The sequence below is a fragment of the Pseudomonas sp. B21-041 genome, from assembly GCF_024748675.1.
Lineage (GTDB): Bacteria > Pseudomonadota > Gammaproteobacteria > Pseudomonadales > Pseudomonadaceae > Aquipseudomonas > Aquipseudomonas neuropathica.
In genome coordinates, this window is the sequence record NZ_CP087175.1 from 4091469 (window position 1) to 4318947 (window position 227479).

A 227479-nucleotide genomic window follows, 5' to 3' on the forward strand; every position below is an offset into this window, starting at 1 on the left:
ATCATGCGGCCGGAACCCAGCACCAGTTGAGTGCCTTTGGCGGAACCGCCAGCGAACACTTCGCCGTCAACCTTGCCAACGAAATCGATGTTCAGCTGGTCTTCGTTCTGGGCAGCGCGATCGGCCACTTCAAAACGGGTGTTCTGCTTGCGCAGGATGTCGAGCATCTTGTCCAGGTCAGCGTCAGCTACGTCAGCGCTCAGGCGCTCAACGGTGATGCCGTCGAAACCGGCAACGGTGAACTCAGGGAACACTTCGAATACAGCAACGTATTCCAGGTCTTTGCCCGCTTCGAGCGACTTAGGCTCGATCGATGGCGAACCTGCCGGGTTCAGCTTCTGCTCAACCACAGCTTCGTAGAAGGAGGACTGGATCACGTCGCCTACGGCTTCCTGACGAGCATCAGCACCGAAACGGCGCTTGATTTCGCTCATTGGCACTTTGCCTGGACGGAAGCCAGCAATCTTGGCCTTTTGGGCAGTCTGCTGCAGACGCTTGTTGACCTGGCTCTCAATGCGCTCAGCCGGCACGGTGACGCTCATGCGGCGCTCAAGAGCAGTAGTATTTTCAACAGAAACTTGCATGGATATTCCTCGTTGCACAGACGTTAGCCGGCCGTTTCCGACCCCAGAATCAAGGGCATGCATTCTAGTGGGTCAAACTCAAGAAGTCACCCTACTGAAAACGGGTAAAAAAACAGCAGGCAATTTATAGGGATCGATGCACGGATGCAGCGCGTCCCACAGGCGAATACAACCAATCACGCCAGGGCTCTGCGCCAACCGCTTCTATATATAGAAGAGGCTGCCAATCAGTCCCTGACGGCCGAACCTGCAAGCAAGTCCGGCGAGCAGCACAGCATCATCGAGCAACATAAATACGACGAAGCGCCCTGCCCCTGCGCCCCGAAACCGGCAATCGCCGCTTTTCAGAACCGCTAAAACAAAAAGGCGCCAGACTGTTAAATCTGGCGCCTTTCGAAATATGGGGTGGACGATGGGGATCGAACCCACGACAACGGGAGTCACAATCCCGTGCTCTACCAACTGAGCTACGCCCACCATATTGCGTAACAAAAAAGCCAAACAACTTCTTTGTTGAAACCTCACCAGCCCGAAGACATGAATGAAGCTTTAATTGGTGCGGATGAAGAGACTCGAACTCTTACGCCTCGCGGCGCTGGAACCTAAATCCAGTGTGTCTACCAATTCCACCACATCCGCGATGAAGCTTTTAAAGCAAAGGCGCCAGACTGTTACATCTGGCGCCTTTCGAAATATGGGGTGGACGATGGGGATCGAACCCACGACAACGGGAGTCACAATCCCGTGCTCTACCAACTGAGCTACGCCCACCATATCGCGCTACTTGTGCCAAAGCTGCCTAATGGCGCACCCGGCAGGACTCGAACCTGCGACCATCCGCTTAGAAGGCGGATGCTCTATCCAGCTGAGCTACGGGCGCCTTATTAATCTGTACTCTTAAAGGACTACAAACTAAGTGCTTTCCAGTGTTGCAGAACCTTGATTCCGCTTCACCTTCTTAACCAGTGCTAGGCTGTGCCCGACAAGTGCGACGAATAGTATAGAGCGCTCCGAAGGTCGTCAAATCCTTTTTGAAAAAAATTCATTTAATTAAAGGAGTTAGAGGAATTTGCTGACCAAGCGCCTTTGCCCTCACCGCTCGACATGCGAGAATGCGTTCTCATTTTTTCCCCTCTCGATGGTTAATCACGCGCAATGACTGCACAACTAATCGACGGCAAATCGATCGCCGCCAGCCTGCGCCAGCAGATCGCCCAACGAGTTGCCGAGCGTCGCCAGCAAGGCCTGCGCACTCCCGGCCTCGCGGTGATCCTGGTCGGCAGCGATCCTGCCTCTCAGGTTTATGTCTCGCACAAGCGTAAAGACTGTGAAGAGGTTGGCTTCCTCTCTCAAGCCTACGACCTGCCCTCCGACACCACGCAAGACGCGCTGACCGATCTGATCGATCGCCTCAACGACGACCCTGCAATCGACGGCATCCTGCTTCAGCTGCCGCTGCCCGAGCACCTGGATGCCTCCAAATTGCTGGAGCGCATTCGCCCGGACAAAGACGTCGACGGCTTCCATCCTTATAACGTCGGCCGCCTGGCCCAGCGCATTCCGTTGCTGCGTCCCTGCACACCTAAAGGCATCATGACGCTGCTGGAAAGCACTGGCGCTGACCTTTATGGCATGGACGCAGTGGTCGTCGGCGCCTCCAACATCGTCGGTCGCCCGATGGCGATGGAGTTGTTGTTGGCCGGCTGCACCGTGACCGTGACTCACCGTTTCACCAAGGATCTGGCCGGCCACGTTGGTCGTGCCGATCTGGTGGTGGTGGCCGCCGGCAAGCCGGGCCTGGTCAAAGGCGAGTGGATCAAGGAAGGCGCGATCGTGATCGACGTCGGCATCAACCGTCAGGACGACGGCAAACTGGTCGGCGACGTCGTCTACGAAACCGCCCTGCCCCGCGCTGGCTGGATCACTCCAGTGCCGGGTGGCGTAGGTCCGATGACCCGCGCCTGCCTGCTGGAAAACACGCTCTACGCGGCAGAAACCCTGCACGCCTGAGTGGTACTTTCAGCACTAAGAAAAACCCGCCTCGTGCGGGTTTTTTCATGCCTGAGAAAAAACTGTAACCGTTCGCCGGAAACCCCTCTTTTTACAGGCCTTTTCACGAGTTTTTCAGGTCATTCAAACAACCATCGACAGATCTTCAGCCATACTCCTAGAATGCGACGCTTTGAAGAAATAACCCGTTACAAACTAACGGAATATCCAACCTTTATGAGTTCGCCCGCGTGAAAATTCGTCTTTCGATTCTGAGCCTGTTTTTTGCTTTTACAGGCACATTCATCACGCCAACGATCAACGCTGCGGAAACCACCGCTGCCCCACGTGACGCTTCGAGCCTGAAGATCGCCTCCGGCAGCGCACTGCTCATGGATATGCAGACCAACAAAGTCATCTACTCCAGCAACCCTGACGTGATCGTGCCGATCGCTTCTGTCAGCAAGCTCATGACTGGATTGGTAGTGGTTGAAGCCCGGCAGAACATGGACGAATGGATCAATGTCGATATCAGCAACACACCGGAAATGAGGGGTGTGTTCTCTCGAGTCAAACTCAAGAGTGAGCTGCCGCGTCGCGAGATGCTGCTGATCGCCTTGATGTCTTCGGAGAACCGCGCGGCCGCCAGCCTCGCTCACCACTATCCGGGAGGTTACGCGGCCTTTATCGCGGCCATGAACGCGAAAGCCAAGGCACTGGGCATGACCAGTACGCACTTTGTCGAACCGACAGGCCTGTCGGAGCGTAACGTTTCCACCGCCCGCGACCTGAGCAAGCTGCTGGTGGCCGCGCACAAGTACCCGCTCCTCAGCGAACTCACCACCACCAAGGAAAAGACCGTGTCTTTCCGCAAACCCAACTACACTCTGGGTTTCCGCAATACCGACCACCTGGTGAACAAGGCCGACTGGGACATCAAGATCACCAAAACCGGTTTCACCAATCCTGCCGGTCACTGCCTGGTGCTGGTGACGAAGATGGGTAACCGTCCGGTCGCGCTGGTCATTCTCGACGCCTTCGGCAAATACACCCACTTCGCCGATGCCAGCCGTATTCGCAGTTGGGTGGAAACCGGTAAGAGCGCCAACGTTCCTGCGGTGGCGCAACAATACAAGGCCGAGAAAAACCTTAAGTCACGCCAGAGCGGTGTGGTTGAAGCGTCCAAGTAACCCGAGCGCGCAAGAAAAAGCCCCGAATCCTCGGGGCTTTTTTTTTCGCCTGTGTTTCAGTCATTGGGCAGCGGCATCTTGTCGTCATCAGGAATGCCATCGCCTGCACTTGGATCCCGCGAATGTTCCGGCGTCATGACATTAGGTCGGGCCATCGGATCGCGCAGCGGGCTGTCCGGATCAATCTCCGGCTCCGGCGTCGTGGGCACGCTGTCCGGTTTTTGGTCATCGAAGCTTGAGTCAGTACTCATACGCACCTCGCATCAAGGTTTCAGATTGGCTAACGGGTCATAAGGTTTGGCCGGTGTCTTGTGGTCTTCACCGGGTTTCACGTCTTTCGGCGCCTTGGCCGGGCCAACCGGATCGACTTGCGGATCGTCGACGTCCGGCGAGTCCGGGTCGAAACCCAGATCATGACCCGACGAGTGCTCGGTCGAATGCGGCCCTTTCGGGGATGGGGAATCTGCCATGTTCGCCTCCTGATTCACCCGCAGAAAACGGGTTCTATTCGTAGGAGGCTTGCCGGGCGCAGTCGTGCCCGGCAAATGACGAACGGGAACTCAGTGGGCTGCCAGCGCCTTGCGCGCCTGCGCCGCTTCGTTTTCCTGACCGGCCTGGGCCAGTTCATCGGCTGCTTTGAGCCAGCGCTGACGGTCAACGGCTGCCGGGATCTGCGACGGTTTCTGGATCAGCACGGCCCAGCCACCGGATTTTTCCAGTGCCGACTCAAAGGAGCTGAAACTCATCAGTTCGCGACGGTTCATGCCGGCACGCAGCAAGACCTTCTGTTTGTTGCGGTCGTAACCGGACAGGATTGCGTAACGCGGCTCGGCCCAGAATGCTGCCCCCTCGCTGAAGCGCACCATCACCGGATAGCCTGCCGCCACTTGGGTCAACAGTGCGGGCAGGTTGCTGTCCAGCGGGTAAACCACCATGCCGTACTCGCGGGCGAGGTTTTGCAGGTTCCGTTGCAATTTGTCTTCGGCACCCGGCAAGTGCAGAGGTTTCTCGAGCAACCCCGGAGTGATCACGATGCCCTGCTGCGACAACAGGCTGGCCAACACTTGCGGGCCGCTCTGATTGGCTTCGCCGCGATAGAACGTGCCACTGAGTTCGACCCGCTCCGGCAGACGCTTGACCTCAGGCGCCACAGTACCTGCACATCCGGCCAACACGGCCGCACAACCCGCCACCACTAGCGCCGCACGAATTCGAGAAAATACCTGCACCATCATCACTCTCTGTTCAGACGCCGGTCATCGTGTTCCGGCAACGCCTGCGATCATAGGGCCGCGCCCGGCTGCGGTATAGCCTTAAGCGGCAGACCCATCGATTGCATAGAGCAAACTGATTGGTCGCAATCGACCTTTGGTCAATAGTCTGAAACACCCCATTGTCTAGACTGTCACTGAAACAGAGCGAATTGAAAAAGTGTGGGCCCGATGCAGGGCGAAGAGGAGGCACTGATGAGCCTGACCATGACCATCGTAATGTTGATTGCCGGCTGGCTGGCCGTGGCCGCTGCCATGTTGTGGGGGGTGCTGCGGGTTTCGCGGCGCCATCATCACCATCCGGTTCAGCCTGCTGCGGTTGAGAAAGCCGAGAAGCACCGAGTGCGTCACGCGGCCGCACATTGAAATTGAACAGCAAAGGCAAAAGCCCCTCACCCTAGCCCTCTCCCCGAGGGAGAGGGGACTGATCGAGTTGTTTTCTCGAGTTACACCGACCTGAAATATCGAGCCGAACTAAAGACTAAAACACTCCACAAATCGGCTCCCTCTCCCTCGGGAGAGGGCTGGGGTGAGGGGCTGGCTCTATTCCACACTGAAAATCTCGAATCGAAAAAAAGCCGCCTGACCTCAAAGAGTTCAGGCGGCTTTTCACTTTCAGCGGTTACGCCTGCTCAGCCAGCTTCTTCTGCCTAGCCCTGCGCGACATCATGTTCAGCACTTCAATCGCTGCCGAGAACGCCATCGCTGCATACACGTAACCTTTCGGTACGTGGGCGCCGAAGCCTTCGGCGATCAGCGTCATGCCGATCATGATCAGGAAGCCCAGAGCCAGCATCACCACCGTCGGGTTGTCGTTGATGAACTTGGCTAGCGGTTCAGCAGCAAACAGCATCACCAGCACCGACACCACCACCGCGATGATCATGATCGGCAAGTGTTCGGTCATACCGACCGCAGTAATGATGCTGTCGATCGAGAACACCATGTCGAGCATCAGGATCTGGCCGATAGCCGCGGCAAAACCCAAAGTGACTGTCGAGGTCGCCGACTTCGGATCTTCCGGCGCCGGGTCCATGCTGTGATGGATCTCGGTCGTAGCCTTCCAGACCAGGAACAGACCACCGGCAATCAGGATCATGTCCTTCCAGGAGAAGGCCTGGCCCAGGATCTCGATCACAGGTGCGGTCAACTGCACGATGAAGGCGATGGTGCTCAACAGTGCCAGACGCAGGATCAACGCCATGCCGATACCGATACGGCGTGCTTTCTGCTGGTACTGCTTGGGCAATTTGTTGGTCAGGATCGAGATAAAGATCAAGTTATCGATGCCGAGCACGATTTCCATCACCACCAATGTGGCCAAAGCAACCCAAGCGGTGGGGCTGGCGGCGAGCTGTAACAGATATTCCATGGGTCAGTCCTGACTCTGTGTAAGACGAATTAGATGGTCTTGGAGGAAGATTCGGAGTTTTCCGCGTCTTTTTCCGGTGTTTCTTTTTTCTCGATCAACCCGCCGGTGGCATCACTGAGTGCCTGCTCAGCGGCTTTATGGGTGTCGTCAATCGCTTGCTTGGCGCTTTCGGCCGCTTTGCCCATCAGTTGCTGGGCGCTTTTCTCGGCCTGATCGCAACCGGCCATAAGCAGTAAAGACGTAAACATCAATGCTGGGATTGTGTATTTCATAAGGTTTCCTTCGAATGAACAGACAGGCTCACAGACCGGCCGTCGATGGGTGGGCATTCTAGGGAGACAAACACTTCAGGAAAATTCGTATTTTTAGCGGCTATACTTCGGTTTTCACGAAGTGATGACACTCATGCTCAACTACCGCCAACTGCATTACTTCTGGGTTGTGGCCAAGACCGGCAGCATCGTGCGCGCCTGCGAGCAACTGAACCTGACGCCACAGACCATCAGCGGGCAGATATCACTGCTCGAACAGACGTATGGCATCGAGTTATTCAGACGCGTCGGCCGGCAACTCGAATTGACCGAAGCCGGGCGACAAGCCCTGCCCTACGCCGAGCAGATGTTCCAGCTCGGCGGCGAACTGGAACTGATGCTGCGTGCCCAGCCCAACGAGCAGCAGATCCTATTCCGCGTCGGCGTGGCTGACGTGGTGCCTAAATCAATTGTCTATCGCCTGATCGCGCCAACCATGGAGCTGAACGAGCCTCTGCGCATTACCTGTCGCGAAGACAAACTCGAACGTTTGCTCGCCGATCTGGCGATCCAGCGCCTGGATCTGGTGATCTCCGACAGCCCGATGCCCTCGCACCTCGACATCAAGGGCTACAGCCAGAAGCTCGGTGAGTGCGGAATCAGTTTCTTCGCCACCCCGGAACTGGCAGCCAGATACGGTCAGGATTTCCCGCGCAGCCTGCACGGTGCGCCTCTGTTGATTCCCGGACCGGAAACCGTGGTGCGCAGCCGCTTGCAGCGCTGGTTTGCCGAGCAGCAGATCCAGCCGCAAATCGTCGGCGAGTTTGATGACAGTGCGTTGATGCAGGCGTTCGGCCAATCCGGCAGCGGGATTTTTATCGGTCCAAGCGTGATTGCCGATGAAGTGAAGCGCCAGTGCGGCGTCGAGCTGATTGGCCAGACCGACGCAGTGACCGAGTCGTTCTATGCCATCTCGGTAGAGCGCAAGGTCAAGCACCCCGGCATCGTTGCGATTACCGAAGGTGCCCGACGCGAGCTGTTTACTGCGTTATGAAGCCTCGGCGCACATTTCGCGCGGCTTGAGCGTCATCAGCACCATGGCGAGGAACACCGACAGCAAAATGAACCCGGCGGCGGCAAACCCGAGGAAGCCCAGACCCGCGCTGTCGATCACCCGGCCACCGACGATGGCGCCCAGGCCGATCCCCAGATTGGCCCCGGCGATATTCAACGAAGCAGCAAACGCTGGCGCTTCCGGCGCGGCTTTCATCAGGCGCACATGGCTGACCAGGAACAACGCAGCCTGAGTCACGCCCCAGATCCCCATCGCCACCGCCAGCCCCAGCGGCGAATGAATGTTCGGTACCAGCGAGACCATGCCGGCAATCATGAACGCACAGAACAACACCGACGCCCCCAGCGGATGGCGATCCACCGCACGACCGCCCAGGGAGTTGCCGATCAGACCGACCGCACCGAAAGCCATCAGGCACCAACCGACCACGGTGCCGTTGAACCCGGCGAGGCGCTCAAGAATGTCGGCCAGATACGTGTAAGCGGTAAACATGCCGCTGAACACCAGGATCGACAGCACGATGTGGCCGATCATCAACGGGCTGCGCAGAATCTTGAACTGCGAGCGGAAGCTGACCTGATGTTGGTGCAGGCTGGTTTTCGGCAGATAAACAAACAGCAACAAGGCTTTGGCAAAAGCGATCACCGCCAGAATGCCAAAGGCACTGCGCCAGCCGAACGCATCGGAAATCAACGTGCCAACCGGGATGCCGAACACCGTGGCGCAGACAATGCCGAAACCGATCTTGGCGATCGCGCGGCCGGCGAAATCCGGGCCGACGATGTCCACTGCGGTCTCACTGGCCAAGGCCCAGAACACCGGCAGACCGAGCGCCGGGATCAACCGGGCAATCGCCATCACCCAGATGTTCGGCGCCAGCGCCGCCACGGTATTGGCCAGGCCAAACATGATCAAGATGCTGATAAACAGCTTGCGCCGCTCGAAACGGGCGAAATACGCGGTCAGGAAAGGCCCGAACATCGCCACGGTAAAAGCGAATAAAGTCACCAGCAACCCGGCCTGCGGGATGGTGACTTCGAGGTCTCGGGCAATCGCCGGCAACAGGCCGACGATGACGAATTCCGTGGTCAGCACCGTGAACCCGGCGGCAGACAACAGAAGAATGGGCAACAGCATGCGCAACTCCAGCAAAACGACGACACCAGCGTTGACCCGAAGGCCCGCTGGCGAAATTTGAAAATAAGGATGTGCAATCTTAACAGAGTGTGTCCGGGCTGACTTGCACAAACCTGCCGACTTTGTTGCCTGATCCGGTGGCAGATCGTCACATGCCTGAAGGATAAGGCCTACGCTGTGATAAAGTCCGCGCCCTGAAAAACGTACAACCTGCTCAACGACCGGTTTATTGGCGTTGATGTCGCGTCAACACTTTCGGTTCGTGGCGGTGGTCTGCCCCTGTTTTGCCATCGCTTTACGCAACCTTGCACCCTATAAAAAATCAGAGATGCCGCTATGACCGCTTCATCCCCTTCTCTACTGCAACGCCTCAAGAACCTCAGCCTGGTCACGCAGATCCTCATCGGCCTGATCGCCGGTATTGCCCTGGCGCTGTTTGCCCCGGAAGCGGCGAAAGGCACGGCGTTCATCGGCAAAGTGTTTGTTTCAGCGTTGAAAGCCGTCGCACCGATTCTGGTGTTCGTGCTGGTGATGGCCTCGATTGCCAACCACAAGCACGGCCAGGAAACCCATATCCGCCCGATCCTGTTCCTCTATCTGCTGGGCACTTTTGCGGCGGCGGTCGTGGCCGTGGTTGCGAGCATGGCGTTCCCATCGCACCTTGTGCTGTCGACCGACAACGTTTCGGTGACGGCGCCGGGCGGTATCGGCGAAGTGCTGCAAAGCCTGTTGTTGAGCGTGGTCGATAATCCGGTCAGCGCACTGATGAACGCCAACTTCATTGGCATCCTGGCGTGGGCGATCGGCATGGGCATCGCGATTCGTCATGCCGGCGACACCACCCGTGAAGTGCTGGGTGATCTGTCCAATGGCGTGACGGTGATCGTGCGCGTGGTGATTCGCTTCGCCCCGCTGGGCATTTTCGGTCTGGTGGCATCGACACTGGCCACCTCCGGTTTCGGTGCGCTGATCGGTTACGCGCACCTGCTGGCCGTGCTGCTCGGCTGCATGCTGTTCGTGGCACTGGTGATGAACCCGCTGATCGTGTTCTGGAAACTGCGTCGCAACCCGTATCCGCTGACTCTCAAATGCCTGCGTGAAAGTGGCATCACCGCATTCTTCACCCGCAGCTCGGCGGCAAACATTCCGGTCAATCTGGAATTGAGCAAGCGTCTGGGTCTGCATGAAGACACCTATTCGGTGTCGATCCCGCTGGGCGCGACCATCAACATGGCCGGTGCAGCGATCACCATCACCGTGCTGACCCTGGCGGCCGTGCATACGCTGGGTATTGCCGTGGATATTCCGACGGCGATTCTGCTCAGCGTTGTCGCCGCCATTTGCGCCTGTGGCGCGTCGGGCGTGGCGGGTGGTTCGTTGCTGTTGATTCCGCTGGCGTGCAGCCTGTTCGGTATTCCAAGCGAAATCGCCATGCAAGTGGTGGCAGTCGGTTTCATAATCGGGGTGCTGCAGGATTCGGCAGAGACGGCGCTGAACTCGTCGACTGATGTGCTGTTTACCGCTGCGGCGTGCCTGGGTGAGGAAGCAAAAGCCCAACGTACGGCGTAACAGACGCTGTAATGAAAAGCCCGCCATGGTGTGAACCTTGGCGGGCTTTTTTGTGGCTGAGATCTTTTCCCCCTCACCCCAACCCTCTCCCCCCAAGGGGGCGAGGGGGAAAGGGGGCAGACCGAGTGCTGCTCAAACCTGAGTTCGACTCGATAGATCAGGTCGACGTATCTAGAACAAACAACTCGGTCAGTCCCCTCTCCCTCTGGGAGAGAGCTAGGCGGGCGGCGTTCCGATGAGGGCTTTGACGTTTTAGAACGCGCCCATGTAATCACGCTTGCCCACTTCAACCCCGTTATGACGCAGCAGCGCATAGGTGGTAGTGACGTGGAAGAAGAACTGCGGCAGACCGTAAGTCAGCAGGTAAGCCTGACCACTGAAGCGCTTCTCTTTCGGCGTACCCGGACGAGTAACGATTTCGATGCCTTCCTTGCCATTGATCTGCTCTGGCTTGATCTCGCCAATGTAGGCCAGCACCTTGGCAATCAGGGCTTGCAGCTCGGCGAAGGTGGTTTCGGTATCGTCGTACTTAGGCACTTCGACTTCAGCCAGACGCGAGGAAACACCTTTGGCGAAGTCCACGGCGATCTGCACCTGGCGGGTCAGCGGGAACATGTCCGGGTACAGACGGGCCTGCAGGAAAGCGTTCGGATCGATGTTTTTCTCGGTGGCGTGGGCTTCAGCCTTTTTCAGGACATCGCTCAGGGCGTTGAGCATTTGTTGAAAAACCGGGACGGATGCGGCGTACAGGGAAATGGTCATGGCAGTCTCGTGTGGTGGCTGGGTGGAACAAGGAGGCGATTATAGCCATGCTTGATGACCACACGGCTTGCCTTTTGTTTGGCAAGGATTAGGCTAGGCGCCTTCGACTGCAGAGGGAACGCGCGATGACCACAGAGACAGAATCCAGCTTCGACGAACCACGGCTCAACGCAACGGAAATCCGTATTCTCGGCTCGCTGATCGAGAAACAGGCAACCAGCCCGGAAACCTATCCGCTGACTCTCAATGCGCTGGTGTTGGCCTGCAATCAGAAAACCAGCCGCGAACCGGTGATGAACCTGAGCCAGGGTCAGGTCGGCCAGAGTTTGCGGGCGCTGGAAGGTCGCGGTTTCGCCAGGCTGGTGATGGGCAGTCGCGCCGACCGCTGGGAACACAAAGTCGACAAGGCGCTGGAACTGGTGCCAGCGCAGGTGATTCTTAGCGGACTGATGTTTCTGCGCGGCCCGCAAACCGTCAATGAACTGCTGACCCGCAGCGGGCGCATGCATGATTTCGAAGACGCAGAACAGGTTGTGCATCAGCTTGAGCGATTGATTGCGCGGGGGCTGGCGGTGTTGATTCCGCGTCAGGCCGGGCAGCGCGAAGACCGTTATACCCATGCGTTGGGTGATCCGGCGGATAGCGAGGCAATTATGGCAGCGCGGCAAAGTCCGCAGGATCGCGGTGCAAGCAGTGGCGTTTCGGTTGAGCGTATCGAAGAGCTAGAAGCGCGAATCGCAGCGCTGGAAGAACGCCTGGCCCGCCTCGAATAATCACACAAAACCAATGTAGGAGTGAGCCTGCTCGCGATAGCGGTGTGTCAGTCACATCATTTTTGGATGACTCACCGCTATCGCGAGCAGGCTGACTCCTACAAGGGATCTGCGTGTTATTCACCATCCCAGTAATCCACGCCATCCGCCTGCCGTGCCACTGCGACAAAGCCTGAGGCATTGCCCTCAGCATCGACCTTGAAGTTATCCATCACCACGTACTTGTTCGAATCCGGATATTCGCAAATATCGGGCTGCTGCTGGGTGCTCACCGCCAGATAGCGCAATTCGCCCGAGCTGGTATTGATGATCTGATGCGCCTTTTCCGGCCCACCCGGCGGGCAAGCGATCACGTCGCCTTCGCGGATCGGGAAACGCTCGGCGCCCAGACGCACCTCGCCCTCCCCGGCCACCACGTAAAACATCTCTTCGTTGACCCGATGGCTGTGAAACGGGCTGCCGCGCATGCCCGGTGGCAAGGCATACAGGCGATAACCGAGTTTCTGCGAACCCAGTTGCTGGCCAATCCGCGCCATGCGCTGTTGATAGCGCCCGGCGGTTTCGCCTTCCGGGGCCAGGGCTTCGGGCAGGGGTTCGAGTTCGACCTGATGCAGGTTGAGGATGGGCGGATGCATGGGAGCCTCGGTCACGGTTTTTATTGGGAGCAAGTCTGTGCTTGCTGGGGAGGCAGTATAGGCAATGTTCAGATCTGAATCCGTAGTGAGGCCATCGCGAGCAGGCTCACTCCTACAGGGTGAACGCTTTCCAACTGTAGGAGCGAGCCTGCTCGCGAAGAGGCCCGCCCTGCCACCACAACACTCAATCAGCTCCGGGCAAACGCCACCGCCGCCGCAAACTGCTCTTCAGTCGGGCGCACGCCGGTGTACAGGACAAACTGCTCCAGCGCCTGAATCGCAATTACCTCAAGCCCGGTAATGACCTTTTTACCCTCGGCCCGGCCGCGCACGATCAGCGGCGTCTCCGACGGAATCGCGACCACATCAAATACCGTCTCAGCCGCAGCAATAACTTGAGGCTCAAACGCCAACTGCCCCGCTTCCGGTCCGCCATCCATGCCCACCGGGGTCACATTGATCAGCATTTGCGGCCGCTCCTCCCCCAGGTCCGCCTGCCAGCGATAACTCAGCGAATCCGCCAACGCACGCCCTGCCCGCTCATTGCGCGCAACGATCAAACCGTTTTTATAACCACCGTCACGCAGGGCGCTGGCCACCGCCTTGGCCATGCCGCCGCTGCCGCGCAGGGCGAAGGTCGATGCCTTGGGCACCGCGTGGGTTTCCAGTAACTGCGCCACAGCGATGTAATCAGTGTTGAAAGCCTTGAGATGGCCGTGGGTGTTGACGATGGTATTGATCGACTGGATCGCCGCTGCCGATGCATCCAGTTCATCGACCAGCGCAATGCACGCTTCCTTGAACGGCATCGACACGCCGCAACCACGGATGCCCAACGCGCGAATACCGCCCACCGCGCCGGTCAGGTCCTGGCTGCTGAAAGCCTTGTAATAGAAGTTCAGGCCCAACTGCTCATACAAATGGTTATGAAAACGCAGACCGAAGTTACCCGGGCGCCCCGACAGGGACATGCACAATTGGGTGTCTTTGTTCGGGTTCATCTGCATGAAACTTCTCCTTCAAACGCACTTTCGGATAAACGGGATTAGCCAGCCCATCGGCTTCTGAATGATCATAGAGGCCTGTATTAAACGTGTTCCGGGACTATCAAGCGTCACGGTAAAGAAGCCGGTACAGACCTTACACAAAATTTACCCAGCGGCTGTGCTGATTTTCAGAATTTCGCTGTCTTAGAAGTATCCCCGCGACAACTGTGGGCCTGGTGCAGGCCCTGCCGCCGGGTCGAAGAACCGAGGATTTATCATGATTCGTAAACTCCCCATTCTGGCCTTGTTGATTGGCGCACTTGCTGTCACAGGTCAGGCAGAAGCCGGTGGTGGCCACGGCTGGCAAGGCCCTGCGGTGTTTGGCGCGATCGTCGGCTCGGCCATCATCGGCTCGGCGCTGATCAACCAGGATCGGCCGGTATATGTGCAGCAACAGCCAGTTTATGTGCAGCCGCAACCGGTCTACGTGCAGCAGCCGCCACCACCGGTCTACTACCAGCCAGCACCGGTGTATGTGCAGCAGCCGGTGTACATTCAACAGGCCCCCGTCTATTACGGCCCGCCTCGCGGTTATTACGGTCGGCCACATGGCTACTATGGCGGTCCACGCTGGTAACCAAAAAACAAAGCCCTGCTTTTACAGCGGGGCTTTTTTATGACCGTTGGTCGGCCAGCGTCTGAAAAAATCTCGCCAAGGTCGCTGTGAGGACAGTTTCACCGGCTAAAGTCGGCATGATTGTTTGACCGTTGTGTACTTTTCCATAAAACGGTCACTTATTTGTCATGACGGAACCGCAATCTGAATCCGTCCGTAAACAACAGGTTGATAACAACAAGGACGACTGTATGCCAACACAAAACCCGCACCGCATCGTCGGCCTGTGCACCTCCAGCAAGGTGTACAGCGCGCTGACCGAGCTCAAGCACCTGGAAGGCCATCGTTGCGCCAAGTTCCTTTCGCTGCTGGCGGAAAACCTCGTGCACAAAGGTTTGCTCAACGAGCGCGAAGTCATGCACATGCTTGATCAAGTGGTCGACTGAAGCCTCAACGGCATCAATGACCACTATCGAAAGCGTTGATTGTCCGTAGAACCGGCGAATCTCTAAGGTAGCTCCATTGATAGATGGAGGTACTCGTCATGGCTCAGGTTCAAATCATGTCCGTTATCGGCAGCGCCGTCCCCGCTTCGCTCAGGGCCACGGGCCTGCTCGCCTGCTGGTATCTGATGCGTGACGGCGAAGCGATCAGCGGCCCGCTGACTTCCTTGCCTGCTGCGCAGGCACTGTCGCAGAAGATCGTCAGCGCGCCGTTTCACGCTTAAGGCAGTTGCACTTTGGGCTTGGTCTCGGCGAACAGCGCCCAGCTCGACATGAACAATGCCGCGATCAGCGGCCCGATCACAAAGCCGTTGAGACCGAAGACTGCCAGGCCGCCAAGGGTCGAGATCAGAATCATGTAGTCGGGCATTTTGGTGTCCTTGCCCACCAGAATCGGCCGCAGCACGTTGTCCACCAAACCGATCACGAAGACCCCGAACAAGCCCAACACCACGCCCTGCCAGATCATCCCGCTGAGCAGGAAATACACCGCCACCGGCGCCCAGACAATCCCCGCGCCGACCGCTGGCAGCAACGACAAAAACCCCATCAACACTGCCCACAGCAGCGCGCTGGGGATGTCGAGAAACCAGAAAATCGCCCCGCCCAATGCGCCCTGCGTCACCGCGACCACCAGATTGCCCTTCACCGTCGCGCGTACCACGCGGTTGAATTTCAACTGCAAGCGCCGCTTGTGGCCTTCCTCCAGTGGCACGGCGGTGCGCACCTTGCGCGCCAGTTCGGCGCCGTCACGCAGAAAGAAAAACAGCAGATACAGCATGATGAAAAAACTCACCACGAATTCGAATGTGCCCTGGCCAAAACTGAACGCCTGACTGGCCAGCACCTGGCTGCCCTGCATCGCCGATTTGACGATTTTCTCGCGCAGGCCATTGAGCTCGCCCATGCCGAAACGGTCGAGCAAATGCTGAAAGTATGGCGGCAGGCTGTGCTTGAATTGCGCCAGATACGCAGCGATGTCCAGTTCGCCGCTTTCGATGTTCTTGTAGACCGCCGCGCCTTCCTGCACCAGCAGCACACTGAGGATGATCACCGGCAGAATCGCGATCACCAGGCAGACCGACAAAGTACACAGGGACGTCAGGTTGCGCTGCCAGCCGAATTTCGCCTGCAGCCGGCGTTGCATCGGCGCAAACACAATGCCGAGAATCACCGCCCAGAACACCGCGCCGTAGAACGGCAAGAGGATCCAGATAAACGCCACCGTGACCAGCAACAGCAGCACGGTGAGGGATTTGAATTGAAGGCTTTTTTCGTTCATGTCCGATCCATGTCAGTCAGGCGTCATGCACGCCCCGATGCTTAGTCAACCGCGGCCTGCACGAGTGCCATCTTTATTCATGGAGCATAGTTGCGGATCAGCGTTAGCCGCTTATCGAGCTCGTTCACCCACAACAAAACGCGCTCAGTGCAAAGCGTAGATCCAGATCAATAAGCCGCGCCCGAATCCGCCTTACCCTGCCGCGCTTTTGCGACCGACACCGCCATGATCCCTACCCTCGCCGCCCCCGAACTGCTCGCCCCCGCTGGCACCCTGAAAAACATGCGTTACGCCTTCGCTTACGGCGCCGATGCGGTCTACGCCGGCCAGCCGCGTTACAGTCTGCGGGTGCGCAACAACGAGTTCGATCACGCCAATCTGGCGCTGGGGATTCGTGAAGCGCAGGCGCAAGGCAAACGCTTTTACGTGGTGGTCAACATCGCCCCGCACAACGCCAAGTTGAAGACCTTCCTCAAGGATCTGGCACCGGTCATCGACATGGCCCCCGACGCACTGATCATGTCCGACCCGGGATTGATCATGCTCGTGCGACGACATTTCCCGCAGATGCCGATTCACCTGTCGGTGCAGGCCAATACGGTGAACTGGGCGAGCGTCGAGTTCTGGCAGCAGATGGGTTTGAGCCGGATCATCCTGTCGCGAGAATTGTCGCTGGAGGAAATCGGCGAAATCCGTGAGCAGGTGCCGGGCATGGAACTGGAAGTGTTCGTCCACGGCGCGCTGTGCATGGCCTATTCCGGGCGCTGTCTGTTGTCGGGTTACATGAATAAGCGCGATGCCAATCAGGGCACCTGCACCAATGCTTGTCGCTGGAAATACTCAGCGCAAGAGGCCACCGAAAACCAGCTCGGCGAGATCGTCCAGACCTTCCAGCCAGAGCCAACGCTGGGGCTGGGCACGCCCACCGATCAGGTGTTCCTGCTGCAGGAAGCCAATCGCCCCGATGAATTGATGCCAGCGTTCGAGGACGAACACGGCACTTACATCATGAACGCCAAGGACCTGCGCGCGGTGCAGCACGTCGAACGCTTGACGCGCATGGGCGTGCATTCCCTGAAAATCGAAGGCCGGACCAAATCGCACTTCTATTGCGCGCGCACCACCCAGGTGTATCGCCGCGCGATTGATGATGCGGTGGCCGGGCGTGAATTTGATCGCAGCCTGATGACGGATCTGGAATCACTCGCACAGCGTGGCTACACCGAAGGATTTCTGCGTCGGCATGTGCATGACGAGTACCAGAATTATCAACACGGCAGTTCGGTGTCGGAGCGTCAGCAGTTCGTTGGCGAGTTGACCGGCGAGCGGCGTGGGCGGTTGGCAGAGGTCAAGGTGAAGAACCGCTTTGCCTTGGGTGATCATCTGGAGTTGATGACGCCGAAGGGCAATTTCCATTTTGATCTGCATGAGTTGCAGAACGCTAAAGAAGAAGCGATCGAGGTGGCACCGGGGGATGGGCACACGGTGTATCTGCCGATTCCGGATGCGGTGGATTTGCGGTTTGGGTTGTTGATGCGGGATCTGCGTGATGCCTGAGAAGACCCTCACCCTAGCCCTAGCCCTCTCCCAGAGGGAGAGGGGACTGATTGGGGGATATTGGAGAAGTTCACCGACCTGAAATTACGTCGGTGAATCCATAACCGACACTTAATCAAGAACATTGGACTTGGCCGAATCCATAATCGACTCGATCGTTCAGCTTGGCTGAATCCATAATCGCTCGCGATGAGGCCAGCAAACTCAACATAAAAACCAAGTCTCAGCGCCGATCATCCGACAACGGCGTCGGCTCATCCGCCGGCGGCACACCCTCATCGTCCGCTCCCGGATCTTTCCAATCATCCGGCCGGTCGGCGTCACTCAATGGATCGCGCCCCGGGGGCATTCCCATCGGTGAGTCGTGATCAGCCAGTGTCGGTTCATCGGTACCGGGCAGCGGCCGGGTCGAATCGGTGGGCAGCACGCCACCCTGAAACAGCAAATCGTTAGCCATGACGCACCTCACTCAGGAGGTCCGGAGTACCCGGGCCGTACAACTTGGAATCAGCCCTTTGCACGGCGTGCTATCGAACAGACCAACGGCCATCAACCCCGCGCGGAAAACCGGTCGCGGCTGTTGGTCAGATGCAGCCACATGGCCGCGCGCGCGGCGTCCGCATCCTGACGCTTGATCGCATTCAGAATCGCCTCGTGCTCCAGATGAGCCAGTTGCCCAAGTTTGCTCAGATCCGCCGCACCGCGCTCGGCGGCGTTGAGCCGGTGACGCGGAATCATCGCGCTGCCCAGGTGCTGCATGATCTCGCTGAAGCAAACATTGCCGGTGGCCTCGGCAATCAGCAGATGAAAGCGCCGATCCGCTTCGACGCAACTGTCGTTGTTGTCCAGCAGACGCTGATAGTCATCCAGCGCCTGGCGCATCTGCAGCACTTGCGCCTCCGTGCGCCGCTGCGCCGCCAGCGCCGCCGCTTGGGTTTCCAGACCCAGACGCAGTTCGAGAATGCTGCGCACACCGAGCGCCGTGTCGACATTGAGGCGTAAGCCCTGCTCCGCAACACGCTCGATGACAAAGGTGCCGATGCCGTGGCGCGTCTCCACCAGCCCGGAGGCCTGCAACTTGGAAATCGCCTCGCGCACCACCGTGCGGCTGACACCGTGTTCCTGAACGATGGAATTCTCTGACGGCAGCTTGTCGCCGGGCGACAGTTGGCCGAGCAGGATGCTTTGCGTGAGCTTCTCCACCAGGTCATGGGCGAGGTTGTGCGCACGTTTACGGGCGGGAGCGTCGAGGTCTTCTTGCATGATCGGTTCCGGTGATCGGGGCTTGTGGATCGTAGCATCCTGCGGGGATGACGAAATTGAGTCTAGCGGCTCAACTTGTATGACAACACTCAAATAAACGGAAATACCTTCAAACACTCCTGACAAACAGAACCGTGTCTCCCTGGGGGTGACGCGATGTTCTACGCCTTAAAAAACCCAGCAAACATTGGTCATTAACGCAAAAAAGCATAAAAAACCGGCATCCCAGAGAAAAATAATCGGCCAACCCTACTTGTAGGACAAAATTTCTCAGTTGTATGATGTCTAGCAACAACGCAGCACCTGCCCTACCCCGCATAAAAATAATCAGTGGGAGAAAACCAAGTGAAAACCTCCGTCTCCGGGATGAACGAGGGCGTCGATTCGACACTCGCGTCCGCCATCTCGAAAGTGAAACGCCACGTCCTGCCGCTTTTCGTGATCATGTTCATCGTCAATTACATTGACCGGGTGAACATCGGTTTCGTCCGCACTCACATGGAACATGACCTCGGTATTGGTGCCGCCGCTTATGGCTTCGGCGCCGGTCTGTTCTTCATCGGTTACGCGCTGTTCGAAGTCCCCTCCAACATGCTGCTGCAGAAAGTCGGCGCACGCATCTGGCTGACCCGCATCATGTTCACTTGGGGTCTGGTCGCCGCCGGTATGGCGTTCATCCAGAACGAAACCCACTTCTATGTACTGCGCTTTTTGCTCGGCGTGGCCGAGGCAGGGTTCTTTCCCGGGGTGATCTACTACTTCACCCGCTGGCTGCCCGGCGCCGAACGCGGCAAGGCGATTGCGATCTTCCTCAGCGGCTCCGCCGTGGCCTCGTTGATCTCCGGCCCGTTGTCCGGTCTGCTCCTGCAAATCAACGGACTGGGCATGCACGGCTGGCAATGGATGTACTTCATTGAAGGGATGTTCTCGGTGGGACTATGCGTGTTCGTCTGGTTCTGGCTCGACGCCAAACCCCACGACGCGAAATGGCTGACCCGCGCCGAACAGGATGCATTGGTCAACGCCATCGATGCTGAACAGAAGGCCCGCGAAGCCGCGACGCCAATCCGGCCATCGATGGGCAAGCTGCTCAAGGACCGCCAGATCATTCTGTTCTGCCTGATCTACTTCTTCATTCAACTGACGATCTACGCGGCAACCTTCTGGCTGCCGAGCATCATCAAGAAAATGGGCGAGATGAGCGACTTCCAGGTCGGCCTGTTCAACTCGATTCCGTGGTTGCTGTCGATCATCGGCATGTACGCTTTCGCCTCGTTCTCGGCCAAGTGGAAACACCAACAGGCGTGGGTCGCCACCGCCCTGTTGATCGCCGCTGCGGGGATGTTCATGTCCACCACCGGCGGGCCAATCTTCGCTTTCGTCGCGATCTGTTTTGCCGCGCTGGGTTTCAAATCCGCTTCGTCGCTGTTCTGGCCGATTCCGCAGGCGTATCTGGATGCACGCATCGCGGCGGCGGTGATCGCGTTGATCAACTCGGTCGGCAACCTCGGCGGCTTCGTCGCGCCGACCACTTTCGGCCTGCTCGAAGAACACACCGGCTCGATTCAGGGCGGCCTCTATGGCCTGGCCGCGACCTCGATCATTGCCGCGATCATCGTCTTCTTCGCGCGCACCACGCCGAAACCTGCGGCTGACATTGCCGTCGCCGATGCCGTGCCAAAGCACGCCTGACGTCCATTTTTAAAGATTGCGAATAAGAAGGATAAAAACCATGACCGCACACGACACCGCCAAAGCCCCGATCATCACCGACATGCAAGTCATCCCGGTGGCCGGCCACGACGGCATGCTGCTCAATCTGAGCGGCGCTCACGGGCCGTTTTTCACCCGCAATATCGTCATCCTCAAGGACAACGCCGGCCACACCGGCGTCGGAGAAGTGCCAGGTGGCGAGCGTATTCGCCAGACCCTGGAAGACGCGCGCAGCCTGGTGGTCGGCAGCCCGATCGGCACGTATCAGAAGATCCTCAATGAAGTGCGCCAGACCTTCGCCGACCGCGATGCTGGCGGTCGTGGTCTGCAGACTTTTGACCTGCGCATCACCATCCACGCAGTGACGGGCCTCGAAGCCGCGCTGCTCGATCTGCTCGGTCAGCATCTCGATATACCGGTGGCGGCGCTGCTCGGCGAAGGTCAGCAACGTGATGAAGTGAAGATGCTCGGTTATCTGTTTTACGTTGGCGATCAGCGCGAAACCGACCTCGCCTATCGCAGCGAACCGGACGCCGACAATGACTGGTTCCGCGTGCGTCACGAGAAGGCCATGAGCGCCGAAGCCGTGGTGCGCCTCGCCGAAGCTGCCCACGTGAAGTACGGTTTCAAGGACTTCAAGCTCAAGGGCGGCGTGCTCAGTGGCGATGCGGAAATTGAAGCGGTGACGGCGCTGGCCGAACGTTTTCCTGATGCGCGGATTACCCTCGATCCGAACGGCGCTTGGTCACTGAAAGAAGCCATTCGCTTGTGCCGCGATCAGCATCAGGTGCTCGCCTATGCCGAAGACCCGTGCGGTGCGGAAAACGGTTATTCCGGTCGAGAGGTTATGGCCGAGTTTCGTCGTGCCACGGGGCTGAAAACCGCCACTAACATGATCGCCACTGACTGGCGTGAAATGGGTCATGCGATCCAGTTGCAGTCGGTAGACATTCCGCTGGCTGACCCGCATTTCTGGACGATGCAAGGTTCGGTGCGCGTGGCGCAGATGTGCCATGAATGGGGTCTGACCTGGGGTTCGCATTCCAACAACCACTTCGATATCTCGCTGGCGATGTTCACCCATGTCGCTGCCGCCGCACCGGGCGAGATCACCGCGATCGACACCCACTGGATCTGGCAGGACGGCCAGCGGTTGACCAAGGCGCCGCTGCAAATCGTCGATGGTCTGGTGCAGGTGCCGAAGAAGCCGGGGCTGGGTGTCGAGCTGGACATGGACCAGGTGGCCAAGGCCCACGAGCTGTATAAAGGCATGGGCCTCGGCGCGCGGGATGACAGCGTGGCGATGCAGTTTTTGATTCCGGGCTGGAAGTTCGATAACAAGCGGCCGTGTCTGGTGCGCTGAACCTGATCTCCAATCCACCACGGTCCCTGTAGGAGTGAGCCTGCTCGCGATAGCGGTGTGTCAGTTGATATCAATGTTGACTGAGACACCGCTATCGCGAGCAGGCTCACTCCTACAAGGGTTTTGCATTAACCAGAGATTTGCAGCAGCCAGGTTTTGAACGCTGTCATCGCCGTCGTTTCAGGGCGCGACTGCAACCGCGTCAACCAATAACTCCCCGTCGTAATCTCGATCGCAAACGGCTGACAAATCGCCTCCGCCGCCAGTTGCCGGGCGAACATCAGCGGCGGCGCCAATGCCACCCCACCGCCCTGCAAAGCCGCCTCCATCATCGCCAGCGACGAGTCGAAAACGATGCTTTGCGGCGGTGCCGCTTGAGTCGCCAACCCGGCAGCCTGAAACCACTCCGGCCATTCATCCGTACGATAGGAGCGCAGCAGCGTCTGTTGCAGCAAATCCCCCGGCGATTGCAATTGCCGAGCGATCTCCGGCACGCACAACACCGACAGCGGTGCCTCGAGCAAACGCGTCGCCTCAATGCCATGCCACGCCCCGGCACCGAAGCGAATGGCGTAATCCAAACCCTCAGCGGCGACATCCACGCGATTGTTGTTGGTCGACAGCCGCAAATCTATGAGCGGATGTTTCGCCCGGAAGTCCGCCAGCCTCGGCAATAGCCACCCTACGGCGAACGTACCCACCGCGCCAACGGTCAACATTTCGCGATACTGTCCGCCAGCGAGGCGTTCCAGAATCTGCGCGATGTGATCGAACGAGGTGCTCAGCACCGGCAGCAAGGTTTCACCCTCACTGGTCAGCATCAGCCCACGGGGCAGGCGTTTGAACAGGGTGACGTTGAGTTGCGCCTCAAGGCTTTTCACCTGATGGCTGACCGCCGCTTGGGTGACGCACAGCTCCACGGCCGCGCGAGTGAAACTCAAATGACGCGCGGACGCTTCAAAGGCACGCAGTGCGTTGAGCGGCAATTGCGGTCGAATCATGCCCAGTCCCAAATTTTTCTAATGGCTCGTGCGAGTTTTCGTCGTTTGTAGATTAGGGTCGCGCTGAATAAATTGGCGGCGCGGATCAGTCGCCAAACACAGAAATCGCCCGCAGTGTAGCGGGATAACGTCATCAACACTCATGGAGAGTGGTTCATTCATGTCATCCATTCAATCGAGCAAAGTCATTTCCTGCGCCGCTTTCGGTCTGCTCTTCGGCACCAGTGCCTGCTTCGCCGCCGTGCCCGACGATGCGCAACTGTCAGCGCTGGTCAACGCAGCGGTGACGCCGGTGATGCAGCAACAGAACGTTCCCGGCCTCACCGTAGCGCTGACCATCAACGGCAAGGCGCATTACTTTAACTACGGCGTCGCCAGCAAAGACACCGGACAAAAAGTCAGCGAAAACACCTTGTTCGAAATCGGCTCGGTGAGCAAAACCTTCACCGCCACCCTCGCCGGTTACGCCCTGGCGACCGGTAAACTCGACCTGTCGACCAAGGCCAGCCAGCTCTGGCCTGATCTGAAAGGCAGCACCTTCGACAACATCAGTGTGCTGCAACTGGGCACCTACAGTGCCGGCGGTTTGCCGCTGCAATTCCCGGACAATGCGGATTCGTCCGACAAGATGCTCGGCTATTTCCAGCAGTGGAAACCGGTGTATCCCGCCGGCAGCCATCGCCAGTATTCAAATCCAAGCCTTGGGTTGTTCGGTTATCTGGCCGCGAAAAGCCTCGGCCAGCCGTTTGACCAAGCAATGACGCAAACCCTGCTGCCGAAACTCGGTTTGCAGCACACCTACCTCAGCGTGCCGGCCGCGCAAATGGACCTGTATGCCCAGGGCTATGACAAAAACGGCAAACCGGTGCGCGTCACGCCCGGTGCGCTGGATTCGCAGGCCTACGGGGTGAAAACCAGCGCGGTGGACATGCTGCGTTACGTGCAGGCCAACCTGAAACCTGAAACGCTGGAAGCGGTACTGCAAAAAACCATCGCCAATACCCACACCGGTTATTACACGGTTGGCGACATGACCCAAGGCCTGGGTTGGGAAATGTACCGCTACCCGATCAGTCTCGAGCGTTTGCTCGCCGGCAACTCGACGGAAATGGCCATGGAGGCGCACAAGGTGCAGTGGCTGAATCCGCCGCAACCGCAACCGGAAGATGTGTTGATAAACAAGACCGGCTCGACGGGTGGCTTCGGGACTTACGTGGCGTTTGTGCCGAGCAAGGATATTGGCATTGTGATCATGGCGAACAAGAACTTCCCGATTCCTGAGCGGGTGAAAATCGCCCATACAATTCTTAGCGCTGTTGCTGACTGAAAATCAAAAGATCGCAGCCTGCGGCAGCTCCTACATCGACCGAGTGAAAAACCCGATCCTGTAGGAGCTGCAGCAGGCTGCGATCTTTTGTCTTTAAAGCTGCGCCTGCAACTTCCAGCCGATGACATCCATCAAGTCGCAACTGTCACGCAACGGAATCGCCATCACCCTGGCGAAATCCTGCAGCAGCAAAGCGTCTTGGCCCTTGCCATCCCCCAGCGCCAGTGTCTCCATAAGTTGCGTGACACAACGCAAACGGTAAGCCGCTGTGCCGTGCAGCACATCCACCGGTGCTTCGCTGTCGATCAGCAGAGCGGGAATCTTGCAGTCGATCCCGGTCAGCGGAATGTATCGCGCCATGTTTTAACCTCCCTGTTCAATGCTGCGTCGCCGCCGGTGGATCGAGATTGTCCAGCGCACGGTTGACCAGCAACTCGCCGAGCACCGCCAACTGCTGAATCGACAGGGCGAGACTGCGCGCTGAACCTTGCAGTTCAGCGGCCAGGTCGGTGGTCAGGACATTGAGTGAAGCGAGAGTTTCGCAAGCGTGGCAGAGCAGCGTGGGCGTATCGATATCGGGGAGGATGGTGAAGAGGTGGCTGATGGGATCGGGGTGATGCGGGTTGCGTAAGCGGGGGTTGTTGGCGTCGAAGGATCCTGAATCCATGGGGGATTCGGGAGGGTTTGGCGTGTGCTTTTTCATAAGTAAATGACCTCGATACATGGAAGAAAAAACTGCCAAACTCACTTCCACGAGAGGGTGGCAGCTTTGCGCAGGTGTGGAAGTCCGGGGAGGTCGAGGGACCCGGTGCACTCGAGAGTGCTCCTGCGCATAGCTGCCATAAGCAAACAATGTTGGCATAAAAACCACCAACATGTGTTCACAGGCGCACATGCGCTCACGACCAACACCGGACTTCCACACCCGACCACTGTGTTTTGCAGCGGCCAAAGAAGACTATCCCTCCTCTCCCAACCCCACCAGTTCACCACCGCCGCCGCGACTTGCAGGAAAAATCCACGGGGGTTGAAGGGGGTTTGTGTCAGACATTTCCGCCGGCACATGCTGCAACGACTTTGGATTAGCGAATGAATTTGTTGTATCTACACTGCATCGAGTCAATCTTTGGACGAGGATGCCATCGGGCAAAGAAACAGTCATTTGAAGGGCGCAGTGATGGAAATAAAAAGTTTGAAACTTACGGATGTCGGACACTTTGGAGACATGGATATTCAGTTTGCCCCTACCCTGACACACCGCTCGAACATCACGGTGCTGGTGGGAAACAACGGCAGCGGAAAAACCACCATTCTGAAATCCCTGAATATTTGTCTGAGCTGGCTGATCGCAAAAATTCGCTCCAATAAAGGCAATGGCAAATACCTTGTCGATGAAGACATTCGCAATGGCGCCTCAGGAGCCGTCCTTTCGATTGGCATCACCGACATTTCGCACCCGCGCGCAGCTGACAGTGATGCGGGTTCCGAAAACGAACTATTCGTATGGGGCGCAGCCCGAAGTCGCCAGGAAGGTGCAGTCTCGGACCGTGGATATTTAAACGAAGTCAGACTGCTTGCAGACCACTACCGCACTCAACTCACCGCCGACGATAGCGCCTCACTCCCGCTGATCGCTTATTACCCAGCCGAACGTTGCGTTCTCGACATCCCGCTGAAGATCACCAGCAAACAAGCCTCTGATCAACTCGACGGCTACGACACCAGCTTCAACGGTGGCGCCGACTTTCGCGGTTTTTTCGAATGGTTTCGTGAACGTGAGGACAGCGAAAACGAAGGCGGGATTTCCGATACCGCACTGGCCGAAATGGCGGAAAAATTCGGTACTGACAGCGACGTATGGAAAACCCTGGCCAATGTGAAAGCCTCCACTCGCGATCGCCAATTGACTGCCGTTCGTTCGGCTCTCACTGCGTTCATGCCGGATTTCACTAACCTGCGCGTACAACGCAAACCACATCTGCATATGGCCGTCGACAAACATGGCGCGACATTCAATGTCACTCAGCTCTCGCTTGGCGAAAAGTCGATGATTGCGTTGGTGGGTGACATGGCCAGGCGTCTGGCGATGATGAACCCGTCGATGGACAACCCGCTGCACGGCGACGGCATTGTTCTGATCGACGAGGTGGAATTGCGCATGGATCCGCAATGGCAGCTCGGTCTGATTGCACAGTTAAGTACGACCTTTCCCAATTGCCAGTTCGTGTTGACCACGCATTCTCCACTGGTCGTAGGTGATACCAAAGGTGTGCTGGTTTACCTGCTTGATGAGGGCGATAGCCGTGGGTAGACAAGTTGTTGCGAGGGCATCGTGCCAGCAACTATGCAGGTAACGGAATAAACATTGTAGGAGTGACCCTGCTCGCGATAGCGGTGTATCAGTCAACGCTGATGGTGACTGATACACCGCTATCGCGAGCAGGCTCACTCCTACAGGGGACGCGTTTTATTCAGTGAGTATGCAATCAGTCATCCGGCATTTCCGGTGGCTTGGCTGGTTTCGCAGGCTTGGCGGGTTTGGCGTTCTTCGCGCCTTTTGCTGGTTCCGGCGTAGCAGCAACCGGCGCCTGAGCCGCAGCGGCCGCTTCCTTCTCAGCCATCGGCATGGCATCGATGGTGTCGAAAATTTTCTTCAGATCCACCGCTTTCGCTTCATCCCCCGACGCCGAGAGTTTGGTCTCGCCGTCCTTGCCCACCAGGAACACTTTCGGATACGCCCCGGCGCCCAGCTTCAGCGAGCGCAGCAGCGCCATGGTGTCTTGCTGGCCCATGTCCTTGCCGTCTAGCTGGCCGGACATGTTGAGGATGGTGTAAACCTTGATGTTGCGGTCGGTGACGCCCTTTTTGTTGGCGGGATCCTCAAGCGACTTTTTCAGGGCTACCCACACGGGGTCGACGGTGCTTTGTGCGATCACGATCAGCGGTCGGGCGCGGCCCATGTCCCCGGCGATGGGCGAATCGTTGTCAGCGGCGAACAAGGGGCCGGCAATCGCCAGCAAGAGTGTCAGGGTCAATGACCTGATGAGCATGCGCATCTCCTTTTGATATCCACGCTCTAATGATTGCGCATCGTGGCGATTGTTCCGGGACAACCCGGCAAATATCTTCCGCCTAGTCAGAAGCTTAGGACAGGCGCGACATTGCGCAACATATCCGAGGTGATCGCAACGCGGATTTGATTACCTTTTATGACCGCATTAGGGTGGTAGTTCTGCCCATGAAATGGAGTTCACCCGCATGCACATCGATTACCTGTGCGATCACCCCGAATTGATCGAAGAACTGGCCACGCTCAACTTCAAGGAGTGGGGCGAGTTTCGCCCCGGGCAAACCGTCGAACACCGCATCGAACACATGCGCGAATCCTGCGGCAAAGGCGCAGTGCCCAGCGTGGTGGTGGCGCTTGAAGGTTCACGTTTGCTGGGCGGCGCGCTGCTGATCGAAAGCGATCTGAAGCTGCGCCCGAACCTGACGCCATGGCTGGCGGGGGTTTATGTGAAGGCTGAGGAGCGCGGTCGCGGGATTGCTTCGCAACTGGTCGATCGAGTGGTTGCAGAAGCGGCGGCGCTAGGCGTGCTCGAGTTGTATCTGTACACCGACACGTCGCAGTCGCTGTATGCGCGACTGGGTTGGGAAGTGGTTGAAGAGCTGGTCTACGACGATTTGCCAGTGACGGTGATGAAATACGCCACCCGCCAGTAAGAACACCCGTAGGAGCTGCCGAAGGCTGCGATCTTTTGATCTTTAAAAACAACATCAAGAGATCGCAGCCTGCGGCAGCTCCTACATGAGACCGTATTTGGCGGGGCCAGATCAGAACGCCAGTTTGTAGCCGATCAGCACCAGCATCGTCGCCAGGCACGGGCGCAGCACTTCATCGGAGATGCGTCCGGTCAGGTGGCTGCCGAGCCAGATGCCTGGCAGAGAACCCACCAGCAAAAAGCCCAGCACGCCCCAATCCATGTTGCCCATGCTCGCGTGGCCGAGGCCTGCGACCAGGGTCAGCGGCACGGCGTGGGCGATTTCGGTGCCGACCAGACGCCGGGTCGGCAGCAGCGGATAGAGGATGAACAGCGCGACAGTGCCGAGGGCGCCGGCACCGATCGAGGTCAGGGCGACCATGGTGCCGAGGATCAGACCGGTGATCACAGTCATCACGTTCAGGCGTGAACCGCTCGGGTTGTAGTTGCCGCCGGCGCGTTTGTGGGCGAAGTCGAGCAAGCGTTTCTTGAAGAAGATCGCCAGCGCCGTGGCGAACAGGACGAAGCCCAATGCCTGTTTGATGATGGCGTTCATCGCGTCCGGCGCGGTGTGCAGGGTGCTGAGGAACCACAAGGTCATAGCCACCGCCGGCACGCTGCCGAGGGTCAGCCAACCGGTGATGGCCCAGTCGATGTTCTTGTTTTTGCGATGGACGAGTACGCCACTGGATTTGGTAATGGCGGCGTACAGCAGGTCAGTGCCCACCGCCGTTGCCGGGTTGATGCCGAACCACAGCAGGATCGGCGTCATCAACGAACCACCGCCGACACCGGTCATGCCGACAATAAAACCCACCACCAGCCCGGCAATCACCAGGCCGAAATTTGCCAATTCCATTAAACCGTCCAGAAAAACGACAGGAAAAATCTGGCCCGCAGCATAGCGATTTTTCTTATAACCACATATATCGATGCGGTCTATCGTTATGCCATATCGACCTCACCATCGCTTTACTGTAGGAGTGAGCCTGCTCGCGATAGCGGTGTTTCAGTCACTGAGTTCGTCACTGATAGACCGCTATCGCGAGCAGGCTCACTCCTACAGGGGATTTTTGGTGAGCCTTAGATCAGTGCACCCTTCGGCCAGGTTTGAAGCTGTGGTTTTTGTTGGCCCACACCGTGGCCAGCGCAATCAGCGACAGAATCAGCAACGCCCACGGAAACGACATCGCCCCCGCCCGATCCAGCAACAACCCGCCAAACAACCCGCCCCCGGCAATCGCCACGTTCCAAGAGGTGGTGAGCATCGCCTGCACCACATCGACGTGATCACCTGCCGAGTCCGCCGCCGAGGTCAGCAGCAACGTGGCCGAACCGCCAAACGACAATCCCCACACCGCCATGCAGGCATAAATGATCAGCGGCGACGACGCTGCCAACGCCAGAACCAGCGCCGTCAGCGCAAACACCGCAAGGCTGATCAACGTCAGCCAGCGCAGCCAGCGATCCACCAGCATGCCGATGATCCAGATCCCCACCAGCGAACACAGGCCAAATACCAGCAGCACCAAATCGACCCGATCGGCGAGCCCGGCCTGCATCAGAAACGGTGCAATGTAGGTGTAGAGAATGTTGTGCCCGAGCATCCACGTCAGCACCACAAACAACACGGGCCGCACGCCCGGCAGGCGCATCGATTCGAGCAGCGGCAGACGCTCGTCACTGGCCTGCCCCGGACGATCCGGCACGGCGATCACGATCCACGCGGCCAGCACCAGAGCCAGCGCCGACATGATCCCGAACGACGCACGCCAGCCGATCAAATTGCCCAGCCACGTCCCCGCCGGCGTGCCCAGTGACAGCGCCACCGGGGTGCCAAGCATGGCAATCGCCAGTGCTCGACCCTGTTGATGCACCGGCACAATGCCGCGCGCATACCCAGCCATGATCCCCCACGACAGCCCCGCCGCCATCCCGGCGAGAAACCGCGAAGCCAAGGTCAGACCGTAATGGCTGGAGAACGTGGTGACGGTGTTGAACAGCAGAAACCCGCCGACCGTCATCAATAAAACCCGGCGTCGCGGCCAGCCGCGTGTGGCGACGGTCAGCGGAATCGCCGCGACAATCGAACCCAGTGCATACAGCGTCACCAGTTGCCCGGCGAGTACTTCACTGACGTTGAGCCCGGCGCCGATTTGCGGCAGCAGCCCGGCGGGCAGGGTCTCGGTGAGAATGGCGATGAACCCGGTCATGGCGAACGCCAGCAACGCGGCATAGGGTAGTTTGTCCGCACGGGCGGTGCGGTCGACGCGGCTGAAATCGGCGCTTGCAGGGTCGGTCATGACGGGAGCGGCTCCATTTTGATCAATAGCGGCGTCGGATTGTATACAAAAAATAGGCGCACCATTTGATCAATGTGGGAGCGAGCCTGCTCGCGAATGAGGTGGACCAGTCAACTCTTCAGCGCCTGAAGGAACGCTTTCGCGAGCAGGCTCGCTCCCACATTGGATCTCTGCCCACCACAAAAACTTGTGGGAGCTGGCTTGCCAGCGATGAGGCCAGGCCAGGCAACATAGTTTTGCCTGACCCACCGCCATCGCTGGCAAGCCAGCTCCCACAGGTTTTGTGCTGCATTGATGATCACCGCCCCAACCGAACTCACTGCACCGGCAAGAAATTCAGGAACAACAAACTCTGCGCGTAGTTAAGGCCGATCCGCCGATAACGCTCATCAAGCATCTGCGTGATCAGGTCCAGCCGCGCGACGATTTTGCCGAACTCGGTGGCGAAGCTCAGGTTGCTGCCCTCCTCCGAGATCTCATTGGAAAACAGCAGCGGCTGCCCTTCCTTGTTCTGCCGCTGGGACAAGATCCACGTGGCTTTTTCGATATTGCGTGCAGCGTTGTGAACGAACGTCGGGTTGATCGCATCGGTCATGTAGAACTCAGTGCGATTGCCATGGGCGGTGACCAGCATGCTGCCGATGGCATAGATGAACGCGCCGACACGGTCGCCGAGAAACTCCGGACTCATCGCATAGCTGAGCGCCGCCAAATCTTTTCGACCGCCAAGCACCGGCAACGGCTGTTGCTGCTCCACGGCCATCCGCACCTGCTTCACAGCGGCATGGATGTTGAGAAACCCTGACTTGCGCAGCTCGTCCGGGTTGCGCAGGTACAGCTTGGCTTGCAAGCGATAGAGGCTGCTGAGGTTGTCGCGCATCGCCAACGTGGCCATGCGGTCGACGCTGGTCTGCAGGAACTCCTGCGGCTTCCCTTCACGCATCTGATTGAAGAAACCATTGCCGTCCTGGTGACTGCAACCGCTGAACAGCAGCGACGACAAACAGGCCAGCAACAGGCACGGGCGGCGGAAAAAAGCGGCGATCAGGGCAAAAGCTCTCGGCATGAAATCTCGAACAGGCACATTCCTGTGCGGCGGGAGTCACCGCATCCTGGCCATGGATAGAGCCGCCGATTGCGAAAAAGTGCAGTGGTGCGCACGACCAGCCGACCTTCGGCAATGTCTGCCCAACCAATTAGTCTGTCTTTATTGTTGAAATAAACGATCAATCAACTATAAATCTTCACTGCACACACAAATAGCATGACTAGTTATCCTGTAGGAGCTGCCGAAGGCTGCGATCTTTTGACGTTGGGGTTTAGAAGCAAGATCAAAAGATCGCAGCCTTCGGCAGCTCCTACACGGCATCGGCGCCATTTTGAAAACAACAACAAAAAGGAAGGTCAACCATGCTTCAATCCCGTCACCTGCTCTCCGGCCTCGGACTGTCCCTGATGATCGCCACCCTCTCCGCCAACGCGGCCGGCCTCAGCGCCGAACACAAAGCTTTCGGCAAAACCAATGACGGCACGCCCGTCGAGCAATACATCCTGCGCAACAGCCACGGCATGCAAGCCACCGTCATCACCTACGGCGCGACCCTGCAATCGCTGAAAGTCGCCGACAAGCACGGCAAGTTCGACGACGTCGTGCTCGGCTTCGATGATGTCCAGGGTTACCAGAAAGGCACCGCCTACTTCGGCGCAACCATCGGCCGCTTCGGCAATCGCCTCGCCGAAGGTGCCTTCGAACTCGACGGCAAGCGCTATCAAGTGCCGCAGAACGATAAGACCAACGCGCTGCACGGCGGCCCGCAGGGCTTCGACAAGAAAGTCTGGAAAGCCCAGGAAACCAAGGACAAGGACTCCGTCGGCGTGACCCTGACCTATCTGTCGGCGGACGGCGAAATGGGTTTCCCCGGCAACCTCACCACCGAGGTGACCTATCGCCTCACCGACAACAACGAGCTGCGCATCGACTACAAGGCCAGCACCGACAAACCGACCGTGCTCAACCTGACCAACCACAGCTATTTCAACCTCGCCGGCGCCGGCAATGGCGACATCCTCAAACAGGTCGCCACCCTGCACGCCAGCCATTACACCCCGGTCACCGCCAAACTGATCCCGACCGGCGAACTGGCACCCGTGGCGGGCACGCCGATGGACTTCAGCAAACCGACGGAGATCGGCACGCACATCAAAGCGGATCATCCGCAGCTAAAATTCGCTGAGCCGAAACAGGGTGGGTTTGATTTCAACTGGGCGCTGGATACCAAGGGCGATATCGGCAAAGTTGCTACTGAGGTGAGTGACCCGCAGTCCGGTCGTGTGCTGCAGTTGTTCACCACGGAGCCGGGTGTGCAGTTCTATACCAGCAACTTCCTCGACGGCACCGTCAAGGGCAAGGGTGGCAAGGTCTATCCGCACTGGGGCGCGTTTACCCTGGAGACTCAGCACTATCCGGATTCACCGAATCAACCGGACTTCCCGAGTACTCGGCTTGATCCGGGGCAGGCTTACAGCCACAGCGTGGTGTTGAAGTTCTCCGCAAAATAACTCGCCCCGCCGTACCTGATCGTTCCCACGCGCAGCAAAGGAATGCCTCAAGGGACGCTCCGCGTTCCAGCTCGCGAAGGGACGCGGAGCGTCCCGGGCTGCATTCCCACGCAGAGCGTGGGAACGATCTGGTCTATCCTGCTGCCCACTAAAAGGTATCGACACATTCAGCAAGGAGGTTTGCATGCGTACCCTCGAACTGGCCGGCGTCCAGGTTCCAATCATTGGCCAAGGCACCTGGCGCATGGGTGAAGACCGCTCGGCGCACAAGCGTGAAGTGGCGGCGCTGCGCACGGGGATCGAGCTGGGCATGACCCTGATCGACACGGCGGAAATGTACGCCGAGGGCGGCGCCGAAAGCGTGGTTGGCGAAGCCATTGCCGGTCTGCGCGATCAGGTGTTTCTGGTGAGCAAGGTCTACCCGCACAACGCCAGCCGCAAAGGCATCCCGCAGGCCTGCGAGCGCAGTCTGCGGCGGCTCGACACCGATTACATCGACCTCTATCTGTTGCATTGGCGCGGCCAGTATCCGCTGGAAGAAACCGTCGAAGCCTTTGAACGCCTGTGCGAGGACGGCAAGATCGGCCGTTGGGGCGTGTCGAATTTCGATGTCGACGATCTCGAAGAACTCTCCAGTTCGGTCTGCGCGACCAATCAGGTGCTCTACAACCTCGAAGAGCGCGGTATTGAATTCGATCTGCTGCCGTGGTGCCAACACCAGCGCATGCCGCTGATGGCTTACTGCCCGATTGGCCAAGGCGGCGCGATGCTGGCTGAACCGCTGCTGAATGAGATTGCCGCTCGTCATGGCGTAACCCCCGCACAGGTTTCGCTGGCGTGGATTCTGCGTCAGGATGGTGTGATTGCGATTCCCAAGGCTGTGCGACCGGAACACGTGCAATTCAATGCACAAGCCGCGCAACTGCAACTGGAGGCCGGGGATCTGGCGGCGCTGGACCAGGTTTTTAAAGCGCCACAACGCAAGCAGCGGCTGGCCATGGTCTGAGCCGCCGACTGGCGAGGGCTTCGCGATGAGAAGCACAGATCAGTATGACCCGTTCAACCTGCAACGTTTTGTCCAGGCCCAGGACCCGGTGTTCGAGCGCGTGCAACGCGAACTTGATGAGGGCCGCAAACGCAGCCACTGGATGTGGTTTGTCTTTCCGCAGTTCGCCGGCCTGGGCGGCAGTGAAATGTCCCGGCGCTTCGCCATCGGTTCAGCCGAGGAAGCCCGGGCCTATCTGGCCCACGAGCTGCTCGGCGCGCGCCTGCGTACCTGCACGCAGTTAGTGCTGAAGGTGAAACAGCGCTCGATCGCGGAGATTTTCGGCCATCCCGATGACCTGAAGTTTCATTCCTCGATGACCCTGTTCGCCCAGTTTGCCGCTGAAGACAGCGTGTTCACTCAAGCGCTGGAGCGCTATTTTCACGGCATTCTCGATGAATGGACGCTGCAATTGCTCGACTCAAAACAGGCCCAGTTGCCCCCCGATCAGGGTTGAGAAATCGTCGTCGACAAACGGCAGAATCGCATCCGCCACCGGTTGCAGTTGCCGTGTGATGTAGTGGTCGTAGTCGATGGCGGCGCGGCGCACTTCCAAAGGCTCCGGGCCGGCCAGGGTGATGACGTAGCTGATCCAGCCGCCGTTCTGGTATTGCCGTGGGCGCCCGTGCTGGGCGTTGTAGTCGTCGGCCAGCCGCGCCGCACGCACATGCGGCGGTACGTTGCGTTCGTAATCGTCGAGGGTGCGGCGCAGGCGTTTGCGGTACACCAGCCGATCATCGAATTCGCCGGCAAGGGTTTTGCGCACATAGTCGCGCACGTAATCCTGATAGGGCTTGCGCTGGAAAATCCGCTCGTAGAGTTCCTGCTGAAATTGCCGGGCCAGCAGCGACCAATCGGTGCGCACGGTTTCCAGACCTTTGTAGACCATTTCATCGCTGCCGTCGGCGCGGGTGACGAGGCCGGCGTAGCGTTTCTTGCTGCCCTCCTCGGCACCGCGAATGGTCGGCATCAGGAAGCGTTTGTAGTGAATTTCGAATTGCAGTTCGAGGGCGCTTTCCAGTCCGTACTCCTCCCGCACATGTTCGCGCCACCAATCGTTGACGTGCTTGACCAGTGCATGACCGATGTTCGCCGCCTCTTCCTGCCCGTGCGGACGACGCAGCCAGACGAAGGTCGAATCGGTGTCGCCGTAAATCACCGCGTGGCCCTGCTCTTCAATCAACTTGCGCGTGCGCAGCATGATCTCGTGACCACGCAAGGTGATCGATGAAGCCAGCCGCGTATCGAAGAAGCGACAACCGCTGGAGCCGAGCACGCCGTAGAAGGCGTTCATGATGATTTTCAGCGCTTGCGACAACGGTGCGTTGTGCTCACGCTTGGCGGTCTCACGCCCCTCGGCGACACGTGAGACGATCGCTGGCAGGCAATGGCGAGTACGCGAGAAACGCGCGCCACGGAAACCCGGCACGGAATCGGCGTCATCCGGGTGTTGCAGGCCTTCGATCAGGCCCACCGGGTCGATCAGAAAGGTGCGTATGATCGACGGATACAGGCTCTTGTAATCGAGCACCAGCACCGATTCATACAGGCCCGGTTGTGAGTCCATGACGAAGCCGCCGGGGCTGGCCTGCGGGGGATTGGTGCCGAGGTTCGGCGCGACAAACCCCTGACGATGCATCAACGGCATGTACAGATGCGTGAACGCCGCCACCGAGCCGCCGCTGCGATCGGCCGGCAGCCCGGTGACGCTGGCGCGTTCGAGCAAAAAGGTCAGCAATTCAGTCTTGGCGAAGATCCGCGTGACCAGTTCGCAGTCCTTGAGGTTGTACTTGGCCAGCGCCGGTTTGTCCTCGGCGAACATGCGGTTGATTTCGTCCATGCGCTGGTACGGGTTGTCGATGGACTTGCCTTCGCCGAGCAGGGTCTGCGCGACGTTTTCCAGACTGAACGACGGGAAGCTCCAGGTCGCTGAACGCAGCGACTCGATGCCATCGATGATCAGCCGCCCCGCCGCCGAGGCGAAGTAGTGATTACGGCTGCCATGTTCGCGCCATTGCATCTCTTCGCCGCCACGGCCGATCTTCAGCGGCACGCCGAGGCGCCGTGCGTGTTCGTGGAGGATGCGCAAATCGAACTGCACAACGTTCCAGCCAATGATCGCGTCGGGATCGTGGCGGGCGAACCAGTCGTTGAGCTTCTTCAGAATGATGGTGCGCGAGTCGCAGTATTCGAGGTCGAAATCGACGATGCTGTCGTCGCCATTCGGCGCGCCAAGCATGTACACCTGACGCTCGCCACAGCCTTCGAGCGCGATGGAGTACAGCTCGCCGGTTTCTGTAGTCTCGATGTCCAGCGAGACCAGGCGCAGCTTCGGTCGGTAATCGGGGTCAGGTTTGAGCTGGGCGTTGAGCAACACGCCGTCGGCATCGGGCGTGCCGCTGAACTGCACCGGCGCAGTGATGAAGCGCTCCATCAGGTAGCGTTCCGGCGGGCGTACATCGGCTTCGTAGACGTCGACCCCATTGCGGTTGAGCGCGGTTTCCAGGCGCATCAATTGGCCGTGTTGCTGGCAATACAGACCGAGCACCGGGCGATGCTCGAAATCCTGCAGGGCCAGCAGGCGCAGTTCGACATTCTTCTCGCCATGCAGCAGGCGTTCGGCCGCTTCGCGCTGCTCAGCGGGGATAAACGCCACCGACGGCTGATGCGGCAAACGCACACGACGGGGCCCGGCGTCAGTCGCCAGCCAGAACTCGACTTCGGTGCCGGCCGGGGTATCGCGCCAATGCCGGGTCAGGACGAAGCCCTGCGGTAAATCCACCACTGCAACCTCAGGAATTGAATCAGAGGGGCATTCTACGCGGCATTGCGTGGGATGACCCTGGCGATAAATCGGCGTCAACCACGGAAAAAACCGGCGAATGACGTTTTTTGCGTGTTATCTGCCGCTTTGCCACCTTGCCCTGCGCGCTTGCGTCTACGATGCTTGGAGAACAACGACAACACCTGAGTAACCACCATGAAGACCGTCGCCCAACTGCTCAAGCTCAAAGATCAGAAAAATCAGGAAGTGCACCAGATCAAGCCTGATCACATGGTGCTCGAAGCGCTGATGAAGATGGCCGAGAAAAACGTCGGCGCCTTGCTGGTGGTCGAAGACGATAAGGTGGTCGGCATCATCAGTGAACGCGATTACGCACGCAAACTGGTGCTGCATGGCCGCTCATCCGTGGGCACGCCGGTGCGCGACATCATGGTGGCGAACGTGATCACCGTCGACACCCACCAAACTGTCGACACCTGCCTGGGCATCATGTCGGACAAACGCCTGCGGCACTTGCCAGTGGTGGAGAACGGCAAGTTGATCGGCTTGCTGTCGATCGGTGACCTGGTCAAGGAAGCGATTGCCGAACAGGCAGAGCTGATCAAGCAACTGGAGCAGTACATCCGCGGGGAATAATCCCCGTCCTCCTCATGATCGTTCCCACGCTCCGCGTGGGAACGATCATCGTCGGTCAGGACGGCCAATGCCGGGCGAAGACCGGTGCCAGCACCGGATGCCGGTCAATCCGCTGCAGCCACGCATAAAACCCCGGTCGCGTCTGGCGCAAATGCTCGCGACTGCCCGCCCAGCGTGTCACCACCGCCGCCAGCACATCTAACGCCCCCGGCGTTTCGTCATCCAGATACAGCTCGGCGGAAAACTGGTCGGCAAACACCTCCCAACTCCAGTGCAAACGCTCGCGCGCGCCGGCGACCAGATTCTGCCGCGAGGCTTCGTCGGGCATCAGCAGCCAGCGCTCCGGATAATCGATGACGCCGATCGCCGCGTAGCAGTTGCTGACGATGTAGACCAGACCGCGAATCGCCTGATCACGATCCTCTGCTTTGGCAGGCAGCAAAGCGGACTTGGGAAACGTCAGCCCCAAGTGAATCAGGATCGCCGCGCTCTCGGTGATGGCGCCGCCATCGGGCAGTTGCAAGGTCGGTATCTGCTTGAGCGGATTGAGCTGCGCCAACGCCTCGGCAGCTTCGGTGCTGGCTTCGACATCAATGAAACGGTAAGCGATCTGGCACAGCTCCAGCGCCGCTTCGATGGCCGCCGCGCCTGAATTTCTGTGCCCATAGAGCTGGTACATATCCAATCCCCCCGAAAAGACCATTGCCACAGGGTAGATGGCTGTAGCGTGGATGTAGAAATAATCTGCCTGTGTATCGGCTTTGGCACGGTTTTCCCATGCACTCGCGACTTGCGAATTCAAACCTCGCAAAACAGCGCTTGCGGTGCCCATCCCGCACCAAGAGCAATCATCGAACGTTATCCGCGTTCTTGTAAGGTGCGATACCGAACCAAAAGTTCGCGTATCCGAGCTGGCAACAGGAGTTCACCGCGTGAATCTTCAAACGCTCTGCCGCATCACAGCCTCTTTGCATTTATCCGTTCGCCGCCGAGTTCATCCGAACAGTCCCGGCTGCCTTCACACTTACTTTATTACCTGACACTTCGACAGCGCACTGCGTTCGGCAATGAGTTATTGGCCGACGGCAGCGTGCTATTTATTTTTTAAATAAGACTCGGACATTTACTACGCAAACGCAGTGCGCATTGAACGATAGCAGGATTGTCGAACAATAACTTTCAACGCTATTGCAAGTGCACCAAAACTGCTCCACGGGTTTGAACTATTCAATACTTCAAACAGTGATTTCATTTAACCAACAACAAGGAACATGCCCCGTGAGCCGCTAAAACATTGACCCGCACCAATTCGGTCCGCCGCGCACCAGCAAGTGCCCTGGCCGCAAGCCAGGCCGCCGCTCTATCCCGCCGATCAGCGTGATATGGCGCACAGCCTGACTCGCCTGTGAAAAAGCTCCCTCGACCGGAGTAACGGCAATCTGCGCGCCATGGAAAAACCCCGACAAGGGTAAAACTTATATAAATGCGACATGGGTAACACTCATGAAATACGCACTCTACATTTCAGCAATATGTGGCACAGCGGTTGCTATGTGTAACAAGCATGAGACACCGACCGTTGTCTTACGTAATAGAAGAACAACCAGGGAATGGCTAATGAACACTCGAAGTCGATGACGCCAAGCCAGTAAGTTTGCACAAGCCTTGTTAACCGGATAGTTCAACTATCGGCTTCTGCTCACCTTGAAGAAAGTTGCACCCACCCACTCGAACATCTCCTGGATGTTCGGACGGCACCTTATTGCCCTTCATCAACCCGAGGGAGCTTTAATGAACGATGCGGTAAAGCACAGAACCCTGCCGGGGTCGTTGCGGGAAGCGCCAATTCCGCCGCCTCCGGGCAGGCCGGCGTTTAAAGCCAACACTTCGCAACCCGGCGGTCTGAATAAACAGCAGATGGTGTTGCTGGTCGCTGTGTCGGCACTGATACATGGCGGCGCCTGGTGGTTTCTCCAGCAATCCAAAACAGAGCCATTGCCAACGCCACCGCAGATTCCGGAAATGACCGTCGAGCTGACCAGCCCGACGCCACCGGCACCGCCCACACCGGAACCGCCACCACCGCCTCCTCCGCCACCGCCGCCGGAACCGGAACAACCGGTGGAAGACGAGGATGCGGTCAAACCACCGCCGAAACCGGTGGAGAAACCCAAGCCGATCGAAAAACCGAAACCGGTCGAGAAGCCGAAACCGGTGAAAAAGGTCGAGCCACCGAAAGCGCCACCGGCGCCGGCACAACCGGCGGCTCCTGCTGCCTCGGCCACCCCGAGCGCGCCACCGGCTCCTGCCGCCGCGCCGGGTCCGGTCAAGGAGTCGGCAGCGATTTCCGGTCTCGCCAGCCTTGGCAATCCGCCGCCGGAATACCCGTCGCTGGCACTGCGGCGCAACTGGGAAGGCAGCGTGGTACTGCGCATTCAGGTACTCGCCAACGGCCGCGCCGGTTCGGTGACGGTGACCAAATCCAGCGGCAAACCGCAACTGGATGACGCTGCTGTTGCCGCCGTGAAGAACTGGAAATTCATTCCGGCCAAACGCGGTGACACGCCGATTGACGGCTTCGCCACCCAGACCATCGATTTCAAATTGCCGCAATAACCGAACGCTCAATCAACGCACAACCGAATAACGCAAGCGAGGTGTCACCATGAACGATTTGTCTTCGATGATTGTCCCCGGCGTGCTCTGGGGTCTGGTGCTGTTTTCCGTGGTCAGCTGGGCGATCCTGCTGGTCAAGTCGGCGCAGTACCTGCGGCAGAAAGCGCAGAACAAACAATTCAGCAAAGCCTTCTGGGGCGCGCCGGATCTGCTCACCGCCGCCGAACACGCAAGCCAGTATCCGGGCGCGCTGGCGCGTATCGCCAGCAGCGGTTTCGAAGCGCTGCTGGTGGAAGATTCGCCGCGTACCACCCAGCAATTGGCGCACACCATCAACCGTTCGGATCGCCTGGAACGCAACCTGCGCCAGCAGATCCAGAAGGAACGTCGCTCCCTGGAAAACGGTCAGGCGATCCTCGCCAGTATTGGCAGCACCGCGCCGTTCATTGGTTTGTTCGGCACCGTGTGGGGAATCATGGAAGCGCTGAAAAGCATCGGCGAAACAGGCTCGGCCAGCCTTGAAGCGGTCGCCGGTCCCATCGGTCACGCGTTGATCGCCACCGGCGTCGGTATCGCTGTCGCCGTACCGGCGGTACTGATTTACAACTTCTTCCTGCGCCGTTTGAAACTCGCCTCGGCAGACATGGATGACTTCGCCCACGACTTCGACGCCCTCGCCTCGCGCAGTGCGTTTTCCATCAGCCGTCAGGCCATCGCCAGCAAAACCACGGCCGCCGTGCGGGAGGCCAGCTGATGTCCTTTTCCACTCAAGACAGCGATGAAGTGCTCAGCGAAATGAACGTCACGCCACTGGTCGATGTGATGCTCGTGCTGCTGGTGGTGTTCATCGTCACCGCGCCGCTGATGACCAACGCGATCAAAGTGAACCTGCCGAAAACCGACGCCGTCGCCCCCGCCGAGAAGAAGGATCCGGTGGTGGTCAGCGTCGATCAGGACGGCAAGTTCTATCTGGCCAAGACCGAGCTGGCCCCGGAATCACTGGAAGCCAGCCTCAAAGAGGTCAAGGCCAAGGACAGCGAAGTGCGCGTGCAGTTGCAGGCCGACTCCGCTGTCAATTACGGCCAGGTGGCCAAGGCCATGGCGTCTATCGAACGCTCGGGCATTACCAAAATATCGGTGATGACCACCCACTGAGTGCGGTGCCGGCCGCGTACTGAAAACACGCGTCCGGCACCGCTGACCGAATCCCGTCGTAAACGGCCGACCGAAAAAACGCCACGCGTCTTCGGAGGGGATCGGCTTGCTTGAAGAAAGTGGTTTTCCGCACGCGGTATCACCGATAGCGGAGCAATGAGGGGCTCACAAGGCCAATTCGATAACGTCTAAAAAGTCGGAAATAACCATGCTGATGAACACTCCACGCTTCACGCTCAAACCATTGGTGGCAACGATTTCTCGCCACCGTTTTGTTCCGTTGTATCTGGTGGCCATGGGGATGGGCGCCGGGACTGTGCAGGCGGCCGAGGACGACAACGCTAACGTCCCGGCAGCTGCGGCGGTGGTTGCGCCGACCACGCAACTGCAACGGGTGGAAGTGACCGGTTCGGCGATTCGCCGGGTCGATGCGGAAACGGCGGTGCCGATCACCATTCTCAAGGCCGATGAGCTGCGCAAACAGGGCGTGACCACCACCGCCGAACTGGTGCAGCGCATCACCGGCAGCCAGTCGATCAACAACAGCGCCGGCTCCGTGGGCGCAGCCACTGGCGGCGCCTCATTCGCCGACATGCGCGGCATCGGCGCAAACAAGACGCTGGTGCTGCTCAACGGTCGACGCCTGGCCAACAACGCCTTGTCGGGGACCAACTCGGCCGGCGGCGCGGTGGATCTGAACATGATCCCGTTTGCCGCCATCGAACGTGTGGAAGTGCTGCGCGACGGCGCCTCGGCCCTGTACGGCACCGACGCCATCGGCGGCGTGATCAACTTCATCACCAAGAAATCCCTGACCGACGGCCAATTGACCCTCGGCGGCGAAACCCCGACCCACAGCGGCGGCGGTGCAACCAAAGACATGAGCGCCAGTTGGGGCTACGGCGATCTGGAAGAAGACCGTTTCAACGTCCTCGGCGTGTTCAACTACAACAAGCAGCAGAACCTCGACGCCAACGACCGCTCCTTCGCCACCGACTACGCCCCCGGTCGCGGCCTCGATCAGACCTCCGGCACCGCGTTCCCCGGCAACTACAGTCAGAATGGCAACGCCACCAACCCGTTGGCCAACAGCAATTGCAACGGCCCCAACCTGATCGCCCGCGACGGTTTGTGCCGCTTCAGCACCCGCGAATACATCGACCTGGTGCCGCAAACCGAGAAGACCTCGTTCTTCGGCAAAACCACCGGCAAACTCGGCGACGACCACAACGTCAACCTCGAATACTTCTGGTCGCGCAACAACAACGCCACGGCGATCGGCCCTGCGCCGTTGACCGGTCTGAGCCTCGATTCCTCGTCGCCCTACTATCCCGGCAACGGCATCACCCCGGCGCCAACCGATTTCGCCCTCGACCCGACCCAACCGGTGGACGTCAACTGGCGTGAAACCGCTGCCGGCCCGCGTGAATCGAAAGACCAGAACACCAGCCAGCGCTTCCTGCTCAGTTTCGATGGTCTGGTCGCCGGCTGGGATTACAACGTCGGCGCCTCGTACAACCAGAACAAAATCGTCTCCAGCGTCACCAATGGCTTTGTCAGCGACCAGGCGATGATCAATGGTCTGGCCAGTGGTTTGCTCAACCCGTTCGGCCCGCAGTCCGCCGCCGGTCAGCAGTACATCGACAACGCGGCCTACCACGGTGCCTACTCCACTGCTGTGGGCCGTGTAGCCGGTTTCGATGGTCGTATCAGTCGTGAAATCGGCGACTGGTTCGGCGCAGGTCCGTCCGGTCTGGCCCTGGGTGGCGAGTACCGCAAAGAGAAATTCCATCAGGATTTCGAGTCGTTCGCCGGCGACATCCAGAGCCTCGGCATCGACCCGGCCGGCAGCGTCGAAGGCGACCGCAGCGTGAAAGCCGCCTACGCGGAAATCAACGTGCCGGTGCTCGACAGCCTCGAACTGTCCGCCGCCGTGCGTCACGACAAATACAGCGACTTCGGCAGCACCACCAACCCGAAATATTCGTTCCGTTATCAACCGTTGAAAGAGCTGGTGGTACGTGGCGCCTACAGCGAAGGCTTCCGTGCGCCGTCGCTGTATGAGTTGTATTCGCCGCGCAGCATCACCTTCACCCAGGGCTACTACAACGACCCGGTGCTGTGTACCGGCGGCGTAGTGCAACCAGGCGGCAACGGCGGCCGCGATTGCGGTCAGCAGTTCCTCAACCAGATCGGCGGCAACGAAGACCTGGCCCCGGAAAAGGCGCGTAACGTGACCCTCGGCTTCGTCTATCAGCCGATCAACAACCTCTCGGTAGGTCTGGATTTCTGGTGGATCCACATCTCCAACCAGATCCAGCCGTTCCCGGAATCCACCGTGTTTGATCAGGCCGGCTCTTACCCGGATCGCTTCGTGCGCAACGCCGATGGCACGCTCAACTACATCGTCACCGGCAACGCCAACCTCGGCATCGTGGAAACCAACGGTGTCGATGTGTCGCTGGACTATCGCTTCCCGAACACGCCGTACGGTCAGTTCGGTCTGGGGCTGCAAGGCACTTATGTTGACGAGTACGACTTCCAGAGCACCATCAAAGGCCCGTTTACCGACAAGGTCGGCGACTTTCAGGGTGACGGCGTGATCGCACGCTGGAAGCACAACCTCACCGGCAGCTGGACCTTCGGCGCGGCGCGGGCAGCACTGACCAACCGTTTCACCACGGGTTACAACGACTACGACCGCGACACCCACGCGCGCGTGGCGTCGTATTCGGTCTGGGATCTGTCGGCCGGTTACACCTTCAACAAGGTGCTGGATGTCGATGCCGGGATGAAGAATGTGTTCGACCGCAACCCGCCGTTTTCCAACCAGGCCTACAACTTCCAGAGCGGCTATGACCCGCGCTACACCGACCCGCTGGGCCGTACTTTGTTTGCGCGCATGACGTACCACTTCTAACCAAGAGCACCGCAACTCCTGTAGGAGTGAGCCTGCTCGCGATAGCGTTTTTTCAGTCAACCTTGCAGGGTCTGACTTGGCCTCATCGCGAGCAGGCTCACTCCTACAGTTTTGATCTGTGTGCATTCAGGAATTGAGGAGTGATTGCATGAGTTTTTTGCGCAACATGGCTGGCCTGCTTTTGGGCAGTGCGCTGCTGTGCACCGGCACTTCGGCGCTGGCCGGCGGCAGCTATGCGCTGACGGTGTACGGCGAAGCGCCGAAGTATCCGGCGAACTTCGAGCATTTCGATTTCGTCGATCCCAAGGCGCCCAAGGGCGGTTCGCTCAGCCGTGCGTCGATGGAGATCGGCCAATACAACTACATCAGCCCGTATGCCGATCAGGGCATTTCCGTGGTGCAGGTCAACGACTGGGTGTATTCGCCATTGGCGTTTCGTTCGCTGGACGAGCCGTACACCGTTTATGCACTGGTCGCGCAGCAGATCGAGCGCGACCCCGATGGACTCTGGGTGCGCTTCACCCTCAATCCACAAGCACGTTTCGCCGACGGCACGCCGATCACCGCTGAAGACGTGCGCTACACCTTCAACCTGTTGATGACCAAGGGCAGCCTGAGTTATCGCCAGCAATACGCCGATGTGCAAGACGTGCTGATCGAAGGCCCACGACAGGTGCGCTTCACCTTCAAGAACAACCTCAACCGCACCCTCGCACTGGATCTGGCGACGATGCGCGTGGTCCCCGAACACTGGTGGAAAACCCGCGACTTCGCCAATGGCGGCGGTTTCGAGCCACCGCTGGGCAGCGGCCCGTACCGGGTGAGCAAGGTCGACGCCGGGCGCAGTATCAGTTTCGAACGTGATCCGGACTGGTGGGGCAAGGACTTGCCGGTCAGTCGCGGCATGTACAACTTCGACACGCTCACGGTGAATTTCTACGGTGACACCGACGTCGCCCGGCAACTGCTGCAGGCCGGCGCGTTCGACTACAACCGCGAGTTCTCCTCGTCCGGTTATGTGGTCGGCTATGACAGCCCGGCATTGCGCGACGGTCGTTTGCAACAGTCGATCCTCGCCCCGGACAAACCCACCGCCGCTCAGGGCTTCGTGTTCAACCTGCAGAACCCGTTCTTCAAGGATCGCCGCGTGCGTCAGGCGATCAGCCTGCTGTGGGATTTCGAGTGGACCAACAAACAGATGATGCGCGGCTTCTACGTGCGCCAGAACAGCTTCTGGCCGAAGAGTGAAATGGCCGCCACCGCGCTACCTGATGCCGAAGAATTGAAGATCCTCGAACCGCTGCGTGGGCAGATTCCCGACGAGGTTTTCACCACGGTGTACCAGGCACCGAAAACCGATGGCAGTGGCTACATCCGCGACAAACAACTGCAAGCGCTGAAGCTGCTCGCCGAGGCCGGCTGGACGCCGCAACACAATCGTCTGGTCAACGCTGCGGGTGAGCCGCTGGAGTTCACTTTCCTCGACGGTCAGGGCGGCTTCGATCGCATGTTGCTGCCGTTCAAACGCACCCTCGCGCAGATCGGCATTACGCTCAATCTGCGCCGGATCGATTCGGCGCAATACATCAACCGCCTCAACGCCCGCGACTACGACATGATCGTCGTCGCTTTCCCGCGCAGCGGCGATCCGATCGTCTCTCCCGGCCGCGAGTTGTACAGCCTGTACGCCTCGCAAAGCGCCACGCAAGTCGGCAGTTCGAACTCGATGGTGCTGGCCAATCCGGCGGTCGATCAACTGATTGACGGACTGGTCCAGGCCAACAGCCGCGAAGCCATGGTGCATTACGCCCGCGCCCTCGATCGGGTGCTGCAATGGGGTTACTACATGATTCCCAACTACTACTCCAAAGGCACACCGACGGTGTATCAGAACCGCTTCGGCATGCCACCCGTGCAACCGGCGTATGACGAAGGCCTCAACACCTGGTGGGAGGTAGCGGCCAAGGCGCTGACCACCCAGCAGATGCACTCTCAACTCGCGGGGGGCCAGTGACATGCTGCGTTATCTGAGCCGACGATTGCTGCTGATCATCCCGACGCTGCTGTGCATTCTGGTGGTGAATTTTCTGATTGTGCAGGCCGCGCCAGGTGGGCCGGTGGAGCAAGCCATCGCCCGCTTGCAAGGCTTCGGCGGGCACAGCGTGGGCGGTGGTGGCGAGGTTACTGCGGTTGGCGGCGCGGGCCGCAGCAGCCGTGGCCTCGATCCGGCGTTGATCGAGGAGATCAAACACCATTACGGCTTCGACAAGCCGATGCACGAACGCCTGTGGTTGATGCTGAAAAACTACGCGCAGCTGGATCTGGGTAGCAGTTTTTTTCGCGGCGCCAAGGTTACTGATCTGATCGTGCAGAAGTTGCCGGTGTCGCTGTCGCTGGGTCTATGGGCGACGTTGATCACTTACCTGATTTCCATTCCGCTGGGCATTCGCAAAGCGATCAAGAACGGCAGCGCGTTTGATGTCTGGAGCAGCACGGCGATCATCATCGGCTACGCGATGCCGGCGTTCCTGTTCGCGATTCTGTTGATCGTGGTGTTTGCCGGTGGCAGCTACGTCAACTGGTTTCCGGTGCAGGGGCTGGTCTCGGATAACTTCGACAGCCTCAGCACGATGGGCAAGGTCGGCGACTACCTTTGGCACCTGGTGTTGCCGGTGACGGCGCTGGTGATTGGCGGCTTCGCCACGTTGACGATCCTGACAAAGAACAGCTTCCTCAACGAAATCAGCCGCCAGTACGTGATCACCGCGCGGGCCAAGGGTCTGACTGAGCGTCGCGTGCTCTATGGCCACGTGTTTCGCAATGCGATGTTGTTGGTGGTGGCCGGAGTGCCGTCAGCACTGATCGAGGTGTTTTTCGCCGGCTCCCTGCTGATCGAAACCATCTTCAACCTCGACGGCCTCGGGCGCATGAGCTACGAAGCGGCGGTGTCGCGCGACTATCCGGTGGTGTTCGGTGCGTTGTTCCTGTTCACCCTGTTCGGCCTGTTGATCAAGCTGATCGGCGACCTCTGCTACACCCTGCTCGACCCGCGCATCGACTTTTCGGCGAGGACTGCCTGATGTTCACTCTTTCTCCCCTTGGTCAACGTCGCGTTGCGCAGTTCAAGGCCAATCGACGTGGGCGCTGGTCGTTGTGGCTGTTTATCGGTCTGTGCCTGATTTGTCTGGGCGGTGAGTTGATCGCCAACGACAAGCCGTTGGTGATCCGTTATCACGACGCTTTTTACTTCCCGATCCTCAGCGATTACCTGGAAACCGATTTCGGCGGCGAGCTGCCGTTTCAGCCGGATTACGCCAGCAGCTACGTGCACAAACTGATCGAGGATCAGGGCGGCTGGATGCTGTTTCCGCCGATCCCGTTCAGTTACGACACGGTCAATTACGACCTCAGCGAACCGGCGCCGAGTCCGCCGTCATCGAGCAACTGGCTGGGCACCGATGATCAGGCGCGGGATGTGTTGGCGCGGGTGATTTTCGGCACGCGAATATCGATTCTGTTTGCGCTGATTCTCACCGGCATCAGTGCATTGATCGGCATCGTCGCCGGGGCGTTGCAGGGTTATTACGGTGGCTGGGTCGACTTGCTCGGGCAACGGGTGCTGGAGATCTGGTCGGGGTTGCCGGTGCTGTACCTGCTGATCATTTTGTCCGGCTTCGTCTCGCCGAGTTTCTGGTGGTTGCTGGGGATCATGGCGCTGTTTTCCTGGCTGGCACTGGTCGACGTGGTGCGCGCCGAGTTTCTGCGTGGACGCAATCTGGAATACGTCAAAGCCGCGCGAGCGCTGGGCCTGACCGACAACGAGCTGATGTGCCGGCACATCCTGCCCAACGCGATGACCTCCACCCTCACCTACCTGCCGTTCATTCTCACCGGCGCCATCGCCACCCTGACTGCGCTGGATTTTCTCGGCTTCGGCATGCCGGCCGGCACCGCGTCGCTGGGCGAATTGATCGGACAGGCCAAGCGCAATCTGCAAGCGCCATGGCTGGGGCTAACGGCGTTTTTTGCTTTGGCGCTGATTTTGTCGTTGTTGGTTTTCATCGGTGAGGCTTGCCGTGATGCATTTGATCCCCGGAGCTGACATGAACGACAACCTGATTGAAATTCGCGATCTGCGCGTCGCATTCGCCGGACAAGAAGTGGTGCACGGTTTGAACCTGGATATCCGCCGCGGCGAGTGCCTGGCACTGGTCGGAGAGTCCGGCTCAGGCAAGTCGGTGACCGCGCATTCGATCCTGCGTTTGTTGCCGGGCAAGAACGTCAGCAGCAGCGGCGCGATCCGCTACAACGGCGTGGACTTATTGCACGCCAGCGAGCAGCAGATGCGCGGCCTGCGCGGCAACCGCATTGCGATGATTTTCCAGGAGCCGATGACCTCGCTGAACCCGCTGCACACGGTGGAAAAGCAAATCAGCGAAGTACTGGAGATTCACAAAGGCCTCAAGGGCCGCGCTGCCCGTGAACGGACGTTGGAGCTGTTGGAACTGGTCGGCATTCGCCAGCCGGTGCAGCGCTTGAAAGCCTATCCGCATCAACTTTCCGGTGGTCAACGGCAACGGGTGATGATTGCGATGGCGCTGGCGAATGAGCCGGAATTGTTGATCGCTGACGAGCCGACCACGGCGCTCGACGTCACGGTGCAGCAGAAGATTCTTGAGTTGTTGATCGAGTTGCAGCAACGCCTCGGCATGTCGCTGTTGCTGATCAGTCACGACCTCAATCTGGTACGGCGCATCGCGCAACGGGTATGCGTGATGCGCCATGGTGAAATCGTCGAGCAGGCGGATTGCGAGGCGCTGTTTCGCGCGCCGCAGCATCCTTACAGTCGGTTGTTGATCGAGGCCGAACCGAGCGGTGCGCCGGTGCCCAGTGAGTACGACCACAACCTGCTCGAAGTCGATGATTTGAAGGTGTGGTTTCCATTGCCCAAGGCGTTGTTCAGTCGCCAGCAGGATTACATCAAAGCCGTGGACGGCGTGAGTTTCACCCTGCAACGCGGCAAGACTTTGGGGATTGTCGGTGAGTCGGGTTCGGGTAAATCGACGCTGGGTCAGGCGATCCTGCGGTTGGTCGAGTCCGAGGGCAATATCCGTTTTGGTAACAAGCAACTGAGCTTGCTCAATCAACGTTTGATGCGGCCGTTGCGGCGGCAGATTCAAGTGGTGTTCCAGGACCCGTTCGGCAGCCTCAGCCCACGGATGTCAGTGCAGCAGATTATTGCCGAAGGCTTGCTGACTCACGGTATCGGCACTGAGGCTGAGCGGGAAGCGGCGGTGATCCGGGTGCTGGAGGAAGTCGGCCTCGATCCGCAGAGCCGCCATCGTTATCCCCACGAGTTTTCCGGTGGCCAGCGCCAGCGCATCTCCATCGCCCGCGCACTGGTGCTGGAGCCGGCGCTTATTCTGCTCGATGAGCCGACCTCGGCGCTGGATCGCACGGTGCAGAAACAGGTGGTGGAGTTGTTGCGGCAATTGCAGATCAGGCATGGGCTGACCTATTTGTTCATCAGCCATGATCTGGCGGTGGTACATGCGCTGGCGCATGACTTGATGGTGATCAAGGATGGCAAGGTGGTTGAGCAGGGTTCTTCACGCGAGATTTTCGCCGCACCCAAACACCCTTATACCCAGGAACTCCTGAAAGCCTCCGGCCTCAAGCCCGACACAAAACCCTGTGGGAGCTGGCTTGCCAGCGATGGCGCCGGGTCAGTCGACATCCCCTTCGCTGACCCACCGCTATCGCTGGCAAGCCAGCTCCCACAGGTATAGAAGTGATCCAAAAAATATTTTTCAGGCACTGCATCCAAACGCCTCCGTCACGGGTAGTCCCTGTAACAGCCCTCTTCGGCTGTCAGCGGTCTACCCCTTTCGGAGATAACACTGATGAACATCACCCAGCTGATTGGCCTCACCGGTTTGCTCGCCCTGTCCTCGACAACCTTCGCCCAAAGCAGTTACCCCGACGCGATCAAAGTGCCGGACGGCCACAAGATTGCGATGGAAACCACCGGCGTCGGCGAGATCACCTACGAGTGCCGCGACAAGCCCAACGCGGCCGGGCAGACCGAGTGGACGTTTGTCGGTCCGAAAGCGGTGCTCAATGATCGCAGCGGCAAGCAGGTCGGCACCTACTTCGGCCCGCCAGCGACCTGGCAGGCCAAGGACGGTTCGAAAGTCACCGGCACGCAACTGGCCGTGGCGCCGTCGACTCCGGGCAACCTGCCCTATCAACTGGTCAAGGCCAACCCCGCCGAGGGTAAAGGCGCGATGAGCGGCGTGAGTTACATCCAGCGTGTCGCGCTCAAGGGCGGCGTGGCACCGGGCAGTGAATGCACGACGGCGAACAAGGGCAAGCAGGAAGTGGTGAAGTACCAGGCTGATTACATTTTCTGGGCGGCGAACTGATCTCCGGAACACCACAAATCCCCTGTAGGAGTGAGCCTGCTCGCGATAGCGGTGTATCAGTGAAGAATATGCTGCTGATACACCGCTATCGCGAGCAGGCTCACTCCTACAAGGGGAATTATGTGTTCTGGATGTTTACGGAATGTGAGCTAGATTGCACGACATGCCTTTAGCCGAATCCGTTTTCGATTACGAAGCCCATCTCGCTGCCTGTGCCCGTGGCGAGCGTGCGGCCCTGCGCGATTTGTATGTGCAGGAAGGCCCGCGTCTGCTCGGCGTGGCCAAGCGCCTGGTGCGCGATACGGCGCTGGCGGAGGACATTGTTCATGAGGCCTTCATCAAGATCTGGAACGGCGCGGTGGGGTTTGACCCGGCGCGCGGTTCGGCGCGTGGCTGGATGTTCAGCGTGACCCGGCATCTGGCGCTGAATCTGCTGCGTGATCACGGCCGGGAAACGCCGTTCAGCGAGGCCCACGAAACCGCTGCGGACGATGCCAGCTTCGACGCCCACGCGCATTCGGCGCGCATCTACCATTGCCTTGAACAGCTGGAGCCACAACGGCGCAGTTGCGTCCTGCATGCTTACGTCGACGGCTACAGCCACGCGCAAATTGCCGCGCGCCTCGACACGCCGCTGGGCACCGTCAAAGCGTGGATCAAGCGCAGCCTCAATGCCTTGCGGGAGTGCATGGGATGACCAGCGAATCAGCGCAAGAACGGGATGAACTGGCCGGCGAATATGTGCTCGGCACGCTGTCGTTCGAACAGCGCAGCGAGGTGCAACGGCGTTTGCCGAATGATCCGCAATTGCGCGCAGCGGTAGACGCCTGGGAGCGGCGTCTGCTGGAGCTGACGGATCTCGCGGAGCCGCAGCAACCCTCGGCGCAGTTGTGGCAACGCATCGAGCGCAGTATCGGGCGACTGGCGCGGCAAGCACCTTCAACTTCATGGTGGAACCTGCTGCCGCTCTGGCGTGGGTTGAGCGCAGCCGGTTTGGCCGCGACGTTGATTCTGGGTTCTATCCTGCTGACCCAGACCACGCCGAAACCCAGCTATCTGGTGGTGCTGGTTGCGCCGCAGGACAAAGCCCCGGGCTGGGTGATTCAGGCGAGCAATTCGCATGAAATTCAACTGATCCCGCTCGGCGTGGTTGAGGTACCAGCCGACAAGGCTCTGGAATTCTGGACCAAGGCTGACGGCTGGCAGGGGCCGGTTTCGCTGGGGCTGGTCAAACCCGGGCAGGCCTTGTCGGTGCCGCTGGACAAGTTACCGCCGCTGCAACCCAATCAGCTATTCGAGCTGACACTTGAGGGCGCCAATGGCTCGCCGATCGGCAAACCGACCGGGCCGATTCAGGCGATCGGGCGTGCGGTGAAGGTGCTGTGAGGCTCTGATCTGCGGGTTCCGGCAACCATCATCGGCATCGATGTTCACCATCACGGCAATGAAGTTCTCATAAAAAATCCCGGGCGTAACATCTGCTCCATACCAACCAACAACACCCCGGAGCACACCATCATGAAACGCCAAACTCTTCTCGGTATCGCTTTCTCGGTCTTCGCTATCAACGCTTTCGCCGCTACCCCGGCCCACACCATGATCGCCGAAGGCGGCTCGGACAAACTGATCGAAAGCCGTGTGGCTGAAGGTGGTTCGGATCGTCTGATCGAACGTCGCGTTGCTGAAGGTGGCGCTGATCGTCTGCTGGAACGTCGCGTCGCTGAAGGTGGTTCGGATCGTCTGATCGAACGTCGCGTCGCCGAAGGTGGTTCGGATCGTCTGATCGAACGTCGCGTCGCTGAAGGTGGTTCGGATCGTCTGATCGAACGTCGCGTTGCTGAAGGTGGCGCTGATCGTCTGCTGGAACGTCGCGTTGCCGAAGGTGGTTCGGATCGTCTGATCGAACGTCGCGTTGCCGAAGGTGGCTCGGATCGTCTGATCGAACGTCGCGTTGCCTGATGATTGGCTGTAAGCGCAACAACCCAGAGAAACCCGGCTCCCTTGGCCGGGTTTTTTATGTCTGCCTGATTTATCCGGCCTTGGCCATGCAGCGCTTGTAGCGCTCGTCCACGCGCTTGGCGAACCAAGCTGTGGTGAGTTTGCGGGTGATCTTCGGGCTCTGCAGCACGATCCCCGGCAACACCGCGCGCGGCAGCTTTTTCCCCTCCGCTTGCTCCGCCAGTTCGAACACTCGCTGATAGAGCTTGGTCTCTTCGAATTCCAGGGTTTTGCCCTCCTCCAATTGGTCGCGAATCGTCGGGTTGCGCATGCCCAGCGACTTGCCGAGGGTGCGCACCGCCAGTTCCGTGCCGCCGGGCATGATCGAGTCGTAGCGGATCAGGTCGCCATCGAGCGCCAGCGGGATGCCCGAAGCGCGGCTCACCGCATTCTGAAACGCGGCATTGCGACTGGCGTACCAACCGGCGTTGAAATCGGCAAACCGATACAGCGGCTCGCGATAACTCACCGGATAACCGAGCAAATGTGCGATGCCGAAATACATGCCACCACGGCGGCTGAACACTTCACGGCGGATCGTGCCGTCAACCGGATACGGATAATCCTTGGCGTGCTGTTCGGCAAATTCGATGCTGACCTGCATCGGCCCGCCGGTGTGCACCGGGTTAAAACCGCCGAACAGCGTACGGCCCATCGGCACCCGGCCGATGAAGTCGTCGAAAATACCACTGAGTTCTTTCTCACTGCGCGCCGTATTCAAGCGTTCGCTGTAGGTCCTGCCGTTGGTTGAGCGCACTTGCAGCGCGCCGCTGACCAACAAGCTGGGGATGTGCACTTTGGCGGCGCGACGGTCGATTTCGTCGCGAGCGATTTTGCCCAGGCCTGGCACCGTGGGGTCGGCCTGGAAGGTCGATTCCTGCTCGGCCACGGCCAGCACCGAGCAAAGATTTTGCGTGGTCGGGCTGATGTTCTGCGCGGCAAACGCGGCGTAGATATCGGTGGCCCAGCCTTGGCGATCGGCAGTCTTGGCCGGCATCAGCCGCACGATCTCGGCCTTCACTTCAGCAGGCGCACGGGGCACCGGCTCGGTACTGCGTTGCCCCGCGCAACCGGCGAGCACCAGCAGTACGGCGAGCGTGATCGGTAATTGAAAGTTGTGCATGAAGCTTTATCCAGTCCGTTAAGCCCAAACCACCATACACAATCCGTGTAGGAGCTGCCGCAGGCTGCGATCTTTTGATTTTAAAAAACAAGATCAAAAGATCGCAGCCTGCGGCAGCTCCTACAGGTGATGTGTGTTTTGAGAGGGTGATGACAAACTGATTGCAAAACGTTACTGAGAAAACCTATCATTTGCGCCTGGAGTCGCATTTGCGCAAGGAGTTCCCGCGCCGCCCTTATTTTTCTCACCGGCCGTGCGCCTCCAGGTATCTACATGCCCGTTCCAGCTCGACTCGCCGTCCCGTTTCGCCCGACGCTTCTCGCCCTGCTGTGTTCCCTGACCATCACCGCCCAAGCCGCAGAAGGCGATACCAAAGCGCTGGTGCTGGACGACGTCAACGTCAACGCCCAAGCCCCGACGCCCAACGCCCTGCCCCCGGTTTACGCGGGTGGTCAGGTCGCCCGTGGTGGTCAACTCGGCGTGCTCGGCAATCAGGACATGATGGACGTGCCGTTCAGCGCCGCGTCCTACACCGAACAATTGATTCAGGATCAGCAGGCCGAAGACGTCGCCGACGTGCTGCTCAACGATTCCTCGGTACGTCAGGCGTCCGGTTACGGCAACCAGGCGCAGGTCTTCATGATCCGTGGCTTGCCACTGAACGGCGACGACATTTCCTATAACGGCCTGTACGGCGTGCTGCCCCGGCAGATCATTTCCACCGATGCCCTGGAGCGCGTGGAAGTGTTCAAAGGCCCGAACGCCTTTATCAACGGCGTGACCCCGACCGGTTCCGGCATCGGCGGCGGCGTCAATCTGCAACCGAAACGCGCCGGTGATGTGCCGCTGCGGCGTTACACCACCGACATCAACAGCGAAGGCCGCATCGGTCATCACTTCGACATCGGTCAGCGTTTCGGTGAAGACAACCGCTTCGGCGCCCGGATCAACCTGTCCCAGCGTGAAGGTGACACCGGTATCGATCACGAGAACCAGCGTTCGAAACTGTTCGCCATCGGCCTCGATTATCGCGGCGACGCCCTGCGCCTCTCCGGCGACTTCGCCTACCAGAAAGAACGCGTCAACGGTGGTCGTAACTCGGTCAACCTCGGCACTGCCACGCACATTCCAGACGCGCCCTCGGCCGACACCAACTACGCGCCGAAGTGGGGCTACACCGACATCGAAGACACCTTCGGCATGCTTCGCGCCGAGTACGACCTGAACGACAACTGGACTGCCTACGCCGCTGGCGGCGCCAAGCACACCCGCGAAGTCGGGCGCTACAACTCGACCACGCTGGTCGGTAACAACGGCGCGTCGTTCACCACCGGCTCGTTCATTCCGCACGACGAAGACAACACCAGCGTGATGGCCGGCCTCAACGGTAAATTCAACACCGGGTCGGTCAGCCACAAGCTCAACTTCGGCCTGACCGGCATCTGGGCCGAGCAGCGCAGCGCCTATGATTTTGACCTGACCCAATACGCCAACAACATCTACCACCCGGTGCAAACGCCGTCGCCGGTGGGCAACTTTGCCGGCGGCGACTTGAATGATCCCGGCATCGTCGGCAAGACCTTCAACCGCAGCATCGCACTCTCTGACACCCTCGGTTTCTTCGATGATCGCCTGCTGGTCACCGCCGGCCTGCGTCGCCAGCAACTGGTGGTGCAAGGCTACAACTACGCCAGTTGGGGCAGCGGCGGTCGCAAGTCGAGCTACGACGAATCGATCACCACACCCGTCTACGGCGTGGTGTTCAAGCCGTGGGACCATGTGTCGTTCTACGCCAACCACATCGAAGGTCTGGCCCAGGGCCCGACTTCGCCGACCAGTTCCGGTGGTTTCCGTGTCACCAACGGCAACGAAGTCTATGCGCCGAAACGCTCCAAGCAGACCGAAGTCGGGGTGAAAGTCGACATGGGCACTTACGGCGCCAGCCTCGGTGTTTATCGCATCGAGCAGCCGAGCGATGGTTACTGCGAAATCGACAGTGCGACTACCTGCACCTACGTGCGTGAAGGCGAGCAGATCAACAAAGGCGTGGAAATGAACGTGTTCGGCGAACCGATCAATGGTCTGCGCCTGATCAGCGGTCTGACCCTGATGGACACCGAACTGAAGAACACTCTCAATGGCGCCAACGACGGCAACCGTGCGATCGGTGTGCCGACCTTCCAGTTCAACGCTGGTGCGGATTGGGACGTGCCGGGTCTGCAAGGCGTGGCGCTGAATGCGCGGATGCTGCGTACCGGCGGTCAATACGCTGACGCGGCGAACAACCTCAGCCTGCCGACCTGGAACCGCTTCGATGCGGGGGCGCGTTATGCGTTCAAGGTGTCGGAGAAGGACGTGACCGTGCGTCTGGGCGTGGAAAATCTGGCGAACAAGAAGTATTGGGAATCGGCTCAAGGGGGGTATCTGACTCAGGGTGAGCCGCGGGTGGCGAAGTTGTCCGGGACTATTGATTTCTAAGGCTGAAAAGCCCCTCATCGGAACGCCGCCCGCCTAACCCTCTCCCAGAGGGAGAGGGGACTGACCGTGGTGTTCTTGCAAGTTACACCGACCTGAAATATCGAGTCGAACTCAAGTCTTAAAAAACACACAAATCGGCTCCCTTTCCCCCTCGCCCCCCTGGGGGAGAGGGCTGGGGTGAGGGGGTAAATTTCACTACCGCCAATACCTTCCCGCCGAACACCCAAAAAAGGCCCCACAGCCTCACCGCTGCGGGGCCGTCTTCCGTCTGGCCGATCAACTGGCCACCCGCTCCTGCTGATCCATACTTGCTGCACAGCAAACGGAGGACAGGCCCATGAACCGCAGCGACGTTCTGATCATCGGCGCCGGCCCCACCGGGCTGGTGCTGGCCCTGTGGCTGAGCAAACTGGGCGTGCGCGTGCGGATCATCGACAAGGCCTCCGCGCCCGGTACCACGTCGCGAGCGCTGGCGGTGCAGGCGCGCACCCTCGAGTTGTACCGGCAACTGGACCTCGCCGACACCGTGGTGCGCAACGGCCATCGGGTGGCGGCGGCGAATTTCTGGGTCAACGGTAAACCGGTCGCGCAGTTGCCACTGAACCGCATCGGCGAAGGCCTGACACCCTACGCATTCGTCGAAATCTTCCCGCAGGATCAACACGAACGGCTGCTGATCGAGCGTCTTGAAGACTATGGGGTCACGGTCGAACGCGATACCACCCTGGAAAGCTTCGAGGAAACCGGCGACGGCCTCACCGCGCACTTGCGCCTGCCCGATGGCGAGCAGGAAATCTGCCAGGCCTGTTATCTGGCGGGATGTGATGGCGCCCGCTCAGTGGTGCGCAAAACCCTCGACACCGGTTTTCCCGGCGGCACCTATCAGCAGATTTTCTACGTCGCCGACGTCAAGGCCAGCGGCCCGGCGATGAACGGCGAGTTGCACCTGGATCTGGATGAGGCGGACTTCCTCGCCGTGTTTCCCCTGGCCGGCGAAGGCCGTGCCCGTCTGATCGGCACGGTGCGTGATGAGCGCGCGGATCGCGCCGAAAGCCTGGAATTCTCCGACGTCAGCAGCCGTGCCATCGAACATCTGAAAGTGCATATCGAAGACGTGCACTGGTTCTCGACCTACCGCGTGCATCACCGCGTGGCCGAGCATTTTCGCAGCGGTCGTGCGTTTCTGCTCGGCGATGCCGCGCATGTGCACAGCCCGGCGGGCGGTCAGGGCATGAACACCGGCATTGGCGACGCGATCAATCTGGCGTGGAAACTCGCCGCTGTGCTCAGCGGTGGCGCCGAACCAAGCCTGCTCGACAGCTACGAAACCGAACGCATTGCCTTCGCCCGCCGACTGGTGTCGACCACCGACAAAGTCTTCAGTTTTGTCACTGCCGAAGGACGCATGGCCGATCTGCTACGCATGCGTGTGGCACCGTTTCTGATCCCGAAAATGGCTTCGTTCGAGGCCAGTCGCGAGTTCCTTTTTCGCACCGTGTCACAAGTCACCCTCAACTATCGCGCCATGCCGCTGAGCCAGGGCGCCGCCGGCCAAGTGCATGGCGGCGATCGCTTGCCGTGGGCGCATGATGGTGAGGGGGATAATTACGAACCGCTAAGGCAACCATGCTGGCAGGTGCACGTGTACGGCGACACCAGCGACGAAATGATCGCCTGGTGCAATGAACACCATTTACCGCTGCATGTGTTCGACTGGCGCCCCGCATTTGAAACGGCGGGGTTGGGACGTAACGGTTTTTATCTACTGCGCCCGGATACCTATGTGGCGATTGCCGAAAGCAGCGCGGATCCGAAAGTGATTGAACGCTACTTCCGCGATCACGGCATCCGCCCGTTCTTTGCCTGCCTCTGACCCAAGGAAACCACAAGAACCTGTGGGAGCTGGCTTGCCAGCGATAGCGGTGGATCAGTCAAGATTGATTTTGACTGTGCTGACGCTATCGCTGGCAAGCCAGCTCCCACAGGGTTGTGCGTTGGTCTTTAGATCCCGGCCAATGCCAGATCCATCGCAAAGTAAGTAAAGATCAAATCAGCACCCGCACGCTTGATCGCGCCCAGACTCTCTCGCACCACGCGATCCTCATCAATTGCCCCGGCCTGCGCGCCGAACTTGATCATCGCGTACTCGCCACTGACCTGATACGCCGCCAGCGGCAGGTTCGAGGCTTCACGAATGTCGCGGATGATGTCGAGGTAAGCGCCGGCCGGTTTGACCATCAGCGCATCGGCGCCTTCCTGCTCGTCGAGCAGCGATTCGCGCAGGGCTTCGCGGCGGTTCATCGGGTTCATCTGATAGCTTTTGCGGTCGCCTTTCAGCGCACTGCCACCGGCCTCGCGGAACGGGCCGTAGAGTGCCGAGGCGAACTTGGTCGAGTAAGCCATGATTGGAATCTGGGTGAAACCGGCGGCATCCAGCGCCTGACGAATCGCCCGCACTTGTCCATCCATCGCTGCTGACGGCGCGATCACGTCGGCACCAGCGCGGGCCGCCGCCACAGCTTGTTTGCCGAGGTTGATCAGGGTCTGGTCGTTGTCGACTTCATGGTTGTGCATCACGCCGCAGTGGCCGTGATCGGTGTATTCGCAGAAGCAGGTGTCGGACATCACGATCATCTCCGGCACAGCGTCCTTGGCGATGCGCGACATGCGCGAGACCAGACCATTCTCGCGCCAGGTATCGCTGCCGTTGCTGTCCAGATGATGCGACACGCCGAAGGTCATCACCGACTTGACGCCAGCACGGGCATAACGCTCGATTTCGCTGGCCAGTTTGCGCTCGGGAATGCGCATCACCCCGGGCATGCTCTTGATCGGCACGAAGTCATCGATTTCTTCTTCAACGAAAATCGGCAGGACCAGATCGTTCAGGCTGAATTCGGTTTCCTGGAACAGGCTGCGCAGGCTCGCATTGCGGCGCAGACGGCGGGGACGTGCTTCGGGGAGCTGACTGGACATGGGGGCCTTTCCTGAAAACGGCAGATGAGACGAAAGTCGTAGGGGGCGAAGCTTATGCCTTGCGGGGCGCGCGGTACAAACCTGGATCAATCAAGAGTGCATTACCGGGCGGGTAACAATCTTTCAGAACACTGTAAATCCCTGTGGGAGCTGGCTTGCCAGCGATGGCGGTGGTTCAGTCAACATAGATGTCGACTGTACCGGCGTCATCGCTGGCAAGCCAGCTCCCACAAGGTTATGTGTATAGCCCGAAAATCATGAGGGGATGGTCAGGCCGCGAATGACCGCTGGGCGGGCGAGGAATCGCCCCAGTACGCGGGTGACATTCGGGAAGTTGCTGATGCCGACCAGATCACCGGCCTCATAAAACCCAATCAGGTTACGCACCCACGGAAACGTGGCGATATCGGCAATGGTGTAACGCTCGCCCATGATCCAGTCACGACCCTCGAGCCGGCCGTCGAGCACCTTGAGCAGACGCTTGCTTTCATCGACGTAACGATCACGCGGGCGCTTGTCCTCGTAATCCTTGCCAGCGAATTTGTTGAAGAAACCGAGCTGGCCGAACATTGGACCGATGCCGCCCATCTGGAACATCAGCCACTGGATGGTTTCGTAGCGCTGCGCACCTTCCTGCGCGAGCAACTGGCCGCTTTTGTCGGCCAGATAAATCAGGATCGCACCGGATTCGAACAGCGCCAGTGGCTGATCTTCGGGGCCATGCGGATCCAGGATCGCCGGGATCTTGTTGTTCGGGTTCAGCGAAAGGAACTCGGCAGACAATTGATCATTGCTGTCGAAAGCGACCTTGTGCGGTTCGTACGGCAGGCCGATCTCTTCGAGCATGATCGAGACTTTGACACCATTGGGCGTCGGCAAGGAATAGAGCTGAATCCAGTCAGGGTACTGCGCCGGCCATTTCTGGGTGATCGGGAACGCGGACAGATCGGTCATGGGAAGCATCCAGTCACAAATTAAAGCCTGATCATAATGTAGGCGCTGCGCAGGCAGCGATCTTTTGATCTTGAGCCTTTGCAGCCTGCAAAAAGATCACAGCCTGCGCCAGCGCCTACATGAACCCGTAACATCCTGTCGCTAACCTGCCACCAGGCCGCTGAACGTAGCCGTTAGAGTGCTGCGCACTCGGACGATCGAACCAATCGGCCCTCAGGGGACTCTGAGCTATGCCTTTGTTGCAGAGGAAGCCGTTCACGACAGGGAAAACACCCGGTGCTGGGAGCCCGCGGTGTAAAGGTTTGTCAGCCTTAACCGAATTTGTTGAAGAACCTTTTATTTCATGACGATCCTTATGCGATTCGCCAAACGTTTCAAACACCGCGCATATGTGGCCCTGCCTTCCCTGCTGGCCGTCAGTGCGCTGTTCCTGTCGCTGGAGTCCAGCGAAAGCCGCGCGCAACCGGTGAACGGTACCCAGACGCTGGTGTTCCTGCGCCATGCGGAGAAACCCGAAGGTGGCCTCGGCCAGCTCAACTGTCAGGGCCTGAACCGCGCCATCGACCTGTCGACGCTGCTGCCGGAGAAATTCGGCAAGGCCGATTACGTGTTTGCCGCCAACCCGACGCGCAATGTCGAGGAAGGTGAGCTGGATAATTCCTACAGCTACATTCGCCCGCTGATGACCATCAGCCCCGCCGCGATCAAGCTCGGCCTGCCGGTGAACATCGAGTTCTCGGCCAACGACACCAGCGATCTGGCCCGCGAACTGCTGGAAGACAAGTATCACAACTCGACGATCTACACCGCCTGGTCCCACGGCTATCTGCCAGAGCTGATCAACAAGGTGGCGGGCAAAGCGGTCGGCGAGAAGCAGAACATCACCGAGGACTGGGCGGGCAACGATTTTGACTCGCTGTATGTACTGACCCTGACCTGGCACAACGGCAAGGCCAGTCTGCAGAGCCACAGCTACAAGCAGGGGCTGGATCATGGCAAGGAAACCTGCCCGACCTGAGTCATCTTCTGTCTGAACCGGCCCCATCGCTGGCAAGCCAGCTCCCACAGGGTTCTAGGGTGTACACAAAATCCATGTACATCCGCAATAACTGTGGGAGCTGGCTTGCCAGCGATGAGGCCAGCAAAAGCACTATCAATCCTTCTGATTCACCCGCTCACGCAGATACTCAAGCACCGCCCCACGCTCCCCGGCAAACTCGATCCGCCCGCCCTTCTTCTCGCGCTGAAACACATACATCGGGTCGTAATACTCACGCAGCAACCCTTCGATCCAGCCGCGATGCAAGTCCACCGCCCCACTCCGCCCCTGCTCGATCAACGCCTCTTCCATCAACAACAGCATTCGCCGATGACGCTCGCCGCCGAGGCGTTTTTGCACATTGTTGAGGCTTTCCAGCAAGCGTTCAGAAAACAACGTGAAGCCCTCTTCACCGTGCACAGCCGTAAATTCCGCAGACAGATCCACCACGTAATCATGCAGAATCCGCTCCACGCGATCGTCAAAACTGTCTTCCAGCCAGACCATCGGGTACTGCTGCATGCCCTGATACAGCGGCAGCGGCAAGGCGCAACTGCCGACCACCCGGCTCTCGTCCTCCAGCACGAACTGCGCAAACCCCGCGTCGCGTTTCTTGAGAATGTCGATGGCCAGGCGGTTTTCAAAATCGATGTTCGACGGCTGTCCGGTGGCGCGTTTGCCGAAGCTTGAGCCACGATGATTGGCGTGCCCTTCCAGGTCCAGGCCATTGCGCAACTGCACCAGCACTTCGGTCTTGCCAGTGCCGGTCATGCCGCCGAGCAGGACGAAATCACATTGCGCGATGGCCTGTTCAAGGGTGTCGATGAGGAAGTTGCGCATCGCTTTGTAACCACCGCCGATGCGCGGATAGTCGATGCCGGCCTCGTCACGCAGCCATTGCTGAGTGATCTGCGAGCGCAGGCCGCCACGAAAACAATACAGATAACCGTCAGGATGGGCGCGGGCAAAATCGGCCCAGGCCTGGATGCGCTCGGCCTTCACCGCGCCCGACACCAGTTGATGGCCCAGCTCGATGGCGGCCTGCTGGCCGTGTTGCTTGTAGCAGGTACCGATCTTCTGCCGTTCAACGTCGTTCATCAGCGGCAGATTGATCACGCCGGGGAACGCGCCCTTGTGAAATTCGACCGGTGCGCGGGCGTCCATCAACGGCCGGTCGTTGAGAAAAATGTCTCGGTAGTCAGTGCAGTCGCGGAGCATCAAATCACCTCGACTGCGTTCGTCTGTCGCTCAACCAGTTCGCCGATTGGCGCAAGGTTCAGACCCAGTTCGGCGGCAACAGCGAGGAATTCTTCATTGCCTTGCGGCGTCACCGCGATCAGCAGACCGCCACTGGTTTGCGGGTCGCAGAGCACGCGTTTGTGCAGTTCCTGCACGCGGCCCACCTTACTCGCATAGCTGTCGAAGTTGCGCAGCGTACCGCCGGGGACACAACCTTGATCGAGGTAATACTCGACGCTGTCCAGACGTGGCACACGGTCATAGGCGATGCGCGCGGTGAGCTGGCTGCCATCGGCCATTTCCACCAGATGCCCGAGCAGGCCGAAACCGGTAACGTCGGTCATCGCTGTAACGCCGGCGAGTTTGCCGAAGCGACTGCCGGGTTTGTTCAGGGTGCACATCCAGTCGCGGGCCACGCCGACGTCGGCCGGGCGCAACTTGCCCTTCTTCTCGGCGGTGGTGAGGATGCCGATGCCTAGCGGTTTGGTCAGGTACAACAGGCAACCGGCGGTAGCGGTGTCGTTGCGCTTCATGTGGCGCTTCTCGACCAGACCGGTGACGGCGAGGCCGAAGATCGGCTCTGGCGCATCGATCGAATGCCCGCCTGCCAGTGGAATGCCCGCCGCGTCGCACACGGCACGGCCGCCGCGAATCACTTCACGCGCCACTTCCGGCGCCAGCACATTGACCGGCCAGCCGAGAATCGCGATGGCCATCAGCGGATCACCGCCCATCGCGTAGATGTCGCTGATCGCATTGGTCGCGGCGATGCGGCCGAAGTCGAACGGGTCATCGACGATCGGCATGAAAAAGTCGGTGGTCGAGACCACACCGCGCTCGGCATCGATCTCGTAGACCGCCGCGTCATCGCGCGAGGCGTTGCCGACCCACAGTTTCGGATCAAGGTTCTGCGCACCGCTGCCGGCCAGAATCACTTCCAGCACCTGCGGGGAAATCTTGCAGCCGCAACCGGCGCCGTGGCTGTATTGGGTCAGACGAATCGGCTCGCTCATGGGGGAGTCTCAGGCTGTTGATGGGGCCGATTCTAGCAGAGCACGCCGGGTCTATCCGATCGTTCCCACGCTCCGCGTGGGAATGCAGCCCGGGACGCTCCGCGTCCCTTCACGGAGCCGGAACGCGGAGCGTCCCTAGAGGCGTTACCACGCAGAGCGTGGGAACGATCATCTGGCGACAAGGCAAAAAAAAACCGCCCTTACGGGCGGCTAAAAGTGCTTCGCCCCTAAATCAGAAGCCCAGGCTGAAGCTGATGGTCATCGCATGGTCGTTGCTGTCGTTCGACAGTTGACCCGAGTAGCCGACGCCGAGTTTGCCGGTCGGGCTGATCTGGAAGTCGACCCCCGCTTCAACAATCGCGCTGTCCTTGGCGATCGGCACGCCCTGGGTGCTGAACGAGGCGCCGCCGTCGATGAAGGTCAGATCAGCGTCAGGCTTGGTGTCACCAAAGGCATGGCGCCAGCCGAGCGCCGCGCGCGGGGTGAATTGCCCGCCGTTGGCCAGGGTGATGACTTTGCCGGCGCGTACACCGAGGGTCGAGAAGGTGATGTCTTGATCGGCATCGGCTTCCAAGCGCCCTACTCCGCCTTTTTCCTTGGCTTTGTCGGTGTCGTAGTTGACGTAGGCCAGCCCGGCGAACGGCTCAAGGGCAATGCCGCCGGCGTCAATCGTGTAACCGACTTCACCGAACACCTGCGCACTGCGCGCGTCGTAGTTGGCTTTCAGACGATCGTTGTAGCTGCCGACGCTGACGTTGCGTTTGGTTTCGATGTCGTGCCAGCTGTACGCGGCGCCGAGGCGCACTGCGAGTGCATCGAACTGCGAATTGAGGTACGCCGCCAGATGGTAGCTTTCAACGGTGGCATCCGAGCGACGATCATGCGCATCGAGATCGCTGCGGGTGTAACCGGCGGCCATGCCCACGCGCCACTGGTCATCGAGTTGCTTGTCGGTGCCGAGCATGAAGCCGCTGAGGTTACGGTCGAGTTTCGCCGCGTTGCTGTCGCCATCCGACTCACCCCACGCACCAAGAGCCCGCGCCCAGCCAACCATTTCGCCGTGGCAACCGTTGCTACTCAATTGGTTGTCACTTGGCGCCAGAGCACGGCGTGGATCATCCGCCGCGCTGCATGACGGTTGGCGCATGCGATCGTTGACCGCGTCACGCACATAGCGCGAATCCTCGAGGATGGCGCTGGCGGTGCTGGCGTGGATCTCACCGGACAGACTGTCGAAGGCATTGCGCGCACCGGCAACACTGAGGTTGACGATCTCGTTCTGCAACGCCGCACCGGCCGGGCCGTTGTTCGACAACGCGGTGGCGGTGCGGAACTGGTTGCCGGTGGCGGCGACATCGGCGAACGAGTTGCCATTGCGGCTGACCACCAGGTTCACCGCGTTGGCGTCATACACCAGTGCTGTGTTGAGGAACGCGTATTGCGGCAGGTCCGCAGCGCTGAAGGTGCCATTCACGCCACCGCCCGCCGTGATCAGCGAATACGTGGTGTTGCCGGTGAACGGTGCCAGCGAGTTGACTTGCAAAGCGCCGCCCAACGTCGCGGTGCCACCGACGGCCAACGGTGTCGCGGTTGGCGAACTGACGGTCAGCGCCAGCACCCCGTCGCTCGCATTGGTCAGGTTACCGGCCACGCTCAGCGTTCCTGCTTCGGAGCCCGAGGCGACAACGCCATGGTTGACCACCGAGCCGACGCTGCCATTACCGCTCAGGCCGGCTCCGTTAGCCACGGTGACTTGCCCACCCAACGAAGCGCGCGCCGCAAGGCTGCCCACTTGCAGCACACCTTGATCGACCGCGACCGTGCCGCTGAACGGATTATCACCGGTCAACAGCAAGGTGCCGGTACCGCGTTTGAGCATCACGCCAAGTCCGCGCAGCGATCCATTGAACTGACCATTGAAGTTCTGCAAGAAGAGCAGCGATGCGTTGTTGAGGATATTGCCCTGCAGGCTGGTGGTGTTACCGACCAGCGTACCGCCGCTGACCGTGGTGCCACCGCTGTAGGTGTTGGCGCCGCTCAGTACCAGCGTGCCGGAATCAAGCTTCTCGATGCCGCCCGTGCCCACCAGCGGCGCGGAGATTTCTGCGCTCCCTCCGGCATTGACCCGCACCGGTGCGAGGCTGCCGTCCGTGCCGTTGACCGGGGTCAGCGTACCGCCAGCCCCTGGAACCAGGCTGTAGCCGCCGGAGAGGAATTGCAGGCCGGTGAAGTTCTGATTGCCCTGCACCGTAACCGTACCTGCCTGACCGCCGAACACCGCGAACTGACCATTTGAAGCCAGCGCCTGAGTACCACTCGGATCGGTCCAGTTGGTGTCCGGCCCCCACACACCGCTGCCGCCACCGATGCTGCCGTCCGGATTGGTGGTGCCACCGTTCCAGAACTGCACCTCACCCGGGGTGCCTTGCACCAGCAGGTTGATCTGATTGGCGATGGCGGTTTGCAGGGTCAGGTTGGCCGCCGACACCGGCAGGCTACCGTAGACCAGACCGTTGTCGATCAGGCTGCCGCCATAGCTGAACAGTTGATAAACCCCAGTGCCGAAACCGCCGGCGTTGCTGATGTTCAACGTACCGTCGAGGGTCAGGTTGCCGGCGACATTGACCACCGTGGTCGAACTGGCCGCCGAGCCGAGGCTGAAGTCCAGATTGGTCCCCGACGACAGTGCCAGCGAACCGACTGACAATGGCGTTGCCGTACCGCCACCCAGCAGCGTCGCGCCGCTGGCCAGTTGCACGGCACCCCCAAACTGGCCACCGCCGCCGATGCCCGCACCGCTGGCAACGTCGACATTGGCGCTGTTGAGCACGCCGTTGACGATCAGGTTGCCAGCCTGCACCGAGGTGTTGCCGGTGAAGGTGTTGTTGCCAGTCAGCAGCAACTCTCCAGCCCCGGTTTTGTTCAGCGTACCGGCGCCGGTGAGATTGCCGGTGTAGCTGCCATCGGCGTTTTGCTCGAAGGTCAGGGTCGCGTTGTTGACGATCGCACCTTGCAGGCTGCTGGTGTCACCGCGCGTCGTGCCGCCGTTCAGCGTGGTGCCACCGCTGTAAGTGTTAGCTCCACTGAGAACGAGATCGCCGCTACCGTTTTTCAGCAGACTGCCGGTGCCGGTCACCGCACCGATCAATGTGGTGTTCTGATTACCGGCCAGGGTCAGTTGAGCGCCAAGGTTGATGGCATTGGCCAGTTGCAGCGCTGAAGTGCTATCGAGGGTGCCATTGCCGATCACATTGAGCGCAGCGCTGCTGATCGCACTGTTGTTGCCAAGAACCAGCGTGCCGCCGGCGAGTTGAGTGCCGCCACTGAAAGTGTTGCTGCCGTTGAGGGTCAGGCTCGATGCGCCGGCCTTGATCAGGCTGCCGCTGCCGCTGACCACGCCGTCGAGGGTCAAGGCGTTGGAGCCGGCAACGGTCAAACCACCATTGACGACCACGTCGTTGCCCAGACTGACGGCCGCGTTGCTGTCCAGCGCCGTGCCGTCAGCAGCGGTCAACACACCAGTGCCGAGCGCCGCGTTGTTGCCAACCACGATTTTGCCGCCGTTCAGCGCCGTGCCGCCGGTGTAGCCGTTGGCCGCGTTGAGCACCAGCGTACCGCTGTCGTATTTGCCCAGCGTGCCGCTGCCGTTGAGCGCGACACCGATGGTTGCCGTGGCGTTCGGGTCAACCCGCACCGTGGCATTGCCCAGTGAACCGTTGACCAGATTCAGCGAGCCCGCCGTGCCATTCACCAAGCTGTAGCCATCGGTGACGAACTGCAGGCCGGTAATGGTTTGCGCGCCGTTGACGGTCACCGTGCCGGCCGCACCCTGGAACACCGCGAAGCTGTTGGTCCAGGCCTGGTTGGTAGTGCCGTTGACGTCGGTCCAGTTGGTGGTGCCGGTGCCCCAGGTGCCGCTGCCGCCTTCGACCGAACCGTTGGCCACCAGTTGATTGCCGTCCCAGAACTGCACGGTGACGCCCGGTGCGGTGACCAGCAGGTTGATCTGATTGGCCAGCGCGGTTTGCAGTTGCAGATCGCCCGGGCTGACGCTACCCGGCAACGTGCCGAAGAGCATGCCGTTGTCGGTCAGGCCGCCGGTGTAGTCGATCAGGCGATACACACCGCTGCCGAAACCGCCGATGTCGCTGACATTGAGGGTGCCGTCGAGGGTCAGGTTGCCGCCAACGCTGACCAGCGCATTGCCGCCACCGGACACCGGTGTGCCAAGTCCGACGTCGAAGTTTGAGTTGCCGTTGAACACCAGCGAACTCACGTTCAGCGTACTGCCGGTGACGCCCGCCAGATGACCGCCATCGGCCACCGTCACGGCACCGGTCAAGGTGCCGCTGCCGCCGAGGGTGCCACCGTTGTTGACCAACACGTTGCCGCTGGCCAGCGAGCCGTTGACCTGCAAGGTGCCGGCGTTGACGCTGGTGTCGCCGGTCAGATCGCTGATGCCGCTGAGTGTCAAGGTGCCGCTGCCGAGTTTGCTCAGGCTGCCGTCACCGCTGAGGATGCCGGCGAAAGTGCTGCTGACGTTGTTGCCGCCAAGGCTCAACGTATTGCCCGTACCGATCAGCGCAGTGCCGCTGCCGGTAAGGCTGGCGAGGCTGCCCGAAGCACCGAGATTCAGCGCCGCGCCACCCGCGAGATTGACCGTAGCGTTGTTGCCCAGCGCTGCGCCACTCAGTGTGGTCAGGCTGCCGGACGCCACATCGAACGTGCCGCTGAAGGTGTTGTTGCCACTCAGCGTGACGTCGGCCAGACCGTTTTTGCTCAACGTGCCGGCGCCGGCAATCACACCGCCAAGGGTCAGGTTGTTGTTGCCGGCCAGGGCCAGATTCGCGTTGACGTTGAGGTTGTTGGCCAGCACCAGTGGCGCGGAGTTGTCGAGGGTCGAAGCGCCGGCCACAGTCAGCGCGCCGCTGCCCAGCGACCCGCCAGTGCCGAGGGTCAACGTACCGGCATTCAGTGTCGTGCCGCCGGAGTAAGTATTGATGCCATTGAGGGTCAGGTTCGACGCGCCGTCCTTGATCAAGCCGCCCGCGCCGCTGACGACACCTGCGAGGGTCAGGTTGTTGCTGCCGGTGTTGCTCAGATTGGCGTTGAGCACGACGTTGTTGCCCAGGCTCAGCGCGCTGTTGCTGTCCAGCGCCGAGGCGCCCGCCACGGTCAGGTTGCCCAGGCCCAGTGCCGAGTTGCTGCCGGCGGTCAGGGTGCCGGCGTTCAGGGTGGTGCCGCCGAGGAAGTTGTTGTTGCCGCTGAGGGTCAGGTTGGCCGCGCCGTTTTTGCTCAGGCTGCCGGCGCCGTTGACCGTACCGGCCAAGGTCAGATCCGCCGTGCCGCCGATGCCGAGATTGCCGGCCAGGTTGACCGCGTTGTTTACCGAAACCGCCGTGCTGGCATCCAGCGTCGTACCGCCCGCCGCGTTCAACGTGCCGGAGCCGAGCGCTGAGTTCGACGCCAGAATCAGTCCGCCGGCATTCAGCGCCACCGGGCCGAGGAAAGCGTTATTGCCGCCGAGGGTCAGATTGGCCGTGCCGGTTTTGATCAAGCCACCGGTGCCGCCAATCACGCCGTTGAGGGTCAACGCATTGCTGCCGACCACGGTGAGGTTACCGTTGAGCGTCGCCGCGTTGGCCAGTGTCACCGCCGCGTTGCTGTCCAATTGCGTACCGGCATTCGCCGTCAGCGTGCCGGTGCCGAGCGCGGTGTTGCTGCCGACGATGATCTTGCCGCCGTCCAGTTGCGTGCCGCCGGTATAAGTGTTGGCACCACCGAGCACCAAGGTGCCTGCATCGAGTTTATTGAGGATGCCGCTGCCATCGATATTGGCATTGATGGTCGCCGTCACGCCCGGATCGACGCGCAACGAAGTGGTGCCGCCGGTGCCGTTGACCGCCGTGAGTTGCCCCGCCGCACCGTTAACCACGTTGTAGCCATCGGTGAGGAATTGCATGCCGGTGAACGCTTGCGTGCCGTTCACCGTCACAGTGCCGGCGCTGCCCTGGAACACCGCGAAGTCGCCGGCCCACGGCTGGTTGACCAGACCGTTGGCATCGGTCCAGTTGGTGCCGACCGCATTCCACGTGCCACTGCCGCCATCGACCACACCGTTGGCAATGGTCTGGCTGCCGTCCCAGTAACGGATGTTGCTGTTCGGCGCCGAGACTTGAATGTTGATCTGATTGGCCACGCCGGTTTGCACCAGCAGATCGCCGAGGCCGTAGCCGACCGGCACGCTGGCGACGTCCAGACCGAGATTGGTCAGGCTGCCGGTGTAGTTGAACAAGCGATACACACCGACGCCGAAGCCGCCGGCATCGGTGACATTGAGATTGCCGTCGAGAGTCAGGTTGCCACCGACATTCATCAGCGATGAGGTCGACGGTGTGCCCAGTGCCACATCAACGTTACTGCCGGCGCCGAGAGTCAGAGCACTCGCCGACAAGGTGTTGCCCGACGACAACGCGAGATGCCCACCGTTGTTGATGTTGACCGCGCCGAGCGCCGAGCCGGTACCGGTCAGGGTGCCGCCGGTATTGACGTTGAGTTGAGCACTGCCCAGCGAGCCGCTGAGATCAACGGTGCCGCCATTGATCGCGGTGTTGCCGGTGATGCCGTTGATCCCGGTGAGGTTCAGCGTGCCAGTGCCGACTTTGACCAAGCCGCCGCTGCCGCTGAGATCACCGTCGAACGTACTGGTGACGTTGCCGCTGCCGACGGTCAGGGTGTTGCTGCCGGTCAGTTGCACACTGCCGCTGCCGGTCAGCGCGCCGAGGCTGGCGTCACTGCCCAGATTCAACCCGGCACCGGCACTGATGTTGACGCCGGAGGTGTTACCCAACGCGTTGGTATTGAGCGTGGTGACGCTGCCCGAGACGATATTCAGCGCGCCGGTGAAGGTGTTGTTGCCGGCCAGAGTCAGGTCAGACAAACCATTTTTGGTCAGGCTGCCGGCGCCGTCGATGATGCCGTTCAAGCTCAAATCGTTATTGCCGGCCACGGTCAGCCCAGCGTTCAAAGTAACCGCGTTACCAATGCCAAACGAAGCGCTGTTATCCAGCGTTGCCGCGCCACCGACGATTAATACGCCGCTGCCCAGACCGTTGGCATTGCCCAGGGTCAGCGTACCGGCATTGAGCGTGGTGCCGCCGCTGAACGTGTTGTTGCCATTGAGGGTCAGGTTGGCCGCGCCGTCCTTGATCAACTGGCCGGCGCCGCTGGTCACGCCGCCGAGGGTCAGGTTCTGCGTACCGCCCACGGTCAGCGCCGCATTCAGCGCGACCGCGTTGTTGAGGCTGACCAGCGGCGAATTGCTGTCCAGCGTCGCGGCGCCCGCGACGGTCAGCGCACCGGAACCCAGTGCCGAGCTGTTGCCGACGGTCAAGGTGCCGGCGTTCAGCGTGGTGCCGCCGGCGTAGTTGTTGGCGGCGTTGAGAATCAGATTGGCCGCGCCGTCTTTCACCAGACTGCCAACGCCGCTGACCAGACCGGTCAGGGTCATATTCGCCGTGCCGCCGATGTTCAAGGCACCAGCGAGTGCCACGGCATTGTTCAGGCTGACGGCCGTGTTGGCGTCCAGCGTGGTGTTGGCCGCCGCGTTCAACGTACCGGAACCCAGCGCGGTGTTGCTGCCGACGGTCAGTTTGCCGGTGTTCAACGCGGTGTTGCCAAAATAAGTGTTGGCGCCGTTGAGGGTCAGGTCGGCAGCGCCGTTCTTGGTCAGTCCTCCGATACCGGCGACCACGCCGCCGAGGGTCAGCGCATTGGAGCCACCCAGGGTCAGAGTGCCGGCGAGGTTGACGTTGTTGGTTAGGGTCGCGGCGGTGCTGGCATCCAGCGAGGTGCCGTTTGAGGCGTTCAGTGTGCCGGTCCCGAGGGCGGTGCTGGAACCGACAATCAGTGAACCGGCATTCAGCGCCGTGGTGCCGGTGTAGGTGTTGTTGCCGTTGAGGGTCAGGCTGGATGCGCCGGTCTTGATCAAACCATTGCCGCCACTGATCACCCCGCCGAGGGTCAGCGCGTTGGCGCCGCCGGCGGTGAGGTTGGCGTTGAGAATCACGTTGTTGTTCAGGGTCACGGCCGAACTGCTGTTGAGCGTGCCCGCACCTTCCACCGACAAGGCGCCGGTGCCCAGTGCGGCGCCGTTACCGACCGTCAGGCTGCCGGCATTCAGCGTGGTGCCGCCGCTGTAGGTGTTGACGCCGCTGAGCGTGAGATTGGCCGCGCCGTTTTTCACCAGTTGGCTGGCGCCGCTGATCACCCCGCCGAGGGTCAGCGCGTTGCTGCCGCCAATGCCCAGGCTGTTGTTGAGAATGACCGCGTTGTTGAGTGTCACAGCGGAATTGCTGTCAAGGGTGGCCACGCCGCCGACGGTGATGTTGCCGCTGCCGAGCGCCGCGTTGGCGCCCGCGGTGATCGTGCCCGCGTTCAACGCGACCGCCCCGAGGAAGGTGTTGGCGCCATTGAGAATCAGGTTGGCCGCGCCGTTTTTGGTCAGCCCGCCGCTGCCGCTGACGATGCCGCCGAGGGTCAGGTTGGCGCTGCCGCCGACGTTCAGGTTGCCGCCGAGCGAAACGGCGTTAGTCAACGCAACGGCGGTGCTGGCGTCCAGCGTGGTACCGGCTGCCGTGGTCAAAGCCCCGGTGCCCAGCGCGGTGTTGGAGCCGACAATCAGCGTGCCGGCGTTGAGCGCGGTGCCGCCGGAGAACGTGTTGTTGCCGCTGAGGCTCAGGTTGGCGGTGCCGTTCTTGATCAGGTTACCCGCACCGCTGACGACGCCACTCAGGCCCAATGCCTGCGTGCCGCCAAGGGTCAGCGCCCCGGTCACTGCGACGGCGTTGGCCAACGTCACCGCCGCCGTCGCATCCAGCGTGGTCCCGGCGGCGGTATTCAGTGCGCCCGTGCCCAGCGCGGTGTTGCTGCCCACCAACAGGCTACCGGCATTGAGCAGCGTGTTGCCGCTGTTGCTGTTGTTGCCGGTCAACGTCAGGCTGGCACTGCCGGATTTGGTGATGCCGCCGGTGCCGGACAATACGCCGCCAAGGGTCAGGGCATTGCTGCCGAGCACGTTGAGCGCACCGGTCATGCCGATGTTATTGGCCAGCGTAACGTTGGTGGTGCTGTCCAGACTGGTGCCGGCGGCAGTGTTCAGCGCACCGCTGCCCAGCGAGTTGTTGTTGGTCACCAGCAGGCTGCCGGCGCTGAGGGTGGTGGTACCGGTGAACCCGGTGTTGACGCCGCTGACAGTCAGGCTGCCGCTGCCGGTTTTGGTCAAGCCGCTGCTGCCGCTGATCAAGCCGCTGAGGGTCAGCGCGCCAGTGCCACCGGCGGTCAAGGTGCCGCCGAGGCTGATGGCGTTGGCCAGGCTGATGGTGCCCGGTGCGCTCAGCGTTGTCGCGCCGGTCACATTGAGCGTGCCAGTGCTGAACGCCTGATTGTTGCCCACCTGCACCGTGCCGCCGTTGAGCGTGGTGTTGCCCAGATAGGTGTTGGCGGCGCTGAGATTAAGCTGGCCGGTACCGGCCTTGGTGAAACCGCCGCTGCCGGAAATCACCCCACTCAGGGTGGTCGCGTTGCTGCCTTGTAGCGTGACGCCGGCGGCGCCGAGGGAGATCAGATTGCTGATGTTCAACCCGGCGTTGCTGGCCTGCAGAACCCCGCCGTTGGAGGTGAGCACACCGCTGCCGAAGGTGGCGTTGTTGTTGAAATTCGCGATACCGCCGTTGAGCGTGGTCGCGCCACTGACCAATGGCCCCTGCAAGGTCCAGGTACCGCTGTTGAGGGTCAGGTTGTTGAAGTTGATGTAGGTGGCGCTCGATGCCGTTCCAGTCCCGGTGATACCGCCGCCGACGCCAGCCGGGTTTTGCAGGATCAGGCTGTTGGTGCCGCCCGCACCGCCATCCACCGTACCGGTCGGGGCGAAGGTCAGGTTGATGCCGATCAAACCGCCGAGGCCGACGCTGATCTGTACACCGTCACCGACGTTGACGCTGGAGCCGGTCACCGCAGTGAAGGTGTTGGTGCTCGCCGCGCCCATCGACACACCGCCGGTAATCGCACCGGCGTTGGTGAAGGTATTGCCCGCCGCCGACGTTTCGAACGCGATCCGGCCGTTGATCACACCGGTGCTGCTGTTGGTCATGTTGACCTGCGAACCGCCGTAGACGCCGACCACCGGGGTGTCGGCGAGGGTGATGCCGCCGACCGACAAACCGGTCGACGTGATGGTGCCGTTGTTGGTGATGCTAGTGGTGCCGGCAGCGGCGTTGTTCACCGCAATCCCGAGGCCGTCGATGCTGGTCAGGTTGAGCCCGAGCAACATGCCCGTGCCGCGAATGATCCCGCTGGCATTGTTGAGCACACTGACCGTACTGGTCGCACCGGTGCCAATGAATGCGCCGCCACTCAACACCGAGACCAGGCCCAGTAGCGCCGGGTCGAGGGTGCCGGAGTTGTTCAGGGAGATGTTTACCCCGGTCAGGTCCATCACATGGCCGCCGAGGGTCGCGTTCATCTGCGCGCCGCTGTTGACGTTGACCGTCAAACCGCTGGTGGCACTGGAGAAGTTGTTGAGGAACAGCGGCAGACTCGGCACGCCGGTGCAGGTCACAGTGGAACCTGCCGTGGAACACGTGGCCAGCGCAGGTGCGCTGACGCCGCCGAACAGCAGCCCGGCGACGCTCAAGTGCACAGCAAGGGAAAGAGGGGAAAAACGCGAAACGAGGGCGACACCAAACCTTGCTTCCACGGGCTACTCCTTGTCGTGGCCAATTTCTTCCTTGAGGGCGCGCAGAACCGTGCTTATTCCACACGCGAATCAAGACTGCGACGGTCATCACAAAACCGCGTTATTGGGGACAACGCTAGTAGACGCCCGGCAATGGGGCACGGATTAAATGGTGTTAATACTTTAATACTAGAGGGGTCTGGAATCAGCGTTTCAGCCCGTATCCATGGGCCTTCAGCCTGTCGCAGAACCTGTAGGAGTGAGCCTGCTCGCGATGGCGGTGTGTCAGTCAGCCCACGTTTTATTGATAAACCGCTATCGCGAGCAGGCTCACTCCTACAGGGGTTTTGCGGTGAGCAGGCATACCTGATCAGTCCGTCAGTTAAATTTGCGAATTCATCGATATTTCAGAGCATTGAGAAAACTGGTACGCCTTGTGCAAACGTTTGCGTAACGTCAATACCAACGTTTTCGTAACAAAACCGTACAAGCCCACGGAACACGGGCCTCGATCCGCAAAAAAAGGACTTTGAATGCCCATCGCATGCCCTTTTCGCGCACCGTTTGCGCGCACGCTCGCTGTTTCCCTGCTACTGACCGGCGTTACCGGAGTTCTCAGCCACAGCGTTCTGGCGCAACCGGCGCCAGCCGAAGAATCCGCCCAGGGCGAAGCCCTCAGCCCCGAAGCCAGCCCGCCGAAACAAGGCGCGTACCTGTCGGACTGGTACAACCAGGACCTGATGCTGATCGGCAGCAAAGACATCAGTTTTGGCCCGCAACCGGCAGACGACATCTATCTGGAATACGAGTACTTCGGCCGCAAAGGCCCGTTCGAGTTGTACGGCTACATCGACATTCCGAAGATCTTCAACATCGGCAACAGCCACGACAAAGGCGTGTGGGATCACGGCTCGCCGGTGTTCATGGAGCACGAACCGCGCATCTCCATTGATTACCTCGCCGGCCGCAGCCTGGCCATCGGCCCGTTCAAGGAATGGTATGTGGCGTTCGACTGGATCTATGACCACGGCAGCCGCAAAGAGAACCGCGCCAACACCCTCTACAGCGGTTTCGGCACCGACATCGACACCCATTCGCGGGTCAATCTGTCGGCCAACCTCTACGGTCGCTATCAGTGGGAAAACTACGGCGCGAGCAATGAATATTCCTGGGACGGCTACCGTGCACAGCTCAAGTACATCGTGCCGATCGATAAATTCAGCAACGGCGCGTCGCTGACCTACATCGGTTTCACCAACTTCGATTTCGGCTCGGACATCCATAAGGACAACCCCGCGCGCACGGCCAACGCGACGGTGGCGACCAACGTCCTGCTCTACTCGTTCACGCACTTGCGCTTCACCCTGGTCGGCCGTTATTTCCACAACGGCGGCAACTGGGAAGACGGTAGCGAGCTGAATTTTGGCGACGGTAATTTCCGCGCGCGTTCCAACGGCTGGGGTTACTACGCCGGCGTCGGTTATCAGTTCTGAATCAAGGAGTTTTCCATGCAAGCAATGATGCGTTTGACCCTGGCCGGTGCGGCCGTGCTCTCCTCCACCGCGTGGGCCGCCGAAGCACCGATGCAACCGAAAGTCGTGCTGATCACCATGTTCGCCCCCGAGGCGCAGCATTGGATCGATCGCCTGGAGCTGAAGCAGGAAATCCGCGTGCCGGGCCTGTCCGCCGAGTACCCGAGCATCCGCTGCAACACCCAGCAGGTGTGCCTGCTGACCACCGGCATGGGCCAGACCAACGCCGCCGCCTCGACATTGGCGTTGGCGCTGTCGCCGAAATTCGACCTGCGCAAAAGTTACTTCCTGATCGCCGGTATCGCCGGCATCAGCCCGAAACACGGGACTATCGGCACCGCCGCGTGGGCGCATTATCTGGTGGAGTTCGGCACGCAATGGGAGATCGATTCGCGCGATGCGCCGTCGAGTTGGCCGACCGGTTACCTGGGCATCAACACCAAAGGCCCGAACGAAAAACCACCGTTGGACTACAAGACCGAAGTCTTTGAACTCAACCCGAAACTGCAGGCCAAGGCGTTCGCCCTGAGCCACAAGGTTGAGCTGAGCGAAAGCAAGGAATCCGCCGCGTGGCGCCTGAAATACCCGTCGGCCCCGGCCAATCAACCACCGGTGGTGACCCGTTGCGACACACTGGCCGGCAACACCTGGTTCTCCGGCACGCACCTGAGCGAACGGGCCGAGGTCTGGACCAAGTTGTTGACCGATAACAAGGGCGAATACTGCACGACGCAGCAGGAAGACAACTCCACCTATGAAGCCTTGCTGCGTGCCAGTCGCGAAGGTCTGGTCGACGTGCAACGTCTGGCTGTGGTGCGTGCCGGCTCCGATTTTGATCGTCCAGAGCCGGGCGGCAGTGAAGTGGACAACCTGCTCAAATACGCCGATCAGGGCGGCTTCGTGCCGGCGCTGGAAAACCTCTATCGCGCGGGGAATCCGCTGGTGCAGGACATACTGAAAAACTGGTCGGCGTGGGAAAACGGCGTCCCGCAATCCTGAGCCCGACACCGATCTACTGTAGGAGTGAGCCTGCTCGCGATCGCGGTGTGTCAGTTGATACATGGGTGACTGATACACCGCAATCGCGAGCAGGCTCACTCCTACAGGGGTTTTGCGGTGTATCAGGGAATTAGGATGACCTTGTCACCGCTGCCCTGATTCACATCGGCGTAGCGCGCCAGGCCTTCGGCCAACGGCGCCTCGACCAACCCTTGCGGCAACGGCAACAACCCTTCATCAAAGAACCGCCCGAACTGCTCGAGCATCGCCGCACACGCTTCAACGCCATACAACAACGAATTGATCCCGACCACCGAACCGCCCTTGCGATACAAGGCCAGCGCCGGTAATTGCACATGCCCATCCACCGGAGCCGCGATGATCGCGATCCGTCCGAAAGTTGCCAACGCTGCCACCGACGCCGGCAACCAGAAACCGGTGGTGTCGAAGATCACATCGGCGCCGCCGCGATACACCGCATTGACTTGCGCACCGAGGTCTTCGGGTTTATCCAGCTGAATCGTCTGATAACCCTGCGCCTGCAACTCCGCCACCTGCTCCGGGCGCCGCGCCGCCGCGAGCAACTGCGCGCCGCGCACTTTCGCCAGCGCCAAAGCAGCGGTGGCCACCGCACCGCCACCGATCACCAGCAAACGTGTTTCAGCCGTTACCAGACTGCGTTCCAAAGCATCCCACGCCGTCGTGTACGGCACGCCGAGGCTGGCGGCTTGGGTGAAACTCAGATGCGAAGGTTTGTGCGCCACACCATTGGCCGGCAGTTTGACGAACTGCGCATGGGAGCCGTCGGCAAAAAAGCCCAGCTCACGACCAGTGCCCCAGACTTCCTGACCGATCAAGGCCTGCGGGCCTTCGACAACGACACCGGCAAAATCCCGACCGGGAATCCGTGGCAGCGTGGTGTAGGGGAAACGACCCAGGACGTTTTTCACATCGCTGGGATTCAGCCCGGCAGCCTTGATCTGCACCAGCACTTCGTCAGCGCCGGGTACCGGGGTCGGCACCTCGACGTAACGCAGGGCAGACAGATCGCCGGTTTTATCGAATTGCAGTGCTTTCATGGGGACATCCACCGAAGGAAAAGAGGGATTTCAGGACAGCCAGCCCGCGACCAGTTGCCGGCCCATCGGCCACAACTGCTCACCGGCCAACATGCCGAGTAAACCGACCAGCGCGATAGCCGGTGGCGCCGGAGAACGGAAATCCAGCGCGCCGTACAACAGACCGACGCCCAGACCGATGGCTAGCGAAATCAGGTAATTCATGGGGAGGAACTCCGCCCGTGGAAAGGAATGGGCAAAGTTTAGGGAGTCGGCGAGGTTGGCATCGGCCAAGGACTTCTGAATTTCGGACAAACCAACCACAGTCACCACAAAACCCTGTGGGAGCTGGCTTGCCAGCGATGAGGCCTGTACATCCGACATCCTCATCGGCTGACACACCGCTATCGCTGGCAAGCCAGCTCCCACAAGGTTCTGTGTAGGTTCAGGATATAGCGTCGTTACAGAGTGAATTGCGAAGGGGCGACGCCCAGTTCGCGACGAAACATGTCGCTGAAGCTACTGGGTGAATAGCCGAGCTCCCGGGCAATCACACTCACCGCCACGCCCTGAATCAACTCCGCCACCGCCGTCGCCAGTTGTACCTGCCGCCGCCACTCGGCGAAGCCCATGCCGAGGCTGTCCTTGAACAACCGCGCCAGCGTGCGCACGCTGGCCCCGGCATTTGCCGCGTGCTGCTCGAACGGAATCTCCAGCGACGGCGCTGCCATTACCGCTTGGCACAGGTTCATCAAACGCCGATCGGAATCATCCGGCATCGGGATCTTCAACTGTGAACGCCTAGCGCGTTTCAGTTCCAGCAAGGCCAGCCCGACCAACGCCTCGTAGTAGGCCGGTTCACCGCTGTCGCCCTGCTCCACCAGCCCGACAATCAACTCGCGCAACAAACCACCGACCTCGATCACCTGCACCGTCGTGTCCAGCGTCGCCGCCAGCGCCGGACGCAGGTAGATATTGCGCATCTGCAAATCCGACACCACCCGAATCCCGTGCGGCACCCCCGGCGGCAACCACACCGCGCGCTGCGGCGGCACCACCAGCGCTTCGTGCGGGGTCTCGACCCACATCACCCCGCTCATCGCATACAGCAACTGACCCCAGACATGCTCATGCGGCTCGATAAACAAGCCGCGCGGATACGTGCGTGCCAGCGGTTGCACAGGCACATCGGTATCGCTGAGATCGGGCGGTGCGGCAAGGGCCATGGCGAGCATTCATTGGGGTTGGCGGGGAAACCATGGTAACCAGTGCGCCACGGCGTCGCCAACGATAGAGACCGTCGGACAATCCGAATGAATTTTCCCGGTGCGCCGCGATCCCTCTAATACTACAGGGAGGAATACGGGCTTTATGAACAACGCAAAACTCTATGTCATCGAATACACCCTCCACGGCACGCCCAAGTCCTTCATTATCCGCTCGGACAAGATGGACAATGTCGAGGCGTGGCACTGGGCGAGCTGCGACGCCGGCGTCGGTCGCATCCCGCGCTTTGGCCGTGAGAAGGTGCAGAAGACCAGCAAGCCGATGGCAGAAAAATTCGGCGTGGAAAACGTCGTGTGGCGACCGACCAGCTAAGCTCAGCCTGGTGATCGGCATCATTCGGGGGAATGCACCATGACCAACATCAACAGCCCGGCACATCTGGACTATGGCCTTGATACGTTGTTCGGGCGTATCACCAAAAGTGTGGACTGCCGCGTTGGGCTGGAGGCGGTCGTAGATGATCCGTTTCGCTTCGCGTTGCGAGTGCCGGCACCGCTGCCGGAAGACCTTGATCAAGCGAAAACCGTCGTGGTCAGGGTTGAGGGGCGAAGGCTGCAGGGCACGGTGCGGCATACCGAACGGATGGACGATGAAAGTCTGAAACTGGAAGTGGAGCCTGATTAGGCTCCACTTTTTTATGCGTCGTTCGTCATCCGTGGGCGCATTTACAGCCCTTGGTTGAACACTCTTCGCCACTCTTGTGGTGGTGAGCGCAGGCTTCACAGCAATAGTGTTTGCCGTGGACGGCGTAGGCATGATCGCCTTCCTTGATCGTGCATTTGCAGTTGGGGCAGTCGCATTTTCTATCGGGCATGGGACAGACTCCTTGGGTGGGGGTTGTCTGGGGCTTGAAGGGCAAGCCCTAACACCCAGTGTAGGAGCTGCGGCAGGCTGCGATCTTTTGATTTTGTTTGGGATTGGGATTGGGGGCATATCCGTTGCTGCGGGTGTTGCCGCTGGCGGTTTCGCTCTTACAGCGACTCACTTTTCCAGACGCCGAAAAGTAAGCAAAAGGCTTTGCCCCTGGCGTACGGCACTTCGCTGAGGCTCAGTGTTCCCTCGCTACGGTGTCCATCAGGGGGCATCGCCTACGGTTTGCTTCGCTGCACCTCCTCTCGATGAATGCGGCTGCGCCGCACGGCGCTGCGCGCCTACCCCCTGATGAACACCTACGCTCGGCCTGCCGATGGGGCAAAAGATCAAAAGCCGAAACAAGATCAAAAGCTAGATCAAGAGCCCCTCACCCTAGCCCTCTCCCAGAGGGAGAGGGGACTGATTGAGGTGTTTGGGAGAGCTACGCCGACGTGCGATACCGCGTTGGACTCAGGCTCTGAAAAGCAAACAAATCGGCCCATCACCCTCAAAGAAAAAGAGGGACTAACTGAGGTATTTGAGAGAGCTACGCCGACTTGCGATACCGCGTTGAACTCAGATTCTGAAAGGCTCACAAATCAGCCCCCTATCCCTGAAGGAGAGAGGACTGATCGAGATGATTGAGCGAGCTACGCCGACTTGCGATACCGCGTTGAACTCAGATTTTGAAAAGCCCACAAATCGGCTCCCTCTCCCTGAAGGAGAGAGGACTGATCGAGATGATTGAGCGAGCTACGCCGACTTGCGATACCGCGTTGAACTCAGATTCTGAAAAGCCCACAAATCGGCTCCCTCTCCCTCGGGAGAGGGCTGGGGTGAGGGGTGAGGGGTGAATCCAACACCAATCCAAAGCCGAGCACGCTGTTGCTCCTCACCACTCAACAGGATGAGCGTTAGCTCGGCTGCAGCTTTTGATCTGTAAAGCGACGTCGGAAGGCTGAGTGGAGGGATTGATCCGGGCGTGGGAGCGCAGCGACCGTTTGGCGCAGCCAAACACAGCGGGAGTAGGTGCAGCGGAGCAAACCGGAGACGCTGCGCCCGGATCGATCCCGCAGCGAAGGAACCCCGAGCCCCAGCGAGTGGGCCGCACGTAGGAGCAAGCGTTTTTTTGCTTACTTTTTTAGGCGTTTGTAAAAAAAGTGAGTCGCCGTAAGGGCGAAACCCTAAGCAGCCGTTACCGCAGCAACGGATATGTACCCAACCCAGGTCACCCAGCCTGACGCGAACTCCGATACATAAACACCAAAGCCAACCCCAAACACCCCATCGCCAAAATCCGACTGGAAGAAAGCTCAATCGCCGGATTCCCCAGCCAGCCAAAATTATCAATCAACATCCCCATGCCCAACTGCCCGACAATCACAGCCACCGTCGCCACAGCCGTCCCCACCACCGGCACCGCCCCGACCATCACCATCATGTAGACCACACCAAACAGCGCCCCGGTCAACTGCCACTTCGGCACATCCAAAAGACTCACCGCATGCGCCGGCTCAAAAAACAAAATCAACAACCCGGTCGACACCGCACCCACAACGAACGTCAGCAAACTACTGCGCAACACCCCGACGCTCTCACCCAAACGCCCATTGATCGCCGCCTGCACACTCAACACCGCACCGGCCAACACCACCACCGCCAACAAAATAACCAGACTCATCACTCACCCCCGCGCAATCAAAACAAGTGCCGCCACAATCAACCCCAACGCCAGCCAGCGCTCAGGATTGACCTTCTTGCGCGTCGCGCCGAACCAGCCAAAATGGTCGATCAACACACTCTTGCCGACCTGCCCGGACAGAATCGCGATCATGGTCATGGCAATGCCGATATGCGGCGTCGCCAACGTCAGCACCACCACATACATCGGCCCCAGAAAACCACCAATCAACTGCCAACGCGGCAGATCCGTTAGTGCCGGGCCTTTTTGCGGACCGGCGAACAACAGCAGTAAAAACAGAATCGCCGAGCCGACACCAAAGATGCTCAAGGTCGCCCACAGATGCCCGACCTGCACGCCCAAAGGACCGAGCAACCCCGCCTCCACCGACAACCCCATGCCCGCGAGAATCACCAGCGGCAGCAGCAACAAGCGCAACCCTGATTTCGTCGCCGGAGCGCTGACACTCACCTCATCCAACGTCTGCATAAACAACATTCCACTCAAGTAAACGATGGCGCGGATTATCGGCTGGCGAAGCTGTGCGATAAATGGGAGCATCCGGACAACACTTTTGCGTAACTCGCATAGCAGGACAAATGATGCACGGGCTAAACGAACTCGGATTCAAAGCGCTAAGGCTGTTTGTGGCGGTGCTCGATCACGGCAGCTTTTCCGAAGTCGGCCGTCGGGAAGGCGTGGCACCCTCCTCGATCTCCCGGCAGATCCAGTTGATGGAGCAGGCGCTCAATCAGCAATTGCTCTATCGCCACACCCGAGCGGTGACGCCAACCGAAGCCGGGCGCATGCTCGGTCACCATGCGCGGCTGGTGCTGGTGCAACTGGAGGAAGCCGAACAGGCGCTGCAGGAACAGCAAAGCGAACCCACCGGCCTGGTGCGCATCAACGCCCCGGTAGTATTCGGTCAGCGCCATCTGACGCCGTGGCTGGGGAAGTTGTGCGCGCGATATCCGAAGCTGCAACTGGATATCCAGCAGACCGACCATTACGTCGACCCGTTGCAGGAAGGCGCTGACCTGCTGTTTCGCATCGGCCCGCTGCACGACTCAAGCATGCAGGCACGGATTCTCGCGCCGCATCGCTTTCAGGTCGCGGCCAGCCCGGCGTATCTCAAGCGCCACGGCACGCCGCAGAAACCTGAAGATCTGGCGCAACACCATTGCCTCGCCTACAAAGGCGCGGCCGGCCAGCAGCGCTGGTTTTTCCGCCGCGATGGCGAAGACTGGACGCCGTACTCGGTGAAAGGCCCGATCACCGGCAACCACGCCGACACCCTCACCCAAGCCGCCGAACAAGGCCTGGGGCTGGTGATGTTTCCGTCATGGCTGATTGGCGAAGCAGTGCGCGACGGCACGCTGGTGCCGGTGCTGGGGGAGTATCAGGTGTCGAACAGCCTGGAGCCGCAGCAGATTGCGGTGTTGTGGCCGGGGAGCCGCAGGTTGTCGGTGAAGGTGCGGACGGTGATTGATTTCTTTGTCGAATGTTTTGGTGAAGTGCCCTATTGGGATCGACCTTGAGTCTTTGAAGATCAAAAGCCCCTCTGATCTGGCTTAATGATTCTGGACACCCCTAAAGGGCGTTAATCTACGCCCAACGATGAGGTGTGATTTGACCAGACGATATTTTTCAACAGATTTCAAACGGGATGCGGCTTGCCTGGTTTTGGATAAAGACTATTCGGTGAGTGAAGCCTGTGAAGCAATGGGCGTGGGCCCTACAGCTCTGCGCCGCTGGGTTGAACAACTGCGTGCGGAGCGCAGCGGCAAGACGCCTGAGAAGTCCAAGGCCATGACCGTTGACCAACAACGCATCCAAGAACTGGAAGCAACAATTCGACGGATTGAGCGCGAGAAGGAAATTTTAAAAAAGGCTACAGCTCTCTTGATGTCGGATTCCCTCGATCGGTAAGGCTGGTCGAGGAGTTAAGCGAGCAATATCCAAGATCCGAGTTGTGTGGCGTGTTTGGCATCAACCGCAGCAGTTATTACGAGCGTCTGAAACAGCGGGCGAAAGTGCATGTCGGGCGCGATCGCCTAAAGATCAAGGCTGCCGAATTACATGAGCAAAGTCGCGGCTCAATGGGCGCGCGCAGCCTGTCAAAAGCGCTGTGTAACGAAAAAGAGTCGGTAGGTCGTTACATGGCTCGTAGCCTGATGCGCGAGCTCGGTTTGAAGAGCCAGCAACGGCGCAGGCATCGGTACAAACCCAGCGGTGCGGAGGCGCAATACGCCCCCAATCATTTGGAGCGTAAATTCAATGTCGAGGCCCCCAATCGAGTGTGGTGTGGCGACGTGACTTACATTTGGGCCGGTACTTACTGGGTTTATCTGGCTGCTGTACTTGATCTGCATGCCCGCCGCATCGTCGGCTGGGCGATGTCCAGAAGTCCGGATTCAGCTCTGACCTGTCGAGCGTTAAAGATGGCTTTCGAGTCGCGAGGACGCCCTGAAAACCTAATGTTCCATTCGGATCAGGGCTGTCATTACAGCAGTAAAGTGTTTCGTGAAACGCTGGCGGACATGCGCATAAAACAAAGCATGAGTCGACGGGGAAACTGCTGGGATAACGCTCCGATGGAACGTTTCTTTGGCAGTTTGAAATCTGAATGGATACCCAAGGCTGGTTACCGAAACGAAGACGAAGCCAGCACCGATGTGTTGCGCTACCTGACCCACTATTACAATCGGATCAGGCTGCACAGTTACAACGGATATCGGACTCCGGTAGCAATGGAAGCCTTGGCAGCATGAGAAATGACCTAAACCCTATAACCGTGTCCAGTATCGTTTGACCAGATCACTCACCCTAGCCCTCTCCCGGAGGGAGAGGGGACTGACCGAGGTGTCTCGCGTCATCCATCGACCGGAAAGATTCAGTCGATTATGGATTCAGTAAAGCTGTTTCAGGTCGGCGTAGTTCCATAGCATCCCCCAATCAGTCCCCTCTCCCTCCGGGAGAGGGTTAGGGTGAGGGGCTTTTCAGGCTGTCAGATCCGGAACTGCCCGACCAGTTTGCCCAGGCGCTGCCCCAGCTCCGCCAAACTACGCGAAGTCTGCGCACCCAACTGCGTCTCATCGGCCACGCTGTCCACCGCCACCGCAATCTGATGCACGCTGCGGTTGATCTCCTCCGCCACCGCCGTCTGCTCTTCCGCCGCACTGGCAATCTGCGCGTTCATCGAGTTGATCGTCGCAATCAACGATGCCATCGCGTCGAGCGAAGCACCGGCCTGATTGGCCTGCTGTGAGGTGCCGTCACCCGCCTCACTGGAACGACGCATGGCTTCAACCGCTTGCTGCGTACCCGCCTGCAAACGATCGATCATCCCCTGAATTTCCTGCGTGCTGATCTGCGTGCGACTGGCCAATGCCCGCACCTCATCCGCCACCACGGCAAAACCACGCCCGGCCTCACCGGCCCGCGCCGCTTCAATCGCGGCGTTGAGCGCCAGCAGGTTGGTCTGCTCGGCGATCGAACGAATCACCCCGAGCACGCCGACAATCGACGTCACGTCCTGCTGCAGGCTGTCGAGCGACACGCCGCTGCTGCGGATGTCATCGACCAGCGCATGGATCTGCTTGATGCTGCCAGCCACCACGCGTTTGGCGCTCTGGCCTTCTTCGTCGGTCTGCTGAGCAGCGACAGCGGCGTTCTGCGCGCTCTTTGCCACTTCCTGTGCGGCGGCGGACATTTCATTGATCGCCGTGGCAACCTGATCGGTCTCATGGCGCTGACGCTCCATCGCCTGATCCGAGCGCTGTGCCTGATCCGACACCTGCGTCACCAGACCGGTCAGCTGCGTGGTCATCTCGGTGATCTGCCGCACCAGACCATGAATCTTGTCGACGAAACGGTTGAACGAGCCCGCCAGTTCGCCAAGTTCATCCTGGCTGGTGATGTTCAAGCGACGCGTAAGGTCGCCCTCACCCGCTGCAATGTCGTCGAGGTTGGCTTTCATCAGGGTCAACGGACGCAAAATGGTATTGGCCAGCAGCATCCCTGCCGCCGCGATCACCAACAGCACCACCACCGCGACGCCGACGATGCTCAGCACCACGCCTTGCATACGTTCCTGCACCTGCGCTTCGACCAGTGCCACTTGCGCTTCGATGCCGTCGAGGTTGACCGACGTACCGACGGCCATGTCCCACTTCGCCAGGTATTCGGTGTAACCGAGCTTTGGCACCAGCACGTTGGCGTTGCCCGGCAGTGGCGAGCTGTATTGCAGATAGTGGGTGCCGTCCTTCGCTACTTTCACCAACCCGAGATTGACGTAAACGCCATTCGGGTCGCGGTTGTCCTTGAAGCTTTTGCCCACGCCTTCGGGGTCGTTGGCTTTGAACAGGCGCACGGTCTCGGAGTCGTAGCCGAAGAAGTAGCCGTCCTTGCCGTAGCGAATGCCCGAGAGCAGTTTGATCGCCTGCGCCCGCGCCTCAACGTCACCCGGCGCGGCCGCGTCGTACAGCGGTTTGATCGTGGTCATGGCCACGGCGACGTAGCTTTGCAGAGTGGCTTTGGCATCGCCGAGCAGGCGCTCGCGGGTCTGTTCGACCTCTTTGTGCGCCTGTTCCTGGAGGATGAACAGCGTGGTCAGGCTGATGACCAGGGCAAAGAGCAACACCGGGAGAACGGCGAGGGAGAGGACTTTAGCCTTGAGGCTCAGGCGCATTGTGGGGGCTCACTCTTTTGGTTTTATTGGCGTGGTTAAAGGCTTTAACGGCACGCGCAAGCAAAAGTTGAGCTTCGGTATGAGGATCGTTCCCACGCTCTGCGTGGGAATGCAGCCCCGGACGCTCCGCGTCCAACAACGTGACGCAGAGCGTCACAAGAGGCATTCCCACGCAGAGCGTGGGAACGATCACCGGAGAGGGTTCAGAGGACCATCGCGGCCACCCAGCCGAACGCCAGCAACGGCAGGTTGTAGTGCAGGAACGTTGGCACGACGGTGTCCCAGATGTGGTGATGCTGGCCGTCGATGTTCAGGCCGGAGGTCGGGCCGAGGGTCGAATCCGACGCTGGCGAACCGGCGTCGCCCAAAGCACCGGCGGTGCCGACGATGCAGACAATGGCGATCGGGCTGAAGCCCAGTTGCACGCACAGCGGTACGAAAATCGTCGCCAGAATCGGCACTGTGGAAAACGACGAACCGATGCCCATGGTCACCAGCAACCCGACCAGCAGCATCAATAGTGCACCGATGCCCTTGCTGTGATTGATCCACGATGCCGAGGATTCAACCAGCGTCTGCACTTCGCCAGTGGCCTTCATCACCTCGGCAAACCCGGAGGCGGCGATCATGATGAAGCCGATCATCGCCATCATCTTCATGCCCTCGGTGAAGAGGTCATCGGTCTCGCGCCATTTCACAATGCCCGACACCGAGAAGATCAGGAAACCGACCAGCGCCCCGATAATCATCGAGTCCAGCAGCAGTTGCACGATGAACGCAGCAGCAATCGCCACACCGGCAATCATCAGGCTCAGCGGGTTGTACTGCACCGCCACTTGCTCGACCTGCTCGATCTTCGCCAGGTCGTATACGCGCCGCTTGCGATAGGTGATGAACGCCATCGCCAGGCCGAAGACCATGCCCAGCGCCGGAATGCCCATGGCGTGGGTGACATTGATACCGCTGATGTCGACACCGCTACGGGCAACGTTGGCCAGCAGGATTTCATTGAGGAAGATGTTGCCGAAGCCCACTGGCAGGAACATGTACGGCGTGATCAAACCGAATGTCATGACACAGGCGATCAAGCGGCGGTCGAGTTGCAGCTTGGTCAGCACATAGAGCAGCGGCGGCACCAAGAGCGGAATGAACGCAATGTGGATCGGCAGAATGTTCTGCGAGGCAATCGCCACTACCCACAACAGGCCAATCAGCAGCCATTTGACGCTGCCACCGCCGGTCGAGTGCTGGCGATCGACCATTGCCAGCGCCTTATCGGCCAGCGCATGAGCCAGGCCGGACTTGGCAATCGCCACGGCGAAAGCGCCGAGCAAGGCGTAGGACAACGCCACGGTCGCGCCGCCGCCCAGGCCGCTGTTGAACGCCTTGAGCGTGGCGTCGATGCCCAGACCACCGGTCAGGCCGCCGACCAGCGCGCCGACGATCAAGGCGATCACTACGTGCACGCGGGACAGGCTGAGGATCAGCATGATGCCGACTGCCGCTATGACTGCGTTCATTTCACTTCCTCGAAAAACACTGCGATGGAAAACACATCGCCAGACAGGATGAGTCCGCCAACGGAATACCGGCGGATTTGCAAAGAGGGTCTTATTAGAAGGGCGCGCACTGTGCCGCAGCGAACTTCCCTTGTCAAAGCCAACACCGCCTCCAGTGATCGTTCCCATGCTCTGCGTGGGAACGCCTCACTGGACGCTCTGCGTCCGCATTGGGACGCGGCGCGTCCCGGGCTGCATTCCTTTGCTGCGCGTGGGAACGATCAAGAACAGGGTTTCCAGCCTCCGCATGCGGCAATTGGTCATATTGTGTTTCAAGGATAAAGAAAGCCGAAACGCGGCCGTTACAGTGCAAAGTCTCAGATATTTATCGAATAAGGACGTCTCCATGTCGCTCAGACAACTTTCCATCCAATGGAAAATCACCCTGCTCGCCGGCCTCTGCCTGGCCGGTATCGTGACCCTGTTGGTAGGTCTTTCGCTGTATCGCATGGAGCACAGTTCTGAACTGGTGAAAGCTTCGAGCATGGAAATGCTCACCGAGTCGGCGCAAGCGCGCATCGAATCGCAAGGGGAAGTGCAGGCGGCCGGCATTCGCCAGCAGTTCATGGACGCCTATCAGTACGGTCACGGCTTCTCGCGGCAGGTACTGTTTTTGCGCGAGCAGGCCGAGAAGCGTTTCCTCGATGCCTTCGACCTGCGTGAAGACATGACCCGTCAGGTCAAATCCGCGCTGCAAGCCAACCCGGACCTGCTCGGCCTGTCGCTGGTATTCGAAGCCAACGCGCTGGACGGCAAGGACGAACTGTTTGCCGGTCAGGCTGAACTCGGCAGCAACGACAAGGGCCGTTTCGCCCTGTACTGGTCGCAACCGACCCCGGGCAAAGTCACCTCGATGGCCCTGCCGGAAAGCGACATGGCCGACACCAGCACCGGCCCCAGCGGTCAAGCGGCCAACGCCTGGTTCACCTGCCCGCGCGCCACACTCAAGCCGTGTGTAATTGAACCGTACTTCTACGTGATCGACGGGCAAAACGTGCTGATGACCAGCATCGTCTTCCCGCTGATGGTCAACGGCAAAGTCATCGCCTCGCTGTCGGTCGACATTAACCTCAACAGCCTGCAAGCGATCAGTCAGGCCGCGAGCAAAAAGCTCTATGACGGCCAGACCGCCGTGAGCATTATCAGCCCCGCCGGCCTCCTCGCCGGTTACAGCCGGGATGCCGGCAAACTCAGCCAGCGTCTGGATGCCGTCGACAAGATCAGCGGCGCCGAACTGCTGAGCAAACTGGCTTCCAGCACCAGCGTCAGCAGCCTGCACAGCAACGGCCAGCTGAAAGTGCTGTCGCCGTTCCAGCCGATTCCCGGCGGCCCGTCGTGGGGCGTGCTGCTGGATGTACCGGAAAAAGTTCTGGTCAGCCGCGCCGAAGCGCTCAAGCAACAACTGGATGCCAGCAATAACTCGGGCACGTTGATCGAACTGAGCCTTGGCGTGCTGGCGGCGTTGATCGGCTTGCTGCTGGTGTGGCTGATGGCGCGCAGCGTGACCAAACCGATCCTCGGCGTGGCACATATGCTCGAAGACATCGCCAGCGGCGAAGGCGACCTGACCCGCCGTCTGGCCTACGACAAAAAGGACGAACTCGGTCAGTTGGCCGGTTGGTTCAACAAGTTCCTCGACAAGTTGCAGCCGATCATTGCCGAGGTGAAACGCTCGGTGCAGGACGCGCGCAACACCGCCGACCAGTCCTCGGCCATCGCCACTCAGACTAGTGCTGGCATGGAACAGCAATACCGTCAGGTCGATCAGGTCGCCACCGCGTCCCACGAGATGAGCGCCACTGCACAAGACGTCGCCCGTAGCGCGGCACAAGCTGCCGAGGCGGCCAAGGATGCTGATCGCGCTACCCGTCAGGGCCTGACCGTGATCGATCGCACCACGGCGAGCATCGACACCCTCGCTGCCGACATGAGTGCGGCGATGGTGCAAGTCGAAGGGCTGGCGGCCAATAGCGAGAAGATCGGCGCGGTGCTGGAAACCATTCGCGCCATCGCCGAGCAGACCAACCTGCTCGCGCTCAACGCCGCGATCGAAGCGGCGCGTGCTGGTGAAGCCGGACGTGGTTTTGCCGTGGTCGCCGATGAAGTCCGCAACCTCGCCCGCCGCACGCAAGAGTCGGTGGAAGAAACCCGTCAGGTGATCGAGCAACTGCAAACCGGCACGCAGGATGTAGTCGGTTCGATGGGCAACAGCCACCGTCAGGCTCAGGGCAGTGTCGAACAAGTCGGCCAGGCGGTGACTGCGCTGCGTCAGATCGGCGATGCGGTGACGGTGATCAGCGACATGAACCTGCAGATCGCCAGCGCCGCTGAAGAGCAAAGTGCGGTGGCGGAAGAGATCAATAACAACGTGGCGACGATCCGCGATGTGACAGAGTCGTTGTCCGGGCAGGCGAATGAGTCGGCGCGGGTGAGCCAGTCGCTCAATAGCCTGGCGAATCAGCAGCAGAGTTTGATGGATCAGTTTCGCGTTTGATTCGCAGGTTGTGGGGTGTCAGTGGGATTCCCCCCTCACCTGATCTGGCTTAATGATTCTGGACACCCCTAAAGGGCGTTAATCTACGCCCAACGATGAGGTGTGATTTGACCAGACGATATTTTTCAACAGATTTCAAACGGGATGCGGCTTGCCTGGTTTTGGATAAAGACTATTCGGTGAGTGAAGCCTGTGAAGCAATGGGCGTGGGCCCTACAGCTCTGCGCCGCTGGGTTGAACAACTGCGTGCGGAGCGCAGCGGCAAGACGCCTGAGAAGTCCAAGGCCATGACCGTTGACCAACAACGCATCCAAGAACTGGAAGCAACAATTCGACGGATTGAGCGCGAGAAGGAAATTTTAAAAAAGGCTACAGCTCTCTTGATGTCGGATTCCCTCGATCGGTAAGGCTGGTCGAGGAGTTAAGCGAGCAATATCCAAGATCCGAGTTGTGTGGCGTGTTTGGCATCAACCGCAGCAGTTATTACGAGCGTCTGAAACAGCGGGCGAAAGTGCATGTCGGGCGCGATCGCCTAAAGATCAAGGCTGCCGAATTACATGAGCAAAGTCGCGGCTCAATGGGCGCGCGCAGCCTGTCAAAAGCGCTGTGTAACGAAAAAGAGTCGGTAGGTCGTTACATGGCTCGTAGCCTGATGCGCGAGCTCGGTTTGAAGAGCCAGCAACGGCGCAGGCATCGGTACAAACCCAGCGGTGCGGAGGCGCAATACGCCCCCAATCATTTGGAGCGTAAATTCAATGTCGAGGCCCCCAATCGAGTGTGGTGTGGCGACGTGACTTACATTTGGGCCGGTACTTACTGGGTTTATCTGGCTGCTGTACTTGATCTGCATGCCCGCCGCATCGTCGGCTGGGCGATGTCCAGAAGTCCGGATTCAGCTCTGACCTGTCGAGCGTTAAAGATGGCTTTCGAGTCGCGAGGACGCCCTGAAAACCTAATGTTCCATTCGGATCAGGGCTGTCATTACAGCAGTAAAGTGTTTCGTGAAACGCTGGCGGACATGCGCATAAAACAAAGCATGAGTCGACGGGGAAACTGCTGGGATAACGCTCCGATGGAACGTTTCTTTGGCAGTTTGAAATCTGAATGGATACCCAAGGCTGGTTACCGAAACGAAGACGAAGCCAGCACCGATGTGTTGCGCTACCTGACCCACTATTACAATCGGATCAGGCTGCACAGTTACAACGGATATCGGACTCCGGTAGCAATGGAAGCCTTGGCAGCATGAGAAATGACCTAAACCCTATAACCGTGTCCAGTATCGTTTGACCAGATCACTCACCCTAGCCCTCTCCCCCCAAGGGGGGCGAGGGGGAAAGGGAGCCGATCTTCATGTCATTCAAAACCTGAGTTCGGCTCGGTATTTCAGATCACGGAAGGCTTTCAAAACCTGAGTTCGACTCGATATCTCCGGTCCAGGGAAGGCTTTCAAAACCTGAGTTCGACTCGATATCTCCGGTCCAGTGAAGGCTTTCAAAACCTGAGTTCGACCCGATATCTCCGGTCCCGGGAAGGCTTTCAAAACCTGAGTTCGGCTCGATATCTCCGGTCCCGGGAAGGCTTTCGGAACCTGAGTTCGGCTCGGTATCTCACGTCGGTGTACCTCGAACAAACACCTCGGTCAGTCCCCTCTCCCTCTGGGAGAGGGTTAGGGTGAGGGGCTTTTAGAGGCTCACCGCCGAGGCAACTCGATCACCACTTTCAACCCGCCCCACTCACTCTCGCCCAACACCAGCAACCCGCCCCACGTATCGACGATGTCGCGCACAATCCCCAGCCCCAACCCATGCCCGTGGGTCTGCTCATCCAGCCGCGTACCGCGACTGAATACCTGAGCGCGCTGTTCCTCGGGAATCCCCGGGCCGTCATCTTCCACGCTCAGGGCGAATCCATCCGTACGTTCAATCACACTCAGACGCACCTCGGCGTCCGCCCACTTGCAGGCGTTATCCAGAAGATTCCCCAACAGTTCAAGCAAATCCTCGCGATCCCACGGCAGTTGCAACCCCGCTGGCGCGACATAACTCAGCGCCAAATGCTCGCCATGAATCATATTCAACGTCGCCAACAACCCCGGCAGCTCCGCATCGCAATCAAACAGCGCCCCCGGCAATGCATCACCGGACAGCCGCGCACGGTTCAACTCGCGATTGAGCCGTTGCTGCACCTGCTCCAGCTGTTCCTTGAGCACCTTGCGCAACTCGGGATGCGCATCGAGTTTTTCACTGGCGGCCAGGCTCAACAACACCGCCAAAGGCGTTTTCAATGCATGCCCGAGATTGCCCAAGGCATTGCGTGAACGCTTGAGGCTGTCTTCAGTGTGCGCGAGCAAATGGTTGATCTGCGCCACCAGCGGTTCCAGTTCCACCGGCACCTGATCATCGAGTTGCGAACGCTGGCCCTGCTGCAATTGCGCGATCTGCTCACGAGCCCTTTCCAGCGGTTTCAGCGCGCGGCGCACGGTCAATCGCTGCAAGAACAGAATCAGTAACAATGCCGCCAGACCGAGGCCGAGGCCGATCTGGCGCATGCGCTGAAAGCTCTCGCGCACGGGGGTGTAATCCTGCGCGACGCTGATCGAAATCGATTGGCCCAGGCGCCGATAATCCGAGCGCAGCACCAGCAACTGCTGACCGTCCGGCCCCAATTGCAGATTGCTGTGCAACCCGGGATGGTCGAGCAGCGGCAGGTCCTGATCCCACAACGAGCGTGAACGCCAGTGGCTGTCGGCAAAATCGATACGGAAGTAGTGCCCGGAAAACGGCCGCTGGTAGGCCGGGGACAGATGTCTTTCATCCAGTTGCAGCCCTTGTGGGCCACGGACCAGCGCCACCAATAGGCTCTCGCTGTCGTTGCGCAGGCCGGCTTCGAGGTAGCGCTGCAAACCCACTTCGAACAACCACAGACTGGTTTGCGCCACCACCACACCGACGACCACCATCACGCTGATCAAACCCAGGCTCAAGCGGCGCTGGATCGACCTCACGAAGCCTGCCCGCCGAACAGGTAACCCTGGCCGCGACGGGTTTCTATCACGCTTTTGCCGAGCTTGCGCCGCAGGTGATTGACGTGCACTTCGAGGACGTTGGAATCGCGCTCGGTTTCACCGTCGTAGAGGTGTTCGGCGAGATGGCTTTTGGAGAGAATCTGCTCCGGGTGCAGCATGAAATAACGCAGCAGACGGAACTCGGCGGCAGTCAGTTGAATATCGGCGCCGTCGCGCACCACGCATTGCCGACCCTCGTCCAGATGCAGACCGGCCGCCTGCAATGTCGGCTGATTGGCCTGGCCTTTGGAGCGGCGCAGCAGCGATTGAATGCGCAACTGCAGCTCTTCGGGGTGGAACGGTTTGGTCAGGTAATCATCGGCGCCGGCCTTCAGACCTTCGATGCGCTCGGCCCAGGAATCACGCGCGGTGAGAATCAATACCGGAATCGCCAGACCGCCGGCGCGCCACTGCGCCAACACCTCAAGCCCCGGCACACCCGGCAGGCCGAGGTCGAGAATGATCAGGTCATAGGGCTCGCTACTGCCCTGATACAACGCATCACGACCGTCCGCCAGCCAATCGACCGCGTAACCTTGTCGTTGCAGGCTGGCGAGCAATTCGTCGGCCAGCGGTACGTGGTCTTCCACCAAAAGCAAACGCATCGATCAATCTTCCTTGTCTTTCACAAGTTCGCCGGTATCGGCCTTCAAGTGCAGCTCACGGGCGACACCTTCGACGGTCAGCAACTCGACTTCATAAATATAGACGTCGTGTTTTTCTTCCAGCTCGACTTCCAGCAGTTTTGCGCCGGGATAGCGATCCAGCGCCTGCTGCAGCACTTGCTCCAGCGGCAGGATCACGCCCTTCTCACGCAGACTCAGGGCTTCGTCCTGATCGAGGTCACGTGCCATCGCGGCCGAGCAGAAAATCACCAGCGCCAATGCCGTACGGCTGGTGGCGCGAACATTAACCTTCATTACTTATCCTGATGATCCTTGAGAACCTGCCCAGTCACCGCGTCTAATTCCAGATCCCAATCGACGCCCTGCGGATCGCGCATTTCGATCTGGTAGCTGTACTTGCCGTACTCTTCTTCCAGCTCGGTTTCAGTGATCGTCGAACCCGGGTGTTTGGCCAACGCGGTGGCGTTGAGCTTCTCGAAGGAGACGATAGTACCAGCGTCGCGCAGACGCAGGGCTTCGTCAGGGCCGAGATCGCGGGCATGGGCAAGGCTGGCAGTGAAACCGATAATCGAGGCAATGGACAGGGCAGTCAGGGTTTTCATGGTGTCTCCATATTTTTATGTGTTGCATACGGTGGGCACCTTAGCGGGATGAACTTAACTGAAACTGAATTGCCATCATTGCTCCCGCTCAATACATATCCCCGTGTAGGAGCTGCCGAAGGCTGCTCCTACAGGATTTTGTAACATGTGCTTATAATTGTTCGCTTGCTAACGATCGAGACCGGTATGACCGCCATCCACATCAAATTCCCCGCCCTCACCCTCAAAGCCGGCCCACGCGCCATGGCGCGCATTCGTGCCCAAGGCTTGAATGCCGCCGACGTCGGCACCCTGCCCGGCGCTGCCGGTGGGCCGAAGGCGTTGGGGATTCAGGGGCTGGATCTGGCGCTGTTCGGTGAATGGCTGCCCAGCGCGCCGCGCGAGCGTTCGCTGATCGGCGCCTCGGTCGGTTCCTGGCGCTTCGCCAGTGCCTGCCTGCCGGACGCCGCCGAAGGCCTCCGGCGTCTCGGCCATCTGTACGCCGAGCAGAACTTCAACAAAGGCGTGACCATGGCCGAGATCAGTCAGAGCTCGCAGCGCATGCTCCATGACCTGCTCGACGGCCGCGACGCGAGCATCCTCGACAACGCGCATTACCGCCTGAACATCATGGTGGTGAAAAGTCAGGGGCGCCTGGCTGATGACCATCGCGGTCGCCTGGGTCTGGCGCTGGGTTCGGTGATCGCCGACAACTTGCGCGGCCGCGCGCGCCTGTCGCGACACTTCGAACGCTTGATCATCCACGACCCACGCCTGGCCCCGCCGGTGAATGCGCTGAACGACTTCCCGTCGCGCTTCGTCGCCCTGAATGCCAGCAACCTGCGTCAGGCCTTGCTCGCCTCGGGTTCGATCCCGATGGTCATGGAAGGTGTACGGGATTTGCCGGGCGCCGGTGCTGGCACTTTCCGCGATGGTGGTCTGCTCGATTATCACCTCGACCTGCCCTACAGCGGTGACGGCATCGTGCTCTATCCGCACTTCACCGACCGGGTCATTCCGGGCTGGTTCGACAAGACCCTGCCGTGGCGCAAGGCCTCGGTGGAGCGCTTGCAGGACGTGCTGCTGCTCGCGCCGTCGAAGGAATATCTGGCGCGCCTGCCCTACGGCAAATTGCCTGACCGCAACGACTTCAAGCGCTTTATGGGCGATGCAGCGAGCCGGCAGAAATACTGGCACGCAGCGATGGACGAGAGCCGCCGCTTGGGCGATGAATTTCTTGAACTGACTGCCAATGGTCGCCTCGCCGAGCGCTTGCTGACCCTTTAGTCAGCACGGTCAAACACAAGCTGATAAACTCGCCGCCTGCCCGAATCGCTGCGGCGAACGCCATCTGAACAGAGCCGAAAATACTGTGGAAATCTTCAAGGAATTTACTTTCGAATCCGCCCACCGCCTGCCGCACGTCCCGGACGGCCACAAGTGCGGGCGTCTGCACGGTCACTCGTTCAAAGTGGCGCTTCACCTCAGCGGCGACCTCGATCCGCACACCGGCTGGATCCGCGACTTCTCTGAAATCAAGGCGATCTTCAAGCCGCTGTACGAGCGTCTCGATCACAACTACCTGAACGACATTCCCGGTCTGGAAAACCCGACCAGCGAAGTACTGGCCAAATTCATCTGGAATGAAATGAAGCCGTTGCTGCCGGAACTGAGCGCGATCCGTATTCACGAGACCTGCACCAGCGGTTGCATCTATCGCGGTGAGTAACTTCTGAACCCAGATACTCCTGTGGGAGCGAGCCTGCTTGCGAAAGCGGTGTGTCAGCCGACATTGATATCGACTGACACACCGCTTTCGCGAGCAGGCTCGCTCCCACAAGGAAACAGTGATTTGCCATAGAACAGCCTTCACGGCTGTTTTTTTACGCCTATGCTTTTTGGCTCCCACCCGCCAAGAGGACAGGCCCATGACAGACTGGCTGCTGGATCAGGTCTTTGACTTCAACGGCCGACAGGTCCGCTATGCCGTGCGCGGCGATGGCCCGCCGCTGGTGTTCGTGCATGGCACGCCGTTTTCGTCATACGTGTGGCATCGGATCGCACCGCACTTTTTCGCCACGCATCGGGTGCATTACTTCGATCTGCTGGGCTACGGGCGCTCCGAGCAACCGGACGCCGATGTCTCCCTCGGTGTGCAAAATCACCTGCTGACGCAACTGCTCGATCACTGGAATCTGCAACGCCCTGACGTCGTCGCCCACGACTTCGGCGGCGCCACCGTGCTGCGCGCACATCTGCTCAACGGCAGGGATTACCGCAGCCTGACCCTGATTGATCCGGTCGCGCTGACACCATGGGGTTCGCCATTCGTGCAGCATGTGCGTCAGCATGAAGCGGCGTTTAGTGGCATCCCCGACTACATTCAGCGCGCCATCGTGCCGACCTATATTCGCGGGGCGATTCACCGGGATATCCCCGACGACGAACTCGCACCCTATGTGCAGCCGTGGCTTGGCGATCCGGGGCAAGCGGCGTTCTATCGGCAGATTGCGCAGATGGATGAGCGCTATACCCGAGAAGCAGAAAGCCTGTATCCAACGATCCGCTGCCCGGTACAGATTCTCTGGGGCGAGCAGGATCAGTGGATTCCCATCGAGCGTGGCCGCGCGTTACATCAAATGATCCCGGGGTCACGATTCCACCCGATTGCCAACGCCGGACACCTCGTCCAGGAAGACGCCCCCGAAGCCATCGTCGCCGCCCTGCTGCGCTTCCTCTGACCTTGATCGTTCCCACGCTCTGCGTGGGAATGCCTCAACGGACGCTCCGCGTTCGGCTTTGAAGTGGGGCGCGGAGCGTCCCGGGCAGCATTCCCACGCAGAGCTTGGGAACGATCAAAAACAAGATCAAAAGATCGCAGCCTTCGGCAGCTCCTACATTGGGGCTCCGGTGTATTCAGGTGCACTGTTTTCGCGCTTGCCGACGCGACTCGTCTATACATAACCCGCGCCATCCGGCATTTGGCACGACCACTGCAACCCTCCCCCGCGTCTCCTCCACTCCAGCAAGGACCGCCCCATGACGCAGAACGATCCCGGCAACGATTACCCCCTCAGCGAAGTCCCCATGCATGCACGCAAAGGCCTGGCCTCGACGGCGATGGTGCTGCTCGGTTTCACATTTTTCACCGCGACCATGTTTGCCGGCGGTAAGCTCGGCGTGGCGTTCAGTTTCGCCGAGATGATGGCGGTGATCGTCGTCGGCAATTTGTTACTCGGTTTGTATGCGGCGGGCCTGGGTTACATCGCCTTCAAAAGCGGCCTCAATTCAGTGCTGATGGGGCGCTTCTGCTTCGGCGAAGTTGGCAGCAAGCTCAGCGACCTGATCCTCGGTTTCACCCAGATCGGCTGGTACGCCTGGGGCACGGCGACGGCTGCCGTGGTGATCGGTAAATATTTCAATCTCGACGAAAGTACGGTGCTCGGCCTGATGGTCCTGTTCGGTCTGCTGTTCTGCGCCACGGCCTACGTCGGTTATCGCGGACTGGAGATTCTGTCTTACATCGCGGTGCCGGCGATGATGTTGCTACTGATGCTGTCGATGTGGGTGGCGACGGTGAAAGTCGGCGGTTTCGAAGGTTTGCTCAGCGTCGTCCCGACAGGTTCGCTGGACTGGTCGACGGCGATTACTCTGGTGTTCGGCACCTTCGTCAGCGGCGCCACGCAGGCGACCAACTGGACACGCTTCTCGCGCTCGGCGCGGGTGGCGGTGCTGGCCAGCCTGATCGGTTTCTTCATCGGCAATGGCCTAATGGTGCTGATCGGTGCGTATGGCGCCATCGTCTACCAACAACCCGACGTGGTTGAAGTGCTGCTGTTACAAGGTTTCGCCATGGCCGCGATGGCCATGTTGTTGCTGAACATCTGGAGCACCCAGGACAATACCATCTACAACTTCGCCGTCGCTGGTTGCAATCTGCTGCGCACCGGCCGACGTAAAACCGTGACCCTCGCCGGTGCGGTGATCGGCACTCTGCTCGCACTGCTGGGCATGTACGACATGCTGGTGCCTTACCTGATTCTGCTCGGCACGGTGATTCCGCCGATTGGCGGGGTGATCATGGCGGACTTCTTCTTCCGTTGGCGCGGGCGTTATCCGCGCCTGGCCGACGCACGGTTACCGGCGTTCAACTGGCCGGGACTCGGGGCCTATGCGGTCGGCACCGTCGCCGCGTTCAGCTCGCCGTGGGTCGCGCCGCTGGTAGGGATCGCTGCTGCCGCGCTAACGTATGTCATCGTCACCGGCGTACTCGGCGCTCGCAGCGCGACCGCGCCACTACAAGACTTATAAAAAGGACTCGCCTGATGCACATCATCAACGCCCGTTTGCGCAACCAGGAAGGTTTGCACGAATTGCACCTTGAAGACGGTCTGATCCGCAGCATCGCCCGGCAGACCGAAGCGCCGACCCTTGGCCCGGATGACCTCGATGCCGGCGGCAATCTGGTGGTGCCGCCCTTCGTCGAACCGCACATTCACCTCGACGCCACGCTGACCGCTGGCGAGCCGCGCTGGAACATGAGCGGCACATTGTTCGAAGGCATCGAGTGCTGGGGCGAGCGCAAGGTCACCATCACCGAAGAAGACACCAAGACCCGCGCGAAGAAAACCATTCAGGCCCTGGCCGCCCACGGCATCCAGCACGTGCGCACCCACGTCGACGTCACCGACCCGCAACTCACCGCGCTCAAAGCCATGCTCGAAGTGCGCGAGGAGAGCCGTCACCTTATCGACCTGCAAATCGTCGCGTTCCCGCAGGAAGGCATCGAGTCGTTCCGCAATGGCCGCGAGCTGATGGAAGAGGCGATTCGCATGGGCGCCGACGTGGTCGGCGGGATTCCGCATTTCGAATACACCCGCGATCAGGGCGTGAGTTCGGTGAAGTTCCTGATGGACCTGGCCGAGCGCACCGGTTGCCTGGTCGACGTGCATTGCGACGAGACCGACGACCCGCATTCGCGCTTCCTCGAAGTGCTCGCCGAAGAAGCGCGCAGCCGCGACATGGGCGCGCTGGTCACCGCTAGCCACACCACGGCGATGGGTTCCTACGACAACGCCTACTGCGCCAAACTGTTCCGTTTACTCGGCCACTCCGGGATCAGTTTTGTCTCCTGCCCGACCGAGAGCATTCACCTGCAAGGGCGCTTCGACAACTTTCCCAAACGCCGTGGCGTGACCCGCGTGAATGAGCTGCTCGAAGCCGGCATGAACGTGTGTTTCGGTCAGGATTCCATCGTCGACCCGTGGTATCCGCTGGGCAACGGCAACATTCTGCGAGTGCTTGAGGCGGGGCTGCATATTTGCCACATGCTCGGTTACCGCAACCTGCAAAGTGCGCTGGATCTGGTCACCGACAACAGCGCCAAAGCCATGCACTTGGGTGAGCGTTACGGCCTGGAACAGGGGCGTCCGGCGAATCTGCTGATTCTGTCGGCGGACAGCGATTACGAGGTAATTCGTAGTCAGGGGCTGCCGTTGTATTCGATTCGTGGCGGCAAGGTGTTGATGAAGCGGCAGATGCCGGTGGTGGAATTCAGTACCGCGCTGAGCTGAGACTTGTGTTGAGGCCGATGGCCCCATCGCTGGCAAGCCAGACTCCCACAGGGTTTGATGCTGAACACAAAACTGAGTACAGCCACTATCCACTGTAGGAGTGAGCCTGCTCGCGATAGCGGTGTATCAAGCGATATTATGTTGAATGTATTTCCGCTATCGCGAGCAGGCTCACTCCTACAGGGTTATGTGCTTGAACATACTATTTGTGTTCACCACAAAACCCTGTGGGAGTCTGGCTTGCCAGCGATGGCGGTTTTGAATTCAGCCCATCAACCGCGCCGTACCAAACAATCTGACCCGCACTAATTCTCCGTCCGCCTCTTCCAGCAAAATCGGCGCCGTGCCACCGGGCATGACCACTTGCACTTCTCCCGCCGCGACCCAACCCACTCGCCACGCCGCGCAAGCCACCGCACTGGCGCTGGTCCCGGATGAAGCCGTCGGCCCTTCGCCACGCTCGAACACCCGGGCGAGGATTCGCTGCGGCGACTCCAGCACCGCCCATTGCAGATTGACGCCCGCCGGGCACGGATCACCGCCACCGGTGGGCATGGCGTAGGCGATTGCAGTCAACCCTTCGCTCAGGGGGGATTCACGCATCGGCTCGTTGCTCGGCAACGCCGCTTCGTCGGCGAGCAGGGTTACGCAATGCGGGTTGCCGATGCGCACGAACTGGCTGTGCGCCCACTCGCAATCAAGTTGTGCCAAGGGCGCGACGTGGCTCACGTCCCGACCGTTGAACTGAAGGCTCTCAACCACCTGCGCGCCCACGGCATCCGGCCCGAATCGCGGTTGGCCGAGATCAAGCCAGAAACCTTCAACGCCTTCGACTTCGGCCGGTTTCACCGAGGTCTCCACCGCGTCACCCTTGTCGTGATGCACGCGCACCAACGCACCCTCCTCCGGCATCAAGCCTTGCTCGGTCAGCGCCTGCGAGAAAATCGTCAGGCCGTTGCCACTGCGCTCGGCGAGGGTGCCGTCGGTGTTGACGATCAGCACGTCGAATGGCGGCGACGTCTGGAACGGTCCGATCAGCAGGCCGTCGCTGCGGTGGGATTTGCTGTTCGCCGGGCGCTGGCCTTCGGGCCAGTCACAGCAGAGTTTGATTGCAGCCGCGCTCCAGGACTGACGCGACGAGGCGCATTCGGTGGCGCCGGATGGCAAATCGATGCCCGCCTCGCGTAATTCGGTGGGCGAGATCACGCCATAGATATTGCCGCGTGCATCGTAGAATTGCGTCATCAGTGTTTGCCCCTGTCGCCGAAGAAGGCCACTGTAAAACGCAATCCCTTGTGGGAGCGAGCTTGCTCGCGAATGCAGTGTGTCAGTCGATATATTTTTCAGCTGACACTGCGCCTGCGCGAGCAGGCTCGCTCCCACAGGGGGATGTCCATGACCGCTTATTGGTGAGTCTCTGTTCCCACAGGGTAGGATGTTGTCTGTACTTCCCCGAATGGCCGGCGATCGAACCTCGTCGCTGAATCAATGTCCTTCGGGGACGCGAAGTTTTTTGCCAAGGATCGATATGACCAGCCTCAACCCCCAAGACACTTTCGTCCCCGGACGCCTGCAACAGATGTCCACGCGCATCGCCTTTTTCATCGCTGGGCTCGGCATCGCCGCGTGGGCGCCCTTGGTGCCGTACGCCAAGGCCCGCGCCGGACTGGATGAAGGCACGTTGGGCTTGCTGCTGTTGTGCTTGGGGGTCGGTTCGATTCTGGCGATGCCGCTAGCGGGGATTCTGGCCACACGGTTTGGCTGTCGGCGCGTCGCTACCGGCGGCACCTTGTTGATCTGCGCGGCGCTGCCGTTGCTGGCTACGGTGTCGTCGATACCGGCGTTGATCGCCACGCTGTTCATGTTCGGCGCCGGCCTCGGCACGGTGGATTCGACGGTAAACCTGCAAGCGGTGATCGTCGAGCGCGCCAGCGGCAAGAACATGATGTCGGGTTTCCACGGCTTGTTCAGTCTCGGCGGGATTGTCGGCGCGGCGGGTGTCAGTGCCTTGCTCGGCCTGGGTTTGACGCCACTGGCCGCCATGCTGGTGGTGGTCGTCGTGCTGATCGCGGCGCTGTTCAAGTGCGTGCCGCACATGTTGCCCTACGGCAGTGAAAGCTCTGGACCGGCATTCGCCATCCCTCATGGCATCGTGCTGTTTATCGGCGGGATGTGCTTCATCGTGTTCCTGACTGAAGGCGCGGCGCTGGACTGGAGTGCGGTGTTTCTGGCGCAGGAACGCGGGATCGACACGGCGTACGCAGGGCTGGGTTATGCGGCGTTTGCATTGACCATGACGGCCGGACGTTTAATGGGTGACCGGATTGTGCGGATGGTCGGTGCAACGCGGATCATTTTGTTTGGTGGTCTGTTAGCAGCGGCCGGCCTGTTTCTGGCGACATTCGCGCCAAGCTGGGAAGCGGCGCTGGTCGGTTACGCGTTGGTCGGCGCTGGTTGCTCGAACATCGTGCCAGTGCTGTACACGGCAGTGGGCAAGCAGACGGTGATGCCGGAAAGCATCGCGGTGCCGGCCATTACCACGCTGGGTTATGCAGGGATTCTGGCGGGGCCGGCGGTGATCGGCTTTGTAGCGCATGCCAGCAGTTTGAGTTTTGCCTTTGGCTTGATGGCGGTGCTGTTGGTGGCAGTGGCCATCGGCGGCAAAGTCCTGAAAGTCTGAAGCAAAAGATCGCAGCCTGCGGCAGCTCCTACAGGAACGCATTCCAATGTAGGAGCTGCCGCAGGCTGCGATCTTTTGATCTTATGCTTTAGAAGCCGACACTGGCCTGCACAAAGAACGTACGCGGCGCGCCGACATACATCCCCGAGTTGTTGTCGCTGGAGCGGGTGAAGTACTGCTTGTCGAAGACGTTCTTCACCCCGGCGCCCAGTTTCAAATTCGACACCTGCGGCCCGAAGTCATAACCCCCACGCACGTTCCAGGTCACGTAACCCGGGATGTCGCCATATTGCCCATCTGCCGTGCCATCGGTGATGTAGTTGCCGTTGAAACTGCCGTCGGCATTCACACCGGTGCCCGGCGAGCGCTGTTTCGACTGAGCGAAACCGTCGATGTTGTAGGTCCAGCGGTTGATGTCGTAACGCAACCCGACGGTCGCCACCTGCCGCGAATAGAACGGCAGATCACGGCCCTTGAAGCCCGGAATCTCACCTTCGTAGGTCGCACGGGTGTAGGTGAAACCAGCGTTGGCGGTCAAACCGTCTAGACGTGGATCGAGCGCCGCCATGTCGTAATGCACCGACGCTTCAAGGCCCTGGTGCTTGGTCGCGCCGAGATTCGTCCAGCCGACATCGTTGCTGATGTATTGCAGCTCGTCATCGAAGTCGATGTAGAACAGCGTCACTTCCCCGCCCCACACATCGTCGTTGTAGCGCGTGCCGATCTCGTAGGTCTTGGCCTTTTCCGGCTCCAGACCGTTGGCGGTCTGATCCCCCGAACCACCCTGGCCGAGCTGGAAATACTGCAGGCTGCCGAACGAAGTTTCGTAGTTGGCGAACAGTTTCCAGGCGTCCGACAGGTGATACATCACGCTCAGCGCCGGCAACGGTTCGTTGCTCTCGATGCTGCGGTTTTTCGCCTGCACCGGTTTACCGGCCGTGTCGAGCACGGCGCGGTCATGCCAGTCGGTGCTGATGTGTTCGAAGCGAATGCCCGGGGTGATGGTCCAGTTGCCGACGTCGATCTTGTTGTCGAGGTAGACCGAATTGGCCTCGGTGCCGCCCGTGCGGTCCTGGAACACATGGCCGTCGGAGGTCGGCGTGAGCACCGGCTGGTTGTTGACCAGCGCCACACGGCTCGACGATTCGTGCATCGCCTCTTTCAGGTAGCGATAACCGACGCTGACTTCCTGCGTGGTCGGGCCGACATCGAAGACCCGCGACACCCGTGGCTCGATACCCAGGGTGTAGTAGGAGCGCGGATAGGAGCTGAGGGTTTTCTGGTCGCGGGCGGCGATGGTGCTGCCACGGAAACTGTCGGTGTAATAGGTGAGGATTTCCGCTTGGGTGCGTTCGTCGATCTGGCGGATCCACTTGAACGACACGTCTTTGCGCCGACCGGTGAACTGGTCGTAATCACGCACCGAGTCGTACGGTTTGGCGTCGTACTGCTTCTGCGTCAGACCGCCGGGCATGTCGGCCGTGGCGTCGTAGTAGTGAAAGTTGAGGCTGAAGTCGTCCTGATCGGTCGGCGCCCAATGAGTCTTGAGCAGCACGTCGTCGATGTCGTTGCCGTTGTTGCGCTCGCGGTAACCGTTACCGTTGACGCCGGAATACAGCAACGCCACGCCCATGCCATTGTCGGCAGTGCCGCCGAGGAACGCGGTGTCGATGTGTTTCCAGCCACCGTACTGGGTGGTTTCCAGGGTGGTGCCGATTTCACCGGTGGCTTTTTCCGGGATCGCCCGGGTGACGAAGTTGATCACCCCGCCGACGTTTTGCGGCCCATAACGCACCGAACCGGCGCCGCGTACCACGTCGATGCTGTCAAGATTGCCCGAGGAAATCGGCGCCATAGACAGTTGCGGCTGGCCGTATGGGGCAAACGCCGCCGGCACGCCATCGATCAGCACGGTGGAGCGCGGCGACAGACGCGAAGTCAGACCGCGCACGCCGACATTGAGGGAAATGTCACTGCCGCCGGTGCCGTTGGAGTCCTGCACCTGCACGCCCGGCACACGCTTGAGCACGTCACTGACGTTCATTGCGCCCTGTTCAACCATCGCTTCGCGGCGGATCACCGTGCGCGCGCCGGGGTGGTTCTGCACCACGGCGGCGTTGGCATCGCCTAGCCAGTCACCGACCACTTTGATGTCGGTCACGCCCAGTTCCAACGGGCCGTTGCTGGCGGCGGAGGTTGCGGCAGGCGACAGCGTCACCGAACCTTCGTTGATCTGATAATCCAGACCACTGCCCTGCAGCAATTGGCGCAGCGCCTGCTCCGGGGAGATATCACCATCGACCGCCGGGGCCTGTTTGCCGGCGACCAGATCCGGGCTGAAAAACACTTGCAGCGATGTCTGCTGGCCCAGTTCGCTCAGGGCCTGGCCCAGTGGCTGCGCACGGATATGAATGGCTTCACCGGCGAACGCCAGCGGCATGCCAGCGTTGACCGCCAGCGCAAGAGCCAGCGGCAGCCAAGGGGATTTTTTGTTGTTGGCAGGGGTGTTCTTCACGTCGTACGTAGTCCTGTGAATCGCAAGAGTGTGCGGCTGTTAATGCAAACCAGTTGCAGTTGTACAGGAAGACGCTGAACTCGAAAAAAACCTGAATTTTATTTTGAGATTATTTCCTGACTGCCATCGGCAAGGGTGCGAACGGCCACCGGCAGGATGCTCGGCAAGGCTTTGAGCAAGGCATCGGTGTTGTCGGATTTGAACACGCTGGTCAGGCGCAGACTGGCCACGGCCGGGTTGGCAACAGTCAGCGGCTTCTCACGATAACGCGACACTTCGACCGCGACTTCGCTGAGGCTGGCGTTGTTGAACACCAGTTTGCCGCTGCGCCATGCCGTCAGTTCTGCTGGATTGACCGAGTAGGCGGCGGCGACTTTACCGTGTGCATCGACAGAGGTGCCGAGGCCGGCGGTCAGGTTGATGAATTGATTGTCCGGCGCATCACGCCCCTGCACTTTCACTGTGCCCTGCTCAACCGCCACGCGGGTTTGCGTGACGTCGCGGCGCACATCAAAACGCGTGCCGGTGACCGTGACCTTGCCGCTGCCGGCCTCGACCACGAACGGTCGCGAAGTGTCGTGCGCGACGCTGAACATCGCCTCACCTTCACTTAACTCGATCAGCCGCCGATCCTGTTCAAAGCGCACCTGCAAGCGGCTGCGGCTGTTCAAATCGATCACCGAACCGTCCGGCAGTGCCACATGTTTGCGCTCGCCCAACGCCGTGGCGAACTCGGCGCTGTAGCCGCCCGGATGATTCAAGCCACTGAACAAGCCCAGCCCGAGCGCCACCGCCAGCACACTCGCAGCCACGGCATAACGCAACAACGGACGGCGTTGGCGACGGTTCGGCGGGGTTTCAGCGAGGGCTTTGAGGCGTGGCGCCGGGAGCAGATCGGCCGCCGACCACAAGCCCTGCAGCAACTGAAATTCGTTACGGTGCTGCGGATGTTCATTCAGCCAGGCGTCAAAGCGCTGCTGCTCGTCGGCACTGACGGCCGGCTCCTGCAAACGCACAAACCAGCGAGCCGCGTCATCGCGCACCGTTGTTTGCCCGCACGCGCAATCACGAATATCCATCATGGAATGTCCTGTTGGGCTGGGGATGAAAAACTGCGGCGGTTCATGACTGCAATCCGTCGAGGCGATCACGCAGATGCCGAAGGGTGCGGATCATATACTTTTCGACCATGTTCTTGGACAGCCCCAGGCGTTCGGCGATTTCGGCCTGGGTCAGGCCTTCGATCTTCTGCCAGACAAAAATCTTCCGGCAATTGACCGGCAACTCGCTGAGCGCCCGTTCGATGGAATCGGCCAGCTGGATCGCATGCATGTAATGCTCAGGGTCGCCGATTGACGACTCACTGTGATCGATGTCCTGCGACTCCATAGCGCCGCGCCGATCCTCACGCCGATAACCGTCGACCGCGATATTGCGCGCGGTCTGGTGCAAATACGCCCGTGGCTGCTGCACCGCCGCCGAATCCGACTCAAGCACCCGCACAAAGGTGTCGTGCGCCAGATCCTCGGCCTGCGCGCGATTGCGCAGGCGACGAGTCCAGGTGCCGATCAACTCTTCGTAGTGCTCGAAAAAGCCGGGTCTGCGGGGACGCATGGGGGTTTTGGCGGCGTGCTGAGGAAAGGGGCATGAATAGTAATGCTTCCTATTAAGGCGAAGCAATGGATTCCTCGACCGACCGTCCGGGTCACCTGTGCAGCTCAGCGTTTTATCGAAATCACCCCACTCATGTATTCATGGAGATCACGCAGATCCTTAACACTCCAGGCGTGCGGCGGTATTTTTACCCCGTTTTCCTTTAGCGTTTTCGGTATCAGGTTGCCGTTTGGGCGAAGGATGATCGACGACACAATCACGCCCGGGTATTCATTCAGGCGTTTTTTGAACGCGGAGGTTGTCAGGTCAGGTGTGGGCGGATTGCTTTTGTGCGCCAGCGGCCCGGTGCCCTTTATATCGGCGCCGTGGCACACAGCGCAGCGCTGCGAATAGAGATTTTTGCCGTTGCTGTTATCCGCGAAGGACACGGATGTTTGAGTGATCAGCAAAGTCCCGAGTAAAACGGCGGATGCTATTTTCATTGTTTGCCTCCATGGCATTTAAGAGGCGCAAGATAGTCGAGTTTTAACGCCCGGCGCAAAACCAAAGTGGGAGCGAGTCTGCTCGCGAAGGCGGTACATAAGTCACTCATTGCATTGACTGGATGGACGCTTTCGCGAGCAGGCTCGCTCCCACAGGGTTTGGTGGTGGATGCGGGTTCAAGTGCATCCATCACTGGCCAGTGAGTCAGCCTTTTTCGTCGATCCCGGCTTGCAGGGTCTGGGTGTCCAGATGCCCGCTAAGGGTAACCGGCCCGACTTTCAGGTTGCCGTTTTCCAGGGAAACCTTCGGTGCGTTTTCCTCAGCTTTATGCGGCAGATCCAGGCCTGCCTTCACGTCATAATCGCGGTTGCTCAGATCAGCACTGCTGACCTTCGAACCACCCAGATCGACCTTCCCTTGCGTCGCCGAAATCCGCGCGCCGGTCAGTTGTGTCGCGCCGCCAACTGCGAGGTTCACGCCTTGGCTGGCACTGATCCCGGACGCCTGCGCCACGCTGTTCTTGTGCGCATATTCCCCCTGCGCGTTCAGCGTCGGCTTGTAGTCGGTGCCGGCGAGCTTCTCTTTTTCGCTCGGTGGATTTTTCTTCGCGGTCAGGCCCAGATCGACATCGACCTTGGCGTGGTTGCTCGAGTCTTGACGGCTCTCGACGGTCAAATCACCCGCGACCTTGCCGCTGACATTTTTCGCGTCGATCCGCGCACCCGCCAGCTGTGCATCAGCGGCGCTGTTCAACACCACGCTGTCAGCCTTGATCTGGCTGTTCTGCTGGGTGCTGCCTTGCAAGTAATCCACACCGACTTTCGCCCCAGCATTGAAACCGTGATCGCTGCTGGCCTTCTCATCTGCGGCGGTCGGGGTTTTGCTGCTCAGGTTGCCGCCGGCGTTGAGCGCGACATTCCAGTTATTGCGGTGGTCGGTGGACTGCGCCGATTCCTGCACATAGCCGCCCTTCTGCGCGTCGATGCTGACGGTCGGTGCGCTGACTTGCGTGCCTTGCAGGTGAATCGAATCACCGCTCAAGACGATGCCGTTCTGGCTGTTGAGTTGGCCACCGGTGAGGGTCTGCGACTGCTCGTTGACCCGACCGATATTGAAATTGCCGCTCAGATTGCCGCCCTGATCACGACTCTTCTCGCTGCTGGTTTTGCTGCCGCCGCCCTTCAAACCACCGCCGAGATTACTGCCGCTGGCGGTGTGGGTGTCGGTGGCTGCTTGCAGATCAAGTTTGCCGTCGGCGTGCAGATCGATGGCGCCAGCGCTGTCGATTTTCGTGCCTTGCTGCAGCTGATTGCCGCCGCTGCTCAACTGCACCGGGCCGTTGCCGCTGATGCTCGCAACGTGAGCCTGGGTGTCAGTGCTTTGCTTGCCGGTGTGATCGAGCTGGAAACCGGCGCCGAGATCGACGTTGGTGCCATCGGTCCCCGGCAAAGTGCCGACCGTCAGCGAGCCAGTGCCGCGCAAGCTGCTGTCATTGTTGCTCTGGCGGTCGTTGGCCTGATTCAGCGCCAAGTCACCACCAGTCTTGATGCTTACACCGCCCTGCCCGCCGTCGAAACGGCTGCCTTCGAACTGCGCATCACCGCCGATCTTGATGTTCACACCCTGGCTGCCGGCATAAGCGCCGACGACGGCGGTGGAACTGTCCTTGCTCGACGCACTGCTGCCACCCGCGCCGCTGCCAGCGACGTTCACGTCTTCACCGGTCTTGGTGTAGACGCGCACGTCGACCTTGGCATCCACCGCGTTAGCGCTGCTGTTGTGCGTGTTGCTCGCAGCGTCGGCAAGCAGTTTGTCAGCGCTGATGTTCACTTGGCCGGCGCTGGCGTTGTATTGCGTGCCCTGGTCATGCAGCCTGCCAGTGGTTTTCACATCGACAGTGCCGCCGTCAAAACGGCTGACCACAGCGTTGCTGCTCTGCTCGGTTTTGCTGGCGCTGCCATGACCTACTGCAACGTCGATACCGACATTCGGCTGACCGAGATTGGCCAGTGCGTCCTTGTCCGGCACCTTGCCGTTGAGCACATCCTTGACCGCGCCGGCGATCGGCCGAGCAATGTCTTTGTATTCGACGTTGGCGCCGATGTCCGCCGACCAGTTGCTCTCGCTATGCGTGCTGCTGTCAGTGTTGCTGGCCGCACGGTTGTCGATCTCGTTGGCGGCGACGTTCAGACCGTTGCCGGCCTTGAGTTGTGCACCTTCGGTAGCGAGTTTGTCGGCATTGATCGTCAGGCCGCCGCTGCTCTGCACACTGGTGGATCGCGCGGTGGTTTTGCTGGTGGAATCCTGAGCCGTGCTGTGGGCGAAATCGACGCCGCTGCCAGCACGGTCGAGACCGCCGGTGTAGTAGAAACCACCGCCGGTGCTGGAGGTGTCGGTGGAGGTTTTATGACTGTCAGTTTCGGCCAGCAACGACACGTTTTTGCCGCTCAACGTCGTGTCGCCAGCGGTGGATTTCACCTCTGCGCCTTTGAGCGTAACGTCACCGCCCGCCTTCACCTGCACACTGCCACCGCTGAGGCTGGAGCCCTGCTGGGTGACGTCGTTGCGAGTAACCGTTTGCTGTTTGTCCTCGTAATGAATCCCGGCGCGATACTGCTCTGGCGTTTGCTCTTTGGCGTACGCATCGAAGCCACGGGTTTGCGTGGTGTCGCTGCTGTCGTGAGTGTTCTGCGCGGAATGCACATTGACGTCGCCTGCCGCGTCGGCTGTCAGCGCACCGTCAGCCTTGACCGTCGAGCCAGCCACCTCGATGTCCTTGGCGCTCTTGAGCTCGAGGTTGCTGTCGGACACCAGTTCGCTGCGCACGGTGCTGCTGTCTTTACTGTTCTGCCGCGACTCGTCCTTGGTAATGCCGAAGAATTTGCTGTCCTTGTCGTGGTTGTTGCTGTGCGAGGTGTCCTGCACACCATCGATCACCAGCGAACCCTTGTCGCTAATCACGCTGGCGTCGGTGCCGCCACGCACCTGGCTGCCGCTGATGCGCACGTCGTCAGCCTTGACGATCAGTTTGCCGGTGGCGTTGATTTTGCTGCCCTGATGCTGGGTCTTGCCCTTGTCGGCATCGCCGGTCTTGCCGAAGAAACCACCGCCGACCAAATCACCCGAATAGCGATTGTCGCTGCTGCGATTAGTCCGTGTGGCGGTGGCGATTTCCACTTGTTTGCCGGCCAGTTGCAGGTCGCCGGCGCTGCTCAACTCAGCGCCTTCGGAGCGCAACAGCGCGGCGGTTTGCAGGGCGATATTGCCAGCCTTCAACTGGCTGGTGACGCTGCGCTGTTCTTCGCTGCTGCTGTTCCAGTCGGCTTTCCACAGGTGTTTGCGGTGGTTGCCTTGATCGGTCTGCGTATGGCTTTCGGTAGCGGCAGTCAGGCGCAGATCACCAGCGCTTTGCACGCTCAGATTATTCGCGGCTTCGACTTTCGCGGCTTTCAGTTCGGTGTCTTTGCCGGACGACAACTTGGCGTCGCGGCTGGCAATAATCTGGCTGCCGTGCTGACGCGATTCGCTGTCGGTCTGGGTGCGATCGTAAGTTTCCCAGGTAATGCCGATGGTGCTGTTGTTCCAATTTTCGCGCTTTTCCTGAAGCTTGCGGCTTTCGACGGTGGACAAAGTCAGGTTGCGTTTGGCGTCGAGCGTGACGTCACGACCAGCGACGTCGGTGGCGGCCAACGTCAGATCCTTGCCGCTGTGCAAGCCGACGTCGCCCTGACTACTGCGGATACCGGCGCGGGTCACGTCGAGGCTGTTGGCCACGGCCTCACCGCTGACACTGAGGTCACCGGCCGAACGAATCTGCACGCCGTCACGCCCGGCGACTTGTACCGCGCCCACCCGCACGCCCGCGCCTTCGGCGGTGCTGACAATATTGATGCGACCGGCCTGCATCGCGCCGAACAGGCTGGCGTCGATGCGTTGATCGCCGGTGTTGCCCGCCGGATCAACAGTTTTCACCTGGCCGCTGGCGTAGTCGACCTGATTGCGCCCGACCGTGAGGTTCAACTGATCGCGTGCAGTGATCGCGCCCTGGCTGTCGATACGCGGCGCGATCAGGTTGATCGAGCCCTCGCCGTTGCGCAGGCCACCGCCCTGAATCTGCAACTGACCGCTGGCATCGCGGCTGTTCAGACTTTGCAGTTTGCCGTCATTCAATTCCGGGCGACCGACCACCAGATTGGCATTCGGCGTATTGATGAAACTACCGCCATTGACCGAGATGCCGTTAGGGTTGGCCAGCACATAATCGGCGGGCCGGCCGAAGATTTCCTGCGCGCCATTGATGGCGGAAGGATTGCGGCTGATCACTTCGTTGAGGATCACGCTCGCCGCCTGCCCTTGCAGTTGCGGGTTGGCCGCCAGTTGCCCGGCCAGTTGCGATTGCCCGGCCTGCAAGGCGTTGTTCAGCACCAGGCCTTGGCGGTCGACGTTGTAGTCGAGGAACTGGTTATGCGACAGGCCCGAACCGTTGGGCGCGACGATGTTGACGATGGGCACACCGCCCTGGGTCTGCAATTGCGCGGTGCCGCCGGGTCCCGGTGCGACCAAGACACCGCCGGCGAGCGCGCTGGGCAGGTGCACGGCGAAGAACAGGCTGGCAATCGCCCAGCGCAATTTACCCCGAGGGGAAAGATGAAATGCAAAGGTGTGTGCTGGCATAAAAACGTCTCCATGTGAGTACGGCATCACGTCGCGCGTTTAGTCTTTGGCCGTGGCTGACGCGCTCAGATCCGACGGCTGTTTATTCACTGCGTTGTTCAGATTTGCAGGCCCACCCGCATCAGCCAGGTTTCAGGCTCGTGCTGCAGACCGTTCGGGGTGTTGAGGGCGCGCTGGTAATCGACGTCCACTTGCAGGTTCTTCCAGCCCAGATTCAGGCCGACACTGGCACCACTCAGGCGTTGGCCCTGCGCGCCGTGATCGGCCTTGATCCAGCCGTGGTCGAGGCCCACACGCGGGGTGATCTGCAGCGACCATTCACTGCGCAGTGGCAGGCGCAAGGTGTTGCGCCAGATCGCGCCGCTGGCGCCGGAGGCACTGCTGACCCGATAGCCGCGCACCGCCGAGTCGTCGGTGCCGAGCAATTGTTCGATGGCTGGCAACGGGTCCGGGCTGTATTGCACGTTGAACTGGCTCTGCCACTGCCAGGCCTGCGCGCCAAGCTGACCATTGCGCCACTGACTGAGGCCGGCGCGGTATTTGCGAAACTGCGCCCTGGGCAGGTTGTTGATCTGATGTTGTGAGTCATCGTCGGCGCCAAACCAGTGCAGGCCTTGGGCGTAATTGACGTCAAGGTTCCACACCGCGCGGTCGAGCCAGAACAGATTGAGTCCGGCCTCGGCCACGGTCAGGGTCGGGCTCTGTATACCGAGGCGAACATCTTGCAGATAGCTGTCGACATCCTTGTGCGCCAGTTGCAGGTTGGCGCTGAGCTGACGACTCTGGTCGCGCCACAACACACGGTCGGCGCGCAGGCTGACCTGATCGGTGATGCCAGTGCTGTGAAAGGTCACGCTCGGCAGTTTGAACGGCGCGCGATATTCGGCGTGGCTGGCGAACACGCTGTAGGTCCAGTAGCCGTAGGGGATCGCGTAATACAGGCTGGCATTGCGGCTGTAGCGGTCACCCTGATTGAGGGTGTCGCTGGCGCTGAGACTTAACAAGTCGTTGAGTTGCAGTGGGCTGTCGAGGCTCAGGCTGACGGTGTCGCGATCACGTCCAGTGCTGGCGCTGCCGAGGTTGTCGAACCCCGGGTTCAAGGCCCAGCGCGAATGCGCGGCGGTGCGCGACCGCAGGATGATCCGCGAGGCGCCGGGCTGGCTGCCGGGGGCGATGTCGGCGGTGAGATCGATCGAGCGCAGGCGATTGAGTTGATCGAGGCCCTGCTCCAGATCGCGCAGATTCAGCGGCTCGCCGAGCATGTTTGGAAACGCGCCCCCGAGCGACACCGGCTGGCTCTGATCGGCCAGTTCGATGGACTCGATGTAACCTTCGTCAATGCGGATATCCAGCGACTGCCCCGCTGCCGGTGCACTGACCAAATACGGGCGGCTGGCGATATAGCCCTTGTCGACGTAGATCGCGGTGATGGTCGCCAGCAGATGATTGATCTGGCCGACGCCCATGCACGGCGCCAGCAGCGGTTTGATCTGCGCGTTGAGTTTGTCGCTGTCGATCAGCGTGACGCCGCCGATGCGCGCACCGCTCAACGGCCAGCAACGTTCATCGGCGGTGACGGTTGGCGGGATGGCCGGGGTGACCGGCGCCGGGCCGAACGCGCCGCGTTCCAGTTGCCGCTTTCTTTGCTCAAGTTGCAGTTGTTGCAGATCGCGCTGCTGCTGTTGCTGCTGGCGCAGCACTTCCTGGCCCGGCGCGACAGGTTCGGCAGCTTCAATCGAGGAGGCACAGACACTCAACACAAAGGCCGACAGCAGCGGGCAAAGCGGGGAACCACGGCGAAAAACAGCGCGAAACGGAAACGGCACGCAACATCCTTGCGATCATCAAATGGCGTAATGCCATGTCATCAATGATCGTGATAGTCGGAGCCATCCCACACAAAAGCAAGACGCTTCCTACAGCGCTTACATTTCTTAAACAATTGCTTTGCCTGGCTTTATTGTCAGCAGCAAGGCCACGGCGCTGCACGTTATCAGGGTTTCCCCGAGGGCCTGAAACCAGCCGGCGAGCATCAGCCCCGCGCCGATCAGCAGGTAATACATCAAGCCCAACAACGCCCCGGCAGTGCCCAATCGATCAGCGTAATCGGCCAGGGCCGAACCGAGAATGTTCGGGATCGCCAGGCCAAACGCCAACACCACCAGCAGCATCGGCAGCACGAACGCGACACTGCCCTGCAGCGACCACACGCCCACACCACCAAGCAAGGCGATGCCAGCCGCGAGGCGAATCAACTGCAATGCCTTGAACCCGACCGTCAATAAGCGCCGGTTCAGCCATGCGCCAAAACCTGAGCCCAGCGCGAGGATCACGCCGCTGTAACCGAAAGCGCTGGCACTGACGCCCAACCGCTGAAACATGAACGGAGCGAGGCTGTAATAACTGAACAACGCCACGTTGAACGAGGCGATCCACAGCGCCGAGCGCCAGATTCCTGGGTCATGCAACATGCGCCCGAGGGTTTCGAACAAACCGACATGGCCGGTTGGCGCTGTCCGGGTTTCCGCCAGGGTGTACCAGCTCCACAGCCACAACAGCGTTGCCAGCAACAGCAACGCGCCAAGCACACCGCGATAACCGAAAACCTGAACCAGACTGGCGCCGCTGAACAAGCCGAGCGCCGGGCTGGCCGCCAGCGCGATGCCCACCAAGGAAAACACCTGCGCCAGTTCGGCGCCTTTAAAGCGGTCGCGCAACACGGTCTGCGTGACCACCGAACCCACCGCCGCACCGAAGGCCGCCAACATCTGCGCCAGTAACAAGCCGTTGAAACTGCCGACCCGCAGGCCTAAAAGCGTGGCAATCGCATAGATTGCCAGGCCTGCGAGCATCGCCGGGCGCCGACCGATGCGATCACATAAACGCCCCCACACCACCACCCCGACGGCAAACGCGAGGAAATACACCGACAACGTCTGCGCGGCGGCTTGCGGGCCAACGTTAAACACCCGCCCGATATCACCGAGCGCCGGGCTGTACAGGGTTTGCGCGATCTGCGGAAACATCAGCAACGCAATCGCCAGCCGCAAGAAATTTCTGTTGTGCATCCTTCGTCACTCCTTTCATAAACCGCCGAGGAGTTTAAGAATCGCTGACTGGCGTATTATCCAGATCCTGCCAATTTATCGCTTAAATCGGACAACCCATGGCTTGGCTCGACGCCCACGCAACGTTTGATGCAGATCGCTATGACGCACCAGTGATCGGTATCGCCTCGACCTTGGGCGATCACGATTCCGGTCTGCACCGCCATCAACGCGGACAACTGCTGTACACGCGCCAAGGCTGCACGCGAATTACCCTGGCGCAGCAACTGTGCCTGCTGCCGCCGTCGCGGGCGGCGTGGATTCCACCGGGTGTTAGCCATCGCGCGGTGATGCAACAGAGCGTCGACTACCGCTCGATCTACTTGATCCCCGAGCTGTGCAGCGCATTGCCGCAGCAGGTCTGCGTGATTGAAGTCAGCCCGTTGTTGCGTGCGGTGCTGGAACCGATGGCGCTGGCGGATTTCGCCAGCGATTGGCAGCAGGGCAAACTCTCCCACCTGCTCGGCCTGTGTCTGAGCGAAATCGCTGAAGCGGCGCAGCAACCGATGCTGCTGCCGTTACCTCAGGACAAGCGCCTGGCACCACTGTTGAAAACGCCTGAACGTCTGCCTCCAGAGTTGCAAGTACTGGAGCAGCAGGTCGGCGCCAGCAGCCGCACCATCGGGCGAATCTTCCAGCGCGAAACCGGCATGAGTTATCAGCAATGGCGCCAGCAGTGGCGCTTGATGCGCGCGATGGAATTGCTCGCCACCGGGCGCAGCCTGAGTTACTGCGCGTTCGAATCGGGTTTTGCCAGCGACAGCGCTTTCATCGCCTTCTTCAAAACCATGACCGGCAGCACACCGGGCCACTGGCTCAAGTGAACAACTGACGATTGGCACCAGAAATAATTTGCCACTAAATATTACCTACGTCATATTACAGCCATAATAACGATCCGCTTACGCAGGTAATCCGCCATGACCAGCATGCCCACCCTCGAACCTGTTGTGGTAAAGACCAAGCCGCCCCTGCTTAAACGCGTTTTGCTTCCGGGCGCAGGATTGCTCGCGCTGATCTTCGCCGGGGTCTACGCCGTGCACTGGTGGGGCACAGGGCGTTTTCTTGAAGAAACCGACGATGCCTACATTGGTGGCGATGTCACGGTGATCGGGCCGAAAGTCGCCGGTTACATCGACGAAGTGCTGGTCAGCGACAACCAGCACGTCAAGGCTGGCGACGTGCTGATTCGTCTCGACGCCCGCGACTATCGCGCCAACCTCGCCAAAGCCGAAGGTGCCGTCGCCGCCGAAGAAGCGCTGCTGGCCAACCTCGACGCCACCGAACAACTGCAACAAGCGGTGATCAGTCAGGCCCGCGCCGGCATCGACGCCGCTGGCGCAGAAACCGCACGCTCGCGGGATGACAACGCGCGCTACAAACGCCTGGTGACGACCAATGCGGTGTCGGTGGAAAGCGCACAACGCGTCGACGCGACCTTCAAAACAGCGCAAGCCCTCAGTGCCCGCGCCCAGGCCGAACTGCTCGCCGCGCAACGCCAACTGGCGGTGATCGACACCCAGAAACTACAGGCCCGCGCCGCCCTTCAACAAGCCCGGGCCGAACGTGATCTGGCGCAACTGAACCTCGGCTACACCGAACTGCGCGCACCGTTCGATGGGGTGATCGGCAATCGCCGCGCACGGGTTGGCGCCTATGCGCAGGCCGGTTCACAGCAGTTGTCAGTGGTGCCGGCCAGCGGCTTGTGGGTCGATGCCAACTTCAAGGAAGACCAATTGGCGCGGATGAAACCCGGGCAGCGCGTAAGCATCCGTGCCGACGTGCTCTCCGGCCAGGAATTCCACGGTCGCCTCGACAGCCTCGCCCCCGCGACCGGCTCGCAGTTCAGCGTGCTGCCGCCGGAAAACGCCACCGGCAACTTCACCAAAATCGTCCAGCGGGTGCCGGTACGGATCCTCCTCGACCCGGCTGACGGCGTGCTCGGTCACTTGCGTCCGGGCCTCTCGGTAACGGCAGAAGTCGACACCCGTGCGCAACCGGAAACCAGCGCCGTGGCCGTCGCGCCATGAGCACCACCCTCACCGCCCCGGCGCAGCCATTCAACGCGGCGGACATGGCGACCGCGACCAAGGTATTCGCCTTCGCGACCATGTGCATCGGCATGTTCATTGCGCTGCTGGATATCCAGATCGTCTCGGCGTCGCTGCGCGATATCGGCGGTGGGCTGTCCGCCGGTACCGATGAAACCGCGTGGGTGCAGACCAGTTACCTGATCGCCGAAATCATCGTGATTCCGCTGTCGGGCTGGCTGTCGCGCGTGTTCTCCACGCGCTGGTTGTTCTGCGCTTCGGCGGTCGGCTTCACCCTCGCCAGCCTGCTCTGCGGCATCGCCTGGAACATCCAGAGCATGATTGCTTTTCGGGCGCTGCAAGGTTTTCTCGGCGGCTCGATGATTCCGCTGGTGTTCACCACGGCGTTCTTTTTCTTCACCGGCAAACAGCGGGTGATCGCTGCGGCAACCATCGGCGCCGTTGCGTCATTGGCACCGACCTTGGGACCGGTAATCGGTGGCTGGATCACTGATATTTCTTCGTGGCACTGGTTGTTCTACATCAACCTGGTGCCGGGGATTTTCGTCGCTGTAGCGGTACCGATGCTGGTGAAAATCGACCAGCCGGAATTGTCCCTGCTCAAAGGCGCGGACTACCTGAGTATGGTGTTCCTCGCGCTGTTTCTCGGCTGCCTGGAATACACCCTTGAAGAAGGCCCGCGCTGGAACTGGTTCAGCGACCAGACCATTCTGACCACGGCGTGGATCAGCGGCCTCGCGGGATTGGCCTTCATCGGCCGGACCTTGCACGTGGCCAATCCGATCGTTGATCTGCGCGCCTTGAAGGATCGCAATTTCGCCCTCGGCTGCTTCTTTTCGTTTGTCACCGGCATCGGCCTGTTCGCGACGATTTACCTGACGCCGCTGTTCCTCGGCCGGGTACGCGGCTACAGCGCGCTGGACATTGGTCTAGCGGTTTTCTCCACTGGCGTGTTCCAGATCATGGCGATTCCGCTGTATGCCTTTCTGGCCAATCGCATGGACCTGCGCTGGATCATGATGATCGGTCTGGGTTTGTTCGCGGTGTCGATGTGGGAGTTCAGCCCGATCACCCACGACTGGGGTGCGGGGCAATTGATGCTGCCGCAAGCGTTGCGCGGGATTGCCCAGCAACTGGCGGTGCCGCCGGCGGTGACGTTGACTTTGGGTGGGTTGGCGCCCGCCCGTTTGAAGCATGCTTCGGGTTTGTTCAACCTGATGCGCAATCTGGGCGGGGCGATTGGTATTGCGGCGTGCTCGACCATTCTCAATGACCGCACCAACCTGCACTTCACGCGGTTGGCCGAACACTTGAACAGCAGCAATGAAGCGATGAATCAGTGGCTGGCGCAGGTCGGCGGCAACCTCGCGAGTCTGGGCCAGAGCGGCGACGTCGGTGTCACCGCCAGCCTGCGCCAGTTGTGGCTGCTGACCTACCGCGAGGCGCAGACGCAAACCTACGGCGACACCTTTCTGATGATCGGGGTGTGCTTCGTTATCGCCACCGCGATGGTGCCCTTGATGCGCAAGGTGAAGCCACCGGCGGCGCCGAGTGCGGATGGGCATTGATCCAGCTTTCTGAAGTTTCCCCGGCCCCTGTAGGAGCTGCCGAAGGCTGCGATCTTTTGATCTTGTCTTTTAAAAGCAAAGTCGAAAGATCGCAGCCTTCGGCAGCTCCTACAGAGGATTGTGGGCAGCTTAAGCCTGTGGGATTTTGCGGAAGCCCACCGCCAGACGATTCCAACTGTTGATGGTGCTGATCGCCACGGTCAGGTCGACCATTTCTTTCGGCGTGAATTGCGCTGCAACCACGTCGTAATCTTCGTCCGGTGCGTGGGTCAGGCTCAGTTGGGTCAGCGATTCGGTCCACAGCAGCGCGGCACGTTCGCGGTCGCTGAAGAACGGCGCTTCACGCCAAGCGGTGACCGCGAACAAACGGCGCGGGGTTTCGCCGCCCTTGATCGCATCGGTGGTATGCATATCGATGCAGAACGCGCAGCCGTTGATTTGCGAAGCGCGCAGCTTGACCAACTCGATCAGGGTCTTTTCCAGCGGCAGTTTGGACACCGCCGTTTCCAAAGCCATCATCGCTTTCAAGGCGTCTGGGGAAGCGGTGTAGAAATCGGCACGAGGTTGCATGGTAGCTCCGGGTAGCAAGTGAATGTGTGGCTACGTTAGCCCTCACACCCGGTTCGACAAATAGCCAATATTGCCGAAGATCAGGAGGCCACTCGGTTTCGCTGTTGACCACTCGTCAGCCACCCGGCACCAAGGGTTCTGCGCGTCAGACCAATATCAGGTACAGACCCTTTATGGAGACGGATCATGATCACGCGCAAACTCACTTCGTTATTACTCGCCGGGTTGCTGGCCACGGCATCGACCGCGAGCTTCGCCGTCAACGACGGCGCTGACGCTACCGGCACCAAATCCGGCGGACCGACCAGCACCACCACGCCGCCAGACAACACGCCGGGCGCGCCTTCCGGTGGTAGCGGTTCTTCGGGTATGGGATCCGGGACTGGCACCAATGGTGGCGCGAGCGGTTCGGGCTCGGGGGCTGGCGGCGGCACAGGTTCGGCCGGCGGCGGCACTGGCGGTGCGGGCGGTGGCACTGGCGGCTGAACGAACAAGAGCCATCCCAAATAAGTACGCTATCCAATGTAGGAGTGAGCCTGCTCGCGATGGCGATTTGTCAGTTATGCAACTGTTTGCTGACACACCGGCATCGCGAGCAGGCTCACTCCTACAGGGTAAAACGTGTAGTTCAGCGATCGGAGCGCATCAATTCGGCCAGGCCGCTATCCAGCGATAACACCGCTGCGCGATTGCGCCCGGCATTTTTCGCCTGATACAGCGCCGCATCGGCGCGTTGGATAAACACTTCCAGGCTGTCATTGCCGCTCGGGATAAATGAATAGCAGCCCAGACTCACCGTCAGATAACCGGTCGGCGAGCCGCTATGGGTGATGTGCTTGTCGATCACGCTGCGCCGAATCTGCCCGGCAATTGCCAGCGCGCCGTTGATGTCGGTGTCCGGCAACAGCACCGCAAACTCCTCGCCACCGTAACGTACTGCCAGATCGGATTTGCGCTGACAGCACGCCCGCAGCACCTGAGCAACCTGGGTCAGACAATGATCCCCGGCGACGTGGCCATAGGCGTCGTTGTAGCGTTTGAAGAAATCGATATCGAGCATGATCAGGCTGACCGGACTGACCTGCCGCGCGCCCCGGGCAAATTCGATCTCCAGCGAACGCTCGAACAAACGTCGATTGGCCAATCCGGTCAGGCTGTCGTGGGTCGCAATCTGCTCCAGTGCGCGCTGGGCCTTGCGCAGGTTTTTTTCGATCCGTTCGCCGTCGCGCACTTGGTGAATGAACACCCAGCCAAACAGGCCGACGCCGAGAATCACCAGCGCGACAATCACACTCGACTGGAACGCACGCTCGTACCAGCCCTTGAGAATCGTGTCGCGCGAGGTCGCAGACGACACCACCAACGGATACGCCGACAAGCGTCGATAACCGTACAAACGCACAACACCATCGACCACCGAATTGATCATCGCCGTGCCGGCCGCCGCCTCGGGCAGCAACGTGCGATAAATCCGTCCTTGCGCCAGCGACGTGCCGATCAGGCTCTCATCAAACGGACGGCGGGCAAGCAAAGTGCCGTCGCTCAAGCCAAGAAACATGATGCCTTGGTCATCGAGGCTGAAGCTTTCGAAGAAGCGGTCGAAGTACGACATCTTGATCCCGGCCAGCAACACACCCTGAAAATTGCCGGCGTGATCATTGACGCGTTTGGAAATCGGGATGATCCACTCGCCGTTCTCGCGGCTGCGAATCGCCGGGCCGATGTGCGCCAGCGTCGAAGCGTTCTGTTGGTGGAATTTGAAATACTCGCGGTCCGCCACGCCATTGCCACGGGGCAGATCAGTAAACGAGGTAATCACCCACTGCCCATCACGATCGAACAGGAACATGCCGTGCAGCTGATCGAGTTGCTGCACGCGCCGGGCGAAGGTTCTCTGCAGACGCGGCTTCTGCGCGGCGCCGTAACCGTCCTCCTGAATCCAGTCGACCAGGCTGGTCATCACCAGATCGGCAGCCAGGAAGGTGTCCTCGGCCTGCTGGGCCATCGCCCGGGTCAGGTTGCTCGACGCGACTTTTGCCACCGCCAGATCCTGGCGTCGCGACTGCTCCAGTTGCAGGTACAGCAAACCGGACAGGCACAACCCCACCGCAACGATAAACAGCACCGCCGCTTTGCGTAGCGGCAGGCGTTTAAGGGTGCCTCCGGGGGCCTGATGTGGGTAGTGAATGGGGATAGGCAAAAGCAAGTCCTGGGCAGGTACGACAAGGGCGCCAGCAGGGAAACCCTTATGTTTGTGAGCGTAGCCCACCGGAATCTACGGGGCAAACGCCCCGCTCCCGCCCAGGTATATCGGCGCGCAGCGAATTTGGATGATCGCTGTTCGCAGATTTATTTTCGATGCCTCTTTAGGGTTAGTCAGTTATGAAGGGCCAGGCGCCGCATCGCACTGTGCAGATGCGTCCGCGCACTTTGCGCATCGCCCTCACGCATCTGCTCATAAGCCCGCTGTGCAATGGCTTGGGGCACCGGTTTCAGCTCCCGTTGCGTGGCCATCGCCAGCAGCTGCACCTGCGCGGCGCGCTCCAGGTAATAGAGGTCGTCCCAGGCTTCGGCGATGGTCGGCGCGGCAACGATCACACCGTGGTTTTTCAGGAACAGAATGTCAGCATCGCCCATGACACTGGCGATGCGGTCGCCTTCTGACGCGTCCAGCGCCAGACCGTTGTAATCCTCGTCTACCGCCGTGCGCCCATAGAACTTCAGCGCGGTCTGCCCCAGCCACAAAAGCGGCGGCCCTTGCAGCAGGCACAACGCCGTGGCGTGAGGCATGTGGGTGTGGAACGCGACTTTCACTCGCGGCAGTTGTTTGTGCAGGCGCGCGTGGATATAGAACGCCGTGGCTTCCGGATGGCCTTCGCCTTCAACCACATTGCCGTCGAAGTCGCAAACCAGCAGATTCTGCGCGGTGACTTCGGCGAAGGCATAGCCATAGGGATTGACCAGAAACAGATCGTCATGCCCCGGCACCATCGCCGAAAAGTGATTGCAGATGCCCTCCTCCAGGCCATGCAACGCGGCCAATTGAAAGCATGCCGCCAGCTCGGTGCGTGCGGTGATGATCGCTTCTGTGTCGAGGTTCAGCGCTGTCAAACGTGCAGCCTGCGCACTGGCGGCCAGGGTGTGAGCCATGACGTTTCTCCGTTACCAACCGAGGGATTTGAACAGCGGCAACACTTGATCGAGGCGGTTGAGGATGGCGTCGGGGCGATAGTCCGGCAGCAACTGGCGACCGGTACCGCGATCGATCCATACACAACGAAAACCCATGTCCCGCGCCGCCGTGTGGTCGAGCATGGGGCTCGCGCAGATGTGCACCACCGCTGCGCGGCTGACGCCCAATTGCTCATGAGCGTAGTCGAACAGCCGTGGCGCCGGCTTGTAGGCACCGGCCTGTTGCGCGGTGATCACCCGGTCGATGTAGCCGCCGAGTTGCGCGACGTTGCCGGCAATGATGTCGTCGTCGGTGTTGGAGACGATGCACAGTTTGAAACCCATGGTTTTCAATTCACGCAGGGTCTCGATCACCTCGGCAAACGGCGGCATTTTCGGGATCGCGGCGGCCAGACGCTGGCTGTCTTCGGGCAGGCTCGGCAGGCCCAATTCTTCCAGGGCCAATTGCAGGCCGAGGGTGCTTAGCTCGTGGAACGAACGGTGCGGCGGGGTCTGTTCGAGGCGATGTTCGTGGCGGTCATAGACGTCGATCAGCTGCCCGACATCGATCTGATGCTCGCCCTTCTCGCTGAGAATTTCCCCGACGACGGCTTTGAGGCCTTCGTCCCATTGAATCAACGTGCCGTAGCAATCGAAGGTCAGCCATTGCGGGCGCGGTGTGTGAGTCAGTGTCATTGGTCGAGTCCTCCGGGGTAAGGACTTCAGCTTAAGAGCGCTCGGTGATAGTGTGAAATTAAATAAATAGCCAATCGTCAGTTGAATAACCACTATCGAGAGCACTGCCATGCTGGATCTGGAACTGCTGAAAACCTTTGTCTGCGTGGTCGACGAAGGCAGCTTCACCCGCGCCGCCGATCGCGTGCACCGCACCCAGTCGACGGTCAGCCAGCAGGTGCGCAAACTCGAAGAGCTGGTCGGCCACGCTTTGCTGCTGCGCGACCGTACCGGGCTGAATGTCGCCGTCACCGAACACGGCGAACTGCTGATCCACTATGCGCGGCGTTTGCTGGCGCTTTCGGCAGAAGCCACTGAAGCGCTGGCCAGTGACCTCGACCTGGAAATCCTGCGTATCGGCATGCCGGAAGATTTCGACGCGCGGCGCATGGCGCTGATCCTTGCCGGCTTCACCCGCAGCCATCCGCAAGCACGGCTGGAAACCCTCAGCGGCATGAGCCTCGATCTGCGCCAGCGCCTCGATGCCGGCGACATCGACATCGCCCTGATCAAACGCGAACCCGACAGCGGCCCGGCGTGGGCGACCTGGCCGGAGCGGCTGGTGTGGGTCAAAGGTGCGGAGTTTGATTCGTCCACTGGCGTGTTGCCGTTGGCGTTGTTTCCGCAGGGCTGCCTGTATCGGCAGCGCGCCATTCGTTTGCTCGATGTTGCCCAGCGACCGTGGCGTGTGGCGTTCGGCAGCCACAGCCTGACCGGGATTCAAGCGGCAGTGGCCTCAGGGTTGGGGGTGTCAGTGCTGCCGGTGTCGGCGGTGTTGCCTGAGCATCAGGTGTGTACGGATCTGCCGGAACTGGCGTCGACGGAGTTGGCGTTGGTTAGTCGGGACGGTGTGTTGAGCGGGTTGCAGCGCGGTCTGGTGGAGTTTTTGCGTGGGGAGTTGGGGGTGGATGCGGGGGGATTTGCCTGAAATCCACCCGTTTTTATCATTGGGGTTTGTTGATTTCCCGTAGGAGGTCCGCGACGGGAATGTTCATGGTGTTTGAGTAGTAGGGTTTGTAGCCGTAGGCGGTGACGACGACTTTGCAGGGGATTTGTTGTTTGTTGGAGAGGAGTTGGTTCAGTTCTGCCGCTGACAGATCCCTCTCCGTACTTCGGTTGCTGGAGGTTTCAGTGATAAATGTACTGGTCGAAAAGGAGAATTTGGAGTTGCCGTTTTCGCGCACATCAGAATCTACCAGCCCCACTGCAGAAAACTGAATAGCTTTGCCAACCGAAAAATCGTGGTCATCCGCTAACGCGCATCTCAATGTCCCCGAAGCCATCCCTTGCCTTTCGCCTCGGCCAAACAGGTTCAAAACATCCACATCGGATTGATATTTGATGACATATAAAAGGGGACTCGACCTATCTACGGACACATAACTCAAATTTGCCGGAGGCTGTAAATGGTCCTTTGCACATCCCGAACAGACAGCGAGAACCACGCAAAGGAAAAACCTGAACATCACGAAAACTCCTTCATGATTGAGTCAAACAGCAAGTCACTTGCAGACTTACCATCAGCGATTGGGGCGTTTAGCAATCCCAGAGCGTTAGCATGATTCGTGTCGACATTTACGTTAAGTGACGGTCCGCAGGAGATAATCCATTTTTCCCCGAAGTCCGCGACTCCGTCTGATGGGTCTCTCTTGGAAGGTGTTGCCTTGATATTGATCCAATCAACCGAAACTGGCGCGGGACGTTCGCGATAAATGTCTGAGCCCAGCCAAACCAGAGCCCCTTCACCCACAGGATCCAGGGTGATCAGCATCTGAACCCTGTAACCCCAATCCGACATTATTCTGGACAGGTGCGCACCATTCCAGCCGCCGAGGCTATGGCCCACGATATAGACGGGACAGCTTTTATACGGAATAAGGCTTAGCACGTGCCGTTGAATGTCCTGCTTTCCTCTGACTTCGTTGTAACCCAACCATTCCGATTTATATTTTCCTTCTCCCTTTAATGTCTCAGTGCGCCTATCAAATGCACGTCGTGCATCCTGGATGTTTTCATAAGGCCCAGAAAAATAATAACTCTCCTTATCTCCCGCACCTCCGATAAAAACCACAATCGCCTTGGTACTCTCCACCGGCACAGGCTTGTCACTGACATCCTTCTTGTCCGTCAGCGCATGTTCCTTGTGAAGCTTGTAATTGTTGCCCTTCGCGCACGTTATCGTTTCAGCAGCCATGCCTCACTCCTCCAAAAACAACTTGATGGTTTCAGGCAGGTGCGAGCTGACTTGGTGAGTAAATCCGTTGGCGTCAGACACCCCATGTTCCAGACGTCCGTCAGCGCGCTGAATCACGTAGGGATGATCAGGCATGGGCTCACCGGTCACGTCATTGACCAGTTTCAACCTGTCAGTGAAATGCACCGGCATCGGCAGCAAACCACTGAAGGGAGCCGACGTCACCGTGTCACCGATGATGATCGTGCCAGAACCGCCGATGACGACGTTGCCGTGCCCACCGGTGCTGTCCAGTGTCGCGGCGTTCAAACCGTTGATGAACACCGTCGACGCAACAGCACCGGTAATCGGGCTACCGCAGGCGGATTTGTCAGTCATCCGCGCAGCCGCCAAGCCGTCGAAATTCACATTCGGGGAGCCACTGACAATGGAATTGGTGCCATGTCCCGGCAATTGGCAGGCGGTTGGATCGGTGACGCGGGCGGCGGGTTTTCCGCTCATGAACAGCTCCTTGCAATGTAACGAGGTCATCCTTTCGGGGGCGCAAGCATGCGGGACTTCGCCGGGGGCTTCAAACCTTCAGACCAAAAAAGGCGCCCGATCGGGCGCCTTTTTGATACGTGGAAACCGCTCAGCTTAGCGCGCCGGCGGCACCCGAATATCCCCCGCGCGGCACTGGGTTTTCACACCCTTGCCACACGCACCGAACTGCAGATCCTTGCCCATGCACACGCGCACTTCCGACAGTTCCGGGCCGCTGCAAATGACCGCGATGCCATCCGCCGGAATCCCCGGGTTGGCCTTACGGAACAGGTCAGCAATTTCCTGCGCCTCGAAGTAATACGAGGAGCTGAACGGTTGCAGTTCCTGCGGGATTTTCACCGCGCCAACGGCTTTGTCCGCTTCATCCAGATACCCCATCGCGCCGAGGCCGCTGCAGGTACCGTGCTTGGACCATTCGTGGTCGAGCAGTTTTTTGGTCGGGAACAGCGTCAGGCCCTGGCTGGTTTCCGCCGCCGAGAGCATGGTCAACGGCGGACAAGATTGCGGCCAGCCACCCTTGGCGTATTGCGGCCACAAACCGTGAAGCACGAAGCCATAGCCCTTGCCAGTGCACTGCGAGTCATCTTTGTGCGTCAAACAAAAGGTCGGCGACCAGGACAGCGCCAGCAGGTAGTAATCAAACACCCCCGCCACCGATTCTGCCTGGGCCTTGCTGGACTGTGATTGGCGCGCCGAACTCAAACCGATGCTACCGGCCGTCAGCGCAATCACCGCCAAAATTGTAAACAGCTTTTTCATATACCCACTCCTTTGGGACGCCTGCGTCCATGGTTTTCGATCCTGACCGACTTGGCCAGCGCTGATTTCGACACGCTTGTGTTGCAAGCGCATGACGCAAGGCAAAGCCGTACGCCGTTGAAAGGTCTACGATTAACAGGCAGCCACCAAACCAAGGGAACCAAAATGAGTAAAGCAGACGAACTCGCCGCCAAACTCAAACAAACCCGGCATACCCACGCGGATGCGGCACTGGAAATCGATTGCTGGCCTGCTCAGGTGTATGACTTGTACCACCGCATTGAGGCGTGGTTGCAGCCCGTCACCGAAGTAGGACTGAAGATTCGGCGAAATCCTACGCATGTTTGCGAAACTTCACCGGATGGTGAGGCGCATGACTACGCAATTGATCAACTGGTGATCGAGGCCAATGATCGAAGCCTGACATTCGATCCCATTGCGCGGTTTACCGAAGATGGCGCCGGGCGGGTGCAGATTACCCTGCCGGAAAGAAACACTTATCTGTTGCGAACCGTCGATGAACACCACGAAAGCCACTGGTGGTTGCAAACCGTCGAAACCGGGCAGGAATTGGATGCCATCGCCCTGACCGAAAACAACTTGCTGCAGGTCGTGCAGGAAGGGCTTGGCCTCTAGGATCGACAGCCCCGGCAGATCTTCTATTAACCTCTTAGAGTTGTACTGATGACACGTCTGATTCAAAACCAGCAACAACTCGCTCAATGGGCGCGCGAAGTCAAAGGTTCATTGGACATTGCCGTCGCCTTTTGGGGCGAACGCGCCATAACGGAACTGGGTCTGGATCAACGCCGTGGAGACGTCCGTATTCTCCTTGACCTGTCTGCAGGGGCGACCAACCCCGCAGTGGTCAGGCAACTGCTCCAACTGCATCCAGCGAACATTCGCAGCCTCCCTCGACTCCATGCCAAGGCTTACATTGGCGAAAACGAAATGATCGCAGGAAGCGCCAACGCGTCAGCCAATGGCTTGGGCATTGAAGGTCAGGCAGCCAATCACTGGATTGAACTCGGCATCCTGACAGACGATACCGTAGCGATACAGGACGCAAAACGCTGGTTCGCTGAACGCTGGTCTGAGTCGGATGCCATCGATGTCGACAGTGCCTACTTCAAAAAAATCGAAGCGGCCTGGGCAGCCCGGCAAAAATTCCGGCAGGTGCAAGACACACAGCCAGACTCACTGATCGCGGCGGCCATGAAAAACCCTGATGCTTTCGGCTCGGAACGCTGGTTTGTCACTGTCGACATTCACGATATGTCCACCAAAGGCAAAAAGGCTCTGGCGCAGAAGTCGAAGGAACAAGGGCAACCGGCATTTGGCTGGGAGAGCTGGAGCGATATCCCGCAGCATGCACACTTCATCAGTTTCTATCACGATGGTGAGCAGTTCTGCTTTGCAGAAGAGGACGGCGCCAATGAGCCAGTCTTCTACTCGGCTACCGGGCAAGCCGAGTTCATGCAGTATGTGAGCGCCAGTCATATCCCAGGCTACAAAAACAACCTGGGAGCGCTGCACGAATGGCTACCGCTGTTACACAAAGCCAAAGCGAGCACTGCCAACTGGAAGTCCGAGGGTGGAATGTGCATGGATCTCGGGACGTTTGCCGCGTTAAACCTGTCAAAACTGTAATCCCCGCCTCAGCCAACTGAAAGCTGGCGCTGGTTAGCCTCCCCGTCATGAGTTAAACGGGGATTTCCAGCGCATGCCTTCCAACCCATCACGACGCACCTTCGTCAAAGGCCTCGCCGCCAGCAGCCTGCTCGGTGGCCTGGGCCTGTGGCGCACGCCGGTCTGGGCGCTCAATGCGCCCGGTCAACTGCATGAACTGAGCGGCAGCAACTTCGAGCTGTTCATCGGCGAAACCCCGGTCAACTTCACTGGCAGCCCACGCACGGCGATGACCATCAACGGCAGCCTGCCCGGCCCTTTGCTGCGCTGGCGCGAAGGCGACACCGTGACGCTGCGGGTGCGCAACCGGCTCAGCGCCAGCACCTCGATTCACTGGCACGGCATTCTGCTGCCGGCGAACATGGACGGCGTGCCGGGCCTGAGCTTTCACGGCATCGAACCGGGTGGCGTGTACGTCTATCAATTCAAGGTGCGGCAGAACGGCACCTACTGGTATCACAGCCATTCCGGCTTGCAGGAACAGGCCGGCGTCTACGGCCCGCTGGTGATCGACGCCAAGGAACCGGAGCCGTTCCACTACGACCGCGAGTTCGTGGTGATGCTTAGCGACTGGACCGACGAAGATCCGGCCAGTCTGCTGAAAACCCTGAAAAAACAATCCGACTACTACAACTTCCACAAGCGCACCGTCGGCGATTTCATCGAGGACGTCAGCGAAAAAGGCTGGGGCGCCACCGTGGCCGATCGCAAGATGTGGGCAGAAATGAACATGAATCCCACCGACATTGCCGACGTCAGTGGCGCCACCTACACCTTCCTCATGAATGGCCACGCGCCCGATTCGAACTGGACCGGCCTGTTCCGCCCCGGGGAAAAACTGCGTCTGCGCCTGATCAACGGCTCGGCCATGACCTACTTCGACGTGCGCGTTCCCGGACTGAAAATGACCGTGGTCGCGGCGGACGGCTTGCACGTCAGACCGATCAGCGTCGATGAACTGCGCATCGCCGTGGCCGAGACTTACGACGTCATCGTCGAGCCGGACGCCGAGGCATACACCCTGTTTGCCCAGGCCATGGATCGCAGCGGTTATGCCCGTGGCACGCTCGCCACTCGCGCCGGGTTATCTGCGCCCGTACCGGGTCTGGACCCGCGCCCACTGGTGACCATGGACGACATGGGCATGGGCGGCATGGATCACGGCTCGATGGACATGAGCACCATGGATCACTCGGCGATGGGCCCGATGCAATCCCATCCTGACAGCGAAAAAAACAATCCTCTGGTCGACATGCAAGCCATGACCACCGCGCCCAAACTCAACGACCCCGGCCTCGGCCTGCGCAACAACGGCCGTCGCGTGCTGACCTACGCCGACCTGCGCAGCACCTTCGAAGACCCGGATGGCCGCGACCCGAGCCGCACAATCGAACTGCACCTGACCGGGCACATGGAGAAATTCGCCTGGTCGTTCAACGGCATCAAGTTCTCCGACGCCAAGCCCTTGCGGCTGAAGTACGGCCAACGCATCCGCCTGGTGCTGGTCAACGACACGATGATGACCCACCCGATTCACCTGCACGGCATGTGGAGCGATCTGGAAGACGAAAACGGCGACTTCCAGGTGCGCAAACACACCATCGACATGCCGCCCGGCACGCGCCGCACCTACCGCGTCACCGCCGACGCACTCGGTCGCTGGGCCTATCACTGCCATCTCCTGTACCACATGGAAACGGGCATGTTCCGCGAAGTGCGGGTGGAAGCATGAAGGGGCCGCTGATGACTCGACTCACCGCGTTTTCTTTGCTGCTGGTCGGCAGCTCGGCGATGGCCGCCGGCGACATGCCGGGCATGGATCACAGCCAGATGTCCGGCATGGATCATTCCGCGATGCAAAGCATGGACGACGGCAGGATGCAGCCCGCCGCCCCGACGGAAAGTCGCACGCCGATCCCGCAGTTGACCGACGCCGACCGCGCCGCCGTATTTACCAGCCCCGGCGGCCATAAAGTCCACGACAGCGCGATCAACACGTACTTCCTCGCCGACAAACTCGAATGGCAGGACGCCGATGACGGCAGCGCGTTGGCCTGGGATCTGTCCGGCTGGATCGGTGGCGACATCGATCGTCTGTGGCTGCGCTCCGAAGGCGAGCGCAGCAACGGCAAGACCGAAGACGCAGAGATTCAAGCACTCTGGGGCCACGCGATTTCGCCGTGGTGGGACGTGGTCAGCGGCGTGCGTCAGGACTTCAAACCCGGCGCGCCGCAGACTTGGGCTGCATTCGGTGTGCAGGGCATGGCGCTGTACAACTTCGAAGCCGAGGCCACTGCGTTTATCGGTGAAGGTGGCCAGAGCGCGCTGCGGTTCGAGGGTGACTACGACATTCTGCTGACCAACCGCCTGATCCTGCAGCCCACCGCTGAACTCAACATCTACGGCAAAAACGATGCGCAATGGGTATCGGTTCCGGGCTTGCCAACACTGAAGCCGGCCTGCGTTTGCGTTATGAAATCCGCCGCGAATTTGCGCCGTACATCGGCGTGACGTGGAACCGCACCTACGGCAACACCGCCGATTACGCCCGCGAAGAAGGCGAGAAGCGCAGCGAAGCGCGCCTCGTGCTTGGCGTGCGGATGTGGTTCTGAATTCCCATTAAAAAACACTCCAGAGGTCTTGCATGCGCACCTTGAAAATCACCCTTGTACTCGCCAGCGGCTTGCTCCTCAGCAGCCTCGCTCAAGCCCACCCGAAACTGCTCTCGTCGACTCCCGCCGAAGGTGCCGACGGCGCCGCGCCCGGCAAGATCGAACTGCATTTTTCCGAGAACCTGCTGACAAAATTCTCCGGCGCCAAACTGGTCATGACCGAAATGCCCGGCATGGCCCATTCGCCGATGCCAATGAAAGCCAAAGTCAGCGCCGGCAGCGATCCGAAAAGCATGCTGATCACCCCGCTCGCGCCGCTGCCCGCCGGCACCTACCAAGTCCAATGGCGCGCAGTGTCTTCCGATACGCACCCGATCACCGGCAACGTCACGTTCAAAGTGAAGTGAGCAATGGCTGAACTGATCAACATCGTGCTGCGGTTTGCGTTGTATGTGGATTTGCTGCTGTTGTTCGGGCTGGCGTTGTTTGCGCTGTACAGTGCTGGGACGCTGCTGCGGTTTCGGCCGATGCTGCGCGGGATGGCATTGATCGGGGCGTTGTTGTCAGTGGCAGGATTGATGCTGATGACCCGCGCCATGAGTGGCGAAACAGCGCTCGCGGCGCTGTGGCCACATCTGCAAATGATGCTGCTGGAAACCGATGTCGGGCTGGCGTGGGCAGTGCGGATTATCGCGCTGATCGTGGTGTTGATCAGGCCGGGCGCGTGGCTCGCATCGATGGCTGGCGCCATCGCCCTCGCCTCTTTGGCCTGGAGCGGACACGGGGCGATGGACGAAGGAATACTGCGGTTCTGGCATTTTCTCAGCGACATTCTGCACCTGCTCGCGGCGGGCGCGTGGCTGGGTGCGATGCTGGCGCTGGTGTTGATGGCGCGGGGGTCGGTCGATGAAGCTCGCATTCGTTCGCTGGCGTTTGCGGTTCGGCGTTTTGAGTGGATCGGTGCAGTGATTGTGCTGACGCTGTCGATTACCGGCGTGGTGAATTACCTGTTCATCGTCGGTGCGAGACTGGACGAAATCTTGCTCGGCACTTACGGGATGCTGCTCGCGATCAAGGTTTTACTGTTTGCCGGGATGTTGGTGTTGGCGGCGTTGAACCGCTTTCATCTTGGTCCGGCGTTGGCGCAAGCGTTGCGCAATGGACAATATGTCATCGCGGCAAATGCGCTAAAACGCAGCGTTGTCGTTGAACTGGCAATCGCATTGCTGATCGTGGCGCTGGTGGCGTGGCTAGGCACGTTAAGCCCGGAAGCAGGGTGACACCCGGGAAAGCCTTTCACTACACTGGGCCACCGTCCTTCTCAGAAGCCCCGATCGCAATGACAACCCTAAAAAGCACTATGATCCTCTGCGGCCTGCTGACCGTGGCCGCCGGCGCCCACGCCGAACCAAGCGCTTCGCACCTCGACAGCATCCAGCAACAAGGCCAGTTGCGCGTCTGCACCACCGGCGACTACAAGCCCTACACTTTCAAACGCACCGACGGCGACTTCGAAGGCATCGACATCGCCATGGCCCGCTCGCTGGCCGACAGCCTCGGCGTCAAAGTTCAATGGGTGCAAACCACCTGGAAAACCCTGATGCCGGACATGCAGGCCGGTAAATGCGACATCGGCATGGGCGGCATCTCGGTGACGCTCGAACGGCAGAAAAAAGCCTACTTCAGCAACACCCTCGACACCGACGGCAAGATCCCGCTGGTGCGCTGCGCCGATGTCAGCAAGTATCAGACGATCGAGCAGATCAACCAGCCCAATGTGCGTCTGGTCGAACCTGCCGGCGGCACCAACGAAGCCTTCGTCCATGCCTTCCTGCCCAAAGCGCAACTGGCCCTGCACGACAACGTGACGATCTTCCAGCAACTGCTCGACAACCAGGCCGACGTAATGATCACCGACGCCTCGGAAGCGCTGTATCAGCAGAAACTCAAACCGGGGTTGTGCGCGGTGAATCCGCATCAGTACATGCAATATGGCGAGAAGGCCTATCTGCTGCCGCGCGATGACATCAGCTGGAAACTGTATGTCGATCAGTGGCTGCACTTGAGCAAAGTCACCGGCAAATATCAGCAAACGCTAAGCGAATGGATTGCCGTACCGGCCGCGCAGTAATTCTTAATCGTCATGCAGCATGCCGGAGCTGTACTGATTGAGACTGCTGCCGATACTGTTGCCACCGAACTTCAACGTATTGGCGTTGCGCGCCTCCGGCGACTGACAGTCGCTGGAGAAACAACGGGTGGTGGTCAAACCACCCGCGCCGGAACAGGCACTCAACACCGATACTGCAGCAGCAATCAACAGCACTTTGACGACATTCAGGCGCATGGCACGATTCCCCTCGGGATGAACAGCGACGATCTTGTCTGAACATCCTAGGCCTGCGCCGAACCCGGCAAGATGAAACTTTGCTCATCGCCAGGGAGATTACCAACGCTGAATGGCTCAACAAACGTCCGGCGCTGAGCCAAGTTATCGAGCGGATCAGTGCGAGCTGAAAGCGATCAGCTCTTCAGCCACGCACTCGTCGGGATCTGCGCCAATGATTTGAAGGCAGGCCTGGCGAACCAGTAACCCTGCATCAAGTAAATACCGCAATCGGCGAGAAAATCTCGTTCCTCGGCATCTTCTATGCCTTCGGCGATCACCTCCACGCCCAACTCTCTGCACATGTTCACCACGTTACGCACGATGATCTGGCGCACTCGGTCACGGTGAATATTGCGGATCAGCGCCATATCCAGCTTGATCAAGTCCGGTTGAAAATCCGCCAACAAGTTAAGGCCGGAATAGCCTGCGCCAAAGTCGTCGATCGCCGTCTTGAAACCAAACTCGCGATACTCACGCAAGATAGTCATCAAATGCTTGTTGCTTTCAACGTGCTCGCCTTCTACTGCTTCGAAGATAAGCCGCTCCAGCGGAAAGCCGTAAGTACGCGCCGCTTCCAGCGTGCTGCGAATACACATCTCTGGACGGTAAACGGCATTCGGCAAAAAATTGATCGACAGGTACTGCGTCATCCCTAACTCAGCCGCCGTGGAGATCGCCCGCACACGACACAGTTGATCGAATCGATAACGGTTTTGATCGTCCACCTGCTCTAGGACAGACAAGGCACCTTCACCCTTCACGCCTCGAACCAACGCTTCGTGGGCAAACGTCGTTTGATCGCGCAGATCCACAATGGGCTGAAAGGCGAAGGCAAAATCCATGTCCGGCATGCCGTTGCTCTTACAGCCCTGGCAGCCTCCGGCAGACGCGAATGATTTTGGAAAGTCGGTCATGACACCCTCTGATAACGGGTTGTAACCTTCCATGGCGGTTAATAAACAGCCGCAGGACTGACTCATCTGCAAACCAGGCGACAACTGCAGCCCGACGGCGCCTGAATATTTGAAGGCGCCGCGTGCTCTACATACAAATGATCAGGTGCGGAAATGCGCGGTCATTCGCTGCAGGTCCTGCCCCAGTGACGCCAACTCGACCGTCGCAGCCGCACTCTCCTCACTGGCAACCGCCGACTGGTCAGCCACATCCCGTACGCTGACGATGCTGCGATTGATTTCGTCGGCCACGGCACTTTGCTGCTCGGCAGCGGCCGAGATTTGCAGGCTCATCTCCTGGATCGTACCGATGGACTGGTTGATCTCGGTGATTGCCAGCTCGGCCTTCTGCGCCAACACCACCGTATCGAGGGTGCGCTCGCGGCTGGAGGCCATCAGTGTCGAGGCCGCTTGCGCGCCTTGTTGCAGGGTGACGATCAGCGCTTCGATTTCCTTGGTCGAGTCCTGCGTGCGTTGAGCCAGCGAGCGCACTTCGTCTGCCACCACGGCGAACCCACGCCCCTGTTCTCCCGCCCGCGCGGCTTCGATTGCGGCGTTCAACGCGAGCAGATTGGTCTGCTCGGCGACGGCTTTGATGACATCGATCACTTTGCCGATCTGCTCACTGTCCTGAGACAGCACGTTCATCGCGCCGCCCAACTCTTCAATGGCCACCGCGAGTTCACTGATCTGCAACGTCGCCTGCTTCACCACCGTACTGCCGTGGCGCGCCTGTTGATCGGCCAGGGTCGCGGCAGCGGAGGCATCGGTGGTGTTACGCGCAACTTCCTGCACGGTCGAGGCCATTTCGTGCATCGCCGTGGCGACTTGATCCACTTCGCTTTTTTGCTGACGCACGCCAGCGCTGGTCTGCTCGCTCATGGCCGAGAGCTTTTCCGCAGAAGTGGAAATATGCGTCACGCCATTGCCGATACCTTGCACCAGTGTGTTCAGGTTTTGCGCCATGTCCTGCATCGCATTTTGCAGATCGCCCAACTCGTCTTTGCGGTTTGATTTGGCCTGTACCGTCAGATCGCCCTTGGCAATCCGTCGAGCCAGTTCAACCGTCAGCGCCAGCGGTGCAGTGATCTGGCGCGAGATGACCACCGAAGCAAACAGCCCGATCACCAGCGCCAACACGGTCAATACGGCGATCTGAACAAAGGCTGAGTGCTGATCTTCACGCGCCAGGCGCTGCTGGGTGTCCATCAGGCCATTCATGATCTTGTCCATCGCCTTGCTTTCCTGGTCGACCTGGTCGCGCATGTTCTGTTTCTGCTCGAACAGCCCGGCCACTTCCACCAATACTTCGCGATAACGACGCATCCCGGCATGCGCATCTTCCAGTTGACTCGACAGGGTCGCCGGCAAGTTGCTACGCGCCTTGGTGATATCACTCAAGAAGGTATCGATGGTTTCCATCATCAGTTTTTTGTTCGCGTCGTTAGGCACCGCAATGTAACGACGCAACATCAGGCGAAACGTGGTCATGCCATTGCGCAAGTCGGCCAGCGTGCGCAGATCCCGAACGCGTTCGCCATCGGCAGACGCCAGCGCATTGGTCGTGGTGGTTTCAAGCATGCCGGCAAAAGTTTGCGCGTACTTGTCCGACAGCGCAGTCAGCGGTTTCAGAGCATCAGTGGTCGACTGATCAGCAGCGATCAGCCGTTTGACCTTCTGGTCGTAGGCAACAATCGTGGCTTGCAAAGCCTTCAGGGCTTGCTGGTTCTCAGCGCGGGTCAAGGTGTCCAGCGCCTTGCTCACCAGGCCCTGCAAGACATTCAACTGCGCGTTATAGGACTCGGCGAACACTGCGTCAGCCGCGGCTTCGTACTGTTTCTCAGACAGACGCATATCTTGCGTCGCGTCATTCAACGTGCCGATCAGACGCGTCGTACTCAAGCGATCAACCAGCACGCTGTTGCTGTTATAGCCAATGAAGGCAACCGCCAAAACGGCCAGCAGAAGAATGCCGAAGCCGGTTCCCAACTTGCGGGAAACTTTGATGTCACCCAGGAAATTCGATGCTACTGCCATATTCAGCCTCAACGCCCTGACGCGAAACGCCAGGCACAAAAAATTGATCTCCGGTAACCACTGTCACCGTCCAGACATTCGGGGGTCGTCATCCAAGGCGTAATACGGGACGCTCCAGCTGTCCCGGAAATGCAAAATGCGGATGCTGTTGAGGCGTCGAGAAGAAACCCGACGCGAGCATCGGCAGACAAACCCGTCACGTCGCAAACAGAGGGTCTGCACGCTGGATTTATCGTTTCAGCAAAGGTGTCTGGAGGGATGCTAGTAATTTTGCGAAAACTTGTACAACTTTATATTTTTGTACAATCGTTGAACTTTTTGAGCCGCGTGATGACGCATTGCCATCATGATTTATGGCACATCGCTACTGGCGCAAAACCAGGCTGAAAATGCTGATTCAGGCGCCTGCCGACTCAGTCCCTTGCTGGCTTGGGAATCGCAATCCGGCTCCCAGTCTTGACCTCGCGCAACGCCAGACTCGACTGAATCGAGGCAATCCCCACCTGACGCCTGAGCACCTGCTCGATGAAATCGCTGTAGCTATCAAGATCCTCCGCCAACACCTGCAACACATAATCGGCATCGCCGGTGATCTTGTGGCAGGCCACCACCTGCGGCAATTGCGCAATCACCGCCTCGAAGGCGTCCGGCGCGTGGTCGGCGTGGGTGGAAAAACGAATGTGCACGAACGCCATGATATCCAGCCCGAGCATTCGCCGATCAAGGTTGGCCTGATAGCCCTTGATGACCCCGGCCTCCTCCATGCGCTTGCGCCGTCGCCAGCACGGCGTAAGGCTCAGCGACAGCCGCTCGCTAAGTTCAGCGTTGGAAATACTGGCGTCCTCCTGCAATAACTCAAGAATCGCCAGGTCGGTCTCGTCGAGGCTGATGCGTTTGGATATTTTTTTCTGCATGACGCCATTCCTGAGTAAAAACGCCCGAATAATCGACTTAACCACGAACACAAAGCAAAGAAAGCGCAGCCAAGCCGGAACAGAATATTTGCACTGGCCAACAATAACGGATGCGCAGAATGTTTACAGTTTTCAGTGATTCCCACCGGTTGCACCACGGCACCGAATTGAAAGACGGCGTGCTCAAACCGTCGTTCGAGCAACCGAGTCGCGCCGACACCGTGCATAACCGAGTCAAACAGGTCGGCCTCGGGCAGATCGTCGAGCCGCGCGCGTTTGATCGCTCCTGCTACGTCAACGCGCACAGCGAGCGCTACGTCAGTTTTCTGGAAAATGCCTGGAGCGAATGGTGCGCAACCGGTCGTACTCACGACGCCTTGCCGCTGGTATGGCCGGTGCGCGATCTAGCCGGCGAGCAAGTGCCAACGTTCATCGACGGCAAACTCGGTTTCTATGCGATGGATGCCGGTTCGCCGATCACCGCGACGACCTGGCAAGCGGTGAAAACCAGCGCCGACATCGCCCTCACCGGCCTGGCCCTGATCGATGAAGGCCACGACAGCGCCTTCGCCTTGTGCCGCCCGCCCGGGCATCACGCCGCGCGCGAATACATGGGTGGTTATTGCTACCTCAACAACGCCGCGATTGCCGCGCAACAAGCCATCACCCAAGGCGCCAAACGTGTCGCGGTGCTCGACGTCGACTTCCATCACGGCAACGGCACCCAGAACATTTTTTACCAGCGCAGCGACGTCATGTTCGTCTCGTTGCACGGCGAACCGGCGGTGTCCTATCCGTACTTCTCGGGCTACAGCCACGAAGTCGGCGCGGGTGTCGGCGAGGGTTACAACCTCAACTATCCCCTGCCGAAAAACACCACCTGGGAGAGCTATCGCAAAGCCCTGCTCCACGCCTGCAAAAAGCTCCAGCAGTTCGCCCCTGAAGTGCTGGTGATTTCCCTCGGGGTCGACACGTTCAAGGACGACCCCATCAGCCACTTCTTGTTGGAAAGCGAGGACTTCATCGGCATCGGCGAACTGATCGCCAGCGTCGGCTGCCCGACCCTGTTCGTCATGGAGGGCGGCTACATGGTCGATGAGATCGGCATCAATGCAGTGAACGTGCTGCACGGTTTCGAGAGCAAACGCAGCTGAGCCGCCCGCCGCTCTACAACCTTTCAATGACTGGATCGGAGAATAAGACCATGACGCTTTTTATTGATGTCGATGATGCTGCACGCCTGTTCACCCAAGTCGGTATCCGCCGCGCCATTCGCGAAATGGCTGGCTATATCGAAGCGGATTACGCACGCTGGGCGCAGTTTGATAAATCGCCGCGCACGGCCAACCACTCGGCGGACGGCGTGATCGAGTTGATGCCCACCGACGACGGCGAGCAGTACTCGTTCAAATACGTGAATGGCCACCCGAACAACGGCCAGCAGAATTTGCTCACGGTCATGGCCTTCGGTCTGCTGGCCGATGTGCAGAGTGGCTACCCCACCCTACTCAGCGAACTGACACTGACCACCGCCGTGCGCACCGCCGCAACCTCGGCGCTGGTGGCGAAATCGCTGGCTCGTCCGGATTCGATCTCGATGGCCCTCATCGGTAACGGTGCGCAGAGTGAATTCCAGGCGCTGGCCTTTCATGAAATGTTGGGCATCAACGAAATCCGCATCTTTGATATCGATCGCGACGCTTCACTCAAGTTGAAGCACAACCTCGCGGCGTTCCCGGACATCGACGTGATTCTGGCCAGCTCGGTGAAGGACGCGGTAGAGGGCGCGGATATCGTCACCACGGTCACCGCCGACAAAGCCTACGCAACCATTCTGACCCCCGAGATGATCGAGCCCGGCATGCACATCAATGCGGTCGGCGGTGACTGCCCGGGTAAAACCGAACTGCACGCCGACATCCTGCGCAACGCCCGGGTCATCGTCGAGTTCGAGCCGCAAACGCGCATTGAAGGCGACATTCAGCAACTGGCAGCCGACTCCCCGGTGATCGAGTTTTTCCGCATTGTGCAGGGCGAAGTCGCCGGACGCGAAAACGATGCGCAGGTGACGGTGTTCGATTCGGTGGGTTTTGCCCTGGAAGATTTTTCCTCACTGCGCTACCTGAAAGACTTGGCGCAGGCACAGCAAATCGGCCAGCGCATCCACCTGGTGCCGACGCCGGCGAACATCAAAAACCTCTTCCAATTGCTCGATCCGCAACCGGCCAAAGCCTCGCGTCTGCGCACCGTCAGTTGATCGGTAATGACTGCCCCCAAGCCACAGGGGGTGATTCACCTTGTGATTAGCCGTCGCACCTCTAACAAGAACGCTCGACACCTACTTTCTGCCAAAACTCAAAAACATAAAATCAAGAGGTTTTGCAATGAAATCGACCCCTTCCGGGCTGCCTGAACAGCCCGCGCTGCAGCGTACGCTCAGCAATCGTCACATCCAGTTAATGGCCATGGGCGGCGCCATCGGAACCGGCCTGTTCATGGGCTCCGGGAAGATCATCGCGCTCTCCGGAACGTCGATCATCCTCATCTACATGATCATCGGCCTGTTCGTGTTTTTCGTCATGCGCGCCATGGGCGAAATGCTCCTGTCCAACCTCAACTTCAAAACCTTCGCCGACTTCGCCGGTGCCTACCTCGGCCCGCGTGCGGCGTTCTTCCTCGGCTGGTCGTACTGGCTGAGCTGGAGCGTGGCGGTGATCGGCGATGCCGTCGTGGTCGGCGGCTTCTTCCAGTACTGGTTCCCCGACGTCCCGGCGTGGATACCCGCCGTCGGCATGCTGGCGACCCTGTTCGCCCTCAACGTGCTGACCGTCAGGCTATTCGGTGAAGTGGAATTCTGGTTCGCGATCATCAAGATCATTGCCGTCGTGACCCTGATCGGCGTCAGCACCGTGCTGATTGCCAGCTCCTTCGTCTCGCCCAGTGGCGTCACCGCGTCCCTGAGTCACCTGGTGGACAAACAGGCGGCGTTCCCCAACGGTTTGTTCGGCTTCTTCGCCGGATTTCAAATGGCGATCTTCTCCTTCGCCGGCACCGAACTGATCGGCACCGCCGCCGCCGAAACCCGCTCGCCAGAGAAGACCCTGCCCAAAGCGATCAACTCGATTCCGCTGCGGATCATCCTGTTCTACGTCCTGGCACTGACCTGCATTATTGCCGTGACCTCGTGGCAACAGGTTTCTCCAATCAAAAGCCCCTTTGTCGAACTGTTCCTCGTCGCCGGGTTCCCCGCAGCGGCCGGCATCGTCAACTTCGTGGTCCTGACCTCAGCGGCATCGTCGGCCAACAGCGGCGTGTTCTCATCGAGCCGCATGCTGTTCGGACTGGCTAACCAGGACAACGCGCCCGGCCTATTCCGCCGACTGTCGAGCAACAGCGTGCCGCTGCTGAGCCTGGCGTTCACCACGCTGTTGATGCTGGTCGGCGTGCTGGTGCTGTTCATCGTGCCGGAAGTCATGACCGCGTTCACCATCGTCTCCACCGTGTCGGCGATTCTGGTGATCTTCACCTGGTCGACCATCCTCGCGTCTTACATCGCCTACCGGAAAAAACGCCCGGATCTGCATGCGAAGTCGGCTTACAAGATGCCCGGCGGTGTGCCGATGGCTTGGTTCTCGTTGGCGTTTTTGGGGTTTGTGCTGGGGTTACTGGCGTTGCGGCCTGATACGCGGATTGCGTTGATGGTGATGCCGGGGTGGTTTGTCTGGTTGGGGATTGCTTACCAGTTGACGCGGTTGAGGAAGCCGAAATCTGCGGTTGAGTCGGCGGGGCAGTTTGGCTAGATCTGCAAGCGAAAGCCGTCACCTTAAGGTGACGGCTTTTGTTTTCACTGAAAGGCTGTGCCAATCCTCGATCGATCGGATGAATACCAGATTCCGGTGACTTTACCGGTAATGTCTTCGAGTGCGACCTGGCCCATAAAGCGGCTGTCGTTACTGCTGTCGCGGTTATCACCGAGCAGATAAACATGATCTTTCTCGACCACCGTCTGCGGCGTTTGCAGATAACGAGGATCCTTCACGCGATCTGGCGGTGCAAAGAACAGCCCCATGTTTTCGCCGTTGCGAATGACCTTACCGTCAACAATCGACAAGGTATCGCCACCCACCGCCGCCACACGTTTGACCGCCTCCGTGCCGTTGTAGCGATAAGTCACAATGTCGCCCACTTGCAGCGCGTCGATGCGCATTTTGGTGACGATATAGTCACCGATCGAAAGGGTCGGAACCATCGAGCCAGAGGGGATGAAGTAAGTCTTGAACCCCAGCGTCGGGCCTCGCAATGGCCCCAAAAGAATCAGCGTGAGGATGACCAGCGCCACCACGTAAAACACGTGGAAGCGGGTGCTGGGGCTGTTCACCGGACGGTCGTTTTTGCGCACCGATATCGCTGCTGCCGTGGCTGAGCCGAGTTTCACCAGGACGATAAAGGTAGCGAAGACATAAAGGCCCACCGGCGTGGCAGGCACCCCGCAGACACCGAGTAAAATCACACCCAGATAAAGTAAAGCGGCAACACGCACCGCCCACTTCACCTGACCGGCATACACCAGACCCCAGCCGGCCACCAGGCACGACATCACGAATGCTTGCAACGGCAGCTTTGGCTTATCAGGAGCAGACATAAATTCTCTTCACGTAAATGGCTGAAAATCAAGCGCCCGGCCTATTCAGCCAACAGGGCGCTACGGGCAATGCAGAGGGGTTATTTAGCGGAAAAATAACCCGTCGTACGCAACTGCAGGCTGTACACCCAGATACCAAACACCAGTGCATATTCTTTGAACATCGGCAGAGTCAGCAGATGCACAACCGAACCGCTGTTCATCTGCGACAGAGAAAAGGCAATTCCCAGAATCAACGCGAGCATAAAGCACAGCGAACTGATCTTCTTTCTCGCCAGCAACAGCAAGCCGCCGACGAACATCAACAACGCCACCACGCAGACGTTCAGCAGCATCAGAAACGAAATATCCCCTTCCCGCGCTTGCTGAAACCCGTCATTAGCCACCCACAGGCCGGCCTGAATCAACACGACAAAGCAATAAAAAACGGCCATGAAGACAACGGCGGGACGTGTGTTGTACCAAGCTTGGGACGATGTAGCTTCCATGGTGCGGCGACTCCTGAGTAAAGGCGCGAAATGCTACTAAATGGCCATCACCCTGTCCATTTCCCCGCCCTCCTCCCGGCTGCTTTGCCCAGCGTCAACAGCCCCTCCGTGGCAACGGCTGAGCCGCTCGCCACAAAGGGGGGTGATTTACGCTTTCACCTCAACGTTATCCAGCGCCTGATTCACCGCCAACTCCCCCAACATCACCACCTGCGCGATGCCGAGCGCGGTTTTGCGGTGCGAGGGGTCAAGTGCTGCGGCGAAGTTGTTGAGCATTTCCGAGGCGGAACTCAGCGTTTCACTGGCATTGGCCAGCAGGGATTCCGAGTCGTACTTGGGGTTGGCGAGGTACATGCGCTCGGGTTCGTTGACGCTGGCCATGATGTGGCCGGCGGGAAGGAGGTAGTGATCGAGCGCGCGCTCGGCGGCTTCGTGGAGTTTTTTGGGGTTGAGGGAATCGTAGGGGGATGCGGGGTCGGTTTCTGGTGGATTCGGTGTTGGTTTGAACATGGTGTAACTCCTGACGGATAAACGAAAAGGAGCCATCACTCTCGCTACCAAACGAAGGGTGGAGGCCATACGCAGGTTGGTAGACCGGTCGTCAGGAACCCCGGCGCATCCGAAGACGCCCCGCGCATGACCACCATAAAACGAAGACGAAAAACGTCGTCGCAAGACAGTAGTCTTGTGCTTCTGACGGAGACGGGCTACCAAACCCGATCACTGGTTTTCAGTGACGTATGGACGATAGAACCTGCGGGCTAGAGGCACAAGCCGGGGGATTCTGTCTTAGGTGTAGGGGGAGGCGCAAGGGAGTGTAGGCTCAGGACTACAGCAACAGACTTAATTTAAACGTACGTGCTTTTTTCTGTTTGGAATGGCTCTTTAGGCACGCCTATCGGTCCAAATACTGTCACTTTATGGACATAATACTGGCATTTCGATACTGTCTGTTTTTCATGAGTTCAAAGGACAGGAAATGAAGAGAAAATTACAGGTTTTTATTTCTAGCACATACACGGATTTAATTGATGAGCGACAAGCGGCTGTAAGTGCGATTCTGAAGTCGGGCCATATTCCTGCAGGCATGGAACTTTTTACTGCTGGAGACCGTTCTCAAATGGAGACTATTAACGACTGGATAGATCAATCAGATGTATACATGTTGATCTTAGGGGGCAGATATGGCTCTATTGAAAGTTCAACCAATCTGAGTTACACCGAACTTGAATTCGATTATGCAGCAGCTCAAAACAAACCAATGTTTTCGGTCATAATAAAAGATGATGCTTTAGAGAAAAAGGCGCGAGACAACGGAACGCATCATCTTGAAAAAGACAACCCAAAAGAACTGAAAGCATTTCGCGACAAAGCACTCGGCAGAATATCTTCTTTCTTTGACGACCTCAAAGACATCAAGCTTTGCGTGTATGAGAGTTTGTCTGACTATGCAGGAAGGCCGGAACTAACGGGCTGGGTTTCAGGAAGCGAGATTGTTGATACTAAACCTTTATTCGAGGAAATAAAAAACTTTCCGATGAAAACAATCAACTAAAAGAAACCATTAAAACCTTAGAAAGCCGCCCCTTACCACTACCATCTAAACCGACCAACGGCAATGAAGACCTCTCAGAGATAGTGGAAGTATTAAAACACATAACTGTAGCCATCCCCCTTTCTATCAATTCGACTGACAACGAGGAGGAACATAGCCTTCTAGATATTTTCTATACTTACAGAAGCAGGATAATACAGGGCGTAACGAACTCAGCAGCTACGGGAAACGTTAGTAGCCGATTCTTGTACTTCAATATATGCCCAAAACTGCAAATACACGGTTTAACCGAAAATGAAAAAGTCCCTGGCGTTCGATATCGAAGATATTCCGTAACAAAACTCGGACTACAAATACTGGCACACATAGACAAGGAACAAATAGCTTTAAAGAAGAAAGAAACAGCAGATTAACATCCGTCAAGCCCTCACAAAAAAAAAAAACGCCAACGCGGAAAAATTTACGGATTTACTTACTGGCAAGCCACCATGTATCTCTAAATATATTCGTCACCTTTTTCCGGTTGTATTGAGAATTTGCCCCAAGGGCACCAGAAGCATTATCGAACTGAGGGTAATCGCTAATTTGAATATCACCGCTCTCCTTACCCTACGTGAAGGCATAGGCTTGATAGCCCTATCATTTAAGGAACAATGATGAAAATCACACTAATTGAAAACGGACTTGACTCGCTAAGAAAAGGCTACGATCATCTATCGACTTACATGCAACTCAAAGTTGACAACTCCGAAGAGTCCGTACGATTTTCAGCACTTAAGGACTCCGTTCTCTCAGTACAGCATGGTATAGAAATCCTATTCAAATATTGCTTAGCGAAAGAGCACGAGCTTTTACTCTACTCGGACATTTCCCCAAAAGTTAAATTAGCGTTTAAACGACGAAGAAATGGTGAAATAGAGGAACTTTATGAAGCCGACGGAGTGCATACCGTTACTTTCAAGGAGTCAATCGAGAGACTTCGGGACGTGTGCGGTCTTCCTATCGACAAAACATTTCAAGACAGATTACTGCAGGTTGAAAGTTGGCGAAACAGAATCACTCACAGCGGAGTGCTTCTGCAAGAGGCTACTGTTTCCAAAGGCTTGATAGACTTGAGAGAAAATTTAGATTCGTTTTTAGGTGCAGCCATTGGTCCTCCGTACTTAGAGGGACAGGGAAAAACAGAGTTGGACGTGGCCTACCGCACGACGATTGCCGTGTATGGCAAACTCGAAAACAAAACTAAAGAGTTAACTGTTGAGCGACTGATACAAGTCCTAAAAACCAATCACATCAAAGGTGTCAAGGCGTCGGATGCTTTTGTTATCCGGGACCCGAGCACCGCACTTGCGGTCTTACAACAGATGCATGGTGATGGAATAAATTATGGCTGCGACTTGGTCAACCTTCATTGCTCCGGCAGCGCTTTAGTCACTGAAATTTCGCCCGAAGGAATAATGGCTATATTTACCGAGGACAATGAGACGATATATGAGTTGTGCTTTGACGCCATTGTTATTTACGTTCCAAAAATCAACAACAATCAGTCTCCACTCGTGTTCATTTTTTCTAAAGAAATTGCACCCGAAGGTAATGATCCATCGCTAGAAAGGGGCGACAACTACATTTTTCAAAACGGTATTTCAATCATTGAAGATGGCAGGGACCTATGGGAAAAAGAAGACTGCATACAATCAAACAAGGACTTGGACTCTGAAAACCCTGTTCTGCCCCAGCATGTACCGATCGTACGTTTCCTTTCTGCAGGCGCTGCTTGCTTTATGAATGTCCAAGGGTTGGAGTACGCCTCAGCCGAGCGAATACTAAAGGCGACGGATATTGGGGGGCCGGACGCTCTGTGCCAAGCCTTTAAAGATATGCTGAGTCAACCTAACCCTAAAGGATGAAGGCTCCAGCCTCGCAGAAAGTAGTGCCGTTTTCGCTACGTTGAACGGTGGCTATCCCACTTGAGAATGACGTGTGCAGAAATCTACGAGTTCAACTCGTGGGGCTGATCAAAGGTGTCGCACAGCAACTGCAACATGTTCAACTCCTCAAATCCACCCATATTTACGGAAAAAAGGAAAAAGGAAAAAGGAAAAAGGAAAAAGGAAAAAGGGGGGACGGATTTATTTACATTCCATTCCCTCTTTACATGTAAATGAACTCCACCATCGGATTCACTTCCCGAAGCCCGGCCCAACCTCAATCCTGATAAACTCCCTACCTCCCGGCCCCACCAATCCAGAACAGCCAATGTCCCCGATCACCGCCACACCCGCCCCACTCTCCCGCCGCTTCTCCGTCGCCCCAATGATGGATTGGATGCAGTAGCCCGCCTTCCCCCCCCAACTGTTGGCTAAAGTCTCAAATCATCTGCGCGGTGTAGCAATTTTTAAGCGTGCGGTATCTAAGTCTCTCTGCTGCGGCCGCATGAGCTAGGCTTTGCGAACCCCTCATTGCCAAGATGGATCGCATGCCAAATAACTCACCTTCTAATATCGCCACTGCTGACGCCCTGACATTGCTCCTGCACAACCAGCATGCACTGGCGGCGGCAATCGAGGAGGTCACTGTTTGGCTTGCAGCCAATGGAGTGGCAGTGGTTGCAGATAACGCTGTGATGGCTATGGAGACCTTAGACACAAATGCGAAAGCGATCACAGATGCGATTATGCGGATACGGCAATCCTAATATCGCCTTTGCAGGCAGCCATCGGCCAGAAGCGCCATTCCGTGAGCGTCAGCTTTCGGGCCAAGAGCGGACGTTCGCAATCGATCGCTTAGGGCTTAAAGCAGACGTAAATGGTGACAGCTGCTATCAGCCCGAGCGGAACCTCTAAATCTGTAGTATCCGCAATATAGAGCCATTTGGACGGCGAGAGAACACACTGGTTGTTCCCGCAGTTAGCACTTCGTAAGGGGTAAAATTGAAGCGATACGTCTTGCTTGGTGATCATCACTAAAAATGATAAAGCTGCGAGTCCTTCACTCTCCTCTCGCTGAATGGCGCTCGCGCTTACTCGCCTATCGAAATCCCGCGTTCCTGAACTGGACATAGATTCAAAGCCCGCTCATAGTGGCACGGTGGCATTGTGAGATTGCGCGAATCGTACCCTCAACATGGGTAATGTAAAAATAGTTCGGCATGTAAAGTATTTATTGTTAATGAATATTTTCCGCTTAACTTCGATGGGTCATTAGTGTCAAAAACGAACAGTTAACAATAATTTAAAACGCAGCAATAAAGTTGAGTATTCATGGAAGAGACAGAGCTAGTTTTGCAAGACTCAGGGCTTCGCCAAGGCGACATAATCAAGCTGTATGGTGAACTGAACTCAAAGTACGGAGTGATAGTCAACGCCGACTGCGACCTTGCTAATGATAAAATCGATGGCCATATAGCCTACGTACCGATTTATTCGTTTCCAGATTTTATTGAGCGCTTCTGGGCTGGTGATCAAATACAGTCAATAAAGAAGCAGTGCCAGAACGAACTAAGGCGCTTCTTGAAGACTCAACCTGAAGTTAACGATCTTATGTCTTGGTTGGGCCAGGAAAGCGTCGACAGCGTCATTTTACAAATTTCTGGACACCTTGCCTTGAAGCCCAAAGAGAGTGGAGAGCTAGAAAAAATAATTAGAAAGCTAAACGCGTGCTTGCAAGGAACGACACTAAAGTGTCTGACCGATATATATTCGCTCGAAAAAAACCCTGAAAAATACACAAGCACTCAATTGTCTAGTCTAAAATCAAATTTAGGTGAGGGGCACCTAATGATCAGCTGTATTGTTGGTATCGAAGGTTTAGGGTTTGTGATGCGTATGAAACGCGTTTTTTCACTTTGCAAAGAACTTTGCTTCAGATCTTCAGCTGAACATCTGATAAAGTCTAGCGAGGATACCGTCTCAGCGGTTCGAGTAGCAAGACTCACTTCAACGTATAAATATAAAGCAGCGCAAATTTTCGCGCAAAACTTCACGCGCATTGGTCTATCCGATGAGGTGTCTCGTTTAAATGATTTGGCAATCATGGACATAGTCGAAAATTTAAGGAAAGCCGAAAATGTATAATCTAGCAATCACGCCACATGCTCTATTCAGGTTGTCCAACTACGAAATAAGCGAACTCTGGTTCGAAAAGTTTGAATTGCCGCCTGAAGAGGCGACTATACGGCGCGTGCTCATAGATGATACTGTTTATATTTTTGAGCGGCAGGTTGAAGATGAGAGCAACTCTTTAATAATCATAAACAATTCCGACTCTGACCCTATTTTTACCGGCGCAGAGAAAGACTCTCGTAACCTAGAGCGCATTATCACCGTCGCAAGAGCACAATTCACTGATAGCGTCAGCATTCCCCCATCATGGCGGCCGCATTATGAAGGCGACGTATTCTCGATATCGGTGAAAACCTTTAGTAATTGGCGAGGCAGACTACACTTTCTTATAGCTCATCCATTAAACAGTAAAGATGTGAAAGATCTTTTTGTGTTTTCTCTTATGGATGATACTGTTGATTTTCATAAGCTCACTATCGACGAACAGCAATATTTAAGAATACGAGCAAAATTTGTAGATGCTATTCTATGCGATGAAGGCGTTCCGTCCGCCCCTGCAACGGATGCGGGAATAATATTGACGGAACGCCTACCTCAAGGTTTTGTTCAAGGTGGAACTTTAGAGGTCTGGTACCAAACACGCCTTACAAAAGATCAAAGAGCATTTGTTGATAAGCCACATGATAACCCAGTGAGACTTCGTGGGTCAGCAGGAACTGGGAAGACTTTGTCGTTAGCTATAAAATTTTTAAAAGATGGCACTGAAGCCGAAAGAGCGCAGAAGCCAATCAGATATGGATTCTTAACTCATAGCAAAGCCTCTGTAGATTTCGTTAATGCAATATGTGAGAGCTTGGACTCGGCTGGACTAACCCTTGGCAGAGCCAGTTACGCCAAACTGGAAATTCGAACTCTATATGATCTAGCTTCAAATCAACTTGCATTGCATAGCTCCGAGTTGACGCCTCTAGAGTTAGACGGTCGGAAGGGGAGAAAAGACCAAAGAGAGATCGTCGAAAACATTATGGTGGAGATGTGGAATTCCATGATAATGCAAGCACGTTATAAAGGTATTAGTTCTGATTTGTATAGTCGCTGGAACCCTCATGATATTGGTCACCCAATTCTTATAAATGAAGTTGCTGGAGAATTGGCAAGCGTAATCGATGCGGAAGGAATAAAGCCAAGTTCAGCGCAGGCAGAAAAATACGCCAAGAACGATGTCCGTCGAGGGGCTTGGTTGATGCCGCTTGCAACTGAGCTTGACAGAAGATTCATACTAGAAATTCATGCAAGATACTGTAAAGAGCTTGCAGAAATGAAAACTCTCAGTATGGATCAGATGATCGCCGATTTTGATTCTTACCTAGATACTAATCGCTGGTCAATAATCAAGGACAAGCTTGGTTACGATGCATTATTCGTCGATGAGTTACATCTTTTTACATCTGTGGAACGTCAATGCTTGCATAAGCTCGTAAGGCAGGCGGAAAACTGCCCTCTTCAAGCACGTCCAGCAATTTTCATGGCGTATGATATTAAGCAAAGCCCAACTAGTAGTTTTGCCAGCTACTTCTCACCAGAGACCTCAATATTTACACCAAGCAGTAATCTACAAAATTCTGACTTGGTTCAGCTTCAGAAAGTATTCCGATATACTCCTGAGATCACGGAGCTGCTTCGGGATATCGATGCATCTTTTCCAGCGATTGATGTGCCTGGCGAGTGGAATGCTTATGTGGGCGAGTCTGAACTGCCAAGGGGAGAAGTCCCAACAATAACAGTACATGACTCGCCGAAAAACCTTATGCGACATGTATTCGAAAAAGCCCACGACAAGGCTCGGTTAATAAAGGGTGGCGGCCGAAGAGTAGCCGTCCTTTGCCTAAGCGAGGAAATGTTTGATACTTATTCGGTTGTTGCAGCGGGGCAGTACAACGGTAAATTCATTACTATATCAAGCCGAGAGCCAACTTCCGAGTTTCGTCACGCAGGCAAGCGCTTTATATTTAGCATGCCTGAGTATGTAGCAGGACTTCAATTTGATACGGTTTTTATAATTCATGCAGATCGTAGTGAAGCGCCGATAGACTCAGGCGTGGGGATTAGACGAAGTTTTATATCCAATCTTTATCTCGGGGCTAGTAGAGCAGAAAGAGTAATAACTATGCACTCTTGCTTAGAGCGAGGTGGCATTACAGATTTTCTTCAAATGGCCTTGGATAGAGGGGCATTGAAAGAGATATAGTCTGGCTTGAGCTGACCGTTAATCCGGTCAGCTCAATGCCTAAAAGCAGAGATTCCTGCGGAGCCTACTCGGGACGAACTCTATGCGCGACTTTCGATTCAGCAGAACATTTACTTTGCTGCAGCAGGAGGGGCACCTAGCCAGATCATCGATATTATCCGGAATTGATTTTCTTTTGAAAGCAAATCTTGATGAAACCAGAATTGGAAATTTTTACTCTGCATTCTTTCAACTCACGATAGGAATTGAGCGAATTTTGAAGCTTGTGGTTATAACTAATCATATGATTGAGAATAACTATACTCCTCCGACTGATAAAGAATTAAGAGAAAAGTACGGTCATCACATCAAGGCTACATACCTACATGCTCTTTCCATAAGAAATAAGTGGGGGTATGAAAAAATTGCCCCTCCCGTCTCTGATACCATTGAAGATAAAATTCTCGATTTTTTAGAAAGCTTTGCGAATAAGTCTCGCTATTACAATTTGCGTGAACTCAATAACGCTTCATCTGATCAGGGACCGCTTGGAGACTGGTACTCAATCTGCAGGCAAGTTGCAAGCGTCGAAATAGGCTATGCGAAACTGAATAAACACGCCGAACGAGTCATGTACAAAATGGATCAAGCGGGGTTGGTTGGCTATTCCGCTCGATTCGATTTCGACGGTCATCCAATGACACTGTTTGACGAATTCTGGCAAATGCATTTAATCGAGAAAACTGCGCCGCACTTGGTTTGGAAAATCGTACAGTTCATTAGTCCTTTATATGACGCGCTCAGATACATAGCTTACGAGGCAATAGATTACGAGAATACAAAAAAACTCAAACTTCCGGTCATTCCGCATCTGTATGAGTTCTTCGTATTCGCGCTTGCAACGAAATCTGACTCCTTGCGTAGGAAATCATGGTCTCGGATTTTTCTTAGCTAACTAAGCTAAGTAATTAAGAAAAATTATTCCTACTTTCCAAATGAAGATTTCGTTAACCAGCTTTTGGCCGATAGCGGACGATTTACTACCTACAGTTGATCGTCCACAATTGGTCCAAGCGAGTCGTGTAGCTCTGACTCATCATTTCACGCCGCATGGCCCACGCTGGGCTACTAGGGACACTCGCCGCTCGCAGCGTCCCCCTTCCCCACCGTTCGTTGATCTGATCCAGTACGGCCATCACCTTGGTAGATTCGGCCGGTTGAGAAGCCGCAAACAGATCATCCGTGAATTCGCCTGGCTGACACAGGCTCATCAGCAATACCTCCGCCTTGCTGTACTTGAAACTAGGCCGATATACACGATCTAGCGCATCAACTGCTGCCTTGGTCAGTAGCCGGACGTCATCCGTGGGATAAGGCATATCGATCACCACCCCATTGGCGTACTTCGCCTCCTCCGGATTGAACATCCCGGTGCGAATGCTCACGCGCACTTTTTTGCACAGCGAGTTTTGCGCCCTGAGTTTTTCCGAGGCGCGCATCATGTACGTGGCCACCGCTTCCTTGATCGGTGCCAGTTCCGTCAACCGGGTACCGAACATGCGGCTGCAGCAGATCTCCTGCTTCGGCGGATCGGGGTCATCTAGTTCCAGACAGGGGGTGCCGGCCAGTTCGCGCGCCGTCTTTTCGATCACCACACTGAAGTTTTTGCGTAGCATCCAAGGATCAGCTTTTGCCAAATCCATCGCACTTTTGATTCCCATGGTATCCAGGTGCGCTTTCATTCGACGCCCTACCCCCCACACCTCTGACACGTCGGTGTTGCGCAGCACCCAGTCACGCTTAGTTGGGTCGCAAATATCGACGACACCGCCCGTCTGCGCCTGAAGGCGTTTGGCCGTATGGTTGGCCAGCTTGGCCAAGGTCTTGGTGTGAGCGATCCCCACGCCCACCGGAATGCCGGCACACCTCAGTACCTGGCTACGGATCTGCCGTCCGAGGCTATCTAGAGCGTTGATGCCGGTGAGGTCGACGAAGGCTTCGTCGATGCTGTAGACCTCGACTGCGGGAACCATGGACTCGATCAGCGTCATTACACGCTCACTCATGTCACCGTATAGCGCGTAGTTCGAGGAGAACGGGACGATGCCGTGCTGCTTTAGCTTGTGCTTGATCTGGAAGTACGGCTCGCCCATTTTCACGTAAGGCTTGGCATCGTAGCTGCGGGCGATGACGCAGCCGTCGTTATTCGATAAGACAACGATGGGGATCTTTGCCAGGTCAGGACGAAACACTCGCTCACAGCTGGCGTAAAAGCTGTTGCAATCGATCAGGCCGAACACCTGCATCTGCTTAGACATGACTGCGCACGCTACCAATGATCACGCCCCAGATCGCCAGCTCATCGCCTTCCAATACGTAACGCGGCGGGTACTTGGGGTTTTCAGAAAGCAGGATGACCTCTTTCCCACGGATGCACAGCCGCTTGCAAAGCGGTTCGTTGTTAAGCAGCGCAACGACAATATGCCCATGCGCCGGCTCCAGTGAACGATCCACTACTGCTAAATCGCCGTCAAAGATACCCGCCCCCTGCATGCTCTCTCCGGCAATTTTCACCAAGTAAACATGCGGGGCACGAATGTTGAGCACTTCGTCGAGCGAGATGTGGGTTTCGATGTGATCCGCTGCCGGCGAAGGAAAACCCGCTGGCACTCGAAAAAGGCAAAGAGGTAATTTCCGACCGGCCACAGCAATAGGGCCTAGGATTGAAAAGCTCATGACGCACGACTTCCGATACTGTACGAATATACAGTTAACGTTCAGAACGGTGTTCGGTCAATTTCTGTAGGAAATATCTGATAGACGGGAGGGGTGTGTTCTCATGATTGGAAACAGAAAAATGATGACCAGCATCTGTCAAAACAACCCGCCCAACGCTTCCGGCTCCCAGTTCATGATCACCAGTTCGCCACTAAGTTCGGCCTTACCCTGGCGCTGATTGGCTGTGGTATAGCGGATGTCCAGAGTCTCAAAGTGGAAGCCTTCGAACACACGGCGAATGTCGGGATGATCGTTGATGCTGACCATCACTTTGCCTTTGCAGCGGCGCATGAAATCGGCCATCCGTTCGTAGTTCTCGAACGGGAAGTCCACTCCATAGCCGGCGGTCTGCCAATAAGGTGGATCCATGTAATGGAAGGTGTGAGCACGGTCGTAGCGTTCAGAGCATTCAAGCCAGGGGAGATTTTCGACGTAGGTGCCGGACAGGCGCTGCCACGCGGCCGAGAGGTTTTCCTCGATGCGCAGCAGGTTGATGGCCGGTGCGGTAGTTGCCGTGCCGAATGTCTGACCGGAGACCTTGCCGGCGAAGGCATGGTGCTGCAGGTAGAAGAAACGGGCGGCGCGCTGGATGTCGGTAAGGGTTTCGGGGCGGGTCATTTTCTGCCATTCGAACACCTGCCGCGAGCTGAGCGCCCATTTGAATTGGCGCACAAACTCCTCGAGGTGGTTCTGCACGACGCGGTAAAGCGTGACCAGGTCGCCGTTGATGTCGTTGAGGACTTCGACCGGCGATGGCTGGGGCTTCATGAAGTAGAGCGCAGCACCGCCGGCAAAGACTTCAACGTAGCATTCGTGTGGCGGAAAAAGCGGAATGAGGCGATCGGCCAGGCGGCGTTTGCCGCCCATCCAAGGGATGATGGGTGTAGACATTGAAAGCAAGACCTTTACTGTATGGATAAACAGGTGCTAGGCTCGCCGCGCTTTGTGCACGGAGCAAGAGCCTTGGCTGGACTTGCAGGGACCATCTGCAGGGACAGCGGTCGATCCGAATGTTGACGCATTCGGACCGGCCGCTCTTTTTCACTTCGGTGTTGAGACTTCTTTGGCGTATGCCTGACAGGCCGCGAGGGCAATTAGCCCCCGGTCGCCGTCATCGGTGACGCCGATAATTCGTTGAGCATGCGCTGGGTCAAGTTCGGCTCTTGTGGGGCCATGAACCACGCCGCCGGTGGCGGTGGTGGCTGACACCGATCCGTTGCCGGCGCCGGTGGTGGCGTCGAGTAGGACTGACAGGCGCAGATCAGCAGTGGCAAGGCGGTCGCGCAGGCGACCTTGATCACGTTGGGCATCGCTCAAAGCTCGGTAATGGGTTTGCTCGCTGGTAGCCAGGCGCTGCTCGAGCGCAAGGCGCTTGTCCTGTTCGGCACGCTGCTGCGCAATCGTGGCCAGGGCCAACTGGTTAAAGGTTTCGGTGTGGAGCCGTGCCTGCTCTGCGAGCTGTTTGCCGTAGCGCCAATCCTGTACTTGCCAAGTCATGGCCGCGGAACTACCGACTAAGACGACCAGCAGCACACCTTTGGCCACCAGTCGATACGGCGTCGGGATCAGTTCGCCGAGACGCATAGCACCGCCCTCGCCCGCCCCCACAACACCAGCCGGTCCTGCAGGCCATTGAGGCCGCCGTTGATCCTGCGGGTGATCGTGTTGAATTCGTCTTGATCGGCCAGCGCGTTCAGCCCATTCACTGACCAGAACCATGCGGCCGACTCGGCGGCCCACTGCGGCAGCTCCAGGAGTTCAGGCGTGCGTAGCAATCGCTCATCACTGAACAGCGCCAAGCTGCAGCGAAGGTAGTTGTCGTGGCCAGTGACCTGGATCAAGCCGCGACCGCGATAGCGCTGGCCATCACCATCCGCTGCCGGCGTATTGCCCAGTTTCGCAGCCAGGCTGCCGGTGTCGTATTTGCTCAGGTACCGGTCGCCGCCCAGTTCCCGGACGTACTGCAGCTGACCCGACTCGTGACCGACTTGCGCCAGGAACGCGGCTTGGCGTTTCGGCGTGTTGATCTGTCGATGGGCCATGGCTGCGTTGAGGGCGGATACAAAAACGCCCGCGAGGCGGCGGGCGTTGGGCATGATGCTTTGCAGCTGTTGTGCAGTGATGGACATACAAACTCCAGACGTAAAAAAACCGCACTCAGGCGGCGATGGGATGCGGCTATTGCTTCTCGATGTTCACAACCTTGAGTGGTGGTTTCGGCCCTTTCTTTTTCTTGCCCTTGGATTTACCGGCTTTGCCGGCGTTGCACTCGACCGTGGTGGACCAGCCGGACTGGGTGAACACCTGCTCGACCGAATCCGCCAGATACTCGCCATCAAGCCCGACCTTGAACCCCTGTGCGAGAATCGGCCGCTCGGCGAAGATGTCGGTTCGTCCTTCCAACTCAAACCGCACGTCGGCGGTCGAGCGGTTGAACGCTGACAGTCGCGCCTTGGCGGCCGCTTCGGCGGCGGTCTTGTTTGGGTAGATATGGCGATCGGTATGCACCGCCGGCAGACCGTCCGGGGAGTCATCGTTGTCGATGGTGACCACCTCCAGCTTGCCGTCCTTTTTGTTCTGGTGCTTGGTCGAAACCGCCTTGTGTGAGTTGCGATCGCCTAGGCTGAATTGCCAGCGGCTAAGGTCACGGCGGGTCAGCGTGATAGCGCCAAATGCTTTGCCGCTGGCCGTCTGGCCACCTTGGCGCGGCATCACCAACAGCTTTCCGTCGGCCACCTTGGCCGTGCAGTCGTATTGCTTGGCCAGACGGGTGATGAAATTAAAATCGGACTCGTTGAGCTGGTCGACCCGGGCAACCTTGGTCGACACCGGACACACCGGCGTCCAGCCATTGCGCGCGGCGACGTCAGCCACGATCTTCGACAGCGGCACGTCTTCCCAGCTTCCGCTACGAATGGTCTTGCCACTGCCACGCATGTCGCTGGCCTTGCCCTTGATCACGATGGTATCGGGTGGGCCTGATACCTCGACCGTGTCCACGGTGTAACTGCCCATGCGTGCCAACGTCGTTTCGGCATAGCCCAGGTAGATCTCGATTGAGCTGCCACGCCGTGGCAATTGCACTTGTCCGTCACGGTCGTCGATGCGCAACTCAAACTCGTCGGACTCCATGCCCGGCTTGTCAGAAGTGCGCAGCAATAACAGCCGATCATTGATCTTGGCCGTGACGTCGGCCCCATCGGCGACAATTCGAAACATCGGAGTCATGGTTTTTTCCAATAAAAAACCCGCACAAGGCGGGCCAGAAAAACAAGGTGTCGTTACGCGTAACGCGACGCGGTGCCGGCGAAGGCATCGCCCCAGGTCAATCCCACAAGCTGACGCCCTCATTGGTCGGGCTGGGCAGATCCGGCAGGACGATAATCACGCCCGACCGAAACGGCTGAGGTTCATCAGCCAGCCCCTGATTGGCATCGAGCACGGCCTCGACGCTGCCATTCAGATGGCCGTAAACGTTGTTGCAAATGACATCGAGCATGTCGCCGTCAGACGTCCTGCATGTCGTCGCCATAACGCTCAAACTCCAAAGTGAACCCCTGTTTGCGAGCAATCCCGCCGTGCAGCAGTGCGGACTGTTCCTCGTTGATGTTTTTCAGGCACCACGTCCCGATCACCTCGCCATAGCCCGTGGTCAGAGTCAGCGGTTGCAGCCTGGCCCCGATGGAACGCAGCGTGTCGAGCTGCTTTAGACCGCCTTTGAAGCCCGGATAGATCGTGCCCTTGAGCGTCAACTTTTCATCGCCCATCCCGATGGCCTGCTTCGCCGGCCGACGCGTCAGCCGCTCCTGCGAAGCCCAGCGGAATTCGGTCGAACGGCTCAGCTCGTCGAAAGCGGCCGTGTCCAGGTTGAAGTAATACGGCTCAATCTTCGGATCGCGCGGCTGAATGATCATCAGATGCGGGAATGGCTTCACCGCCTCCGGCGCCGGCGTGGCCTCCACGGCAAAGGAACTGGTGGGCACGATGTTGGCTAGCGACGGGCTGACCTTGCCGGCGATGTTGTTGATCGCCGTGGCCGCTTTGCTCGCCTGTTCCTTCAACGTGCCCAGCCGATCCTGCACTTCAGCCGCTGCCCGGGTGGCGCGGCCGTACACCGCCGCCACCTGACCGACCTTGGCCTGAGCCGCGTCGACGCCGCGCATCACCCGCTGAAGCTTGGCACCGATGGCAGGCCCTACGAACGGGATGTTTTCCAGCTCGGATGCGGCGCCGGTCAGTTCGCGGATCGCGCCATTGACCGGGGACAGCATGCCATCCGCGCTACGCCGCCCGGTTTCCGCTGCATCCACCAGATACTTCAGACTTGATTGCATCTGCTCCATGTAAGCCATGAAACCTCCTTAGACATGGGGTTCGTCGTACAGCTTGGCGGCGTTACTCCTCGCCGCGTCCGCCATCATTCGCTGCATGTGCGGCATCAGATCCTGCGCCAAGTTTTGCGGGTCTTTGACATCACCTTGCACCGTGACCGGCATGCTCAGCGAATACTGAAACTGCTGATCCACCTTGGCCGGCTCCGGCTTCGCCGCCTCCTTGGGCTGGATGGCCATCGCCGCCGACTTGAGCGGCGCCGTCACTGCCATCGAGCGCGCGACATCCCCCAGCACCGGGCCTTGCTGCGCCGCTGACGCCATCATGAGCGGCGTGGTCGGCACCGGCGCCTTTGCCGTTTGCTCGGGCTTTTCATCCTCACCACCGAACAACGACTTACCCAACGACCCGCCCAGCATCGCACCGCCCTGACTGCCCAGGTAAGCACCGATCATGCCGCCGATCGCGGTGCCGATGATCGGCACAACCGAACCAATGGCGGCGCCTGCTGCTGCACCGGCCATGGTGCCGGCCAAGTTGCCAGCGGCCGAACCGTAACCTTCGGCTTTTTCGTCCTTGGTCTTGGCGTTTTGAAAGGTTTCAAGCGCCATCGCGCCGGACTCCAGCAGCGTGCCGCCAGGAATAACCTTGGCCACCTTGCCGACCTTACCGACGGTTCCTGCGACGGCGCCGAGCTTGGACAATGCCCCACTTGGAACGGAGGGGACTGATGGCGATGGGATCGAAACAGGTGGACGAGGCACAGTCGGACGAGGACCTCTCGAACTCGGCAACGACCGGCGCCGCGCGCTGCGCCTTGACCCACGTCCACGTCGGCGCGATTCGCCCGACGCATCCACACCGCCACCCATAGCGCCGGCATTGACGACGAAAACCTTCTTGACGCCGTCGTTACCTGCACCACTTTCAGCACCAAGGCCACCGCCTACTGCCGCTTCCTTCACCCGCGAAACAACATCCAGGCCAGTCGCTACCAGATCAAGTTCTCCGGGTTTTTTATTTGGGGCTTCGCTCCCACTCCTGCCACCGCGCGACCCACGCGCAAGGTTTAGCAGCCCCTTGCTGATCTTGATCGTGCTGAAGATACCTTTTAAGGCGATCAGCCCCGCCCCGACCGTGGCGATACCGGCAACTACCCCGGGCGCGCTGTCCGTCAGCGACGTAATGCCTTTAGTAACCTTGGTCAACGACTCGGCCACGGTGTCCGTCACCGGGCGCAGCGCATCGCCGATGCTGCGCATGGCGTCATCCATCGACTGGGCCATTTCCGCCCATTTCTGAGATGACGACTCACGCCGCTCGGTGAGGTTCTTGTCGAGGATCCCGGTGGCGTCACGCGAATCGTTTTTGAGCTGGCTGTACAGCGCCTTGTTCTGCATGTAGGCCGACAGTGCGGCCTTGACCTGCATGTCGGCGAACAGGTCGCCGGTGCGCAGGGATTCTTCCAGCGAGGCCATCATGGCCTTGGCCTTCTCCGGGTCGGCTTCCTTGCTGATTTTTGACGTGGCTTCGGCCATGGCCGCCGCACGCTTCGGATCGGTCGCCTGAATGTATTTCTGAGCCAGCGCCATGCTGGTCTCAAGCGTCGACATACCGTTTTGCAAACCGGTCTGCATCGATCCCTTGTAATCAATCCCGGCTTTTTCGTAAGCCTTGACCGTATCGGTCGAACCGATTTTGCCCATCCAGTTTTTCAGGTTGTTGGCCGCTTCGTCCGAACTGCCTGCCTGCTTCATCTGGACCTGCAGCATGGCGCCCAATTGCGTCACCGCATCCAAGCCAGTGATGCCGTTGCTGGCCATGTTGGCCAACAGCTCGGGAAACCACTTGGCCATGTCGGCCGCTTCAAAGCTGCCCGCCTGCCCTTGGTAGGCGATCGCCTCCAGCGCCTGCTGCATCTGCTTGGGGTCGGTGATCTTGGCGTTCTGCCCCAGGGCGTTGATCATCTTCGCCGTGTCGACACCGCTGGATCCCTGCCCCACGACAAACTTGGCCGCGACAGGCGCGTATTCCAGCGCCTTGCTCAGATCCATACCGGCGCCAACCAACTGATTGACCACGTCGGCCACATCGTTGCGCGCCATGCCAGTGTCGCGTGAAGTGTCGATGATCTTGCGCGACATCTCCTGTTCTTGCGGCTTGTTGGCAATGCCGGCCTTGATCGCGATGTCACGCACAATCGCGCCAAAATCAGCGCTGACCTTGGTCGGTACCGCCATGGCACCGACACCGACCACCGCCGCACCGACAGCGCCCTTCATGCCCTTTACGCCAGAATCGATCTGCTGATGCCCCTTGGCTTTCAGCTCGGCTTTGTTGGCCGTCTGCCCCATCGAGCGATAGGCTTTTTCCAGCTTGCCGACCTCGACCCCCTGCTTTTTCAAACTGTCCAGGTTCGAGTTCAAGCGGTTGAGTAATTTGGACGCACCGGACGCACCGGTGTCGTGAGCCTTCTTCCATTCTTCGCGCAGGCGGATGGTGTCGCCAATCGTGCGCTGCAGCACGCGCGCTTTGTTGCCTTCAGCCTCAAGGCGCTTGATGCGCCCGGTCACGTCCTTGAACGCGGCGCCGACCGTGGAACTGACGGCGCCGCCGATCACCAGCCCGAGGGCGAGTTTGTTTGCCATGTCATGGCCCTCATGTGCCCAGCACTACCGGTGGCGGCTCAATCCGTGAGCCACCACACCATATCCGCGAACGGCATCGACTGGATCTCGGCGGCGGAAAATCCGGTTTCCGCCGCCAGACGTTTCGCCGCCGACTTGATCACGCTGGGGTTAAAGCCCGTCGTAGTTGTCCATGCGAAAATAGCCGGCCTGCAAGCGGTTAAAATCCACCAGCTTCAGCCCCTCCAGATCCGCCACCGAAGCGCCGGACAACGCAGCAAACAACACCAGCTCGCGCTGCTCATCGTCGCCACCCACCTCACGGTTGGCCGCTCGCACGTCGCCCACAGTCGGCGAACGCAAGGCCAGCTTGTCGACGGTCACGCCATTGATTTCACTCGGACACGACAGCGTCACCAGCACCTGATCGGTGTTTAGCGACAACCACGCCGGCATCGAGTCCGAATAATCGGTTTTCGGTACCAAGTGCGAATACGCCGTTTGCACGCGGCGATAATCCGTCAACTTGAGGCCTTCCAGATCCTTCAGTCCGACTTCGGCGAGACCGGCGAACAGCATCAGTTCGCGCTGTTCATCATCGCCGTTGGCAGCACGATCAGCCGCGCGCACTTCACGCATGGTCGGGTTACGCAGGTTCAACGTCTCGACGTCGACGCTATTGGCTTGGCTTGGACGGGTCAGCGTTACAACAGCGCCGAGCGCACTTAGCGACAGCCAGGCCGGCAGGTTTTTAGCGATTACTTGAGTCATCTGGATCTATTCCTTACAGGCCGAGCGCATTGCGCACTTCGAGCAGTTGGTCTTTGCCGTCGATCACCTGAATGCCGGCGACCATGTCGATTTCGTACATCAGGCGCCCGTCGATTTCGAGCTTGTAGTAGGTGACCGCAATCGCGTGTTTGATCTCGGCCGGGTCGCCGGCTTTCCAGTCACCCAGATCGACCTCTTTGAGGCGACCGCGCAGGGTGGCAACGACTGCTGTCACCGCGCCTTTTTGACCCTTGAAAGCACCTCGGAACGTGGCGTTAAAGGCCGTGCCGTCAGCCAGGCCGAAGTACTTCAACGACTCGCGGCGCACGCCCTTGGTGACAAACGAGGCTTCCATTTTCTCAAGCCCCTGATCCATCTCGATGGGGCCGGCCATGCCGCCCCCACGATATTCGTCGGTCTTGGTGGTCAGTTTGGGCAGCGTCAGGCTGGGTACGTCTCCGGAGAAGTTCACGCCGTCGACGAACAGGTTGGTGTTGAACAAGGTTTGAGGAATCATTTGCTACGCCCCCTTAGGCTGCTTCAAGCACTTCGGTCATCCATTGATCGGTGACTTCGAAAAGGAAATTCGGGTTTTCTGCCGGCGGAACATCGGTAAAACGGATGCGCCAATACACCTTGCCCTGGGCGATTTGGCTGGCCGTGTTCAGTTCGGTGTCGGCGAACACTTCAAAGTTGATGATCGCGCCTTGGGCTTTCAGGTCGCGCAGGAATGCATCCAGACCGTTGGTGACATCGGCCACATAGGTCTTGGTGATCGAGCGGTCGACCGCCCATTTGTGTCCGGCCTGCACCGCGTCCATGAGGATGAACAACGTGCGAACGCGGGTAACGAATGCCCACTTCGGATCGCTCGACAGCGTGCGGTTACCCCACAGGCGATAGCCGTCGTCGCGAATAATCGTGGTGATATTGGCGTTGTTGAGCAGGTTGGCTCGGCACGTCTCGTCGCCGTCCAGGTACTCGACCGCGCGGCCGGTACCGGTGATACCGGTCAATTCCTTGTTCGATGGCGAGGCCCAGAAACCGTATTCAGCATCCGTCCACGCAAACAGGCCTGCTGCCCAAGCCGAGCCGGGCGCGTCGACCGTCGAGCTGGTGACGGTGTCCCAGTACTTCACACCCGGGTCGACCATGAACAGGTTGCGACTGCCGAAGTTATCGGCGTAGGCCATGGCGGCCTCATCGGTGGTGCCAGGGCCGTCGATGATGCCGATGGCGCGCAGCTTCTGCGCCACACTGTCGATGGCCGTGGCCACCGCCTGAGTCGCGGTGTGGCCCGGGGCGATCAGCAATCTTGGTTGGGCGTTGAACAGGCTTTTGCCATCGAGCAGCGCCTGCAGGCCAGTACGCTGACCCGAGGCCAGGACGCCGCCGATGATCGCCGAGGTTTGCAGCGCGGCGTCTTCCAGCTTGGGCACGCCGATAGCCACGATCACCGCCTTGGCTTTGACGTAGATCGCCTGACAGGCCTTGGTGATGGCCGAATCAGCGCCGAAGGCGGCAATGGCTTCGCGCTCGGTGGTGATCAACTTCAGTTCGCCGGCCTTGGCCGTACCGCCGCCGAGTTGGCCCGGGGTAAAGGTGTCGCACAGGCCGATAATCGACGACGACGGCAGCGAGATGGTGCGCGCGCCGGTCTCCACCACCGTGGTCGTGATGCCGTGAAATAAACCACTCATAAGGGTCAGTCTCCAGAAACGAAAAAGCCCCGCATAAGCGAGGCTGTGAGGGTGTTCGTGTTACGCGTAACGGAAAAGAAAACGCCCCGTCAGTGCGGGGCGTTTATTGCAGTTGGTCAGTCAGCCAAAGAGGAGTCGGCGGTCGGTGGTCAATCAATGGAAACTCACCGGACTCCGGCCAGTTGCGCAGCGCTCGGCGGTACCCCTGAAGCTCGGAATATTGCTCAGCAGTCAATGTCGTATCGGCGCCTTCCTCCAGCTCGTCTCGGTGACGACTTACTACGCCGTCAGTCACTAAAAGCTGTTCGTCTCGCCATTTGCGCTCAATTGCTGCGCTCGCCTCGGACGAGCGCGGCGGCAGATCAATCAACATTGGAAAGCCTTTTGAATCGGCTGTGATGAGTTTTCCAGAGGCTTGCCCTTCCAACAAGGATTGGTGTTCCTCCGACGATATCGTCACTACATCGGCCGGAAAGTCGGAGGACTCGTCGTAAAACCCGCCAGTTAATGCCGAGTAAAGCATCTTCATTTCTCAATACCCTATCGCTATGAATCTGACGTATTGCGCCTGAACATCAGGCGTTTCAGCAGAAAAACGCGTGGTAGTCAGATTGCGAATAATGGCTGGCAAATTTGCTTTAGCACCATGGTGCGTTACGACTACAGAGGCACAAACACTCGGGAAGGCCCGGGGAAACGTAATGTACGTGTCTGCCCCTGTACCTGCAGCATCATTGCCGTCATTCGCCATCGCAACCCCTTGCCCCCACTGGATAACAAGACCACCAAGCCAGCTCGGGAAAATAATCCAACCGTTTACGGCCTTGAGAATGGAAAACCCCCATCGCATCTTTTTCGGCGTCACTATCGTGGCGTCATCGGCGCCGGCATCCGTCAGTTCCTGTGTTGCGATCTTGGCGGTGCCCAGCTTGATTTCCGTGGCCTGCGTGGCCAAGGCGGCAAGGGCGGCAATGTCGATATTTCCCTGATTGATTGGCGCGTTCCACGCCTTAATGCACCACATGACCGCCAAGTTGCGCGGGCGAGTTTCCAACCCACCCATAGCATCACCGTTTAGAGCTTCCACCCCCGAGGTTTTACTATTCGTCTCAGGCTGACCAGAAAAACCTAACTGCACCGTAGCCGCCACAGATGTACCACTACCGCCAGCGTACCTTGCCGACATGTAATGCATGTGCTCTCTGATTTCTTCGGCCTGATAACTGCCGACGGCCCGGCCAGCATCCACCCCCCGCCCATGATCCCAGCCACGCAGAAACTCAGCGCGAGACTCAGGCAAGCGAAAATTGCCCGCGCCCTCGTCGCCCTTGTTGAAGGCCGTACCGAGGAATTGCGCCAGATCGGGATAAATCGCGATGCTCTTAACGCTGCCGTCCAGCTCTAGAAACCCTGGCGCCACCTTGTCCAGCGGAAAGGCGATAGTGGCGCCTACCGGCAACGCCGAGGCCTGGGCAATCATCGCTTCGACTTCGGTTTTGGTATAGCTGTCCTTGATGCCCATCTTGGCCAGCGTGTCCGGGTTATCGCCGGACACCACCACACCGCGATCATTGACCTTGACCCGCGTATATTCGCCGGGGATTTTGTTCTTCGGCAGCACTTCCAGAATGGCCGCGTCGACGTAGGCCCGCGAGGCCAGCACGATCGCCGGGTCAATCTTGAGCTGAATGTTGCCCGTGCTGGTGACAATGAAGTTCATCCGCACAATCTGCGTGCGCCCCGAGCCTTGCGACAGCAACGGCTTGAAGCTCGGCGCGCAGTTGGCCACCGCCACCAGATCGCCGTCCGCATCGTAGAGGCCGATTTCGCGGATCCACTTACCACCCTCATCGGCGGGAATGATTTGCTCGGCGATGATCACCGCCGGGTTGACCGGGTCGATCTTCAGTTGGTTGAGCGGCTTGCGTCGCCACTCGTTGATCAGCTTGGTTTGACTGGCCGACGGCACCGGATTTGGCGGATCAGCCAGCCCGTTCGGGTTGGCATCACCCACGCCCATGTGCGTGATCAGCCAAGGAATGCCGAGCGCGTCGGCGTTCGCCTGCTTGGCCATCCCCACGTTCGTGAGGATCGCGAAAAACTGCGAATTCGCATCAATCATAATAAACGTCCAGGGTATCAATGGTGTGTTCGCGACCAACCACGCCAAAGCTGCCAGTGACCTCAATGTCACGCATGACGGGCGGGTAAACGTCGATTTCGTCGCCTTCGTAGAGGGACACGGTGATATTCAAATCGCCTTGAGTTTCCAGGCTGATCGCCAGTCCGGTCAGTTGCCGGGTCACGGGCTTGGCATCGTCAATCAGGCGCTCAAGCTCCTGATACATTTCTTCGGTGATGCCGGTATCCAGCACTCCGACCTTCAGCGCGAAAGTGCCCGGCACGCCCTCGGGCACCGTCTGGAACCACTCGACAATCTCGATCAGGTAGCCCAGCGGCTCGACCACGCGGCGCAGAGCGCCGATGGTGCCCTTGTGTTTGTGAATGTAGAAAGACGCCTTGATGGCCGCGCGCTTGGTCGCCTCAGACCATCGGTAGTCCCAGCGATCGACCGACCACGCCCACGCCAGATGCGGCAGCAGATGCACCGGACAGGTGTCGGGGTTGTAGAGATCGCGCAGCGGGACAATCGTCTTTTCGAAAAACGCGGCCTCCATGGCCCGTTCCAGTTGCGTGCTGTTGAGTGGCAGTAGACTTTTCATATCAGCCCGCCAGCCTCACGCTGTAGCGCGTACAGAACGCCGCCTGAGCCTTGGTCGGGGCCAAGTCCTGCCAACCGACCAACTCAACCCGGGCAACGCCAGCAACGTGCAACTGAGCGTCAACAGCGGAGCGTGCGACCTCGACGCCCAGTCGCTTGCGGGGATTGATCCAACCGGCCAATCGGCTTTTCGCTTCGGCCAAACTGGCATCCGCTTCGGGGCCGGCGCCGGCCATGTGCAGGATGGCGTCAATCTCGTAGCGGATCACCTGCGCGCTCTGCACGGTCACACGATCACCGACCGGGCGTACGTCATCGTCATTCAGCGCAGCGGCCACCGTCGCCAGCAGCTCCGGCGGCGCTTCACCCTCCCCATCAAACCCCAGCACCGTTACCGTAACGTGGCAAGGTTCCGGGCTTTCGGCCGTGGCGTCTGCCACCAGCCCAGAAGCGTTACGCGCATGCAGGATGTAGCTGTTACGTGGGCCAGCTGTGGTCAAACCCTCATAGGCCAACTGGATGCGTTCGCGAAACGGGTCGTCGTCTTCCATGACCTTGGGTACCGGCGGCACTGCCAGCAGATCCTCGGCCTGAATGACCAGGCGCTGCAGATTGACGTTGGCCCCCAAGTGATCGAGGTCACCGCGAATGGCGTGCGCCAGCAATAGCGCCTTGCCGGCGTCATTGACCCGGGCGCGGTTGCCGACCTTGTTGTAAGCCCCAACCTCAAGCACTTTGACCACGGGATCGCTTTCCAGCGCGGCCGTCCAGTTGCCACCCATGTACCCACGAAAGACGCCTAAACCGTCCTGATAGACCTCTTCGAAGTCCAGAGGCTCCAGCACGGTCGGCGCCGGCAGCGACGACAGATCAACGGTACTCATGCAGCCACCTCCAACGTGACGCCGTCGCCCAGGTACTTCCCGACGATTTGCAGATTGATTTGCCCACTAATGACGGAGAGGACACGCACCTGGTCGAGCTTCAAACGTGGCTCCCAGCGCTCCAGAGCGCGGGCAACCTCAGCCTGTACGGCGCTTTTCCAGCCCTCGTTAACGGGCAAATCGACAAACCGCCGCAGCTTGCTGCCGTACTCCATGCGGTGCCGGCGACTGCCCAAGGGCGTGCTCAAGATGTCGGCAATGGATTGCCGCAGGTGCTCGATGCCGGATATGGGTAGGCCGGTCTGGCGATCCATTCCGATCATCGATGTCACTCCTTGAACGGCTCGTATTCTTCGCTGGCTTTCAGGAACTTGACCGCCTCGATGTCTGAGGCCGGCACCACGACCGTCGCCTTCTCCACCGAATAGGAACGGTCGGTACCGGGCACGATCACCAGTCGCGACGTGTAGAGCTTGTCGCGGAATTTCAAGGACTCAGGCGATGAGTAAGTTGAGGATGACAATGCCGGTTCCGAGGACGTTTGCGCATCGGTTGAGGTCGTATCGATCTTGGCCATGTGGTTCTCCAGGCATGAAAAAGCCCGCACTGGGCGGGCTGTGGTGAGTTGAAATTAATGCGTGTGGTGATTGCTGTTGCCGGTGGCATCAATGATTGCGCCGGCGCTGGTGATGCCCTTGGTAACGTGTAGCGCGCCGTCGATCATCACCGCCGCTTTCAGATTGATGTTGCCGGTGGTCACGTTCACCGCGCTATCGGTCACGACCGCTTCCGTGCTGGCCACTTTTATGGTGACCGTGCCGCTCGGGAGCGTGATGCTGTAGCTCTTGGCCTGCCAGTCGTAGACCAGCGAGCCGCCATCATCGAAACGCCAGACCTCGACATGGTCGCGATTATCTGGCGGCGGCCCGGCATTGCCATACAAGCCCGGGACAAACGTGCCTTGTGACACGTCACCGCTGGGACTGATCAAACTGCCCTGCTCGCCCAAAGACGGCGCCCGCCAGTGCCTGGCCTTGCCGGCGGCGATGCCGTGCCACCGCACCCAGGCGCTGACCCATTCACTGCCATCCGACACGCGACATACCGGCGGCGAAGCGGACAGATCCACCGCGACCACATAGCAAGCCTTTACCGCACCCGCGATCATGCGGTCATGCTGCGCGCTTGCGTAACTCACGGCAGATCCTCCGGCCTGAATTGCCCGTCACCCGGATCGACTTCCAACACCAACGACCCCGGCGGCTCGTCCGGCCACGGCCATTCCTCAAGGCCGAGATAAACTTGCTGAGTCCACTCCACCAGCCACACCGTGTATCCATCTAGGTGCGGCTGGGTCCAGTCCTGCAGCGATTGCACAAACTCGGCGGGTTCAACTGCCAACCCCCACGTCTGCGAACGCAGCAACACCGCCAACTGCGTCGCCAGTTGCACGACCTGTTGATGATGGTGCGCCTTGATCGGGTCAACAATGATCCGAGCCTCGAACTTGCACACCAGCGAGGTTTCGCCGGTGCCGATATCTTTACCCGGCTCGATCTCGGCCACCTCCAGAAACACCGCTGGCAGCAACACGCGATCCTTAATGTCTGGCCAGGCTGTGACGGTTTGCACGCCAGGCAAGTGGGTACGAAGATGCAGTTCTACCGCCCGATAAAACTGGAACAGGCTGAACGGTTCTTCAGACATTGCCGATCCTCTTAAGGTATTTCTGCAGCTCAAAGTTGAGTTCCTGCTTGAGAATCTCCAGCAGACGCTCATCTGCCTTTTTGACCCAACTGTCGAAATGCGGCCGGGCTTGCTCCAGCGACACCTTGGCCTTGGCCAGCGGGAAACGACTACCGTTTTCGGCGACCCAACCCGAACTCGGCCCGCGACCGGGGGACACAGTGCTGTCGGGGTAGTCATCCGCGTTGAAATGCTTGCTGGCTGTGCGGATCCAGATGTCGGGCTTGTTGCCGTAGACCTTCTTGAGGAAAGCCCCTTGGTAACGCCGCCCCGCTACTGACACGCCGCTGCCGCTTTGCCGCGCCCGGCCGATCCGACTGGACTCGATGGCGTTCAAACCGAACCACAGTTTGCCGCTCGCAGCCCCGCCGGAAACCGGATAGCTGCGCAACCGCTGACGCACTGCCGCAACAGCAATGCGCTCCGACCGGCTGACCGCTCGGGCAATGTGCGTGCGCAACCAACCCAACGTCTTGTTGATCGCGCGCCGATGCGCCGCAGCGGCCGCTTTCGGTACCACCTTGGCAAAGTCCTGGAACGCCTGAAAGTCTGCGGCCGAGGACTGGATGGAGATCATCCCGCCCCCCGCCGAGGGTTTGAAATAGCTGCCGACGCTCATGGCCGCAACCTCAGAATCAGGGCGACCAGCCCGTCACCGCTCGGTTCGAGCTGGATCAGGTCGTAGTCACCGCCGCCATCCAAGGCAGGCAGGTCAACGCTAACCAGCATGCCCTGTTCCAGACCTTGCGAATCGCTTACGCGGATCTCGAAGCGAGGCTCACGCAACCCGGTGTTGAGCTTGCCGAACTTGGGTTGCAGCCAGGGCGCGGCAAACATCCCGAGCACTGGCTCTTCGCGACCCTCGATCCGTGCGGTGTCGCCCAGCGTTTCGAACACCACCGCGTCGACTTCGGCGATCAGATCGCGAAAGCCCATGGTCAGAGTTCCAGCAGGATCTGGGCGCGCGGTCGAGTGCACAGGTGCAGCGGGTTGGACTGTGCTTCACCGGCCATACCTTTGTTGAAGGGCAGCGGCTCGATCATGCTGTAGTACGGGATGCCCTGGGTGTTGACCGTTTCCATGTAGTCGGCCGGTGCAAACACCGAGATGTACAGATCTGGCACGCCTTCCGGAACCAGCAGCGCCTTGTCGTCATGGACAAAAGACACGCCGGCGACCTTGCCACGGTAACGCTCCCAGATGATGCCGCCGAACTCGAAACTTTCCCGGGCGTCACCACGCAGCGCTGCCGCTTGCTGACTGTTGAGGTAGGTCTCTTTGACCGACTTGTGAACAATCAGCTTGTTCCAGAAGTTCTTGCCGCAGAAAGCGCGCGAGCCGGTACTGGTCACGCTGCCCAGCGCATCCTCCTGCATATCCAGCGCTTCACCGCATTTGACCCGCAGCTCGGTACCGGCTTCAGTCAGCCCCATGGACAACTTCTGACGCTGCACACCGAAGCGCTCATACAAATCCAGCAGAACCGTCGAGCCATCAGCGTCGAGGATCTGGCCGTTGAGTGCGCCCATGCGCTGGAACTCATGCGTGGCGTCCAACTGTCGACGCGCCTTAGCCAGACGCGCATTGACCACGTCCTGCACCGCCTGCAGCTCAGTGCGAGTGCCGAAGGCGCGGATGCCCTGAATCTCATCCGCCTTAATTGTGAAGCGCTCCGGCAGGTGCACGGTGTTGAACGGGATCAGGTTGCGCTTGCTCGCTGCAACCACCAGGCCAGAACCACCGCGCTCACCGGCCGGCACCAGTGCCAGGGTGTCACCGTCCTTTTCAATCTGCACGGTCAGGGTGGTAATGCCCTCCTCGCGGAACAGGCCCAAGGCGCTGATGCGGCCCGGCAGGTAGGGTTGATCATTGAGTGCAGCAGTCAGCGAGGTAACGGTAAACGCTTCGTCTTCAAAAATGGCGATATCGGCCATGGGTACTCTCCAGAAACGAAAAATCCCGCACGCGGCGGGATGCATACAAAAAAAGGATCGACTTAGCGGACGATCACGAAATGGGTGGCGAGTGCTTTCTCGGCGGCCAGATCCAGACCGGTCAGGTGCGCTTCGCTGACCTCGGCCAACCGCACCACGGCGCGACCGCGACGCACCACATCGGATTCACCGAGCGGGCCGTACAGAATGGCGACCGCGTTTTCGGTGCCGTCCTCTGCCGTCGGTTCGTACGGTGCGAATTCGCCGGAGGCGGTCACCAGTCCGAGGACTTGTCCGGGCCACAACTCTGGACCGGCCGCGACGTTGATCGCTTCACGCGAAATATTGCCGGCGCCTTCGGACAGCAGGAATTCACCCGCGTGCATCGGTTCCTGTTTGATGGTCATGCTCTTGCTCCTTTCGCGCTTTGCGCGGTTCCAGTTTGGGCCGCTTGGCGAGCAGCCCAAATCGAGTTGGGGTCAGGTTGTTTGGCCAGCACCTTGGGCGCCAGGTCGTCCGCCAGCGGCAGACTGTTGTCGATTTCAAAGCCCTTACCGCTGGTGACAATCTTGTCGAACAGACGCGCCCGCACCGCCGCCTCGTCCAGACCTGTAGCGACATACTCGGCGCTGAATTCCGGCAGCCGCGCAGCCACGCAGAGGTCGTTTACCGCCTTGGCGCGCGCCAGACCGGCTAAAACGATCTCTTCGCTTTCAAGCTGGGTTGACTTGAGCAGCGGCTCGACCAGGTTGCTGATGCCCGCCGCCGTGCAGCGCTGAGTGACCATCAATGCCAACTTGGCCGAGTCGACTACTGGCGGCACCAGCGGCGGATCGACAGGATCAAGATCAGGATCCGCTTCAGGTGGCTCGTCGAGCTGGGCCAGCAAATCAGCCGGTGCGTTCTGGAATCGTTGCAGCACCGCGCCTTGACCGAGACAGGCTTTGACCTTGACGCCGTCACCGACTTCGTCTGCAAGACCAAGCTCCACTGCTTCGTTGGCAGTCAGCCAGGTTTCAGCATCAACCATTCGCCGCAGTTCGGCGTCATCAATGTCGGGCGCCTTGGCCTTATAGGCCGCGATGATCGCCTCCAAGGTCTGATCCAATACATCAGCAACCCGGCGGAAGTCCTCAGCGCTACCGCCTGTATAGGTGTATGGGTTGTGAATCATCAACATGGCGTTGGCCGCGATGACTACGCGGTGTGCGCCGCACACGGCCACACTGGCCGCACTCGCGGCCAGTGCATCGATCCGGCCGGTGCAGCGCTCGCCCAGCCGCGACAGCGCGTTGTGCATGGCCAGCCCGTCGAACAGGTCACCGCCGATACTGTTAAACGCGGCGACCACCGGCGACACACCGTCGTCCATGGCGCGCAGATCCTGCACGAACTGATTGGCAGTGATGCCCCACGCGCCGATCTCGCCATAGACAAAGACTTCGATCACTCGCTCGGTGGACTCGCCGCTGGCATGAACGGCGTACCAAGTCTTGTCCTTGACCTCGACGCGTTTGCCGGCGCGGTTGTAAATACGCGGTTTCGCGCGCTTGCTCATGGTTGCTCCTTGTCGTCGGTGTCTTCGACGGCATCCAGGGTGTTGTAGTTGAGGCCAAGCTCTGTGGCCCGCTTCAGATCGGCGGCGTTTTCCAGATCGACCGTTTCGGCGTCGTAGCCAGTGCGCAAAACCATCTCGCTGCGCGACGAAAAACCGGCTCTCACCTCCATCGCTCGCGCCTGCACGTCCTGCACCGGCTGGATGTAAGCCCAGCCTTGTGGCACCCAGCGGGTGCGCAGGTATTGGCGGCGTTTCTGTGCGTAATCGTCCAGCTCCAAGACACCCGACAGCACCGCCATGTCCATCCACGCGGCCCGCACCGGGCGGCAAAGTTGATGGACGTACACGCTGAATTGCAGTTGTTCCAGGCGACGCCGAAACTCGTTGAGTACCACCCGCAGCGCTCGATCGTTGATGCCGCGCATGTCGCCGGTGAGGATCTCGTAAGGCGTGCCCGATCCCGCTGCTGCAGCCATCAATTGCTGCCGCATGAAGTCCGGGTAGTTGTTGCCCGCGTCTGGCGGTTTGGAGAACTCCACCTCCTCACCCGCGCCCAGTTCCTGCATGGTGCCGGGTTCGAGCGCGACCATCGGGGTGAAGCCATCGCGATCCAGATCGAGCGGCTGACCGGTCACCGGATCTCTGGGAAGAGGCCCCGAGTCCGGCGCTGGACGCTTGATGAACCCGGCAAAGAGGTTGGCCACTTCCTGACGGAACAGCACCGCGTCGTCGTAGTTGTCCAGACTGCGCAGGCGTTTGAGCACCGGCGACAATCGCGGCACACCGCGCAACTGGCCAGGCTCCACCGGTTCGAAGATGTGCAGCACCTGAGTAGCCGGCACGCGGATCAGTTGGTTGTAGCCAGCGTTCAGCGAGGCTGCATCGCGCGGATGCGACAGGTACATCCAGTACGCCATCCGCTTGCCGCCGGGTGTGAACTCGATGCCAGCGCGGATGACGTTGCCGTTTTTGGTGGTCTCGAATTTGTCGTGCGGCACAAATTCCGGTGCGAGGATCTGCAACTGCAGCGGAACTGCCAAGCCTTCATCCAGACCGCGTGGACGCAACCGAACGAAGCATTCGCCCGAGGTTTCAACCGTGCGCGCCACCAGCGCCTGCTGGCCGTAGAAGTCGTTGCGATCATCCGCATCTGACTCATCGACCCAATCCCCCCACAGCTCCTGCAAAAGTTTGCGCAAAGCATCGTCGTCGGTTGTGGGTCGAGGGGTGATGCCCGTGCCGATCAGGTTACTGACGCGCTTGTCGATGACATTGAAGGCATACGGATCATTGCGAACCGCCGCCCGGGAGCGCGACCGCAGGCTGCGCAGTGCGGGGGTGTTGATGCTGTTGATCCCGTTGTCGGGAGCGTCCCAACCGGTGGAGCGGCGCCCTTCCCCAGCGCCCTCGTAGCTGGCCTTGATGTTGGACGGCAGGACAAATCCGTTACGGGTCAACGTTGGAAAATGTCGGGCCATCAGACCCCCTTCCCAGCATGGTACAGCCGGACCACGCGCGAACGTGGCCCGGCAGCGCTTGCCAACGACGAGCGTATTTCTTCCCGCGCCTTGAGCAGCTCATCGACCGTGCGGTATTCCACGGTGCGGTCGGTGTAGCGCACAGTTTTCTCACCGCGAGCAATGGCCGCCTCAACCGCGTCGAGGTGCTTTTTTGTAAAGGACATATCAGCGTCTCTTCAGATAGCCGCTGGCAGAGCTGCGGCGTTGAGGGGGTGCTGCCGGTCGCGCTTGCGTAACCGGTGCAGCGGGTGGTGGTGCGGGCTGGGCTTGGCGTACAGCAGCAGGCACCGGTGTTTGCTCAACATCAAGTCGCTCGCCCTGAACAGGCTTGGTGCTCAAGGCGTCATCGAACAAGCCGGACTGGGCTAGGGCTTGTCGCACCCTGTCCCAATCGTGTTCCTGGTAGCGGTTGATGCCGAGGTAATGTGCCATGGCCAGGCAGTACACCATCAGGTCGAGCGCTTCGTTGCGCTCGGCCTTGCCCTTCACCCATTCGATGCGCTTGTGCCCGCGCACGTAACGCACGACTTTGCGCTCGGCGACGCACTGGGCGAAGAACTCGTCCGGCAGGTCGTTGGCAAAGTGCAGCGAACCCGGGCCGTCCGGGAACGGGTACCGGTTGTAGATCCAGTCTTTGGCGGTGTCGGTACCGACAAACCACAGCTCGGCGCCGTTGCGTTCGGTCTGGCCCTTCCAAGTCACGTCTACCATGGACGGGCGCTGTGCAATCACCGGGCGGCCCGGCTTGCTCGCGCCCTTGATGGCGAAGATGTTGCGCCAGCGACGAACGCGGCAGAACTGGTAGACCTCATCGGTGTGATGACCGCCGGAGTCGACACCCACGGCGAGAATCGCCAGACCGACACCACAGGGATGTCGGTAACGGGCCTTGAGCTTATCGTCCAGCACCGCCCAGGTGCGATCGTCTGCCGGATCGCCCCAGATGATCTGGTGATCGACCACCCAGCGCTCCATACCGACACCAAAGCCCATCACCATCATTTCCAGGCGGTTGGCCTGGACGTCGACGGCGCCGGTCAGCATCAGCACACCGGCCGGCATCGTACCGAGGGTGTAATTCTCCAGCCGCGCCCGAGCGATCAGCACTTCCGCCTTGGTCTGTTCGAGCGCGCTGTCCCAGACCTTAGCCAGACGGGTGTTGTAGAACACCTGCATCAGGCTTGTGTCGCCTTGGGCCTGGGCTTTTTTGGCATCTTCGAACTCGACGGCGAGCGAGGCCCAATCCATCCAGCCGGTCGGCGAATACAGGGCGCTGAGATGAAACCCCACGGTCTTGCCATCGCCACGACCATGCGCGCGCCACTCACCTCGGGCGAGCATATCGCTTTTGTGGTGCTCCTCGATCAGCACGTCGCATTCAGGAGCAGCGCACTCGTAATGCACGGTGGCGAAGTCCGCGCTGTAGTGCAGCCGCTCCCACTCCAACACCTGCATATGGCCGCAGGTGGGGCACGGCACATAATAGTGACGCTGGTCGCTGGACTCGAACAGATCGGCGATCCGCGAGGCACCCTTGATCGTCGGCGAGCTGGAAAAATAGATCTTGGCGTTGCGCCCGAAGTTGGTCGCCCGCGTTTCGGCCAGCCTGATGGGATCCCCCTCCTGACCGACATCGTTTTCCCAGCGGTCGACTTCGTCGCCATAGATGTAACGTGCCGACAGCTCCGAGAGGTTGGCCGCAGAACCGGCGGTGGTCACGTACAGCGAACCACCTTCAAATTCCTTGGTGTCCATCGTATTGCGGGCATCCCGTGAGCGGCTGGTGGCCACGCGCTCACGCAGCACCGGGGTGGCCTTGATGGTTTTGCTGATCCGCCCCGAGACCCGCTTGGACAATCCAAGGCTGGGCAGCAAGGCTAGGATGTTTGACGGCGCCATGTGGATCAGGCCCCCCATCCAGTTGAGGGCGATCTGGGTTTTCATCAACTGCGAGGCCACCATGGTGACCACGCGCCTGCAAGGGTGAGCCGGCGACAGGCAACGCATCGGTTCGCGAGCATAAGGTGTCCGCGAGGTGCGGTACTGGCCTGGCTCTGGGGCGCCGGTGTCTCGCGGGATTCGCATGTACTCGTCGGCCCACTCATCGATCCAGAGATCGGGATCAGGACGCAGTCCACGGAAGTAGTTCTCACGGTACACCTTTGCACCGTCAGAAAATTCCGTGTGCATGGGTTTAATCCGCTATCAGGGCGTGTTCAAGATCCGCTGAAGAGAGGCGCTCAGCTTCTTCCAGCGTCCGACGAATTGTTGCCGTCAGGTGTTTTTCGATTTGCCAGGGATCCGTCATCGCCGCCAAGTCATAGGACAGTTGCGGCAGCGGTCCAAACAGTTGGTCGCGCAATAAACGACCCGCGTCATAGGCCCCGGTCTCTACTGCCTCTCGGGACACCAATGAGCCTTGCGCTTTGCCCAGTTCGATCTCGGCCAGCTTGGCCATGTTGTGTTCGCGCAGCGCGCGGGACTTCTGGTAGTCGGGGTGTTTGCCATCGACAGGTATTAGTTGCGGCGGCGCAGCCGTGGAAGTCGGCTCAGTCAGTGGGGACAGTTGACTGTAAACGTCACGCTGAATCCGCTCTTGCTGGTGACGTTCGGCGACTGCGGCCTTGCTCGGGTCGCTGGTCTTATCGAGCAGCGCCTCAGTAGCCTCAAGATCAATCTTGCCGTTTTCGGTAAGCACCAGACGATCCTGGCTGGCCAATTTGGAAACATAGGATTTGGCCCACCCGCGCCGGGCCGCAAACTCCGTTTTGCTGATGATTGTCATGGTTAATTTCTCCAGTTCACCCCGCGAGTTCACCTGTTCACCCCAAGTTCACCTCAGTTCACTAAGCTGGTGAACCGCCCGCTAACACGATCCCGCGGGTTTCCGACCCCGTACCCTCCGAATAACCCCAGGGTCCCCGGCGGTTTCAGGCTGGTCCGCCGCCATTCGGCGGGACATCGCACACGCCAAGCCGCTTAGCAGCCCAGCGTTCGTACAAGCCGATGGCAACATCTGCACCGGCCATTGCCGTGAGACAACCCAAGGCGCCCGCCGTCCAGAGCGACATGCCCGCCGCGATCATCAGCATCATTGCCGAGACTCCGCAGACAATGCAGGCACCGGATCGAAGTGCAAGCCGGCGCATCAAAGCCCAGCCTCGCGCGCCATCTTTGTCTGCTCGCCACATCTCACCCGATACGCCGCCGACCAGAGCCAGGACGATCACCAACCAGATCGGCATTTCTGCCAGCGCTTGCTGCTCATTTGTCATGTTGTGCCTCAAGTGAAGGAGCATGCCGAACACAAAAAAGAAAACCCCGCCGCGGGGCAGGGTTTTCAGTGTCGCGGCGTACGCCAGGACGAAGTGCACAGCACGTGCTCGGGGAAGCGCCAAGGCGCAGAATCCATATCGTGGAGGCTTTTTACCCCCTGAGTACGGAACCGAAAAGGGGGCATTTTCGGTTATCCAACTTGACGCAACTTTGACGCAACTTTGAGGAGACTTTGAGGTAAAGCGCCCCGACCAACGGTTAGCCACTTTCGTGCGTCCTTGCGCTCGGCCAGCACCTCAAAGAGTCGCACATGAAGGCGGTGTACAAGATCGTAGTAGGTTTGCTTCGCCTTTGAGACGTAGCCCAGTTCGTGCATCTGCGCTGCCCATGTTGGTGCAGGGTCAGAGCCATAACGCATAACCGCCAACTGTTGCAGCCTTTCACCCCGACCATCTTGCCGGGCTATCTCGGAAAGGGCGGCACCAACTTCCTGCGCAATAGCATCTGGTCCCGCACCACCGCCGAGAAGGATCCGAGAACCGGGTGTGCCTCGCGGCGCGCAACCGCCCCACTCCATGATCGTCGCCATCGGGCTACCCATGCCTCCGGCTTCACCGCCGTGTCGGCATTGCTCGCCCCAATGTTTCAGCAATAACTCCATCGCCTCAATCATTGCCCTGCTCCCGTAAAACCCAACCCGACACAGAAATACCCCAACCCGACACAAACCCAACACACATAAATCCCTTTAAATTCAATGCTTCAATCAAACTTGAGTTGAGTGTGTTGGGTTTGTTGGGTTTATCAGTCTTCGCATAAGAAAAAATTCCTTCCGTTGAATTCGTTGCAAAGAACGTCATGCATGCGCGTGCGCGACACAAAACCCAACACACCCCACACAACACCCGCGAAGGCATGTAATTCGGGCACTCAAATTGTGTGGGGTATTCAAAATCAACCCGACACACACTCAACACACCCAACACACTTTTGAAAATAGTCATGCTGCAAGCGCCTTAATGTGATCCCAGCTGTCCACGTGCCAGCCCGCCAGCTTGGCCTTCGCCCGCCAGTTCTCCACCTGCTTGCCCAGCTCTGCCGCCTTGAGTGATGGGGGCGGGGAAGCATCCAGATCCACAGGAAAGAAAAACGCGCCGAAGCGACGGTTGTTGCCGTCAGTCCAGGGTATCGCCCGCGTTTTATCCACCTCAGAACTGATGAACAGCGAGAACTTCGTCTGACTCATCACGTGCTCTTTGTTGCGCTGACACCATTCGAGAAATAACGAATAGAGATCGGTCGATAGACACGGTCCCCAAAGCCCATGCCCCAGCTCGCTGTACTTCCACAGATGCAAGAATGTTTGCCAGCCGGCCCGACTCAAGGCCACCAAACGCTCACGCGCCTCTGTCGATGGCGGCCGCGTGCGCTGGTTGAAATCCCCTAGATCGACCGACAGTAACCAACCGTAGAGCGCCGCCACCCCACCCTGCTCCAGTTCACGACCAATTGCCTTTTGCCGTGCGACTGGCAGAGTCTCCATTGGCCACATGACTAGCATCCGACGATCACTGTCGCTAATTGGCCAGGGAAGAATCTCGTTGCTGAGAAACACCGCATTCATATGGTTGGCTTCTTCCCAGCCATTAATGAATTTCGACTCCATCCGCACCGTTTTACCAGTGATCAAGTGCTTGATCTTGCCCACCTGGTTGTAACGTTGATCGCGACTGACGACCTCTTCAAAGACCGACCACAATTTGCGGCTTTGCCACGCATTGAAACTGCTTTCCAATTGCGTCTGACCAACAGTCGCCGCGTATTGGCCGTAAAGCATGCCGAGTGCGTCAGCGAACAAAAGGCTCTTGCCCGAACCTTCCATGATCGAATGCATCAACACAGCGGTATCCATCTTGGCGCCCAGGTGCTGCAGCGGATACGCCAGCCAGCGAGTTAGCCAATCGGTTGCAACTTCATCGTGGTTACAAAGAAATGAAATCAGCCAACGCAGGTTGGCACACGCTGCATCATCCCTGACTGGCTCAAGCGGCAACCCGTCAAAGGTATTGATGTACACCGCAGGATCCTTCGTCATGGTCGGATCAAACACGATGTGTTCAACATCGACGGTGCGGCGCTCACTGCTGTTCAACCACAGCGGGTAAGTGTCACCCAGCGCCATCTTCACCGCGCCCTCTGCTATACGCCGCTTCTTTTCCCGATCCCAAACGTCTTTGGTGCCATCGATGTAAACGTAACGATCGGTTGGAGACATCCCGAATGCACCGCCTTTCTTCCCAGCCATGCGGCGCGCCTGCTCGATCTCGCGAACATGGTCGTCAGAAATCAGCCTCTTTCCGGTGTCGTCCAACCAGGCTTTGGCCAGTGGCTTGCCCACACGAGCTTCGAAGGCGGACTTCTTCATTACCTTCGATTGGTCGCAATCCCACACGTGCGTGGTGCCCTCGACCAACGCGAAACGACGCAGAATGACTTCCAACGTTATGACCTCCCCCGCCCCCCCGTCAGGAGCAGGAGCGGCCTCGCCGGAGGGGCATATTTCGTCGGAGATCGGCCCGTTTAACTCACCGGATGGGTGGGGGGGAAGATCATTCGGATCTGGACGGGCAGAGTGTTGCATGCCCAACATTCGCGCAGCATCCTTCACAGCCGTCGACTGGTCGCCGCCGTGCTCGAGTAAGCAGAACACTTCAAAGGCGTCGTTCTGATGTCCATTCGCGAGAGGGTCAGCACCGTGGTGCGAGTAAACCTTCCCCTCACTGATCGTTACCCCTGGCAGACCGGTGCTGCTTTGAGGGTATAGCCACTTATTGCCTCGCTTGATGTATCCATTGGCGCGAAGAAGCTCCGCAACATCGTGACAACGGTTGAATTCATCAATTACCGAGGGCCGTTTGCCGCCACCGAGTGCAGGACTCTTTTGGGCTTTGACCGGTGGCTTCGGTGGCGCAACCGCCCATGGACACGCAGCTTCAGCATCTCGCTTAAAAAACTCCCAATTCTGCCAAATGGTAAGCAGCTCGTTGGTCAGCGTGGGCAGCCCGTCAGTAGCACTTGGAGCGGTTTTCCAGATGTAAGGTTTGCCGGTACCGGGATGAATTGACGGTGGAAATACGTCTTGCACCAGTCCCGCACGTAGTTCAAAGACCGTGAAACGTTTGAACGGCTCGGCTTCGGTTCGTGCAGCAGCTTCTGCGACAAGGTCACCCTGCTCTTTCGCAGCCTTGGCCTTGTCCATCAACCCCTTGAAAATCGAACCGTCCGGGTCTTTTTCATTCGGCCATGAAAGTGAATGACGCGTGAGTTCGATGCCTTCCGGCACCTTGAACACCACTCGGAATCGCAGCGGATTCCCGACGATAGTCGGGAACACCACTGCCATCGCATCAAGGTCAAGGCCCAACAGTTCATACAAAACATGTCGCGTCCATTGAACGTCATCAACATCCAATGAACAAACGCGGCTCGGCCCCAGCACGACGCCAAGGTTGTGATTTGGGTTTCGTTGCCAGAACGCCTCGGCCGTGTCGGCGTCGGTGATGTAGCCTCCGGGTTTATTCCACCCTAGGCCTTTCGGAGCCTTTTCACCTGGATCAATCGATACGAGTGCCAAGTCAAAAGTACTGATGTAACGCTTTGCCCATATAGCGATGGCTGTTCCTTTGCCCGATTCACTCATCGCCGGGTCTCCCGCAACTCCTGACAAGAGATGCAGGTCTCGCAACCTTCAACCTTCTGCTGTCGAAGCAACGGGATTGGTTCGTCGCAGTCGTCACAGAACTGCGCGCTAACGCGGCTCGATGGCACGCGGCGACTGCGATGAATAGCAACATCAAGCAGGTATTGCGCCTGCTCGTTTGCGCGGTCGATATCATCAGCCATTGATGCGATCCTCCATCGCCTGACGAGCGCCCGCCATGATTCCAAGGACTTCGCGGATCACATCCATTCCGTGCTTTTCGAGATCCACGACTTCATGAAGCTCCCAGACGTTGTCCGCCGCGCCGTCGTGCATCTTGGCCACGAATTCACCGGTTTCCCCGAGTAGCTTACCAACCGCTTTCAAGGCATCACGGGTTGCCGGTACGGCCACGGGCCGGTACCAAACCGCACCTGCTGGACGCATTAATGCGTCCAGCAAGCGTGGATCAGCGGTTAGCCTGATCACTTCCTCAAGCTCATCGGGATTCAGCCAGCGGCGTTCTTCATCGAGCTTGAGTTTCTTCTGGAGGGTGTCGTTCTCCAACACCATTTCAAAAGCAAGGGCGGTAATTCCGCCCTTGTAGTCACGACCGGCGCGATAGATCGCTTGGCGTAGTGGCAGGACCGGACCAGCGTCCGGCAAAAGATCTGTTCGACTCATAACCGTAAATCCCCTATTTACGGTGTAGCCATAGCCCAGGGTAAACCCTATCCTACGACTACGACCGATGTGCATGTGCTGTGTATCGTCGTAGCTGGGCTGGGGGATTCTTTGGTGAGAGGCCCCAGCTCAGCACCTTTTAAGCTGCCGACTTAAGATCGGCAGCTTCTTTCTCTTGGGTGTATAGGCATTCGATTGCCTTACCCGTTACGTACCGAACATCTGCACCTTTCGCGGCGCGATTGATTGTCGGCTGTGTTGTTCCTACGCGATCTGCAATAACTCTCTGGGACAAACCAGACCGCAGCAGCTCCGCAAGCATTTCTTGGATAGTCATATCGTTCACCGATGCGCTTTCGCATTGGTCGACACAATACACAAACGTATTGATTGATTCAATACACTCGCCGATACGTTTTTGAATCAAGGCAGAGATAAAGTGATCGGAGACCGCATCGCCCAACGCATGCAGGAATTGGGGCTGTCAGAAGGCGAACTCGGCCGACGCTCCGGTGTTCCGCAACCGACGATTCATAGAATTGTGACGAACGCGGTAGCCAGTCCACGCCACGAAAATATCGAAAAGATCAGCAGAGCCTTGAAGGTCAGTAGCAACTGGCTTTGGAAGGGAGGCGAACACAAAGATCCGATGATAGATCAGGGAGCTCCATCTTCGAATGAAACCAACGTCGAACCTGGGCCAGCAATTAAAGGCTATGTCCCGCTAATTTCATGGGTTCAAGCCGGCGCATGGTGTGAGATTGAGGACGTTAGGACCCTTGATGATGCAGAGTTATGGCTGCCATGCGCCGCTTCCCACAGCAGCCAAAGCTATGCCCTTCGAGTACGCGGACTTTCCATGTTTAATCAACATGAACGGAGATCCTTCCGAGACGGAGACATCATTTTTGTTGATCCCGCGAAAGACGCGGAAAATGGTTCTCTCGTGATCGCAAAACTCTTGGATAGCCAAGAAGCAACATTCAAGCAGTTAGTAATGGAGGGCAGCCGCCGGTTTCTAAAACCTTTGAATCCAGCATGGCCGGAGCCAATCATTGAGTTAGGGTCCGACGCCATAATTTGCGGCGTAGTATTCTCGAAGCTCGAAATTTTCTAATACATTTCCAAAAAAGCCCCGCAGCGATGCGGGCTTTTTTTTGGCACAAGCAAAAATCAATTCAAATACGTATTGACTCAAACAATACGTATTTGTATCGTTTGCATCGTAAATCTCTCACCAAAGAGTACGAGCATGCAAACCACACAGCACAGCAACACTCGCTGCCCGGTGTTCCTACACCCAGCAGCTTGCACTAGCCCAGCAGCCGTTGAAGCGATTCAAAAGCACACCGGCCTACTGGTAATTGTCACGCCGCCTGGCACTCGCTTGGCACCTTCGAAAGCAAATGTCGTCGCTCACAAACCCGAACCATTCGGGGGTGATGCAGCATGAAGCCTCTATTAATCGGCCTCGCTGGCGTTGCTCGTTCTGGCAAAGACACAGCCGCGCAGCATCTGGTCAACCATCATGGATTCCAGTCCTACGCATTCGCCGACCCGCTCCGTGACGGCCTGATGAATATCCTCAACTTGAGTCCGTGCGATTTCGAAGGAGAGCAAAAGGAACGAGTTATACCGTGGCTGGGTCGCTCTCCACGCTACCTGATGCAGACCCTCGGCACCGAGTGGGGCCGTGACAAAGTGCACCCCGAGTTATGGCTGCTACTGGCGTCGCAAAATCTTGACCTAATTGCCCGTACCTACGACACCGCTCGCGGCTTCGTAGTCAGCGACCTGCGATTCGAGAATGAAGCGTCATTCATCCGCAAGCGCGGCGGAACTGTGATCCATATCCAGCGCACCGCAGCAGATGCCGTGGCGCCGCATCGTAGCGAAGGCGGCATCTGGGGTACCGAGGGCGACTGGTTTCTACCGAATGACGGGACCATTGAAGCCCTTCAAATCAATCTCAACGAGATTGTGGACACGCTGCACACACGTGCAGCAGTCGTCTGAGGATCGCGCAATGACGAACCGCACCCTGGACGAAACAGCCGCATTGCTCGGACTCAAGCCCCGCGCCTTCCGCACCAGGTTGCGCGAGCTGGGCGTTCTCAACAGTAGTGGCGATCTAGCCAGCCAGCACCGTGATCGCGGCTATCTGTATTCGGATCCGCGCAGCACCCTGATTCCATCCCTCAACAAGTGCCGTCATTACTCCGTGGTGATGGTGAAGGAAGAAGGGATTGAATGGCTGGCCAAGAAGCTGGGAATCGCCATCACTAAAAAGGACGCCGCTGCATGAAAACCAACAACCTCAATGCCTACACGCAAGCCCTCGACGCCCTGAAGTTGATCCCGATCTACTTGAACTGCCCGGGCGTCATCAGCCGCGCAACGCTCGTTGGCGCCTCGACGGAAGCCATCCAACTACTGGAAAGCATGCCCGTACTAAGCACCGAGCTGGCCGAGGTATTTCGCTGCGTCAACAACGTGATCCTTGACGGGCAAGTCGCCTACGTTACGCCGACCAACTCGCCTGAGTTCCCATTCGGCGCGGTAGTGGCTGACGCCAAGGGCAACATTTGTGCGGCTGCAATGGGCAAAAGTAAGGAAGGCCTCGCTGAGCTGATTCGCCTCAAGTTGCTGCCCCCATCGGAGGGGTTCGGGGAGGACGCAGCGTGAGCAACACACTTGAACAATTGCGACGTCAGTTCGCTACTCCATGCCCGACCCTGGCCGCTGTTCGGGAACAGTACTTCGCACATATTCGCACCGACCGCTACCTAATGGCCGAGATCAAGGCAGGTCGGATCGCGCTGGTCGTGAAGCGCCTGCACGGGTCGGCTCGCGCTCAACGAGTGGTGTACCTGCACGACCTGGCCGAGTTCCTCGACGCCCAAGCGCAGTCGGCTGCTGCCTAACTTAACGGAAGACCCTGCCACCCAGGGGCAAACAACCCGCACCAAATATCGTACCTATGGAGGTCGCATGAACACTCTTTTCCTGCTGATGGCACAGTACAACGGCCAAGCGGTCATTCCTCTTGATCGCGTCTGCGCGGATTACATGAATTTAACTGTCGAAAAATTCAAACAAAAACGTCTTGCAGGCGAGATCGACATTCCGGTGGTTCGCATGGGTCCCAATAGCCAGAAGGCAGGATTGGGTATCTACCTAAAAGACCTTTCCGACTACATTGATCGACAGCACGAGAGAGCCATGAACGAGCAGAGTCGGTTGATGGGTAGGAGGTCATGACCTTCCTCAAATCTCCTCCCTCATCAACCAATGGTGCTAAGATGCGCGGTCAAAAAAATCAGGCCTCCACATGTGAGTTTGAACGCTCAGCGTTTGAAACCGTATTGAAAAAGTCTAACCAGTGCACCTGTGAATTAAATTGGAATCAGTCATGAATAACCCTGTAGTCATCGATCTTTTCTCTGGTGTCGGTGGCCTAAGCCTTGGGGCTTCAAGAGCTGGCTTCCACGTTGCGGGTGCTTTTGAAATTGATAAGTACGCTGTAGAAACACACAACATCAATTTCCCTCATGCGAATCACATTCAAGCTGACATCGGCTCTATGACTGGCAAAGATATTCTGGAACGGTCAGGTCTCATGCTTGGGGCACTCGACGGGCTTATTGGTGGCCCCCCGTGTCAAGGTTTTAGCACTATGGGAAAACGAGACGATGCCGACCCAAGGAATCAGCTTTTCTATCATTTTTTTAGATTAGTAAAAGAAACCCAACCAAAATTTTTCATTGCCGAAAATGTTCCTGGAATATTGACGGAAAAATACAAACCTCATGTTGAAGAGGCATTAAGCCTTGTCCGCGAAGAATACAATTTACTTGAACCAATAAAAGTCAAAGCAGACAGGTACGGCGCACCCACAACGAGAACACGAATTTTCTTCATCGGATTCAGAGCAAATTCTCTAAAGCATGATTTAAGCTCTGATTTGCTGCTACCAGCTGGCGACACCCAACTTGTAAACGTGAAGATGGCGTTAGATGGCCTACCTGCGTTGATTCGATCTGACTGGCAGACGGAAGAGCAGTCTTGGCGCTCAGTTAAGCTGCTAAGTAAAAATGCTTTCCATACATCGGTTAACGGCAACATCCCGGCCGGAGTTGGCGACGCGAAAGCGATCGAGCTGCTGTTTGAAAAACAGATAGTATCTGGCTGCTTCGGTACACGACATATTCCAGAAGTCGTAAAGCGCTTCGCTCGGTTGAAGGCAGGTGAGGTCGACATTATTTCTAAGGCTAAAAGACTCGACCCCAACGGCTTTTGCCCAACGCTGAGAGCTGGCACCGGTAGCGATAAAGGTAGCTTTCAGGCTGTCAGACCTATACATATGACTTCTCCGCGCGTGATCACGCCGCGAGAGGCCGCACGACTGCAAGGTTTCCCCGATTGGTTTCAGTTCCATCCAACTAAGTGGCACAGCTTCCGACAGATCGGTAATAGCGTGAGCCCCATAGTTGGAGAACAAATTCTCAAGTCCGTTTATAAGTGCCTATAAAACGACTCTAGAATACCAAGGAAACATTCGATAAAAATTCACAAAATTACCCATCTCCTCTTTAGATATTTTCTCCGTGGAAGCGGTGTAATAATCCAAAGCCCTTTGGATATCATCTGCGCCCGCTTCCGGGAGAAGCGACTCGATATGCACTCGCTCTCGAGTTGATAGTACCGGAACGCTTATACTGGTCGGAACCACGCACGTTGGATTAAAAAAACTCCAAAACGGTAATCTAGATTGCTCAAGGAAATTTTGAATTTCATTTTCGTGAAGAAGAATGCCCGTAACAGTGAGCATCTGTTGACCATCACTATAAACAAAGGCGGCCAGTGGTTGCACCACGAGACTAGGATCACCTGCCAAGCCATGTTTTGCAGCAGACATAATCGCAGCCAGCAAAGTCTTAGGATAGTTTTTGGTAGCTACGGAGTCCTCAGTAATTTCTGCAGGGCCATATGAGGACAGTCGGCCTGCAAGGACTTTAGCTCGAAACGCTAGCGTCTCCGATCGGACGTTAGGCTCCCCAAGCGCCGTGGGGCTGGCATTCACGGTGATTTTGAAAATATCCCCGTGCCCAAGCTTCTCAATCAGTCGCTGAGTTTCCGTGAGCTGACTTGTAATATCAGTGTTCGCATAATCAAACCAAACTATGCTCCCATCGTCCGAATCAAACTCAAACTTATTGAGAAAATCACCGCTAGACTCATTACGCAGTGAGATGCAAGAAAGCGGCTTATTAAATAGCTGTCGCTTAAATACATTTGAATCCATTTCCAAAGAAATCATTTTGGAAATTCTCAATGCAGAATGCAAATGTTTAAAGTCTTCTAAGAAGGGTCCGCCAAACCCGATATAGCTGTAACTGGATATATTTACATACCGGCCAACCCTACCCAGTAAGTCAACAAATAAATTACGCTCAATCGCCTTATTTTGACGTAAATGATATGCAATGCTTCCGCCCTGACTCATTGATCAAATCCTCTTCAGAACTTCATCAAAGCATTTCGCACCGACCTCACCAGGCGGCGTATTTTCGTCACCGAAAAAATGGTCAGCCAGCGTTCTTATATCAGTCAGAGGCCTAGAGAAGCGCATGAAACGGTACTCTTTCTCTACAGTCGGCATGGGCAGATCCGGCTTGAATTTCAGGCCTTTGATGATGCTCTTTCGGTCTGCCGACCAACTAGCTACCGGTATTTGCTTCATTATTTCAGCAGGAGTAGTCGTAACAGCTGCAACACTCAAATCAGACCGCTCTTTAGATGGCCTCTTCCACTTATTCGTATAATCAGTAAATATTTTAACGCCTTCACGCATAAACTCTTTTACAGCCAAATAAAGATCAGAATTCCCGTCAATACCACGCTTAGTCGTTGTGACAGGAAGTAGCGCTGCATCATTACATTTGAAATTTACTACACCTGCAATTGAAACAAATTGCGTGTGATAGGCAGGTACACCAGCATCGCCCCAGCCCGTCACTCTGGTTTTATCGGCGTGCAACACAACACGATCATTACAAATAATAGTCCAGCCGGCTTTTTCAGTAGATGGCTTTCCAGCCAGAGAGTCTTCTTCCTCTTGATCAGATGGAAGATCCCGATAGAAACCAACGGCCAACTCTATCTCGACCCCTTTATAGTTACCTTTATAAACGTAAGGGGCTATGCCTTCGCCTGTAAAAGCGTTCTCACCCAATATGAAACTAGATGTCGTCGGCGAGATCTTTTCGTTGTTAACATATACATTAAAACCCTTGGTGATAATGTGCCCATAATAGGCCGATATCGATTTTTTTAAGTCCTCTTCAAAACCTGTCTTATTGGAAAACAACCTAGGAATACCGTCATTCAACTCCGTAACCGAAATGCTTGTACCTCTAGATTTGCCGGACACAACTTCCTCGATCGGAAGAGTCCAATCATAATCATTGGCCAACCAAGTCGGATCAATTGTCACTTTGTAAGCCGCGTCCTTGGCTGTAGTCTCCACTATAGAGTTCTTACCCAACTTGAATATCGCGCGCTTCATCCCGATACCATAAACACCAACCGTCGGAACATCTTTATCCGTGTCGCGATCAGGCCGGCCTAAGCGAAACGCTCTCTCCAATGCTACTTCCCGCGGAATACCACCGCAGTTATCAATGATTGAAAAGTGTTGATCGTCAAATGAAATTCGAGCTTCGAAATCTGTATACGGAAGAGGCTGATCAAGTTCGGCGCGCTTTTCACGCATAGCGCCATCAACACAATTGTCAAGGAGGTCAAGGATCGAATCCTTCAATTCGATATCGCGCGTCAGCATTTCGACGAAAAAGCGCTTTGCAGGATGAGCATTCACTTTATCCGCATCATCTGCAGCTGCAGCTGCTGGCGTATCTTTATCAGTCATCAAAAATCCCTTTTATAATTTCTAGCTATAAACAAGAGGCCCAGTGATATCAAAATGCCAAAAACTCCGCCAATTTGCTAGCGCGATCTGCTTCTCTGGAGCCTATTTGTGTAACAAGACGCCCCACTTCCACCCTTGGTATTGATCGCCTCGTCCTCTCAAATGGGTGTAGCGGCGAAGAGAGTTCCAGTCCCTGTGCCCTGAAACGCTCGACACCCTTGGAATGTCCCAGTCCATCTCAAACAGCCGACTTACACCTTCGTGCCGTAGATCATGAAAATGCAGATCCTCGATGCCAAGCATCGGACATGCCCTAGTGAATGAGGCCGACACCGACTTCGCGTTGTAAGGGAATATCTCCCGCTCAACCTTTGGCATGCTCTGGAGAATTGCCCAAGCCTCATCTGGCAGATGACACCAAACGTCGTTGCCGATCTTCTGCCCGGGGTTTTTCATATCGCGCACCAGGACAGACTGCCGAGACTCGTCGAGATCATCCCACCTGATCCGGGTTATCTCTTCCTGCCGGCGCGTCGAGAAAAGCGCAAAGGCGATCACCTTCGGCATGTCGATCTGAGCCTTGCGACGCTTCTGCATTTCAAAGAAGTGCGCCATAAGCTTGTCCAACTCCTCGAGCGTCGGCCGACGGTTACGCTCCTTGCTCTTGCTCACCATGCCGAGTTTGCGTAACACCTTGCGCGCGTCGGGCATTGCCAACGGATCCACCTCATAACCCCAAGCAGGCCGCGCAACGGACAGCACCGCACCGAGGTGCGATAGATCGTTGCCAACCGTCTGCGCCTGAACGCCGCCGCCCTCTTTGCTCATCCGCCATTGCGCAAACTCCACCAGCTTCTGACTGGTCAGCGCCGAGTCGTCGAGATCACCTAACCAGGTATCCTTGATCGCATTGAGTGTTGCGTTCTTTGTTTTACCCAATGGCCGGATCTTTTCGTACTCGTCCAAGTACTGCTCGATCATCTTTCTGATCGTCACACCCTTGCGGTTCGCTCGTTGGATTGCACCAGGCTCGGCCAACTCCGTCTCACGCCGCTTGATCCATGCCTGCGCGACCTGCTTACGGTCGAAGGTTTGGCTTTCCTGATAAACTGTGCGCCCATCCCGATTGATCCGTATCTGCGCCGTGTAGGCCGTCGAGTTGTCCTTGCGCTTACGTGATGTGATCGTGCCCATTTCCAGTTGCTACATTGCCGAATTCACTTGCTACATTGTAGCAACCGCTTTCGAAAAACAAGGAAAAATGGGTAAAAACCGCTGTATAAAAGACCAGTATCAATGAATCTCGAAAAACCTGAAGCGCCCGTAAACACTAGACCCACCCGTTCCGAGCCGTCTCGCCGCTTCAGCGTGGCCCCGATGATGGATTGGACTGATAGGCATTGCAGATACTTCCTACGCCTCCTGTCGAAGAACGCCCTGCTCTACACCGAAATGGTCACCACCGGCGCTCTCCTCAACGGCGATAACGAACGCTTCCTCCGTCACAACGAAGCCGAGCACCCGCTCGCGTTGCAGTTGGGCGGTAGCGTTCCGTTGGATCTGGCCGCCTGCGCCCGCATGGCTCAGGAGCACGGCTACGACGAGGTGAACCTGAACGTCGGCTGCCCAAGTGATCGTGTGCAAAACAACATGATCGGCGCGTGCCTGATGGGGCATCCGCAACTGGTGGCGGATTGTGTGAAGGCAATGCAAGACGCAGTGACGATTCCGGTAACGGTAAAGCATCGCATCGGCATCAACGGTCGGGACAGTTACGCGGAGCTGTGCGATTTCGTCGGCACTGTTCGCGATGCCGGGTGCACCAGTTTTACCGTGCATGCGCGGATTGCGATTCTGGAGGGGTTGTCGCCGAAGGAGAATCGCGACATTCCGCCATTGCGCTATGACGTGGCGGCGCAGCTGAAGGCGGATTTTCCGGGGTTGGAGATTGTGCTGAATGGCGGGATCAAGACGATGGAGGCTTGCCATGAGCATTTGCAGACGTTCGACGGTGTGATGTTGGGGCGTGAGGCTTATCACAATCCGTATTTGCTGGCGGAGGTGGATCAGCAGTTGTTCGGCAGTTCGGCGCCGGTGATCAGTCGGGCTGAGGCGCTGGCGCAGTTGCGTCCTTATATAGCCGAGCATTTGTTGGCCGGTGGGGCGATGCATCACATCACCCGGCATGTGCTGGGCTTGGGCACGGGGTTCCCGGGGGCGCGGAAATTCCGTCAATTGTTGTCGGTGGATATTCATAAGGCCAAGGATCCGCTGGCGTTGCTGGATCAGGCGGCTGAGTTGCTTGAAGGTCGTTGATTGATGGTTTGAGTGTGCGGGCGACGCATGAGCGTTGCCCGGTGCTTTGTTGTACTGACAGGATGTCTTTTGTTTATGCCCGCGTTTAGTTTTTCTGCTTTCAAGCGTTTCACCCTCCTCGCCTTGTTCTGCTTCACTTCCGACGTTTATGCGCACTGCGATGGCTTTTGTATGGGCCGTACCGATACGCCGTGGGAGGTGACGCAGTTTTCCGGCTTCACCCTGGTGTCTTTATTCCTCGCGCCTATTTCGTCTAGCCAGGAAACGACCGACAGCCATAAACGTGTTTACTCTGCTGAAGAACAGGAAGACGCGCGACTCTATCTGGCCAGCGACGGCATGCTGCAGGCCGCGTATTTCACCTCGGCCTTGCAGCGCTATCGACAGGAGTCGCCGGATTCGGCGTTAAACGATCTCGCCGTTGCGGCGTTGATCAGCGCTCAGTGATCAGGCTGCCGCTGCGGCGGTCCAGTTGACCCAGCCAAACAGCCACGTCGCCAGAATCAACAAACCAAATGCGATCCGGTACCAGGCGAACGCGGCGTAGCTGTGGTTGGCAATAAACTTGAGCAAGCCGCGCACGGCGATCATGGCGAAGATGAATGCGGTGACGAAGCCGAGGGCGAAGACTGGCAGGTCGTTGGGCTGGAATAGATCGCGGTATTTGTAGCCGGAGTACACGGCGGCGCCGACCATGGTGGGCATGGCGAGGAAGAACGAGAACTCGGTGGCGGCTTTTCGCGACAGGCCGAAGAGCAGGCCACCGATGATGGTCGAGCCGGAGCGCGAGGTGCCGGGAATCATCGCCAGGCATTGTACGAATCCGACTTTCAGTGCGTGGGACCAGTGCATATCGTCGACGTGTTCGACGCTGATCACATGGCTGCGCTGTTCGGCCCACAACATGATGATGCCGCCGACCACCAGTGCCACGGCGACGGTGATCGGGTTAAACAGGTATTCGTGGATCGCGTCGGCGAACAATACGCCCAAGACCACGGCGGGCAGAAAAGCGATCAGCAAGTTGAGGGTGAAGCGTTGTGCATTACGTTCGGTGGGCAGGCCTTTGATGATGTCGAAGATCTTCGGTCGAAACTCCCAGACGACGGCAAGAATGGCACCCAGTTGAATAATGATGTTGAAGGCCATGGCGCGTTCGCCGCCGAATTCCAGCAAGTCGGCGACGATGATCTGGTGGCCGGTACTCGAGATCGGCAAGAACTCGGTCAGGCCTTCTACCGCACCTAATATCAACACCTGGAAAAGGGTCCAGAAATCCATTAATCCTCCGTCAGAGCGCTCTTGGTGAGCGACCGGGTAATAACACTCAGGGGTTGAGTATCTGAAGTTACACAATTGGCGTATATGAAGATCAAAAGATCGCAGCCTTCGGCAGCTCCTACATTCTGAAATGCATTCCCCTGTAGGAGCTGCCGAAGGTTCGGGCCGCGATCGGACGATCTTTTGATCTCAAAGAATAGGTCTTATGAATTGCCACACTCAAGCCATGTTAATAATCGTCGGCCGACGAACTACGCAGAAAATATTTAGGTCTTTTGCAAAAAAAAGTTGCTCTGACAATAAAGCGTGATCAAAATCACATTATTCAGAGATGGCCAGACAGTGGCAGATAGACATAGAGATAGCCATCGCAATAAGCTCAAAATAGTGGCACCATTGCATATCGCCACCATCTAAGCAGTAGTTCACCCCTCCGAGAAAATCAACTAAAAGCTTGAAAAGCTTAATTATTGTTAGAAAACTCGGGAGCCACGTCTAAAAATCGCGTGAATGTTACCAATTGTCAGTCACAGATGAGAACCGGTGCTTTAACATCCCGATGTCAGCACTTAATTCGAGTCAATGCATGATGCTCTCAGCGAACTTAGCGACTAGAAGCCCGCGCCCGACAAACGACGAACCTGGTGTTCTTACTCTGGGTCGTACCCGTGGCGTGGCTGAACATTTCAAAGCGCTAGTCGCCCAGCATATACGTACCGATATGGCGCTCGAAGCCAGCGCGTACACTAGTTCATATCAGTTGAATGAACAGTCTGGTTCGTATCGAGCGATCTTCCTGGTTATCGACAGCCCTCAGGCCCTCGAAGACAATCTTGCCCTGGTCGAGAACCTGCGCAGCGACAACTTGAAACCGATCATTTGCGCGGTCATCACCGGTCGCGGCGCCTTCAACAAGATCAAATATTATCTGGCTGGCGCGGATGTTTGTATCAAGCTCAATACCCTTTCCGACGATGGCGCCGAGTTGCTGGGCGAGTTCTTCAACAGCGAAGAATGGCAACGCGATATCGATCTGACGCTTGATCCGACGCGTATCTGCCTGATGGGCACCAGCAAGAAACTCGATATCTCGTTTGCCGAAATGAAGATCCTCGAAGCCTTCGCGCAAACCAGTAATCACATTCTGAGCCATGATGAAATCGCCAGCATCATGGGCCTCAACACCAATTTCTACGACCCTCGAGCGCTGGAGAAGTCAATCAGTCGCTTGCGTGGAAAAATCAAGGACATGTATGGTACAAACGCGATTCAGAGCATTCGCGGCTATGGCTATCGCCTGCTGCGGGGTCTGATATCGACTGCCTGACTCTCGGGCAGCCATCCCATTTGCATACGTACGAAGGATCGTCTAATGCAACCATATAGCTCCCGTTCTGCTTCACGCCTGTTTGAAATCAAGCAATTGAATGAGCGCGACAACACGCCCCATAACAATAAAACTCCATAACATAGCAGCAGATCGAGTGGAATTTATCGAGGGCCAATCTTGGGCCCAGACCCTGCCTATCGATTACTTCCGAGGAAGTCATTGCTCGCCTGCCGATTTATCTTTTAGCCAATTTTGGTATGTATTCAGGAGAGAGACATGGAAACTAGTACAACCCTCCCAAGGAAATATTTTGTTGTCGTGACTCACAGTACAACGTCGCAACGAGAACTGGAGAGCATGCTGTCCAGTGAACGTTTCAATTCGTTTGAAGGGGTTGATTCACCCTCTTCCGCTCCAATGGTGATGGAGTTCACATATCCAGGCATCAGTCGAAAAAATATCCCGCGCAGTATCGAACACGATACTCAGCGAATAGTGGCCACGCTCGAGTCCGAATGGCGCGCCGCGCAATCGGCTAATCCTTTCCAGAATGTCCCGGTCATTACCGGGGAATCCCGCAACATGCCACCTGCCGTTGAAGGTGATATGCCTGGCAATGAAACCTGGCATCTCGACCCCGCTCAGGGTGCACTGGTCAAAGAAGATGTCGAAATCAGCCTGACTGGCCTGGAAACAGCACTGGTCAGAAAAATGCTCAGCCATGAAGAGCGTGTTGTCAGTCGTGACGAGCTGATTCTCAGCATCGGTCGAGAACCGGAACAATATCGCGGCCTGGAAATGTGCTTGAGTCGCCTGCAAGACAAATTCAAAAGCGCCAGTAATGGTGAGCGACTGTTTCGTGCTGTCAGAAACCGCGGTTATTGCCTGATTCAGGAAGTCGTCGCGTAACCCCGCAAGACCTCCACGAACAGAACAAACAGAAAAAAGTGCGATTACAAAAACAACAAGAGCACTCTGTTTGGCTTGATCTTCCTCCCTGAAGTAAATATTCCCTGCCTCCACCCCTCCAACAGTAACAAATACAACATACTTTATTCACCCCTCGCTCTACGACCTTTTCTAACACCCTTCTATTTAATTATTAAAAAGTTGGCACTGTGCCATCTTGTTAGAACTCGTCAGACACCATTCCAGCCAATAACTTAGTCTATTGACTGACGACAGTTCGGCATATCGATGTTGTTACCTCAGGACACTCGTTAAAACAAAAACAATAAGTCTGCATAACAACTCGGATTTCAACTGTTGAAACCTGAATGGACGTCTTTTGGGGATACCGTATGGATCTTTCTTTAAGTATCAATCGAAGCACAGGCCTCAAGGGACTGACCTTTTGGGGCCAATGGGCGCTGGCACAAGGCTTTGTGGTGACGCTGTTGTTCATACTCGCCGAGCAACACACCGGGACGGTCGCGTTCTACTACCGGATGTGTGCAACCCTGGCGGTACTGGCGTCAGTGCCGGCGTATACGTTTAGCGGTGTTTATCGCAAGCGTGACAACTACCTGACCGGTCTCGGTCGGTTGTTCATGGGTTGGTCGATGACCATGGCGGCGCTGGCGTGCATCGCCTTTGTCTGCCAGGCCGATGAGCTGTTTTCGCGGCAGGTGATTCTGAGCTGGGCGGTGTATGGCTTCCTCGGTCAGGCGTTTCTCTACGCCCCGCTGCATGCGTTTTCCAAGTACTACCAACGGTCGCGTAAAAGCGAACACAAGACGCTGATCGTCGGCACCGGCGAACTGGCGCTGGGTTTGGCGAAGAAGCTCAGCCAACTGGAAAATCTGCCTTTGGTAGGTTTGGTCAGCAATGGTGATGTGTCTGCACTGGGTTCGGATGCACCGCGTGTTGTCGGTGATCAGGAACAGTTGCTGGAGCTGATCGAGGCGCATGACATTCGTCGCTTGTACATCACCCTGCCGCTGTGTGAAGCCGCGAAAATCGAGGCGATTTATGGTGACTTGCTGGGTGCCAACGTCGACGTGGTGTGGGTGCCGGACTTGAACAGTCTGACGCTGCTCAATCACTCGGTGAAGGTCGTGGACGGTCTGCCGGCGATCTACTTGAACGAAAGCCCGCTGACCAGTCGCCCTACCGCTGCTTTGAGCAAGAGTCTGGTGGAAAAAACCGTGGCGTTTCTGGCGATCATCGCGCTGAGCCCGATCCTGCTGATCATTGCGCTGGCGGTGAAGATCAACTCGCCAGGCCCGGTGTTTTTCAAACAGGACCGCCATGGCTGGAACGGCAAGGTGATCAAGGTCTGGAAGTTCCGCTCGATGCGTGTTCACGATGACCGTGACGTGAAGCAGGCCAGCCGTAATGACTCGCGCATCACCGCAGTCGGTCGCTTTATTCGCCGCACTTCGCTGGATGAACTGCCGCAACTGTTCAACGTATTGCAGGGACATATGGCCCTGGTCGGCCCACGCCCGCACGCCGTCGCGCACAACAACTACTACTCGGGGAAAATCCTCGCGTACATGGCGCGTCACCGGATTAAACCAGGGATCACCGGGCTGGCCCAGATCAGCGGCTGCCGGGGTGAGACGGACACCATCGACAAGATGCAGAAGCGTGTCGAGATTGACCTGCAGTACATCAACAGCTGGTCGTTGTGGCTGGATCTGAAGATCCTGGTGAAGACACCGTTTACGTTGCTGTCGAAGGATATTTACTGAGGTTCGAAGCTGGATACCGCAAGGGGACGAAAGTCCCCTTTTTTGTGCCTGGGATTTGAGGATGGAATCGGATCTTGGATGGATGCAAAAACTGTGGGAGCGAGCCTGCTCGCGAAAGCGGCGGGTCAGGCAATGATGATACTGACTGTGCTGACGCCTTCGCGAGCAAGCTTGCTCCCACAGGGATTTGTGTTTGGCTCACGCCTTGTGGCTAGACACATAACCTGTGGGAGCTGGCTTGCCAGCGATGGCGGTGGGTCAGCCAATATCAATATTGAATGTGCCGACCTCATCGCTGGCAAGCCAGCTCCCACAGGGATTCGGGATTGGCTCGGGATTTGTGGCGTGACAAATAACCAATGTAGGAGTGAGCCTGCTCGCGATGGCGGTGGGTCAGCCAATATCAATATTGAATGTGCCGACCTCATCGCTGGCAAGCCAGCTCCCACAGGGATTCGGGATTGGCTCGGGATTTGTGGCGTGACAAATAACCAATGTAGGAGTGAGCCTGCTCGCGATGACGGTGTGTCAGCCAATATCAATATTGAATATGCCGACCTCATCGCTGGCAAGCCAGCTCCCACAGGGATTCGGGATTGGCTCGGGATTTGTGGCGTGACAAATAACCAATGTAGGAGTGAGCCTGCTCGCGATGGCGGTGGGTCAGCCAATATCAATATTGAATGTGCCGACCTCATCGCTGGCAAGCCAGCTCCCACAGGGATTCGGGATTGGCTCGGGATTTGTGGCGTGACAAATAACCAATGTAGGAGTGAGCCTGCTCGCGATGACGGTGTGTCAGCCAATATCAATATTGAATGTGCCGACCTCATCGCTGGCAAGCCAGCTCCCACAGGGATTCGGGATTGGCTCGGGATTTGTGGCGTGACAAATAACCAATGTAGGAGTGAGCCTGCTCGCGATGACGGTGGGTCAGGCAACAGGGATTGTCGACTGGTTTGACGCTATCGCGAGCAGGCGAAGGCCTACAGGGGATTTGTGGTTGGCTCAAGCCTTGTGACTAGACACATAACCTGTGGGAGCTGGCTTGCCAGCGATGGCGGCGGGTCAGCCAATATCAATATTGAATGTGTCGACCTCATCGCTGGCAAGCCAGCTCCCACAGGTTTCAGAGGTGCTTCGGATATCCGCGCTTACTCCGTGATCTTCTCGAAATTCCGATAAAACATGTCCCCTTCCCGGCTATCGGTCATCGAGTGCAATTGGTAGCTGCGGCTCAGTCGCGCGCCACCGTCACGGGTCAGCGGGGCCCAGACCAGGTTGGCGCGACGCATGGTCGACATGCTCATCATTTCGTCGAACGGGATCGACAGGTAGATGCCTTTGTCGAAACTACCTTCGCCATACTCCGCACTGCCCGCCGTAGTGATCGTCGCCCACGCACCAAAACGCACGCCATTGAAGAATTCGCGCGAGATGTCCAGCGTACCGCCCCAGTCCCCGGCCAGATAACGGCCGACGCTAACCGCCGCCAACGTATCGAACGGCAAATCGGTATACGCCGTGACATGCCCGGTCACCACCGAGTAATCACGCAAAGCAAAACCCTGATCGAAATCGCGCTGACGCACCCAGTTCAGATCCGCCCCCACCGACCAGCGCTCACCGGTCGGGCGGAACAACACTTCACCGCCGACACCGGCAAACATCGACTCCAGATAACCGCCATACACCATCCCATACCAGTCTTTATCCAGTTGCTCGGCATGGCTGACCTGGAATAACGGCATGGTCGTGTTAGACGTGGTCAGGTACTGACGCAAATCCGTGCGCACACGCGGCAAGCCGCTCGGCGCGTCGTAGGTGAATTTATCGAAGTTGTTGGCCAGGTTGGCACTGAGCAAACCGCTCCACCAAGTGTTGCGGTTGAAACGGTATTCAGCGTCGGCATCGGCGCTCAATTGATAGAGCAAGCCATCCGGACCGCCAACGTTCTGCTTGAAGCCCAAACCCACGCCATAGCTGAAATGCTGCGGTGCTTCGGTGTACAGGGTCTTCTCGTTGTGTGGCATCGCCGGGTTGATCTCGGTGGTGCGGTGCAGCGACTGCAGCGGCTCTTCGTTGTTGATCACCTCGCGGAAGGTCTGGCGCGGCAAACTGGTTTCTTCCAGCGGCAAGTCGTAGCGCTTGTTGACCACAGTGAACCAGTCGATGTCGTCGTTGACGCTGTTGTCGAGAATCCGGCTCGCCCGCCCGACAGCCTTGGACGAATGGAAGTAACGCTGCTGCTCGCCATAGACGATCAGCTCGGAATCACGCTGCGTAATGCGCTCGACCTTGTAGCCGGCATTCTGCTGCAAACGCTGCGAGACGTTGGCCCAGTTGACCTGATCCATCGCCGTGGTCGGTGCCTTCGCCGGCAGCGGTTCCGGGGTCGGGTCGTAGGTCTTGGCCGGCGCTTTGCGGCTGACGAAATTGGTGTGGAAGGTCACGCCGAACATCGCCGTATTACCTCGCTCCCACGCCGCGCTGACATCGACCGAATCGGTCACCTTGAATACCGCGCCAAGGTTGATCGGCGAGTCCTGTTTGATCTCGTTGTCCTTCGGCTCATGCTTGTAGTCGTTGCCTTCGAATTCGAGTTTCAGGCTGAGACGATCCCACGGCGTCTGATAGCTCACGCCACCGAAGAACGACGGCCGGCCACGGAAGTACGAACCCGAGTTGACGTCACCGGTGCCCTCGAGGGCCGGACGGGTATCGAAGCGATCGCTGACATAGCCCAACGGGTTGTCGATGTCGCCGCGATTACCGAGGTAACCCCAGGCAATCCCGGCGCTGAAATCAAAGTTGTCGTAGCGTTTGTTGGCGACGAAAAATTCACTGGAGAACAAACCGGTACCACCGATATCTCGGAAGCCCAGGGCCACGTCGGGTAGCCAGTGACTTTCCTGCCACAGCCGGACTTTGACGTCGACCGCCTTGTCCTTATAGCTTTGACTACCGCTGAGGGCCTCCGAGCCGTACGGCCGGTTGGTGATCGCGGTGTAGCGGAACGAGCCTTCGAGCCAGTCCAGCGGCTGCAGCGAAACGCTGTAGCGGCTGTACGGTTCGGTGCGGTTGGCGTTGACGCTCAACTCGCCGGCCGGGGCCATGCGCGCGGTCGGCGTCTGCAGCAGACCGGTGCCACCGAAGTCATTCTGGGTAATGCGCGGCTCGGCATGAGCCAGACCGCAGGGTAATAACAACACAGCTGCAAAACGTAACTTCAACGAACCACCTCGGCCAGCTGCGTGGCAATGAATTCGGCCAACTGCTGATTCAGCTCAGGAAGAGGCGGATCAAGATCATCATTTTTCAACGGCACCAGAATCTTGCTGCCGGCCACGGGAAAGTGTCCGGACTCGCGATTCCAGTGGGCGATACCGACACGTTGCGACGCGCCGTTGGGCTGGATCAGCCACAGGTAATCGGCTCCGGCATCGGCCAGAATCGAACAGCCTTGCAGATACTCACGGGCCTCCTGCAACGGCTGATACGGCAAGCGGCACGGCTCGGCGACGGCACCGAGCACTTGCACTTCGTCGACGCGCTTCGGATAGATCAGACGATCGCCGTCATCGAGGCGAATGTTGCGCGCGAAGCCGACTTCCAACGCCACCGGATCGAGATCGGCGATCTGCCGCCCCGTTACCGGCATCTGCCGCACTTGTTCGGCAATGCGCTGCGCCAGTGCCGCCCGACTCGGCCGGTCGAACAGCATCGACATGCGTTGCAGCACATCCAGATCAAACAGCACACCGACCTTGAGCCGTGTCTGCTCCTCAATCAGCGACTGCCGCAGCAAGCCGCCCGCCAGCCAATAGCCTTCGGCATTCGGCACCGCTTCGCTGATCACATCGAGCAAGCGCCCACCCGGTGGCAACGCGACCGGCCCGGGATTGGCGACATCACCCGACACCGTGACGGCCGCCTGACTCACACTCGCGACCAGCATCAAGCTCGCCGACAACATTTTCAGGCGCATCACGGCAGGTGCCTGCGATCAGGGGTCAGTTGCACGACCTTGACGCGCAACTGCGACGTCAGCTGCTGCTCGCTCTGCAAGATGAAACCGTCACGCGGGTCGACCCAGTAACGATTGGTCGCGCTCAGGCCGATGGCCGGGGCGTCAATCTGCTCATCGACACGCAGCACGGTGTATTCCTTGTCGAGAATCTGCAGGGTCTGTTCGGAACGGCGGGAGAAGCGGCTGTTGACGATCACCCCGACTTCCTGACCTTTGTAGAGGTCGATCCAGCGCCGCGTGGTGAAACCGTCAGCGACGTGATGCAGGCCCTGTTTGAACGGCGAGTCATCGGCCAGCCGCGTGCCATCGAGATCGCCTTCCAGACCCAAGCCAATGCTGCGTACGGCGAGGCCATTGCGTAGCAGTAACACTTGTTTACCGGAGGCGACCCAGAACTGCAGGTCTTCGCGCTCGCGCACCAGCGCCAGCACGCCGGAGCCGGACGGCGTGGTCAGTTTCAGTTGCGGGTAATTGACCCCGGCCACTTCGGCCGCCGACACGTCGACTTCATCCGGGCCGACGACTGCCGCTTTAAGGTTGTTCAACGAAGCGCTCATCAACGGGTTACAGCCGCACAGCAACGAGGCCGCCATCAGGCACAGGCCAACTTTCAAAATGTTCAAAGTCGGCGACCTTATTTGCTGTTGTTACTGTATTCGCTCCAGTTCTTCGCAGCGGAAGCGCCAGTGCCGACAATCGATGCCGACGGCACCAATTGGCTGATCAGACGGTTCCAGCGAGTCACGTTCGCAGGCCCGACATACACCACGTCTTGCGGGCGCACTTCGAAGTGCGAAGCGAGGGCCATGGCGGTCGGCGATTCGGCTTCCAGCTGGTAGATCTTCGCCGGTTCGACATCAAGGTTTTCCACGCCACGAATGACATACACAGCGTTGCCATTGGAGGTGGTCTGAGCCAGGCCGCCAACCGAACCCAGCACGTCGGTGAGGTTCATCGTCGCGGTCTTGAAACTCAGTGCACGCGGTTGGTTGACCTCACCCATCACGTAGATGCGCTTGTTGTCGTTGTACGGCAGATACAGCTGATCGCCACCCTTGAGGTAGACGTTCTGCAACTCGGAATCCTGCTGATTGAGCGAGTCGAGATTGAGCGGATAAGTGCGGCCCTTACGCGTCAGCAACAGCCCGGACAAATCGGCGTTGTTGGTGTCGATGCCGGCCGAACCGAGGGCTTCGACCACACTCAGCGGATTGGTGGAAATCGCTTGCGGGCCGGCCTTGGCCACCGCGCCGGTGACCACGACTTTCTGGCTGGCAAAACGCAACACCGCGACATCCACCTGCGGCTCGGCAATGAATGCCGACAGCCGCTGTTCAATGTCCGAGCGCAGTTGCTGGATAGTCCGGCCAGTGGCCTGGACTTCCTTGATGAACGGGTAATAGAGCGTGCCATCGGAGCGCACCAGACGGCCGTTGGCATCGATCTGTTGTTGCGCGCCGGACGGGGCCGTCAGCTCAGGGTGATCCCACACGGTGATATACAGAACATCATTGTTGCCGATGCGGTATTCGGCCGGCGTCGCCAACAGCTCCGGCGGCAGCGACTCACGCTTCTGCGTGGCGCGGTTCATGGCAATCAGCTTCGGCGTGATCGGAATCAGCTCGACCCGGCTGCTTTCGCTGGCACCCTGGCGGGTGATGTCACTGGTGCTGAGGTATTGACCGGGGGAAAACATGCAACCTTGCAGAGCGAGACTTGCCAACATTAAAAGATAAACACTACGAGTCATAATGGCACTACGCTATTCAAGGGCGAATCCAAAAACAAAGTCACCCGACTTGCGTCGGGCGACCTTGTACTGCACTAACAGAACTTCCTGTTAGTTATGCGTGCCGGTTGTACCGGTGGTACCCGTCGTACCGGTGGTACCGCCATTGGCACTGCCACCGCTGTTAGACGCCGCTACAGCACTGGCAACCATTGCAGTACTGGCTGCGGGCGCTTGAGAAGCCGCCACGTTGCCACCTACATTGGTTACCGCTGTCAACGGTGCTTCAGCGGCGGCAGCCCAGTTGCTCAACATCGTCAACAGGGCAACTGCCATCACTTTTTTCATATCAACTCCTTTCTAACATTCGACCTGTTAAAAAACCGGCCTGAGTTAGCGGTGGTGAGTTCAAGTCCGCAAAAAGCGCGAACATGATCCGTCGTTCTTTCACAGTCTTACCCAACTGATAAAAGTCGAACGGCAGGTTTATATCTACGGATTTACAAAAGGCATTACCAGTGTAATTTCCCGACGTTATCTAACAACCTGACTGAAAATAACATTGAGCTAAATAGCCATCATCGCAAGTAGCCCTTGGGATGATTCGATTGCCAGCGCCAAGTATCAGTGACCATGTCCTGCAAGTTGCGCGTAGCTTTCCAGCCCAGCTCTTTTGCCGCCTTGGAGGCGTCGGCCCAACTCTCGGCGATATCCCCGGAGCGGCGCGGCATCATCCGGAACGGCACCGGTTGCCCGCAGGCCTGCTCGAACGCGTGGAGCACCTGCAGCACGCTGTAGCCATCGCCGGTGCCGAGGTTCCAGGTATGAATGCCGCTGCGTTCGGAGATCGACTGCAACGCCTTCAAGTGGCCGTCCGCCAGATCGACGACGTGGATGTAATCGCGCACGCCAGTGCCATCGATTGTCGGGTAATCGTTGCCGAAGATCGACAACTCTTGCAGGCTGCCGACCGCCACCTGACTGATGTACGGCACCAGATTATTCGGGATGCCGTTGGGGTCTTCGCCCATATGACCGCTATGGTGCGCGCCGATCGGGTTGAAGTAGCGCAGCAAGGCGATGCTCCAGCGTGGCTCGGCCAGGCTCAAGTCACGCAGGACATTCTCGACGATCAGCTTGGACTGGCCGTAGGGATTGGTCGGATTGCCGGTGGGAAAATCCTCGCGGATCGGCATCTGCTCGGGCTCGCCATACACCGTGGCCGACGAGCTGAACACCAGGCGGAACACCCCCGCCGCCGCCATTGCCTGACACAGATTGATGCTGCCGCTGACATTGGTTTCGTAGTACTCGAGCGGCTTGCGCACGCTCTCGCCGACCGCTTTCAGGCCGGCAAAATGCAGCACCGCTTCGATGTTGTGCTCGCGGAATATCCGGTCGAGCAGTGCCCGGTCACATACATCGCCACGGATCATCCAGGCACTCTTGCCACAAATGCCTTCAACCGCGTGCAACGCGGCTTCGCTGCTGTTGCAAAGGTTATCCAGTACGACAACTTCATAACCGGCTTCAAGCAATGCAAGTGTGGTATGCGAGCCGATATAGCCGGCGCCACCCGTTACCAGAATCTTCATAGTGCTATCCGTCTTTGGATGAGTGACAAGTAGCGTGTCAAGCCTGTTTTATTGAAGATGTGTCACACTCCACACAAACAGGCGACAACAACCGAAAACAAAACTAGTTCAATGACTGGCAATAAATATTTTTGCAGGTCACACTGTATTGCCCGCTACTTATTAGCACTCCCTGTGCGCTCATCACTATCAACAGATACCGACTAAAAATAACTAATAAAGCATTCGCCGACATCTCATAACATTGTCATGTTTTACCGGCCCAACTAATTGCCATTAACAACCTTACTCAGGTATTAAAGTAGGCCTTCAATCAACATTGAAACTTGCAGCCATTGTTTATGGCTCGCATCCGTCGCCTGTGTTCCATGACTGTCCAGGATACTTTTATGATTCGTAAATGTTTGTTCCCCGCTGCCGGCTATGGCACGCGTTTCTTGCCGGCCACCAAAGCCATGCCGAAAGAGATGCTGCCGATCGTCAACAAGCCGTTGATCGAGTACGCCGTTGAAGAAGCGCGGGACGCCGGCCTGCAACACATGGCCATCGTCACCGGTCGCGGCAAGCGTGCGCTGGAAGACCATTTCGACATCAGCTACGAACTTGAACACCAGATTCGCGGCACCGAGAAAGAGAAATTCCTCGCCGGCACCCGCGAGCTGATCGACACCTGCACCTTCTCCTACACCCGTCAGGTGGAAATGAAAGGTCTGGGCCACGCGATTCTCAGCGGTCGTCCGCTGATCGGCGATGAGCCGTTTGCCGTGGTGCTGGCCGATGACCTGTGCCTGAACCTCGAAGGTGACGGCGTGCTTACGCAGATGATTGAGCTGTACAAGAAATTCCGCTGCTCGATCGTCGCCATCCAGGAAGTCCCGGCCGACCAGACCCACAAGTACGGGGTGATCGCCGGCGAGCTGATGTCCGACGGCATCTACCGCGTCAACAACATGGTGGAAAAACCGGCCCCGCAAGACGCGCCGTCGAACCTGGCGATCATCGGCCGCTACATCCTCACGCCGGACATTTTCGATCTGATCGCCGACACCCAACCGGGCAAGGGCGGTGAAATCCAGATCACCGACGCACTGATGAAACAGGCGCAGAACGGTTGCGTGCTGGCCTACCAATTCAAAGGCCTGCGCTTTGACTGCGGTGACGCCGAGGGTTACTTGCAGGCGACCAATTTCTGCTACGAAAACGTCTATCTCAAGGGCCGCTGAGACGGCTCCCTTCACCCAACGAGGCCACCATGAACATTGCACAACATTCCGTAGAGATTGAACGCGAGGTGGGTAACCTCGGGGTGATGAGCTGGCTGTCCCGCCATCAGCCGTTGCCCAGCGCCAACGAGTCCTGGCTAGGCACGATTCTGCTGGTGGAGCGGATTGGCGTGTTTCCGGCGTCCGGTGATATCCGCCGGCCGCTGCGTGATCCCTATCCCCTGCTTGCTCATCTGAAAAAGCTGTATGGCGAGCAGGCGCTGGAAATGGATGACCGTGATGGGCTGAAGGTGATCTTCGGTGACTGGCGTTTTCGCGTGCGAATTTGCTGCAACGACCCGGCGATCATCATCAACGTTGAGACTCGGTGCGATACGCGGTTGATGCCGCAGAAGATTGCGGAGTTGCTCGAGCAAGTAGACGCCTTCGAATAACTCCCCTCACCTGATCGTTCCCACGCTCTGCGTGGGAATGCATCCAGTGACGCTCTGCGTCACCCAGCGAAGGGACGCGGAGCGTCCCGGGCGGCATTCCCACGCGGAGCGTGGGAACGATCAGTGTGGCGAAGCTTCGCAACCGCTTTGGGTGCCAGTGATCCAGCCATAAAAATAATCGGCAATCACCTTCCCGCCCGTGGCCGGCACCGGATGAATCTTGTCCGGGCCGATCATCGCCGCCGAGTAGCGTTTGACGTCAGGGCCGAACGCGCATTGCAGATTGGCGTAGCCCAGACGTTGCTCTCGCGCCCACGGCTCAAGCACCTGCGCATACGCCGACATCGGGTAAGCGCTGGAGCGCGTGGTGTCCTGACGCATGATCAGGTTGATGCTCGCCTGCGGTTGAATCTCGCGCAGCATGCCCACCAGCCCCTGAACGTTCTGCAGATACTGCGCAGGCTTCACGCCGAAGCCCTGATCGTTGCCACCGAGCATGATCAGGTAAACATCCGCGGGGATCTTCGACACGGCAGCTTTCCACTGCACCTGCCATTGCGGATCCTGGTGATAGAAGTCCGCCGAGGCCGCACCGGAGGCTGCCAGTTTCGAAACCCGCACGCCATTCTGATCGTTACTCATCCACAGACCGAACAACGTCGGCGCGCCTTTCACCACTTCAAGTTTGAAGGACCAGTCTTTCGCTGCAGACAGGCCTGCCAATGGCACTTCCTGAACCCCGGCGCCTGTCAGCGTCATCGGCTGCCAATCTTCTGAAGGTGACCAGCGGTAACGGATCTCAGCGGATTCGCCAGTGCCGAGGTAAAGCAGTTTCGCCTGCGTGACAGCGGTATCGATGCGCGGCGTCGGACTCGCATCCACTTGCAACCATGCACCGGGACGGCCTGTCACCGTGCGACTGTCCGGACTCGCCTGGCCCAGGTCTGAAACCTTCCAGTCGCCGCCAAAGTATTTGTCACTGCTGCGGGTGTATTTGAAATGCGTGCCGCCCAGCGCCGCGCCGTGGTTGAAACCGACGTAACCCGGCCCGGCAAAACCCACTTCCCCGGCCACGCGCTGCACCAGTTTGTTCAGGTAAAAATCCTGTCCGGCGCTGTAGCTGTCGCCGATCACCGAGACCGACAAAACCTTGCCGGCCTTACCTTCACGCCACTGCGCGAAACGCTCGCGGGCATCGCCTACCTGAACCACCGACGCTGCCACGGGTTGCGCGTCATCTACTGCCAACATGCAAAATTTCCTTCAGTCCGAAATGGCCCACTGAATGCCGGGATGTACACAGATCAACTGTAGGAGTGAGCCTGCTCGCGATAGCGGTGGGTCAGGTAATGAAATGCTGACTGACAGACCGCAATCGCGAGCAGGCTCACTCCTACAGGGATTGTGTTCGACAAAGATCCGCTGCTCGCGAAGCTCTTAGCTGCTGTGGGTTTGCACCACTGGAGTGATGGGCGTCAAAGGTTTCTTCTTCGCCGCCCGCTCCCCAAGGAACAGCACCGAAGTGAAATTGAACCGACTGAAAACCATCGACAACACCACCGGCCCGAGCAAGCCACAGCTCAAGCCACCGAGTACCAGCAGGCTTTCATCCTTCACTCCCAACCGTCCCAGCACAAACCGCGACGTCGCCGCAAACAACACATGAAACAGGAAAATCGCATACGAATAACCACCGAGCCACGTCAGCGCCTTCGACCGCACATCACTCGACAGCAAGGCGATGCAAGACACGCAACCCACGGTCAAACCAATCAGACTGCGACGATCGACAATCAACTCACGATCAATCGCCGCGACATACAACAGCGTCAGCGAGATCAGCACAAACACCAGCGGCCCGATCACCTTGAAGCGCTGCTTCAACACGTCGACATTTTCCTGGCCAATCATCCCCGCCACAAAAAACGGCAGCAGATAAATCGCACCGTTGATCCCGAACGCATCGAACTTGAACGGCGGCAGCAGAAACAACACTGCCGCAAACGCAAACAGCCCATACAAGCGCGTCGCCGAACGCAACATCCCGCGCCACTCCAGCAGCCCGACGAACATGAAAATGATGAACACCGCCTGCAGGAACCAGAAGTGGTTGATCGGCACCCAGAACGACAACAACGCGTCGATCACACCGACATCCTTGTTCACCCCCGGCCCCACCGCTTGCAACACCGAGAACGGCACACCGACGCAAAACAGCGGCACGATCAAGCGGCGCACCTTGCCGCTGAAGAACGCGGAAAAGTCATTGCCGCGGATTTTGTAGATCGAATAGATGTACCCGGAGATGAAGGTGAACAACGGCATGCGCACGTACACCATCGAATCGGCGAGCACCCGGAACGGCGAGCCGATATCGATCTTCAACCCGCCACCCAGCGGGCCGATGACGTGATAGAGCACCAGCAACAGGCACGCCAGGCCGCGCAGGGTTTCGATCTCCAGGGACTTTTTCTTGCTCGACATAAAGCACCTGCCTCAATTCAGAATTCTTGATTCAACCTGCACCGGTTTGTTCGCCCGCAGCATCAAGCCCAGCCCCACGAACAACACCGGCACCACCATCGAGAAGTGCCGGGCGAAGGAGCCGAAGTCCGGCTCGAACAAGCCTTGCACCAGCAGAAACGCCAGCGGAATGGCGATCAGTTCCTTGGGTTTGGTCTGGATCGGCGCGCCCTTGTAGTCGGTCGAGGTGATGACTTTGAACAACAGCAACGCGGTCATGATCATCAACGCGACGAAGATCACCTGACCCGGGCCGGACAGCAGAATCAGCTCCACCGGGAATGACAAGCGGAAGAAAATGATCATCGAGTCCAGCGCCTGCGAAACGAAGTCGCTGCCGCTGAGCCACGACACGATCAACGATTTCGAGCCCTCCTCGCCCGCCGTGCGCAACTCGTTGTTACTGGCGCGGATCGACGACACCGGAAAGCCCAGGGCGAGCTGGATCGACATCGCCACCGCCAGATAAAACAAGAACAGCATCAGGAAGAACGTCGTGCGCGACACGTACTTTTTCATCACACAGACGCCGACCCACGACAGCGAAAACAGAATCCAGTAAGGCCGGATCAGCACGCCGTAGATCACCGCCGAGAGGAAAAATCCGCCGCGATATTTTCGCGTCAGCGAGCTGAGCAAAATGCTCAACACCGCCACCGACACAATGATTTCCTTGGTCAGGTTCTCCAGGAAAAACGAACGCACAATGCCCCACAGACACAGGGTGCCAAAGATCGCCAACGGCATGCGCCGAAACACCACCACCGGAATCGCCGTGAGGAAAAAATTGCAGAACATGCCGTAGGCCCAGGCATTGGTCAGGTTGATCCCGGTGGGCCGCAGCAGGAATGCCGAACACTCGTAGGACGAGCGATCGGGCGAGAACGGGTTCCAGAAATTGCAGTTGTCGGCACGCGCGTAGGACGACCACAAGGTCATCGCATCCGGCCCAGGATCACGTGGGATCAACAGCGGCATCGCCACCGAGAGAAACAGCCCGGTGAAGAGGATCAGGAATGAGATCGACGAATCGAGTCGCTTGCCACGAAACTCGATGCACGGCAGCTTCAGGCCCATGACAACGCAGCCTTTTTCCCGGCCGTTGCGCGGGTCAGCACGGCAATCACCAGCAGTTGTACGATGATCGCGAAGACGTTGCCCCACGCCGCGCCGTAGATCGAATAGTGCTTGATCAACACATAGCTGACCGGCACCGAAATCAACAAACAAATGGCAGCGCTGGCCAGTGACACCCGGCTGTTTTTCGAAGCAATCAGACCGCCCCAGACGATGTCGCCAATCGCGCGCAAAGCGAAGGAAAAAATCAGCACGCCGAGGATCGCATTGTCCGGACGCGGCACGCTGGTGGCGACGTAATCGAGCACCACGTTGAAAAACACATAGATCGCCACTGCCACCGCCGCCGACACGACAAGCGAGCGCATGACCCACTTGTTGATGAACAGTTGCTTGACCGTGAATGCCTGCTGATCAGCCTGAAAACGCTTGGCCAACACCGGAATGCCGACCACCGCCACCACCGCATACGACAGCGCCTGCAAGGTGTTGGCCGCTGACCACGCGTACACGTATTGACCCAGTTTGGCGTACGGTTCGAGGTCGGCGATCAGAAACCGCTCGGCGTACTGACTCAACGCGATCAACCCGGTGCCGAGGTAAAACGGTAATCCCGCTTTCCACACAGTAGCAGTGGCCAGCGTCCCGGCTTCTCGGCCGTGATGAACGTTCACCACGATCAGGTAACCGGCGATGATCACCAGCACGTTGGCGGCGACCCACAGCCACAACACACTGGCGATTCCCGAGACCCAACCGAGCATCATCCCGCCAACGGCCAACACCGCCCATAGGCCGGTCTTGATGAAAAACAACAGCGCACCGGCCGTGGCTTTCTGCGCGGAAAACACGAACGAGTTGATCTCGAACGACAGGTGCTCAGTGAGCAACACCAGCGTCACGCAGAGAATCAGCGCGGCGCTCGCTTCAACTGTCTGGAACAGTGAATAAATCAGCACCGTCACCACCGACAGCACCAGCCCCACCGCTAGATACAGCAGCAGAACCTTGTCGACCACGCGGCGCGAACTGCCGCCGACGCTGATCAACCGATTGATCTCGGAACTGAAACCGACGCTGTAGAACTTCGACGCAATCAGCGACGCCGCGACCACCACACCGTAAAAACCCAGCGCTTCATACCCGAGGTAATGGGTGATCGCCAACACCAGCAAAAACTTCGCGCCCAATGCACCGCCACGAAGCAGTAGCCGAAATATCATCGAACGACACCTTTGATGATCTCGTCCATGGCCACGGTTTTTGCCTCGATCTCACGGCAGGTATCTGTCAGGCGTTTGCCGAAGTTAGACAGCGCATTCGGCGCGTAAACCGTGTCGATGATGGTGTCGACGTTGATGTCGCCGCCGTTGATCACCCAGTCTTCCACGCCCATGTCCTGATAGGCGCCGAAGCCTTTGCGTTCGTAGCTGATGTGGTACGCCGGCACGCCGGAGAGCAGCGACTCGATGGCGCCGTGCAGGCGCACGGAAATCACCAGGTCCGGCTGGTATTTGGCAATCGTTGCTTTCAACGACAACAGGTCTTCGCTGATGCCCAACTCGCGATAGAACGCGCCGTCATCGTTGCCGCGTACCGCGCTCTGTACGGCGCAGACCACTTTGCTTTTGTTCTTCAGGCGCTGCAGCAGCAACTTCAGATTGGCGACGTAAGCGACTTTCTTTTCCTTGCTCCACTCCGGCGGCTTGCGCAGCACCACGCAGACTGTGGCTGGCGACGACGCGCAGCGGGTGAATTTTGCTTGCTGAAGGATTTTGCTCGCCAGCGATTGCACGGCCAGATCCGGCGCGCGGTAGACGTTTGCGCAGGCATCGAAAATGGCCGAAGAGCGGTTGTCACGGACGAATACCGCGTCGGCGCTGGCGTAATGCTCGACGATCTTGCTGCTTTCGCCATGGAACGGGCCGATGCTTTGCGGCAGGTACACCGACGGCACTTTGCTGAGGATCGCGGTTTCCAGTTGCTTGGCGTGGCCGAGTTTCAGCTTGATATGTTCGAAAGCACTTTTCGAGCGCATGTAGCCGCCGCCGACACCGACGATCAGGTCGGTTTTCTTCAACAGATCCGCCAGCCCGGCGTAGGACTGGTTGAGGAACACCGCTTGCTTGACCCGGCCCAAACCCTTGGCCGCCATCACCGGCGCGTCGAAACGCGGGTGCGGCAAATAGCTGAAAGAATCCGGATCGGAAGCCACGACACTGATCGCGGTGTCTTCGCCAAAGTTGCGCTGCACCAGGGCAATGGCCAGATCGACGAGCAAGCCGTCACCGGAGTTGGACGCACTGTAGCCATGCAAAATCGTTACGTTCATATGCTTGAGTTCTACTTAAAAAGTGGGAGCGCGATACAGGTCGTAGGTCTGGCGAATCATCAACGCGGCGCTGAAACGCTCGCGGACAATGCTCCGTCCTTCGTTGCCGAGGTCGAGCAAGCGTGGCTTCTGGATAATCGTCAGCACGTCGGCCAATGCCTGGTGATCACCGGACGGGAAGACATAACCGGAGACTTCATTGGTGACCAGTTCCGGTAGCGAGGTGCAGTTGCTGGCGATTACCGGCAAACCCATGGCCATGCCCTCCAGCGGCACCATGGCGAAACCTTCCCAGCGACTCGGCACAATCAGCGCATCGGCTTTCTGATACAGCGCCTGCACTTCGCTCGGCGTGACCCATGGCAGGTATTCAACAGAGTCCATCGGCGGGCACTCCACCGCGTCCTCGTTCACCGCACTGCCGACCACGGTCAGCTTCAAGTCTTTGCGCTGCACGTTGGCGAAGGCCTTGAGCAACACGTCGAAGCCTTTCTGATAATCGAGGCGACCGACGAAGAGCAGATGAATCGGCTCGGGACTCGCCGCTTTCGGCGCGTCATCCTTGTGGTGAATGCCGTTGTAGATCAGCTTCATGCGCTTGCGCTCGATGCCGAAACGCGCGGCTTTGTCGAGTTCGTACTGGCTGACGCAAATGATCACATCGGTGACTTTCTGCAGCACCCGCTCGATCCACGCATAGACTTTCTGCTTGGTCGGCGAGCTTTCCATCAAGAACGAAAACGCGTGCGGGCAGTAGACGATTTTCGGCTTGCGCCACGGTCGCAGCAGCACACACACGCACCGGCCGATCACCCCGGAAAAGGTGCTGTGCAAATGCACCACGTCGGGTTTTTCCTTGAGCATCACCTGGGTCAAACGCCAGGCAAAACGCAGCAACGACGGCACGTTGCGCCCGGTGCGGGGAAAGGTGCGGATCTGCTGCGCGCCGATACCGTGCAACTCTTTGGCCTGATCATCCGGGACCAGATACACCAGCTCGTAGTTCGCCGCATCGCCTTCAGGCGAAGCCGAAATCGTCCGGATCACCGTCGCGACGCCACCTTTGATCGTCTCTGCCACGTGCAGTATTTTCTTCACAAATCACCCACTTCAAACAGGAAAAAACAGTCGCTGACAGTCAGGATTTGTCGGACGCGTATTCGTAGTTGTAATAGCCGTAACCGCCATTGCCGTAGTAGCTGGCCGCACGCTTCTCGACGCCGTTGAACACCGCGCCTTTCAACTCGATGCCGTTCTGCGCGAAGCGGCGAATGGTCAGTTCGATCTCTTTGGCCGGGTTCACCCCGAAGCGCGTGACGATCAGGCTGATCCCGGCTTCACGGCCGACGATGGCCGCATCGGTCACCGCCAGCAGCGGCGGCGTATCGATGATCACCAGGTCGTAGCGCTCGCTCAGTTCCGCCAACAGCTCGCGGAAGTTGGCGTGCATCAACAGCTCAGAAGGATTCGGCGGCACCTGGCCACGGCTGATGAAGTGCAGGTTGTCGATTTCGACCTTGTTGATTGCCTGATCGATGCTGCAGCGCTTGACCAGCAGATCGGACAAGCCGTTGGTGATCGGCGTGTTGAGGGTTTTGTGCAGGTGACCTTTGCGCATGTCGGCATCGATCAGCACCACGCGCTGACCGCTCAACGCCATGACCGCTGCGAGGTTGGACGAGACGAAGGTCTTGCCGACCTGTGGGCTCGGCCCGGAAATCATGATGCGGTTGTTGGTCGAATCGAGCCCGGCGAAATGCAGGCAGGTGCGCAGGCTGCGGATCGATTCAATCGACAGATCCGTGGGATTACGCAGGGCCAGCAGGTACGCCGGTTTGTCGACACCGTCGCGGGCGCGGCCTTTTTTGTTGTCTTCTTCATCCTGCAAGGCGCTGTACGGAATCGACGCGTACACCGGCAAACCGAGTTGCTCGATGGCTTCCGGGCCTTCCAGACCACGGCTCAGGGATTTGCGCAGCAGCACCAGCGCCACGCCGACAAAAGCGCCGAGGAAGGTGGCGATCAGCACGATCAGGGCTTTTTTCGGTTTGACCGGACTGGTCAGGTCGACATCCGCTGCGTCGACCAGACGCACGTTACCCACGGCACCGGCGCGGACGATGTCCAGCTCCTGGGATTTGTTCAGCAACTGCGTGTAGATCTGCGACGCCACTTCGACATCGCGGGTCAGGTTGAGCAGCTCTTGTTGCGTGGCAGGCAGATCACCAACCTTGCCTTCCAGCGACTTCTGTTGCTGGGTCAGTTCGCCGATCTGGCTCATCAACGCGCGATAGGCCGGGTGCTGTTTGGTGAACTTGCGATCCATCTCCGCCTGCTGCATTTTCAGCTCGGAGATCCGCGTTTCCAGCGCTACCGACTGACCGAGCACCGACTGGGTTTCCAGCGAGATGTTCACGGTCTTGCCGTGGGTCTGATAGGCGTTCAGCGCATCGCTGGCCTTGGCCAGATCACGCTTGACCTGCGGCAACTGGCTTTGCAGGAAAGCCAGACTCTGCGCTGCTTCCGCCGAGGTGCGGCGCACGTTCTGATCGACGTACAGCGCGGCGATCTTGTTGAGGATCTTCACCGCTTCGGCGGCGTCGCTGCTGGCCAGCGCCAGTTTGATAATCCCCGATTCCTTGCCCTGTTCGGAGATATCCAGTGCGTCCTGATAGCCCTGAATGGTCACGATTCGCGGATTGCGCACCACTTCGAAACGCGTACCGGGATTCGCCAACAACTGGGTGATTTGCCCTTCTACGCCATCCTGCGCGAAGGCTTCACCGGCGACGCCTTCCACCAGCAGGTTGTCGTTGTCATCGAGTAACTGGAAGTGCTTCTGTTCCCCGGCGATCAGGGTGAGTTTCTTGCCCAACAGTTCTTTCGGCAGATTGAGCCGGGCGAACTCCAGACGCTCACCACCCCAGGCGTAACTGTTCAGACCGAAACGCGGCGCCGCGACACTGGTTTCAGTCTCGCCGCGATAACGCCGGGCGAGAAAGCCGCCAATCATCGGGAAGGTGTTGGGGGTGACATCGATGTCCAGCCGCAGGTCGTCGACGGTTTTGCCGATCACCGCGCGGGATTTGATGATGCCGATTTCGGTCACCGACGGCGATTGCCCACCGAGCATGCTGTTGAGGTCGGAAAACCCGAGCATGTCGTTCTTCTTCGGCTCGACCTGCACCAGCGCATTGGCCAGGTACACGGGCGTGGCCAAAACCGCGTACGCGACACCGGTGACCATGAAGGCGCCGGTGAGCGCGCCGATCAACCATTTCTGGTCGATCAAACTGCCGAATATGCCGAGAAGATCAATACTGTCTTGATCATTGTCGCGGGTGCCGATGACGGACGGTAACTGCATAAGTCTGTTCTTACCATTCATTGATCTGAAGAATATTCATCAACGCGCGAGACGTTGTGCCCATGAGCTAACAGCATCTTCAATCAATGCATGGGCATGAATAAAAGCGGCCTTGCCTTGACGATACGGATCTTGTATTTCACGCTCGCTCTGCCACTTGCCGAGCAGAAATACTTTACCCCTCGCATGAGAGGCAATCTTCAGTACTTGATTAACATGCTGTTTTTCCATGACCAGAATCAGGTCTGATTCATTGACGATGTCTGCGGTCAGTTGCCGTGCCATGAAGCCTTCGGCGTTATGGCCATGGTCTTCGAGCACTTGCCGCGCGGACGCTTCTACACCCTCGCCCACCCGCGCCGACAGGCCTGCGGAGGAAACGGTGATCGCTGAGGGGGCCAGCGCGTTACGCAACATCAGCTCTGCCGTCGGACTACGGCATATATTGCCCACGCAAACGACAAGGATCTTTCTGAACAAGGTTTTACTTTCCTGTGTAATGTCAAACGGCCAACATCCGAGAGCAATTGAATGAACCCTCAAGATCTTCCTGCACTCAGAAATAGATTCGCCCTGTTAGTACCGAAGCATTAAGTACCACAGCGTTTAAAAGCTCCCCAACCACTATTAACGGACTAAAAATAACTGTGATTTTCAGATGATTGTTTCCCGACAAAAACTAACATTCGCGCACTAAGTGCCATCACCTCACTCGAAAATTGAGAAACGAGATCATTTATTCGCAGTTGTCACTTCTCTTCGGGAGAGCAGACATGAAACCAACACATCTCAAAAGACTCGGCGCGTTGGCGTTGATGGTGGCAGGGGCTACGACTCAGGTTCACGCCAGCGCCCTATTTCCCAACCTTCCAGCCAAGAACATCGGCGTGCAGGTGAAGATCCAGAACTTCACGGCCACCGACGCCGCGCAGATCAAATCGGCAGGCTTCGGTTTTGTCCGCTTCGGTGTGTGGAGCGACAGCCTGACAGCCAAGGCTTATCAGAAACAGGTCAGCGATGCCTTTGCCGCAGCCCAGTCTGCGGGCTTGCCGGTGTTGCTGACGGTCCGCGCGATCAAGGCGTTGCCCGCCACCTCGAGCGCCGAGGTGACCACTGCCGGTGAAGGCTTCGCCAAAGCCGTGACGGGGCTGCAACAGTCGTACAGCGCGCAACTGGTGGCGATCGAGTTATGGAATGAGCCGGACCTGGAAACCTACTGGCCGACGCGCAATTTCGACACCACGTTTGTGCCGTTCATGAGCGGCGTGTGCAAGGCTCTGCAGGAGCAACCGCTATCGACACCCGTGATCGGTTACGGCTTCGCCCGCCCGCCTAGCGCAGGCTCGGCTGCAACCGTGGCGCTGAACCGCATCGTCAGCGAATACCCCAAATGCCTGAGCGCCGTGTCCTACCACCCCTACGGCATGACCGCCACGCAGATCAGCAACGCGCAAAACTTCATTCAGCAAAACTTCCATCTGCCGGGAGTCATCAGTGAATGGGGGATCTCGGCACTCGCCTCCAATGGTGGGCCTGAAGGACAAGCAAGCAAGATCAACACGTTTATTGGCGATGTTAAAAAACTCAATATTCCGCTGACGTCCATTTATGAATGGAAGAACAGCGATTCGGGCAGCAACGATCGCGAGAAGAACTTTGGCCTGCTGACCTCTGACGGTCAGCCGAAACCGGCACGTATGTCCGTCGAAGCCCTGTTGAACGCCCAGTAGCGCATGCACAACCGGCCTGTACGCAGGTCGGTTGCTTTGAACCTGTTGGCTGTTTTGGCATCGTATTCATCGATACCGCGCCCCGCCTTTCAAACAATCGTTTTCAGGTTGTTGCTGCAGGGGCCATCGATACACGCACCTACCCTTGAGTGGCCGTCAGCGCTCGGGTAATGTCATCAGACCCATAGGACAGAGCACGCCCATGACTTCCAAGCTGGAACAACTCAAACAATTCACCACCGTTGTTGCCGACACCGGCGACTTCGAAGCGATCGCCCGAGTCAAACCGGTCGACGCCACCACCAACCCTTCCCTGCTGCTCAAAGCGGCGGCCATTCCGGCCTACGCCGAGCTGCTGAACGCCTGCGTCAGCGACTGCAAGGGCGATGTCGGCCTGGCCAGCGACCGTTTCGGCGTCGCGGTGGGTCAGGAAATTCTCAAAGTGATCCCGGGCCGTATTTCCACCGAAGTGGATGCGCGCCTGTCGTTTGATAAAGATGCGGTACTGAAGCGCGCACATCGCCTGATCGAACTGTACGACAAGGCCGGCATTGGCCGTGATCGCGTATTGATCAAGATCGCCTCGACCTGGGAAGGCATCCGCGCCGCCGAAGTGCTGGAGAAGGAAGGCATCCAGACCAACCTGACCCTGCTGTTCTCCTTCGCCCAGGCCGCCGCTTGCGCCGACGCGGGTGTGTTCCTGATTTCGCCATTCGTGGGCCGCATCTACGACTGGTACAAGAAGGCCAACGGCAACGACTACACCGGTGCTGATGATCCGGGCGTACAGTCGGTGACCCGCATCTACAACTACTACAAGGCCAATGACTACAAGACCGTGGTCATGGGCGCGAGCTTCCGCAACCTCAATCAGATCGAGCAACTGGCCGGCTGCGACCGCCTGACCATCAGCCCGGACCTGATCGACAAGCTGGCGGCCGATACCGGCAAGCTGGAGCGCAAACTGGCCCCGGGCAACGCCGGTGAAGCCCGTCTGAGCCTCAACGAAGCGCAATTCCGCTGGTTGTCCAACGAGGACGCAATGGCCACCGAGAAACTGGCTGAGGGCATCCGTCAGTTTGCTCGCGACCAGGAGAAGCTTGAGGCGCTGTTGCAGGCCAAGCTGTGATTTGAGTTAGCGAAATGCAAAAAGGGCGAACCTGTGAGGGTTCGCCCTTTTTTGTTGCTGCCGGAAATTGTAGGTGTTCTTACGGGCGCTTTCGCGAGCAGGCTCGCTCCCACAGGGGGATTTGTGATCGACGCTACGTCAGTGTGGGAGCGAGCCTGCTCGCGAAGAGACCCCTCCGGTCGGCATCACTTAATGCCGCTCGAGGGCATTCACCAGGTCATGAAACGCTTCCCGGTTGGAATCGTTCAGGCCCATGAGGATCTTGTGCGCTTCGAGCACCTTGATCCGCACCACTTCTTCCGACTGGTCCTGATCAGGCAGGTCGTCCAGACACTCGGGACATGGCACCGGGTGGTTGACGATGTTGAACACCTGCTCGAAACCCATCGATTGCAGCAGACGGGTGATGTCTTCGTGGGTGGTGACGACGGTCGGCAGCAGGCCGACCTTCTGCCGCGACAGGATCGACAGTTTGGCCAGCAGGCCCAACGTTGTGCTGTCGATGCTGCGGGTTTCGGTCAAATCGATCACGATCGCGTTGAAATTCAGCGCGGTGAAGATTTTCTCAATAGTCGCATCCAACGCCGAACACAGGGTCAGGCGAACTTCACCGACGAACTTCAGGACAAAGGTGCCGTCCTGCTCGGCGAACTGGATTCTACCGGTACTCATTAAAGATTCCTGCTCAACACCAACAGGGCGATATCATCCGGCATCTCCCCTAGCGTGGCCAATCCAAACACTTGCCGCAGACCATCCAGGCTGCCGCCCGCCGACTTCACCCGTTGAGGCAAAGCGGCTTCTTTTTCTTTGAGCGTAGGTTCTGGCAAAAGATCCAGAATGCCATCGGACATCAGCGTCAGGCTGAACGTCGGCGGCAGCTCAAGCACGTGATCTTCGTAAGTGGCTTCATTGAAAAGCCCCACTGGCAGACCACGTCCTTCGAGATAACGAACACTGTCAGGCGTGTACAACACAGGCAACGGCAGATGGCCGCCGATGCTATAGGTCAACAAACCGGTCTCCTCGTCGATGACTCCACCGACCATTGTGACGTGTTTACCCAGCTTACAACTGATCAGCCCCCGGTTGATATGACCAAGGACTTCCGAAGGCTTGAATTCCGGCAAGGTGCCGTTGCGCTTGGATTCGAACAGCAAGCGCGTGGTCATGAACTTCAGCAGCACGGTGACGAAGGCTGAAGAAGCGCCATGCCCGGATACATCGGCCAGGTAAAAGGCGACCCGGCGCTCGTCGACCCGGAAGTAGTCGACAAAATCACCCGACAGGTACAACGACGGGATGATCTGGTGCGCGAACTTGAACTCGTCGATGCTCCACGGGCTTTCCGGCAGCATGTTCATCTGCACCTGGCGACCGGCGTTCTGATCTTCCTGGAGCAGGTTCAGGCTGGCTTCAAGCTCGCGGTTGGCCTTTTCCAGCTTCTCGCGGTAGCGCTGGTTTTCCACCAGCAGGCGCGCACGATCGAGGGCCCGGCGCACAGAGTGCTCGAGCACAGCCAGATCTTCGAGAGGCTTGATCAGGTAATCCGCCGCGCCCAAGCGCAGGGCCTCGACCGCGTCGTTCATCACGCCGGCACCCGACACCACGATCACCGGCGTTTGCGGCGATCGCTCGGTGACCTGACGGATCAGTTCGAGACCGCCCATCTGCGGCATGCGCAGATCGCAGATGACCAGGTCGGGCGTGTCTTGCTCGAATACCTGAAGACCCTGTTGGCCGTTGCTGGCCTGCAGGACGCTGAAACCACTGTCTTCCAAATAGGCCGCGAGGCTCGCGCGCACTACTTCGTCATCATCGATTATCAGCAGCGTGGCACTGGTTTTTGGCATGTGGGCAAACGGCGCCAGAATTAGGTTGGCGTAGTTCGCGGGGCATCTGGCCCTGCGCAGACTACTGGATTCGCTTTCTAGCCTCTCTGCTGCACCGCTTTCGAGCATTGACTGCAAACGCGGTTGCACCAGAGGTGCCCTTCTAAGGCGCAGACGGTACTCCCATCCGCAGAGCGTTTCAAGCATGCGCCGATGGTCGCTTGACGACTTTACTTGTCAAATCACCGAGAGTTATAAGAACAGCTCAAACCGTAACCCAATGGAAGGACCAACCTATGAGTCAAACCAGTCGGGACTACAGCGAAAAGCGCGATTTCATCCGCATGCGGGTCGATGCCGATGTCGTGTTGATTCATGAAGGGGATGAGGTTTCAGGGGTGTGCATCGACCTCTCCAGCAGTGGCATGCAGATCGAAGCACCGCGCCAGTTCACGGTCGGTGACCGTTTGAGCGTGCGGATCGACTCTGAACACGCAGCGTTAAGTGGGCTTGAAGCCGAGACCGAAGTGGTGTGGATCAGGCCACAGGACGGCGGCGGCCAGAAGCTCGGCCTGACCATTCTGAAAATGAAATAGCTACACACAAAAAAGGCGACCCTGAGGTCGCCTTTCTTTTTACCGGTCGAGATTAAAAATCGTCTTCGACCTGGCCATCCTTCACTTTGAACTCGCGGTTCTGCAAGTAAGCGTTGCGGATGAAGGTGTACTTGTCGCCGCTGATCAGCTTCTCGCTCGACAGCAGGCTGGCGCGGGTGTCGACGATGTTCAGGCCGAAGATCGAGTTACGCGTAGGCACGTGGTCGATGTAGCGGTACATACCGGTGTAGCTGTCGACGTACTTGGAAGGCGCATCACGCAACGTGCTCGGCCCCATCAGCGGCAGCATCACGTATGGACCGCTACCTACGCCCCAGTAACCGAGGGTCTGGCCGAAGTCTTCGTCGCTGCGGTTCAGGCCCATTTTGGTGCCGACATCGAAGAAGCCGAGCAGACCGAACGTGGTGTTGAAGATCAAGCGCGCCGTGTCGACGCCAGCGGCAGCCGGTTTGGCCTGCAGGATGTTGTTGGCAAGGTTGGTGACGTCACCGACGTTGCGGAACATGTTGTGGATGCCGTCTTCAAGGAACTGCGGCGTGACAAACTCATAGCCCTGGGCCAATGGCTTCAGCGCGTAAGTGTCAACGAAGTCGTTGAACTGGAAAATCGGGCGGTTGACGCTTTCCCAAGGGTCTTCTTCCGTTGCCGCCTGAGTGGCGAACGGCGCCAGCAACAGGCCGGCACATACACTTAGCTGAGCGAGCGGATAGCTCCAGCGCATAGAAAAACTCCTTGGATTTGTACTGTCGCGGACATCGGAGTCCGGGCATTAAGGTCGCTAGTATAAGCGTAAACGCCGGTTTGGACAGTCGGCCAATTGTGCAAAGTTGTAGGACGCTTCCCACGTCGCGCTTCACATAGCCGTCACGCAACTGTCACCTGGAATGACTAGCCTTATCGCTATTTCAGGGACGTTGCCATGTCACATGCCGAAACCTTGCCCCTCGCCGCGCCGGGCCTGACAGCCGTACTGTTCGGACTCAGCGGCTGTCTGGTGGATTTCGGTGCTCGTGCCCGGCAACAGACGATCGCCCTGCCCGAGCATGCCGAGGCAACACCGGGCGCGCTCGACAGCCTGCACAATTTGCAGCGCCAGCAGATTCCCTGCGCCTGGCTGGATGAACTGCCCCCTGCGCTCGCCCAATCGTTGTCGGCCTTACTCCCGGCGTCAATCAAACCTGCGCAACATTCGGCAACAATCAATCCGTGGCCTGCGCCGAACGCCTGCTGGCAAGCCTTGATGGACTTGAACGTCGCCAGTCTGGACGGCTGCGTATTGGTCAGCGGTGAGCCGCGCCTGTTGCAGGCCGGCCTGAACGCCGGGCTATGGACCATCGGCCTCGCCTCCTGCGGCTCGCTGTGTGGCCTGGCACCCCACGAATGGCAAGCCTTGAGCCAGAAAGAACGCGAACACTTGCGCGGCAAGGCGACCGTGCAGTTATTCGGGCTGGGCGTGCATTCGGTGATCGATCATTTGGGCGAACTCGACACTTGTTTGGCAGACATCAGCCTGCGCCGCCTCAAAGGCGAAAAGCCCTGATCGGGATCATGCAGGTTTGCCGGGAGTGGATTAATCTAAAGGTCAGCCATAGACCTTTGGCGCGCGGCTGCGGTCAATGCCAGTGCCTATTGATAAAAGGAAAACACCATGCCCGCCCAAGAACTGCAAAAACAGCTCGAGACCCTGCGCGAGCAGCTGGAGCAGAATCCGCCGCTGACGGAAGTTGAGCGTGAAGACTTACATGAGTTGATGGCGCAGATTGAATCGGAAATCCAACTGGAAGCGGCTACTCAAGACGCCAGCATCGTCGATGGTGTGAATCTGGCAGTGGAGCGTTTCGAAGTCGAACACCCGACCATTGCCGGCACCCTGCGCAATATAGTCAATGCGCTGGGTAGCATGGGGATCTGATTCCCCCGTAACGCAAAAAGCCCTGCCATCACTGGCAGGGCTTTTTCATTTCCGGACTTGAAATACAGTCCCTAGTAGGAGCGAGCCTGCTCGCGAATACGGTGGATCATTCAACGATGATGTCGACTGACACTACGCATTCGCGAGCAGGCTCGCTCCCACATTGGATATCGCACATTCCGGATCTTTATTGACGCACGAGCCGGTGGTTCGGCAGCTGTACGCTTTCGGTACTGCGATACGGGTTGATATCCAGACCACCGCGACGCACGTAACGTGCAAATACCGTTAATTTCTCGGGTTTCAACAAGCGCTGCAGATCGAGGAAAATCCGCTCCACACACTGCTCATGGAAGTCCGAATGCTGACGGAAGCTGACGATGTATTCCAGCAAACTCGCATGATCCAGCGCCGAGCCGCGATATTCCACCACCACACTGCCCCAGTCCGGCTGACTGGTCACTGGGCAATTGGATTTGAGCAGATGGCTGTGCACGCTCTCTTCCACAATCCGCGAATCATCGCAACGTAGCAGTTCCGGGCGCGGATGCTCATAGTTGCTGACACTGATATCCAGATCGTCGATGCACACGCCCGGCAACGCCACGACGCCTTCCGCTTCAACGTCTTTCAGGCTGCGAACCCGCACCCCTACCGGTTTGCCGGCGGCGGCGGACAAATCCTTGATCAGTGTCGCCTCCAGGCTCGCAACGTCGGCAAACGCGGTCTGGTTCAGCGAGTTCAAATACAACTTGAACGACTTCGATTCGATGATATTCGGCGAATCCGCCGGAATTCTGAACTCGCCGATCGCCACCACCGGCTTGCCCGACGGCAGCAGCCACGACAGCTCGAAGCAGTTCCAGAAATCCACACCTTTATACGGCAGGGTTTCGGCGGTCAGGCCCAGTTCGGCCCATTTCGCGGTGCGCGGAATCGGGAACAGCAGGGACGGCGTGTATGTGGCGATGTATTCGCTGGATTTGCCCAGCGGCGAATGTTCGGCTGCGGGATGCATGGCGGAAACCTGACTGAAGAATCAGCGGATTCTACCAGTCTTTGCCCGCGCCTTTGAGTGCTTACTGACTGACCGTCAGTTTGCCGACCATGCCCGCCTGATAATGCCCGGGAATATTGCAGGCAAATTCCAGGATCGTCGCTTTGCTGAAGGTCCAGGTCAGCTCGGCAGTTTTGCCCGGCTCGACCAGCACGCTGTTCGGATCGTCGTGCTTCATGCCGTGGCCCATCGCCGCGTGATCCATGCCAGCCATGTCGTGGGACATTTCCTTCATACCGGTAGGCGTAAGCATGCCGCTTTGCTGCATCTGCAACATTTCCTGCTGGTGTTTGGCGTGCATCGCTGCGTCACCGAGGTTGAATTCGTGCAACAACTGGCCTTTATTCACCAGCACAAAACGAACGGTCTCACCGGCCTTGATCTGAATCGCCTTGGGATCGAAGGACATATCACCCATCACCACCTCGATACTGCGCGTGGCGTTGGCGGCAGGTGCTGGCTGGCCAAAATCGTAGGTGTGAGCTGGCGCGGCCCACACTGGCGAACTCAGCGCCACCAGACAGGCAGCCAACGTCAGGGATTGGCGTAAAAACATGGTCGTTCTCCAACAAGTTAAGGTTCAGCCTGTGGGAGACTTTAGCCGGCCTGCGCTGGCACCTACCTGACAGGCAGATTACAACTTTGTCAGGTTGGCGCTTACCGCACGCGCTCACGGTATAAAGCCTTAGTTACTACAACCCGAGTCGCCCATGAAACTGTTGATCGTCGAAGACCAAGCGAAAACCGGCCAATACCTGCGCCAGGGCCTGACCGAGGCCGGGTTCAACACGGAACTGGTGGCCGACGGCAACAGCGGTCAGCAACTGGCACTGAGCGGCGATTACGCGCTGCTGATCCTTGACGTGATGCTACCGGGGCGCAGTGGCTGGCAGATTCTGCAAGCGGTGCGCAGCGCCGGACTGGATACGCCGGTACTTTTTCTCACGGCCAAAGACGCCGTGGAAGACAGGGTTCATGGCCTCGAACTCGGTGCCGACGACTATCTGGTCAAGCCCTTCGCTTTCTCCGAACTGCTGGCGCGGGTGCGCAGCCTGTTGCGTCGCGGCAGTGCTACACAGCAAGAAACCAGCCTGCAATTGGCCGATCTGCGTCTGGACCTGATTCGCCGTCGGGTCGAACGCAGTGGCCAACGCATTGATCTCACCGCCAAGGAATTCGCGCTATTGGAAATGCTTCTGCGCCGTCAGGGTGAGGTGCTGCCGAAATCGCTGATCGCCTCACAGGTCTGGGACATGAATTTCGACAGTGACACCAATGTCATCGAAGTGGCGATCCGCCGTTTGCGCCTGAAAATCGACGACGAGTTTCCCAACAAATTGATCCACACCGTACGCGGCATGGGTTACGTGCTCGAAGAGCGTGGCGCCTGATGCGCCGGCTGTCTCTGAGTTCGCGTCTGGCCTTGTTGTTTGCCGCTTGCACCGCCGTGGTTTCACTGTTTGCCGGGGTGCTGTTCAACCGCGCCAGCGAGGCGCACTTCATCGAACTCGACCAACAGCAACTGGACGGTAAGCTGATTGGCCTGCGCCGCGCCTTGCAGGATGTTCAACCCACTCAACGTGAGGCGCGGCTGGCGGATGAGCTGAGCCGTCAGGCCGATCTGTCGTTGCGCATTACCGGCACTGACGGCCAGCGCTGGTATGACAGTTCGACGCAAATCCCCAAGGATTTGCCGCAACAATCCGGCCTGTTGACAGTTAGCAACGACGGCACCGATTACCGCGTGCTCAACGCCCCGCTCTACCCGGAAAACGCCGATTCCCCGCAACTGACAATGCTGCTGGACATCACCCATCACCAGCACTTCCTGCAACGCATGCAGCATCTGATCTGGCTGACGGTCGGGCTGTCAGCGCTGGCCACCGCTTTGCTCGGTGCCTGGGCTGCACGCAGCGGGTTGCGTCCGTTGCGGCGCATGAGTGCGGTTGCCCGTGGGATTTCCGCACAATCGCTGAATGCGCGACTGCCGGAAGCGCAAATGCCACCCGAGCTTGCGGAAATGGCCCACAGCTTCAACGCCATGCTCGCACGCCTCGACGACTCGTTTCAGCGGCTCTCGGCGTTTTCCGCCGACATCGCTCATGAGTTGCGCACGCCATTGTCGAACCTGCTGACCCACACTCAAGTCACCCTCACCCGCCCTCGGCCGATCGAGGATTACCGCGAAGCGCTGCACAGCAACCTCGAAGAGCTGCAATGGATGGCACAACTGGTCAACGACATGTTGTATCTGGCCAAGGCTGACCACGGTTTGCTGATGCCCAAGCGCGAAGCGCTGGAACTGGCGGACGAGACCGATGTGTTGCTGGAGTTTTTTGCGCCGCTGGCGGAGGACGCCGGGGTCAAGCTGACGCGCGAGGGCAATGCGCGGATCGAAGGTGATCGCAGCATGTTGCGCCGTGCCTTGTCGAATTTGCTCGATAACGCGCTGCGGTTTACCCCGGTCGAGGGCTACGTGAGCTTGCGGATCGTTGATCAACCGAACGCGGTACGCATTTCAGTCGAAAACAGTGGCGAAGGGATTTCTGCGGAGTTGTTGCCACGCCTGTTTGATCGATTTTATCGGGCCGATCCGGCGCGACAGGAAGGTAGCAGTGAGCATGCGGGATTGGGGCTGGCGATTACTCAGTCGATCGTCCGCGCCCATGTTGGGCAGATTCATTGCGAATCTGAAGCGGGATGGACGCGGTTTGTGATTGAGCTACCTCGAACCTGATCGTTCCCACGCTCTGCGTGGGAATGCAGCCCGGGACGCTCCGCGTCCCTTCCAGAGCCGAACGCGGAGCGTCCGTTGAGGCGTTCCCACGCAGAGCGTGGGAACGAGCATGGAGTCGCTTACGAATATCTCAACGCGTGAGCCGGCTCGATCTTCGCCGCTCGCCACGCAGGATACACCGTCGCCAGGAAGCTCAGGATAAAGCCCGCCGAGCAGATCAACAGCACATCCCCACCCTGCAATTCCGACGGCAAATTGCTGACGAAATACACATCAGAACTGAAGATGTGCTGCCCGCTGACTCGCTCGATCCAGCCCACGATCTGACTGACATTCAGCGCGGCGATCACGCCCAAAACGCCGCCAATGATCGTGCCGACAATCCCGATCACGGTGCCCTGAACCATGAAGATCGCCATGATCTGTCGTGGCGTGGCGCCGATGGTGCGCAGGATCGCGATGTCCGCGCCCTTGTCGTTCACCACCATAATCAGGGTCGCAATGATGTTGAACGCCGCCACCGCGACGATCATCAGCAACAGCAGGCCGATCATGGTTTTTTCCATCTTCATCGCACTGAACAGGCTGCCCTGGGTGTGGGTCCAGTCGTCAGCCTTGAACTCGGCGCCCAGGCCGGCAGCGATGTCCGAAGAGACTTTCGGCGCGGCGTACAGATCCTTGACCGCCAGACGCACGCTCTGTACCTGATTCGGCTGCCAATGCTGCATGGTCGCAGCGTCCGCCACATGGATCAGGCCCATCGAGCCGTCCAGTTCAGCGCCAACCTTGAACACGCCCACCACGTTCAGACGCTGCATGCGCGGGGTAATGCCGCCGGGGGCGGTGCTGACTTCCGGCACGATCAGGGTGATTTTGTCGCCAACGTTGAGGCGGAAACGTCGCGCGGTGATTTCACCAATCACTACGCCGAACTCTCCTGGTTTCAAGGCATCGAGACGGCCCTGCACAATGTGCTGGGCAACGATGGAGACCTTGCCTTCCTGCGCCGGATCGACGCCGCTGATCTGGATCGGCTGCATCAAGCCCTTATAGGAGAGCATGCCTTCCATCTCAGTGAACGGCACGGCGGCGGTCACTTCAGGATTTTTCATCGCGGCGGCGGCCACCGGCTGCCAGTCATCGATCGGCTTGACGCCCACGATGGTGGCGTGCGGCACCATGCCGAGGATGCGCGAGCTCATTTCGCGCTGGAAGCCATTCATCACCGACAACACCACGATCATCGCCAGCACGCCGAGGGCGAGGCCGATCATCGAGGTCATCGAAATGAACGAAACAAAGCGATTGCGGCGCTTGGCGCGGGTATAGCGCGTGCCGATAAAGATCGATAACGGTCTGAACATTCGCTGGGGCACCGTATAAAAATAAAAGACCCGACGCCTTTACAGGCGCCGGGTTTCAGCCAATCAGATAGGCGTGAGGCAACCTTCTTGCAGGTGCAGTACGCGATCCATCTGGCGGGCCAGGTTCATGTCGTGGGTCACCACCAGGAACGCCGTGCGCATGGAGGTGCTGAGTTCCAGCATCAAATCCTGAATGCCTTGGGCGGTGTGCGAGTCGAGGTTGCCGGTTGGCTCGTCGAGCATCACCAGGCCCGGCTTGTTCACCAGGGCGCGGGCGATGGCCACACGCTGACGTTCACCACCGGACAGTTCCGCCGGTTTGTGCTCCAGGCGATGACCGAGGCCGACGCGCTCCAGCAGTGCCGTGGCACGCTGACGGGCTTCCGGGATCGGCGTCTTGCCGATCAGCAGCGGCATGCAGACGTTTTCCAGTGCGGTGAATTCCGGCAGCAAGTGGTGGAACTGGTAAACGAAACCGAGCGCACGATTACGCAGCAGGCCACGCTTCTTCTCGCTCAGCGCCGACAGTTCTTCACCATCGAGCCAGACGCTGCCCTTGGTCGGCGTATCGAGGCCGCCGAGCAGGTTGAGCAAGGTACTTTTGCCCGAACCCGAGGTGCCGACGATCGCGACGCGCTCGCCCGGGTGTAACTCCAGTTGCAGGCCGGCCAGTACTTCTACCGATTCCGGGCCTTCCTCGTAAGATTTGCCCAGATTGCGGCAGCTCAGGATTGCTTGTTCACTCATGCCCGACTCACTCATAACGTAGCGCCTCCGCCGGCTGGGTGCGCGCGGCACGCCAGGCTGGATACAGGGTGGCGAGGAAACTCAGGACCAACGCAGCGGCGCAGACCATGACCACATCCTGGCTCTGCACCTGCGACGGAAGATAATCAATGAAATACACGTCAGCATTAAGGAATTTGTGGCCGATCAGGCCTTCCAGTGCCGAGATCGCCGCGCTGACATTAAGCGCGGCGAAAATACCCACCACCGCGCCAATCGCCGTGCCGACCACACCGATCACCGTGCCTTGCACCATGAACGTGCGCATGATCGTGCCCGGCGTCGCGCCCAACGTACGCAGAATGGCGATGTCGCCCTTCTTGTCGTTGACCACCATCACCAGCGTGGAAATGATGTTGAACGCAGCGACGGCGACGATCAGCAACAACAGCAGGCCGATCATGGCTTTTTCCATACGGATCGCCTGATACAGATTGCCGTGGGTGCGGGTCCAGTCGCGGGCGTAGTAGTGGTCTTCGCCAAGCTGCTGGGCGATGTTCCATGCCACACGCGGTGCCTGGAACAGGTCGTCGAACTTCAGGCGAATGCCCTGCACCTGATCAGGCTTCCAGCGGTGCATCTTCGCCAGATCCTGCAGGTTGGTCACGCCCAGATAGCCATCGAGTTCGCCAGCGCCGACATGGAAAATGCCGACAACGGTGAAGCGCTTCATGCGCGGGAACATCCCGGCCGGGGTCACGCTGACCTCCGGCGCGACGAAGGTGACCTTGTCTCCGATGCCGACGCCGAGCTTGGTCGCAGCCTTGTCGCCGATGACGATGCCGAAGCTGCCCGGCGTCAGATCGTCGAGCTTGCCCTGTTTCATGAAGTTGTCGATGATCGACACATTGCGCTCGAGCGCAGGGTCGATGGCATTGAGCAATACCTTGGACACCTGACCGTTATTGGTCAGCAGGCCCTGCATCTGGGTGAACGGCGCAACCGCCGTCACCTGCGGGTTCTGCTTGACCTGGGTGGCCAGGCTTTGCCAATCGTTGATCGGCTCAGTG

The 227479-nt window shown here is 58.5% G+C and carries 213 protein-coding genes, 4 tRNA genes and 5 pseudogenes (2 of these 222 only partly in view); 92 read left to right on the forward strand and 130 right to left on the reverse strand.

Annotation, left to right across the window (positions count from 1 at the left end; genetic code table 11):
• The 5 genes from tig to LOY43_RS18000 all read right to left on the reverse strand — a co-directional run.
• Positions 1-584, reverse strand: the 5' end (the start) of a protein-coding gene (gene tig / locus LOY43_RS17980) for a trigger factor (protein ID WP_095050817.1). It extends 727 nt beyond the left edge of the window; only the first 584 of its 1311 coding nucleotides appear in the window; it begins with the start codon at positions 582-584; its stop codon lies off the left edge, out of view.
• A 401-nt stretch (positions 585-985) separates the two neighbouring features.
• A tRNA-His gene (locus tag LOY43_RS17985) sits at positions 986-1061 on the reverse strand.
• A gap of 77 nt (positions 1062-1138) precedes the next feature.
• Positions 1139-1223: transfer RNA gene (locus tag LOY43_RS17990), tRNA-Leu, on the reverse strand.
• Positions 1224-1279: 56 nt separating this feature from the next.
• A tRNA-His gene (locus tag LOY43_RS17995) sits at positions 1280-1355 on the reverse strand.
• Positions 1356-1387: 32 nt separating this feature from the next.
• Positions 1388-1464, reverse strand: a tRNA-Arg gene (locus LOY43_RS18000).
• 275 nt (positions 1465-1739) lie between these two features.
• Here LOY43_RS18000 and folD point away from each other — a divergent pair.
• Positions 1740-2594 carry a bifunctional methylenetetrahydrofolate dehydrogenase/methenyltetrahydrofolate cyclohydrolase FolD gene (folD, locus tag LOY43_RS18005; RefSeq protein ID WP_038362797.1) on the forward strand — a complete coding sequence of 285 codons (855 nt, stop codon included), beginning with the start codon at positions 1740-1742 and terminating at the stop codon, positions 2592-2594.
• A gap of 230 nt (positions 2595-2824) precedes the next feature.
• Positions 2825-3763 carry a D-alanyl-D-alanine endopeptidase gene (gene pbpG, locus LOY43_RS18010; RefSeq protein ID WP_095050820.1) on the forward strand — a complete coding sequence of 313 codons (939 nt, stop codon included), beginning with the start codon at positions 2825-2827 and terminating at the stop codon, positions 3761-3763.
• Positions 3764-3819: 56 nt separating this feature from the next.
• Here pbpG and LOY43_RS18015 read toward each other — a convergent pair whose 3' ends face one another.
• The 3 genes from LOY43_RS18015 to LOY43_RS18025 form a co-directional block, all read right to left on the reverse strand.
• The gene (locus LOY43_RS18015; RefSeq protein ID WP_258708491.1) at positions 3820-4014 is read right to left on the reverse strand and encodes a hypothetical protein; all 195 of its coding nucleotides are present in this window, start codon (positions 4012-4014) and stop codon (positions 3820-3822) included.
• A 12-nt stretch (positions 4015-4026) separates the two neighbouring features.
• Positions 4027-4233: a DUF6021 family protein gene (locus tag LOY43_RS18020; protein ID WP_095050822.1), complete on the reverse strand. Its 207-nt coding sequence runs from the start codon at positions 4231-4233 to the stop codon at positions 4027-4029.
• A gap of 90 nt (positions 4234-4323) precedes the next feature.
• Complete coding sequence (locus LOY43_RS18025; protein ID WP_095050823.1) at positions 4324-4995, reverse strand: peptidase C39 family protein; 672 nt, start codon at positions 4993-4995, stop codon at positions 4324-4326.
• 234 nt (positions 4996-5229) lie between these two features.
• Between LOY43_RS18025 and LOY43_RS18030 the strand changes: the two genes are divergently transcribed.
• A complete protein-coding gene (locus LOY43_RS18030) occupies positions 5230-5400 on the forward strand; it encodes a hypothetical protein (RefSeq protein ID WP_176471236.1) in 171 nt (56 codons plus the stop codon).
• 256 nt (positions 5401-5656) lie between these two features.
• Here LOY43_RS18030 and LOY43_RS18035 read toward each other — a convergent pair whose 3' ends face one another.
• Positions 5657-6406 (reverse strand): TerC family protein, encoded by a 750-nt coding sequence (locus LOY43_RS18035; protein ID WP_007917342.1) that lies wholly within the window; start codon positions 6404-6406, stop codon positions 5657-5659.
• A 29-nt stretch (positions 6407-6435) separates the two neighbouring features.
• Positions 6436-6678: a hypothetical protein gene (locus LOY43_RS18040; RefSeq protein ID WP_095050825.1), complete on the reverse strand. Its 243-nt coding sequence runs from the start codon at positions 6676-6678 to the stop codon at positions 6436-6438.
• 133 nt (positions 6679-6811) lie between these two features.
• On the opposite strand from LOY43_RS18040, the gene nhaR reads away from it, so the two are divergent.
• Positions 6812-7711 (forward strand): transcriptional activator NhaR, encoded by a 900-nt coding sequence (nhaR, locus tag LOY43_RS18045; protein ID WP_095050826.1) that lies wholly within the window; start codon positions 6812-6814, stop codon positions 7709-7711.
• Here the strand turns inward: nhaR and LOY43_RS18050 are convergent.
• Entirely contained in the window at positions 7706-8869 is a 1164-nt protein-coding gene (locus LOY43_RS18050) for an MFS transporter (protein WP_102901657.1), read from the reverse strand. The two genes, nhaR and LOY43_RS18050, sit on opposite strands and share 6 nt — an antisense overlap.
• Before the next feature lie 336 nt (positions 8870-9205).
• Here LOY43_RS18050 and sstT point away from each other — a divergent pair, with 336 nt between their 5' ends.
• Positions 9206-10438, forward strand: a complete 1233-nt coding sequence (gene sstT / locus LOY43_RS18055; protein ID WP_095050828.1) for a serine/threonine transporter SstT — start codon at positions 9206-9208, stop codon at positions 10436-10438.
• A gap of 252 nt (positions 10439-10690) precedes the next feature.
• Here the strand turns inward: sstT and LOY43_RS18060 are convergent, their stop codons facing one another.
• Positions 10691-11200, reverse strand: a complete 510-nt coding sequence (locus tag LOY43_RS18060; RefSeq protein WP_093434020.1) for a DUF1993 family protein — start codon at positions 11198-11200, stop codon at positions 10691-10693.
• Between the two features lie 125 nt (positions 11201-11325).
• On the opposite strand from LOY43_RS18060, the gene LOY43_RS18065 reads away from it, so the two are divergent.
• A complete protein-coding gene (locus LOY43_RS18065) occupies positions 11326-11973 on the forward strand; it encodes a YceH family protein (protein WP_095124446.1) in 648 nt (215 codons plus the stop codon).
• A gap of 116 nt (positions 11974-12089) precedes the next feature.
• Here the strand turns inward: LOY43_RS18065 and LOY43_RS18070 are convergent, their stop codons facing one another.
• Positions 12090-12608, reverse strand: a complete 519-nt coding sequence (locus tag LOY43_RS18070) for a cupin domain-containing protein (RefSeq protein ID WP_095124445.1) — start codon at positions 12606-12608, stop codon at positions 12090-12092.
• Between the two features lie 188 nt (positions 12609-12796).
• On the reverse strand, positions 12797-13615 hold the full coding sequence (locus LOY43_RS18075) for a shikimate 5-dehydrogenase (RefSeq protein ID WP_095050831.1): 819 nt from the start codon (positions 13613-13615) through the stop codon (positions 12797-12799).
• 256 nt (positions 13616-13871) lie between these two features.
• Here LOY43_RS18075 and LOY43_RS18080 point away from each other — a divergent pair, with 256 nt between their 5' ends.
• The 3 genes from LOY43_RS18080 (at position 13872) to LOY43_RS18090 (ending at position 14937) form a co-directional block, all read left to right on the forward strand.
• Positions 13872-14231, forward strand: coding sequence for a hypothetical protein (locus LOY43_RS18080; protein WP_007917357.1), 360 nt, complete (start codon positions 13872-13874; stop codon positions 14229-14231).
• 230 nt (positions 14232-14461) lie between these two features.
• Positions 14462-14656, forward strand: coding sequence for a hypothetical protein (locus tag LOY43_RS18085; RefSeq protein WP_016984641.1), 195 nt, complete (start codon positions 14462-14464; stop codon positions 14654-14656).
• Between the two features lie 98 nt (positions 14657-14754).
• On the forward strand, positions 14755-14937 hold the full coding sequence (locus tag LOY43_RS18090; protein ID WP_095050832.1) for a hypothetical protein: 183 nt from the start codon (positions 14755-14757) through the stop codon (positions 14935-14937).
• On the opposite strand, the gene LOY43_RS18095 is transcribed toward LOY43_RS18090, so the two are convergent.
• Complete coding sequence (locus tag LOY43_RS18095) at positions 14934-15995, reverse strand: AI-2E family transporter (RefSeq protein WP_093434002.1); 1062 nt, start codon at positions 15993-15995, stop codon at positions 14934-14936. The two genes, LOY43_RS18090 and LOY43_RS18095, sit on opposite strands and share 4 nt — an antisense overlap.
• A gap of 225 nt (positions 15996-16220) precedes the next feature.
• Here LOY43_RS18095 and yegQ point away from each other — a divergent pair, with 225 nt between their 5' ends.
• On the forward strand, positions 16221-17552 hold the full coding sequence (gene yegQ / locus LOY43_RS18100; RefSeq protein WP_099756700.1) for a tRNA 5-hydroxyuridine modification protein YegQ: 1332 nt from the start codon (positions 16221-16223) through the stop codon (positions 17550-17552).
• 223 nt (positions 17553-17775) lie between these two features.
• Here yegQ and LOY43_RS18105 read toward each other — a convergent pair whose 3' ends face one another.
• Together LOY43_RS18105 and LOY43_RS18110 are read right to left on the reverse strand one after the other, a co-directional pair.
• Entirely contained in the window at positions 17776-18009 is a 234-nt protein-coding gene (locus tag LOY43_RS18105; protein ID WP_095124442.1) for a hypothetical protein, read from the reverse strand.
• A 92-nt stretch (positions 18010-18101) separates the two neighbouring features.
• Positions 18102-18815 carry a FadR/GntR family transcriptional regulator gene (locus LOY43_RS18110; protein WP_093433993.1) on the reverse strand — a complete coding sequence of 238 codons (714 nt, stop codon included), beginning with the start codon at positions 18813-18815 and terminating at the stop codon, positions 18102-18104.
• Between the two features lie 345 nt (positions 18816-19160).
• Between LOY43_RS18110 and LOY43_RS18115 the strand changes: the two genes are divergently transcribed.
• Both LOY43_RS18115 and gudD read left to right on the forward strand, forming a co-directional pair.
• A complete protein-coding gene (locus LOY43_RS18115; RefSeq protein WP_095124441.1) occupies positions 19161-20507 on the forward strand; it encodes an MFS transporter in 1347 nt (448 codons plus the stop codon).
• Positions 20508-20547: 40 nt separating this feature from the next.
• On the forward strand, positions 20548-21891 hold the full coding sequence (gene gudD, locus LOY43_RS18120) for a glucarate dehydratase (protein ID WP_258708492.1): 1344 nt from the start codon (positions 20548-20550) through the stop codon (positions 21889-21891).
• Positions 21892-22019: 128 nt separating this feature from the next.
• Here the strand turns inward: gudD and LOY43_RS18125 are convergent, their stop codons facing one another.
• Positions 22020-22892, reverse strand: a complete 873-nt coding sequence (locus LOY43_RS18125; RefSeq protein WP_258708493.1) for a LysR family transcriptional regulator — start codon at positions 22890-22892, stop codon at positions 22020-22022.
• Between the two features lie 160 nt (positions 22893-23052).
• Between LOY43_RS18125 and ampC the strand changes: the two genes are divergently transcribed.
• Positions 23053-24219: a class C beta-lactamase gene (gene ampC, locus LOY43_RS18130; protein ID WP_258708494.1), complete on the forward strand. Its 1167-nt coding sequence runs from the start codon at positions 23053-23055 to the stop codon at positions 24217-24219.
• 93 nt (positions 24220-24312) lie between these two features.
• Here ampC and LOY43_RS18135 read toward each other — a convergent pair whose 3' ends face one another.
• On the reverse strand, positions 24313-24579 hold the full coding sequence (locus LOY43_RS18135; protein WP_258708495.1) for a hypothetical protein: 267 nt from the start codon (positions 24577-24579) through the stop codon (positions 24313-24315).
• Positions 24580-24595: 16 nt separating this feature from the next.
• Positions 24596-24886: a DUF6124 family protein gene (locus tag LOY43_RS18140; RefSeq protein ID WP_408980808.1), complete on the reverse strand. Its 291-nt coding sequence runs from the start codon at positions 24884-24886 to the stop codon at positions 24596-24598.
• A 459-nt stretch (positions 24887-25345) separates the two neighbouring features.
• Here LOY43_RS18140 and LOY43_RS18145 point away from each other — a divergent pair, with 459 nt between their 5' ends.
• Positions 25346-26530 carry an AAA family ATPase gene (locus tag LOY43_RS18145; protein WP_258708497.1) on the forward strand — a complete coding sequence of 395 codons (1185 nt, stop codon included), beginning with the start codon at positions 25346-25348 and terminating at the stop codon, positions 26528-26530.
• A 175-nt stretch (positions 26531-26705) separates the two neighbouring features.
• Here LOY43_RS18145 and LOY43_RS18150 read toward each other — a convergent pair whose 3' ends face one another.
• Positions 26706-27269, reverse strand: coding sequence for a DUF4174 domain-containing protein (locus LOY43_RS18150; protein WP_141130124.1), 564 nt, complete (start codon positions 27267-27269; stop codon positions 26706-26708).
• 208 nt (positions 27270-27477) lie between these two features.
• Between LOY43_RS18150 and LOY43_RS18155 the strand changes: the two genes are divergently transcribed.
• A complete protein-coding gene (locus LOY43_RS18155) occupies positions 27478-27942 on the forward strand; it encodes a GNAT family N-acetyltransferase (RefSeq protein ID WP_258708498.1) in 465 nt (154 codons plus the stop codon).
• 111 nt (positions 27943-28053) lie between these two features.
• Here LOY43_RS18155 and LOY43_RS18160 read toward each other — a convergent pair whose 3' ends face one another.
• The 3 genes from LOY43_RS18160 to LOY43_RS18170 all read right to left on the reverse strand — a co-directional run bounded on the left by LOY43_RS18160 (position 28054) and on the right by LOY43_RS18170 (position 31349).
• A complete protein-coding gene (locus LOY43_RS18160) occupies positions 28054-28839 on the reverse strand; it encodes a sulfite exporter TauE/SafE family protein (RefSeq protein ID WP_034154648.1) in 786 nt (261 codons plus the stop codon).
• Between the two features lie 229 nt (positions 28840-29068).
• The gene (locus LOY43_RS18165; protein WP_258708499.1) at positions 29069-30283 is read right to left on the reverse strand and encodes an MFS transporter; all 1215 of its coding nucleotides are present in this window, start codon (positions 30281-30283) and stop codon (positions 29069-29071) included.
• Between the two features lie 316 nt (positions 30284-30599).
• Positions 30600-31349: a hypothetical protein gene (locus tag LOY43_RS18170; protein ID WP_095051023.1), complete on the reverse strand. Its 750-nt coding sequence runs from the start codon at positions 31347-31349 to the stop codon at positions 30600-30602.
• A 344-nt stretch (positions 31350-31693) separates the two neighbouring features.
• Here LOY43_RS18170 and LOY43_RS18175 point away from each other — a divergent pair, with 344 nt between their 5' ends.
• The 3 genes from LOY43_RS18175 (at position 31694) to LOY43_RS18185 (ending at position 34344) form a co-directional block, all read left to right on the forward strand.
• Positions 31694-32842 carry an aldose epimerase family protein gene (locus LOY43_RS18175; protein WP_095051022.1) on the forward strand — a complete coding sequence of 383 codons (1149 nt, stop codon included), beginning with the start codon at positions 31694-31696 and terminating at the stop codon, positions 32840-32842.
• Positions 32843-33026: 184 nt separating this feature from the next.
• Positions 33027-33848, forward strand: a complete 822-nt coding sequence (locus LOY43_RS18180) for an aldo/keto reductase (RefSeq protein WP_258708500.1) — start codon at positions 33027-33029, stop codon at positions 33846-33848.
• Between the two features lie 25 nt (positions 33849-33873).
• Entirely contained in the window at positions 33874-34344 is a 471-nt protein-coding gene (locus LOY43_RS18185) for a DUF1810 domain-containing protein (protein WP_095051020.1), read from the forward strand.
• On the opposite strand, the gene LOY43_RS18190 is transcribed toward LOY43_RS18185, so the two are convergent.
• Positions 34309-36669: a DNA polymerase II gene (locus LOY43_RS18190; RefSeq protein WP_177409298.1), complete on the reverse strand. Its 2361-nt coding sequence runs from the start codon at positions 36667-36669 to the stop codon at positions 34309-34311. The two genes, LOY43_RS18185 and LOY43_RS18190, sit on opposite strands and share 36 nt — an antisense overlap.
• 198 nt (positions 36670-36867) lie before the next feature.
• Between LOY43_RS18190 and LOY43_RS18195 the strand changes: the two genes are divergently transcribed.
• A complete protein-coding gene (locus tag LOY43_RS18195) occupies positions 36868-37308 on the forward strand; it encodes a CBS domain-containing protein (RefSeq protein ID WP_008084932.1) in 441 nt (146 codons plus the stop codon).
• A gap of 55 nt (positions 37309-37363) precedes the next feature.
• Here the strand turns inward: LOY43_RS18195 and LOY43_RS18200 are convergent, their stop codons facing one another.
• Positions 37364-37987 (reverse strand): glutathione S-transferase, encoded by a 624-nt coding sequence (locus LOY43_RS18200; protein WP_095051018.1) that lies wholly within the window; start codon positions 37985-37987, stop codon positions 37364-37366.
• A gap of 1112 nt (positions 37988-39099) precedes the next feature.
• Here LOY43_RS18200 and LOY43_RS18205 point away from each other — a divergent pair.
• The 12 genes from LOY43_RS18205 (at position 39100) to LOY43_RS18260 (ending at position 52383) form a co-directional block, all read left to right on the forward strand.
• A complete protein-coding gene (locus tag LOY43_RS18205) occupies positions 39100-39924 on the forward strand; it encodes an energy transducer TonB (RefSeq protein WP_258708501.1) in 825 nt (274 codons plus the stop codon).
• A 67-nt stretch (positions 39925-39991) separates the two neighbouring features.
• Entirely contained in the window at positions 39992-40678 is a 687-nt protein-coding gene (locus LOY43_RS18210; RefSeq protein ID WP_371857721.1) for a MotA/TolQ/ExbB proton channel family protein, read from the forward strand.
• A complete protein-coding gene (locus LOY43_RS18215) occupies positions 40678-41079 on the forward strand; it encodes a biopolymer transporter ExbD (protein ID WP_093433931.1) in 402 nt (133 codons plus the stop codon). Before LOY43_RS18210 ends, LOY43_RS18215 begins: the two co-directional genes overlap by 1 nt.
• A gap of 208 nt (positions 41080-41287) precedes the next feature.
• Positions 41288-43999: a TonB-dependent receptor gene (locus tag LOY43_RS18220; RefSeq protein ID WP_176471234.1), complete on the forward strand. Its 2712-nt coding sequence runs from the start codon at positions 41288-41290 to the stop codon at positions 43997-43999.
• A 148-nt stretch (positions 44000-44147) separates the two neighbouring features.
• Positions 44148-46013, forward strand: a complete 1866-nt coding sequence (locus tag LOY43_RS18225) for an extracellular solute-binding protein (protein WP_095051015.1) — start codon at positions 44148-44150, stop codon at positions 46011-46013.
• Position 46014: 1 nt separating this feature from the next.
• The gene (locus LOY43_RS18230) at positions 46015-47079 is read left to right on the forward strand and encodes a microcin C ABC transporter permease YejB (RefSeq protein WP_258708502.1); all 1065 of its coding nucleotides are present in this window, start codon (positions 46015-46017) and stop codon (positions 47077-47079) included.
• Complete coding sequence (locus LOY43_RS18235; RefSeq protein WP_077573741.1) at positions 47079-48101, forward strand: ABC transporter permease; 1023 nt, start codon at positions 47079-47081, stop codon at positions 48099-48101. The genes LOY43_RS18230 and LOY43_RS18235 overlap by 1 nt, the downstream gene beginning before the upstream one ends.
• A gap of 1 nt (position 48102) precedes the next feature.
• On the forward strand, positions 48103-49788 hold the full coding sequence (locus LOY43_RS18240) for an ABC transporter ATP-binding protein (protein ID WP_258708503.1): 1686 nt from the start codon (positions 48103-48105) through the stop codon (positions 49786-49788).
• A gap of 114 nt (positions 49789-49902) precedes the next feature.
• Positions 49903-50424, forward strand: a complete 522-nt coding sequence (locus tag LOY43_RS18245; protein WP_093433916.1) for a DUF3455 domain-containing protein — start codon at positions 49903-49905, stop codon at positions 50422-50424.
• Between the two features lie 163 nt (positions 50425-50587).
• Positions 50588-51121, forward strand: a complete 534-nt coding sequence (locus LOY43_RS18250; protein ID WP_258708504.1) for a sigma-70 family RNA polymerase sigma factor — start codon at positions 50588-50590, stop codon at positions 51119-51121.
• Positions 51118-51810: an anti-sigma factor domain-containing protein gene (locus tag LOY43_RS18255; RefSeq protein WP_220556536.1), complete on the forward strand. Its 693-nt coding sequence runs from the start codon at positions 51118-51120 to the stop codon at positions 51808-51810. Before LOY43_RS18250 ends, LOY43_RS18255 begins: the two co-directional genes overlap by 4 nt.
• Positions 51811-51942: 132 nt before the next feature.
• Positions 51943-52383 carry a phage infection protein gene (locus tag LOY43_RS18260; protein WP_258708505.1) on the forward strand — a complete coding sequence of 147 codons (441 nt, stop codon included), beginning with the start codon at positions 51943-51945 and terminating at the stop codon, positions 52381-52383.
• Between the two features lie 70 nt (positions 52384-52453).
• Here the strand turns inward: LOY43_RS18260 and LOY43_RS18265 are convergent, their stop codons facing one another.
• Complete coding sequence (locus tag LOY43_RS18265) at positions 52454-53545, reverse strand: DUF1615 domain-containing protein (RefSeq protein WP_095051009.1); 1092 nt, start codon at positions 53543-53545, stop codon at positions 52454-52456.
• Positions 53546-53818: 273 nt separating this feature from the next.
• Here LOY43_RS18265 and LOY43_RS18270 point away from each other — a divergent pair, with 273 nt between their 5' ends.
• The gene (locus tag LOY43_RS18270) at positions 53819-56023 is read left to right on the forward strand and encodes a TonB-dependent siderophore receptor (protein ID WP_220556539.1); all 2205 of its coding nucleotides are present in this window, start codon (positions 53819-53821) and stop codon (positions 56021-56023) included.
• A gap of 337 nt (positions 56024-56360) precedes the next feature.
• Positions 56361-57896 (forward strand): FAD-dependent oxidoreductase, encoded by a 1536-nt coding sequence (locus LOY43_RS18275; RefSeq protein WP_258708506.1) that lies wholly within the window; start codon positions 56361-56363, stop codon positions 57894-57896.
• Between the two features lie 128 nt (positions 57897-58024).
• On the opposite strand, the gene hemB is transcribed toward LOY43_RS18275, so the two are convergent.
• Together hemB and LOY43_RS18285 are read right to left on the reverse strand one after the other, a co-directional pair.
• Positions 58025-58999, reverse strand: coding sequence for a porphobilinogen synthase (gene hemB, locus LOY43_RS18280; protein ID WP_258708507.1), 975 nt, complete (start codon positions 58997-58999; stop codon positions 58025-58027).
• Positions 59000-59254: 255 nt separating this feature from the next.
• Positions 59255-59953 carry a glutathione binding-like protein gene (locus LOY43_RS18285; protein ID WP_095051005.1) on the reverse strand — a complete coding sequence of 233 codons (699 nt, stop codon included), beginning with the start codon at positions 59951-59953 and terminating at the stop codon, positions 59255-59257.
• A gap of 343 nt (positions 59954-60296) precedes the next feature.
• On the opposite strand from LOY43_RS18285, the gene LOY43_RS18290 reads away from it, so the two are divergent.
• Complete coding sequence (locus LOY43_RS18290) at positions 60297-60971, forward strand: histidine phosphatase family protein (protein ID WP_258708508.1); 675 nt, start codon at positions 60297-60299, stop codon at positions 60969-60971.
• A 135-nt stretch (positions 60972-61106) separates the two neighbouring features.
• On the opposite strand, the gene mnmH is transcribed toward LOY43_RS18290, so the two are convergent.
• The 3 genes from mnmH to LOY43_RS18305 form a co-directional block, all read right to left on the reverse strand.
• Positions 61107-62210 (reverse strand): tRNA 2-selenouridine(34) synthase MnmH, encoded by a 1104-nt coding sequence (mnmH, locus tag LOY43_RS18295; RefSeq protein WP_258708509.1) that lies wholly within the window; start codon positions 62208-62210, stop codon positions 61107-61109.
• Positions 62210-63244 (reverse strand): selenide, water dikinase SelD, encoded by a 1035-nt coding sequence (selD, locus tag LOY43_RS18300; protein ID WP_095124423.1) that lies wholly within the window; start codon positions 63242-63244, stop codon positions 62210-62212. Before selD ends, mnmH begins: the two co-directional genes overlap by 1 nt.
• 232 nt (positions 63245-63476) lie before the next feature.
• Positions 63477-74000 carry an autotransporter-associated beta strand repeat-containing protein gene (locus LOY43_RS18305; RefSeq protein ID WP_258708510.1) on the reverse strand — a complete coding sequence of 3508 codons (10524 nt, stop codon included), beginning with the start codon at positions 73998-74000 and terminating at the stop codon, positions 63477-63479.
• A 512-nt stretch (positions 74001-74512) separates the two neighbouring features.
• On the opposite strand from LOY43_RS18305, the gene LOY43_RS18310 reads away from it, so the two are divergent.
• Positions 74513-75472, forward strand: a complete 960-nt coding sequence (locus LOY43_RS18310) for a nucleoside-specific channel-forming protein Tsx (protein ID WP_258708511.1) — start codon at positions 74513-74515, stop codon at positions 75470-75472.
• 15 nt (positions 75473-75487) lie between these two features.
• Positions 75488-76510, forward strand: coding sequence for a purine nucleoside permease (locus tag LOY43_RS18315; protein WP_258708512.1), 1023 nt, complete (start codon positions 75488-75490; stop codon positions 76508-76510).
• A 122-nt stretch (positions 76511-76632) separates the two neighbouring features.
• On the opposite strand, the gene LOY43_RS18320 is transcribed toward LOY43_RS18315, so the two are convergent.
• From LOY43_RS18320 to LOY43_RS18330, 3 genes are all read right to left on the reverse strand, one after another.
• On the reverse strand, positions 76633-77589 hold the full coding sequence (locus tag LOY43_RS18320; protein ID WP_258708513.1) for a zinc-binding alcohol dehydrogenase family protein: 957 nt from the start codon (positions 77587-77589) through the stop codon (positions 76633-76635).
• 30 nt (positions 77590-77619) lie between these two features.
• Positions 77620-77793 (reverse strand): DUF1427 family protein, encoded by a 174-nt coding sequence (locus tag LOY43_RS18325; protein WP_007969534.1) that lies wholly within the window; start codon positions 77791-77793, stop codon positions 77620-77622.
• Positions 77794-78029: 236 nt separating this feature from the next.
• Complete coding sequence (locus LOY43_RS18330) at positions 78030-78803, reverse strand: helix-turn-helix domain-containing protein (protein WP_095124418.1); 774 nt, start codon at positions 78801-78803, stop codon at positions 78030-78032.
• 136 nt (positions 78804-78939) lie between these two features.
• Here LOY43_RS18330 and LOY43_RS18335 point away from each other — a divergent pair, with 136 nt between their 5' ends.
• Positions 78940-79167 (forward strand): DUF6555 family protein, encoded by a 228-nt coding sequence (locus LOY43_RS18335; protein WP_093433873.1) that lies wholly within the window; start codon positions 78940-78942, stop codon positions 79165-79167.
• A gap of 39 nt (positions 79168-79206) precedes the next feature.
• Entirely contained in the window at positions 79207-79479 is a 273-nt protein-coding gene (locus LOY43_RS18340) for a hypothetical protein (protein WP_095050997.1), read from the forward strand.
• Positions 79480-79504: 25 nt separating this feature from the next.
• Here the strand turns inward: LOY43_RS18340 and LOY43_RS18345 are convergent, their stop codons facing one another.
• The 3 genes from LOY43_RS18345 to LOY43_RS18355 all read right to left on the reverse strand — a co-directional run bounded on the left by LOY43_RS18345 (position 79505) and on the right by LOY43_RS18355 (position 81877).
• Positions 79505-79669 (reverse strand): metallothionein, encoded by a 165-nt coding sequence (locus LOY43_RS18345; RefSeq protein ID WP_077573617.1) that lies wholly within the window; start codon positions 79667-79669, stop codon positions 79505-79507.
• A 1266-nt stretch (positions 79670-80935) separates the two neighbouring features.
• Complete coding sequence (locus LOY43_RS18350; RefSeq protein ID WP_093433867.1) at positions 80936-81388, reverse strand: DMT family transporter; 453 nt, start codon at positions 81386-81388, stop codon at positions 80936-80938.
• A gap of 3 nt (positions 81389-81391) precedes the next feature.
• Positions 81392-81877 (reverse strand): DMT family transporter, encoded by a 486-nt coding sequence (locus LOY43_RS18355; protein ID WP_258708514.1) that lies wholly within the window; start codon positions 81875-81877, stop codon positions 81392-81394.
• Between the two features lie 113 nt (positions 81878-81990).
• Here LOY43_RS18355 and LOY43_RS18360 point away from each other — a divergent pair, with 113 nt between their 5' ends.
• Together LOY43_RS18360 and LOY43_RS18365 are read left to right on the forward strand one after the other, a co-directional pair.
• Entirely contained in the window at positions 81991-82926 is a 936-nt protein-coding gene (locus LOY43_RS18360; RefSeq protein ID WP_258708515.1) for a LysR family transcriptional regulator, read from the forward strand.
• A gap of 79 nt (positions 82927-83005) precedes the next feature.
• A protein-coding gene (locus LOY43_RS18365) for an IS3 family transposase (RefSeq protein WP_320413737.1) occupies positions 83006-84159 on the forward strand; the annotation gives its coding sequence in 2 pieces (ribosomal slippage) (positions 83006-83279 and positions 83279-84159; 1155 coding nt in all).
• Positions 84160-84395: 236 nt separating this feature from the next.
• Here LOY43_RS18365 and LOY43_RS28860 read toward each other — a convergent pair.
• The 3 genes and pseudogenes from LOY43_RS28860 to LOY43_RS18375 all read right to left on the reverse strand — a co-directional run bounded on the left by LOY43_RS28860 (position 84396) and on the right by LOY43_RS18375 (position 87598).
• On the reverse strand, positions 84396-85217 hold the full coding sequence (locus LOY43_RS28860) for a methyl-accepting chemotaxis protein (RefSeq protein WP_407082813.1): 822 nt from the start codon (positions 85215-85217) through the stop codon (positions 84396-84398).
• A gap of 84 nt (positions 85218-85301) precedes the next feature.
• Positions 85302-86078 (reverse strand): annotated as a pseudogene (locus LOY43_RS28865) (cache domain-containing protein); the annotation flags it as partial.
• Between the two features lie 203 nt (positions 86079-86281).
• A complete protein-coding gene (locus LOY43_RS18375; protein WP_258708516.1) occupies positions 86282-87598 on the reverse strand; it encodes a Na+/H+ antiporter family protein in 1317 nt (438 codons plus the stop codon).
• Between the two features lie 1528 nt (positions 87599-89126).
• Here LOY43_RS18375 and LOY43_RS28870 point away from each other — a divergent pair.
• The 3 genes and pseudogenes from LOY43_RS28870 to LOY43_RS18385 form a co-directional block, all read left to right on the forward strand.
• Positions 89127-89273, forward strand: a pseudogene (locus LOY43_RS28870) (HAMP domain-containing protein); the annotation flags it as partial.
• Positions 89274-89375: 102 nt separating this feature from the next.
• A complete protein-coding gene (locus LOY43_RS28875; protein WP_371857720.1) occupies positions 89376-90131 on the forward strand; it encodes a methyl-accepting chemotaxis protein in 756 nt (251 codons plus the stop codon).
• A 95-nt stretch (positions 90132-90226) separates the two neighbouring features.
• Positions 90227-91380, forward strand: a protein-coding gene (locus tag LOY43_RS18385; RefSeq protein WP_320413737.1) for an IS3 family transposase whose coding sequence is annotated in 2 segments (ribosomal slippage) — positions 90227-90500 and positions 90500-91380 — 1155 coding nt in all. Because the reading frame shifts where the segments join, the coding sequence is not laid out codon by codon here.
• A gap of 444 nt (positions 91381-91824) precedes the next feature.
• Here the strand turns inward: LOY43_RS18385 and LOY43_RS18390 are convergent.
• The 4 genes from LOY43_RS18390 to LOY43_RS18405 are packed head-to-tail and all read right to left on the reverse strand — an operon-like array spanning position 91825 to position 94426.
• On the reverse strand, positions 91825-93138 hold the full coding sequence (locus LOY43_RS18390) for a sensor histidine kinase (RefSeq protein WP_220556547.1): 1314 nt from the start codon (positions 93136-93138) through the stop codon (positions 91825-91827).
• Complete coding sequence (locus tag LOY43_RS18395) at positions 93135-93803, reverse strand: response regulator transcription factor (RefSeq protein WP_038362523.1); 669 nt, start codon at positions 93801-93803, stop codon at positions 93135-93137. The genes LOY43_RS18390 and LOY43_RS18395 overlap by 4 nt, the downstream gene beginning before the upstream one ends.
• A 3-nt stretch (positions 93804-93806) precedes the next feature.
• A complete protein-coding gene (locus LOY43_RS18400) occupies positions 93807-94118 on the reverse strand; it encodes a PepSY domain-containing protein (RefSeq protein ID WP_095050577.1) in 312 nt (103 codons plus the stop codon).
• Positions 94118-94426: a PepSY domain-containing protein gene (locus tag LOY43_RS18405; RefSeq protein ID WP_095050576.1), complete on the reverse strand. Its 309-nt coding sequence runs from the start codon at positions 94424-94426 to the stop codon at positions 94118-94120. The genes LOY43_RS18400 and LOY43_RS18405 overlap by 1 nt, the downstream gene beginning before the upstream one ends.
• 186 nt (positions 94427-94612) lie before the next feature.
• Between LOY43_RS18405 and LOY43_RS18410 the strand changes: the two genes are divergently transcribed.
• From LOY43_RS18410 to codA, 5 genes are all read left to right on the forward strand, one after another.
• Positions 94613-95692, forward strand: coding sequence for a hypothetical protein (locus LOY43_RS18410; RefSeq protein ID WP_095124414.1), 1080 nt, complete (start codon positions 94613-94615; stop codon positions 95690-95692).
• 85 nt (positions 95693-95777) lie between these two features.
• Positions 95778-96134, forward strand: coding sequence for a 6-carboxytetrahydropterin synthase QueD (gene queD, locus LOY43_RS18415; protein ID WP_007915588.1), 357 nt, complete (start codon positions 95778-95780; stop codon positions 96132-96134).
• A 199-nt stretch (positions 96135-96333) separates the two neighbouring features.
• On the forward strand, positions 96334-97146 hold the full coding sequence (locus LOY43_RS18420; protein ID WP_095050574.1) for an alpha/beta fold hydrolase: 813 nt from the start codon (positions 96334-96336) through the stop codon (positions 97144-97146).
• 298 nt (positions 97147-97444) lie between these two features.
• Positions 97445-98716: a cytosine permease gene (gene codB, locus LOY43_RS18425; RefSeq protein ID WP_095124413.1), complete on the forward strand. Its 1272-nt coding sequence runs from the start codon at positions 97445-97447 to the stop codon at positions 98714-98716.
• Positions 98717-98730: 14 nt separating this feature from the next.
• Positions 98731-99978, forward strand: coding sequence for a cytosine deaminase (gene codA, locus LOY43_RS18430; RefSeq protein WP_095050572.1), 1248 nt, complete (start codon positions 98731-98733; stop codon positions 99976-99978).
• Between the two features lie 264 nt (positions 99979-100242).
• On the opposite strand, the gene LOY43_RS18435 is transcribed toward codA, so the two are convergent.
• Complete coding sequence (locus LOY43_RS18435) at positions 100243-101223, reverse strand: diaminopimelate epimerase (RefSeq protein WP_258708517.1); 981 nt, start codon at positions 101221-101223, stop codon at positions 100243-100245.
• A 283-nt stretch (positions 101224-101506) separates the two neighbouring features.
• Between LOY43_RS18435 and LOY43_RS18440 the strand changes: the two genes are divergently transcribed.
• The gene (locus tag LOY43_RS18440) at positions 101507-102658 is read left to right on the forward strand and encodes an MFS transporter (RefSeq protein ID WP_093433835.1); all 1152 of its coding nucleotides are present in this window, start codon (positions 101507-101509) and stop codon (positions 102656-102658) included.
• An 88-nt stretch (positions 102659-102746) separates the two neighbouring features.
• Here the strand turns inward: LOY43_RS18440 and LOY43_RS18445 are convergent, their stop codons facing one another.
• The 7 genes from LOY43_RS18445 to LOY43_RS18475 all read right to left on the reverse strand — a co-directional run bounded on the left by LOY43_RS18445 (position 102747) and on the right by LOY43_RS18475 (position 115012).
• Entirely contained in the window at positions 102747-105173 is a 2427-nt protein-coding gene (locus LOY43_RS18445; RefSeq protein WP_258708518.1) for a TonB-dependent receptor, read from the reverse strand.
• A 98-nt stretch (positions 105174-105271) separates the two neighbouring features.
• Positions 105272-106255, reverse strand: coding sequence for a FecR family protein (locus tag LOY43_RS18450; protein ID WP_258708519.1), 984 nt, complete (start codon positions 106253-106255; stop codon positions 105272-105274).
• A 40-nt stretch (positions 106256-106295) separates the two neighbouring features.
• Complete coding sequence (locus LOY43_RS18455; RefSeq protein WP_095124408.1) at positions 106296-106787, reverse strand: sigma-70 family RNA polymerase sigma factor; 492 nt, start codon at positions 106785-106787, stop codon at positions 106296-106298.
• A gap of 104 nt (positions 106788-106891) precedes the next feature.
• Positions 106892-107269: a cytochrome c gene (locus tag LOY43_RS18460; RefSeq protein WP_095050566.1), complete on the reverse strand. Its 378-nt coding sequence runs from the start codon at positions 107267-107269 to the stop codon at positions 106892-106894.
• 205 nt (positions 107270-107474) lie between these two features.
• The gene (locus LOY43_RS18465) at positions 107475-111944 is read right to left on the reverse strand and encodes a hemagglutinin repeat-containing protein (RefSeq protein ID WP_258708520.1); all 4470 of its coding nucleotides are present in this window, start codon (positions 111942-111944) and stop codon (positions 107475-107477) included.
• 98 nt (positions 111945-112042) lie between these two features.
• Positions 112043-113770, reverse strand: coding sequence for a ShlB/FhaC/HecB family hemolysin secretion/activation protein (locus tag LOY43_RS18470; RefSeq protein WP_258708521.1), 1728 nt, complete (start codon positions 113768-113770; stop codon positions 112043-112045).
• 108 nt (positions 113771-113878) lie between these two features.
• A complete protein-coding gene (locus tag LOY43_RS18475; protein WP_258708522.1) occupies positions 113879-115012 on the reverse strand; it encodes an MFS transporter in 1134 nt (377 codons plus the stop codon).
• A gap of 98 nt (positions 115013-115110) precedes the next feature.
• Here LOY43_RS18475 and LOY43_RS18480 point away from each other — a divergent pair, with 98 nt between their 5' ends.
• The 3 genes from LOY43_RS18480 to LOY43_RS18490 all read left to right on the forward strand — a co-directional run bounded on the left by LOY43_RS18480 (position 115111) and on the right by LOY43_RS18490 (position 118670).
• Positions 115111-115875: a helix-turn-helix transcriptional regulator gene (locus LOY43_RS18480; RefSeq protein ID WP_093433819.1), complete on the forward strand. Its 765-nt coding sequence runs from the start codon at positions 115111-115113 to the stop codon at positions 115873-115875.
• A 96-nt stretch (positions 115876-115971) separates the two neighbouring features.
• On the forward strand, positions 115972-117081 hold the full coding sequence (locus tag LOY43_RS18485) for an HlyD family secretion protein (RefSeq protein WP_258708523.1): 1110 nt from the start codon (positions 115972-115974) through the stop codon (positions 117079-117081).
• Positions 117078-118670, forward strand: coding sequence for a DHA2 family efflux MFS transporter permease subunit (locus LOY43_RS18490; protein ID WP_258708524.1), 1593 nt, complete (start codon positions 117078-117080; stop codon positions 118668-118670). The genes LOY43_RS18485 and LOY43_RS18490 overlap by 4 nt, the downstream gene beginning before the upstream one ends.
• Before the next feature lie 129 nt (positions 118671-118799).
• On the opposite strand, the gene LOY43_RS18495 is transcribed toward LOY43_RS18490, so the two are convergent.
• Positions 118800-119240 carry a carboxymuconolactone decarboxylase family protein gene (locus LOY43_RS18495; RefSeq protein WP_095124401.1) on the reverse strand — a complete coding sequence of 147 codons (441 nt, stop codon included), beginning with the start codon at positions 119238-119240 and terminating at the stop codon, positions 118800-118802.
• A 186-nt stretch (positions 119241-119426) separates the two neighbouring features.
• Between LOY43_RS18495 and LOY43_RS18500 the strand changes: the two genes are divergently transcribed.
• On the forward strand, positions 119427-119726 hold the full coding sequence (locus tag LOY43_RS18500; RefSeq protein WP_093433811.1) for a hypothetical protein: 300 nt from the start codon (positions 119427-119429) through the stop codon (positions 119724-119726).
• Between the two features lie 142 nt (positions 119727-119868).
• Here LOY43_RS18500 and LOY43_RS18505 read toward each other — a convergent pair whose 3' ends face one another.
• From LOY43_RS18505 to LOY43_RS18515, 3 genes are all read right to left on the reverse strand, one after another.
• Entirely contained in the window at positions 119869-121440 is a 1572-nt protein-coding gene (locus tag LOY43_RS18505) for a diguanylate cyclase (protein ID WP_258708525.1), read from the reverse strand.
• 176 nt (positions 121441-121616) lie between these two features.
• Complete coding sequence (locus LOY43_RS18510) at positions 121617-122390, reverse strand: aldolase (RefSeq protein ID WP_258708526.1); 774 nt, start codon at positions 122388-122390, stop codon at positions 121617-121619.
• Positions 122391-122402: 12 nt separating this feature from the next.
• Positions 122403-123107 (reverse strand): haloacid dehalogenase type II, encoded by a 705-nt coding sequence (locus tag LOY43_RS18515; protein ID WP_258708527.1) that lies wholly within the window; start codon positions 123105-123107, stop codon positions 122403-122405.
• Positions 123108-123216: 109 nt separating this feature from the next.
• Between LOY43_RS18515 and LOY43_RS18520 the strand changes: the two genes are divergently transcribed.
• Entirely contained in the window at positions 123217-124074 is an 858-nt protein-coding gene (locus LOY43_RS18520) for a LysR substrate-binding domain-containing protein (protein WP_258708528.1), read from the forward strand.
• Between the two features lie 16 nt (positions 124075-124090).
• On the opposite strand, the gene LOY43_RS18525 is transcribed toward LOY43_RS18520, so the two are convergent.
• The 4 genes from LOY43_RS18525 to LOY43_RS18540 form a co-directional block, all read right to left on the reverse strand.
• Complete coding sequence (locus LOY43_RS18525) at positions 124091-124612, reverse strand: hypothetical protein (protein ID WP_095050555.1); 522 nt, start codon at positions 124610-124612, stop codon at positions 124091-124093.
• Entirely contained in the window at positions 124612-125340 is a 729-nt protein-coding gene (locus LOY43_RS18530) for an alpha/beta hydrolase (RefSeq protein WP_095124396.1), read from the reverse strand. The genes LOY43_RS18525 and LOY43_RS18530 overlap by 1 nt, the downstream gene beginning before the upstream one ends.
• 3 nt (positions 125341-125343) lie before the next feature.
• On the reverse strand, positions 125344-125841 hold the full coding sequence (locus LOY43_RS18535) for a PAAR domain-containing protein (RefSeq protein ID WP_258708529.1): 498 nt from the start codon (positions 125839-125841) through the stop codon (positions 125344-125346).
• A gap of 135 nt (positions 125842-125976) precedes the next feature.
• On the reverse strand, positions 125977-126642 hold the full coding sequence (locus LOY43_RS18540) for a ribonuclease T2 (RefSeq protein ID WP_258708530.1): 666 nt from the start codon (positions 126640-126642) through the stop codon (positions 125977-125979).
• A 165-nt stretch (positions 126643-126807) separates the two neighbouring features.
• Here LOY43_RS18540 and LOY43_RS18545 point away from each other — a divergent pair, with 165 nt between their 5' ends.
• The 7 genes and pseudogenes from LOY43_RS18545 (at position 126808) to LOY43_RS18575 (ending at position 133074) form a co-directional block, all read left to right on the forward strand.
• On the forward strand, positions 126808-127278 hold the full coding sequence (locus LOY43_RS18545) for a hypothetical protein (RefSeq protein WP_095050551.1): 471 nt from the start codon (positions 126808-126810) through the stop codon (positions 127276-127278).
• 48 nt (positions 127279-127326) lie between these two features.
• Positions 127327-128292 (forward strand): phospholipase D family protein, encoded by a 966-nt coding sequence (locus LOY43_RS18550; RefSeq protein WP_258708531.1) that lies wholly within the window; start codon positions 127327-127329, stop codon positions 128290-128292.
• 73 nt (positions 128293-128365) lie between these two features.
• Entirely contained in the window at positions 128366-130063 is a 1698-nt protein-coding gene (locus tag LOY43_RS18555) for a copper resistance system multicopper oxidase (protein ID WP_258708532.1), read from the forward strand.
• Between the two features lie 11 nt (positions 130064-130074).
• Positions 130075-130943: pseudogene (locus LOY43_RS18560) on the forward strand (copper resistance protein B).
• A gap of 32 nt (positions 130944-130975) precedes the next feature.
• Positions 130976-131350, forward strand: a complete 375-nt coding sequence (gene copC, locus LOY43_RS18565; protein WP_095124392.1) for a copper homeostasis periplasmic binding protein CopC — start codon at positions 130976-130978, stop codon at positions 131348-131350.
• A 3-nt stretch (positions 131351-131353) separates the two neighbouring features.
• Entirely contained in the window at positions 131354-132223 is an 870-nt protein-coding gene (gene copD / locus LOY43_RS18570; RefSeq protein WP_095050548.1) for a copper homeostasis membrane protein CopD, read from the forward strand.
• Positions 132224-132282: 59 nt separating this feature from the next.
• Positions 132283-133074 carry a transporter substrate-binding domain-containing protein gene (locus LOY43_RS18575; RefSeq protein ID WP_258708533.1) on the forward strand — a complete coding sequence of 264 codons (792 nt, stop codon included), beginning with the start codon at positions 132283-132285 and terminating at the stop codon, positions 133072-133074.
• 3 nt (positions 133075-133077) lie between these two features.
• Here LOY43_RS18575 and LOY43_RS18580 read toward each other — a convergent pair whose 3' ends face one another.
• The 5 genes and pseudogenes from LOY43_RS18580 to LOY43_RS18595 form a co-directional block, all read right to left on the reverse strand.
• Positions 133078-133290, reverse strand: a complete 213-nt coding sequence (locus tag LOY43_RS18580) for a hypothetical protein (RefSeq protein WP_220556567.1) — start codon at positions 133288-133290, stop codon at positions 133078-133080.
• Positions 133291-133466: 176 nt separating this feature from the next.
• Positions 133467-134246, reverse strand: coding sequence for an EAL domain-containing protein (locus tag LOY43_RS18585; protein WP_095124390.1), 780 nt, complete (start codon positions 134244-134246; stop codon positions 133467-133469).
• 141 nt (positions 134247-134387) lie between these two features.
• Positions 134388-135260 (reverse strand): methyl-accepting chemotaxis protein, encoded by an 873-nt coding sequence (locus LOY43_RS28880; RefSeq protein ID WP_407082814.1) that lies wholly within the window; start codon positions 135258-135260, stop codon positions 134388-134390.
• Positions 135246-136322, reverse strand: a pseudogene (locus LOY43_RS28885) (methyl-accepting chemotaxis protein); the annotation flags it as partial. The pseudogene LOY43_RS28885 and the gene LOY43_RS28880, both read right to left, overlap by 15 nt.
• Before the next feature lie 413 nt (positions 136323-136735).
• Positions 136736-137236 carry an Lrp/AsnC family transcriptional regulator gene (locus LOY43_RS18595; RefSeq protein ID WP_016987646.1) on the reverse strand — a complete coding sequence of 167 codons (501 nt, stop codon included), beginning with the start codon at positions 137234-137236 and terminating at the stop codon, positions 136736-136738.
• 119 nt (positions 137237-137355) lie between these two features.
• On the opposite strand from LOY43_RS18595, the gene LOY43_RS18600 reads away from it, so the two are divergent.
• From LOY43_RS18600 to LOY43_RS18610, 3 genes are all read left to right on the forward strand, one after another.
• Positions 137356-138390: a histone deacetylase family protein gene (locus LOY43_RS18600; RefSeq protein ID WP_258708534.1), complete on the forward strand. Its 1035-nt coding sequence runs from the start codon at positions 137356-137358 to the stop codon at positions 138388-138390.
• 50 nt (positions 138391-138440) lie between these two features.
• The gene (locus tag LOY43_RS18605) at positions 138441-139493 is read left to right on the forward strand and encodes an ornithine cyclodeaminase (protein WP_150694565.1); all 1053 of its coding nucleotides are present in this window, start codon (positions 138441-138443) and stop codon (positions 139491-139493) included.
• A 127-nt stretch (positions 139494-139620) separates the two neighbouring features.
• Positions 139621-141036, forward strand: a complete 1416-nt coding sequence (locus LOY43_RS18610; RefSeq protein WP_258708535.1) for an amino acid permease — start codon at positions 139621-139623, stop codon at positions 141034-141036.
• Positions 141037-141080: 44 nt separating this feature from the next.
• Here LOY43_RS18610 and lepB read toward each other — a convergent pair whose 3' ends face one another.
• The 3 genes from lepB to LOY43_RS18625 form a co-directional block, all read right to left on the reverse strand.
• The gene (gene lepB, locus LOY43_RS18615) at positions 141081-141878 is read right to left on the reverse strand and encodes a signal peptidase I (protein ID WP_095124385.1); all 798 of its coding nucleotides are present in this window, start codon (positions 141876-141878) and stop codon (positions 141081-141083) included.
• Between the two features lie 80 nt (positions 141879-141958).
• Positions 141959-142366, reverse strand: a complete 408-nt coding sequence (locus LOY43_RS18620) for a hypothetical protein (RefSeq protein ID WP_258708536.1) — start codon at positions 142364-142366, stop codon at positions 141959-141961.
• Between the two features lie 147 nt (positions 142367-142513).
• Entirely contained in the window at positions 142514-142876 is a 363-nt protein-coding gene (locus LOY43_RS18625) for a DUF6124 family protein (protein ID WP_258708537.1), read from the reverse strand.
• 469 nt (positions 142877-143345) lie between these two features.
• On the opposite strand from LOY43_RS18625, the gene LOY43_RS18630 reads away from it, so the two are divergent.
• The 7 genes and pseudogenes from LOY43_RS18630 (at position 143346) to LOY43_RS18655 (ending at position 151164) form a co-directional block, all read left to right on the forward strand.
• Entirely contained in the window at positions 143346-143921 is a 576-nt protein-coding gene (locus tag LOY43_RS18630; RefSeq protein ID WP_258708538.1) for a DUF4062 domain-containing protein, read from the forward strand.
• 656 nt (positions 143922-144577) lie between these two features.
• Positions 144578-145828 (forward strand): hypothetical protein, encoded by a 1251-nt coding sequence (locus LOY43_RS18635; RefSeq protein ID WP_258708539.1) that lies wholly within the window; start codon positions 144578-144580, stop codon positions 145826-145828.
• A gap of 349 nt (positions 145829-146177) precedes the next feature.
• Positions 146178-146246 (forward strand): annotated as a pseudogene (locus LOY43_RS28890) (hypothetical protein); the annotation flags it as partial.
• Between the two features lie 151 nt (positions 146247-146397).
• Positions 146398-146616 (forward strand): hypothetical protein, encoded by a 219-nt coding sequence (locus LOY43_RS18640; protein WP_258708540.1) that lies wholly within the window; start codon positions 146398-146400, stop codon positions 146614-146616.
• A gap of 565 nt (positions 146617-147181) precedes the next feature.
• Complete coding sequence (locus LOY43_RS18645) at positions 147182-147994, forward strand: hypothetical protein (RefSeq protein WP_258708541.1); 813 nt, start codon at positions 147182-147184, stop codon at positions 147992-147994.
• Positions 147987-150230: a UvrD-helicase domain-containing protein gene (locus tag LOY43_RS18650; RefSeq protein ID WP_258708542.1), complete on the forward strand. Its 2244-nt coding sequence runs from the start codon at positions 147987-147989 to the stop codon at positions 150228-150230. Before LOY43_RS18645 ends, LOY43_RS18650 begins: the two co-directional genes overlap by 8 nt.
• A gap of 82 nt (positions 150231-150312) precedes the next feature.
• Positions 150313-151164 carry a hypothetical protein gene (locus LOY43_RS18655; RefSeq protein WP_258708543.1) on the forward strand — a complete coding sequence of 284 codons (852 nt, stop codon included), beginning with the start codon at positions 150313-150315 and terminating at the stop codon, positions 151162-151164.
• 85 nt (positions 151165-151249) lie between these two features.
• On the opposite strand, the gene umuC is transcribed toward LOY43_RS18655, so the two are convergent.
• From umuC to LOY43_RS18835, 35 genes are all read right to left on the reverse strand, one after another.
• Positions 151250-152527 (reverse strand): translesion error-prone DNA polymerase V subunit UmuC, encoded by a 1278-nt coding sequence (umuC, locus tag LOY43_RS18660; protein ID WP_258708544.1) that lies wholly within the window; start codon positions 152525-152527, stop codon positions 151250-151252.
• Positions 152520-152945: a LexA family transcriptional regulator gene (locus LOY43_RS18665; protein ID WP_258708545.1), complete on the reverse strand. Its 426-nt coding sequence runs from the start codon at positions 152943-152945 to the stop codon at positions 152520-152522. The genes umuC and LOY43_RS18665 overlap by 8 nt, the downstream gene beginning before the upstream one ends.
• A gap of 138 nt (positions 152946-153083) precedes the next feature.
• Positions 153084-153878, reverse strand: coding sequence for a DNA adenine methylase (locus LOY43_RS18670; RefSeq protein WP_258708546.1), 795 nt, complete (start codon positions 153876-153878; stop codon positions 153084-153086).
• Between the two features lie 150 nt (positions 153879-154028).
• Entirely contained in the window at positions 154029-154571 is a 543-nt protein-coding gene (locus LOY43_RS18675) for a lysis protein (RefSeq protein ID WP_258708547.1), read from the reverse strand.
• Positions 154553-155116 carry a glycoside hydrolase family 19 protein gene (locus LOY43_RS18680; RefSeq protein ID WP_258708548.1) on the reverse strand — a complete coding sequence of 188 codons (564 nt, stop codon included), beginning with the start codon at positions 155114-155116 and terminating at the stop codon, positions 154553-154555. The genes LOY43_RS18675 and LOY43_RS18680 overlap by 19 nt, the downstream gene beginning before the upstream one ends.
• 49 nt (positions 155117-155165) lie before the next feature.
• Positions 155166-156215, reverse strand: a complete 1050-nt coding sequence (locus LOY43_RS18685; protein WP_258708549.1) for a phage late control D family protein — start codon at positions 156213-156215, stop codon at positions 155166-155168.
• A 97-nt stretch (positions 156216-156312) separates the two neighbouring features.
• Positions 156313-156519, reverse strand: coding sequence for a tail protein X (locus LOY43_RS18690; RefSeq protein WP_123377010.1), 207 nt, complete (start codon positions 156517-156519; stop codon positions 156313-156315).
• Positions 156494-157339: a phage tail protein gene (locus LOY43_RS18695; RefSeq protein WP_258708550.1), complete on the reverse strand. Its 846-nt coding sequence runs from the start codon at positions 157337-157339 to the stop codon at positions 156494-156496. The genes LOY43_RS18690 and LOY43_RS18695 overlap by 26 nt, the downstream gene beginning before the upstream one ends.
• A gap of 9 nt (positions 157340-157348) precedes the next feature.
• Positions 157349-159967 carry a phage tail tape measure protein gene (locus tag LOY43_RS18700; RefSeq protein ID WP_258708551.1) on the reverse strand — a complete coding sequence of 873 codons (2619 nt, stop codon included), beginning with the start codon at positions 159965-159967 and terminating at the stop codon, positions 157349-157351.
• Positions 159968-160117: 150 nt separating this feature from the next.
• A complete protein-coding gene (locus LOY43_RS28895; RefSeq protein WP_408980809.1) occupies positions 160118-160717 on the reverse strand; it encodes a phage tail assembly protein in 600 nt (199 codons plus the stop codon).
• Positions 160718-160730: 13 nt separating this feature from the next.
• Positions 160731-161234: a phage major tail tube protein gene (locus tag LOY43_RS18715; RefSeq protein WP_187676678.1), complete on the reverse strand. Its 504-nt coding sequence runs from the start codon at positions 161232-161234 to the stop codon at positions 160731-160733.
• 13 nt (positions 161235-161247) lie between these two features.
• Complete coding sequence (locus tag LOY43_RS18720) at positions 161248-162417, reverse strand: phage tail sheath family protein (RefSeq protein ID WP_258708552.1); 1170 nt, start codon at positions 162415-162417, stop codon at positions 161248-161250.
• Between the two features lie 103 nt (positions 162418-162520).
• On the reverse strand, positions 162521-162946 hold the full coding sequence (locus tag LOY43_RS18725; protein ID WP_258708553.1) for a phage tail assembly chaperone: 426 nt from the start codon (positions 162944-162946) through the stop codon (positions 162521-162523).
• A gap of 3 nt (positions 162947-162949) precedes the next feature.
• On the reverse strand, positions 162950-164539 hold the full coding sequence (locus LOY43_RS18730) for a phage tail protein (protein WP_258708554.1): 1590 nt from the start codon (positions 164537-164539) through the stop codon (positions 162950-162952).
• Positions 164532-165140, reverse strand: a complete 609-nt coding sequence (locus tag LOY43_RS18735; RefSeq protein ID WP_258708555.1) for a phage tail protein I — start codon at positions 165138-165140, stop codon at positions 164532-164534. Before LOY43_RS18735 ends, LOY43_RS18730 begins: the two co-directional genes overlap by 8 nt.
• A 1-nt stretch (position 165141) precedes the next feature.
• Complete coding sequence (locus LOY43_RS18740) at positions 165142-166023, reverse strand: baseplate J/gp47 family protein (RefSeq protein ID WP_258708556.1); 882 nt, start codon at positions 166021-166023, stop codon at positions 165142-165144.
• On the reverse strand, positions 166020-166346 hold the full coding sequence (locus LOY43_RS18745) for a GPW/gp25 family protein (protein WP_258708557.1): 327 nt from the start codon (positions 166344-166346) through the stop codon (positions 166020-166022). Before LOY43_RS18745 ends, LOY43_RS18740 begins: the two co-directional genes overlap by 4 nt.
• A 5-nt stretch (positions 166347-166351) precedes the next feature.
• Complete coding sequence (locus LOY43_RS18750; RefSeq protein WP_258708558.1) at positions 166352-166600, reverse strand: hypothetical protein; 249 nt, start codon at positions 166598-166600, stop codon at positions 166352-166354.
• 54 nt (positions 166601-166654) lie between these two features.
• Positions 166655-167221 carry a phage baseplate assembly protein V gene (locus LOY43_RS18755; protein WP_258708559.1) on the reverse strand — a complete coding sequence of 189 codons (567 nt, stop codon included), beginning with the start codon at positions 167219-167221 and terminating at the stop codon, positions 166655-166657.
• Positions 167218-167730, reverse strand: coding sequence for a hypothetical protein (locus tag LOY43_RS18760; protein WP_258708560.1), 513 nt, complete (start codon positions 167728-167730; stop codon positions 167218-167220). The genes LOY43_RS18755 and LOY43_RS18760 overlap by 4 nt, the downstream gene beginning before the upstream one ends.
• Positions 167723-168388, reverse strand: a complete 666-nt coding sequence (locus LOY43_RS18765) for a hypothetical protein (protein ID WP_100847403.1) — start codon at positions 168386-168388, stop codon at positions 167723-167725. The genes LOY43_RS18760 and LOY43_RS18765 overlap by 8 nt, the downstream gene beginning before the upstream one ends.
• Positions 168385-168705, reverse strand: coding sequence for a hypothetical protein (locus tag LOY43_RS18770; protein WP_034155914.1), 321 nt, complete (start codon positions 168703-168705; stop codon positions 168385-168387). The genes LOY43_RS18765 and LOY43_RS18770 overlap by 4 nt, the downstream gene beginning before the upstream one ends.
• A gap of 2 nt (positions 168706-168707) precedes the next feature.
• Positions 168708-169703, reverse strand: a complete 996-nt coding sequence (locus LOY43_RS18775; protein ID WP_041481041.1) for a major capsid protein — start codon at positions 169701-169703, stop codon at positions 168708-168710.
• Positions 169704-169765: 62 nt separating this feature from the next.
• On the reverse strand, positions 169766-170110 hold the full coding sequence (locus LOY43_RS18780) for a head decoration protein (RefSeq protein ID WP_258708561.1): 345 nt from the start codon (positions 170108-170110) through the stop codon (positions 169766-169768).
• Entirely contained in the window at positions 170107-171261 is a 1155-nt protein-coding gene (locus LOY43_RS18785; protein ID WP_258708562.1) for a head maturation protease, ClpP-related, read from the reverse strand. The genes LOY43_RS18780 and LOY43_RS18785 overlap by 4 nt, the downstream gene beginning before the upstream one ends.
• Positions 171258-172739: a phage portal protein gene (locus LOY43_RS18790; RefSeq protein WP_258708563.1), complete on the reverse strand. Its 1482-nt coding sequence runs from the start codon at positions 172737-172739 to the stop codon at positions 171258-171260. The genes LOY43_RS18785 and LOY43_RS18790 overlap by 4 nt, the downstream gene beginning before the upstream one ends.
• Positions 172739-172945 carry a phage head-tail joining protein gene (locus tag LOY43_RS18795; protein ID WP_008087653.1) on the reverse strand — a complete coding sequence of 69 codons (207 nt, stop codon included), beginning with the start codon at positions 172943-172945 and terminating at the stop codon, positions 172739-172741. Before LOY43_RS18795 ends, LOY43_RS18790 begins: the two co-directional genes overlap by 1 nt.
• A gap of 1 nt (position 172946) precedes the next feature.
• Entirely contained in the window at positions 172947-174971 is a 2025-nt protein-coding gene (locus LOY43_RS18800; RefSeq protein WP_258708564.1) for a phage terminase large subunit family protein, read from the reverse strand.
• A gap of 4 nt (positions 174972-174975) precedes the next feature.
• Positions 174976-175566, reverse strand: a complete 591-nt coding sequence (locus tag LOY43_RS18805) for a terminase small subunit (protein WP_100847397.1) — start codon at positions 175564-175566, stop codon at positions 174976-174978.
• Between the two features lie 145 nt (positions 175567-175711).
• The gene (locus LOY43_RS18810) at positions 175712-176056 is read right to left on the reverse strand and encodes a phage holin family protein (RefSeq protein WP_034156347.1); all 345 of its coding nucleotides are present in this window, start codon (positions 176054-176056) and stop codon (positions 175712-175714) included.
• A 191-nt stretch (positions 176057-176247) separates the two neighbouring features.
• On the reverse strand, positions 176248-176730 hold the full coding sequence (locus tag LOY43_RS18815; protein ID WP_123377027.1) for a hypothetical protein: 483 nt from the start codon (positions 176728-176730) through the stop codon (positions 176248-176250).
• Positions 176723-177061 (reverse strand): hypothetical protein, encoded by a 339-nt coding sequence (locus LOY43_RS18820; RefSeq protein WP_258708565.1) that lies wholly within the window; start codon positions 177059-177061, stop codon positions 176723-176725. Before LOY43_RS18820 ends, LOY43_RS18815 begins: the two co-directional genes overlap by 8 nt.
• Complete coding sequence (locus tag LOY43_RS18825; RefSeq protein ID WP_258708566.1) at positions 177058-179757, reverse strand: bifunctional DNA primase/polymerase; 2700 nt, start codon at positions 179755-179757, stop codon at positions 177058-177060. Before LOY43_RS18825 ends, LOY43_RS18820 begins: the two co-directional genes overlap by 4 nt.
• A complete protein-coding gene (locus LOY43_RS18830) occupies positions 179754-179960 on the reverse strand; it encodes a TraR/DksA C4-type zinc finger protein (protein ID WP_258708567.1) in 207 nt (68 codons plus the stop codon). Before LOY43_RS18830 ends, LOY43_RS18825 begins: the two co-directional genes overlap by 4 nt.
• The gene (locus LOY43_RS18835; RefSeq protein ID WP_123377072.1) at positions 179953-180441 is read right to left on the reverse strand and encodes a phage regulatory CII family protein; all 489 of its coding nucleotides are present in this window, start codon (positions 180439-180441) and stop codon (positions 179953-179955) included. The genes LOY43_RS18830 and LOY43_RS18835 overlap by 8 nt, the downstream gene beginning before the upstream one ends.
• Before the next feature lie 418 nt (positions 180442-180859).
• Here LOY43_RS18835 and LOY43_RS18840 point away from each other — a divergent pair, with 418 nt between their 5' ends.
• From LOY43_RS18840 to LOY43_RS18870, 7 genes are all read left to right on the forward strand, one after another.
• The gene (locus LOY43_RS18840; RefSeq protein WP_258708568.1) at positions 180860-181558 is read left to right on the forward strand and encodes a LexA family transcriptional regulator; all 699 of its coding nucleotides are present in this window, start codon (positions 180860-180862) and stop codon (positions 181556-181558) included.
• 332 nt (positions 181559-181890) lie between these two features.
• A complete protein-coding gene (locus LOY43_RS18845) occupies positions 181891-182457 on the forward strand; it encodes a deoxynucleotide monophosphate kinase (RefSeq protein ID WP_123377031.1) in 567 nt (188 codons plus the stop codon).
• Between the two features lie 10 nt (positions 182458-182467).
• A complete protein-coding gene (locus LOY43_RS18850) occupies positions 182468-182746 on the forward strand; it encodes a hypothetical protein (protein WP_123377032.1) in 279 nt (92 codons plus the stop codon).
• On the forward strand, positions 182743-183126 hold the full coding sequence (locus LOY43_RS18855; protein ID WP_258708569.1) for a hypothetical protein: 384 nt from the start codon (positions 182743-182745) through the stop codon (positions 183124-183126). The genes LOY43_RS18850 and LOY43_RS18855 overlap by 4 nt, the downstream gene beginning before the upstream one ends.
• Entirely contained in the window at positions 183123-183365 is a 243-nt protein-coding gene (locus LOY43_RS18860; protein ID WP_258708570.1) for a pyocin activator PrtN family protein, read from the forward strand. The genes LOY43_RS18855 and LOY43_RS18860 overlap by 4 nt, the downstream gene beginning before the upstream one ends.
• A gap of 67 nt (positions 183366-183432) precedes the next feature.
• The gene (locus tag LOY43_RS18865) at positions 183433-183702 is read left to right on the forward strand and encodes a pyocin activator PrtN family protein (RefSeq protein ID WP_258708571.1); all 270 of its coding nucleotides are present in this window, start codon (positions 183433-183435) and stop codon (positions 183700-183702) included.
• 151 nt (positions 183703-183853) lie between these two features.
• Positions 183854-184972, forward strand: a complete 1119-nt coding sequence (locus LOY43_RS18870) for a DNA cytosine methyltransferase (protein WP_258708572.1) — start codon at positions 183854-183856, stop codon at positions 184970-184972.
• On the opposite strand, the gene LOY43_RS18875 is transcribed toward LOY43_RS18870, so the two are convergent.
• The 3 genes from LOY43_RS18875 to LOY43_RS18885 form a co-directional block, all read right to left on the reverse strand.
• Positions 184967-185947: an O-methyltransferase gene (locus LOY43_RS18875; RefSeq protein ID WP_258708573.1), complete on the reverse strand. Its 981-nt coding sequence runs from the start codon at positions 185945-185947 to the stop codon at positions 184967-184969. The genes LOY43_RS18870 and LOY43_RS18875 overlap by 6 nt on opposite strands.
• A gap of 3 nt (positions 185948-185950) precedes the next feature.
• Positions 185951-187372, reverse strand: a complete 1422-nt coding sequence (locus tag LOY43_RS18880; protein WP_258708574.1) for an ATP-binding protein — start codon at positions 187370-187372, stop codon at positions 185951-185953.
• Positions 187373-187474: 102 nt separating this feature from the next.
• Positions 187475-188566 (reverse strand): site-specific integrase, encoded by a 1092-nt coding sequence (locus LOY43_RS18885; protein ID WP_258708575.1) that lies wholly within the window; start codon positions 188564-188566, stop codon positions 187475-187477.
• A 102-nt stretch (positions 188567-188668) separates the two neighbouring features.
• On the opposite strand from LOY43_RS18885, the gene dusA reads away from it, so the two are divergent.
• A complete protein-coding gene (gene dusA, locus LOY43_RS18890) occupies positions 188669-189688 on the forward strand; it encodes a tRNA dihydrouridine(20/20a) synthase DusA (protein ID WP_258708576.1) in 1020 nt (339 codons plus the stop codon).
• Between the two features lie 27 nt (positions 189689-189715).
• Positions 189716-190135 (forward strand): DUF2388 domain-containing protein, encoded by a 420-nt coding sequence (locus LOY43_RS18895; protein ID WP_258708577.1) that lies wholly within the window; start codon positions 189716-189718, stop codon positions 190133-190135.
• On the opposite strand, the gene LOY43_RS18900 is transcribed toward LOY43_RS18895, so the two are convergent.
• Positions 190136-190969, reverse strand: coding sequence for an undecaprenyl-diphosphate phosphatase (locus LOY43_RS18900; RefSeq protein WP_095050500.1), 834 nt, complete (start codon positions 190967-190969; stop codon positions 190136-190138).
• 586 nt (positions 190970-191555) lie between these two features.
• Here LOY43_RS18900 and LOY43_RS18905 point away from each other — a divergent pair.
• From LOY43_RS18905 to LOY43_RS18915, 3 genes are all read left to right on the forward strand, one after another.
• Positions 191556-192296 (forward strand): winged helix-turn-helix domain-containing protein, encoded by a 741-nt coding sequence (locus tag LOY43_RS18905; protein ID WP_095124342.1) that lies wholly within the window; start codon positions 191556-191558, stop codon positions 192294-192296.
• Positions 192297-192575: 279 nt separating this feature from the next.
• The gene (locus LOY43_RS18910; protein WP_093433774.1) at positions 192576-193208 is read left to right on the forward strand and encodes a winged helix-turn-helix domain-containing protein; all 633 of its coding nucleotides are present in this window, start codon (positions 192576-192578) and stop codon (positions 193206-193208) included.
• Positions 193209-193600: 392 nt separating this feature from the next.
• Positions 193601-194995, forward strand: a complete 1395-nt coding sequence (locus LOY43_RS18915) for an undecaprenyl-phosphate glucose phosphotransferase (protein WP_007950006.1) — start codon at positions 193601-193603, stop codon at positions 194993-194995.
• A gap of 1154 nt (positions 194996-196149) precedes the next feature.
• Here LOY43_RS18915 and LOY43_RS18925 read toward each other — a convergent pair.
• From LOY43_RS18925 to galE, 6 genes are all read right to left on the reverse strand, one after another.
• Positions 196150-198228, reverse strand: a complete 2079-nt coding sequence (locus tag LOY43_RS18925) for a YjbH domain-containing protein (RefSeq protein WP_095050495.1) — start codon at positions 198226-198228, stop codon at positions 196150-196152.
• Positions 198225-198983, reverse strand: a complete 759-nt coding sequence (locus LOY43_RS18930; protein WP_258709939.1) for a capsule biosynthesis GfcC family protein — start codon at positions 198981-198983, stop codon at positions 198225-198227. The genes LOY43_RS18925 and LOY43_RS18930 overlap by 4 nt, the downstream gene beginning before the upstream one ends.
• Positions 198983-199648, reverse strand: a complete 666-nt coding sequence (locus LOY43_RS18935; protein ID WP_095050493.1) for a YjbF family lipoprotein — start codon at positions 199646-199648, stop codon at positions 198983-198985. The genes LOY43_RS18930 and LOY43_RS18935 overlap by 1 nt, the downstream gene beginning before the upstream one ends.
• An 11-nt stretch (positions 199649-199659) precedes the next feature.
• The gene (locus LOY43_RS18940) at positions 199660-200721 is read right to left on the reverse strand and encodes a polysaccharide biosynthesis/export family protein (RefSeq protein ID WP_049802139.1); all 1062 of its coding nucleotides are present in this window, start codon (positions 200719-200721) and stop codon (positions 199660-199662) included.
• 144 nt (positions 200722-200865) lie between these two features.
• Positions 200866-201102, reverse strand: a complete 237-nt coding sequence (locus LOY43_RS18945; protein ID WP_007910552.1) for a hypothetical protein — start codon at positions 201100-201102, stop codon at positions 200866-200868.
• A 230-nt stretch (positions 201103-201332) separates the two neighbouring features.
• Entirely contained in the window at positions 201333-202349 is a 1017-nt protein-coding gene (gene galE / locus LOY43_RS18950) for a UDP-glucose 4-epimerase GalE (RefSeq protein ID WP_258708578.1), read from the reverse strand.
• A 389-nt stretch (positions 202350-202738) separates the two neighbouring features.
• Between galE and galU the strand changes: the two genes are divergently transcribed.
• Complete coding sequence (galU, locus tag LOY43_RS18955) at positions 202739-203572, forward strand: UTP--glucose-1-phosphate uridylyltransferase GalU (protein ID WP_093433753.1); 834 nt, start codon at positions 202739-202741, stop codon at positions 203570-203572.
• A gap of 29 nt (positions 203573-203601) precedes the next feature.
• Positions 203602-204006: a mannose-1-phosphate guanylyltransferase gene (locus LOY43_RS18960; RefSeq protein ID WP_095050491.1), complete on the forward strand. Its 405-nt coding sequence runs from the start codon at positions 203602-203604 to the stop codon at positions 204004-204006.
• Positions 204007-204126: 120 nt separating this feature from the next.
• Here the strand turns inward: LOY43_RS18960 and LOY43_RS18965 are convergent, their stop codons facing one another.
• From LOY43_RS18965 to LOY43_RS19000, 8 genes are all read right to left on the reverse strand, one after another.
• Positions 204127-205257: a GDSL-type esterase/lipase family protein gene (locus LOY43_RS18965; RefSeq protein ID WP_258708579.1), complete on the reverse strand. Its 1131-nt coding sequence runs from the start codon at positions 205255-205257 to the stop codon at positions 204127-204129.
• Between the two features lie 186 nt (positions 205258-205443).
• Positions 205444-206490 (reverse strand): acyltransferase family protein, encoded by a 1047-nt coding sequence (locus LOY43_RS18970; protein WP_258708580.1) that lies wholly within the window; start codon positions 206488-206490, stop codon positions 205444-205446.
• Positions 206491-206502: 12 nt separating this feature from the next.
• Complete coding sequence (locus tag LOY43_RS18975) at positions 206503-207606, reverse strand: hypothetical protein (protein ID WP_095050487.1); 1104 nt, start codon at positions 207604-207606, stop codon at positions 206503-206505.
• The gene (locus LOY43_RS18980; protein ID WP_258708581.1) at positions 207597-208829 is read right to left on the reverse strand and encodes a phosphoribosylaminoimidazole carboxylase; all 1233 of its coding nucleotides are present in this window, start codon (positions 208827-208829) and stop codon (positions 207597-207599) included. Before LOY43_RS18980 ends, LOY43_RS18975 begins: the two co-directional genes overlap by 10 nt.
• The gene (locus tag LOY43_RS18985) at positions 208826-209938 is read right to left on the reverse strand and encodes a polysaccharide pyruvyl transferase family protein (RefSeq protein ID WP_095124334.1); all 1113 of its coding nucleotides are present in this window, start codon (positions 209936-209938) and stop codon (positions 208826-208828) included. The genes LOY43_RS18980 and LOY43_RS18985 overlap by 4 nt, the downstream gene beginning before the upstream one ends.
• Before the next feature lie 15 nt (positions 209939-209953).
• A complete protein-coding gene (locus LOY43_RS18990; protein WP_095050484.1) occupies positions 209954-211036 on the reverse strand; it encodes a glycosyltransferase in 1083 nt (360 codons plus the stop codon).
• Between the two features lie 40 nt (positions 211037-211076).
• Positions 211077-213305: a polysaccharide biosynthesis tyrosine autokinase gene (locus LOY43_RS18995; protein WP_095124332.1), complete on the reverse strand. Its 2229-nt coding sequence runs from the start codon at positions 213303-213305 to the stop codon at positions 211077-211079.
• A gap of 39 nt (positions 213306-213344) precedes the next feature.
• A complete protein-coding gene (locus LOY43_RS19000; protein WP_038362273.1) occupies positions 213345-213785 on the reverse strand; it encodes a low molecular weight protein-tyrosine-phosphatase in 441 nt (146 codons plus the stop codon).
• Between the two features lie 293 nt (positions 213786-214078).
• Between LOY43_RS19000 and LOY43_RS19005 the strand changes: the two genes are divergently transcribed.
• Complete coding sequence (locus tag LOY43_RS19005) at positions 214079-215035, forward strand: glycoside hydrolase family 5 protein (protein WP_258708582.1); 957 nt, start codon at positions 214079-214081, stop codon at positions 215033-215035.
• A gap of 202 nt (positions 215036-215237) precedes the next feature.
• Positions 215238-216164: a transaldolase gene (tal, locus tag LOY43_RS19010; RefSeq protein WP_016986723.1), complete on the forward strand. Its 927-nt coding sequence runs from the start codon at positions 215238-215240 to the stop codon at positions 216162-216164.
• Positions 216165-216353: 189 nt separating this feature from the next.
• Here the strand turns inward: tal and rssC are convergent, their stop codons facing one another.
• Positions 216354-216836 (reverse strand): anti-sigma factor antagonist RssC, encoded by a 483-nt coding sequence (gene rssC, locus LOY43_RS19015; protein ID WP_003226553.1) that lies wholly within the window; start codon positions 216834-216836, stop codon positions 216354-216356.
• Positions 216836-218017, reverse strand: a complete 1182-nt coding sequence (gene rssB, locus LOY43_RS19020) for a two-component system response regulator RssB (protein ID WP_095050481.1) — start codon at positions 218015-218017, stop codon at positions 216836-216838. The genes rssC and rssB overlap by 1 nt, the downstream gene beginning before the upstream one ends.
• Positions 218018-218292: 275 nt before the next feature.
• Between rssB and LOY43_RS19025 the strand changes: the two genes are divergently transcribed.
• A complete protein-coding gene (locus tag LOY43_RS19025) occupies positions 218293-218592 on the forward strand; it encodes a PilZ domain-containing protein (protein ID WP_258708583.1) in 300 nt (99 codons plus the stop codon).
• Between the two features lie 52 nt (positions 218593-218644).
• Here the strand turns inward: LOY43_RS19025 and LOY43_RS19030 are convergent, their stop codons facing one another.
• Positions 218645-219334: a VacJ family lipoprotein gene (locus LOY43_RS19030; RefSeq protein ID WP_038362262.1), complete on the reverse strand. Its 690-nt coding sequence runs from the start codon at positions 219332-219334 to the stop codon at positions 218645-218647.
• Positions 219335-219532: 198 nt separating this feature from the next.
• On the opposite strand from LOY43_RS19030, the gene LOY43_RS19035 reads away from it, so the two are divergent.
• Positions 219533-220153, forward strand: coding sequence for a phosphatase (locus LOY43_RS19035; RefSeq protein WP_095050479.1), 621 nt, complete (start codon positions 219533-219535; stop codon positions 220151-220153).
• Positions 220154-220261: 108 nt separating this feature from the next.
• The gene (locus LOY43_RS19040; RefSeq protein ID WP_258708584.1) at positions 220262-220525 is read left to right on the forward strand and encodes a DUF4404 family protein; all 264 of its coding nucleotides are present in this window, start codon (positions 220262-220264) and stop codon (positions 220523-220525) included.
• A gap of 187 nt (positions 220526-220712) precedes the next feature.
• Here the strand turns inward: LOY43_RS19040 and queF are convergent, their stop codons facing one another.
• Both queF and LOY43_RS19050 read right to left on the reverse strand, forming a co-directional pair.
• The gene (queF, locus tag LOY43_RS19045; RefSeq protein ID WP_258708585.1) at positions 220713-221543 is read right to left on the reverse strand and encodes an NADPH-dependent 7-cyano-7-deazaguanine reductase QueF; all 831 of its coding nucleotides are present in this window, start codon (positions 221541-221543) and stop codon (positions 220713-220715) included.
• 61 nt (positions 221544-221604) lie between these two features.
• Positions 221605-222138 (reverse strand): plastocyanin/azurin family copper-binding protein, encoded by a 534-nt coding sequence (locus LOY43_RS19050; protein WP_095050476.1) that lies wholly within the window; start codon positions 222136-222138, stop codon positions 221605-221607.
• A gap of 154 nt (positions 222139-222292) precedes the next feature.
• On the opposite strand from LOY43_RS19050, the gene LOY43_RS19055 reads away from it, so the two are divergent.
• Positions 222293-222973, forward strand: coding sequence for a heavy metal response regulator transcription factor (locus tag LOY43_RS19055; RefSeq protein ID WP_038362249.1), 681 nt, complete (start codon positions 222293-222295; stop codon positions 222971-222973).
• Positions 222973-224319: a heavy metal sensor histidine kinase gene (locus tag LOY43_RS19060; protein WP_258708586.1), complete on the forward strand. Its 1347-nt coding sequence runs from the start codon at positions 222973-222975 to the stop codon at positions 224317-224319. The genes LOY43_RS19055 and LOY43_RS19060 overlap by 1 nt, the downstream gene beginning before the upstream one ends.
• A 119-nt stretch (positions 224320-224438) precedes the next feature.
• Here the strand turns inward: LOY43_RS19060 and LOY43_RS19065 are convergent, their stop codons facing one another.
• The 3 genes from LOY43_RS19065 to LOY43_RS19075 all read right to left on the reverse strand — a co-directional run.
• Positions 224439-225683: a lipoprotein-releasing ABC transporter permease subunit gene (locus LOY43_RS19065; protein WP_093433700.1), complete on the reverse strand. Its 1245-nt coding sequence runs from the start codon at positions 225681-225683 to the stop codon at positions 224439-224441.
• Positions 225684-225746: 63 nt separating this feature from the next.
• On the reverse strand, positions 225747-226445 hold the full coding sequence (lolD, locus tag LOY43_RS19070; protein ID WP_007910506.1) for a lipoprotein-releasing ABC transporter ATP-binding protein LolD: 699 nt from the start codon (positions 226443-226445) through the stop codon (positions 225747-225749).
• Positions 226438-227479 carry the 3' portion of a lipoprotein-releasing ABC transporter permease subunit gene (locus LOY43_RS19075; RefSeq protein ID WP_034156426.1) on the reverse strand. It continues 209 nt past the right edge of the window, so the window shows 1042 of its 1251 coding nt (coding positions 210-1251); its start codon lies off the right edge, out of view; its stop codon occupies positions 226438-226440. The genes lolD and LOY43_RS19075 overlap by 8 nt, the downstream gene beginning before the upstream one ends.

Excerpts from the sequence above, each read along its gene's own strand:
- folD (WP_038362797.1), top strand. The coding sequence starts at position 1,740 with ATGACTGCACAACTAATCGACGGCAAATCGATCGCCGCCAGCCTGCGC.
- LOY43_RS18015 (WP_258708491.1), bottom strand. The coding sequence starts at position 4,014 with ATGAGTACTGACTCAAGCTTCGATGACCAAAAACCGGACAGCGTGCCC.
- LOY43_RS18020 (WP_095050822.1), bottom strand. The coding sequence starts at position 4,233 with ATGGCAGATTCCCCATCCCCGAAAGGGCCGCATTCGACCGAGCACTCG.
- LOY43_RS18025 (WP_095050823.1), bottom strand. The coding sequence starts at position 4,995 with ATGGTGCAGGTATTTTCTCGAATTCGTGCGGCGCTAGTGGTGGCGGGT.
- LOY43_RS18030 (WP_176471236.1), top strand. The coding sequence starts at position 5,230 with ATGAGCCTGACCATGACCATCGTAATGTTGATTGCCGGCTGGCTGGCC.
- LOY43_RS18035 (WP_007917342.1), bottom strand. The coding sequence starts at position 6,406 with ATGGAATATCTGTTACAGCTCGCCGCCAGCCCCACCGCTTGGGTTGCT.
- LOY43_RS18040 (WP_095050825.1), bottom strand. The coding sequence starts at position 6,678 with ATGAAATACACAATCCCAGCATTGATGTTTACGTCTTTACTGCTTATG.
- nhaR (WP_095050826.1), top strand. The coding sequence starts at position 6,812 with ATGCTCAACTACCGCCAACTGCATTACTTCTGGGTTGTGGCCAAGACC.
- LOY43_RS18050 (WP_102901657.1), bottom strand. The coding sequence starts at position 8,869 with ATGCTGTTGCCCATTCTTCTGTTGTCTGCCGCCGGGTTCACGGTGCTG.
- sstT (WP_095050828.1), top strand. The coding sequence starts at position 9,206 with ATGACCGCTTCATCCCCTTCTCTACTGCAACGCCTCAAGAACCTCAGC.
- LOY43_RS18060 (WP_093434020.1), bottom strand. The coding sequence starts at position 11,200 with ATGACCATTTCCCTGTACGCCGCATCCGTCCCGGTTTTTCAACAAATG.
- LOY43_RS18065 (WP_095124446.1), top strand. The coding sequence starts at position 11,326 with ATGACCACAGAGACAGAATCCAGCTTCGACGAACCACGGCTCAACGCA.
- LOY43_RS18070 (WP_095124445.1), bottom strand. The coding sequence starts at position 12,608 with ATGCATCCGCCCATCCTCAACCTGCATCAGGTCGAACTCGAACCCCTG.
- LOY43_RS18075 (WP_095050831.1), bottom strand. The coding sequence starts at position 13,615 with ATGCAGATGAACCCGAACAAAGACACCCAATTGTGCATGTCCCTGTCG.
- LOY43_RS18080 (WP_007917357.1), top strand. The coding sequence starts at position 13,872 with ATGATTCGTAAACTCCCCATTCTGGCCTTGTTGATTGGCGCACTTGCT.
- LOY43_RS18085 (WP_016984641.1), top strand. The coding sequence starts at position 14,462 with ATGCCAACACAAAACCCGCACCGCATCGTCGGCCTGTGCACCTCCAGC.
- LOY43_RS18090 (WP_095050832.1), top strand. The coding sequence starts at position 14,755 with ATGGCTCAGGTTCAAATCATGTCCGTTATCGGCAGCGCCGTCCCCGCT.
- LOY43_RS18095 (WP_093434002.1), bottom strand. The coding sequence starts at position 15,995 with ATGAACGAAAAAAGCCTTCAATTCAAATCCCTCACCGTGCTGCTGTTG.
- yegQ (WP_099756700.1), top strand. The coding sequence starts at position 16,221 with ATGATCCCTACCCTCGCCGCCCCCGAACTGCTCGCCCCCGCTGGCACC.
- LOY43_RS18105 (WP_095124442.1), bottom strand. The coding sequence starts at position 18,009 with ATGGCTAACGATTTGCTGTTTCAGGGTGGCGTGCTGCCCACCGATTCG.
- LOY43_RS18110 (WP_093433993.1), bottom strand. The coding sequence starts at position 18,815 with ATGCAAGAAGACCTCGACGCTCCCGCCCGTAAACGTGCGCACAACCTC.
- gudD (WP_258708492.1), top strand. The coding sequence starts at position 20,548 with ATGACCGCACACGACACCGCCAAAGCCCCGATCATCACCGACATGCAA.
- LOY43_RS18125 (WP_258708493.1), bottom strand. The coding sequence starts at position 22,892 with ATGATTCGACCGCAATTGCCGCTCAACGCACTGCGTGCCTTTGAAGCG.
- ampC (WP_258708494.1), top strand. The coding sequence starts at position 23,053 with ATGTCATCCATTCAATCGAGCAAAGTCATTTCCTGCGCCGCTTTCGGT.
- LOY43_RS18135 (WP_258708495.1), bottom strand. The coding sequence starts at position 24,579 with ATGGCGCGATACATTCCGCTGACCGGGATCGACTGCAAGATTCCCGCT.
- LOY43_RS18140 (WP_408980808.1), bottom strand. The coding sequence starts at position 24,886 with ATGGATTCAGGATCCTTCGACGCCAACAACCCCCGCTTACGCAACCCG.
- LOY43_RS18150 (WP_141130124.1), bottom strand. The coding sequence starts at position 27,269 with ATGCTCATCAGGTCATTGACCCTGACACTCTTGCTGGCGATTGCCGGC.
- LOY43_RS18155 (WP_258708498.1), top strand. The coding sequence starts at position 27,478 with ATGCACATCGATTACCTGTGCGATCACCCCGAATTGATCGAAGAACTG.
- LOY43_RS18160 (WP_034154648.1), bottom strand. The coding sequence starts at position 28,839 with ATGGAATTGGCAAATTTCGGCCTGGTGATTGCCGGGCTGGTGGTGGGT.
- LOY43_RS18165 (WP_258708499.1), bottom strand. The coding sequence starts at position 30,283 with ATGACCGACCCTGCAAGCGCCGATTTCAGCCGCGTCGACCGCACCGCC.
- LOY43_RS18170 (WP_095051023.1), bottom strand. The coding sequence starts at position 31,349 with ATGCCGAGAGCTTTTGCCCTGATCGCCGCTTTTTTCCGCCGCCCGTGC.
- LOY43_RS18175 (WP_095051022.1), top strand. The coding sequence starts at position 31,694 with ATGCTTCAATCCCGTCACCTGCTCTCCGGCCTCGGACTGTCCCTGATG.
- LOY43_RS18180 (WP_258708500.1), top strand. The coding sequence starts at position 33,027 with ATGCGTACCCTCGAACTGGCCGGCGTCCAGGTTCCAATCATTGGCCAA.
- LOY43_RS18185 (WP_095051020.1), top strand. The coding sequence starts at position 33,874 with ATGAGAAGCACAGATCAGTATGACCCGTTCAACCTGCAACGTTTTGTC.
- LOY43_RS18195 (WP_008084932.1), top strand. The coding sequence starts at position 36,868 with ATGAAGACCGTCGCCCAACTGCTCAAGCTCAAAGATCAGAAAAATCAG.
- LOY43_RS18200 (WP_095051018.1), bottom strand. The coding sequence starts at position 37,987 with ATGTACCAGCTCTATGGGCACAGAAATTCAGGCGCGGCGGCCATCGAA.
- LOY43_RS18205 (WP_258708501.1), top strand. The coding sequence starts at position 39,100 with ATGAACGATGCGGTAAAGCACAGAACCCTGCCGGGGTCGTTGCGGGAA.
- LOY43_RS18210 (WP_371857721.1), top strand. The coding sequence starts at position 39,992 with ATGATTGTCCCCGGCGTGCTCTGGGGTCTGGTGCTGTTTTCCGTGGTC.
- LOY43_RS18215 (WP_093433931.1), top strand. The coding sequence starts at position 40,678 with ATGTCCTTTTCCACTCAAGACAGCGATGAAGTGCTCAGCGAAATGAAC.
- LOY43_RS18220 (WP_176471234.1), top strand. The coding sequence starts at position 41,288 with ATGCTGATGAACACTCCACGCTTCACGCTCAAACCATTGGTGGCAACG.
- LOY43_RS18225 (WP_095051015.1), top strand. The coding sequence starts at position 44,148 with ATGAGTTTTTTGCGCAACATGGCTGGCCTGCTTTTGGGCAGTGCGCTG.
- LOY43_RS18230 (WP_258708502.1), top strand. The coding sequence starts at position 46,015 with ATGCTGCGTTATCTGAGCCGACGATTGCTGCTGATCATCCCGACGCTG.
- LOY43_RS18235 (WP_077573741.1), top strand. The coding sequence starts at position 47,079 with ATGTTCACTCTTTCTCCCCTTGGTCAACGTCGCGTTGCGCAGTTCAAG.
- LOY43_RS18240 (WP_258708503.1), top strand. The coding sequence starts at position 48,103 with ATGAACGACAACCTGATTGAAATTCGCGATCTGCGCGTCGCATTCGCC.
- LOY43_RS18245 (WP_093433916.1), top strand. The coding sequence starts at position 49,903 with ATGAACATCACCCAGCTGATTGGCCTCACCGGTTTGCTCGCCCTGTCC.
- LOY43_RS18250 (WP_258708504.1), top strand. The coding sequence starts at position 50,588 with ATGCCTTTAGCCGAATCCGTTTTCGATTACGAAGCCCATCTCGCTGCC.
- LOY43_RS18255 (WP_220556536.1), top strand. The coding sequence starts at position 51,118 with ATGACCAGCGAATCAGCGCAAGAACGGGATGAACTGGCCGGCGAATAT.
- LOY43_RS18260 (WP_258708505.1), top strand. The coding sequence starts at position 51,943 with ATGAAACGCCAAACTCTTCTCGGTATCGCTTTCTCGGTCTTCGCTATC.
- LOY43_RS18265 (WP_095051009.1), bottom strand. The coding sequence starts at position 53,545 with ATGCACAACTTTCAATTACCGATCACGCTCGCCGTACTGCTGGTGCTC.
- LOY43_RS18270 (WP_220556539.1), top strand. The coding sequence starts at position 53,819 with ATGCCCGTTCCAGCTCGACTCGCCGTCCCGTTTCGCCCGACGCTTCTC.
- LOY43_RS18275 (WP_258708506.1), top strand. The coding sequence starts at position 56,361 with ATGAACCGCAGCGACGTTCTGATCATCGGCGCCGGCCCCACCGGGCTG.
- hemB (WP_258708507.1), bottom strand. The coding sequence starts at position 58,999 with ATGTCCAGTCAGCTCCCCGAAGCACGTCCCCGCCGTCTGCGCCGCAAT.
- LOY43_RS18285 (WP_095051005.1), bottom strand. The coding sequence starts at position 59,953 with ATGACCGATCTGTCCGCGTTCCCGATCACCCAGAAATGGCCGGCGCAG.
- LOY43_RS18290 (WP_258708508.1), top strand. The coding sequence starts at position 60,297 with ATGACGATCCTTATGCGATTCGCCAAACGTTTCAAACACCGCGCATAT.
- mnmH (WP_258708509.1), bottom strand. The coding sequence starts at position 62,210 with ATGCTCCGCGACTGCACTGACTACCGAGACATTTTTCTCAACGACCGG.
- selD (WP_095124423.1), bottom strand. The coding sequence starts at position 63,244 with ATGAGCGAGCCGATTCGTCTGACCCAATACAGCCACGGCGCCGGTTGC.
- LOY43_RS18310 (WP_258708511.1), top strand. The coding sequence starts at position 74,513 with ATGCCCATCGCATGCCCTTTTCGCGCACCGTTTGCGCGCACGCTCGCT.
- LOY43_RS18315 (WP_258708512.1), top strand. The coding sequence starts at position 75,488 with ATGCAAGCAATGATGCGTTTGACCCTGGCCGGTGCGGCCGTGCTCTCC.
- LOY43_RS18320 (WP_258708513.1), bottom strand. The coding sequence starts at position 77,589 with ATGAAAGCACTGCAATTCGATAAAACCGGCGATCTGTCTGCCCTGCGT.
- LOY43_RS18325 (WP_007969534.1), bottom strand. The coding sequence starts at position 77,793 with ATGAATTACCTGATTTCGCTAGCCATCGGTCTGGGCGTCGGTCTGTTG.
- LOY43_RS18330 (WP_095124418.1), bottom strand. The coding sequence starts at position 78,803 with ATGCTCGCCATGGCCCTTGCCGCACCGCCCGATCTCAGCGATACCGAT.
- LOY43_RS18335 (WP_093433873.1), top strand. The coding sequence starts at position 78,940 with ATGAACAACGCAAAACTCTATGTCATCGAATACACCCTCCACGGCACG.
- LOY43_RS18340 (WP_095050997.1), top strand. The coding sequence starts at position 79,207 with ATGACCAACATCAACAGCCCGGCACATCTGGACTATGGCCTTGATACG.
- LOY43_RS18345 (WP_077573617.1), bottom strand. The coding sequence starts at position 79,669 with ATGCCCGATAGAAAATGCGACTGCCCCAACTGCAAATGCACGATCAAG.
- LOY43_RS18350 (WP_093433867.1), bottom strand. The coding sequence starts at position 81,388 with ATGAGTCTGGTTATTTTGTTGGCGGTGGTGGTGTTGGCCGGTGCGGTG.
- LOY43_RS18355 (WP_258708514.1), bottom strand. The coding sequence starts at position 81,877 with ATGCAGACGTTGGATGAGGTGAGTGTCAGCGCTCCGGCGACGAAATCA.
- LOY43_RS18360 (WP_258708515.1), top strand. The coding sequence starts at position 81,991 with ATGCACGGGCTAAACGAACTCGGATTCAAAGCGCTAAGGCTGTTTGTG.
- LOY43_RS28860 (WP_407082813.1), bottom strand. The coding sequence starts at position 85,217 with ATGACCACGCAGCTGACCGGTCTGGTGACGCAGGTGTCGGATCAGGCA.
- LOY43_RS18375 (WP_258708516.1), bottom strand. The coding sequence starts at position 87,598 with ATGAACGCAGTCATAGCGGCAGTCGGCATCATGCTGATCCTCAGCCTG.
- LOY43_RS28875 (WP_371857720.1), top strand. The coding sequence starts at position 89,376 with ATGGAACAGCAATACCGTCAGGTCGATCAGGTCGCCACCGCGTCCCAC.
- LOY43_RS18395 (WP_038362523.1), bottom strand. The coding sequence starts at position 93,803 with ATGCGTTTGCTTTTGGTGGAAGACCACGTACCGCTGGCCGACGAATTG.
- LOY43_RS18400 (WP_095050577.1), bottom strand. The coding sequence starts at position 94,118 with ATGAAGGTTAATGTTCGCGCCACCAGCCGTACGGCATTGGCGCTGGTG.
- LOY43_RS18405 (WP_095050576.1), bottom strand. The coding sequence starts at position 94,426 with ATGAAAACCCTGACTGCCCTGTCCATTGCCTCGATTATCGGTTTCACT.
- LOY43_RS18410 (WP_095124414.1), top strand. The coding sequence starts at position 94,613 with ATGACCGCCATCCACATCAAATTCCCCGCCCTCACCCTCAAAGCCGGC.
- LOY43_RS18420 (WP_095050574.1), top strand. The coding sequence starts at position 96,334 with ATGACAGACTGGCTGCTGGATCAGGTCTTTGACTTCAACGGCCGACAG.
- codB (WP_095124413.1), top strand. The coding sequence starts at position 97,445 with ATGACGCAGAACGATCCCGGCAACGATTACCCCCTCAGCGAAGTCCCC.
- codA (WP_095050572.1), top strand. The coding sequence starts at position 98,731 with ATGCACATCATCAACGCCCGTTTGCGCAACCAGGAAGGTTTGCACGAA.
- LOY43_RS18435 (WP_258708517.1), bottom strand. The coding sequence starts at position 101,223 with ATGACGCAATTCTACGATGCACGCGGCAATATCTATGGCGTGATCTCG.
- LOY43_RS18440 (WP_093433835.1), top strand. The coding sequence starts at position 101,507 with ATGACCAGCCTCAACCCCCAAGACACTTTCGTCCCCGGACGCCTGCAA.
- LOY43_RS18450 (WP_258708519.1), bottom strand. The coding sequence starts at position 106,255 with ATGATGGATATTCGTGATTGCGCGTGCGGGCAAACAACGGTGCGCGAT.
- LOY43_RS18455 (WP_095124408.1), bottom strand. The coding sequence starts at position 106,787 with ATGCGTCCCCGCAGACCCGGCTTTTTCGAGCACTACGAAGAGTTGATC.
- LOY43_RS18460 (WP_095050566.1), bottom strand. The coding sequence starts at position 107,269 with ATGAAAATAGCATCCGCCGTTTTACTCGGGACTTTGCTGATCACTCAA.
- LOY43_RS18465 (WP_258708520.1), bottom strand. The coding sequence starts at position 111,944 with ATGCCAGCACACACCTTTGCATTTCATCTTTCCCCTCGGGGTAAATTG.
- LOY43_RS18475 (WP_258708522.1), bottom strand. The coding sequence starts at position 115,012 with ATGCACAACAGAAATTTCTTGCGGCTGGCGATTGCGTTGCTGATGTTT.
- LOY43_RS18480 (WP_093433819.1), top strand. The coding sequence starts at position 115,111 with ATGGCTTGGCTCGACGCCCACGCAACGTTTGATGCAGATCGCTATGAC.
- LOY43_RS18485 (WP_258708523.1), top strand. The coding sequence starts at position 115,972 with ATGACCAGCATGCCCACCCTCGAACCTGTTGTGGTAAAGACCAAGCCG.
- LOY43_RS18490 (WP_258708524.1), top strand. The coding sequence starts at position 117,078 with ATGAGCACCACCCTCACCGCCCCGGCGCAGCCATTCAACGCGGCGGAC.
- LOY43_RS18495 (WP_095124401.1), bottom strand. The coding sequence starts at position 119,240 with ATGCAACCTCGTGCCGATTTCTACACCGCTTCCCCAGACGCCTTGAAA.
- LOY43_RS18500 (WP_093433811.1), top strand. The coding sequence starts at position 119,427 with ATGATCACGCGCAAACTCACTTCGTTATTACTCGCCGGGTTGCTGGCC.
- LOY43_RS18510 (WP_258708526.1), bottom strand. The coding sequence starts at position 122,390 with ATGGCTCACACCCTGGCCGCCAGTGCGCAGGCTGCACGTTTGACAGCG.
- LOY43_RS18515 (WP_258708527.1), bottom strand. The coding sequence starts at position 123,107 with ATGACACTGACTCACACACCGCGCCCGCAATGGCTGACCTTCGATTGC.
- LOY43_RS18520 (WP_258708528.1), top strand. The coding sequence starts at position 123,217 with ATGCTGGATCTGGAACTGCTGAAAACCTTTGTCTGCGTGGTCGACGAA.
- LOY43_RS18525 (WP_095050555.1), bottom strand. The coding sequence starts at position 124,612 with ATGTTCAGGTTTTTCCTTTGCGTGGTTCTCGCTGTCTGTTCGGGATGT.
- LOY43_RS18530 (WP_095124396.1), bottom strand. The coding sequence starts at position 125,340 with ATGGCTGCTGAAACGATAACGTGCGCGAAGGGCAACAATTACAAGCTT.
- LOY43_RS18535 (WP_258708529.1), bottom strand. The coding sequence starts at position 125,841 with ATGAGCGGAAAACCCGCCGCCCGCGTCACCGATCCAACCGCCTGCCAA.
- LOY43_RS18540 (WP_258708530.1), bottom strand. The coding sequence starts at position 126,642 with ATGAAAAAGCTGTTTACAATTTTGGCGGTGATTGCGCTGACGGCCGGT.
- LOY43_RS18545 (WP_095050551.1), top strand. The coding sequence starts at position 126,808 with ATGAGTAAAGCAGACGAACTCGCCGCCAAACTCAAACAAACCCGGCAT.
- LOY43_RS18550 (WP_258708531.1), top strand. The coding sequence starts at position 127,327 with ATGACACGTCTGATTCAAAACCAGCAACAACTCGCTCAATGGGCGCGC.
- LOY43_RS18555 (WP_258708532.1), top strand. The coding sequence starts at position 128,366 with ATGCCTTCCAACCCATCACGACGCACCTTCGTCAAAGGCCTCGCCGCC.
- copC (WP_095124392.1), top strand. The coding sequence starts at position 130,976 with ATGCGCACCTTGAAAATCACCCTTGTACTCGCCAGCGGCTTGCTCCTC.
- copD (WP_095050548.1), top strand. The coding sequence starts at position 131,354 with ATGGCTGAACTGATCAACATCGTGCTGCGGTTTGCGTTGTATGTGGAT.
- LOY43_RS18575 (WP_258708533.1), top strand. The coding sequence starts at position 132,283 with ATGACAACCCTAAAAAGCACTATGATCCTCTGCGGCCTGCTGACCGTG.
- LOY43_RS18580 (WP_220556567.1), bottom strand. The coding sequence starts at position 133,290 with ATGCGCCTGAATGTCGTCAAAGTGCTGTTGATTGCTGCTGCAGTATCG.
- LOY43_RS18585 (WP_095124390.1), bottom strand. The coding sequence starts at position 134,246 with ATGACCGACTTTCCAAAATCATTCGCGTCTGCCGGAGGCTGCCAGGGC.
- LOY43_RS28880 (WP_407082814.1), bottom strand. The coding sequence starts at position 135,260 with ATGCAGGACATGGCGCAAAACCTGAACACACTGGTGCAAGGTATCGGC.
- LOY43_RS18595 (WP_016987646.1), bottom strand. The coding sequence starts at position 137,236 with ATGCAGAAAAAAATATCCAAACGCATCAGCCTCGACGAGACCGACCTG.
- LOY43_RS18600 (WP_258708534.1), top strand. The coding sequence starts at position 137,356 with ATGTTTACAGTTTTCAGTGATTCCCACCGGTTGCACCACGGCACCGAA.
- LOY43_RS18605 (WP_150694565.1), top strand. The coding sequence starts at position 138,441 with ATGACGCTTTTTATTGATGTCGATGATGCTGCACGCCTGTTCACCCAA.
- LOY43_RS18610 (WP_258708535.1), top strand. The coding sequence starts at position 139,621 with ATGAAATCGACCCCTTCCGGGCTGCCTGAACAGCCCGCGCTGCAGCGT.
- lepB (WP_095124385.1), bottom strand. The coding sequence starts at position 141,878 with ATGTCTGCTCCTGATAAGCCAAAGCTGCCGTTGCAAGCATTCGTGATG.
- LOY43_RS18620 (WP_258708536.1), bottom strand. The coding sequence starts at position 142,366 with ATGGAAGCTACATCGTCCCAAGCTTGGTACAACACACGTCCCGCCGTT.
- LOY43_RS18625 (WP_258708537.1), bottom strand. The coding sequence starts at position 142,876 with ATGTTCAAACCAACACCGAATCCACCAGAAACCGACCCCGCATCCCCC.
- LOY43_RS18630 (WP_258708538.1), top strand. The coding sequence starts at position 143,346 with ATGAAGAGAAAATTACAGGTTTTTATTTCTAGCACATACACGGATTTA.
- LOY43_RS18635 (WP_258708539.1), top strand. The coding sequence starts at position 144,578 with ATGAAAATCACACTAATTGAAAACGGACTTGACTCGCTAAGAAAAGGC.
- LOY43_RS18640 (WP_258708540.1), top strand. The coding sequence starts at position 146,398 with ATGCCAAATAACTCACCTTCTAATATCGCCACTGCTGACGCCCTGACA.
- LOY43_RS18645 (WP_258708541.1), top strand. The coding sequence starts at position 147,182 with ATGGAAGAGACAGAGCTAGTTTTGCAAGACTCAGGGCTTCGCCAAGGC.
- LOY43_RS18650 (WP_258708542.1), top strand. The coding sequence starts at position 147,987 with ATGTATAATCTAGCAATCACGCCACATGCTCTATTCAGGTTGTCCAAC.
- LOY43_RS18655 (WP_258708543.1), top strand. The coding sequence starts at position 150,313 with ATGCGCGACTTTCGATTCAGCAGAACATTTACTTTGCTGCAGCAGGAG.
- umuC (WP_258708544.1), bottom strand. The coding sequence starts at position 152,527 with ATGTCTAAGCAGATGCAGGTGTTCGGCCTGATCGATTGCAACAGCTTT.
- LOY43_RS18665 (WP_258708545.1), bottom strand. The coding sequence starts at position 152,945 with ATGAGCTTTTCAATCCTAGGCCCTATTGCTGTGGCCGGTCGGAAATTA.
- LOY43_RS18670 (WP_258708546.1), bottom strand. The coding sequence starts at position 153,878 with ATGTCTACACCCATCATCCCTTGGATGGGCGGCAAACGCCGCCTGGCC.
- LOY43_RS18675 (WP_258708547.1), bottom strand. The coding sequence starts at position 154,571 with ATGCGTCTCGGCGAACTGATCCCGACGCCGTATCGACTGGTGGCCAAA.
- LOY43_RS18680 (WP_258708548.1), bottom strand. The coding sequence starts at position 155,116 with ATGTCCATCACTGCACAACAGCTGCAAAGCATCATGCCCAACGCCCGC.
- LOY43_RS18685 (WP_258708549.1), bottom strand. The coding sequence starts at position 156,215 with ATGACTCCGATGTTTCGAATTGTCGCCGATGGGGCCGACGTCACGGCC.
- LOY43_RS18690 (WP_123377010.1), bottom strand. The coding sequence starts at position 156,519 with ATGGCGACGACATGCAGGACGTCTGACGGCGACATGCTCGATGTCATT.
- LOY43_RS18695 (WP_258708550.1), bottom strand. The coding sequence starts at position 157,339 with ATGGCTTACATGGAGCAGATGCAATCAAGTCTGAAGTATCTGGTGGAT.
- LOY43_RS18700 (WP_258708551.1), bottom strand. The coding sequence starts at position 159,967 with ATGGCAAACAAACTCGCCCTCGGGCTGGTGATCGGCGGCGCCGTCAGT.
- LOY43_RS28895 (WP_408980809.1), bottom strand. The coding sequence starts at position 160,717 with ATGACTCAAGTAATCGCTAAAAACCTGCCGGCCTGGCTGTCGCTAAGT.
- LOY43_RS18715 (WP_187676678.1), bottom strand. The coding sequence starts at position 161,234 with ATGATTCCTCAAACCTTGTTCAACACCAACCTGTTCGTCGACGGCGTG.
- LOY43_RS18720 (WP_258708552.1), bottom strand. The coding sequence starts at position 162,417 with ATGAGTGGTTTATTTCACGGCATCACGACCACGGTGGTGGAGACCGGC.
- LOY43_RS18725 (WP_258708553.1), bottom strand. The coding sequence starts at position 162,946 with ATGAAGATGCTTTACTCGGCATTAACTGGCGGGTTTTACGACGAGTCC.
- LOY43_RS18730 (WP_258708554.1), bottom strand. The coding sequence starts at position 164,539 with ATGATTGATGCGAATTCGCAGTTTTTCGCGATCCTCACGAACGTGGGG.
- LOY43_RS18735 (WP_258708555.1), bottom strand. The coding sequence starts at position 165,140 with ATGAAAAGTCTACTGCCACTCAACAGCACGCAACTGGAACGGGCCATG.
- LOY43_RS18740 (WP_258708556.1), bottom strand. The coding sequence starts at position 166,023 with ATGAGTACCGTTGATCTGTCGTCGCTGCCGGCGCCGACCGTGCTGGAG.
- LOY43_RS18745 (WP_258708557.1), bottom strand. The coding sequence starts at position 166,346 with ATGATCGGAATGGATCGCCAGACCGGCCTACCCATATCCGGCATCGAG.
- LOY43_RS18750 (WP_258708558.1), bottom strand. The coding sequence starts at position 166,600 with ATGGCCAAGATCGATACGACCTCAACCGATGCGCAAACGTCCTCGGAA.
- LOY43_RS18760 (WP_258708560.1), bottom strand. The coding sequence starts at position 167,730 with ATGTCTGAAGAACCGTTCAGCCTGTTCCAGTTTTATCGGGCGGTAGAA.
- LOY43_RS18765 (WP_100847403.1), bottom strand. The coding sequence starts at position 168,388 with ATGAGCGTCGGCAGCTATTTCAAACCCTCGGCGGGGGGCGGGATGATC.
- LOY43_RS18770 (WP_034155914.1), bottom strand. The coding sequence starts at position 168,705 with ATGGGCTTTCGCGATCTGATCGCCGAAGTCGACGCGGTGGTGTTCGAA.
- LOY43_RS18775 (WP_041481041.1), bottom strand. The coding sequence starts at position 169,703 with ATGGCCGATATCGCCATTTTTGAAGACGAAGCGTTTACCGTTACCTCG.
- LOY43_RS18780 (WP_258708561.1), bottom strand. The coding sequence starts at position 170,110 with ATGACCATCAAACAGGAACCGATGCACGCGGGTGAATTCCTGCTGTCC.
- LOY43_RS18785 (WP_258708562.1), bottom strand. The coding sequence starts at position 171,261 with ATGAGCAAGCGCGCGAAACCGCGTATTTACAACCGCGCCGGCAAACGC.
- LOY43_RS18790 (WP_258708563.1), bottom strand. The coding sequence starts at position 172,739 with ATGGCCCGACATTTTCCAACGTTGACCCGTAACGGATTTGTCCTGCCG.
- LOY43_RS18795 (WP_008087653.1), bottom strand. The coding sequence starts at position 172,945 with ATGTCCTTTACAAAAAAGCACCTCGACGCGGTTGAGGCGGCCATTGCT.
- LOY43_RS18800 (WP_258708564.1), bottom strand. The coding sequence starts at position 174,971 with ATGCACACGGAATTTTCTGACGGTGCAAAGGTGTACCGTGAGAACTAC.
- LOY43_RS18805 (WP_100847397.1), bottom strand. The coding sequence starts at position 175,566 with ATGACAATCATCAGCAAAACGGAGTTTGCGGCCCGGCGCGGGTGGGCC.
- LOY43_RS18810 (WP_034156347.1), bottom strand. The coding sequence starts at position 176,056 with ATGACAAATGAGCAGCAAGCGCTGGCAGAAATGCCGATCTGGTTGGTG.
- LOY43_RS18815 (WP_123377027.1), bottom strand. The coding sequence starts at position 176,730 with ATGATTGAGGCGATGGAGTTATTGCTGAAACATTGGGGCGAGCAATGC.
- LOY43_RS18820 (WP_258708565.1), bottom strand. The coding sequence starts at position 177,061 with ATGACTATTTTCAAAAGTGTGTTGGGTGTGTTGAGTGTGTGTCGGGTT.
- LOY43_RS18825 (WP_258708566.1), bottom strand. The coding sequence starts at position 179,757 with ATGAGTGAATCGGGCAAAGGAACAGCCATCGCTATATGGGCAAAGCGT.
- LOY43_RS18830 (WP_258708567.1), bottom strand. The coding sequence starts at position 179,960 with ATGGCTGATGATATCGACCGCGCAAACGAGCAGGCGCAATACCTGCTT.
- LOY43_RS18835 (WP_123377072.1), bottom strand. The coding sequence starts at position 180,441 with ATGAGTCGAACAGATCTTTTGCCGGACGCTGGTCCGGTCCTGCCACTA.
- LOY43_RS18845 (WP_123377031.1), top strand. The coding sequence starts at position 181,891 with ATGAAGCCTCTATTAATCGGCCTCGCTGGCGTTGCTCGTTCTGGCAAA.
- LOY43_RS18850 (WP_123377032.1), top strand. The coding sequence starts at position 182,468 with ATGACGAACCGCACCCTGGACGAAACAGCCGCATTGCTCGGACTCAAG.
- LOY43_RS18855 (WP_258708569.1), top strand. The coding sequence starts at position 182,743 with ATGAAAACCAACAACCTCAATGCCTACACGCAAGCCCTCGACGCCCTG.
- LOY43_RS18865 (WP_258708571.1), top strand. The coding sequence starts at position 183,433 with ATGAACACTCTTTTCCTGCTGATGGCACAGTACAACGGCCAAGCGGTC.
- LOY43_RS18870 (WP_258708572.1), top strand. The coding sequence starts at position 183,854 with ATGAATAACCCTGTAGTCATCGATCTTTTCTCTGGTGTCGGTGGCCTA.
- LOY43_RS18875 (WP_258708573.1), bottom strand. The coding sequence starts at position 185,947 with ATGAGTCAGGGCGGAAGCATTGCATATCATTTACGTCAAAATAAGGCG.
- LOY43_RS18880 (WP_258708574.1), bottom strand. The coding sequence starts at position 187,372 with ATGACTGATAAAGATACGCCAGCAGCTGCAGCTGCAGATGATGCGGAT.
- LOY43_RS18885 (WP_258708575.1), bottom strand. The coding sequence starts at position 188,566 with ATGGGCACGATCACATCACGTAAGCGCAAGGACAACTCGACGGCCTAC.
- dusA (WP_258708576.1), top strand. The coding sequence starts at position 188,669 with ATGAATCTCGAAAAACCTGAAGCGCCCGTAAACACTAGACCCACCCGT.
- LOY43_RS18895 (WP_258708577.1), top strand. The coding sequence starts at position 189,716 with ATGAGCGTTGCCCGGTGCTTTGTTGTACTGACAGGATGTCTTTTGTTT.
- LOY43_RS18900 (WP_095050500.1), bottom strand. The coding sequence starts at position 190,969 with ATGGATTTCTGGACCCTTTTCCAGGTGTTGATATTAGGTGCGGTAGAA.
- LOY43_RS18905 (WP_095124342.1), top strand. The coding sequence starts at position 191,556 with ATGATGCTCTCAGCGAACTTAGCGACTAGAAGCCCGCGCCCGACAAAC.
- LOY43_RS18910 (WP_093433774.1), top strand. The coding sequence starts at position 192,576 with ATGGAAACTAGTACAACCCTCCCAAGGAAATATTTTGTTGTCGTGACT.
- LOY43_RS18915 (WP_007950006.1), top strand. The coding sequence starts at position 193,601 with ATGGATCTTTCTTTAAGTATCAATCGAAGCACAGGCCTCAAGGGACTG.
- LOY43_RS18930 (WP_258709939.1), bottom strand. The coding sequence starts at position 198,983 with ATGCGCCTGAAAATGTTGTCGGCGAGCTTGATGCTGGTCGCGAGTGTG.
- LOY43_RS18940 (WP_049802139.1), bottom strand. The coding sequence starts at position 200,721 with ATGTTTTCCCCCGGTCAATACCTCAGCACCAGTGACATCACCCGCCAG.
- LOY43_RS18945 (WP_007910552.1), bottom strand. The coding sequence starts at position 201,102 with ATGAAAAAAGTGATGGCAGTTGCCCTGTTGACGATGTTGAGCAACTGG.
- galE (WP_258708578.1), bottom strand. The coding sequence starts at position 202,349 with ATGAAGATTCTGGTAACGGGTGGCGCCGGCTATATCGGCTCGCATACC.
- galU (WP_093433753.1), top strand. The coding sequence starts at position 202,739 with ATGATTCGTAAATGTTTGTTCCCCGCTGCCGGCTATGGCACGCGTTTC.
- LOY43_RS18960 (WP_095050491.1), top strand. The coding sequence starts at position 203,602 with ATGAACATTGCACAACATTCCGTAGAGATTGAACGCGAGGTGGGTAAC.
- LOY43_RS18965 (WP_258708579.1), bottom strand. The coding sequence starts at position 205,257 with ATGTTGGCAGTAGATGACGCGCAACCCGTGGCAGCGTCGGTGGTTCAG.
- LOY43_RS18970 (WP_258708580.1), bottom strand. The coding sequence starts at position 206,490 with ATGTCGAGCAAGAAAAAGTCCCTGGAGATCGAAACCCTGCGCGGCCTG.
- LOY43_RS18975 (WP_095050487.1), bottom strand. The coding sequence starts at position 207,606 with ATGGGCCTGAAGCTGCCGTGCATCGAGTTTCGTGGCAAGCGACTCGAT.
- LOY43_RS18980 (WP_258708581.1), bottom strand. The coding sequence starts at position 208,829 with ATGATATTTCGGCTACTGCTTCGTGGCGGTGCATTGGGCGCGAAGTTT.
- LOY43_RS18985 (WP_095124334.1), bottom strand. The coding sequence starts at position 209,938 with ATGAACGTAACGATTTTGCATGGCTACAGTGCGTCCAACTCCGGTGAC.
- LOY43_RS18995 (WP_095124332.1), bottom strand. The coding sequence starts at position 213,305 with ATGCAGTTACCGTCCGTCATCGGCACCCGCGACAATGATCAAGACAGT.
- LOY43_RS19005 (WP_258708582.1), top strand. The coding sequence starts at position 214,079 with ATGAAACCAACACATCTCAAAAGACTCGGCGCGTTGGCGTTGATGGTG.
- tal (WP_016986723.1), top strand. The coding sequence starts at position 215,238 with ATGACTTCCAAGCTGGAACAACTCAAACAATTCACCACCGTTGTTGCC.
- rssC (WP_003226553.1), bottom strand. The coding sequence starts at position 216,836 with ATGAGTACCGGTAGAATCCAGTTCGCCGAGCAGGACGGCACCTTTGTC.
- rssB (WP_095050481.1), bottom strand. The coding sequence starts at position 218,017 with ATGCCAAAAACCAGTGCCACGCTGCTGATAATCGATGATGACGAAGTA.
- LOY43_RS19025 (WP_258708583.1), top strand. The coding sequence starts at position 218,293 with ATGAGTCAAACCAGTCGGGACTACAGCGAAAAGCGCGATTTCATCCGC.
- LOY43_RS19030 (WP_038362262.1), bottom strand. The coding sequence starts at position 219,334 with ATGCGCTGGAGCTATCCGCTCGCTCAGCTAAGTGTATGTGCCGGCCTG.
- LOY43_RS19035 (WP_095050479.1), top strand. The coding sequence starts at position 219,533 with ATGTCACATGCCGAAACCTTGCCCCTCGCCGCGCCGGGCCTGACAGCC.
- LOY43_RS19040 (WP_258708584.1), top strand. The coding sequence starts at position 220,262 with ATGCCCGCCCAAGAACTGCAAAAACAGCTCGAGACCCTGCGCGAGCAG.
- queF (WP_258708585.1), bottom strand. The coding sequence starts at position 221,543 with ATGCATCCCGCAGCCGAACATTCGCCGCTGGGCAAATCCAGCGAATAC.
- LOY43_RS19050 (WP_095050476.1), bottom strand. The coding sequence starts at position 222,138 with ATGTTTTTACGCCAATCCCTGACGTTGGCTGCCTGTCTGGTGGCGCTG.
- LOY43_RS19055 (WP_038362249.1), top strand. The coding sequence starts at position 222,293 with ATGAAACTGTTGATCGTCGAAGACCAAGCGAAAACCGGCCAATACCTG.
- LOY43_RS19060 (WP_258708586.1), top strand. The coding sequence starts at position 222,973 with ATGCGCCGGCTGTCTCTGAGTTCGCGTCTGGCCTTGTTGTTTGCCGCT.
- LOY43_RS19065 (WP_093433700.1), bottom strand. The coding sequence starts at position 225,683 with ATGTTCAGACCGTTATCGATCTTTATCGGCACGCGCTATACCCGCGCC.
- lolD (WP_007910506.1), bottom strand. The coding sequence starts at position 226,445 with ATGAGTGAGTCGGGCATGAGTGAACAAGCAATCCTGAGCTGCCGCAAT.